Here is a 230,686-nt window from a genome sequence, read left to right on the forward strand (position 1 = left end):
TACCCAAGTTTAGCTATTATCTGCTTCTATATTTGATGTTTCTCACATTAAATTTTGCCCTTATTCCTGCGCTCATCAACAGAAAACGGGAGCTGTTGAATTATTCATTACTAGCTGCTCTGATCTTGATATCTGGACTGATTTTAGGTGTATGCCGGACTTATAGCCATACCTATGAGCTTATGGATTTTGATAGTATTCAAAGAGGCTATAAAAGCATGTTTTTTAAGTCCTTAACACAAGCAGTTCTATGGACAATCGTAATTTCTCTATACACCTGCATGCAATTTTTGATCAGCTATCTGCTTAAAAACAGGGTTGAAAACCCGGCTATACAAAAGCAGCTAAAAATGGATTTGGCCTTTGGAATTGGCTTTTGGTTTATCGGATTGTTTTTTTTGATCATATCTCACTCGCATTACCAACTTTCGGTGTTATGGACTTTGGTCGTGTTGTCTGCGGTTGGTATCGTAATCTATTCCTTATACTATTTGTTGCCAAAATTACATGAAAAACAAAAGAAATTCCGCGACTTCTTTTGGATTATCGCTGCGGTGAGTTTGGTTTTAGTTATACCATTAAGCATATTGGCCCTATTCTTCTTTAACCAGAACGGTGAAGTGATCTTTATCGTTGCCATGTTTCATTTACCCACGCAATTATTGGTTAGCGTTCCGCTTTCCTGGTTTCTCTTTAAAAAACGTCTAATGCGTCACAACGAAATTGCCTCCTTACGTACGGAGCTCGGTCAGTCGGACGCAAATCTGACTTTTCTGAAATCCCAAATAAACCCACACTTTTTATTTAATGCCTTAAACACATTGTATGGCACGGCATTACAGGAAAAAGCCGAACGGACAGGGGAGGGAATTCAGCGATTGGGCGATATGATGCGGTTTATGCTCCATGAAAATACGCAAGATAAAATCTCGTTGACGCGTGAAATAGAATACCTGAATAATTACATCGCTTTACAGACCCTGCGGACTTCGATGTCAGACAAAATTACCATTATAACGGAAATAGAAGAGCAGTTTGAAAATTATCAAATTACCCCTATGTTGCTGATCCCTTTCGTTGAGAACGCATTTAAGCATGGTATAAGCCTTCAGAAATCGTCTTATATTAAAATATCTTTGCAAGTGCGAGACCAGGTTTTGTTTTTCGATGTGAGTAATAGCATTAATCCGAAAAGTGATCGTGATCCCGAAAAACTAAAAAGTGGTGTCGGTTTGGAGAATGTACGCCAACGTCTTTCATTGCTATATCGAGATCGACATGAACTGATGATACGTGAAAATGCCAATGAATTTTTTATCCATTTAACTTTACATATTTAAAGATGGCTAGTGTTATTTAAATCTAACTAGTTCCATTATCTTTTAATCAATTATTCACCTGATTTATTGGTTCCTTAATTAACAGCAATGAAAAAAATACTTGTTTTTTTGCTTATGACCTTGTATTGTCTAAGCAGTCATGCTCAATTTAAATTGAGCGGTAAGATTTGGAATTATGATCCAAACAAGGCCTTGGAAATTAATATTCCTCTTGTTTTTGGTTTTTATAAAGAAAATTCGCAACGGATAACCGTTGCCAGCGATGGCACATTTGAGGTCGCACTGCCAATAACAGCTCGAAAATCCGCGACTCTAAATTACAGCAGTGTATTTCAAACCTTGTTATTAAGCCCCGGTAAAGATCTTATCCTGAATTTAACCGACACTACGATCGTATTTACAGACGGTAGTGCTTTGACAGAAAACAAAATTATACAGCAAATAAAACACGATGAAGTGCCTTTTTTTATGAAGGCCCCGAACGTAAATAATCTTGCTCAATGCTCTTTGGCTCAGTTGAGACAGCAAGTGTTAATTCCCTGTTTAGCGGATTGCAATCAAATCAATAAAGTGATCCAAACTAGTCCATTGTCTTCCTCACTAAAAAACTATATACGTACTGAGTTTTACGCGCAACGAATGAACCATCTGAACGATTTTGCCCGTGTCGCTGAATTGCCAAAGTCTACCGCAGATAGTTTGGTTCTAGAGCTGTTTGGAAAAGCACTTATTAATTTACAGGACGACTTTGGAGGCCCTTCTTTTTATTCTTTCCTTGACAATTACCTGCGTTATTTGGAAACGAAAGCATTTGTTAAGATTCGGGCCGAGAAAATTCCGTCTAGTGAACCAATCCCTTATTTCGGGATAAGCTTAGACAGTGCAAATAGATTAATGACTATCTATAGTAAAGATTATTGGCGGTTTATCGGTGCTTTAAATAATTTCTCCAAGCCTATCGTAGAAAAATACAATTTTCAACAATTGGTCAATCTATATCATGACAAGGACTTAACGCATTTAAAAGCATTGGCAGGAGCACATTGGAAGATATTTCCAAAAGATAAGCATACGCCGCTTGTTGAAAGCTATATTGCCGATCTTGACGCTCTTTTGGTGGCGAATAAACACAACAAACAGATTCGGTTGATTGAAGATGATCAACCTATCTCATCGATCGACGACCTGATTGCTGAATTGAAAGGAAAAGTGGTCTATTTGGATGTTTGGGGAACCTGGTGTGGTCCCTGCAAGTTTGAATTGAAGTATACACCTGAACTGAAGAAAAGATACATGGATAAAGATATTGCCTTCGTTTATTTGGATATGGATGAAGACCATCGCGATCAGGACTGGAAAGACTTTATACGCGTCAACAATTTAACCGGAATCCATTTACGTAAAAATAGGAAACAGATTGAGCCCTTTTGGAAGGAATTACTGCTAAATGCAAAAGACAAAGCCGAATATTATCCGCAATATTTTATATTTGATAAAACAGGAAAATTAGTTGTGGAAAAGGCTCTTCGACCAAGTAATGGAAAACAACTGTATGACCAAATAGATCAGATTTTAAATCAATAATTGTTATGATAGCCATCGCGATAGATGATGAACCTGTGGCACTGCAGGTTATTGAACACCATATAGCTAAAGTCCCTTTTATTGAATTAAAAAGTACATTTACGGATGCGTTTATGGCGATTGATTATCTCCAGAAGGAGCAGGTGGACCTTATCTTTTTAGATATAAAAATGCCAGATATTTCAGGAATAGAGTTTCTGCGCAGTTTGAATACTTCGCCAATGGTGATTTTTACGACGGCTTATTCCGAGCATGCGCTATTGAGTTTCGAGCTCGACGCCATCGATTACTTGCTTAAACCATTTTCTATGAGCAGGTTTTTGAAAGCCTGCAACAAGGCGAGCGAATTGTATAGCCTTCGGGCAAAAAAGCTACAGCATAACAAAGACTATCTGTTCGTCAAAGATGGTTATGAACATGTTAAAGTTGAATTCGACCGTATCCTGTATATTGAAGCATCAGGCAATTACACCCAAATACATTTGAACGATAATAAATGCGTTAGTTCTAGAATTACCATTAGCGAGCTGCTGGAACTGCTCCCGAAGGGCGAATTTGTTCGTTGTCACAGAGCATTTATCGTCGCACGAAGTAAAATGATGAAGTTCGACAAAACCCAAATTTGGGTAGCAGACAGGGTTATTCCCATTGGAACGACATACACTGAATTGAAATTATATTAATTGACGCGTTTTTTGACTAATCAAGGCTGATTAGAAAGTAGGGAAGGCGGTGTGTTGTCCAAAAATCAAAGGGAGCGTATTTATGTTTTTAAAATAAATTGTATACTTTTGTAGCAACAGATCATTTGTGTTGTCAATTTTTAAAATTTAAAGTCATGTAATGCATTGTCGATATTTAGGAAGAAAGTAAACAACGGGATTTACCCGATTTGTTTACCCAATGCCTATGTCTTCAATTTTTTAGTATGGATTTAAATTTTAAAAATGGAATCAACAAAATATGGTCGTACCTATCATTTCCCATTTTCGCCAGGGACAAGCAGCGACGATCGTTTTAATCAATATTATTGGAAGGATATGCAATCTTTCCATCAACTGTTATTTACAGAAAAATTAGATGGCGAGAATAATTGCCTTTCACGGCGTGGAGTATTTGCACGATCTCATGCAGCTCCAACCACGTCGCCATGGACGGCCCAGCTTCGGGAGCATTGGTCCAGATTAAAAAACGATCTGGGTGATTTGGAGTTTTTTGGTGAAAATCTTTACGCTGTGCATTCGATCGAGTATATGCAACTTGAGCACTATTATTATGTTTTTGCTGCTCGAATTAAAGATCAGTGGCTTTCATGGGAAGAAGTTACTTTTTATGCCAGTTTATTTGATTTGCCTACTGTACCTGTTTTAAAACTCGACATGGTAAAGGATTTGACTGAGTTAGAACTTCGGCGTTTAGTCGAAAATTTGGCCATGCAGTCTTCTATATTTGGATCGGTTGATCCTAAAACTGAAGAAGCATGTACGATGGAGGGGTTAGTCTGCAGGAATGCTGATGCATATGCCGTCAGCGAATTTCAGCACAATGTTTTTAAATACGTTAGAAAAGGACATGTGCAGACCGACGAACATTGGACAAAATCATGGCGAAGAGCAAAAATGATTTGGGAAAGGAGGGATTATTCATGGAATGGACAATAGCAACAAATAAGGATTGGTCGGCTTTAGCGAAACAATTTTCTTGTGTCAGGGATATGGAACAGGTACAACAGGATCCTTTACATCATGCCGAAGGGAATGTCGCGATTCATACCCAAATGGTATTACAGCAGCTGGAAGCATTGCCTGAATATCGGAATCTGGATGAACAAAAGCAGGAGCTCCTCTGGGCTTCCGCTTTATTGCATGATGTCGAGAAGAGATCGACGACAGTTGTCGCTGCCGATGGTCGTATCAGTTCACCAAATCATGCCAAAAAAGGAGCACAGACCACACGGGAGATTTTATTTCGTGATGTGGAGACCCCTTTTGCATTACGGGAGGAAATTGTCGCATTGGTACGCTATCATGGGTTGCCATTATGGTTGATGGAAAAAGCCGATCCGATGAAGAGCGCCTTGGAAGCGTCACTATGTGTCAATATGAGTCAACTTAAGTTGTTGGCCGAAGCTGATGCTAAAGGAAGGTATTGTGGCGATTTGGATAATTTGCTCTATGCATTGGATATGTTCGAACTGTATAGTAAAGAGATTGGCTGCTGGGATGCCACGCGTTCTTTTTTGTCTGAAAATGCACGATTTACATATTTTAATGGAAACGATAGTTATGTTGGTTATGTGCCTTTTGATATATTCAAATCCACGGTGACTGTACTTTCAGGTTTGCCGGGAATGGGCAAAGATTATCAGATTTTAGCAATGAATACCGACCTCCCCGTTATTAGTCTGGACGACATCAGACGCAAGTATCGCATTGATCCGACCGATAAAAAGAGAAACGGATGGGTTGTACAGGAAGCAAAAGAGCAGGCAAAAAAATACTTACGCTGCGGACAGGATTTTATCTGGAATGCCACTAATATAACTTCCCAGATGCGAAAACAATTGATCGATCTTTTTGTCAGCTATCAAGCCTACGTGAAATTGTTGTACGTTGAAAAACCCTACAAGATTTGGCGCACGCAGAATAACGATCGGGAATATCCACTGCCAGATGTTGTATTGGATAAAATGCTTCATAATTTGGAAGTTCCGCAGTTGACAGAGGCGCATGAGGTTCACTACATTACGGAATAGATGGCGCTTTTTAGCAGGAGATTGCGGCTTTGTAGATTGGTTTTACGGATTAAGTAAATAAAGTACGAAAAGTTCGAATTTTACGTTAGTATAGTAAGGTTGTTTTCTGATAAACCGTATTGGATACCATAAATGCGAATCAGCCCGCCTATTTTAATGGCGGGCTGATTTTCTGTTAGAATCCTTTTTAGGAACACTAGTCACAATGTGCTGTCATTCCTTCAATTTTGGTGTTAACATGGACATGAGGTCCTTTTCTTTGATATCGATGACATCCATTACTTGAATTTATTTTCCCAGCCTTGCTCTTCGAGCTTATTTGAAATGGTGCCGCATGTATTTTTTATGATAAAATGAATGAGTAGCTTTGTCTGTACAAAAAATTGACAGACTGTTGGAAAAACTGAAAGAACATATAAAGAAATTTGTCGCTATCGATCCGGTCGAATTAGAAGAAATATTGCATTACTTTAAGACCAAAACGGTCGCGAAAAAAGAAAATATACTGGAGGAGGGCCAAGTGTGTAGATATCATTTTTTTGTATTGAAAGGTATTCTCCGTAAATTCTTTGTTAATGAAAAGGGAGTCGAACAAACGACTGAATTTGCCATAGAAAATTGGTGGATTACGGACAATATGGCTTTCGAACATAAGCTTGTTACGTCATTTTACATTCAGGCCGTAGAGACCTCAGATTTAGTTTATATCAGTCAAGAAAATCAAGAAAAATTGGTAGCTGCATTTCCGATCATGGAGCGTTATTTTCGATTTGTCTACCAAAGGGCTTATGCTGCTGCGCAAATGCGGGTTAAATATCTATTCTCTAAATCTAAAGAAGAATTCTACCATGATATGCTCCGTAAATATCCGCAGTTTGTACAACGTGTTCCGCAATACCTGATTGCTTCGTATCTGGGATTTACGCCAGAATATTTAAGTGAAATCCGTAAAAAAATACTTCCCTGAATCTCTTGCTATAATTTCATTGCAATTGAAGGCTAATAGCATTGGTCCGAATCTGCAATGCGAAAAGGGCTAATTTGAAATTGAAGCTTGTGTTCTTTTGCATAGTCTTGTGCTAATTTTTCGAATTTTTCCATTGCCTTTTCCTCAGAAGCAGCAAAACAGTGCAAGTTTAATTCCAAGGGTTTCTCTGAGGTGGCCGGATCGATACGCAATTGTTCAACTTCGGAGAGGACAACAGCAAAAGAAGTTTTACAGATCTCAACTTCTAAATGCGGCCCTATTAATTGAGATGATATGCTATAATAAGAATCATTATTTTGGATTTCTTCCTGAAAGGGGTCTAAATAGGTCGTAACAATAGATCGATAACCATATTTAGCATTACCAAAGAAGTGATCAATATATTCCTGTGCTTTTTCATATGTTGAGAAGACACCTTCCAGATTGGTGAATAAATCTGGATCTTCTTTTACTTCTTTTGAAACTACTGTATATACCTTAATGGGGTTGGTTGTCATATTTTGTATGCTACTGTTTGTACATTAAGTAAAAGTAAGTTTTTCTGCAAAAAAACTAATTTAGACTTTTATCTATGAGCGATTCTAAGATAAAATCCTCGTTTTAAAATAAAAAATTTCCTTTGTTAACTTGTAGCCTGTTTAGAGCAGGTTTTTGTGCTTTAAAGTTGTATATAATTTTCGTATTCTCCAAATTTTTTACTGATTGTTTTTATTTACTTTTCTAAAATAATACGAATTGCGTACACGACCCTGTCGTTGAGCCCTTTTTATGACCATCGTATCATCAAGTTCCTCCTACAAATAACGTGAGTCTATGTTGAGGCTAACTTTTTTAGTTGTTTTCACTGTGAAGTTACCTAGATTATACGGCCTAGGTGGGGCAATGTTAAAAGTAAGCTAATGAGAAGGGCAGGCATGTAGAATTGGAGATTAATCTAATTACTTCTAATGCCCAATGATGGAGACCTGTTTTGGCTAACTCATCAACGATATGGTTTTGTCCCAAACTTCGATCCTTTCATTTGACCTGACGTAAATAATGTATGTGACTTTTGTTTCCCTAACCATAAAAAAAATTCTAGGTCATGTCGGTTTTGTATTTAGTAAAGTTTGTATTATTTATTTCGTTAAATTTAAATTATTTTAAATTTGTTTTAATTTAAAATATAGTGAAATTATAGTTTAAAAAGATGTCATTTTTTATCAAAACTATGCTCTTTTGTCTCAATTTATTTTTAAATTTTATTTGTTTTAAAGCCTATGAAGGGCTTTTTGTTTGCTATATATTGTTTTTTAGCCAGAGGGCTGAACTATCCTCTTTATTTTGTTGGGATGCCGTGATTTGATTTTTATAGGCATTCAAACGTTTTCGTAAATAAATGAATTAAAAAGGTTTGATTGTATTTTCTTAATTAATACTATTGTTTTGTGTTGATTAAATAATAACCAATTGATATGAACGACTAAAAGGTCTTGTTGTTAGCCTTTTTATAGTTTTGTTTATTAATAACCAATAAATCTTAATCTATGAGAAAATTTAATCATTTAATTTTCGTTAGTTTTTCTTTTTTGTGTATGCTATTGCTGTCGACAGGAACCGTTCATTCACAAGGAACTGGAAAAGAATTAACGGGCGTCGTCAAAACTAATGATGGGCGTTTTTTGGAAAAAGTCACCGTTTTGGTGAAGGGAACTTCAACAGGTACTGTAACAGATAGCTACGGTCGCTTTAGTGTAAAATTGCAGCATAATTCTGCTAAGGTTACTTTAAGTTTTACCCATACAGGGTACTTGTCCAAAGAACTTGAGGTAGAAGTGGGTAAGGAAATAGAGATTACTCTTTCTGAATCTACAGAGAATCTAGATGAAGTTGTCGTTATTGGCTACGGAACCGCCAAGCGGAAAGATGTGACCGGCGCAATCGTTTCTGTTCAGACCGAAAAGCTTGAGAAGGAGGCGCCCAGGTCAGTTCAGGATCTCCTGCGGGGAAATGCAGCTGGATTGGTGATTGGACAGGGTAATTCAGCTAAAGGTGATGCTGATTTGCTCGTAAGGGGAAAGGGAACATTGAAAGCTGGCAGCAGTCCGCTAAATGTCGTGGACGGCGTTATTTTTGACGGAACATTTGCTGATATTAATCCCAATGACATTCAGTCAATCGATATTTTAAAAGATGCTAGTGCGACTGCTGTGTACGGTGCAAAAGCAGCCAATGGCGTTATCTTAATTACGACAAAAAGAGGTAAAAAAGGAAAACCGTCTATTACTTTCAATGGTAATTTTGGAATGGTGGAAAATGCAGGTATGCCTGCAGTGATGAATGCTGATGAGTTTTTGAAATATCGTTATGACTTTGAAGTAGGTCGTCGGACAGAGGACTATCTTAAAGCACACCCCGAAATGTTTGTGGACCCAAGACTGCTCAATGGAACCAATCAATTGGACTGGTATAATTACGATCAAAAGACGCCCGTTACAAATGTAACAGAGGATCAGCTGATCAGGTCTTGGCTTTCTCGATTAGAGCTTAAGACGCCGGAAATTGAAAATTACATGAACAATAAGATTACGGATTGGCAGGATTTGGTTTTTCAAAAGGGGATCCAGCAGGATTATGCAGTTGCTGTATCGAATAGTAATGAGGTGTCAAATTATTATTTGTCCTTGAATCATGTTGATAGAGAGGGGATTATATCTGGTAATAGATTTAGAAATTTTCGTACTAGATTAAATTTGGAAACAAAGATTACACCCTATTTAAAAGTTGGTGCTAATACTAATTTTGCGGTTCGAAATGAAGGTTTTTTACAGGCGGATTGGAAACAGTCCGCTGTGATATCTCCCTATGGATCAAATAATATCGATGATCCTACAAGTATTTATCAAAGACTTCCTACTGGAGATGTTACACCAGTAAATCCTTTTTTTGATAATCAATTTAGAGACCGAAAAGATCATTACAATACATTGAATTCCAGTTTGTACGGTGTCATTACTTTGCCCTTTGGGATAGAATTACAATCCAATTTTACGCCTTCGTTTATCTGGCACGAATATTATAACCACGATTCTTCTAAAAATCCAGAGTGGAAGGCAAAAGGGGGCAGTAGCGAACGATCATTTGAAAAAACCTATAATTGGCAGTTAGATAATGTGTTGCGTTGGAAGCGGCGATTTGATGAACATAATTTTGAAGTAACATTGCTTCAAAATGCAGAGAAAGGGCAGTATTGGCAGACCAAGGCCACAGCTTCTCAGTTTGTACCTTCTGATGTCCTGGGTTGGCATCGTCTGCAGGCGGGCACTATTCCATTGAATGAAAGTAATGATACCTACCGGACAGGGGACGCCTTGATGGCCCGCTTATTTTATTCCTTTAAAGATCGTTATATGTTGACTGCTTCTGTTCGACGTGATGGGTATTCAGCATTTGGCGCTCAAAATCCGAGAGCAACTTTTCCCGCCCTGGCTTTTGCCTGGGATTTTACGGCGGAAGAATTTATGAAAAAGACCAAATCCTGGTTAGACTATGGTAAACTGCGGCTTTCCTGGGGAAGAAACGGAAACCGCGATATTGGAATGTATGAAGCTCTTTCCGACATGACCTCTGGATTACATCCCTATATTGATGCGAGTGGAAAAGTTTATCTTTCTTCTCAGCTATACGTGAATAGAATGGCCAATTTGGGCTTAAAATGGGAGAATAAAAGTTCGTATAATGCCGGTTTGGATTTTTCAATTTTCCAAGGCCGTCTGAGTGGCGCACTAGATTTTTATACGGCGACGACGCAGGATTTATTGGTGGATCGAGCATTGCCAGAAATTATAGGGTTTAACAGTGTTGCCGCCAATCTTGGTGAGCTCTCAAATAAAGGTTTTGATATTACCTTGAATAGTAACATCATGAATAGGGGCGATTTTAGTTGGAATGCGACGGCGATCTTTATGTTGAATCGGAGAAAAATCGTGAAGTTATATGGTGATATGGTGGATGTGAAAGATAGTGAGGGAAATATCGTTGGCCAGAAGGAAGCGGACGATGTTAAAAATAGATGGTTTATTGGCCAGGATCCCGACCGGATATGGGCCTACCAACGAAATGGAATCTGGCAATTAGGGGAAGATGAAATGGCTGCAAAATATGGTAACCAACCTGGCGATTTTAAATATATAGATCAAAATGGAGATGGGGTCTTAACGGATGCCGATCGCGTATTTCAGGGGTATACAACACCGCGTTTTCGCTGGTCGTTTCGAAATGAATTGCGCTATAAAGATTTGAGCTTCTCTTTCTTTATGTACTCCAATTGGGGGCATTTCGCAGAATTCAATAGGGCCGCAAACAATAGTAATTTTGCAGATCGCAGTACGGATTATGCGCTACCTCGTTGGACCCCCGAAAATCCGATCAATGATTATGCCCGAATTGGTTCAAAAAATAACGGGACTAACTACATCAACAAGTCTTATATTAGATTGGAAAATATCGTATTATCATATTCCATTCCTAAAATACTCTTGAATTCGTTGAAAATACAGCAGTTACGTGTTGCTGCATCTGTGAGAAATGTAGCCTATTGGACAAAAGATTGGAGATTCGGTGATCCTGAAGCTTCAGGTGACCCAACCCCCCGTACGTATAACCTTAGTTTAAACCTTACCCTTTAATTTTTAGATCATGAAATTGAAAAAAAATATACTATTTAGTTTATGTATTGGTTCAATGGCTGTTTTTACATTTTCGTGTAGTAAGGATTGGCTTAAACCGAAACCCTTGTCTTTCTATGAGCCTGATGTTGCACTTGCCGATGCGCAAGGTATGTACTCCGCTTTAACGGCCTGTGAAAGAAATATGCGGCATGAATTTTTTGGCGATGCTGCACCCATTTTGACCGAAATTATTCAATCTGAAGTAGCCGTAGAGGGGACAACAGATAAAGCTGGTCCACAAATGGATATGGATATTGCACTACTCCCTGATGCAGATCTCAATAACAATGATAGAACTAAAGTGGGATGGTATTGGTACGAGGGATTTAAGGGGATAAAATATGCCAATCTGATTATTTCAAGAATAGATGTAGGAACTTTTAAAGACGAAAATGAAAAAAACGCGATTTTAGGAGCTGCTTATTTTCAACGTGCCTATCGTTATTTTAAATTGGTGCACCAGTTTGGCGATGTTCCTTTTATTGATAAAGAAATAAATGAACCGAAGTACGATTTCTATAGCTACGATCGTTGGAGTATTCTCGAGAAATTACGAAAAGACCTGGAATTTGCCTATCAATGGGTGCCCGAAAGAGTAGACCGTGGACGTACCTCCAAATCTGCCTGCGGTGTATTGTTGATGAAGGTCTGTATGGCTTTGGCAGATTTTGATCGGGCAATCGCCATCGGCAAAGAAATTGTTGCTATTCATCCACTTATGAAAAGTAGATTTACGGTGAATAAAAGTAGACCAAATACCAATCTGATGTTTGACCTTCATAGTGTTGAAGCAAAATTAGATGGTGCCAATACCGAAGGTTTAATGTATGTAGTTTCTTATCCTGGAGTTGATGGCTCTGATCGTATCAGAACAATGCGTAATGGCGTTCCTTTTTGGAACAACGGCGGTATAAAAACACCAGACGGAAAAACGGGGGCAGGATTATCATTGGCAGCGGATGAAACTGATCTTTCATTGGACTTAAATAAGAACTATGGTCGTGGTATAGGACGATTGCGTCCAACCTGGTATTTTACAAATCAGATTTGGAGGCCTGGCAAAGAGGATAATGACTTGCGGGGGATCTTTAACCGGGATAGTTGGCGAAAGATGGAAGATTTGAAGTACAATGAGCCCAACTTAAAAAAGACGGGCAATCCCTGGTATGGAAAAAATCTGGTTAAACCGGTGGGAATGAGTGTGGAGGATTCCATTCGGCTATGGTTCTCTTGGCCGCATTACAAATTATTTGTGCCGGATCCATTGCAGACACAATGGGAAGGCGGGGAGACCCCGTGGTATATTTACCGTTCTGCAGAAGTCTATTTATTGTTGGCCGAAAGTTACTATTGGAAAAATGATCTTGGTCAGGCTGCCATTGCCATTAACGAAGTCCGTCAACGCGCCGGTGCATCACAGCTAACAGCAGATGAAATCAATATCGGTGAGCTATTAGATGAGCGCGCACGTGAGTTGTATTACGAAGAAAACAGACATATTGAGCTCGTAAGGATTGCCTATACCTATGCAAAGACCCGAAAACCATGCGAAATTTTTGGTGGTCGTGTCTATGATTTAAAACAGATTAGCGGCCCAGGCGGAACGAATGCGAACATTAAACAAACTGGAGTTAATTTCTGGTACGATAGAGTGGTTGCTAAAAGTAATTTCTATAATAAAGGGGTAAAACATAAGTGGGCCGAATATAAAATTAGTGTGCACCATATCTTATGGCCTGTGCCCGCTAATGCGATTAATACCAATATTAAAGGTGTTATCAATCAAAATATAGGTTACCCAGGTGCAGAGAAAAATAAAACGCCGCTATTGGTTGAAGGTAAGTAACAAGTGTTTTCAAACGTTTTCGTAAATAAATCAGATCATTTGATTCATTTCACTTATATTAATTGATATTATTGTTTCGCTGAGTCAAATGATTAATGACTGCTTAGTAAATGATATGTATCAGGCTTGAATGTGGAGAAGCTGTGGATTGATAATTTTCAATAAATTGGCCAGACACACGTTGTAAGTTACAAACCAATGATGAATAAATAAACCGGGTCAATAGACTCAAGATTAAATTTTACAATGAAAAGAAATACACTATTTAAATCTGTTTTAATGGCTGCTATGGTCGGCAATGCTGTTATGTCGTATGCCCAGACAGATAAGAGTAATGAGAAAGGTTGGACGAACCTTTTTGATGGAAAAACGCTAAATGGCTGGAAATCTGTCGGCGGAAAAGCACCTTATTCTATAGAGGGCGATGCTATCGTAGGTCGAATGACAAAAGGTACACCCAATTCTTTTTTGATCACTGAAAAAGAATATGGTGATTTCATATTGGAGCTGGATGTTAAACTTGAAGGCAATGAAACAAACTCAGGTATTCAGACACGGAGCCATCTTGATCCAAAGGCTAATGATGGACGCGGACGTGTATATGGAAGGCAAGTAGAAATAGACCCCTCTGCCCGTGCTTGGACAGGTGGAATCTATGATGAGGCGCGTCGTGGATGGATTTATCCACTCGATTTAAATGAAAATGCTAAAAAAGCCTATAAAGTAGAGGAATTCAATCATATTCGAATTGAAGCCATTGGTGATGAGCTGCGCACTTGGATCAATGATATTCCTGTTGCTTATGTCGTTGATACGATCGATAGATCTGGCTTTATCGGGTTGCAGGTGCATGGTATTCCACCTAAACTGGATGGAAAGAAAGTGTACTTTAAGAATATTAAAATAAAAACAACCGACCTTAAATCAAAAGGTTTTCCAAAAGATCTTTATATCGTGAACTTGAAGCCAAACGACTTGGCTGACGCCGAAAAGAAGAAAGGTGTTAAGCTTTTGTTTGACGGTAAAACCAATAAGGGCTGGCGGAGTATACATGGCGATAAATTTCCGGAACGCGGTTGGGAAGTTAAGGATGGCCAAATGACTGTGCTAAAATCTGACGGTGGTGAATCGACCAATGGTGGCGATATCGTCACAAAAGATAAATACGCGGTGTTCGATCTTTCATTTGAATTTAAGCTTAGTCCGGGAGCCAATAGTGGTGTTAAGTATTTTGTGACTTTAAAAGAAAAATCAAAAGGATCGGCTATTGGTTTGGAATATCAAGTGCTGGATGATGCTTTACACCCTGACGCGAAGTTGGGACGTGACGGAAATCGTACCTTGGCATCGCTTTACGATCTCATTACATCCAATCGTGATGATCGCGCGCGTAGACCGATCGGCGAGTGGAATAGAGGTCGAGTTGTTGTTACAGCTGATAACAAGGTCGAACATTATTTAAATGGCATTAAGATGTTGTCTTATGAGCGGGGATCCAAAGCGTTTAAAGATTTAGTTCAGATCAGTAAATACAAAGATTGGGAAAACTTTGGCGAAGCGAAGGAAGGTTTTATTCTTCTCCAGGACCATGGTGATCGTGTTTCATTTCGCAGCATAAAAATTAATACACCGAATTAAGCCTATCTCTTATGAATCATTATTTATCGCGCAGAAGCTTTGTTAAACAGTCCGTCATCGCTGCAGGAGCGGTTATGCTGTCCAATAGTGTATTGGGGAATGTTAACTTGGCCAAACCAAATGAACGTGTCAACTTAGCCTGTGTAGGCTTGGGAAACAGGGCTGCCGACATCATTAAAGAACTCTATAAAACCGGACTCTGTAATATTGTTGCGCTATGTGATGTCGATCTTGGTGCGAAACATACGCAGGAAATTTTGGGTTTGTTTCCCGATGCACCGAAGTTTAAGGATTTTAGGGTAATGTTTGACAAAATGGGAAATCAGATTGATGCGGTAAGTATCGGAACTCCTGATTTTTCGCATTTTGCCATAACGATGCTTGCACTGGATTTAGGTAAACATGTCTACGTGGAAAAACCAATGGCGAGAACATTCCTTGAAGTCGAACTAATGGCAAATAAAGCTCGGAAAAACCCTAAGCTTGCTACCCAAATGGGAAATCAAGGGCACTCCGAAGCAAATTACTTTCAGTTTAAAGCCTGGAAGGATGCCGGCATTATTAAGGATGTGACACGCATCGATGCGCACATGAATATGCCGCGTAGATGGCATGGCTGGGATGTAAATATAAAGGGTTTTCCTGCGGCAGAAATGATCCCCGAAACGTTAGATTGGGATCTTTGGCAAATGCAGACTATTGGCCATAATTATAACAAAGATTTTGTGAATGGTCAGTGGCGCTGTTGGTATGATTTTGGAATGGGGGCTCTAGGCGATTGGGGGGCACATATATTGGATACAGCACATGAATTTTTAGATTTGGGGCTGCCTACAGAAGTGTCTGCTGTGAAGCTTGATGGGCATAATTCCTATTTTTTCCCCATGTCTTCAACCTTGAAATTTCATTTCCCAAAAAGGAAAAAGATGCCAGCAGTCGATATCAATTGGTATGATGGACTGGATAATTTGCCACCTATACCCGAAGGCTATGGTGTATCCGGACTGGATCCCAATATTCCTGCACCTAGTACAGGGAAATTGGAACCCGCCAAACTAAATCCTGGGAAAATTATTTATAGCAAGGATTTGATATTTAAAGGTGGCTCACATGCCAGTACCTTGCAGATTATTCCAGCAGCGAAAGCTAAGGAAATGGAATCTAGGCTGCCGGAAGTGCCAAAATCACCGTCAAACCACTTTGCTAATTTCTTGAAAGGTTGTAAAGGCGAAGAAAAAACCCGCTCGGCTTTTGAAATTGCAGGTCCTCTGAGCCAAGTATTTTGCTTGGGTGTAATTGCACAACGCTTAAACAGTAAGTTGATATTGAATACGCAGACAAAAGAAGTGACCAATGATAAGTTTGCCAACGCACTCTTAGCCGGACCTCCACCAGCAAGAGGTTGGGAGCAATATTATAAGATGTAAAGGCCATTAAATGGGTATCTAAAAGAAAGGGCAATGTGAACATTGCCCTTTTTATGTTTGAAATGAAAAGCCTTTATAACCTATCCCTACTATTATTGGGAAGATGGACGTACTTTTTCTCGATTCGGTGATATGATAAAGGATGATGGAAGATTATATTTTTGCAGTCATTTATAAAAAAAAGGTTTTCAAACGGGGAGAATGAAAACCTTAAATAACCAATTATAAACCTAAATTATGATGATACAAATGTAAGTGTATTTACTACACTATGCAAATTTATTTTAAAAAATAATTGAATCGACTTTAAACAAGCTATAGGAAGTAGCTATTTTTATAGGAGTAAACTGTATTTTTGACGAAACGGACTGCTATCTGCATTCTTTTTAAACGCTGTAGCTTTATGGATTTTAAAAAGCATCCGCGTAGACTTTTAGCTATTTTAAAAGCATGGAAAATTTAGAAGTATGGATGCGTGGACCTATTGAAGGGGTTCCCGCTCTTCTCCAACCTGTTGCGCATGCACTTTTGCAAGTTGAAGAAGATGTTTTGAAGTATACCGCACAAATATCCTCAGCGCAGCTTTGGACAAAACCGGGTGGCAACGCCAGTATAGGTTTTCACCTGCAACATATTCGTGGAGTAATCGATCGCATGTTTACTTATGCCGAAAATAAATCCTTAACGGATAAACAATTTGACGACCTCCGTCAGGAAGGTCTAGAAAATAGTGCTTTAAGCGTGATATCGCTTGTAGAAAACTTACATCGGCAGATTCAGCAATCTTTGCAAAAACTGGCGTTAATTGATCCGGACACCTTGACGGAACTACGTTTCTTGGGTAGAAAACGGATCCCTACTCCGTTGATTGGTTTGTTGTTCCACGCTGCAGAGCATGCACAGCGTCATGTCGGCCAATTACTGGTAACAGCACGATGTATGAACTAAAAACAACCTTTCGTTCTGTCAGCTAAAGTCTAAGATTTTTGAACCTGTTGTAACTTCTCTCCCCATTTCCCTAGTTCTCGAATAATTGGTTTGAGTTCATATCCCAGTGCAGTCAGCTCATAAAGTACACGTACCGGGACTTCTGCATATACAGTACGTTTAATAATGTTATCATCTTCTAGCTTGCGCAATTGGAGGGTGAGCATACGTTCAGTGATACCCGGTAAACATTTTTTGATTTCAGAATAACGTAGCGCGCCATTGATGAGATAACAGCATATGGCTAGAGCCCATTGACCACCAATCACATTAGCGGCAAAAACTTCGGGGCAATTATGCTCAAGTTGCTTTTTATTTGAAAAGTTAGTGGAGCTCGTCTTGATTTTAGTCATACGCACATTTTTTATAGTACCTAACATTGGGTTACAGATAAGCCAAAATAGGAATTATGTCGCTATTTTTAAATCATAGTCCTGTCGTTTATTAAAACTGCCGCTACGAATCGGCTAAATGTGGTGACTTGTGCATATATAGATACATAAATAAAATGAAAACATTAATAGTCGTTATTCACCCCAATTTTGCTGCTTCCGTCGTAAATAAAAGTTGGGTTAAGGCCTTGGAAAATCAACCTGAGTTGTATGACATCCATCAATTGCACCAAGTCTATGCTGATGGTAAAATTGATGTCTTGGCCGAGCAGCAGATGATAGAGAAATATGATAAAATTGTCTTTCAATTTCCCTTTTATTGGTTTAATTGTCCGCCGTTTTTCAAGCAATGGCTGGATGAAGTGCTTACCTATGGATGGGCTTATGGTAAGAACAGTGGCTACAAATTGGAAGGAAAGAAAATTGCATTAGCAATTTCTGCTGGGATAGACGAGCAGGAGTATAGGGAGACAGGAAAGTATAAATATAGCATGGAGCAATTAACAAGTCCTTTTGAAATTACTTTTGATTATGTTAAAGCGGATTATCAAAAACCTTTCGTCTTTTATGGAATTGAAAAAGAGTCATCTACCGCATGGGTAGAAGAGGGCGTGACGCGCTATCTCCGTTTTTTGGAGCAACTCTAGTTAATAAATATCAGGGCTTGTTTATTGTTGCTTAGCTTTTGTGATATACGAATCAATCCAAAGAAATAGGCTTATCAAGAAAGCATCTTTCTCAAGATGCTTTCTCTTTGTTGTTTTACCGTGTTGTATAACCACCATTGGCAAAAATGGTCTGCCCCGTTATCCACCAACCATCGGTGACCAAGAATTCCACCAAAGGCGCAATGTCTTTTATATCGGTTAGCCCACCTAATGCTGAAGCAGATTTATGGTAAGCAACAGCGTCTTCGCTTTCCTGTCCATAGAAAAATGGCGTATCCATTGGCCCCGGGGCTACAGCAGTAACCGAAATTCCCCGTTCTCCAAATTCTTTTGAAGCAGCTCGCGTAAAATGCTCTACTGGAGCTTTCAGTCCTTCATAAGTAGAGTATAATCCCGTATAGGCCGCCAATAATGAGGTAACAATCGTACAGATTTTGCCATTTGCATTCAGTTTTTTACCCGCCTCCCGAATAAAGAAATAAGCAACTTTTGAATTGATGTCACTCATGCTGTCATATTCTTCGACCGTGGTATCCACAATTGGCTTTTTCAATACTTTACCGACCGTATTAATGGCGATATCTACGCCACCAAACTGCTCAATTGCAACATCAAAAAGTTTCGTGATATGCTCAATTTTTGTCAGGTCCGCCTGCACTAATATTGCTTCTGCCCCCGCGGATTTGACAGCTTCCAGAGTTTGTTCAGCGTCTGCTTTGGTATTTTCACTATTGTAATGGATCACCAGCTTTGCCCCTTGAGCCGCAAAATCCCGACTTAATAATCCGCCAAGGTTTTTTGCACCACCAGCGATAAGGACAACTTTTCCTTTTACATCATTTCTTGCCATAATAATTTAAATTTTGATTATAGCAAATCTCACAAATGTTAAGGAACCTCTTATGGTGAACTTTTCGCTTTTTTCAATTGACGAAATTGTGATGGCGACATGCCTTCATATTTTTTAAAAAATTTGGTGAAGTTGGACGGGTCGTATGTCAGCATCTGTGCAATTTTCGCAATGGTCAGATCGCTATTAATGAGTAGGTCTTTGATACAAGCTAATATTTTTTGTACATAAAAATAGCAGGGGTGATTTCCGGAAGTTTCCTGTATAATCTTGATAAGATGCTTTTGTGAAACACAGAGTATGTTGGCGATATCCTGAAGCTCCATCATATCTATGCTGTCTCCACGAACCAATTCCGCTAAATGACGATCTAAAAAGTTAAAATATTGAATCGTAATCTCTTCACTTCTTTTTCTATTGGAGAGCAATGCTGTGTTCATTTTAATTCCTTTCCGAATTGTTAGGTTAAATATAAACAAATAATACTGGACGTAATATTTTTTACCTGAATAATCGAGAATTCCGCATAATGGACTCGTCAACGTTATAGACAAAGATTTTTATCCTCGACACTGCTCTTGATCACCCGAACGATTAATTTGTAAATTCGTATACTTGTAGAATTCTAAGAGAAATTCGTAATTTTTATAATCCCGCATAAAAATAAACTGAGTATATGCAGATACTTTTAGTAGAAGACGATCGCCGTATTAGCAGCTTTGTTGTTAAAGGTCTAGAAGAGATGGGCCACAAGGTCATTTTGGTTGAATCTGCGGAAGCGGCACGTGAATGGATCAATGCGGATTCATTGGACATTGTCGTACTTGATATTATGTTGCCCGGAATAGATGGTATACAATTTACGAAGATGATCCGATATCGAAAAAATCATATTCCAATATTGATTTTAAGTGCCTTAGGAGAAGTTGAAGATAAAGTCGAGGCCTTGGAAAGTGGTGCTGATGATTTTCTTGTCAAACCCTTTTCCTTTAAGGAATTGGTTAGCCGTATCAAAGCCTTGGTACGCCGCGACAATTATAAAAACGTACCAAAGGATAGCTGCGTAGAAATTCATGATTTAAAAGTGGATCTTGAACGGTATGAAGTCCATAAGAATGGTAAAAATATCGATCTATCACCTAAAGAATTTAAACTGTTGAAGTATCTGATCGAAAATCGCAATAAAACCCTTTCAAGAACAGCGATCTTACAGGCCGTCTGGGGAATTGATTTTGATAATAATACCAATGTTGTCGATGTATACGTTTCTTATTTAAGAGGTAAGATTGATGCGGGGAGTGATACCTCCATTATCAAAACGGTGAAAGGGGTAGGTTATATGCTCACAACGGACTGACCATGAATTTAAAGATTCGACTCACACTCTTTTCTACCTTGGTATTCACCATCATTTTTGGGCTTGCAACGCTAGTCATCTACTGGATATTTTATAATTCTTCTGAACGACATCTGATAAGCTCGCTGGAAAAAAATGCGAAGATAGCCGGTATTTATTACCTTGAAGCGGACGAACAGAGCCCGCTAAAGCACATGGAATCCAAAAATCAATATGAAAGTCTGGTCAAGCGCGCGATGGTAGCCGTTTATAACGCAGCGGGGAAGGTGAGTTATGGTGGTATGCGGTTTGATAATCAAATTAATACAGATTTGCTGAACCAGCTGAAAACAGACAAAACGGTTTATTTTAAAACAGCCGATAGCTTTTATTTTGGTTTGTATTATCCCGATAATCAGGGCGATTTCTTTGTGTTTGTCAAAGAGTCCAGCGCAGATTTTGATCATCAGTTGAACCGTTTACTCATTACGCTTGTCTTTGTTTTTCTCATTGCATTGATTAGTATTGCCTTGTTGTCGGTCTGGCTGAGTAAGTATGCTTATCTGCCCATTCGTAAAGTGATCCAAGAAATTCAGCATAAAGATTTAAGTACCATTCAGGAGCCCTTGACCGCCATAAAAACCAAGGATGAACTCCAGGATCTGATTGAAAGTTATAATGCACTCCTACGTCGGATCAGTGAAAATATGATTATCAGAAAGAACTTTGTAAGTTATGTTTCCCACGAGTTCCGAACGCCTTTAGCGGGTATCCTGGGCTCAATGGAGGTCTTCGGCGCAAAAGTTAGAACGGAGGAAGAATACCGTGAACTCGCCGAAACCATTACCGAGCATGTGAATTTTCTGAATCAGCTTATTGGTAATTTTCTCTTGCTGACCGAAGATCAGGCGCTGAAACGTTCCCTGGAAACCTTTCGCATAGATGAGATTGTTTGGGATCTTGTTCCTAAATTTTCGCGATCATTTGCCGTACCCTTAAAAGTCGATATAGAGGTCGACGAGCCGCAATATTTTAATTTCCAGGGTAATAAGATGCTCGTTTCCCTTTCGGTCTCTAATTTAATCGAAAATGCACTTAAATATGCAAATGGGCAAGAAGTGCTTATCCGAATGACAAATGTACATGGTAGGCTGTCTTTGCAAATTATAGATCATGGTATCGGTATCCCACAGGCCGAACTGGAGTCTGTGAAACAGACTTTTTATCGTGGATCAAATGTCGGTCAGGTGAAGGGCAGCGGCATAGGCCTCTCATTTGCACAGATCGTTTTTAAGGATCAGGGCGTAGACTTTGATATTCGTTCGAACGAGCTGGGAACAACCGTATCTCTGCTATTCCCTAAATTCTAATCCTTTTCTAATCTCTTCTAATTAAACTTTAATTTAACCTAAAGTTGCCTGTAATCCCTTTCAGTTAGTTTTGTGAAAATTCAAAATTAAGTGAGAAAACTACAGATTACATTATTGCTGCTACTTGGCCTGAATAGCAAACTATTTTCACAGGAAGCGATTGAAAGCCGTTTACGAAAATCAGAGATTGAACAGGTATTTCTTGCGCATAACCTGAGCTTAATGGCGCAACGTTTTCATATACAACAGGCACAGGCTGCCGTGCTTCAGGCAAAATTGTGGCCCAACCCTACGATCTCAATATCAGAGGTCAATCTTTGGAAAAATTCCAGCAGTGAATCCTTTCCTGCGCTGATCGGTCAGTATGGTAAATACCAGCAGGTGGCTGTTGAACTGGAACAGACCATCGAAATGGCCGGTAAACGAAAAAAAAGGGTGCAATTGCAGCTTTTGGAGAAAGAGAACGCGCAGCTTCAATTTGAAGAATTACTGCGGAATTTGAAATATGATCTCCGGAACCAATGCCTCGAGCTACAGATCCTACAGGAAAAAGAACAGTTATACAGTAGTCAGGTCGATATCTTTCAGACCCTAGCGAAGTCCTTTCAAAATCAATGGAAAGAAGGCAATGTGAGTGAAATGGACTATCTCAGGGTTGAAAGTGAGTCTATTGCATTTGGGAATAAGCTCAACGAAATCCAGCAGGAAAAAATCGCAAAAATGAATGCAGTTGCAAGCTATCTAGGAGATAAGGGGGCTGCGCTTTACATTTCGGATACGATAGGCATGCCGCTTTTTCTCCTGGGTACGAAACAGGAATGGAAAATGATGGCCCTTGAAAACCGTAGCGACTATAAAATCATCCACAATACCTGGAAGAAAAGTAATGCGCAATTGGAAATAGAAAAAGCCGAACGCACACCAGATTTGAAGGTATCGATGAATTATGACCGGGGCGGAAATATCATGCGCGATTTTATAGGCCTGGGTGTTGCCATGGATCTTCCTTTATTTAATCGAAACCAGGGGAATATCAAAATTGCCAAACTAGAGCTTGAGAAAAATAAAGTTGAAATCGCACAATTTCGTATCGATATAGAACGAGAGATCGATTTCCTTTCGACGCGTTTGAGTAATCTCGAAACGAGCTTGAAGACGATGGATACAGGCTTTGATCATAAACTGGATGTCGCGCTTGAGCGCTATGTCCGCAATTTTCAAGAACGACGGTTGACCATCGTTGAATTTATAGACTTTATCAATAATTATATGGAAAACAAAGAATCAATATTAGAGCGCAGGGCAAAATACCTTCAGTATAAGGAAGAATTGACGTATTTAATCGGAAAGGATATTGTCTAATGAAAGGGAACTTTTTAATACCATTGACACTCATGTCCATCTGTTTATTGTGGAGCTGTCAATCAACGAAAAATGAAGAGCAAGCGCTGCCGGCAACCAAAGGTTTTTGCCTTAGCGCGGATTTCAAAAATCAAATTAAAATTGATTCGATACAGAAGCGGGCGGTATTTGAACAGATTGCTTTAAATGGTGTTATCCAATATGATCAGGATGAACTTGCGGCGCTGAAGAGTCCGATACCCGGTATCGTGCAGTCTGTCTCGGTCAAGATGGGTGATTATGTGGAGAAGGGACAGATTCTCGTATCGCTTAAAGGGACATCGGTTAATGATTTAGGGAAGGAGCTGCGTGAGCTGGAGAATAGCAAGCGTTTGGTGGAGAGTAAATTGGCAAGCCTTCAGAGTCTACTGAAAGATGGTATGGCTTCTCAACGGGAACTGGAAGAGATGGAAAGTGAATTGAAAGCCACACAGATCGGAATTCGCCATGTAAAGGCCAATATGAGTTTGCTTAATGGATCATCAGAAAATGGTGTTTTTTACATTCGTGCACCCAAAGCGGGTTATATAGTCGATAAAAAGGTGAGCCCCGGTATGACAGTTGGTGATGATGCCGAGTTACTCTCGGTAAGTAAACTGAATGAAGTATGGGTTTCGGTCAATATTTATGCAAATAACTTACCCTTTGTGAAAAATGGCGCGCCTGTCAAAATCACAACGTTAGCCTATAAAGGGGAATCTTTTGATGGCTATATTGATCAGGTAGCCAATTTCTTTGATCCTGAAGAACGTGTCGTCAAAGCGCGTGTAAAGTTGTTAAACAAAGACCTTAGATTAAAACCGGGCATGAGTGTGGATGTATTGGTCGAAAAAGCTGTTTCTGGACAAGAACAGCAGATGTTGGCTATTCCCAAAGATGCCATCATCCTGCATAATAACCAGAATTTCGTGGTGCTGTACAAAAATGACTGTGATCTAGCGGTAAAGCCTGTAGATATTGTTGCTGAGAATGAGACCTATGCTTTTGTCAAAACAGGAATAGCCGAGGGAGATCAGGTGCTGACAGAAAATGAGCTGATTGTATTTGATGAATTGATAAATAGATAGGATGAAGAAAGTTGTACAAAATATTGTTTCATTTTCATTGAAACACTCCTTGGTCGTCCTGTTTTTTACGTTGGCATTATTATTCGGCGGGATATACGCTTACCTGCATACACCTATTGAAGCTTTCCCCGACGTCACCAATACACGGGTCAGGATTATCACGCAATGGCCGGGACGTAGCGCCGAAGAAATCGAGAAGTTCGTTACATTACCGGTAACCAAAGAGATGAATACCATTCCAAAGAAAACGGATGTTCGTTCGATCTCGTTGTTTGGCTTATCCGTTGTAACGATTCAATTTGAGGATGGAGTAGAGGACTTTTATGCCCAGCAGTATGCGGGTAATAAGATGCGTTCCATCGATTTGCCGGACGGCGCGGAAAGCTCCATCGAACCACCTTCGGGTGCTACCGGAGAAATTTTTCGCTATGTGGTGAAGAGCAATCTTCCGATTAAAGAAGTCTCTGCCATTCAAGATTGGGTGATTGAAAGGGAACTTGTGGGGGTGCCAGGTGTGGCGGACGTCGTGAGTTTTGGGGGGGAGGAAAAGATCTATGAAATAAAGATCAACCCAACAGAGCTGGCGAATTATAACTTGTCGCCACTGGACGTGTATGAAGCTGTATCGCGTTCGAATATCAACGTCGGCGGGGATGTGATCCAGAAAGGAAATCAAGCCTATGTCGTTCGTGGGGTAGGTTTATTGGATAAGATCGATGATATTGGCAATATTTTGATCAAGGTGGTCGGCAATACACCGATTTTAGTTAAACATGTGGCCGAAATAGAATTGGGAGCAAAGCCACGTCTTGGCCAAGTGGGACACAATCAGGAAGATGATCTTGTACAGGGAATAGTCATTATGCTGCGGGGAGAAAATCCTTCGGCTGTCGTCACAAGGCTAAAGGCAAAAATCGAAGAGCTAAACCAACGTATTTTACCCGAAAATGTCAAGATCGAACCCGTTATAGATCGTACTAAACTGGTGAATAATACCGTACATACGGTTTCCAAAAACCTGATAGAAGGGGTTATTCTGGTTTCGATTATTGTCTTTATCTTTTTGAATAACTGGAAGACAACCTTTATCGTGGCATCAGTGATTCCATTGGCCTTCCTGTTTGCCATCATATTATTGAAAATACAAGGTTTGCCGGCCAATCTGATTTCAATGGGGGCGTTGGACTTTGGACTCTTGCTCGAAGGAACATTGGTAATCGTCGAGACTGTTTTTGTCTCTTTGGAAAAAGAGGCCCATCGGCTTGGGACGGAACGCTTTAATAAAATCTCCAAGCTAGGGATCATAAAAAAAAGTGCAGGTTCTGTTGCAGGGTATATCTTTTTTGCACTATTGATTTTAATTGTCGCACTGACTCCTATTTTCTCTTTTCAAAAGGTGGAAGGAAAAATGTTCTCACCATTAGCCTTTACGCTCGGTTACGCCTTGTTGGGGTCCTTGATCCTGAGTTTGACCTATGTGCCTGCGATGTGTAAATACTTATTAAAAAAGAACATCAAAGAAGATGAAAATAAGATCACTAAAGTCAGCCGTAATGCCATTTTTAAAGGTTTTAAAAAGGCTTTTGACCATCCAAAATGGACATTGTCTATTTTTATGGTTGTCTTGTTCGTCTGTATGTTCCGGTTTAGCCATTATGGTTCCGAGTTTCTTCCAAAATTGAATGAGGGTGCAATCTATGTTCGCGCAACCTTACCCAATAGTGTCAACCTGGAAGAATCGGTGAAGCTGACCAAAACAATGAAAACAAAACTGATGAAGCAGTTTGACGAGATCGACTTTATAATGACACAGACAGGCCGTCCCAATGATGGCACGGATCCAACAGGCTTTTTTAATATTGAATTTAATATTGAATTGAAGCCCGAGGGGGAGTGGAAACGTAAACTTTCCAAAGAGAAATTGATCAGTCAGATGCGGGATAGCCTGCAGACTTTTCCTGGAATCAACTTTGGCTTTAGCCAGCCGATTCAGGATAATGTGGAGGAGTATGTGGCCGGGGTAAAAAGTCCACTAGTTATCAAAATCTTTGGTGAAAACTTACAAGATTTAGAGAATAAGGCCAATAAGTTTGCAGAGTCACTAAAAAAGGTCAATGGCATTACGGATGTCAATGTTTTTAAAAATATAGGTTTGCCAGAACTCCGCATTCAACTGCATGATTCAAAAATGGCTAAATATGGCGTTTCAACCAAAGATGTGCAGTCCGTGATCGAAATGACTATCGGGGGGCAATCTGTGACACATTTCTACGAAAATGAGCGGATCTTTGATGTTCGCCTGCGCTTCCAAAAATCATACCGCGACAACCCCGAGAAGATCGGAAATATCATTATTCCGACGATGAATGATCAGAAAGTACCCCTACGGGAGATCGCAACAATAGATTATCATACCGGGCCGGCATTTATTTACAGAGAAGGGAATTCCCGCTATATTGGTGTTGGCTTCAATATTGAAGGTCGAGATTTGGGAAGCACAATTGCCGATGCGAAAAAACAGATAGAAAGAGATGTGAAACTGTCCAAATCCTATAAGGTCGTCTGGGCTGGTGAATTCGAAAGCAAGGAACGGGCAACAAAACAACTGATGAATGTTGTGCCAATTTCGTTGATTTTGATCTTACTCTTGCTGTATGCCAATTTTGGTAATGTCAAAGATACGCTGATTTCTTCACTGACCCTCGCCTTTGCTTTTATTGGTGGATTCATTTCCTTGTGGATTACTGGAACGACATTTGGAATTTCGGCCGGTATCGGATTTATTATTCTCTTTGGCGTAGCCACGATTGATGGTATTGTCTTAATCGGGATTATGAAAGAAAATCTGTTGAATAAAATGCGCTTGAAACCTGCTATTTATGAAGCTGTCAAAAGCCGGATCAGACCCATCTTAATGATTGCATTAATGGGGGCGATGGGCTTATTGCCAGCTGCACTTTCAAACGGTATGGGGTCTGAAATTCAAAAACCCCTGGCGATTATGATTGTTGGTGGATTGATTATTTGTATGATTCTCTCGTTTTCAGTACTACCTATTGTTTTTTACTTCGCTTATAAGAAGGAGAACCGCGATTAGTTACCCATTTTTAATTATTATATACGATACAAAGGTTGCCTATCCGACAGTGCAACCTTTGTTATTTTTAACATGCAGCTGTACGTTTCGTAATAGCGATCCAAAGTTGAAGCGAATAGCGATATATCGTTTACATGCTATTTTGTGTAAATCTTGTTATAAATGTTGAATTTACATTTAAGTTCCTTAAATTAAGCCTCAACATAAAAAGCACTTCGTTGAAGTTTTGCCGAGATAATTTATAAAGCTGTATTTAAAATTAGAAAAAACATTCTTTTGAATCCTCGTGAGTTGTATTTACGAGAAAAGGTCAATATTAGGTCAGTGTTGATTAATTCATAAGAAGACTGAACGTACTATTCCAGATAGATTTGTGATAAAGAAATATTAAAATAATACGCTATGGCACAATTTAAATGGGAAGGAATATATCCTGCAATGTTATCACCATTTGATGAAAATGGAAATTTGGATTTTGATATGTTTGGTAAAAATATTGAAGCACAATTGGATGGAGGTGTTCACGGTTTGATTATCGCTGGATCATTGGGGGAAGCAAGTGTTTTGACTACAGAAGAAAAGTATGATTTATTGACCTATGCGTTGAAACTTGTTGGTGGTCGTGTACCCGTATTGCTAAATATTGCAGAAAATACAACTGCTGCTGCGATCAAAGTGGCGCAGACCAGTGAGGAATTGGGAGCCGATGGTTTGATGTTATTGCCACCAATGCGCTATAGAGCCGATGATAGAGAAGCTGTCGCTTATTTTCGTGCTGTTGCACAAAGTACCAAACTGCCAATTTTAATCTATAATAACCCAGTTGACTATAGTACTTATGTATCGTTGGATATGTTTGAAGAACTATTGTTGGAACCAAATATCCAGGCAGTGAAAGAATCTACACGAGATTTAACCAATATCACGCGTTTGAAAAATCGTTTTGGTGATCGATTAAAGATTATGGCCGGTGTAGATACCTTGGGGCTCGAGTCTTTAATGTTAGGGGCTGATGGGTTAGTCGCTGGATTGGTGGACGCATTCCCAAGAGAAACAGTGGTTATGTATGATCTTGTGAAAGCTGGTGAATATAAAAAAGCGGTAGAAATATACCGTTGGTTTATGCCTTTGTTGGAATTGGATATTCATCCTAAATTGGTCCAATACATTAAATTGGCCGCTACAGCTGAAGGAATTTCAACACCTTATACACGCGCGCCGAGATTACCGTTGATCGGTGAGGAAGAACAACGTGTGAAAAAAATTATTGCAGATTCAATCGCAACGAGACCACAATTATAGGAATGCTTCTGAACTCTCTGGATGAGAGTTCAGGAAATTTTCTTTTTAGAACCAAGTAAAAATACGCGAAAAGGACCTTCTTATTATATTGAGTAACCGCAAGGAATGAAAATATAGGGAAGGTTTTTATTGATTTTTGAAGATACTAGTTACCATAAAAACAAAAGGAATGGATAGAAACGAAAATGAGATTGATTACGTCGTAAAACAGGCGGAGGCTGGATTTCAGTTTCTTCAACAAACGGATGTCATCGAACGAGCGGAATTGATGTATGCCATTGCCGCTGAAATTGAGGAATTGGGCGAAATATTGATTGAAACGGCTCATCTGGAAACGGCACTACCTTTGGGAAGACTGCAGGGTGAAAAGGCGAGAACAGTCAATCAATGGCGTCGATATGCCGATGCCGTTCGTACTGGTTTATACAGTGAAGCTCGGATAGATCGGGATCCAAATGGCCAATTTGATTTAAGGAAATATAATAAAGGACTTGGTCCAGTGGTCGTCTTTGGCGCGAGTAATTTTCCTTTCGCCTTTTCAACTGCTGGCGGAGATACTGCAAGTGCCATTGGTGCCGGCTGTTCAGTCATCGTAAAGGCTCATCCTGCGCATCTTAAAACCTCCCAATTAATGGCTGACGCCATTGATCGTGCGGTTTCAAAACAGGGCGTTCCGACTGGTGTTTTTAATCATGTGCTGTCAGATTCATTTGCTGTTGGGCAACAGTTGGTTAGCCATAAACAGGTAAAGGCTGTGGCATTCACAGGTTCATTTCGTGGCGGAAAAGCCTTGTTTGATTTAGGGCAGTCGAGACCTGAACCTATTCCGGTATTTGCTGAAATGGGAAGCGTAAATCCGGTTTTTATTTTGCAAGACTACCTCGCTAATCATCTGGAAGCATTTGCAAAGCAGTATATTGGATCATTACTCCTCGGTGTAGGGCAGTTTTGTACTAATCCGGGTGTATTGGTAGGCTTGGCGGGCGAACCGTTCGATCGGCTCAAACTGGCCCTAAAGAGCGAACTAAAATCTGCTGCTACAGGGAAAATGTTACATGCGGGTATTCTGGATAGCTACAATCGCCTAAAAGGCGAAATGGTTCAATCGGAAGGGATCAGCGTATTGGGGGAAGGCGAAGGTAATACACCACATGATTTTGCCCGGGCTGTACTTGTCGAAACTGAAGCCAGTCAGGTATTAAACAATCCCAACTTGCTGGAAGAGGTTTTTGGACCTTTTGGGCTGATTGTATCCTGTAACGACCAAAATGAGATGAATCTTGTCATGCAACAGCTTGATGGGCAGATTACCCTGACTTTCGCTGCCACGGCGCAGGACATACATGAATGCCCGGCTCTTTTTGCAATGGCTCAGGACAAATGCGGAAGACTGCTGTTCCAAGGTATGCCAACAGGCGTAGAGGTTCAGTATGCCATGCAGCATGGCGGACCTTATCCAGCAACCACAGATGCTCGTTTTACTTCAGTAGGGCCAGATGCGGTAAAACGGTTCGTCCGACCTTTTAGCTTCCAGAATTGGCCGAATGAGTTTTTACCTAAAGAGCTACAAGACGGAAACCCATTACAAATTGATCGTCTGGTCAATCAACAATGGACGAAAGCATAATATAGATAAATGACCATATAAACAACAAGGACTCAGAAATGAAGAAGACTTTTTTTTGTATTGATTCGCATACCTGTGGTTGTCCCGTACGATTGGTTGCAGGGGGAACCCCATTGCTAGCGGGTAATTCCATGATGGAGCGCAGATTGCATTTTATACGTGAGTACGACTGGATTCGCAAAGGATTGATGTTTGAACCAAGGGGACATGACATGATGAGTGGAAGTATGCTTTATCCACCATTTGATCCGCAAAACGATATCGGCGTTCTTTATATTGAGACCAGTGGTTGTCTGCCTATGTGCGGACACGGAACGATCGGTACCGTAACGATTGCCATCGAGGAGGGGCTCGTTCAACCTAAAATTCCCGGAAAATTAAGGTTGGAAACTCCGGCAGGGCTTGTTCATATCGATTATGTTCAAGAGGGTCCTAAGGTGAAAAGCGTAAAGCTTACTAACGTCAAGTCTTTTTTATATGCTGAAGGGCTAACGGTAGACTGTCCAGATTTAGGAATTATCAGCGTAGATGTTGCCTACGGTGGCAATTTCTATGGTATTATTGATCCCCAGGCTAATTTTGACGATATCAGTTCTTATTCTGCGAGCCAATTGATCCATTATGGGAAAATAATTCGTCAACTGCTCAACGAAAAATATGCTTTTGTTCATCCCGAAGATGCGAATATTCATGGGTTGACACATATCCAATGGACAGGTAATCCAACGCTTCCCAACTCGTCCGGACGCAACGCCGTACTGGTTGGCGATAATGCCTTGGATCGTTCTCCTTGTGGTACAGGTACTTCGGCGCGTATGGCACAGTGGTACGCGAAAGGGAAGCTTAAAAAAGGAACGGAATTTATACATGAAAGTTATATTGGTTCACAATTTACCGGCAAAATTGAAGCGGAAACAACCGTGGATGGTAAGCCTGCTATTGTGCCGTCCATCGAAGGCTGGGCACGGATAACAGGATATAATACCATTTTTTTGGATGATGAAGATCCTTATTTTGGCGGTTTTCAGGTGATTTAATACATTAATAAGAAAAGAGCAACGTGAAAGAAAATAATAGAGGTACAGTTGTTGTAATAGGTGCTGGAATTGCTGGTCTTGCTTCGGCCTATTACCTGGTGAGAGATGGTTGGGATGTGAAAATCCTGGAAAAAAATACTTTGGACAATAATTGTTCTTATGGCAATGCAGGCATGATCGTCCCCAGTCATTTTACGCCCTTGGCAGCCCCCGGGATAGTCGCGCAAGGAATAAAGTGGATGTTCAATAGTAAAAGCCCCTTTTATGTACGGCCTTCGCTCAATCCGCGGTTGATCAATTGGGGTCTGAAATTCCTAAAACATGCCAACCGCACGCATGTGGAGCAACATGCTTCCGCCATACGTGACCTGAATCTCTATAGCAGCCGCTTGTATGACGAACTGGCCCAAGAAGATAATTTTGATTTTGAACTGAAGCAGAATGGTATCCTGATGATGTATAAATCGAAAGAAATGCAACATGAGGAGATTGAGCTGGCGCATCGTGCACAGGACCTCGGACTCGATGTCGATATCCTCGAAGGAAATACCGTTCAAGAACTGGAACCTAATCTGAAGCTAGATGTATTGGGTGCTATACTTTATCGCTGCGATGGAAAACTATATCCACCCAAGTTAATGCAGCAATTGATTCAATACCTGAAAGCCGCAGGTGTTGCTTTTTTCGAAGAAACTGAAGTCCATAAATTTATGACGGCCGGAAATAAGATTAAAGAGGCAATCAGCAATAAAGGAAGTTTTCAGGCAGACGCTTTTGTCTTGACTGGCGGTGCTTATTTGCCGCAGCTGACTTCAAAGTTGCATTTAAATACACCGCTTATGCCTGGAAAAGGATATTCTTTTATGTATCAGCCCCAGGGCGAGCAGACCTTGAATCATGCGGCATTATTACTGGAAGCTCGTGTTGCTGTAACCCCCATGAATGGCCAGATCAGATTCAGTGGTACGATGGAATTGGGACCTGCAAATGACCGGATTTATGAAAACCGCGTCCGTGGAATTGTAGAATCTATTCCTAAATATTATCCAGAATTGAAGGTCGATTACCCAAGCGAAAAAATATGGTACGGTTACAGACCCTGCTCACCTGATGGATTGCCTTATCTGGGACGCTTGAAAAAATTTGATAATGCTATTGTTGCCGGTGGCGGTGGGATGATGGGCTTGAGCCTGGGCCCAGCTTATGGGAAAGTTGTTGCAGATTTATTGGCAGGACAGAAAATAGAGTCTGAAATCGCTGGTTTTAGGCCGGATCGTTTCGACTGATAAAATTATGATATAAACCAACACCTAAATTATGAATCGTTCTTTTTCTTTTAAAGCCCCCAAAACATTGTTTTATGGACTACTCTTTCTATTCCCGGTATCCACACATGCACAAAAGATGAAATTATACGACCATACAACTCCTTTAGAACCTTATATCGTGCAATACGGGCACGATGTTGAGGCAATCAACTATTTCTATGGTCCGATGCCCAAAGGCTGGGGCAATCAACAGGCTGCAGCATCGCCCGAGCAGCTGGCTCGTCTTCAACGTTTGGATAACGAATATTTGAACAAATTGGACAAATTTCCCTATGAAGAACTTGAAACATCTGGGCAGGTGGATTTTATCTTACTGAAGCGCAAACTAAAAAGTGATCTCCTTGCACTGAAAGAACATGAGTCGAATTACAACAGGTTATCCCTGTATTTACCTTTTGCACAACGAATATTTAAACTCGAAAAGGAACGTCGTCGAGGAAAACGTTTGGCGGGAGAAGATGTCGCGAAAGAGCTGACGCGGGTTGTCGATGAAATCGATCGATCGATAACCGCTTTGCAAGAAAAGACCAATATTCCTGATGCAGATGTGAACTTTTTGGTTGGCCTATTAAATTCTTTGGATTTAAGGATAACAAGCACCTTCGATTTCTATAATGGATACGACCCTGAATTTACCTGGTGGGTACCCGCCATATTTCAACAGGTGAAAAGTAAATTGTCGGATTATAAGGAGAAATTAGCCGCAAAAAGCGACCGGAAAGTTTTTGATGATGGTAGCCAGATTGCGGGTGTGCCGATTGGCGAAAAAGAAATAAACCGAAGACTCAAAGCTGAAATGATCAGTTATACAGCTGCCGATCTGCTAAAATTGGCTGATCAAGAGTTTAAATGGTGTGAAGCAGAGTTATTGAAAGCGAGTCGTGAAATGGGGTTTGGAGACGACTGGCGGGCAGCACAGGAGCAGGTTAAAAACTCCTACGTTCCCATTGGGAAACAGCCGGAACTCATCCTGAAATTGTATAACGATGCACAGCAGTTTATTCAAAAAAATAAACTCATGGATATTCCTGAACTGGCAGATGAAACTTGGGGAATGATCATGATGACCCCAGAACGTCAGCGTGTCAACCCTTTTTTTACGGGTGGTCGGGAAATTAGTATATCATATCCAACCAACACGATGGATCAACAGGCAAAATTGATGAGTATGCGTGGTAATAATCCTTATTTCTCCCGCGGTACTGTGCAGCATGAATTGGTCCCCGGTCATCATTTGCAATATTTTATGAATAGGCGCTACAAGCCTTATCGCGAGGAAGCGTTTAATACACCCTTTTGGACAGAAGGATGGACACTTTATTGGGAATTATTATTGTATAGTAAAGGATTTGCCAAAACTCCCGAAGAGCGTATAGGAATGTTATTTTGGCGTATGCACCGCTGTGCGCGAATAACCTTTAGTATTAAATTTCATTTGGGTGAATGGACGCCGCAGCAATGCATAGATTACTTGGTAAACAGGGTGGGATTTGAGTCTGCTAATGCCCATGGTGAAGTAAAGAGGTCTTTTGAAGGTTCATATGATCCCTTATACCAGTTGGCTTATCTGGTCGGCGGATTACAACTGATGCGGATCAAAGAGGAGGTGGTTGATCAGGGTAAAATGTCATTTGCTGATTTTCATGATCGTGTGATTAAAGAAAATTACCTGCCCATGGAAATGCTAAGAGCGATTATCAAAGGCGAGCAATTAAAACCAGACCATGAGACAAATTGGAAATTCTATCATTTTAACAACTAGGTGTTTATGAGTGAGTCAAAACAAACTTTTCAAAAGTCGCTGGGATTGCTCGATGCAACGATGCTTGTTGTTGGAAGTATGATTGGTTCTGGAATTTTCATCGTTTCTGCAGATATCGCACGCAATACCGGTTCTGCGGGTTGGATGATGGTTGTCTGGCTAATCTGTGGATTTATGACTTTAACAGCAGCATTGAGTTATGGTGAACTCAGCGCGATGTTTCCCAAGGCCGGTGGCCAATATATTTATCTTCGGGAGGCTTATGGTCCCGTATTGAGTTTTGTATTTGGCTGGACATTTTTTGCTGTGATACAAACCGCGACAATCGCCGCCGTCGGCGTTGCGTTTGCTAAATTCACTGCCTACCTTTTCCCCTTTATGGACGAAGATGTCTATCTGCTTGAATGGTCAGATTACCGCGTCTCGGCAGCACAGGTGCTGGCCATTGCGGTCATTATGGTATTAACCTACATTAATTCAAGGGGTGTAAATAGCGGAAAGCGTGTGCAGACATCCATTACATTGATCAAAATTGGGAGCCTGTTGCTTTTGTTGCTCTTTGGCTTCCTGGCTTTGAAACATGAAGTTTGGGCTTTGAACTGGGACAATATTTCGCTTTGGTCCATGCGCCGCTTAAATGTGGATGGAACCTACACATCTTATGATGGGTTTTCAGCAATGGGTGCTTTTTCTGCGGCTATGGTCGGAGCCCTCTTCAGTAGCGATTCTTGGCACTCATCCTCAGCTGTAGCGGGCGAAATTAAGAATCCGCAACGCAATATCGGATTGAGTCTGGCATTGGGGACTTTGCTGGTCACCGTCATTTATCTCTTAACCAATTTAATGTATACCGGTATATTGCCTCTGGAGGCTATGGTCAATGCGCCAAAAGATCGGGTAGCGATGAGTGTCGCTCAAGAGGTTTTTGGCCCCTTTGGAATCACTATTATAGCGATTATGATCATGATTAGTACCTTCGGTTGCAATAATGGAATTATCCTAGCAGGAGCGAGGGTATATTACTCCATGGCCAAAGATGGTTTGTTTTTTAAAAGGGCGGGAAAGCTAAATGCACATGCGGTACCAGCTTGGGCACTCTGGATACAATGTGTCGCTGCGTCAATATGGTGTTTAAGCGGAAAATATGGTGACTTATTGGATATGATTACCTGTGTGGTGGTTATATTTTATGTCCTCGCAATTGCCGGTATTATTCGCCTCCGTATCACGCGTCCGGATTTGAACAGACCCTATAAAGCATTTGGATATCCTTTTCTCCCCATTCTTTATATTCTCATGGGGCTTGCCTTTATCGGCTTGATGGTTATTTTTAAGCCAAATTATACCTGGCCAGGAATTATCATTGCACTCTTGGGTATCCCTATCTATTATTTAATTAATCCTAAGCGAAGAAAGTATGAAGCTTCTTAGTACAGTGGTTTTGTTGTTGTCTGCGCAGTTTCTGTTTGGTCAAGGAACTTTGGTAGATTATACACGTGCACAAAACTTAAAAAAACAATTGACCAACAAAATCGAAAATCTGCCGGGTCAGTTTTATTGGAATGATCGGGGGGATCTGTTTTGGTATGATCGAAATACGGCGCAGGGAAAAGAGTACATTTTGGTCAATCCCCAGGCAAAAACAAAAGAACAGCTGTTTGATCTGACGAAGGTATTTTCCTTGGTGGATGAAAAGCTGGGACGAAAAGTCGAAAATCGTGTTATTTCCAATGATCAGATAAAATTGATGGACCAGGATCAGGTTTCGCTCGATATCGCGGGATACTTTTGGATTTGGAACCGCCGTTCCGCGCAATTGAGCCAGGGCGCTGCAAGTGGAAATAGAGATCGTAATCCGCGATATTGGGGACAACGTGAACAAGGAAATACGTATAGGGAAGTTGAATCTCCAGATAAAATACATGTTGCTTTTATCCGAAACAACAATGTCTTCCTAGCAAAGAAGGGTAATTTAAATCAGGCGCGACAAATTACGTTTGATGGCAATACAGCAAACTATTATAGTAATGATATTCAATGGGCACCGGATAGCCGGAAATTGGCTACAGTAAAAACACAAAAAATAGAGATCAGACAACTGACGCTGATCGAATCTTCCCCTAAAGATCAATTGCAGCCAAAGATTCAGACACGCGATTATGTCAAACCTGGTGATGAATTAGCGCAAAAACTACCCGTTTTATATGATCTCGAAAAAGATAAACTGTGGGTATTTGATGCAGAGCTTATACCGAATCAATTTTATGTTTCGGATTTATCCTGGCGAGATGACAGTAGGGCATTTACTTTTGAGTATAACAAACGCGGGCATCAAGTCTATGGCGTCATGCAAATGGATGCCAATAGCGGTATGTCCAGTTATTTGATCCGAGAACAAAATAAGACCTTTATCGATTATAGCGGTAAGAAATATCGGGAGGATCTAGCCGATGGAAAGGAAATTTTGTGGGCTTCTGAACGCGATGGATGGAACCACCTGTATCTTTATGATGGATCTACCGGAAAAGTGAAAAATCAAATAACGAAAGGAAATTGGGTTGTCCGGAAAGTTGTACATGTCGACGCTGATAAACGAACCGTCATTTTTGAGGGTAGTGGCATGAATGCTGTGGAAGATCCCTATTTGATCCATTATTATTCAATCGGTTTAGATGGAAAGGGCTTAAAACTGCTGACAGAAGAAAATGCAAATCATCAAGCTTTTTTCAATAAAGACTATTCCTTGTTTGTGGATACCTATTCCCGAGTTGATCAGCCGCCAATTTCAGTATTGCGCGACAACCATGGTCGTCTTATCATGGAACTGGAGAAAACAAACAGCAGCTTGCTCGAAGCGGTAGGCTGGCGTGCTCCAGAAGTCTTTAAAGCCAAGGGACGGGATGGTGCAACGGATATCTGGGGTATTATTATTCGACCGACCAATTTTGATCCTGCAAAAAGTTATCCTGTCATCGAATATATTTACGCGGGACCGCATAGCTCTTTCGTGCCCAAATCATTCTACAGCAACCCGAGTGGGATGTATGAATTGGCGGAATTGGGCTTTATCGTGGTGCAGATCGATGGAATGGGGACGTCAAATCGTTCAAAGGCTTTTCATGATATCTGTTGGAAAAATCTGAAAGATGCGGGCTTTCCCGATCGGATCGCCTGGATGCGGGCCGCTTCGAAACAATACAAATACATGGATATCGGTAGAGTAGGGATCTATGGAACGTCGGCTGGCGGTCAAAGCTCGACGGGCGCGCTGTTATTCCATCCGGAGTTTTACAAAGTTGGTGTTTCCTCCTGTGGTTGCCACGATAACCGAATGGATAAAATATGGTGGAACGAGCAATGGATGGGCTGGCCTGTAGGGCCTGAATATGCGGCCAGCTCCAATATTGAAAATGCCGCTAAGCTGGAAGGAAATCTTTTGTTGATTGTTGGAGAACTGGATGATAATGTGGATCCTTCATCCACTTTCCAATTGGTTGATGCCTTGATCAAAGCGCGTAAGAACCATGATTTTATTATGGTTCCTGGGATGGGACATTCTTCTGGGGGAGATTATGGTGAACGAAAAAGGAGGGACTATTTTGTTAAACATCTACTTGGCGTAGACCCGCCTGCCTGGAATCAGTATTGATCGTTAGTAGGCTAATGATCCTATAATGAATGATCCAGTAATGTAGGTTTATTGCCTATTTTTTCTGAAAGTACCTGATCTTATTGGACAGAAGGAACCTTCGGTTTGCTTTCATTGCTTTTGGTGTTTGCGAAGTCATGAAGGGTCCAATTGGGAATACTTATGAAGCGATAAGAGTGGTTCAATAAATACAATGCCCCAGAAAGTGACTTACTTTCCGGGGCGTTGCATTTATTTTATGTCTGTAACCTTGAATCCGTTTTATTCGACCAATACGCCAACATAATAGTTGAACGTATCGATATCAATATTATCTTTCGTTAAACCGGCTATTTTAATCGGTCTGAAACGTTGATCCAATTGGATAAGTTCTCTTTTTTGACCTTTTACGCCAATATGTATAGGCATATGGAAGCCTTTGACTTCACTGATCCATCGGCCCAAGACTCTCCCCGAAGGATCTTGTTTGATTTCCAGTGTAGGAATGGCGGTATGCTGTACATACTGTTCAAATACTTTTAACAGGTCTAAACCGGATTGCTGATTTACGTAGTTGACGATATCATTATAATCGACTTGCTGATGATAAAACCTGCTGTTTAGTCCCCGGAGAATATTTCGCCATTTTTCATCGTTGTCAATCATTGTACGGATCATGTTGAGCATGACACCGCCTTTGGGATACATATCGCCAGATCCTTCTTTATTGACGTGGTAGGGGCCCTGAATGGGGCTGTCATTTTGGATTCCACTTCGGATACCATGAGCGTACGCTTGGCTAGCTTCTTTGCCATAGAAATAGTCGATAAATAAACCTTCAGAATAGTTCGTGAAGCTTTCATGGATCCACATATCGGCCAGATCAGCGGAGGTTATATTGTTGCCAAACCATTCGTGGCCAGATTCGTGGACCACAATAAAATCCCATTTATGTCCCCAGCCAGTTCCCGACGCATCCCCGCCACGATAGCCATTTTGATAATGGTTTCCATAGGCGATGGCACTTTGGTGTTCCATGCCTGTATGGTAGGTTTCAACAAGCTTATAGCCATCTTCATAGAACGGATATGGACCAAACCAATGTTCAAAAGCCTCTAAGGTCTGGTTGGCATTTTTTTGAAGATGGGCTTTCTTTTCTACCGTATCATTTTCGCGCAAGATATAGTAATCTATATCCAATGGTCCTTTTTCACCTTTATATTTTTCCTTAAAATGAACATAATCGCCGATATTGATGGCGACATTGTAGTTGTTGATCGGATTGGCGACTTTCCAATGGTATTTGGTATAACCATCCTTCATTTTTTCTACATTGACCAGGCGACCATTGGATACATTCATCACCTCTTTTGGGACGGCAATGGAAATCATCATACTATCCACTTCATCGGATTGATGGTCTTTGTTTGGCCACCAGACACTCGCGCCCATACCCTGGCATGCGGTTGCTACCCACGGTTTGCCCTTGCTGTCTTTTTTCCAGTCAAAGCCACCATCCCATGGAGCTTTAACCGCCTCTGTAGGATGACCTTCATAAAACACGGTAAATTCATCCTGTGTCCCTTTCTTGATCGCAGTAGGAAATTCGACAAAGACCGCATTGTGCTCTCTGGTAAAGGAAAGTTCTTTCCCTTTATAAATGACTTTATTTACTTTTAAATTTGCAAAAAGATCAAATTGCAGGCGGTTAAAATCAGTCGTGGCCTTGAAACGGAAAAGGTTTGAACCTGAAATATATTTATTGTCTATATCCACCTTAACATCCAGATGATAGTATTGGATGTCGTAGCAGGTGCGTAGTGGTGTTAGGTATCCGCGCAGTGAATCCGCTCTGGTGAATTCATTTTTTTCTTTCATCAGCTGCGCTGCCGATTGCTGTATACCTGCGGTCAATAGACCGCAGGTACCCAATGCATATAATAGTATTCTTTTCATTTTTTGATAAAAATTATTCAGTCTATCTTCCTCCCGGAGGGCAATGTAATTTGAGATAGTTTGTAAATAATGTCCTTAAATGCTCATGTGTGCCCTGTCCCTCGCTAATGGAATGGCTGCGGTTCGGATAAGACATTAACTGGAACTGCACGTTATTTTTGATCAGCTCATTGATCAGGACTTCTGCATTTTGATAGTGCACATTGTCGTCTCCAGTTCCATGGATGTAGAGTAGGTTGCCTTTGATATTTTTTGCATATTTCAGTGGCGAGCCGTTTTCAAAGTCCGCCAGATTTTCTTGCGGAAGGCCCATATAGCGTTCTTGGTATACATTGTCGTATAGTAACTGATTGGCTACCGCTGCAATGGCAATACCGGTTTTATAGATCTGCGGATATTGCCCCAATAGGTTAAGCGTACTCGATCCGCCACCGCTCCAGCCCCAAACGGCCACGCGTGAATTGTCGACAAACGGCCATTTCAGTATTTCTTGCGTTGCTAAAGCCTGATCGCGAATATTGAGCTGTCCGATATTGCGGTAGATGCTTTTTCGCCAAGAGCTGCCTTTAGGAGCAGGCGTTCCGCGATTATCCAACGAAATATAAATATAACCGTCCTGTGCCATATTTCCTTTATATAGACTGTTATAACCTGCACCAAAATTGTCTATCACAGTTTGCGATGCGGGTTCGCCATAAACCATAAAGACAACAGGATACTTTTTATTGGGATCGAAATCCAGGGGCTTTACCATCCAGCCATCTAATTCAATGCCGTCGGTGGTTTTAACTTTAAAAAATTCCGCAATGCCGTCGCTGACTTTCTTTTCACGTTTCAGTTCAAAGTCGACGCGTATTTTGTGGGTCGGTAATTCAATAACAGCATTGTGCTGTAATGTTGTCCGGTTGCTAAAGTTGAAGATGGCGATTTTACCGTCTTTTGAAATATCATAATCGCAGGTTCCTTCGTATGAGGCTGGTGTAAGTCGTTTTGGAACGCCACCTTTTGTAGACACGCTGTAAAGATATTTTTGTGTCGCATTGCTTGGCGAGGCCGTAAAATAAATGGTTTCATTTTTCGGATCAAAAAAATCAAGATTGATCATATCATAATCGGCTTTCATAACCAGCTTCTCATTTCCTGCTAGATCGATCTGGTAAATTTTGCGCCAACCGTCTTTTTCGGATACCCAGATGAAGGCCTTTCCACCTTGAACCCAGTCCCATCCGGAAGGATCATTGTTGTTCCACCGTGCTTTGATATCAATCCACGAATCGCTTTGCTCCTGATGTATGTTCTGCGCTTTATTATCGGAGAGTGCAATAGTGTAGATCTTGCTCTCATTCTGTTTTCTATTGAGCTGCTCCAGAATAAGTTGTTTGCTATCAAGGCACCACTCCATACGTGGGATGTAATGCTGGTTGGGATCTCCCGGGATATTGATCTGTGTGTTCTTGCTATTTGCAAGTTCATAAGTCCATATGGAGCAGGAACTCGGTGATTGTCCAACTTTAGGATACTCTACGGGAATGGTGTAGGAGTAGAGGCTATCGGTATTGTTGATCATTAGAAAATTGCGGATGTTGCGGGCGTCAAGTTTCCAATAAGCAAGGGAAGTGCCATCTGGAGACCAACGGAAACCATCTTTACAGCCAAATTCTTCCTCATACACCCAGTCGAATGTGCCATTGATTAAACGGTCTGTTCCATCGTTGGTAACGGCAACGATGCTACCATTGTTGAGATCCTCTAGGTAGATATTATGGTCAGCTTTGTTCACGTATGCTACTTTATCCGCTTGCGGATTGAACTTCGCAAACATCAGTTGTGAGGCCGGGAATTTCTTGCCCAGCTGTTGCAATTGATTGGTCTTCTTGTTGTAAACCCAATAGTCACCGCGCGTATTCTCTCGCCATACTCTTTTGCTATTGGTATAGATCAAAATAAGCTCCTTATTTTTGGAGATGGAAAAATTTTCGACTTTTAAGGCTGCCGTTGCGCCTTTCGGAATAAGTAATTGTTGCGAAAGGAAGACTGTTCGCATTCCATTTATCGGATTTACCGTTTCTATTCCCTTGTCGGAAAATTCATAATACTGGTCACCCTGATCTGTCCACAATCGCTGTGCAACAAGTAAATTTGGGGCATAAAAAACCAGTAGAAGAATAAGGAGGACTAACTGTTTAATTCTGTTCATTTGTTTATCTGTTTACGTGTATCTGTCCCTTAAATGGGATTAACGACACTTTTAGGGTTTTATCATGAGTTTATTTAGTCAATAGGGTTGTCTTTGAGCTGATAGATTTCCTGGATTTCACGTTCAAGGTATTGTCCGAGACGTCGGTAACCATTCTGCTCGATCAGGTAATTGTCTTCAATACGAACCCCACCAAAATCAAGGTGTTTATTTAAGAAATCATAGTTGATAAATTCTTTGTGTAAATTTTGTTGCTCCCAAAGCTGCGTTAGTTCTGGAATAATATAGATGCCAGGTTCAACGGTTAGCACATTACCAGCTTCCAGTTTCTTACCGAGCCGCAGCGATTTAATGCCAAAAGTTTGGGTATCCTTTGGTTCTGCTTCGGTATATCCAACATATTGCTCGCCGAGATCTTCCATATCATGTACATCGAGGCCGAGCATATGGCCGAGTCCACATTGAAAGAAAAGTGCATGGGCATGGTTCGCGACAGCATCTTGCGTATTCCCTTTCATAAATCCTGTTTGTATAAGTCCGTCTACAAGCGCTTCACAAGCTTTTAAATGAATTTCTTTAAAGTGGATTCCGGCAGTCAGGAGCTGCTCTGCCGTTTTAAACGCATGTAAAACAATCTGGTATATTTCCTCTTGTAACGCAGTGAAACGTTTTCCTACAGGAAAGGTTCTGGTCAAGTCTGACGCATAGCCCATAGCGGTTTCGACGCCCGAATCATTGAGAAGCAGATCACCTGCATAAAGTTGGTGAAATTGCATATGATTGTGTAGGATTTCACCCCGTTTTGTAACTATCGGTGGATAGGAGAAGGAGGTACCCTGATCTTGCGCAAAATGCTGCATGGCATTACTGATCTGATATTCGTAACAATCAGGTTTTGTCATACGCATAGCGATACGATGCATCTCAACGGCAATATCTACCGCTTTCTCCAGTTCGAGGATTTCTTCTGCCGATTTAATGCTTCTTTGTGCGACGACTGCTTTAATCAAAGCCACAGAGGGGGTGAGCTGATTTGCAGTACGGCCGGTTAGCTGCTCAAGTAATAATTTATTATGCGACTGATAAGGAGGAAGATAGTGAATATCCTCCTGTTTTCCTTTGCTAAGGTAGTCGAAAAGTTGATTGAAAGGCAGGATTTTGTCGATACCCGACAGGTCTGCCTTTTCAGCTAAAGTTTGCTGTTGACCCATCCACACAATATCATCGATTGTCATTTCGTCGCCAAATAATATGGTCTCGTTTTTTTCAGCATCCAATACGGCAGCCAAACGTGGACTTTTGATACCTATATAATATAAAAAGCTGCTGTCTTGACGAAATGGATAGGTATTGTGCTCAAAATTGATCGGATTTTCAATGTTACCTAGCAAAAGAATTTTGCCAGTTGTGAACTTTGATAACAGATTATTTCGGCGATTAAGATATATTTCTTTTTTGAACATAAGTTTTGGGAATTATTTGAAGTTGGATTGTCTAATTAGGTGCCTATTGTGTAATACGAATATCGTAAAATTTATGCGCTTCAAAATGATTTATTTAAAAGGTCTTTCTTTAATGTGTAGTGTTTGTTCTTGTTACAAATGATATGTTCTCCGTTTTTTATACTAAAAAGTGCTAAAAACGAAATTTAATAAAGTTCAATCTTTCTATTGAATAATAATTATCACAATTTATCAAAGTCTAATTGTATTTTAACCCATTTTTCCAATATAAATGGGTTTTTATTGTCAATTCGTTGTTTTGTGCGTGGTATTATTAGAGGATTATTAAATATTGTCGAATACTAAACATATTTTAGTATAGTATTTTTATGTTTTATTTCCAAGTCGTGTTGTTGCTTTGGAGTTGTTATATTTATGTTACTAAACAGTAAACATAAAACTAAACAAACCTATATGAAAACGCTCCAATTTAATGTGCCGACCATGCGAGGACAGAGTCTAACAATTCAAGAAGATATATTGGAAACTTTTTATCCTCATTTCCATCGACATCAAGAAGCTCAATTAATGTGGATAAAAAAAGGTAAGGGAGTTTTGATTGTGGAAGACACCTTACATCCTTTTAAGGAAAATGATATTTTCTTTTTGGGAGCGAATCAACCACATGTATTTAAGTCTGCCTCCCAGGACGGATTCTCGAATGAATCTCGCTCCGTTTCCATTTTTTTCGATCCAAATGGAAGGCTTAAATCGCTTTTTTCCCTGGAGGAATTTGAATCGTTGAATCAGTTTATTTATAACAACTCAAGAGGGTTTAAGGTTCCCGATTCATATTTTCCCCAAATAGCAGAACGGGTCTGTTTATTAAAATCTGCGGACCAAATGGATAAGTTAATGCACTTTTTCTATTTATTAAGAGCATTGGCAAATATTTCACGCGAGGCGGAAGCACTTTGTAACGAACGGGTGGAAGTTGCCTTTGATACGATGCACGGATCAAATCGCATTAATATCATCTGCAATTATATTAAGGAGCACTATAAAGACGAAATTACGCTGGAAGATGTTGCTGACCATGCAAATCTTACTCCACAGGCATTTTGTCGATATTTTAAAAAGCATTGTGGTGTAACTTTTGTTACCTACCTCAATAGAATAAGAGTCAAGGAAGTGTGTAATCAATTAAATGAAGATCACTTAGACAGTGTTTCATTTATTGCCTATAACTGCGGATTTAATAGCATTACCAATTTTAATCGGGTTTTTAAACAAATCGTAGGCTGCAATCCAAAAGAGTATGTGCAGCAATATAAACAAACGCTTTACTCTGTGATTTAGAATACAGTACCGAAATCAAGATTTAGGCTTGCCGCTAAAGTACAACAAGGCAACTATCGATTTAAAACTCGTAAAATGAAAGAACAGGTTTGCAGTGAGGCAACTTCCGTTGCCTCGCTGTTTTTTATAGCCTTTAAATAGCATCCTTTAATTGCTATTTTACCACATTTTAAATTCCAATGTACGTGTAAGACAGTTAGAATGTCCTCTCTTATCTTTTTTCGTCTTAATTTTTTTCGAATCAACTGTGGATCAAGTAGGAATTATATTATAGTTTTAGACAGTGCTTGTTCAGTGCTCGTTCAGTGTTTGTTCAGTGCTCGTTCAGTGATGACTCAGTGGAAACTGAATAACGAGTGACGAATCACTGTCTAAAAATTGATTGAAAATTGTGATTAGCTATAAGTTGATATGCAGATGTGATGCTAATTCTATACCCATTCGACTCCTGGAAATAAACCTAAAGACCTTCAAACAGGAATAACGATTCAAAAAAGCAGATCTATACGTGCAATTGATGAAAAAAATAGGCAAAAAAAAAGGTTTTCAAACGGGGAGAATGAAAACCTTAAATAACCAATTATAAACCTAAATTATGATACTACAAAGATAGTGTGTTTTTTACACTTTGTCAAGAATTATTTCAAAAAAATTAAATCTTTTTGAAGACGATACTCGAATTGTGTCCTCCAAAGCCAAATGCATTGCTCATTGCGGTCTGAACTGTTTTTTCATGCGGTTGATTGATGACAATCTGAACTCCTTCGGGAATATCTGGATCGATATTTTCGATATTAATAGTTGCAGGAATTACATTATTGTTGATGGATTTTATGGCAATGATTGCTTCGATAGCGCCAGCCGCCCCAAGTAAATGTCCTGTCATCGATTTGGTGGAACTGACCCATAGATTATTTGGGCTTCCAAAAGCCCGTTGCACGGCCTTAAGTTCGGCGATATCACCCACTGGTGTGGAAGTCGCATGGAGATTCAAATAGTCGAGCTGGCTGATATCGATTTTTGCTTCTTCCAGCGCCAATGACATGGCTTTGGCTGCCGCTATCCCTTCGGGATGGGGCGAGGTCATATGGTAAGCATCTGCGGTCATTGAAGCCCCAACAAGCTCTGCGTAAATTTTTGCGCCTCTTTGCTTTGCATGTTCATATTCTTCCAAGATGAGTGCTCCGGCTCCTTCACCCATGACAAAACCGTCACGATCGCGGTCAAATGGTCTACTTGCAGTCTGTGGACTATCATGCCGGCTCGACATGGCTTTCATTGCAGAAAAGCCGCCAACTGATGCCGGTGTGATGGGGGCTTCTGAACCGCCACTGATGAAGACTTTGGCTTTGCCGAGCCTAATGTAATTAAAGGCGTCCATAAAGGCCGTATTGGATGTGGCACAAGCTGATACGGTGGTGTAATTGATTCCTTTTAAGCCATACTTCATTGAAATCATGCCTGAAGCCATATTCACAATAAGTCTAGGTACAAAGAAAGGACTGAATCTCGGTTTATAATCTCCCGTTACGTAAGCCTCAACTTCATTTTCGAAAGTTTCCATTCCACCCTGACCAACACCCCAGATCACACCGATATCAAATGGATCCATAGCATCGAGATCTAGTCCCGAATCTTCCATCGCCTGCGCTGCGCTATATAAAGCATATTGCGTAAAAAGATCACTTCGTTTAATCTCATTTCTATCTAAGTATTTTTCGGGTTGAAAGTGCTTAATTTCACTTGCAATCTGTGTTCGAAACAGCGAGGCATCAAAACGGCTAATCATCGTTGTGTGGTTTTCGCCCCGTAAAATGTTATCCCAAAATATGTCTATGTTTTCTCCCAGCGGGTTAATTGTCCCCATGCCAGTTATGACAACTCTTTTCATCTCTTTTTATTTTAATATAAACTTATTAATATACCAATTGGTATTTGTTTTTGTAAAAAAAATTAAGCCTTGATCTCCTGATCCACCATTTCCTTCATTTTATCCAATACAATGGCAAGATCTTTTCCCCGACCGGAAATCTTGGAAAGGAGGATTCCGCCTTCGATCATTGCCATAAACATAATGGCATAATTTTCAGCAGAAATATGCTGTTTAAATTCGCCGCTGGCGACTCCCTCTTCAAGTATTAGAATGAACCGTTGTCTCCATAAGTCAAAGGAACGTTTGACTTTGGGCGTTAGAAAAGATAGTGAATCATCCGCCTCTACGGCCGCATTCATCATGGGGCAGCCTCCTGAAGCTGCGATATTTTTGAAATTTTCCTTGTAGAAATCTAGAAAAGCCAATAGCTTCTTTAGCGCTGTTTTTTGCTGGATAATTTGCTGATTAACGGCTTCGGCGATTTTTTTGCTCTGGTAGGTATAGACATGAGTAGCCAGGTCATCTTTGTCCTTGAAATTACCATAGATACTTCCTTTTGTTAATCCTGTCGCTGTCGTGATGTCCGAGAGCGAAGTCGCAAAATAGCCTTTCTTATTAAAAATGGGCGCAGTTTTTTCAATGATATATTGCCGTGTCTGTTCTGCTTTTGACATGTTATTCCTGTTCTTTTAATGCAAATATAAAAAATACTTTTTGGTATATTAGTAATTTGTGCAGGAATGTCTTAGAAATTGGTTTTATTTCGCCTTTGAAATGCGATAGGTACAGCGCGGCGCATTCTCGATGATGTATTCTATTCTACTGATACGATATGCCGGACCGATGAGTTGCTGGAAATTATTCAGTTCTGAACGGCAAAATCCCTGACATTCGGTTGCTGCTGCACATATGGGGCAATGATTTTCAATGAGAAGATAATCGTCAGCCTCTTTTCTCCATTCAGCCATATAGCCTTCCTCTGTTCTTTTGGCAGCTATAACTTCAAGTTTTTTTTCGATGGATTCAATATCCGATATTGCGTCAGTATATTTCTGATATACTTTAGATTCCCGATCACTAATCAGTAGATCCAACGCATTCTCGCCAAGCACTTGTTTAATCGACTGCAATAATTGTACGGTAATGTCGGCGTGACTATCTGGAAATCTTGCCATACCCTGTGGCGACAGACTGTAATAAGTCGAGGGCCGGCCTATACCTTCGCTCCGGGCATTGGATACAATCAGGTTTTGATTCGCGAGGTTCAATAAATGTTTACGGGCTCCTTCTTTTGTTATCGCCAATTCCGATGCAATCAAAGCTGCAGTGGCTTCTCGGCGCATTTTTAATAACATCAATATTCGATCAGCTGGACTTTTCTGCATTTGACAATAAAAAAGTTGTTTTATGTACTACCAACAAAGATAGCATTTTTATTTTTTGTTCTAAAAAGTGTTTCAGATACAGGTTTAGTCTTTTCGAATTTAGTTTTATGACTTTAATAAAACAACTATTAAGTTGTTTTATTAAAATTGATTCTCTAGTTTTGACTTATCATAAAAACAATAATACTATGCATAAATTTCAATTACCCCAGTTACCATATGCCTATGCGGCACTTGAACCCTATTTTGATCGCGAGACCATGACGATTCATCATCAAAAGCATCATCAAGCTTATGTTGACAACCTAAATAAGGCATTGGAAGGCACGGAAAGCGAAGCTAGCACGCTATTGGATATCCTCACAAGCGTCAGTACATATAGCCCGGCAATCCGCAATAATGGCGGTGGTCACTTTAACCATACGTTATTTTGGGAAATCTTATCGCCCAATCCAAAAACGGTACCCACAGGGAAGTTAGCAGATGAGATAAATGCAGCCTTTGGTTCTTTGGAGGAACTCAAAGCCAAGATTAAAAATGCGGGGCTTGGGCAGTTCGGTTCGGGCTGGTCCTGGCTTTATGTCAAGCATTCCGGTGCCTTAGATGTCGTCGCAACCGCCAATCAGGATAATCCGCTAATGGATACACAATCCATCAGCAGGGGTTTCCCTATTTTGGGTGTCGATGTTTGGGAGCATGCCTATTATTTAAAATATCAGAATAAAAGGGCCGATTATTTAGATGCATTTTGGTCGCTTTTGGATTGGTCTGTTGTTGAACAAAAATACGATGCCGTGATTGCAGGCTTGGTTTGATATGTTTATAAATAAAGTTGAAAACACGGGTATATTGGCTTTAGATCTGATTGATTTTAAGTCCAATCTCGCCATCCAAAGTTTTGACATCAAAACTTTGTTGTATCGGGAAGCAATCGTGAAAGAAAAGGAATTCCGAGAAGCGTTGACCGCGGTGGACTGGTCTGCTTTCCGAAATCAGGCGGTTGCTATCAACTGTTCTGTCGACGCAATTATCCCGCCTTGGGTCTATATGACCCTGGCGGAAAAACTTCATCCTGTTGCAGCGTATTACGATTTTAAGACGGTAGAGGCTTTGGAAATAGATTTGTGGATACAGGCTTTGCAAGCAATGGATCTATCGCATTTTCAGCAGCAAAAGGTTGTCATACGGGCCCGTCCGAATATCCCGGCGTCACTTTATATGTTGGCGACGGAACGTTTGATTCCTATTGTGCAGACCTTGATGTATGGTGAGGTTGGTATGCCAAAAGTTATTTTTAAAAAAGGGAAAGTATAATGAAAGCATTAATATTCAATGGTGCCTTGGAAAGAAGGCAAGAATCGACATCGGGAAAACTGTCACACTATGTTTCCGACCAACTAAACCAACGAGGTATTGAAAATACGATTTTTAACCTGGCTGATAGCGGAATACCCTTATTTGATTTGAGTCTCAATCGGGTGCCCAATGCCGTCAAGATTATGAATACTCAGTTTCTAGAAGCAGATGTACATTTTTGGTTGTCTCCGCTTTATCATGGAAGTATTCCCGGTGTGATGAAAAATTGTTTGGATTGGCTTGAAGTCAGTGCTAAAAATAAACCGGCTTATCTGACGGATAAACATATCGGACTGGTGTGTTGGGCCGATGGTGTACACGCACTACAGGGCATTAATGCAATGGATGCTATCGCGAAGTCGCTCCGCGCCTGGACATTGCCTTTTAGTGTGCCTATGATGAAATCTATGCTTTTTGAGCCGGATAATCCACATGTGGTATCTTCGGCTTACCAATGTAAGCTTGACTTGCTGATCGATATTGCTACGAAAAAGAGCAGGGAATATCGTTGATAAAAAAGCCTCTCGNNCGAGAGGCTTTTTTATCAACGGAAGATGTTTTAGCCTATATTTAAATAGACTGGCCAAATCCTGTATGGAAAATTAATTTCAAAAAAGTAGAAGAATATCTTTAGCAATTCATCGCGGAGATATATCTTTGTTTTTTGGATCCGCTAATTGACTATGCGGTTTTCCGACCTACGTTTTCTACTGTCGACTTTGACAAAGCCGGATCGACCGCAAATTTAGACGTAGGGAGAAGTCTTGAACCACCATCAGACTTTCTTGTTGCATATTATGAAACCATTGGCTGAAAAGGCCCCATTTAGTTTAATTGTTGAAATGATTAAGAAATTGGATTAATAATGTTTCAGTTGAAAGAGTTAACGAAGATAATTGCCTTTTTTATAGTATACTTTACTGTGCATCTTGTAAGTGCACAGAGTTTTCTGCCATTGGATGAAAATAGATATCGATCTGATGCGGAAAGGTTATTGCTGTCGAGTTCGGATGACAGTGTGAAGGCAATGCAGTATTTTTATTTGGCAGATTACTATCGATTTAGGGATACGACCAAATTTTGGGATCATATGCGGGAGGGGGAGCGTTTCGCCAAACCATTCCGGAGTTTACAGGCGATGGGGGCACTCTACAAAAGCTTTTATTATGGACAATTTCTGGATAGTAAAAATGCCGGAGTTGAAGCCCAACGATGTGTAGACCTCCTTGGAAATGCGCAAAAACCTTTTCAGCAGGGCCTTTTGGCCAAAGCTTGGTATAATCTGGGCTTGATTCGATTTCCTAAAAAAGGATTTGCTGATTTTCTGGATATCCTAAACGGGAAGTGCCTGCCTTATGCCAAAGCACATGACCCCATCATGGAAGGTAGTATAAATACGATGATCGGCATGACCTTTATGTCGTCCAATCAGCTTGCAAAAGCTGATGAATATCATCAATTGGCCATCAAGCAACTCGAGCAGCAACCGCCGAGTACAGCACTTGTGGTGGCTTATCTCAATACAGTCAGCAATTATTGCTATCAAGTGAAATCTAAAGAAGCAAGAGTGCTACTGGATAAAGTCAAACAGCTCTTGAAAGATTATCCAAATTCTTCGCAATTACCCAATTACTATTACAATGAGGCGCTTTATTTTACCACAAAGCAACAGACTGATGAAGCCCTTCGTCTGCTGGATATCGGGTTGGATTGGTCGGTGAAAATGAACAATTGGAAATTATTCCAGATGATGCGGTTCAGAAAGTTTAATGTGTATCTCCTGCAGAAAAAGTATGCTGATGCTAAACTACAGTTGGAGGAAATCGTAAAAAATGGATTATTAACGCGAGATCTTTACAACAGTAAAATTGTGTACAGTCAACTGGCGGCTGTAAATGAGCTGATGGGTAATTATCAGGATGCGCTGAAAATGTCCAATAAGGCAAATCAGCTATCCGACAGTATTCAGAAGGTCCAATTGTTGGAGAAAATGAATGAGATGGAAGCAAAATATAAAACCGTAGAAAAAGAAAAAGAGATTCTGAATCTGCGCGCAGAAAAGGAACGCAACCAATTTCGGATTTTCCTCGTTTTGGGTATTGCCGTTTTGCTTTTCTTTATTGTGCTATTTGTTACTTTTTCCTATCGAAAACAACGGAAGCTTAATACACAGATACAGCTCAATCACGAAATCGCATTGGACAAAATGGAAAAGGAAAAGCAGTTGCAAATTTCGGAATCGATGCTAAAAGGAGAGGAGCAGGAGCGTCAGCGTATTGCCCAAGATCTGCACGATAGCATAGGTGGCATGTTGACAGGTTTAAAATTTAAGATTGCCGGCGATGTGGCAAAGAGTACGCTCTTGACAGATGAAGTGCCGCAGAAGTTGAACGATATTTTAGGTGAAGTAAGACGGATATCCCATAACCTGATGCCCGAATCGCTGCGTCAGTTTGGATTGATAGCAGCATTGGAGCAATTGTGTATGGCGATGAAAAATAGTAACGTTTCGATCCAGTTTGAGAACTACGAGCCTGAATTGAATGTGGACTTTCAAAAGGGGTTGGCCCTGTATCGAATTGTTCAAGAAGCTATTTCAAATGCACTAAAGTATGCAAATGCAGATTCAATTATCGTTCAGGTAAGTAAATCGGAGGAAGTACTCCATATCCTCGTTGAGGATAATGGCAAAGGCTTTGATTCTGCTGTGTTAAATTATGGATTGGGTTTAAATAATATGGTCAACAGGGTGAAATGGATCAATGGATCAATTGATATTCAGAGTAAGCTTGGATCTGGAACGCAGATCGAAATTGGTGTAACGGTTTAAATAAGCGGAGTCATGAAGATAATTGCAGTGTTAGACGATCATCCCTTATTGTTGGAAGGTGTCGCTTCTTTTCTCAATAATCAGGATGGGTATCTCGTATACCCCTTTTTGGAAGAGATTGCGTTAATTGAATTTTTAAAGATCACGGGGGCCGATCTCATCCTGATGGATATGCAGCTGTTAAAGACAAATGGGGTGGATGTCTGTACACAGGTGAGGAAACTGTTTCCGATGATTCCCATTGTTGCATTGAGCAATTTAGCCGATGGAAACCTTATTTTTCAGTTTATGCAGGCTGGTGGAAATGGCTATATCTTAAAGGATGTTACCAACGAAGAATTCCTGCGCTGCGTAGAGCTCGGGCTCGATGGGAAAGAGGCCGTTTGTGATCGGGCAAAAGAACTTTATCGTGGTGCAATTTCGACGATCAGCGGTCTACCTCGGCTTACACAGCGTGAAAAAGAGATTTTGACGTTGATCTCCAAGGGACTTACGACGAACCAAATTGCTGAACAGTTGTTTTTAAGTCCAGTTACGGTTGAAACGCATCGGCGCAATCTCCTGACTAAATTCAAAGTTAAAAATATGATTGAGCTCGTACAGCTGGCAATGAAACATAAGTTGTTGGGACTCGAATAGAGACCGCTCTTAATGTTCGCCGTAACCCACGTCATCCAGCTTACCTTTGAAGACCCTAAATTGGATGATAAAATAGGCAATCACCAGAATTGCGGCAAACATAAACCAGCCTAAACCTACGGAAAGACCATATTCATGCGCCGCCGCATTTTGAATCGTCAAGGAGGGGTTTACGTCATTCGTTGAAGGCAATACTATCGGGAACATGGAAGCAACGGTCGTCGCAAAGCTCCCTAGGATGAACAGCGATGAAAATAGGAAGCCAATACCATCTTTTTTAAAGGTTTTGATCCAAAATTGTCCAAGTAATCCAACGGCAGCTATCACAGGGAATATCCATAGCCAATAATGATTTTGAAGATTGTTAAGGGAGATGGGCTTCACATAATGCCATACATAGGCCGATAGTATGACGAGAATAAGCAAGACAAAGTTGAGCTTAAAAACAATGTTCTTTAGTCTCGTGTTCAATGTACTGGATGTTTTCAGAATGACCCAGCCTGCGCCGTGGATGGTTAATGTAACGGCGGCAACTAAACCTAATATGATAGTGAACCAGTCTATGATGCCTTGATGTTGGGCTAATGGGTCAAATGTCGGGTTCCAAAGTGCCAAGAAGAAATAGTGCGGCTCTTGGGTAGATACACCATTCTCTACCATACCCAGGTTTACTCCGCGAACGACATTGCCCAGCGCGGCGCCAAAGAAAAGTGCCAGCAACAGGCTTGCTAGGCCGAAAGCCTTATCCCATAAAGCTTCCCAAAGACGATGGTGAACCTGACCTCTGAGTTCAAGACTTATTGCTCTAAAAATAAGTAACCAAAGTACAAGCATTAGGGGAAGGTAGAAACCACTGAAGGAGGAGGCGTAGAGTGTGGGGAAAGCAAAAAATAGGACACCACCAGAAGCGATGAGCCAGACTTCATTGGCATCCCAAAACGGCCCAATTGAGTTGGTAACAGCTTTTTTCTCCTGTTCGGTTTTAGCAAAGAATAGATGGACAATTCCCGCTCCAAAATCGTACCCATCGAGTACGATATAAATTCCCAGCATAAAAGTTAATACGATAAACCAGAATATTTCCATAGCTAATTAGGTTAATGCAACTGTCGTTTCAGGACCTTTTCTAATGATCTTCAAGACTAACATCAGAAATAACAAGCCCAAAAGAATGTATAAACCGACGAAGCCGAGAAAGGTAAATAATGTATTTCCGGAAGATACGGTAGGGGATACACCGTCTACCATTCGCATGAGATTATAAACAAGCCAAGGTTGCCGCCCCAATTCAGCTGTATACCAACCTGCAGTATTCGCGATGTATGGAAATGGAATCATAAACATGATGATCCACAATAACCATTTGGTTTGATACAATTTGTTCCGCCAAAGCAGTAGCGCTCCAAGAACCATAATGCCGATGAATATGGTACCCAGCCCTACCATGATGTGATAGCTGTAATACAGTCCGGGTACGTTGGTTGGATGTAAGGACTGGTCAAATTCATTTAATCCTTTGATTTCTGCATCCCAGCGCTGGTAGGTGAGGAAGCTCAAGACATTCGGCACCGCTATTTTATTGTCCAGCTTTTTGTTTTCCATGTCGGGTTGGCCGACCAGGATAATCTCGGATCCGCCTTGCTCCGTTTTGAAAATGCCCTCCATGCCGGCAAAGGCTGCGGGCTGATATTTGACTACGTTTTTGGCGGCAAGGTCTCCCGTAGGAAATGCCAACATAACCGATGAAATGGCGCCGAAGATGACGCCACTTTTAACGAATATCTTTCCAAACTTACTATGCCGGTCGCTTAGGAGATAGAAAGCTCCAATAGAGGCCACAAAAAAGGAACTGGTCACCAACGAAGCGGCTTGATTATGTAAATAAGATGGCCATAACCATGGATTATTGAATAATGCACTAAAATTGTTCAGTACAAATTTGCCATTTTCAAGAATCTCATACCCAACAGGGTGCTGCATCCAGGAATGTGTGGCGATAATCAGGAAACCACTGGCCCAAGATCCGATAAAGACCATGAGTCCGGATAAAAAATGGAGCTTATGCCCCAGCAACTTCTCTCCAAAAAGAAACATCCCCAGAAATGATGACTCCAGGAAAAAGGAAAACATACCTTCCATGGCTAAGGTCTGTCCGATAATACCACCCGTAAGTTCAGAAAATTTAGCCCAGTTGGTACCAAATTGAAACTCCATGGGGATACCTGTTACAACGCCCATGGTGAAGTTAAGCGCAAAGATTTTCATCCAAAATTTGGATGCATGGTTGTAATCTTCGTTTTGTGTCCGCAGAAATTTCCATTTGAAATAGACGATCATGAGGGATAAACCCATGGTCAATTGAGGGAATAAATAATGGAATGTAATCGTAAATGCGAACTGAAGTCGATTATAGAGAATCATATCTTCCATGTAGCCGAAGTTTTGGTTAAAAGACAGCTAAATATAACCTTTTATTTGCGTATATATCCATGAAACCGTTTTATTTTTTGATAAAATAACGGGATTTTTATTGTTTCTGTACGCATTGTAAAATCTGAACCTCAATAGCAGATATCAATCAGCGTAATCTCTTTTTTATCTTATCTTCGCCCGAATTTAAAACGGACTTGAACGGTAGAAAAGAGCATTAGGGAAATAAAGAAAGTGCTGATTTTGATGGGTATTTTATTGATACCTATATTTTTTATTGTATTGAATAATACGGGGCGGGGTACAATCGCTAAAGATAATATTGTGTTTCGAGATAAATTATCTGATTACAATTTATTCAAAGGCAAAATTGCTGATCTTGTTCCAAACGACCAGGGAATTTCCTATGAATTAGCCTCGACCTTATTTACAGACTATACCGATAAAAAGCGCGTCATCTTTCTTCCCAGGGGAAAAAAAATGATCGCCTCGGATGATGGTTTGCCCAGCTTCCCCGATGGTACCCTAATTGCCAAAACATTTTTTTATCCGCAAAAAGATGCGGCCGGAGATGTGCGACAGCAATTGCTTGAAACACGGCTGTTGATTTATAAAGACGGACAGTGGAATGCAGCAACCTATCAATGGAATGTAGCCCAAGATGAAGCTTTGTTGTTGATGGACAGTGCTTCCGTGCATGTTTCGTTTTTGGACAGCAAAGGTGACGAGCGACAAACAAATTATATTATTCCTTCACGAAACGATTGTATGGCATGCCATCGACAAGGAAATCAGCTGTTTCCGATAGGTCCAAAGATCAGAAATCTGAACCGGATAATCGGTCAGGATGGTGACAGCATCCAGCAACTGGTGCAGTTGACCAAACAGGGGGCTCTCGAACTGAAGTCCATGAAAAGCTTCACGAATTTACCGAGTTATGATGACCTTGCCCAATCGACTGCAAGTCGTGCGCGAGCTTATTTGGAAATCAACTGTGCCCATTGTCACAATCCGAAAGGGACAGCCTATATGACCATGCTGGATCTTCGTTATGAAAGCCCCATGCATGAAACTGGAATTTGGTTGAAACAAGCGAAGATTATTGGACGGATGTCTACATTGGGAGAGATGCATATGCCTCAAAAGGGAACCACCGTATTGCATGATGAAGGCATCCTGCTGATTAAAACCTATCTAAAAACTTTAAAATAAGCGTTCATTGCTTATCCTTAATCGGTAACCTTTTACGGCTACCAGTCTGCTTATATAGTCCCTTTGCAGGTCTCGTATATTTATTTTAATAAAATCTATAGAATTAGTAGATTATATTGAATTTACTCCTATATTTGTGAAAAGATAACAGATCGCTGTTGAAAATATGCATTACTTTTCAGCGTGGCGTATTAACACATTATTATGGAACATATCAATATTAGTAAAAGCACATTTTTCGTAAGTATTACTGCAAAGTCTCTGAAGGCTAAATCCCATGATGTAAGAAAGATGCGAATGTGTCATATAGGATAATTTCCCTTATCTTTTCTCAAACTGACAGCAGGGGAGGCGCTCGCTTCCCCTCATGTCTTCAAAATAAAAACAAGTTTTCGATTGGCGTTGGCACTTGTTCGTATTCACCATTAATACTTTATCTATGAAAAATCTTAGGGTACTCCGGTATTCTACCTTGTCGCTATGTTTATTGTTATCTGGCGTTGGGCATCAGGTATATGCGCAAACAGATGTTAAACCGATTGTCAATGCTTCCTTATCAGGCTATGTATATGATAGTCAACGTAAGCAGCCTATTGAAGGCGTAACCATTCAACTCGAAGCTGTAACGCATGTTGTTACAACAGATCAAAAAGGTTTTTTTCAAATTGTAACGGGACAGAAATTACCATTTTCCATTACACTCTCGCGCATTGGCTATAAGAAAAAGACCTTGTTATTTTCCGAATCTCCCACAAAAATTGAATTAGAGCCAGTTACACAGGACCTGGATGAGGTGGTGGTTGTTGGCTATGGAACTCAGAAAAAAATCTCGTTGACCAATTCAATCGCCAGTATTGATGGTGATAAATTGACGAAAAGACCAGTTTCTAATACGCAGCAGGCTTTGCAGGGCTTATTACCGGGGGTGACTGTTCAAGACCTTGGTGGAAAACCAGGGCAATCGGCTGCCAATATTCGAATTAGAGGATTGACGACATTTAATACCAATTCGAGCAGCACCAGTGGATATGATCTCAGCAAGAATAATGCTTTGGTCATTGTGGACGGAATTGAACAACCCTGGTCAAAGTTAAACCCCAATGATATCGCTTCAATTTCAGTCCTGAAGGATGCGGCTTCCACGGCGATATATGGATCACGTGCGACCAACGGTGTAATTATTGTAACTACCAAAAGTGCAAAATCTGGACATGTTGTGATTGATTATAATGGCTACTACGCCTTACAAAAATCAATCAACACCCCAAAGCAGATGGACGCCGTATCCTACCTCCAATTGCAACAGGACGCCTACCGTAACGCGGGGCTGGCGGTGCCGGCGCGATTTACTGACGAATCAATAACGGCTTATCGGACTGCGACCGATCGCGAAAAATATCCTTTACCGAATACATGGTTTGATACACTGTTGAAAACAGCTCCTCAACAAGACCATGCCTTGTCATTCGCTGGTGGAAATGACATTCTACGTTCTAGATTGGCGGTTCGTTATAATAAACAGGATGGTATTATTGATCATTATGGCGCTGAACTGGCGGATATTAGGCTAAACAACGATTATAAAGCAAGCTCTTGGCTTAATTTTACGGGAAGTATAAACTACCGATATAGCAAAGCCGCCGAGCCCGGACGTGATCCAATCAATAACTTTCTCCATGGCTCGATGTGGGTGGTCCCCAAATATGATGATGGTACCTACGGATTAAGTACGCAAGGCAATAATCCTTTAATGTTGATTGAAAAAAGTGGTTTTAAAAAGGTAAATGAAAACTACCTAAGCTCCATTGTTAAAACCGACATTCAATTGTGGAGAAATTTGTTATTTACGTCCCAATTTGGTGTAAGAGTGAACCTAAATAATACCAAAACCTTTTTGAACGCTTTTGACAATAAGGACCGAAATACAGGTATTGTAAAAAGTTTTCCGATCAATTCATTAAACGAAATTCGTGATAATAGCAGCGAGTATACATGGAACAATCTGTTGACCTATCAATTGGCGGCTGGGCCAAATCATATTAAGGCACTTGTTGGCTATTCACAGATTCACAATTATCAAAATTACTTAACGGCTTATCGCGAAAGATTCTACAATAATGATATCACCTCTATCGGACAAGGAGCTGATGATGCGACCAAAAACAATAATGGATATGATGTGCAGTATGGCTTGCGTTCGTTTTTTGGTCGGGTAAATTACGATTGGGATGGCAAGTATCTGCTCGAAGTGAATGGGCGTTACGATGGTTCATCCCGTTTTACGGGCGACAAGCAATATGGTTTTTTCCCTTCGGCATCAGCAGGATGGCTCTTATCCAAGGAAAACTTTTGGGAACCTATTCGAAATTCGTTGAACGAATTCAAATTGCGTGCTTCCTGGGGCAAGACAGGAAACCAATCGGTAGATTTGTATAGTTATTATTCTGCCCTCATTGCGGCAGGATATGATTTTGGGGGTAAATCTGTACAGGGGTATCGACTGGACAGTTATGCCAATCAGCAATTGGGCTGGGAATCTACGATGCAGTATGATTTGGGCTTGGATGCCGCTTTCCTAAACAATCGCTTGACTTTTACCCTGGATTACTATAAAAAGGTAACTGACGATATTCTACTAAATCTGGATATTCCTGCCGTTTTGGGATTAAAGCCTTCACCCCAAAATGCGGGAACAGTACTGAATCGCGGTTGGGAATTCAGCGCAAATTATCAGAAAAGACCAAGTGCGCCTGGGGCTTTTGCTTACCAGCTGAATGGAAATTTAAGTATCAACCATAATGAAGTAACCGATCTAAAAGGTACTGGACCCTACATTGCCGGATCGGATATTGACCCAAGGTATATTATTGCTAAAGGACTTCCGATCAACACACTTTGGGGATATAAGACCGATGGTCTCTTTCAGTCTGCGGAGGAAATTCAAGCTTATGGCGCTACGTATGCTACAAATACGAAGCCCGGAGATGTGAAATATGTGGATTTGAACGGCGACGGGGTGATCAATGCAAATGACATGGCCGCTATTGGCAACTCTTTCCCCAAATATACCTTCGGAATAAATGGGAGTTTCACCTTTAAGAATTTTGATCTTGATCTGCTCTTTCAAGGTGCAGCAAAAGTCGATACCCGATTGTCAGGAGCATTGGCTGAGATGGGAAATCAGGAAGGCTTTACACACGAAATATTTACAAACAATTATTGGACACCAACACATACGGATGCACGCTTTCCGCGCGTGGTCAAATATGATTTGCGTAATGTCGCAACCTCGGACCGTTTAGTGGTTAACGGTTCTTACCTGCGGTTGAAAAACATACAGGTTGGATATACAGTGCCACTACATGCTATCGGAAAGACAGCAATCAACAAACTTCGGGTATACCTATCCGCGACGAATTTATGGACAATTTCAAAATTGAATGAATGGAACCTGGATCCTGAAGCGGAATCTGGACGAGCGGTATATTATCCGCAAACCGGCCTTTATACACTGGGCGTCAATTTGACGCTGTAGTGTGATTGTTAATAATATATAATTGAAAACGAATGAAATTTTACAACTATCTATATCAAAAAAGAAACCTGATTTTCAGTTTCGGACTGTTTTCGCTTATGCTGATTAGCTGTGATAAGAATCTGTTAGATGCTGTACCTACCGACCGCCTGTCGGAAAATATATTTTGGAAGAGCCAAGCCGATGCGGAGCTAGCTGTAAATGCGCTCTACAACGACCTGGATGGAGCAGAAATCTTCTATTCCGATGCATTGACGGATATAGCCCATGTCAATCAGCCTTTCGCTGTGGATGCCTATATTGAATTGGGTACCTATGATGCTTCAAGTTCTCGGTTGTACAACACCTGGAGCAGTGCCTATAAAGGAATCGGTGCAGCCAATTACTTTTTGGCGAATGTTGGTAAAATCGAGGGCAGCAAAGATGAAACATTGATTGCTCGATATATCGGCGAAGCGCGCGTGTTAAGAGCCTATCAATATATCAAATTGGCCTATTTATTCGGTGCAGTTCCTCTGGTAAAGGCACCATTGACACTACAGGAAGGAAGAGAAGTACAACAAGCGACGCTATCTGAAATCTATGATTTTATCGACAGCGAATTGGAACTGGCTGCGGCAAGTTTGCCTGAAAGCTACTCCAGTAACGATATCGGACGCATAACCCGTTGGGCCGCATTGGGCCTGAAAGCCCGGTCGGATTTATATGCAGGACGTTTTGCAGCAGCAGCAAAGGCAGCAAAAACGATTATCGATGGCAAACGATTCGAGCTTTACCCTTCGTACGCAAATCTGTTTACGTATGCAGCTGAAAATAACAAAGAGGTATTGTTGGATAAGCAATTTCTGGAGAATATATACACGCAAAGTGTCTTTAACCTCTTAGCCTCCTATAGCCAACAAAATGGGCAGAGTACCTATGTGCCTACCAAAGCCTTGGTCGATAGCTATACCACATCCAAAGGCGATTTAATTACGGATGCCAATAGTGGTTATGATCCCAAAAATCCCTATAAAAATCGTGACCCGAGGCTTGCTTTTTCAATTTTTTTGGATGGCGATCCACTTCCAAATGGAGCAATTTTTCATCCAGCACCAAATAGTGGGACTGCCGATGCTGTGGGGAGCACCTATATTGCTTCTACAACAGGTTTCAATATAAAGAAGTATATCGATAAAAAGGATTTGGCAAACCCTTCTAAAAGTGGCTTGAATATTATACTATTACGTTATGCTGAGATATTATTGACCTATGCGGAAGCAAAAATTGAGCTCGGCGAAATTGATGGCAGTGTTTACGATGCCATCAACCAAATTAGAAATTCACGAACGGATGTAAAACTTCCAATAACAAGTAATCAAGCAAATCAGGAGCAACTTCGCCAGTTGGTTCGTCGCGAGCGTACGGTGGAACTGGCATTTGAGGGGTTGCATCTCGCGGATATAAGACGATGGAAAACTGCTGAAAAGGTTGTTCCTGGTAAAGTGTATGGCATCACCTATCAAAATAATAACGGAGAGGCAGTTGTCGTTGAAGCAGCCTCTGAAAGCCGTGTTTTTGATGCGAAAAAGCATTATCTCTGGCCCATTCCACAACGGGAAATTAACCTCAATCCGAATTTAAAACAGAATCCAAATTGGTAAAAATTGTTATCTTGTGGCACGAATCCAATTAACTCATACAACTATGATGCGATACACTAAATTTATGACCGCTATGGCTTTATTTTTACTGGTGGCTTTTGCCAATGCCCAGCAAAAAAAGCCTAATATTATCTTAATTTTGACCGATGATCTCGGATATAGCGACATTGGCTGTTATGGAAGTCCGAATATTTCAACCCCCTTTTTGGATTCGATCGCCAGTAAAGGCGTGAGAGCAACAAACTTTATGGTTTCTACGCCCTCGTGTACACCTTCAAGAGCTTCTTTATTAACTGGGAGATATGCTTCACGTTATAATCTTCCAGCACCAATCGGTCCAGGCTCAGATTTAGGCTTGCCTGATGAAGAGGAAACGATTGCCGAATTATTAAAAAAGGTAGGCTATCGGACAGCATTGGTCGGAAAATGGCATTTAGGAGATAAACAAACTTACCATCATCCTAATCAGCAAGGCTTCGATTCTTTTTATGGCATGCTGTATAGCCACGATTACCGCGATCCTTATGTAAAGACCGACTCTGTCATTAAGATCTTCCGGAATCGGAAACCTGAAGTCGTGGCACCCGACGATTCGGATCTGAGCGCACTTTATCACAAAGAAACAGTGAAGTTTATTGAAAATCAAGATAAAGATCATCCATTCTTTTTATACTATGCGCATAATTTTCCACATCTTCCTTTGGCATTTGCCAACAAAAAGAACCGATTTGCAGATCAGCAAAATGCAGGCCCTCTGGGTGCGGTGATGCAGGAGCTGGATCATAATTTTTCGGAGCTCTGGAAAACGGTTGAGCGAAAAGGCCTCGCCGATAACACCATTTTAATTTTTTCAAGTGATAATGGTCCCTGGATAGCTTATCCATCGCGAATGTCTGACGATCACGCTACAAAGAACTGGCATGTGGGTACTGCAGGTGTCTTCAAAGGGTCGAAAGCCGAAACAACAGAAGGTGGTGTCCGTGTACCGTTCATTGTTTATGGAAAGGGCTATGCCCAAGAAGGGAAAGTTCTTCGACAGGCAATTAGCAACTTGGATGTGTTGCCGACCATCGCCAAATGGACCGGTGCATCATTGCCGAAGAAATCTATCGATGGTCAAGCGATCGATTCTTTATTGAACGGCAAATCGGAAGATTTAAAAACAGCACATAGACCAATATTTTTGGTGAATTATGGACATGTTGAGGCGGTTCGGTCAGGTGACTGGAAGTATCGTCGGATAGCAGGCGGAGTGAATCAGATTTCGGGTAAACCCTATGATGCTATTGAAGAACTACATAACATTGCCTGGGATCCGAGTGAAAGAACGAATGTTTTAACGGAATATCCAGAAAAAGCGGCGGAATTGCGTTTATTGTTTGAAAGCTTTGATGGGAATATGGAGTAGCTAGAAATAGCAATGACTAAACATAGACATCGTTAAACATAGACAAGGCGGCACTTATTTTCGAAGTGTCGCCTTGTTTTTTTATAGAGATGCAATAGATTTAAAGCAATTCAAACTCTTTTTCTTTGACATCACGGCTGTTGGGACCAATGTAGACTTTGAAAGTTCCTGGTTCGGCAACGTAATTCAGATTGTTGTCAAAAAATTTGAGATCATTTACTTTGATGTTAAAGTTTACCGTTTTTTGCTCTCCTTTTTTGAGGAATATTTTTTGAAAGCCTTTTAATTCTTTTACAGGACGCGTGACAGAACCAACCACATCCTGGATATAGAGCTGCACGGTTTCTTCCGCATCATAGTTTCCTGTATTGCGGATGTCGATACTTGCTTGCAGCGTACCTTTATCGTCAATTGTGTTGCGGTCAAGACGAATTTCACCATAGGTAAACGTCGTATAACTTAATCCATAACCAAAAGGGTAGAGTGGGGAATTGCTTACATCGAGATAATTTGATTTGAATTTTTCAAAATCGCCCGAGTTTCCGTAGGGTCTACCGGTGTTTTTGTGCGCATAATAGATCGGAATCTGACCAACATTGCGTGGGAAGGTGGCGGTAATCTTACCTGAAGGAACGACGTCCCCAAATAAGACATCGGCTACTGCTTTTCCTGTTTCCGTTCCGCCAAACCACACATTTAATATGGCTGGTACGTGAGCATCTTCCCAAGTAAGCGTAAGTGGTCTACCCGTAAATAACACCAATACAACTGGTTTTCCTGTTGCCAGTAATGCTTTTAACAGGTCCTGTTGATTTTTCGGAATATCCAATTCGGAGCGACTGGAGCTTTCACCCGACATTTCTGATGATTCACCAAGGGCAGCCACGACCACATCGGATTGTTGAGCAACTTTTACAGCGTCTGCGATGATCTCCTCTTCTTTTCGGGAATCGCGTGTTATGGTACGGCCAAACATGGTTGCATGCTTTTGGTAAATTGGATCTTCCAACAGATTGCTGCCCAGGTGTGTGAGGATATTGACTTGATTACCCAACACGGCTTTCATTCCCTCCACTAAAGAGGCTGTTTTGTCCAATTCAGCACTGACACTCCACGTTCCGGGCATATTTGGACCTGAATTGGCTAATGGACCAATTACAGCAATTGTACCTGTTTTTTTTAATGGAAGTGCTTGGTTTTCATTTTTCAGCAAGACAAAAGATTTTGCTGCAATTTCCCGGGCTTTTGCATGATTGGCAGCCGATCCGATTACAGTTTTTGCCCGTTTTTCGTCACAATAGCGGTAGGGATCGTCAAATAAGCCTAATTTATACTTGGCTTCCAAAACAAACCGGCAAGCCCTATCGATGTCTGCTATTTTGACCTTGCCCGCATCTAAAGATTTTTTTAGTGTCGTCAGAAACCCTTCACCAACCATATCCATATCAACGCCAGCATTCAGGCTTAAGGCCGAGACCTGTTGGAGGTCACCGAGGCCATGTGCTGTTAATTCGTTTACAGCAGTGTAATCAGTTACGACCAATCCTTTAAAGCCCCATTGCTTACGTAAGACATCCGTCATTAACCATTTATTTGCCGAGGCAGGGACACCATTGATATCGTTAAAAGAAGTCATGATACTTCCTGCTCCCGCATCTATCGCTGCTTTATAAGGAGGTAGATATTCGTTGTACATGCGGTGAAGGCTCATATCCGTGCTATTGTAATCACGACCACCTTCGGCTGCACCATATAAGGCGAAATGTTTGACACAGGCCATCATGGTGTTATGTGCTGCCAGGTTATCCCCTTGGAAGCCATGGACGATGGCTTCTGCAACCCGCGAGCTTAGATAGGTATCTTCACCCGCACCTTCGGAAATACGGCCCCAGCGTGGATCGCGCGAGATATCGACCATGGGCGAAAATGCCCAATTAATTCCATCAGCGGTAGCTTCTTCGGCGGCAATACGTGCCGATTGTTGAATCAAGTTCATATCCCAGGTAGCAGCAAGACCTAAGGGAATTGGGAATACCGTACGATAACCGTGAATGACATCCATTCCAAAAATGATGGGTATTTTTAAGCGGGATTGCTTGACGGCTATTTCTTGCGTTTTGCGAATTTTCGCTGGTGTGCTCATGCTGAAAATACCACCGATTTGGCCGTTTCTAATTTTGGTATCCACATCGGTGGATACAGTGGTTCCAGTTGTCGCTTCGCCACCGGTTACCAAATTAAGTTGTCCAATCTTTTCTTCGACAGTCATCTTAGCCATAAGCTGATCAATGAATGTGTCCATTTTCGGATTGGATTGCGCTGGACTTGTATGCCAGGCGAGCAATGCAAGAAGGAAAGTACCTACTACTTTTTTCATCGTATTATTTTTTTGTGCGCGTGGATTTTGCTTTCCGCGCAATAGGGTAAGTTTATGTCAAGTGCTCAAGATGATCCCTGAGTTTTCTTGATCAGATGTCCTGTTATTTTCGTGGAAGGAACCATTTTCAACGTGTGACGGATTGAAAATGATTCCATAGGCCACTACTTTAAATAAGGACTGGTAAAACCGAGTTTCTTTAGTCCTTGTTGAATTTCTGGAGCCTGCATAAATAGGTCCCAGATTTTTCCGGTTCTGTAGTTTTCGATCATGACAATAATAGGCCCCTGATCGATGGCTAAATAACGTTGTGGATACCAATTTGCCGTTTCACTGTAGGCATCATAGTAGCCATATTTACCCCAGATTTTATTGCCGAGCTGATTGTTTAAATACTGTGCAAATTGCATGCTTTCATGTGGGGTGTAGGGCATAGACGATAAAGCCGCTGTAGGGGAGATCACACCTGGATCGTTGTCTGGATGATGTGCATCGTATCCGTTGATGGAATAGCTGGCCGTCCAGCCCCAACCTTTCGTTGAACCATAACCTTTGTACCCTTTTGGGTTCAGATCTGCGTATGCCAAATTGATCTTAACATGATTGCTTGTCGCTTCCCAATAATCTGCGTATTGGTCTTTTAATCCTTTGGGGCTCAATCCTAGATAGGAGTAATGTTCCCAGAAGAGCGGGCCCACTTCACCTTCTTTGGCATTGTGCTTTAGCACGAGTGGAATGTCATATTTTTTAGCGGAGCTTTTAATTGCACCAGATCTTGCCCATCCCTCGTGATACACCTGGGGTGCAATCGGATAAGTAGGGGAAGAGGCTGCCAAAATATAGGTAATAAGACACTCGTCATATCCTCTGACGGGATGATTTTGCTGGAAGTTAAATTTAGGGCTCCAATGCCAATAAATAACATTTTGTCCGTTTGTATAGTGATTCCAATTGATTTCTTTCCATAGCTTATCTGCTTTTTGAGCGATCAGTTGGGCGGAATCACCTTTATCTTTTAGATACTCCCGAATTGCGATTAATCCCTGCGCTAAGAAAGCCGTTTCAACAATGTCGCCACCGTTATCTTTTTCACTGAACGGTTTCGCTGTACCCAGTTCTCCATCGTACCAGTGTGCCCAAGCTCCTTTAAACCGTTCGATTTTGCCTAGATAATCCATGATGTGATTCAACTTTTGAATGCCTTGTTCCTGGCTGATAAAACCACGTTCCATCGCGACGATCATACCCATGAGTCCGAAGCCACTACCACCTATGGTCACGACATTACGATCATTTTGGGTGTATACACCATCCATATGGATGCGTTCTCTAGCGAGACCAGAAGTTGGTTCGGCGCCCTCCCAAAAATATTGAAATGTATGTTGCTGAATAGTGGTCAATAGCGAATCTTCATTGATCTTGCTTCCGCTGGTTGAATCAATTTTTGAGGGACTGTCTGGACTGCTATTAGCAGTGTTTTGGCACGAACTGCTGAGAATAAGCGCCAAAGCTATACCGCTAAGTGCTGGATATGCTATTCGTTTTCTCATGGATATGTTGTTTAATTCTTGAAAAAATGTTCAAACGACCTATGGTCGTTTGAACTGCGTTATTTTGTGTAAATGATTACCAACCGGTATTTTGAGGCATTTCTGGTGTTTGGATACGTTGATTCTCTGGAATTGGAAAAAGCAACATTTTATCCTGGAAAGTTTTTCCATTGGCAGCCATGGCTGTTTTTGCCTGTTTTGTACGCACCAAATCAAACCAACGGTCGTGTTCAAATGCCAATTCAAGACGTCTTTCTTTCCAGATCAATTGACGGAGCTGCGCTTGGTCGGTTGTTGTTACGTTGGCTAATTTTACACGTGTGCGCACGGTATTCAATGCATTCAGCGCTTCACTGCTATTGCCAACCTCATTTGCGGCTTCGGCCAGGATAAGATAAATTTCACCCAGACGGAGGTAACGTACGTTTTTATCACCGTCAGCGGCACCTCCATTTGCTGAGGAATACGCTTTTTCATTATACATTGGGTTTTCTACACCATTGTCAATCAGACGGCCATCGTAAAGGGTTTCACCCCTGAAAATAATTGTGGCATCCCGGCGGATATTGTCTTTTTCGGCATTGAAGGCATCCAATAAGTTTTGGCTTGGGATATTAAAACCCCAGCCTAAGTTGACCGCTCCTCCACGAGGTGCCTGTACTTGACTATATTGTTGGATACCATGTGCGATAGAGGTGCCCCTTGCTTGAAATTCAAATAATGATTCGGGACCATTTTCACCAGCCAAACGCCAAATTGTTGCGTAATCCGGTTCGAGACTATATCCTCCAGATGTGATGACAGTTTTCGCCATGTCGGCAGCTTGTTGCCATTTGCTTTGATACAAATAGACTTTCGACAATAACCCTTGTGCGGCACCTTTGGTCGCTCTACCTAAATCTTTTGCAGCATAAGCAGATTTGAGTGGAAGATTGTTGATAGCAAATTGTAAATCCGCTTCAATATAGGCGTAAACTTCAGCTGCGGGTTCTCTTTTTATTAAATCACGTTCTTGGATAGGAACATCGCCCCATCCGCGGACAAGATAGAAATAGTTCAATGCACGCAGAAAACGAGCTTCGGCAATCAATCTGTTTTTATAAGCTTCGTCTGTCAGTCCAAATTTTTCTGTGTATGCAATAGCTTGTGTAGCCCGCCCTATGGATTTATACCAACGTGTCCACATGGAAAGAAAGGAACCCGTTGTTGAAGTGTAAGTCAACTCGTCTAAACTTAACTTGTCACCACCGGCATCTGTCGCTGAACTACCTTTATCCGCATTATCGGAAAGCATGTCCGTGATACCGATGTAAGAGAAAGAATAATCCCAATCAGTAAACATTCCATATACACCATTGACAAATTGCTCGGGTGTGTAGATTTCTTCACTGTCTTCGGCTTCAACATATTCTTTAGAAGGTACATCTAAGAAGTTGTTGTCTTTACAGCCTTGCAATGCAATGCCCCCACTAAGAAGAATTGCTATTTAAAGTTTGTTAATTTTCATTGTCTTCAAAACTAAGGTGATTAAAATTGCATGTTAAGTCCAAATAAGAAATTACGTGTCGTTGGATAAGCTGAAAGCTCAATACCAGAAGTTAAATTTGGACTACCGTCGCCGGCAAGTTCAGGAGAGAAACCACTATAATTCGTAAATATAAATGGATTCTGAGCAGTAACATATAATCTTAATTTAGATCTCGAGCTATATAAGTTATTGAAAGTGTATCCTACAGTGATATTATTGATACGGAAATAAGCGCCCGATTCGAGGAAATAACTCGAAGCCCAATATGCTCTTTCTGCACCGGGATGTTCATTGGTTGAACCTGCGCCAGTCCAGCGATTTTCAAAAGTTGATAACGCGATGTTCTCACCTGCATTGGAACGAACGCTATTTAAACCATTGTAAACCTTATTGCCTGCGACACCATATCCGGAAACATTAAAATCAATAGCTTTATAATTAACACCAACATTGATACCATATGTTGAAGTCGGTAAAAATGATCCAAAGAAAACCTTGTCGCGGGAATCGATGACACCATCTTCATTTTGATCCTTGTACTTCAGATAGCCAGGTTTTGCAGCGCCAAACGATGGGTAATTTTTTACATCTTCCGCATCTTGAAAGACACCATTTGCCTCAAACATCCACCAGCCATAGATCGGTTGTCCAACGCGAAGCTGTTTGGTAATCTCCCCATTATTTAAACTGCCTCCAGTAGCACGGTCATAAGCCGGGACCACTTCCGTTACTTTATTTTTATTGTATGAATAATTAACACCGAATGTATAACTGAACTCCGGACTTATACTTTTGTTCCAATTTAAGGCCACTTCCACACCTTGGTTTAATACTTTAGCACCATGCGCATAGAAGTTTTTTTCGGATGGAGAGGTGTAAGTCGGTGTGACATCAAGAATAGTATTGGTATTCAGCTTATGATAGTAGTCAATGGATCCTGAAAGCTGATTGTTTAGAAACGCAAAGTCTACGCCAGCGCCCGTTTCTCTGGTTACTTCCCAGGTTAGATTTACGGCTGGAGTGCCATATGCGCTTCCATAAACCATATTCTGTTCAGGACCAAAAACGTAGTTGTAATTTGAACTTTCTGGACTTGTTAAAATTGTGGAAACATTTAGCGGGATATCTTGGTTACCTAATTTACCCCAGTTTCCGCGCACTTTCAATAAATTAATCCAGCTGGCATCTTTCATAAAGCTTTCGTTGGTTACCGTCCATCCTAAACCAACCGAAGGAAATGTACCCCAGTATTTTCCTGTATTACGGAAAACACTTGATCCATCTCTACGCAATGTTGCCGTTAAATAATATTTGCTATCGTAATTGTACTGCAAACGTCCAAAATACGAAGCTAATGCTCTTGGGGTATAAGAGGTTTGCAGCGCAACAATACCATAATTGGTTGTTCCTTTTGCAAGATTGATATTCCAGTATTGCTCTTGTTCAGGTACATTATAACCCGTTTGGCTACTCATGCTGTTTATGTCGTATTTCTCACGCGACATCCCCACAACCGCCTCAATATGATGCTTGTCAAAATTCTTGTTAAATGTTAAGAAATTCTCGATAGACCAGCGGAATTGTTCTAGATTTTCATATTTCAAGCTGTTGTCTACATAATCAAGCGCTTTTGGATTGTTTTCCTTTAATTTGATGAAATCAGATTCATTCAATAAAGTATTAGCATTTAACCATTGATCTTTTACATTATTAAAAATCCGTTGTTTCGAATAAAATTTATTCCCGCCAATATGCGAATTGATTTTCAGATAATCTGTAATCTTAAATTCTCCCTCAAAACTTCCTTGTAAGCGTAGCGTATTTGTTCTTTCATTTTGGCGTAAAACCTCATACACTGGATTTCCAATAGAATTTAGATTTCCGATGGCTTGGCCTGGTGCGGCCTCAATGCCAGCGACACCTGTTGTTGTATTTACACGACCTAAACCGTAACGGCCATTATCAAACATAACGGGCGCAAGTGGCGACTGACGGTAAGCCGTGGTGAAAGCACTATAAGGCTTAGGTGTTGCATTTGTTAATGTAAGATTTAAATTTTGGCTGAACTTTAGGCGGTTGTTTAAAAATTTATATACGTTGTTATTGCGTATGGTATTTCTTACAAATTTTGAGCCTTCAAGAATACCATTTTCGGTATAATTGTTTGCTGATACGAAGTAATCAACTTTCTCAGTTCCACCAGAAATATTAACAGCATTATTAAATACAGAACCTGTACGTAATAATTCGTCATACCAATCTGTATTATATTTTTGATTCTCAGCTAAACGGTAAGACCCATTGGTCGAGGTGAGGTATTCATTTGCAAATATTCTAAACTGATCAGCGTTGGCCATTTTCACGCGGTTCAATACGTTTTTTATACCCGCAAAGCTTTCATAATTGATGTTTGTTGTTCCGGTTTTACCTTTCTTCGTCGTCACGATAATAACGCCATTAGCCGCCCGAAGACCGTAAATAGATGCGGAGGATGCATCTTTTAAAACATCCATAGATTCAATATCGGATGGGTTGATATTATTAATATCTGTTTGTGCAATTCCGTCGACAATATAGAGTGGATTCCGTCCTGATAATGCAGTTCCTAAGCCCCTGATAATGACATTGGGTGATGACCCCGGAGCTTCATTTGCAATAATATTGATACCTGCAGCTTTACCTTGGATGGATTGCATTGCCGACATGGCAGGTTGCTTCGTGATATCGGATGATTTCAAGGAGCTGATCGATCCGGTCAGATCTGCTTTCTTTTGTGTACCATAACCGATAACAACAACCTCTTCCAATGCTTGATTTTGATTTTCTAAGAATACATTGAGTTGCGTTTGATTACCAATGTATACCGTTTGTGTGCGATAACCCAGAAAGTTAAAGACCAGTGAGTCGGTAGGAGAGGCATTGATTTGAAATTTCCCCGTTGCGTCGGTTTTTGTAGATACTGCTTTCCCTTTGATACTAATGGTGACGCCAGGCATGGATATCATGCTTGTGCCATCTTTGACCACTCCTTGTACCGAAGTTTGTCCATAGGCAACCGATACGACCATGGATGTCAAAAATAATGCGGATAGATTCCTCATATCGTTAATTTTTGGTGTTTGTTTAAAATACGTTGGTTATTTCCCTGAAGCAAATATGTTGATGTAGTACAACTTTGCCAAAATTTAACATATTCACATCACTACTACATGAAATTTCGGCTTGCTCAGGCTACCTTTTGTTGTATTTTATATTTTTGATAATCAGTATTTTGTGTTGTTGTTTTTACTGAAATAACACGAGCTTTAGTGTGTTTTATACACTAAAGCTCGTGTGTGGTAATGATGTAGTGTCTGTGATGAAAATTTAACGTTCCATCAGGAATTCAGAAAGGTTTTTGTCTGTTGGAATGCCTAACTTTTTGCGTAGTCGATAGCGTCTAATCTCGACACCGCGTGTACTAATGTTGAGTAATGAGGCAATTTCCTTACTCGACATATTGAGCCTTAAATAGGCACATAGTTTCAGATCATTGGGGACGAGATCAGGAAACTCTTGTTTCAATTTCTTGAAAAAATTCTCATGTGATTCGTTAAAGCTTCTTTCAAAAATATGCCAGTCACGATCGTCGTTATGGGCATCATCGATAAGCTTGTTTATCTTTTTCAATTCATCCGAACTCAGCTTGTTGCCATCAGCATCTTTAAGCTGTTTGAGCTCGGCGTGTAAATTGTTCAACATCTCATTTTTGTAAACGATATTGAGTGCCGCATTGGCAAGTTCTTTATTTTTTAATTGAAGCTGATCTTCTAATTGCTGGTTTTTAAGTTTAATCCAGTCCTTTTCTTTTTGCTCTGTTTCGCGTTCCAAGGCAATCTTTTTCTCTTCTAGCCATTTTCGCCGTATTTGAAACTGACGCTTGCGCTCCCGTTGAAGATTAAACCTGTAAGCTAAATAGATGAGCGTTATCAGGACGAGTGTATAAAATAACTTCGCCCACCAAGAAAGAAACCATGGATGCCGAATGGTAAATGAAAATGTCTGGACTTCCGAAACTGACCCCATATTGTCCTTCGCCCTGATTTTAATTTGAAACTCTCCATAAGGTAGATTTGTGAAATCTTGATAGGCAGTTTCACTCCATTCGGACCAATTGTCTGAGTAACCTTCGAGATAATATTGGTATTGAAGTGGCGAAGTCGAATAATATGGACTTGAAAAGCTAATTCTAAGATTATTGTCCGATGATGATAGTTTAAACGCTGAATCTGGGATAATAGCCTGGCCTGTTGTCAAGTTGACAAGTTGCGCTATTTGCGGAAGTGGCAACCTGTATTTTTGTGATTTATCGGCATGACGGTAGATCGCAAATCCATCATCTAAACCAATGAGATAGTATTGGTTTTCAATCGGGAGAATGTTTTCATAGTTATTCATCATTCGATCCTGTAAGGGACTGAGCAGATTGGAGTCAATATGCAATTTGCCCTTACTGTCAAAATCTACTTTAGCAATTTTAGTCTTCTGAATAAACCAGTAGCTGTTTGTATTGATCGGTATGACCTTATTTGAATTTTTATAGCTGCCTAACGCTGTGTTTAATTCATTGGCATAGCTGAATTTTTTCACAATATTGTCGAATTGGAGAAATCCGCTGTCTGTAGCAAATACAAGATTATTTTCTAAGGTATAAATCCCCGTAAATTGCCTCTTTGAAGCGATACTATCCTGTTTGGAGGAAAATAAAATCTTTGCCTGCTGGAAATTCGCATCAAGTCCGAGTAGTTGTATCTGTCCCCAATCGCCAATCCAAAAGGCATGGTTATCTTTTTGCGCCAAGAATCGAACCGGTTCTTTAACGCCTGTGAACTGCTGAACGAACGCTAGGTGTATACCATCGAACGTGAATTTCGATAAGCCTGTATAGTTCCCCTGAAGAATATTTTTTGTTCCAAAAATAGGTTTGAAAACCCATCCTCCGGTAATCTGAGAGATCTTTTCAAGCTTCCCGTTATCTAATTTGAAGGTTCCGTCATTATGTCCACAGATCAACTCATCACCAAATTGTGCTAATGTCCAAACCTGACCATTTGAATTTGGAATCTGAGAGAAATTTAATGAATTGTAATTGGTCAATCCCTTCCATTCACTTGAAAATAAGCCCTTATTAGTTCCAAGATAGATTTTTCCCTGATAGATGATCGATGTATAAACGGTACCTATTTTTCCGACAAAATCAGTGTAAAATGATAATGGGGAATTGATTTCAATGCGGTCAATGCCATTATCAAGTCCCACCCAGATATTCTTCTGATTGTCCTTGACAATGCTGAGTACAGTATTGTTTTGGAGACCATTGTTTTTATTGATATGTTGAATGACCTGCCCATTTTTATTGATGATAATAACACCGTTTTGGATGGTGCCAAAAGCATATTGTCCATCGTAGAGGTATAAGCCATTGTTTATTTGTGACTGGCTTAAGAGCTGATTTGCCGGAGCAGCCCAGGGTAGGATTGTTCCATCGGCTTTCATCAGGTAGAGGCCGTTTCGCGAGGTCGCAATAAGCGAAGTCGTTGCGTCGTAAGGTAAGATGGCAAGTACATTTTTGTCTTTCAAGACATCTTTTCCTTTTACAGGAATTAATTTATCCTGTTTAAATTCATGCAGGCCACTTGGCAGCTGTTCAAAAAATAATTTATTGTTGAGCTGATGTGGAAATAAAAAAGGCTCACCTTTAGCCGTTAATTGTCGTATACGATTGTTTTCCCAGATATAGGATTTCGAAAATGTATGAAAAAATACCCGTTGGTCTTCTACAATGATTTTCCAGATTTCTTCGTTTGGAAAGTAGGTTTTGTCCTGTACCAGCTTAGAGAGACTTTGATAAGTCAAGTTTCCAAAGGGTTTGGAAGTCCAATAGCCAAATTCACCTCTTCCACCGGTGTAAATCTTGCCATCTTTACCGATTGCGACACTTCTTACCGTGGAATGATTAGGAAGCGGAAAGATGCGCCAATATTGTCCGTCGAACTGCAATAGACCTTCGGTATTGGCACTATAAATACGACCATCTTTGTCGACTGCCAAAGACCAGTTTTGATTTCCAGCCTTGTATTGGTCTTTTTTGTATTGTTTGACAAAAGGCGTACCTGTGGGTATGATTGTTTGACAGTAACCCTCGGGCAGTAAAAAAAATAACATGCTGCAAAACCAAAAGATATAGACGTTCCTATATTTTTTTGTTGTCATCGACTCCCTCACTTTAAATTGATTTGTGGGCAATATATCGATTTTATTGCAAAATTGATAATCTCTAGCGTTGTAGGATGCTCTGGCAGATCGCTAGCTTATTTTGAAGATCAACCGATCGATTGTTGGAAGAAAAATTAGCAGCTGCCAAGGGGTTTATTTTTCTTTTTTTTAAAAAACCATTTAATTGTGTTGAAAATCAGGAATGAAGCCATTTATTCCACTAATTTGAACAAAAAATACTCCTTTTGCTGTAAACGATTTTTGATATTTGAGTTCATTTACTTCGTTAAATAACCAAATAAACCAAAACAACTATGATAACACCGATAACCAAAACGGTAGGGAAGGGGTTACTTTTATTTTCGTTGATGAGCATGTCTGCACCCGCGGTGCTTGCGCAGTCGCAAATAAAGATATCCGGAAAAGTAAGCTCCTCAACAGGCGAGCCTCTTGCGGGGGTCACAGTACAGATAAAGGGGGTGAAAAACGGCACTGTAACCGATGGGGCCGGCAATTATCAGATTCTTGCACGAGACATTGATGTCCTGATATTTTCATTGGTAGGCAAAGAGAAGGCCGAAGTCCAGGTCGATAAGAAAGATCACATTAATCTTGTACTCCAGGAGTCCAGTAGCCTGATTGACGAAGTGGTTGTTGTAGGCTATGGTACCCAGAAGAAAAGTAATCTAACCGGTGCTGTTGCTGCTGTCGATGGAAAGGTGCTTAACAAACGTATCGCTACAAATCCAACGCAGTTACTTCAAGGTCGCATGCCCGGACTTCGTGTTACCCAAGGATCGGGAGAAGCGGGGAATGAAAATGTGAATCTCCAGGTACGGGGATTGGGTTCCTACGGCGCCTCTTCTGCTCCACTGGTTATCGTAGATGGTATCCCCGGTAGTTTGGAAAATTTGAATCCCCAAGCAATCGAGAATATCACCGTATTGAAAGATGCCGCTTCAGCTGCTATCTATGGGGCAAGAGCAGCAAATGGAGTCATTCTTGTGACGACAAAACAGGGTAAAGCTGGAAAAACACAACTGAGCTACGATTATAATGTCGGAATTACCAAGGCCTCAGCTCTTCCAGACCTCGTATATAATTCCGTTGATTACATGACCTTGTATAATCAGGCAAATAAAAACTCGGGTGTCACAAATCCAAATGCTTCCTTTAGCCAGGAGATGATTGATGCCTACAAAAATGCAACAGATAAAAGATTATATCCCGATTTTAACTGGTTAGATGCTGTCTTTAGAACTGTCCCGGTGCAAACGCACAATTTAAGCTTAAGCGGTGGTGCCGGAGGAACAAATTACAACGTTATATTGGGCTACGTCAATCAGCCTGATATTATGATCGGGACTTCTTTTAAAAAGTATAATCTACAGCTTAACCTAGGCTCTAAAATAAATGATCGGATAAGTTTTGGTTCAAGTATCACCTTGAATTATGGGGATCGGAAATATCCTAGAAACGGTAGTGAAGATCAGTTTTTGTCTACCATTAGTCAATCACCACTTTATGGACCTGTATTACCAGATGGTAGTGGTCGTTATACGTCTAGGGCATATCCTTTTCAATCCCCAAATAAAAACCCTGTTGCAGTTGCCGAAAATGCATTTACAAGGCTGAACAATTATTTTATGCAAGGCAATATTTTTTTAAATGTGAAAATATTGGATGGACTGGATTGGAAGACGAGCGGCGGGTTGACGTATGGTTTTACAAAAAACTATACCAACAAACCTGTGATTAATCAATACATGTGGTTCGCCAAACCGGATGACCTACCCGCCAGACAACTTGATGTAGGTGGTCAGGGCTTAGAAGTAACGGACGACAACAATGTATATCCAGTCGGGTATACGCAATTGACTTACGATAAGTCTTTTGGAAATCATAACATGAAAGTACTGGCAGGAACCCAGGCAGAATATAATAAAACACAAAAATTGTTCGGAAGTAGGTTGCAATTTCCCAACAATGACCTGCTTGAGCTCGATGGTGGCGGAGCTGGACAACAATCAAATAATGGTGTCACCAATGAGTGGTCATTGAGGTCTTATTATGGTCGGTTAAACTATGACTACAAAGGCAAGTATCTACTCGAAGGGAATGCACGTTATGACGCCTCTTCACGTTTCCCTGAAAATAGAAAATGGGCGTTTTTCCCTTCATTATCTGGTGGTTGGAAAGTCTCGGATGAGAACTTTTTTGGTCCGAAATTGAAAGAAGTTGTTAATGAACTAAAGTTAAGAGCCTCCATTGGAACATTGGGTAATCAAAATATTGGTAACTACCCATATCAGATTGTTTACAATTCCTCTTTTGCTTATCCTTTTGATGAAACGCTCCAACAGGGAGCTCGTCAGGTAGCCATGGCCAATGACCGGATCAAATGGGAAAGTACCAAAGTCTTGGATTTCGGTGTAGATATCGGTTTATGGAACAACAAATTGACCGCTTCTTTCGATTGGTATAACAAAGTAACATCCGATATTTTATCTGCATCTACAGCTTTCCCTTCTTATATTGGATTGACTGCACCGACCGTAAATTATGGTGAATTGCGTAACAGAGGTATAGAGCTCGGCCTTCAATACCGTGATAAAATTGGAGCGGTATCCTTGACCCTCAATGGAAATATTCAGGCCAATCGCAACAAGGTGATGAAATATGGGGCCGAACGTATCTCGGGCAATACCATTATCCGGGAAGGTTTACCTTATGGTAGTTTTTACCTTTTGGAGAACACGGGCATATTCCGTTCGAAGGAAGAGGTGGCAGCTTCTCCAGTGCAACAGATTCCGGCACAACCGGGCTATCTGAAATTTGCTGACGTTAATGGAGATAAAGTTGTGGACAATAATGATCGAATTGTCGTGCCCGGAGCGTATCCAGATTTCGATTACTCCTTTAATGCAACGGCTGTTTGGAAGAACTTTGATTTTACAGCCTTTTTCTTTGGTTCCCAGGGACAAAAAATATTTGTGAGTGAGTGGGGAATCGTGCCCTTTAGGCAAGGCGGAACGTTCACTCGCGACTGGATGAACGCTTGGACTCCAGAGAATCCGAATGCATCGCTTCCAATAGTGGGTGCTGAAAATACCCCTGCGGCAAATAATGTACGGACTGCATCGACTTTCTTTTTAAAAGATGGATCCTTCTTGCGCCTTAAAAATATTCAGGTAGGCTATGCTATTCCACAGAGCACCTTGTCCAAAGCTGGTATTTCTGGCCTTCGCATTTATTTTGCGGCGGATAACCTGCTCACATTCTCCAAGTTCCCTGGTTTAGATCCCGAACGTGGTGTTTCATCAAGCGGTGGTGCAACATCAGGACGTTATGTGACTCATCCGCAGAATAAAGTATTCGCATTTGGGGCGAGCATCACATTCTAATCGAGTGGTAACTAAAAAAAAATTACAGATGAAAAAGAGCGTAAAAAAAACATATCTATATTTAAGCTTAGCAGCCTTAGCTGCATTGGGTAGCTGTACAAAAGATTTTTTAAATAAAAATCCAACGGATAAAATTTCGGAGTCAACCTTCTGGAAAACGCAGACTGATGCTGATTTGGCACTCTCGGGCTGTTATGAATTTCTTTGCCGAGGATACAATTCGACGTCTTCATCCAATGCACGTGGTGGTTGGGGTGGAGCAAGTATGTTTTGGGATGGGCTTTCAGACGATGCTTTTGTGTCCAGTACCTCCAATAACTTCAATATTATTTCGCGATCCGGAATCACCTCGACAACGGGTGGCATGCAATCTGAGGGCTATGAGATTTCGTATCAGGCCATTGCAGCATGCAATAAATTGATTGCCAATATTGAGCGTATTACAAGCATGAGCCAGCAGGACCGTGACCGATATAAAGCAGAGGCTCGTTTTATCCGCGCCCATTACTACTTTTTGTTGACCAATCTGTACGGTGATGTGCCATTGACTTTAGAACCTCTGGGCATGGACGATGCGAGTATTCGGCTCGGTAGAACACCTAAAACCAACATTATCGAAGCGATTTTGGCAGATTTAGATTATGCGAGTGAAAAACTGCCTAATACAGGGTATAAAGGACATGCTGTGCGGGGATCTGCACTGGGGTACAAAACAAAGGTGTTGTTGACGGTGAAGAAATGGGCGGAGGCAGCTGCAACAGCGAAGATTGTTATGGATGAAAACAAGTTTTCGATCTATCAGGGTGGATACCGCGATCTGTTCCGAAAGCCGGGACAAAATAATAATCCCGAAATCATGTTTTCCGCTCGATTTTTACCACCCAATATGTATAGTCCGGCAGATATGATGTATTCTTATCTGAAGACCATACAACCGCTGGGTTATCTGGTTGATTCTTATTATGCCATCGATGGAAAGGATATTAAAGAATCGACAGTTTACGATGCTAAAAATCCTTACGAAAATAGAGATCCACGGTTGAAGTCAACAATTATGTACCGCGGTGTATGGCGCGGAACTACAGCATCTTCCGCTTTTGATCCCGTTGCCGAGGGCGTGTTGGGTGGTTTTTTACCGAGAAAGTATATCAACGAATCGAAATGGCCAACAAGTTACGCGACACAAAGCGATCAGGATTGGGTATTCTTGCGCTATGCCGATATTTTATTGATGTATGCAGAAGCGAAGAATGAAAGTGCAGGGCCTGATCAAACAGCTGTGGATGCATTAAATAAGGTAAGATCCAGGGCTGATGTGAAAATGCCGCTCGTACAGTTTAGCGGTTCGCTGACAAAAAATGAATTCCGCGATATTATCCGTCATGAACGGCGGATTGAATTGGCTTTGGAAGGTCAACGTTATTTTGACTTGAAACGTTGGGGGATGATCAAAGAGGTGATGGATAAAACCAAAGATCCGGATGGAGCTTCACGGTTATTTATGGCAAGAGATACCTTATGGCCAGTACCGCAATCTGAGGTAGACATGGCCAAGAGTTTAGGTAATGACAATTTTAAGCAAACACCGGGTTTCTAAATTAAGAAAAAGAAAGATTTAGGTATGAGAGCTATATATAAGATGTTTTTGTCAATTGTCCTCATCACGGTGATAGGGAGGGGATCATTGAATGCGCAGGTAAACCGCTTGCCCGATAGTGTACGCATGAAATGGTGGGAGGAAGCCCGGTTTGGTATGTTTATCCATTGGGGAGTATATGCACAGTTCGGCGGTGTTTATAAGGGACACGAACAGGCACGTGGTGGAGCAGAATGGATTATGAACCGATCAAAAATTCCAGTTGATGAATATCAGGCCATGGCGAAACAATTTAATCCCATCGCCTATAATCCAGACGAATGGGTACGCATGGCGAAAGATGCGGGCATGAAATATTTGATTATCACAGCCAAACACCACGATGGTTTTGCACTCTTTGAAACAAAAGCGAGTAAGTGGAATATGGTGGACGCTACGCCCTATGGCAAAGACGTCTTGAAACCTTTGGCCGAAGCCTGCCGAAAATATGGACTGAAGCTTGGCTTTTATTACTCACAGGCGCAGGATTGGAATAACCCTGGTGGGTCGGCTGCTCGTAAGTTAATGCGAGAAGGCTGGCCTAATCCAGATTCAACCCGTATCGATGACTACACGCTAGCACATCATGGCCATTGGGACCCCAAACAAGAAACAGCGAGTTTTAGTGACTATATCAAAAACGTATCCTTACCTCAGGTCAAAGAATTGTTGAGTAACTATGGCGATATTGCTGTACTATGGTGGGATACGCCAACCAATATGACCGACGAAGCTGCAAATATGCTTCAGGACCAATTGGCATTACAACCCAATATTATCACGAATGATCGATTGAAACGGCCTAATTTCCCCGGCGATACCAAAACGCCGGAGCAAAAAATTCCAGATTGGAGTGAACTCGAAGGCAAACATTGGGAAACCTGTATGACCATGAACGGTACTTGGGGCTACCGCACATCGGATCATAAATGGAAGTCTGCCGAAACCTTGATCCGCAATCTCGTTGATATTGCTTCCAAAGGTGGAAATTATCTGTTGAACGTTGGCCCAAAACCCGACGGATCCTTCCCCCAGGAGAGTATAGAACGTCTGGCTGTAATTGGCAAATGGATGAAAGTCAATAGTGAAGCGATCTACGCAACCAAGAGTAGTCCTTTACAGCCATTTGAATGGGGGCGGTGTACCCTAAAGGAAGATGGAAAGCGGACTTATTTGTATATCTCGGTATTTGACTGGCCAAAAAATGGCCTAGTTGAACTTCCGATTGAAAATAAAGTTGTAAAAGCGAGCCTTTTAGCCAATAATCAAGTGTTAAAGGTAAAATCGAATGCCAATGGTATTCAGATTGCCGTGCCTGAGCAGGCCATTGATTCTGTTGCTACAGTGATTAAAATCGAAGTAGCAGGCAAATTTAAGCGCGAAAATGGGCCCGGAGCAAAGAACATGAAAACTGGAGCTTTGGACGAGTAAGGCCGATAAGATGGAAAGCAGATACTAGAATAGCATAATGAAGAAAAGTAGATTGAATAAAATAGTTGCGTTGTTGTTGACTTTTGGAGTTGCTCAGCTCCATGCTCAGGAAGTTAAGCGGATTGATCATGGCTGGGATTTCTTAAAGAGCGATCTGGGTGGAATCTGGGAAGCTGTAAGACCGGTGGGAGCCGGTAATCCCGAATCTGTTCCATTGTGGCAGCAGGTAGATCTACCGCATTGTTATAATGCGCTGGACGCTGTTGATCCAGCTATCAATTATTATCAGGGACCCAGTTGGTATAGAAAATCGCTGGAGATTGACAACCCCTATTTAAATGGTCACACCCTCCTTCATTTTGAAGGAGCCGGACAAAAGACAGCTGTTTATATCCATACCGTTAAAGTTGGGGAGCACGTTGGTGGATACGACGAATGGACTGTGGACATTACGGATGCGGTTGAAAAGTTTAAAAAAACAGCTGCTTTTAAAAAACAGTTAAAGGGTAAAATACCGCTTTCAATTCGTGTGGATAATTCGCGTGATTTAGAAATGATCCCCTCCAATCTGTCTGATTTTAACGTCTATGGCGGTATTTACAGACATCTAAACCTGAAATATGTTCCGCAGACAGCCTTGGAACGTGTATTTGTTGAGGCGTCAGTAGGGGCTGATGGCAGGCAGGGGGTAGCCAACGTCCGTGGACGACTGATGCCATTTTCGGCTCAGACTAATTTTGAAGTCGAAATGCAGCTCTACGACCCCGCTGGAAAAATCGTGCAAACCCAGCAACCACAGGTTAATAAGGGCGCATTAAATCTTGAATTTGGGAAGTTCATGGTCAAGAAGCCACAGCTTTGGAGCCCTGATCAACCGGCCTTGTACCGTTTGGTTACCACGGTTAAAAGCAATGGACAAGTATTTAAGGAAGAGAGTGTCTTTGGCTTTAGACATGTAGCGTTTAAAGAAAAAGGTCCTTTTCTGCTGAACGGGAAAAGACTTTTGCTTCGCGGTACCCATCGTCATGAAGACCATGCCGGAGTTGCTGCAGCAATGACTGACGATCAGATCTTACAGGAGATGACCCTGATGAAAGAGATGGGTGTAAACTTTATACGCTTGGGACATTATCAGCAGAGTCGTAAAGTGCTTGAGGCCTGCGATAGTCTGGGTATTTTGGTTTGGGAAGAGATTCCATGGTGCAGAGGTGGATTGGGTGGAGAGGTCTATCAGCTTCAGGGAAAACGGATGTTAACCAATATGATTGAACAGCATTATAATCATCCATCGGTCATTATTTGGGGCCTCGGCAACGAAAATGATTGGCCCGGTGATTTTACGGAGTTTGATCAGGCGAAGATAAGAGCTTATATGAGTGAACTCAATGGCTTAGCTCATCAATTGGACCCAAGCCGGAAAACAGCGATACGACGTTGTGATTTCTGTAAAGATATTGTTGATGTTTATTCTCCGTCCATTTGGGCGGGTTGGTATAGAGGCGTTTATACCGACTATAAAGCAGCCTCCGAGGAAGAAATGAAAAAGGTAAAGCATTTCCTTCATGTGGAGTGGGGCGGGGATAGTCATGCAAGACGACATGCAGAGGACCCTGACCGTGCTCTAGCTAAAATCAAAGGTGATGGTACAACAGATGAACGGGCAGGCGATGCGTCGCTCATTGGTGGAGCAGCACGCGTTTCTAAAGATGGCGATTGGAGTGAAAGCTACATCTGTAATCTCATCGATTGGCACTTAAAGGAACAGGAAACCATGCCTTGGCTCACGGGAACAGCCTACTGGCCATTTAAAGATTTTTCAACTCCGGTCCGGCCAGACAATCCTGTGCCTTATGTCAATCAGAAGGGTGTTGTTGAACGGGATTTTACCAAAAAAGAATCGTACTACGTATTCCAGTCGTATTGGACCGAGAAGCCAATGTTGCATATTTATGGCCATAGCTGGCCGGTCCGTTGGGGTGAAAAAGACGAGTCGAAAATGATCAAGGTGTATTCCAATGCCAAGGAGGTTGAGCTTTTTGTCAATGGCAAAAGTCAAGGACTAAAGAAAAGAAATAGCCAAGATTTTCCAGCGGCAGGTTTGCGCTGGATGGTGAAACTGAACGAAGGAAGCAATCAGATTAAAGCTGTCGCGAAAAACGGCCGGGAAATTCTCGTGGATGAAATTGAACAGCAGTATCAGACAAAAAAGTGGGGTAAACCGGCAAAACTTCTTGTGGAAAAAATTGCCACGGAAGGCGATATGATCACTGTGCAAGCTCAAATTGTGGATAATACCAATACCCCCTGTCTCGATGCAAAGGATTGGATCTATTTTGGTTCGACCGGCGATGGTCAGTTGATCGTCGACCAAGGCACTTCTACGGGGTCGAAAAAAGTGCAGGCCTACAATGGTCGTGCATTGATTAAGCTTCGACTGCCTTCGGGAAGCGCTGTGGTATCAGGCCGGATGGAAGGATCAAAAAGTACCTTGTTAACGATAGAAAAATAACACAAGATGTTAAAAGCAACGAATCATTTGAACTTCTTTTTACTGCTCGGCCTTATGGGGTCGCTTGCGCCATGCCGTGCACAAGGCAATTCGCCGCAGCTCAAGCTTTGGTATGATCAACCGGCCGCGCTCTGGGAGGAGGCACTACCGCTAGGCAATGGCACTACAGGAGCGATGGTCTTTGGTGGGCTAAGTAAAGATAGGTTTCAAATTAATGATAATACCCTATGGTCGGGTGAACCCGATGCGGGCAATAATGCAAACGGCCCGCAGGTTTTACCCCAGGTGCGCCAAGCCATCTTTGCTGGAAAATATGAAGAGGCAGCAGTTCTTTGGAAGAAAATGCAAGGACCTTATTCTGCCCGGTATTTACCTATGGGCGATTTATGGTTGGATTTTCACCAGGACGAAAAAAAGATAAAAGATTACAAACGGGAGCTGGATCTGGAGCGAGCGATCAATCAGGTCAGTTATTCCTATCAAGGTGTTCAATACCTAAGAGAAAGTTTTGTCAGCTTTCCGGATAAAGCATTGGTTGTTCGACTGAAGGCCGACAAGAAAAAATCAATTACATTCGACCTTTCCTTAACCAGTAAGCTAAAATACAGTGTTTCAGCGCAAGGGAATAATCAGCTGACCTTGCAGGGTAAAGCACCAAGTTTTGTCGCCAATAGGGATTATGAACCCCAACAAGTCGTGTACGACAGTATTGGCGGAAAAGGGATGGCTTTTGCGATGCAGGTAAGCGTAAAGAATATCGGTGGTGTGGTAAAAAAAGAGGGGGATAAGCTTAAGATCATAGGCGCCGATGAGGTGATTTTATTTTTGACGGAAGCGACAAGCTTTAACGGTTTTGATAAGTCGCCGAGTCAGGAAGGTAAAGATGCCACGCTGCTCGCAAAAAACCGCATGCATACTGTCTCCAAAAAGAATTTTCAGACCATACTCTCCGATCATCAAAAAGATTATCAAGCACTATTCAATCGAGTAGCCTTTGAGCTGGCTGGTACCTCTGCGCATGATAAATTGCCTACAGATCAACGTATCATACAGTTTTCCAAAGGACCGGCCGATTTGGGGCTGCTGACACTGTATTATCATTTTGGACGGTACTTGTTGATTGCCAGTTCCAGACAAGGAGGGAGACCAGCTAATTTACAGGGGATCTGGAATGATCATGTGCAGCCGCCCTGGGGAAGTAATTACACGACCAATATCAATACAGAAATGAATTATTGGCTCGCGGAAAATACCAATCTTGCAGAATGTCATCAACCCTTGTTTGATTTTATGGATGAGCTGGCTATCAATGGGGCCAAAACAGCATCGATAAATTACAATATCGATAAGGGCTGGGTTGTTCATCATAATTCCGATCTATGGGCCAAAACTTCCCCTCCGGGCGGATACGATTGGGATCCCAAAGGAATGCCGCGCTGGTCGGCATGGCCTATGGCAGGAGCCTGGTTGAGCACACATCTATGGGAACACTACCGTTTTACGGGTGACAAAACGTTCTTGAAGGAGAAGGCCTACCCCTTGATGAAAGGGGCAGCCCAATTTATGTTGCAATGGCTGATTGCGGATCTCGGAAATAAATATCTCGTCACCAATCCGTCCACTTCACCTGAAAATACAATTAAAATAGCAGGTAAGGAATATCAATTGACCATGGCCTCTACCATGGACATGGCGATCATTCGGGAGCTTTTCACAGCTGTTATTCACTCCTGTGCTATACTGAACGTTGATCCTGAATTTAAATCAGCACTAGAACAAGCGAAGGAAAAGCTTTATCCCTATCAGGTGGGGCAATATGGACAATTGCAGGAATGGTTTAAAGATTGGGATGATCCAAAGGACCAGCATCGGCATATTTCCCACCTATTTGGATTATACCCGGGCAATCAGATCAGCCTTGCAGAAAACAAGGCTTTGGCTGCGGCCTCCAAGCGTTCATTGCTTTTAAGGGGCGATGTGAGTACCGGCTGGTCGATGGCCTGGAAGACAAATTGGTGGGCGAGGCTTCAGGATGGAAATCATGCCTATAAAATCCTCAAGGATGCCTTAAATTTTATTGATCCCAAATTGGACCGTGCGCAGATGAGCGGTGGCGGAGCCTATCCGAATCTATTTGATGCACATCCACCTTTTCAAATAGATGGGAATTTTGGTGCTACGGCGGGAATGACTGAAATGTTGCTGCAGAGTCATGATGGAGCCGTCCACTTGTTACCGGCCCTACCTGATGAATGGTCTGCTGGGACGATAAAAGGAATTAAGGCCAGGGGAAACTTTACCGTAGATATTGCCTGGAAAAATAACGTATTGACCGAAGCAATGATCGTGTCCAATATTGGTGGTGTTTGTCGTTTGCGTACACCTTTACCCGTTAAAGTTGTCGGTGTCGAATCAAATCAGGCAGCTGTCACAGACAATGCGCTATTATATAAACCGGAACAACTTCCGTATACGGTAGCGGATTCTTCCAAACTGCCCCTTTTAGCTGGTCCAAAAACGTTTGAAGTTCAATTTGAGACCATAAAAGGTAAACGGTACCGTATTGTTCCAATGTAATTCAAAATCCAGGAAAAATGAAATTTACATCAATTGTTCGCGTCATGGGCTGTCTCCTTGGGATCGCAATTTTCCCTTTATTCTTGAGGGCAAAAATGAAGGAAGGTATTTTTGAGCAGGAGATCATCCAGACGCTGCGCCCTGTTATCCTAAAGCAGTCCAAGTGGGCGATGAAGCAGAAACCATTGACTGTGACAGCTTATAAGGCAGTTCGGAGTACCGGGGGTATTCATGATTTTTATTCTGAAGGCGATTATTGGTGGCCCGATCCCAAAGATCCCGCTGCGCCCTATATTCAACGGGATGGGATGACTAATCCAGCCAATTTCGTTGAACATCGTAAAGCGATGATCCGCTTCAGCCGAATCGTGGGGGCACTGGCCTCAGCCTATCGTTTGAATCCGGATAAAAAATACGTACAGCAGGCCCTTCGCCATTTAAAGGCTTGGTTCGTGGATGCAGAAACGATGATGAATCCGAATCTTCTTTATGCTCAGGCTATACAAGGGCGTTTTACAGGGCGAGGAATAGGCATTATTGATACCATTCATCTGATGGAAGTTGCACAGGGCGTAAAGATATTTGAAAACGACCCCAATTTTCCACAGGCTGCTAAGGATGCCATACATCGCTGGTTTGCAATCTATCTACGCTGGCTTACAACGCATCAATATGGAATCGATGAAATGAATGCTGCCAATAACCATGGTACCTGTTGGGTGATGCAGGTCGCTGCATTTTCGAGTTTGGTGCAAGACACGGTATTACTCAACAGATGTGCAGATCGCTATGCGCACGTGTTATTGCCGAATCAAATGGAGTCTAATGGCAGTTTTCCGAGAGAATTGCAGCGGACAAAACCTTATGGATACGCGTTGTTTAATCTGGATGCGATGACCATGATCTGCCAGATTTTGTCCAAGACCAACACCTCCCTTTGGCAGTATACATTGTCAGATGGGCGGACAATAAAAACGGGTGTTGATTTTATGGTCCCTTATATTGCAGATAAAGAAAAATGGCCGTATCCGAAAGATGTCATGTATTGGGATCAGTGGCCAATTGCGCATCCGGCACTCGTATTTTCGGCAGAAGCTTACCAGAATAAAGACTATCTGCAGCTTTGGAAAAAGCTTGATCATGCACCTGAACAAGAAGAGGTTGTTCGAAATTTACCCATTCGCAACCCGATTATTTGGCTTTGATTTTCCTGGCTCTTTATAAAATAACTTAACCATTTCACCTTAAAAACCTACAGATAACATGAATGTTAATGCGACGTCTTTGCGAAGATATACCCTCTTTTTGCGCTTTCGAAATTTAAAAAGGCCATCCATTGCCAAAGCACTATTTTTGACGGGAATTCTGTGCGCTTTTCAACACGTTGAGGCACAGAGTACCAGGCAGCTGCAAAAAGCGTGGGGCCTTGCAGATCAACAAGCTCAACTACTTTATAAAGAATTGCAGCTCTTGAAAAAAAGGGATTCATCCTTGGTTTCGCCACGTACGCTTTCCACAGATAACGAACTGGTTGCTGTGAAAAGGGGGGACTGGACCAGTGGTTTTTTTCCTGGCGTCCTATGGTTTCTCTACGAAAAGTCGGGAAAACAACAATGGAAGGATCTCGCTTCGGAAACAACAAGGTCGATCGAGGCGGAGCAATTTAATGGTAAGACCCATGATATGGGCTTTAAGATCTATTGTAGCGTTGGAAATGGTTATCGCTTAACCGCAAATCCACAGTACCGGGAGGTGCTTGTACAGGCAGCCAAAACGCTGGCAACCCGTTTCAATCCAACAGTCGGCTGTATACGTTCGTGGGACCACAATAGCCACCGCTGGGACTTTCCGGTTATCATTGATAACATGCTCAATCTAGAATTGCTGTTTGAAGCAACCAAACTCACTGGAGACTCTACTTATTATCAGATCGCGGTGAGCCACGCCAACACAACGCTAAAAAATCATTTTAGACCGGATTACAGTACCTATCATGTGATAGACTACAACCCGAAAACAGGAGCAGTGCAGCATAAAAACACCCATCAGGGCTTAAGTGACGAATCGACCTGGTCGCGGGGTGAAGCCTGGGCACTGTATGGCTATACGATGTGTTACAGAGAAACCGGCGATCCGAAATATTTGCAGCAAGCCGAAAAAGTTGCACATTGGCTGTTTACACATCCTAATATGCCGAAAGACTTGATCCCTTATTGGGATTTCGATGCACCTCATATACCAAATGAACCACGGGATGTGTCGGCAGCGACAGTCATCGCATCGGGGCTGTTGGAATTAAGCACGTATAGCAACCAAGGAAAAGATTATCGTGCAAAAGCACAGACCATATTGGCTAACCTGATAGACCATTACATGTCGCCACCAAATAAAAATCGCGGTTTTATATTATTACACAGTACGGGATCGAAACCTTCCAATACCGAAGTGGATAAACCTTTGAGTTATGCCGATTATTATTTCTTGGAAGCACTGCATCGACAAGAAGAGCTGCAGTCCGGAAAAGTGCAATCGGATCTGGTCCGGAAAAATCCAGCGGGACAATTGATCTATTTTCCGGATGCACAGGGAAACGTCATCCCCGACTTTAGCCATGTGGGCTATCATCAAGGTGATCAAAAGCTGCCCAATGTTCCTGTCGTGGTTACGGTAAAACCCAGCATAAATGGCGATGATCAGCAAATTATACAGCAGGCTATCGATGCCGTAGCAGCAAAACCACCTGATAAAAACGGTTATAGAGGTGCTGTTTTGTTAAAAAAAGGCCTGTACACTATACCTGGGAGTTTGGAAATTCATGCCAGCGGTGTGGTGTTGAGAGGTGAGGGGGATGCCGAAGGACAAACCCTGCTTAAAGCAGCAGGCCAGCACCAACGGAGCTTATTGAAAGTTTCCGGTACGGGTAATTATACAGTGGATCAGGCTAGACAACAGTTTGTTAAGCCTGGCTATGGACCTGTAGGGGCTAACTATGTTCTGGTCGATCGTCCGAAGGAATGGAGAGTGGGCGAGCAGGTCCTCCTCTCGTATGAAATGAACGATGCCTGGATTGAAGCGCTTCGAATGAACCAGATTGAAAAAAGAGAAGGGACGAAACAGTGGACAGCGCGGGAATACAAGCTAAATTTTGAACGTACTATTTTAGCCATTCGAGGTGACTCTGTATTTTTTGATAATCCCCTGGTGATGGCGATTGATCCGAGGTACGCAAAAGTGGCCGTCATTCCCTACACCTTCGACGGGCGTATAAGTGAAGTTGGGATCGAAAATATACGGTTCGAGTCTGATTTTGTAAGTGATACGGACGAAAATCACGGCTGGATTGCAATTGATATGGATAAAATAACGAATGGTTGGGTGCGCAATATCACAGCGCGTTATTTTGGCTATGCGGCGGTGAGTCTTGGTGCTTTTGCCAAACAGATTACAGTAATGAAGTCGCGGTGTCTGGATGGAAAATCTCAAATTACAGGCGGGCGGAGGTATTCGTTCAATAATGACGGTCAGCTTAATTTATTTAAAGAACTTTATACGACGGAAGGTCGTCATGATTACGTAACAGGGGCCAGGACCCTCGGTCCGAACGTTTTAGCCTTTCTAGCGCGGAACGAACACATGCGGATATTGGTCCACATCATCGATGGGCTGTTGGAACCTTATACGATCAAATCGTAACGGATGGTGAAATTAATGTGCAGGATCGGGGTAATTGGGGGAGTGGACACGGTTGGGCTGGGGTGACACAAGTCTTATGGAATTGTACGGTCAAAAGTGCTGCAGTACAACAGCCCTGGACTTCTGGGCAAAATTTTGCCATAGGCGTAAAGGGAGAGAAAGTAGCTGGAAGATTGAAAAATAGAAACGCTGGTTATTGGGAAAATCAAAACCGGATAATGTCGATCGGCTCGCTTTATGAGCAACAATTAAAAGATCGATTAAAGTGATTCTTGTTCGTGTTTATTCAATGGAATGATTATTTTTATCATCCATTTCAATTATATACCTTATGATGCCACTACGTGTTTTTGTGCGCTGTTTTTGCTGTGCTTTAGCGTTAATTTCTGTTTTGCATGCGCAGGAAAAAAACTATCGTTTTTTACACTTGGATGTCAATGAAGGTTTGTCTCAGGGCAGCGTTTTCGCTATTGCTCAAGATTATTTGGGTTTTATGTGGATCGGTACCCGTGATGGCTTAAATAAGTACGACGCCAGAAAGTTTACGATTTACCGCAGCAATCCACAAGATAGCCTTTCCTTAGAGCACAACTTTATTCAAGCGATTACGGAAGATAACAAAAGGCGGCTTTGGATAGGGACAATGACAGGACTGAATTTATACAATCGTGCGTCAGACAATTTCATCCGTATACCCTTACCTACTGTGGAGAGTAGCAGTGGAAAAATGGATGTCAACGTTCATCAGATTTTTCAGGATTCCAAGGGCAAGATTTGGATTGCGACAAATATAGGCTTGTATAAGATTAAAGAGGGCCGGCATCTCGAAGCGGAATTGGTCTTCAATGAGATTACCGTTGAAAGAAGCCAGGGAAAAGAATACTATCGTAATTTTCGAACCGTGTATGAGGATCGCAGAAAGCGATTGTGGTTTTGTACTGATGATGCCATTGTACTCATGCAGGCCGCATCGAAAGATGGAAATAGTTTAAAGGTTCTACGGACTTACTTCAAAGAGAAATCAGTAGATAATAAAGTTAATCAACGGTTTCAGGCCGTATTGGAGGTTAGTCCAGGTATATTCTGGGTAGGCACGAAATATAATGGGATTCGGATTATCAATGAGCATACAGGAGAAATATCCTCGTTAACTGAAGCGGGCAATCATACAGGTTTGGCCAGTCAAGATGTACGGTCCTTAAAAAAAACAGTTGATGGAAAGATTTGGATCGGAACATTCAATGGCCTATATGTTTATCAAAATGGAAAACTGCTTTTTATTCAGGCAGACGATGGAAATCCCAATAGCTTAAGCAATAATTCCATTCGTCCTATATTTCAAGATAAGAGGGGATCTATTTGGATCGGAACCTATTTTGGAGGGGTCAATATCTATGACAAGGATATTCCCAATTTTCAGAATTTTACCCATCAAGCTAAACGCAATAGCTTAAGTTACAATGTGGTGAGCGCTTTTGTTGAAAATGGAATGGGAGAACTTGTAATCGGAACTGAGGGTGGAGGATTGAATTATTTTAATCGGCGTACGAATTCGTTTTTTAGTGAACGTCACGATAAAAATAACCTGAATGGCCTAAGTCATAACAATGTGAAGTCCATCTGTCTAGATAAGGGAGGGAACTTATGGGTAGGTACCTATGACGGTGGATTGAATTTAAGACGAAAGGGGCAACAAGGCTATGAACATTTTCGTTTCGATCCCAATGTAAGTAATGGCCTGGCAAACAATAATGTCTATGCAATCTTAGAGGATCGCAATGGCGATATTTGGATTGGCACGTTCGGTGGCGGACTACAGGTGCTTCGTAAAAACCAGAAAGTGGGATCTTTCCAGACATTTGATGTTGCAGGAAAGCAATTGAGCTCCAATATGGTGCGCGCTTTGCTAGAGGATTCAAAAGGTAATCTATGGATCGGTACTTCCAATGGGTTAAATCTAAAACTAGCCGGTACCGATAAATTTGTTTCCTTTCTAAATGACAAGAAAGATTCTCTTTCAATTAGCGGAAATGATATTGTGAGTATCCATGAAGATCGAAAAGGACAGATTTGGATCGGTACCTATATGGGTGGGCTCAATCGCTATCTTCCGGAGAAGAAAGCGTTCAAAAGGTTCAATGAACGAAATGGATTGCCGATCAACAATGTTTTTGCGATGCTGAGTGATCTGAAAAACAAATTGTGGTTGAGCACAAATACAGGAATTTCTTGTTTCGATCCTCTATCTGGTCACGTACGCACCTATACGAAGACCGATGGTCTTCCTGGCAACGAATATATTCAAAACGCAGCAGCAATGTTGCGGGACGGAAAACTTGCCTTTGGAAGTTTCTCAGGCTTCACCCTATTTAATCCGGATAGTTTAAGTGTCAATAATTATATTCCCCCCATTCAGTTTACGGAGCTGAAATTATTCAATAAAACAGTTCTCCCAGGTATTGATGCTGTTATTCCCAAAGATATATCCATGATGGATGAATTGATACTTGATCATAATCAGAATGTTTTTAGTCTGGAATTCAGTGTATTGAATTATGTTCATCCGGAGAAAAATCAATACGCGTATTATCTAAAAGGCTTTGATCAAGACTGGAATTATGTGAGCAATCCCGTGGCTACGTATACCAATTTAGACCCTGGTACCTACGAGCTTTGGGTAAAGGGGGCTAACAACGATGGGGTATGGAACGAAAAGGCAACGGTTTTGAAGATTAAAGTGCTGCCAGCACCCTGGAAGACATGGTGGGCCTATAGCGGCTATTTTCTTCTTTTTGCTGCGGCCAGTTTTTTGGTTATCCGATTTTTTCACGGTCGGAATAAATTGAAACAGGACCTTTTGATTCGGCAAATAGATTCGGAAAAACAGGAGGAGCTCCATGAAGCAAAACTGAATTTCTTTACCAATATCTCCCATGAGTTCCGTACGCCATTGTCATTGATTATCGGACCATTAAATCAATTAAAAGGCGATCGATCGCTTTCAGCGTATGCACAGGAGCACCTTGGTTATGCGACGAGAAATGCCGATCGGTTGATGAACCTGGTCAATCAGCTGCTTGATTTCAGAAAACATGAAGGTGGAAAGATGAAATTGTTTTGCCAAAAGGTTCATCTTGCTACGTATTTGGAAAACATTCGCCAGAATTTTCACTTTATTGCCGAGAAAAATAATATTCAGTTTTTCCTGGATAATAAGGTAAGTCCTGATTATGTTGCCGCTTTAGATCCGGAACAATTTGAAAAAGTCCTTGTCAATTTGATTTATAATGCGTTTAAATTTACGGACAATGGGGGTAAAATAAAGATACAGGTTGAGCTAGAAGGAGAAGGCGATTTGGAGAAATTGCTTGTTTCCGTTTGGGATTCCGGGCGTGGAATCCCACCAAAAGATATCCCTTTTGTATTTGAACAATTTTATCAGGCCAATACAAAAGGCTTGTCGGCTACCAATGGTGGAATAGGTTTGGCGCTTTGCCGTTCCATTATACAGTTGCACGGTGGAAAACTCACTGTTGAAAGCAATATGGCACAGGAAACGGTAGACTTCAATACGGTATTTCGGATCAACCTGCCCCAGGGGGCTGTCGTCATCGAAGAGCTACTGGTCTTAGCGGATACTGCAGGGACGATGGGCTCGGACCCAACGGATGCCGGTGTGCCAGCGATGGATGTTACAAAAACAGCAATTGATCGTCCCACAGCAGATGAAGATAAACCCATCATACTTGTTGCCGAGGACAATGTGGAGCTGCGCTGTTTTCTATGTGAAAATTTACGGAAAAAATATATTGTTTTAGAAGCTAATGATGGAATTGAGGCCTTGGAATTGGTACAAACAAGACAGCCCGATATTATCATTTCAGATGTAACGATGCCCAACTGCGACGGAATCACACTTTTGCAGCAGATTAAAAATGATAGCAGTTCAAATCATATTCCTGTGATTCTTTTGACAGCCCGTACAGCTGATCCTTATATCACAGAGGCGTTTGAAATCGGTACAGATGATTACATTACCAAACCCTTCAGTATGCCGCACCTCATTCAGAAAATCTCTAATATCATACAGACGCGGAAACGTCTGGAAGAAAAATTTGTACAGCATTATCTTCTTGGAGCGGAGGGGACAGATCTGCCCGAAAGAACTCGTTTCTTGGATCAGGTATTGAAGATTGTTGAAGAAAATCTGGGCTGCGAAGATTTTGGGGTACAGGATCTTACCAAAGCCATCGGTGTGAGCCGCTCTGTTTTGTACCGCAAGATTAAGCAACAAACGGGACTGAATTTGGTTGAATTTATTAATATGGTCCGTCTCAAGAAAGCAGCCTATATTTTGGTGAATGATACGGGTTTGAGTATCAGTGAGGTGGCTTATCAGGTCGGGTTCAGTGATCCAAAATATTTTAGCAAAACATTTAAGAAATTCTATAAGGAGAGTCCACGTACCTATGTTGAAAAATTCGGTGTCAAGGAAAACAGCAATTAATACGAATAAGCCGGAGTCTTCCTGAGTCGGTCAGCATCAGCAGCCCGGAAAGCAGACTGAAGGTTTTTTTGTTCAAAAAAAAAGGTTTTCAAACGGGGAGAATGAAAACCTTAAATAACCAATTATAAACCTAAATTATGATGCTACAAATATAGTTGTTTTTAATACTATTTAAAAATAATTCAACTTTTAAGTATTGTTTTGTAGTTGTCCAGCTACAGGTTAATATTGCCTTGTCGCTGGAAGAACCTGGGCATAGCTTACAGGCTTTTGACCAACTTATGAATAAGGGATAGCGTGACCAATCCCAAGAGCGCAAATATGCCATAACCTAATCCAATCTGAAACTGCGAAGAGGGGTTTACCAAGCTTACGGTGATGTAACTGAGTGAAGAGGTTAGCAGGTAGGTAATTCCGCCAACCAGTCCGCCGGCGATACCTGCCGACAAAGGAAACCTACCCAAACAGTAGCTGAAATAATTGTTAAAAATAAATCCTGCAGTACAATGTACAGCAAATGCGAAAAATGTTAATGTATAGAGGTTTGACAGATAAGGTGAAACCATCAGCATACATAAAATCAGGCTAATCTGAATGAAGTTGGCAATTCTCAACTTTGGAACCAAGGCTCTTTTAATAAGGGCTTTACCAATAAAACCACCACACATCCAAGCTAAGCCCATAATTAGCGAGGTATAGCCGGTTGTAATCGCACTATAGCCCAGTTGATGTTCAATAAAAAAGGGACCACTGAGATTGTAGAACATGACAAGACCGTAGGATATACCGCACATGACTATACCGAACGTAAAATCATTGCTTTTAAGCATCATTTTAAATTCGCCAATCAGGTAGTTGATATGGAGTGGTTTCTTCTGTTTGATTGTTTCGCCAGAAAAGATCAGTTCAAGGATGAAAAGTACAGCACTGTAAACGGCCAGAACCATAAAGTTAGAACGCCAACCAAATTGTGTCTGAAGGTAGCCGCCAATAAAAGGAGCGACAATCGGCCCGATTGACCAGACGATGGTCATAATGCTGAGGTAGTGCTTGCGCTGTTCACCTTCGTAGACATCCACAAAATAGGCTCTTTTTGAGATGACCACAAATGCCGATAAGATGCCCTGTAGGATACGCATCAGGTAAACAACCCAAATATCTTGCGTGCTTGCTGTAATCCAGAAACTGACAATGAAAAGGAAAAGTGATATCAGGTTGATGCGATATCTTCCCCAAGCGTCAACCAACGCTCCTGTAAAGAACTGAGCAACACCATAGCTGATTAGAAAAAGCGAAAGGGTTAGCTGGATTTTGCTTTCATTCAAGCCAAGCTCCTGAGCCATTTGTGGCATCGACGGAAGATAAATATCGGTCGCAAGTCCCGTAATCGGAACAAGTGCAAATGCTAGTATCGTCGGGATAAAAGATTGCTGTGGTTTAGTGTTTTTTTCCATCCTGTAATTATTTAAATTTCGCGTCTCTATGGACGTTCATGCAGCCAGCCACTTTTTTCTATTTGACCTGCTAAATATGATGTGGACAAAAGTAGCTTCATTGCCTGTTTCGAAAGATATAGAATTCAAACAAATTATTGTGAAAATCAAACAGGCTTATTGCGGTAGGCTAAAGGTGGTATACCAGCATGTTTTTTGAAATAATTACTGAAGTTTGCCGGTTCTTCGAAACCTAAGGCATAAGCGATTTCATTGATATTCCAGCTGCTATGTTGGAGGAGGGCTTTTGCTTCCTGTGTGATGCGTAGTGCGATGAGTTCTTGTGTGGTTTTTCCTGTATTTTGTTTCAAAGCCCTGTTTAGCGAATTGACATGGATATTGAGCTGCTGTGCATAATCCGTTGCATTTTTAAAACGAAGCAAATTTTCGGTGTCAATCGGAAATTGGCGTTCCAGTAGCTCTAAGAAAAGATGGGAAATACGCTGATTGGCGTTTTGGTAAGGTGATATTCCCTCATTTGGCGCTAGTTTTAATGTTTCTAAAACGAGTAACTGCAACTGATTCCGGATAATTTCATATTTGAACGAAAAATCAGATAGCAGTTCCGCATTGATGCGCTGAAAAATGTGATTGAAAAGATCGACCTGTTCGTCCGTTAAGAAATAGACGGGGCTACCACTCGGATTGAAAAAATGGCTTTCGAGGATGTTGTGGTTGTAATGTTTGTCCTCCTGAATGAATTTTTGTGTAAAAAGACAGAACCATCCTTTTTGATCGGGATTGTCTGTTTCCCAAGAGTAGGGAACAAGCGGACTTGAAAATACAAGCGCTGGACGGTCAATAGGGATCCATTGATCGCCATAATGCAGTTGACCCTCGCCGATCATAAGGGATATTTTGAAATAATCTTTTCTATTGTACGGTGATTTTAAGGGACAATGCTCACGAGAAAATACGTTAAAATGAGAAATTTGTTCGGGCGAGGAGCCTATTGGGTAATTGGATTCTCGAAATACCCGTTGATAGAAATCAATTATATTTTCAGAAGTTGTCATGACGCAAAGTTATAAAAATCAAACCTTTTGTTGTGCGCGAGATTCCTCCCGGTCAGTCATTGATTGGTAAAATATGAACTGGAGCAAAAAGGAAGGTCCCATCACCTCGTTAGCTATGACTAGCCCGGGTGATGAGACCTTTGAGAGGGAACCGATTGTTATAAAAGGAAGCGACTATTGGGATCTAGATTTAAGAAACTCCTTGACAAATTCATCGTCGTTTAAGTCAGGGTAGTCTTTATATACACGATCAATTTCTTCTTGCTGTCCGATGGAAAGGTTTTCGTCGGGGTTCAGACACCAGATACCTTTCATCAAACCTTGTCTACGGAGCACCTCATGTAAGCCTGGTATACAGCCATGGAATGCATTTGCTGGGTCAAAAAATGCGGCATTACTGTCTGTGACAGCAATCGCTTTGCTTAGGAGATGGCTCGCATGGAGGTTATTGGGGTTCTGTTTGTATGATTTTATTTCCCGAAGGAGCTCAACGGCCTTTGCCGTCCAAACGGCCCAATGACCTAGTAAGCCACCTTTAAATTCTATGGAGACGTTTTCTCCAGCTACGGGGAAATTATACACGCTCATCAGATCGTTGACAATATTGTCATCATTGCCCGTGTACATGGCAATTTGATCTCGCCGGCTGGAGTTGGCTATAGCACGCATAACGTCTAATGTCTGGTAGCGGTTGAAGGAGGCGCACTTGATGGCGACGACGTTGTCGATTTCGGCAAACTGCTGCCAAAAGGAATAAGAGAAAATACGGCCACCAACGGCAGGTTGAAGATAGAATCCAAAAACAGGAATAATAGCTGCTATTGCTCTGACTCGATCTAATATTGCATTTTCAGTCCAGCTTTGGAGTCCGCCCATACTCAAAAGTCCGATATCATAACCGTATTGAAGTGCCGTGTTTGCCTCCTGTACCGCTTGTTCTGTGGCGCCGCAGATGCCCGCAATTCTGATAAATGGTCGTTGGAGCTCAGCTTTATCGACTTCTTCGCTGGCCCATCGCAACACGGTTTCAAAAAGATTGATCTCAGGGTCCCGGATTTCAAACTGGGTTGAATGTACAGCGACAGCGATTCCGCCCGCTCCACTGGCTATGTAATACTGGGTCAGGAGTCGTTGATTCGCTTCGTCAATGCTGCGGTCCTCATGGAGGGCGAGGGGGTGCGCCGGAATGACCGTCCCTTCCCAAAGCAACTGTTGTAATTTGTTGTCTAAAGTTTTCATTAGAATTTTCCTTTTCGTTCTTGAAAGTGCGTGTCTTTGTTCCATAGTTCGCCACCTTGGATCAACCATTTGGCTGTAATGTCTATCGCTTCCCGTATGGTTGTCTTCGGGTAGCCAAATAAACGATGGCATTCGGAAGCGTTGTTTAGTAAAGCAGTTCCGGCGGGCTCATTCACAAAGATGGGCCTAGTGTTGAAATGCTCAGCAAAGCGCTCTGCGATCCATCGTGTAGAAAGAATTTCAGGCCCCGTGACATTCAGTATTTTGGCCGGAGACTGACAGTGCAATAATGATCTTAAGGCAATTTCGTTGGCATCTCCCTGCCAGATGACATTGACGTTTTCGGTTGTCAAATCTATTGGGAGCTGCCCTTTGACCGATTTGGCAATTTCGACGAGCACACCGTAGCGAAAATCCACCGCATAATTCAATCGGTAGATCAGGGTAGGTGTACCATTTTTCTTCGAAAAATACTCGAATATGCGCTCGCGTCCCAAGCAGGATTGTGCGTATTCACCGACAGGCTCAGGAGTTCTTTCCTCGGAAACGCCGCCATTGCTTATCGGCACAAAGGGCAGTACGTTACCCGAAGAAAAAGCAACAATGTTGGAGTCTCGAAAATGAGAAGCTACCATTCCGGGAAGATAGGTGTTCATTGCCCAGGTGAAATCTTCATTTCCTGTGGTGCCGAACTTATGTCCTGCGAGGTAAATGACATTCGGAACCTGTGGAATCTTTTTGAGTTCTTCCTCATTCAGCAGCTCGCAGGCGATGGTCTCTATGCCTAGATCTTCCAGTTCCTGTTGGAGTTCCTTGGTTGAAAAACGCGAAACACCAATGACCTTTTTGTCTATTCCTGCAGCTTGAATAGCCCGCATGGCTAGTTTTGCCATGCTTGGCCCCATTTTTCCGCCAATACCTAGGAAAAGGATATCACCTTGTATCTTTTTTATATCTTCAATTAGATCTAATGATGGTGCAAGTATTTGCTGTTCCAATTCCGCTAAATTGTTATGGTCCATGTCTGAATTATTTGATTAAATTATAGAAATTACTAAAAGCAAGAAAAACGAGTAAGAGAAGTCCGAGGATTGCCCATAACCTTGTTAGTGGGCTGTTTCTGAGCGCACCCATAATTTCTTTGTCGTTTGCGATCAGAAAGAGGATAATGCCAATAAAGGGAACAAGAAAAATGGTGATGCTTTGGGCAAAAACAATAAGCTCCAAGGGGAGATTTCCGAAGATCAGTGCGATGGCAGACCCAAAAATCATGACCAAAGAAATAAAGAGTTTCACTTTGGGGTGATTGAGATTGTTGCCGAAGCCAAAGGTATCGCCCAGTAATGAACCGCCTAATACAGCATTGCCGATCAAGGAAGAAAAGGAGGCGCCGAAAAGACCGATAAAAAAGAGGTGTGAGGCGTAGCTTCCCAAAAGCGGTTCCAATGCACGGCCCATCTCAGCGGCAGAACTCAATTTGATGCCTTGCGGATGAAGGGTATTTGCAGCGCAGACCATCACGGCAGCACTCATGATCCCGAGTATAATGATGCCGATTCTGCTCCCGACTATTTGCCGTTCCGAAGTCTGCTTGTTGGACGACAGTTTTCTTCTTGACTGCACAAGATAACTTTGATAAAACGCACCCACAATCGAAAAGCAAGACGCTGTGAAAGCAATAATTAAACCCATTGATAAAGGCGGGAGGCTTGGAATAAAACCTAAGAAAAAGTCCTGTGCAGACGTCTTTGTCATTATGGCTGTGGATAAAAAAGCAAATAGCATAAGGATAATAAGTGCTAGCATCAGTTTTTCCAGTAGCGCATAGAAAGACTTGAAGAACAACAGTAAAATGCCGATGACATTAAAAACGATGATCCATATTTTGGGGTTTGTCCCCGTTGCTTCCGAAACAGAAATGGAGACCCCTGTGGCATTTCCGGATTGAAAACAGGTTGCGACAAGGAAGATTCCGAGGCCAATGATGATGGCGGTTGTTTTACCAAATTTCTGGCGAATCAAGGTAAGTAAAGATTCGTCTCTCGCAATGCCGATACGTGCCGCCATATTGGTGAAAACCATCATAAAAAAGATCGCGACGACGACAACCCATAATAGGGCGAAGCCATAATCTGCACCCATTTTTGATGTGATGGTCATTTTGCTGGGCCCGAAAACCAGGGCGGCGGTAATGATGCCGGGACCTAAGATGGATAGCCAATTTTTAAACAAAGAGGGTTTTGGCTCGAGGTTATTTTCCATGAGATTTATCGTAATGAGGTTAAATGCTGTTGGTTGATTTTAGGTGCAGAATTTCCAAAGTGTGTACGGATATAATTGGTAATTTCAATGACCTCTTCATTTTTCAGGAATGAAAAAGATGGCATTGCGCTCTCGTATTTGACCTTGGCTATTGTTTTGTCTTTCAGTCCGTGGAGGATAACCCGCAATAAAGGTGCTGGGTCGCCTTTGACAAGAGATGAATTGGCTAATGGGGGGAAGGTGTTTGTAAGTCCCTTTCCATCTGCTTTATGACAAGATGCACAATACGCTTCGTATAAGGCTTGACCACTTTTGGTCGGGGAGCTGACGGCGTTGGCTGCAACGGGCTTAATCATTGGCGCAACGGCTTTATCGGTAATGCGGAGTCGGTAGATCACGTCGTCATCGGGTTTTGGAAACCCCTTTTGTGGATTCCAGTCCCGGTTGCTTGAACAGAAATAAATGTCCCCATTGGGTAAGGTCAATACGGATCTTAGCCGGCCAAGTTGATCTTTGAATAGGATCTTCTCATCGACGATCTGCTGCCCATCGGCAGATAATTTTAGGATACGTAGAGACTGATTTTTTAACGTCGCAAGCAATAAGCTATGTTGCCATTCAGGGATAACGTTGGAACCGTAATAGGCCATACCAGATGGTGCAACGACTGGAGTCCACGATTTAATAGGTTCCTGTCTTGGGGACTTTTTGGCGATAGCTTTTTCCTTTTCCGTGTCAATCATGCCTTCGATCTGTGGCCAGCCATAATTTTTTAGCGGTTGGATCAGGTTGATTTCATCTTCGATGGCATCGCCATGTTCGGAGGTGTAAATTAAGCCTTTTGCATCATGGGTAAGTCCTTGCATGTTTCGAAATCCCCAGGCATATACATAGCTGTTTTTAATTGGATTGTCTTTGGGAATGCTCCCGTCGAGATTGAGGCGTAAGATTTTACCGTTTAATGAGCTGCTGTCTTGTGCGAAGGTATCACTTGCGGCATCTCCTGTAGCCCAATATACTTTTTTGTCTGTCGAAACAATAACTCGGGAGCCGTTATGTCCCGTGTTTCCGGGGATCTGTAAAAGCAATTTTGGGTTTGACAACTTGCCTGCCGTATTATAATCGTAGCGATATAGGTTGGAAAAAATAAGGCTATCTTTTTTGCTGGTGTAAGAAAGGTAAAGATAAGCTTGCTGCTGTTCCGGCTGATAGAGCGCCATTCCCAAGAGTCCCAGGGTGCGCTGATGGTATACGTCGGTCAGGCTGTCCACCAAAGTAACAACTTTTGTTTTTGTATCCAGTCTTCGTATACTTCCTCCGATTTCAGAAAACAGAATGGCGTTATTGACCCGGTCATATTGTAAATCCCAGGGCACATGGAGTTTTGTAGCTTCTTTGGTTAGCGCTAGTATGCTGTGCTCCAGTTGGATGTTATTTATGGGTTTACGTTCTCCTTCTGTCTCGGAAGAACAGGAAGAAAGCAGCGGGATCAGCGATACAAGCCAAATAGAGGTTTGTTTTTTCATATAGGATCTACGGTTATTCCTTTGATTTATGTGGTTAGTCAAATGTAGTTGAATAAAAATAAATATACAAAAAATAAGTTAAATTGTATACAAAAATATTTTATCGGCCTAAGGTAAATACGATTTAGTTTATAATCTGGTGGGCAAAAATGTGGTATTATAGATTTGTCACGAACTTGTTAGCAGGGCTATTTTTGTAAAAAAGTGAAAAAAATATTGAATTGTATACAAAAAATATATATTATTGTATTCACTATGATAAAGTAAAGAAGAGGAATTGCGATCGCATAGGGGTCGAAAATTATTTTTCTTAAAAAATACCAATAAACTAAAGAGCTTATAAATCATTTATTTAACCACTTTAACCTGAGTATTCATGATACTAAAGCAGATTAAAATCCGGGATGTAATAAACAGGAGTTGCCTGTTGGTAGGGCTACCTTTTATTTCGATGGCTGCATTGGCAAATGTACCTTCTTCCCCTAATAATGGAAAGATTCCGATCTCGGATGTTCTAAATCCTTCGCCGGGTTTAGCTAAATTTCAGCAGCAGCTTGTCGGGCAGGTGCTGGACGCCAAAGGGCAGCCACTGTCCGGTGTGGAAGTGCGTAACCTTAAAAATGCAACTGTTACCGTTACGGATCAAGAAGGCCGTTTTAAATTAACGGGTTCGGTTTCAGATCAGATTCAATTTCGGTTAATCGGTTTTAATACAAAAGTGGTGTCGGGGAAAGACGTGCAGGCTTTGGTGCTTGATGCGAGCGAAAATGCGCTGGATGAAGTGGTTGTGGTGGGGTATGGTAAGCAGAAAAAAGGCAACTTGACTGGTGCAGTGGCCAGTGTCAATTTTGACCAATCTACTTCAAGCCGGGGGCTTTCCAATGCCTCGCAGGCCTTACAGGGTGTTATTCCCGGTTTGGCCGTAAGTCAAAACTCAGGGATGGCCGGAAATAATGCAGCGGATCTTTTGATCCGGGGCTTGGGGACGGTCAATAGTGCTGGACCGCTGATCGTGGTCGACGGGATGCCCGATGTCAATATGAACCGTGTGAATGTGAATGATATTGAAAGTGTGACCGTGCTAAAAGATGCTTCTTCCGCTGCTGTATACGGTTCCAGAGCGGCCAACGGGGTTGTATTGATTACGACAAAGTCTGGTAAAAGAAACAGTAGGACGGCTATTTCCTTTAGTGCCAACAAATCGCTGGTGAAACCTACCCGCTCTTTTGATTTTGTTAATAATTATGCAAAAGCAATGACGGCTACGCAAAGGGCCCAGGCTTATAATACCGCTGCATCTGCATTCAATTTTAAAAATGGAACGATCGACGAATGGTTGGCTTTAAGTATGATCGACCCGAGATTGTATCCAAGTACCGATTGGTGGGATGTTATTCTTCGCAATGGTCAAAGCGGGAATTATAATGTTTCCATTAATGGGGGGACTGAAAATAACAATTACTATTTGTCTGTGGGTATGCTGGATGAGAAGGGGATACAGATCAATAATGATTTTAAACGTTATAATGCTGCATTTAACTTCGAAACAAAAGTAACCAATACCATCGGTGCTGGGGTCCGGTTCTCCGGAAATTGGTCCGATTACCGGTATAACTACGAGGATGGTATGACTGCCAACTCAACAAGTGGAATGGATTTGTTTACCTCGCCAGCAGGTATATTGCCTTATGATCCTATGACCGGTTTTTATGGTGGAGCAATGTCTTACAATGAAAGCCCGCAGGCCAATAATATTTATGCGGATTACATGACGCGCAACCAGAACCACATGAATCAAAAGCAGGCTCTGGTGAATGGTTATTTAAACTGGAAGCCGTTCAAAGGGTTTGAGGCTAAAGTGGATTATGCCCTAAATTATGACACGCGTTTTCAATGGAAGGCAGATATGCCGACAAAATTGTATAACATCCGGACAGGATTGTCTATCCGGGATCTTGTGCCAACAAATGATGGGATCTATAATACAGACCGGAACAATTACAAAACACAGCTGAACTTCAAGTTGAGTTATGATCATAAGTTCGGCGCTAATCATGATTTCTCTGCTTTGGCCGTGTATTCCGAAGAATATTGGAACAATCGTGTTTTGGCGGGTAGTCGCTTAGATCGTTTGCATCCTAGTTTACATGAAATCGATGGTGCATCTGAAGATGTACAAAATGTGTCGGGATCATCATCGGCGGAAGGTTTACGTTCTTATATCGGACGATTAAATTATACAGCCTTTGGAAAGTATATGTTTGAAGGGAACTTCCGGGTAGATGGTTCTTCGCGTTTCTTGCCGGGCGATCAATATGGTTTTTTTCCTTCCGCGGCAGTGGGGTGGCGGATCTCAGATGAGGCGTTTATGTCGGCATTTAAGGAGAAGATTAGCCTGAGTTCGGCTAAATTTAGAGCTTCTTATGGTTCATTGGGTAATAATAGTGGTGTAGGCTTGTATGAGCAGAAACAATCTTTGGTGTCCAGTCCCTACTATCTGATTGACAATAGTACAGGAACAGGGTCTGTTGTCAAGGGGTTGATCAATAAAAAACTGATCAACTATGACCTTACCTGGGAAAAGACACGTGTGTTTAATTTGGGCTTGGACCTTGGGTTCTTTAAAAATAAACTGACGGCCGAGTTGGATTACTACGAAAGAAAGACGATCGGTATGAACAGACCTTCGGATGTATCGATGCATCTGACGGGTTTATTTGCTGCTCCGCGACGCAATATCGGCGATATGATGAATAAAGGGCTGGAAGCAAATGTGACCTGGAATGATAGAAAAGGTGATGTGGGTTACATGCTGAACTTTAATGTGGGCTACAACAAGAACAAGCTATTGTCTTGGAATGAGCAGTTGCAAAGAGGTTCGGTATTTATTGATATGCCTTATAATTTTATCTATGCTTTCGAATCGTTGGGCATTGCGCAGTCTTGGCAGGATGTCTATAATGCAGTTCCTCAGGGGGCTTCTCCGGGAGATATTTTGTTGAAAGATGTCAATGGTGACGGCAAATTGGATGCGAATGACCGCGTGGCATATCCCGCTTACCAATTGGGTAGGCCAAAGGTAAATTACGGATTTAGAGGTTCTGTTGACTACAAAGGTTTTGATTTCTCTTTCCTGTTGCAGGCTGCTACCGGACGAAAAGAATTTTGGATGAACAAAGCGAATTCAAATTTTTTAGGGACGGCAAATCAGGCGATTACGGAAGATCAGTGGAATAATATGTGGAGCCTGGACAATCGCGATGCCGATTATCCTAAATTGCTTCCAAGTACATTGGGATCAACGAGTCCAAATGCATACTTGAGTACATTTTGGTTGCAAAACATGTCTTATTTAAGGGTTAAAAATCTGCAGCTTGGCTATACTTTTAAGAAAGAATTACTGATGAAGCTGGGGATCCAGAAGTTACGTGTATTCGGTTCGGTAGATAACTTGGCGGTTTTGACGAGTTTTAAAGGCTTAGATCCGGAGAAAAGTACCTATACCAATGATGCCTATCCGATGACGAAGAGTTTTGTGGTTGGACTGAATGTAGACTTATAATATTTGAACTTATGAAATCGATATATAACATCGTGTTTATTTCTTCTTTGTTGCTTCTTGGTTTATCCGCGTGCCGCAAAGATTTGTTAAATCAAAATCCAACAACAACGCCAAGCTCTGAAACGTTCTGGGTGGACGAAAATGACGCGCTTGCTGCCTTAATGGCGAACTATTCGATATTTAGACCTTGTTTTGATCGTGACTATCATTTTGATGGTCATGGTGATTACCTGAAGGTGTACAATACCGGTGCGGCGCCTATTTCATTAACGGTGAATAGTCCGATGAATTATGGTTCCGGTGCGTCGGCAATGTATAGAGCATTGTATGGATCTATATTCAGTTCCAACTTTGTGATCGAAAATACCAATGCGCGCTTGCTGCCCGTAGCAAAAACTGATGCTGTAAAACAGACCTTGGAAACAATCGTGGCGGAAGCCAAATTGCTGCGTGCCATTGCCTACTTTAGACTGATTTCCTTATGGGGCGATGTACCTTATTTTTATAAATCGGCACCGGCGCCTGCAGAGGCTGATACGGTGCGTAGAATGCCTATTGCGCAGCTGAAAGATTCCATTATGGCTGATTTAAATTACGCTGTGGACAAATTGCCGAATAAGGGGGCTGCAATTGGTCGTGCCGGTAAGCCTGCCGCGTTGGCCTTCCGTGGTAAGTTTCAATTGTACTGGGGTTCGTGGAAGAAAAATGGATGGCCCGAATTGGATGGATTTGTGCAATCTGCTGCCGACGCTAAGTCGGCCTATACGGCGGCAGCTGCGGATTTTAAGCGTGTGATCAATGATTTTGGTATCAAAATGTTTAGAAATGGTGACCCAGGTTCATGGGGTGAATTGGGGAAGGCAGATGTGCTCCCAAATTATTACTACATGTTTATACCTTCTACGGGCAACTTGAGTCAAGATGAGGAAATGGTCATGGTGCTTACCCATGGCGGTGTGGGTACAAAACAGAGTGAGGAATATCAACGTGTGTGGACTGGGCCATTGGTGTCTTTAGGGCAGAACCAAGCTATTCCGCGTTATGAATTGGCCGACCGTTATCAATCTACCATTACGGGAGATTTCTTGCCCAAGATGGTTCAGCTAGATCCAGTGAAAAATCCGGCAGCACGTACAACAGCAAATTCAGCGGTGAACCCTGAGTCGTACCGTAATCGCGATTATCGCATGAAAGCGACTTTGTTGTGGGATTATGAACTGATTATGGGTATGAGCCCTACGGAGACGACAGGTTATATTCCTTTTGTCTACAAAACTTGGGGTGCTGCGGTGACGGTTAACGGTGTCTCTTACAAAACTTCCTTCACCGATAATACCACAAATCTCTCGGGATTACAATCGCGTAAATTTGTGCGCAATTATGGTGGTGTGGCACGTAGTGACGGAAATTACAATTGGCCTTTGATGCGCATTGCAGACGTGTATCTGATGTATGCTGAAGCGACCAATGAGATTGGTGGTCCACAGGCGGATGCGATTGATTTGGTTAATAAGGTCAGGCGCCGTGGTAACTTGCCCGCGCTTGCTGGTGCTAAAACCGCTTCTCGTGATGCTTTTTTTGATGCTATAGAACAGGAAAGGATTGTAGAGTTGTTTGGTGAAGGACAGCGTGCCTTTGACCTGCGGAGATGGCGTAAACTGGAAACCGTATTTGGTAAGCCTTATGGTGATGGGAAATGGTTCCAGGATAGTTTTGGGAATAATTGGGAGCGCTTTTTCTTCAATGAGTCTGAGTTGACTTATCAAAAGTGTTATATCTATCAAATCCCGGAAACAGAACGTTCGCGGAATCCGAATTTAACACAAAATATACCTTGGAAATAAGATGGTAACACTTGACTGTAATAAGATGAAATATACATTATTTTTAATCGGCATGCTGTTCGTTAGCTTGTCCGGTTGTAAGGATGATTATCCAATGGATGAGGATGGTTTGTTGATCACGACCAGGTCGGAATGTTATGTCAGTAGTTTTGAACTGTTGGGCGCCGATTTTCAGACGGTACGGACCAAAGCTGCCTTGGTAGATACCGTTGAGCAAACCATAAAAGTGGAGGTGCTCTTTGGTACGGATTTGAAAAATCTATACCCACAGTTTTCATTGGTCACCGATGCGGTATTAGATCCTAAAATTTTAGGAAAACAAGATTTTTCCAATTTGGATACGCCACGTGAATGGACTGTTGTGTCTGGAAATAGAAAGGTTCGTAAGACGTATAAAGTTTATTTGACAGTACAAAAATAAGTAAGCTGATGAAAACAAATTATTTAAAAATAGGGCTACTGTCCATTGGATTTGGGCTCTTGCTGTTAGGTTCTTGTAAAGAAGAAGCTTATGAAATTCCAAAAGCAAAAGATGGTTTGCAAAACGATATCATTAAGCGCTCTTTAGGGCCAAATGTGGTTGGTGCTACCATAGACTTTGCTTATGCGGCGGCGATATTACCAGATCAGGGGAAGCTCACATCGATCGCTGTGGAGGCTAGCATTGCGGGTGATGAGGGTACTGTGCTTGAAAACAAATCGTACTACACCAGTAGTACGGGGGCAGATGTAGGTGTGGTCGTTGGCGACCCCGCGACAGTAAATGGGAATAGCACGGAGGTGAAATTTACAAAAGACACCTCGGCTTCAACGCTGCGTTATAGCTACAAAATACCGGCAGCAGCAAAAGGCAAATCGGTTACGTTTACATTCAGGGCGAGGTCCAGTAATGGGCAGGAAATTGCGTTGAAGACCGAAGCGTATGCGATTCGTAATATGGATATGGCCTTAGATTTGATCGGGAAAGATGGGGCAGCCTGCTTTTTTTCTGTAGCAGATCTAAAATGGTATACAGCAACGGAAGCTGCAGCAAACCCGGATAAAATTGATTTGATCTATTTGTACCGGCCATTGCCAACGGTGACTTATGCACATTCATTGGTTGCTCCCACGACGGATGCCAGTTATTTGCCGAGCTTCACCTTACCTGTCGGGCTGACAAATAAAACGAAGATCGTGAAGGCTTGGACCGTGCGCGATCAACAATTGGCACGATTGCAATACAGTGTATTTGTGGACGATGTGGATTTGAAAGACAAATCGTTTATCGATGCGCCGGATTTTGCCATTAATTTAAAAGCTGAATCAGGACTATGGCTGCAAACGGCAGATGGTAAATACAATGCTTATGTATTTGTCAATAGCGTAAATAATACCACGAAAGAAATGAAGATCAGTGTAAAAAGGTTGCAAGTAAAATAAGGATATGGGTGCAAGGATATGGCTTAAAGTTAAATGTACTATGCTAGGGGTCGCTTTTATGGCGATCCTTGGAGTGTCCTATGGGCAGCAGGCAAAGATTACTTCGATAAAGGGAAATGGGCAGAGGTTGCAGGTGCAGGTAGACGTTCCGACCGCTGGTGTCTATACCTTGGTTTCAGAAGGTGAGGTTACCGATTTGGATAAAATTAAGGCTGCGGATAAAACAGGTATGATGACGCTGTACGCGATGATTGATGTTCGCGCCGCCCGATCGACCAAACGGATCGTATTCGACAGCTTTAAAGGTGCGAAGCAAGATCTTGGTAAATTTTATTTTGGGAAAGGGAAGCAGACGGTCGGCATGCAATTGCCAGCTAATTTTAAAATTAAAGCTGTTTCGATGAATGCCTTTGTGCCTCCAGTTGCACCAGCTGCAGCGGAAAATTATAAACCAAAGATTGTTCCACCTGCAGGTCATCCCAGATTATGGGTTAATAAAGAATCTTTGCCGCTTGTTAAAGGGCGGCTGGAAGAGGCGGAGCATCTGGAAGCTTGGGGAAAAGTGAAAACACTTGCGCAGCAACCTGTTCAATTTATTTTTGATCCGAATAAGGAAATGTTTTACGATGAAAAGCTCGAGCGTGCTATTGAATCAAAAGCGTTTTATTACCTCATGTCCGGTGACGAAAAAATAGGTCAAGAGGCGGTCAGACTGGCGGATCAGTACTTGACGATGTTGGAGTTCGGGAATGTATCCTATGGTGATATTACACGCGAGCTGGGACGTGCAATTTATACGGGTGCACTGGTGTACGACTGGTGCTACTCCTTATTGGATGTACGCGTTAAGGCCAACCTGCATAAAAATATGATGCGTCTGGCGCAAGATATGGAAATCGGCTGGCCTCCCTTTTTTGGTATCGAAAGTATTATCAATGGGCATGGGAATGAGGCGCAGGTGTCGCGCGATCTGCTGGCAATGAGTATTGCTTTATATGATGAGGATCCTGTACCTTACAAATATACTTCATATTCGATATTGGAAGAGTTGGTGCCTATGCGCAAGTTTGAGTATCAGTCTCCGCGCCATAATCAAGGTGTTGATTACGGTGGCTATCGTTTTGGGTGGGAAATGCACGGAGCCTGGTTGTATTATCGCATGCTTGGCTATCCGGTTTTTGACGATAACATCAAGGATATGCCGTATTACTGGCTGTATATGCGAACGCCTGACGGAAAAATGTTACGCGACGGGGATATGTTTAATGTAAAGTACAACAGCAGTGCCGATTTTTATTGGAAAAATCCGCAGACCATGTTGCTTTGTTATGCCTATTCAGGTAATCCGGTAATCAAGGCCGAGTTTGTCAAGCAGGGCGGTTTGCCCGACAATCCAATCCTGTTTCTCCTCTTGGATGATCCAAAATTGAAGCCGGATTTTGACCGTGAGAAAATGCCGTTGACAAAGGATTTTGGACCCATCTTAGGGTCTATGGTTGCCCGGACAGGCTGGAGCGAAGAGAACGGAAGTTCCGATGTGGTTGCAGAAATTAAGGGTGGTGGTTATCATTTCGGCAATCATCAGCATGCCGATGCAGGTGCGCTGCAGATCTATCATCATGGTATTCAGGTCGGTGATCTTGGCCTGTATCTTTCCTATGGCTCCCCTTATGATTTTAACTTTAATAAGCGGTCGGTTGCGCATAGTATGCTTTTGGTGCGTGATCCTGCTGAGCCGCTGTTGTTCAGGACCAAAACAAACGATGGTGGTACTCGGTTTAGCCAGCGTTTTCCACGTACGGTTGAGGAGGTATTAAGTGACTCCTGGTACCATACCGGAGAGATCAGGGCATCGGCATTTGGTAAGGATCCCATTCAGCCGAGCTATAGCTATTTCAATGCGGATCTAACGGCTGCATATACCGCTAAAGTGAAATCCTATACTAAAAGTTTCCTGTTTTTGAATTTGAAGCGGAAGGATGTGCCTGCGGTCATTGTCCTATTGGACGAGCTTAAGACCAATGATCAGAAATTTGAGCCCTACTGGCAGATCAATACGCTTGAAAAGCCGTTACAAAGTGAAACAGGTTTTGTATTGCATAGTCAATTTAAAAATGTCGCTGGTGCTACCTATGTTGATTTGCTGAAGCCGCAATTAAGAGACTGTGCAGTGAAATTGTATTCAGGCGATTCGACTGCTTTTGTTTTTGGTGATCTTTATCAGGTCAAGTCTCCTTGGCCAGAGGCTAGAGGAACACGGATTATGGTCTCGCCCAAACAGGAAAGTGATCAGGCGAGTTATGCTTCGGTTTTTCAGATGACGGAGAGTGGTTCTTCAAAATTACCGGTGTATGCTGAGGAAAAAGCAAACTATTACCTCATAAGGGTGGCTGATCGTTTACTGGTGGTGGCCAAACCAAATCAATATCTTAATGAAGCCATTGAATTTGCGGTACCGGGAGATCAGCAGTATGAGGTTGTTGTGGTTGGTTTGAAAGATGGTTTCTGGAATATGAAAAGTTCATTAAAAAATAGTAGCTTTAATATAAATGTCCTGAAAGGGAATCATACAACCAGTTGGAAATCTAAAGCCGAAACTATTTATTTATCGCCGGGGAGACAGTATGGTGCCCAAGAGGGGAAGATTAATTAAAGAATACGTTGTTTAAATTTTTTTAATGATTTTGTATTCTTATTTTTGCATAAAATTGTATACAATATGAAAGAGGATTCGCTTGCCTATAAAGTTTATTTAGAAGTACGTAAGAAAATTTTGTCCAGTCAGCTGGCTGGAGGGGCGAGATTGGTGGAGAGTGCTTGGGCGGATAAGTTGACGGTGAGTCGAGTGGCTGTTCGTGAGGCTTTTATGCGGTTAGCAGGCGAGAGTCTGGTAGAGTTTGGTGAAAAAGGCGGCTGCTTTGTGAAAAAAATGACAGTCGAAGATGTGAAGGATATTCGTGAGCTGCGTGAGTTGTTGGAAATAGGTGCATTAAAGATTCTGTTTTCAAAGAAAAGTAAAGAGCTTATCGAAGATTTGGAACTGATATGCAACGATTTTTCTGAGATGGTCAGCAAGGGGTATTATGGTGGTGCTTGCGAGGCGGATGTTCGTTTTCATGAGCGGATTATTGAGGGAACTTGCAATTCAAGGTTGATTTCTATTTACAAGAACAGTAACATTCCCTTATTTCATATGAAGCTCGGGGCTATTATGGGGCAGATGGAAGATTACCTGGATACGGAGAAGGAGCATCGCGCTATTGTTGATGCGCTGAAAGCGGATGACTGGAATAAAGCTTATACCACTTTGGTCCATCATTTGGATCGGGGCGAGCAAGAAGCCTTGGAATTGGTTTAATATTTTTTGGATTTTTATAGGGGGTCTATTGTTTACAATAGACCCTTTTTTGTGCTGTCCCACTGCAACAATTGCCCTTTTTCAGCTTCTGTAATCATAAGTCCCTGAATGCCTTTTGGGTCTAAAGCACAATTTGTCGGATTCTTTCCCGGCGTAGGTATTTTCTCGGTCGTCTTGTTTTTGGTATCAATGGATAGGATATGTTGCGATCCATAGATAGCGGCATAAAGCTGGTTATCCTGATCGAAGGCAATTCCATCTGGGCCAATAAGACCACCTGTTTCGATGAATTTTTCGATGTTCTCCACCTGTTGTGTCAAGCTGTTCCAGTGCATTTTCCAGATCCATTTTGTACCCGTTTCAGCGACAAAAAGTGTGCAGTTGTCTGCTGCAAAGGCTAATCCGTTTGGGTAAAAAAGGCCTGTGTGGATCTTCGTAAGCGCACCATGTTTATGTAGACAGCAGATGTAGCCTGTACCATCTTCCAGGTCATTTCCCGGGCAGGAGAATAATAGGTTTCCTTCGGTATCAAAACATAAGTCGTTGGGCATTTTTAATGGCTTTCCTGCGATTTCCGTGACTATTGTCGTACAGGTTTTGTCGAAGGGATGATAGCAACGGATGCTGTTTTGTTGTGAGTCGCAAAACCATATTATTCCTTTCTTGTCGATCGCGATGCCGTTGGGATGTCCGCCCACGGCTATCCTGCAATGCTGACTGTTTTTGTAATAAACTAAATTTCCTGCTTCTTTCTCCACAAGCCATATACCACCCTCCCGGTCGAAAGCGGGGCCTTCTGGAAAAAGAAGTCCTTCAATGAGAATATTCATTTTTAAAAATTTTAAAATTTATTTTAAATGTATACAAAAATATTGTAATTTGGTATACATAAAATAAGATGTATTTAAATACAACTTATTGATGACTGCAACCTGTGTGGCGGTGATCGTCCAATTATAACAATAACAAATAGCAAAACTTTTAATAGGCATGCAAGAAAATGAAAAATCAGCCGCAATACTGCGGGAGAATGCAAGATGGATACCTGGTGGAGTGGTATCGTTAAATCGGAAGTCAGATCCTAATATCTGCTTCGTCAAAGGAAGTGGTAGTCAGGTTGAAGATATTGATGGGAACAGCTACATTGATTATCAAGCTGGATTTGCCGCCTCCTTCTTGGGGCATAACGACCCGGATGTCAATACTGCCGTGTTACAGACATTGCAGGAACAGCAGGTATTGATGGGGGCTGGGCCAACCTTACTCGAAGGAGAGTTTGCGGAGCTTTTTTGTCAGTCCGTTCCTTCGGTAGAGAGCGTTCAGATCACAACGACAGGATCGGAAGCGACTTACCATGCGATCCGTATTGCCCGTGCAGTAACAGGCCGTGATCATGTGATTGTTATGCAGGGGGGCTACAATGGTTGGCATAACGATGTGGCCTGTAATGTGATCAGTCAACGGGCAGATGTGGGTTCATATCAAAGTCCGGGGGAATATCCATTCGATTCATTGAGTGCTGGCGTTCCCAAAAATCACAGCGATTTAGTACACATTGTCAACTACAACGATTTGGAAAGTGTGCTGTATGTGGTTCAAAAATATGATGTTGCCTGTATTCTGTTGGAACCGATTCTTCAGAATATCGGGATTGTGAAGCCAAAGGAAGGTTATTTGGAAGGCTTACGCAACATGGCCGACGCGCATGGATTTCTGTTGATCTTTGATGAAGTGAAAACCGGATTCAGACATGCGCTGGGTGGCTATCAGTCCATCTGTGGTATTCAGCCCGATCTTTCAACCTTCGGAAAGGCGGTTGCAAACGGCTACCCATTGGGGGTTATTGCAGGGAAGAAAAAATATATGGATTACTTTGTGGATCCTGATAAGTCGAAGCGCGTTATGATTGCCGGTACCTTTAATGCTTTTCCGCTAACGACGGCGGCGGCGATTGCGACTTTGAAAAAATTAGGAAGCGCTGAGCACCGCGTTTATGAGCACGTAGAGGCGCTTGGTGCGCGTTTGGAGCAAGGATATAAGGAAATATTTCCTAAATTAGGCGTACCGTTTTATGTCGCACGCCAAGGATCTGCCTTCTGTACATATTTTATGGACCATGCGCCAGTCAATTTTCATGATATTTTGGATAACCACAATTTTGAGCTGGATACCCAATATCGAAAAAAGCTCATAAAAGAGGGGATTTTCAATTTCCCGGCACCAATTAAACAAGGAAGTATCTCCTTTGCGCATACGGAGGATGATATCGACAGAACGTTGGAGGCAACTGAACGCGTAATAAAAAGTTTGTAAACCCTAACTATGAAAATAACCGCTATTGAAACCTTTGTATGCCATGCGCGCATGCGAAATTGGATTTTTGTCAAAATTATGACCGACCAGCCCGGGCTTTGGGGATGGGGCGAAGCCACATTGGAATGGCATACGCAAAGTGTGGTCGGAGCTATCAAGGATATTTCTCAATTGTTGATCGGCGAAGATCCGCGTCGTATTGAATACCTGTGGCAGATGATGTATAGACAACATTTCTGGCATGGAAACGGTATCGTTCGCGGTACGGCCATCAGTGGTATCGATATCGCCTTATGGGATATCTTAGGTAAAATTCACAATGTCCCTTGTCATGAGCTGTGGGGAGGTCGAGTACGTGACTATATTCGTTTGTACTGTCATTTAGGTGGTGGTCGTATGGAAGATTTTTACGAAACCGCTCCGGATGATGCCAAGCGATTTGGGGATCTGGCGCTAAAAGCTGTTGATGAGGGTTTTACTGCTTTTAAATCGATGGCTGTTCCAGAGACGATGTCGTTGGAAGGCCTTCGTCCCATTAAATATGCTGAAGCTTGTGTGAAGGCCATGCGTGATGCTGTCGGCGACGATATTGATATTATGGTGGATTGCCACGCGCGGCCAAGCCCACGTATGGGGATGCAATTTGCGAAAGCCTTGGAGCCCTATGGCCTGTATTTCTTTGAAGAGCCATGCTGGCCAGAGACCATGGAAGATATTGCTTTGATTCAACGGGCGGTGACGACACCTATTGCTTCAGGCGAACGTTTGATCGGAGTGCATGCCTTTCGGGATATGCTCGAAAAGCGCGCCGTAAGTGTTATACAGCCTGATATTACACATTGTGGCGGTCTGACTGAAGCGCGTAAAATTGGAGCTTTGGCCGATGCTTACCGTGTATCTATGGCACCACATAATCCACAGGGCCCCGTGAGTACGGCTGCTTCCATTGAGCTGGGATTTGCAACACCATCTTATATTATTTGTGAAAGTGTGCATAAGGACGTCGAATGGCGTCAGGACGTCGTTACCGAAGGGTTTACGGTTCAAGAGAAAGGGCGGATTGTCCTTCCGAATAAGCGCGCCGGTTTGGGTATTGAAATCAATGAAGAAGAGGTAAAGAAACACCCTTTTCAACAGGAAATATTGCAGCGAACCTTCTATAAAGACGGTAGTGTAGGGGATTGGTAGTCTAAAAATAGCGATAATGGAGGAATATAAGAATAAGGTCGTCTTGATCAGTGGGGGACTTGGCGATATCGGAAGGGCTATGGCTGAAGCATTTTTGACCCAGCAGGCCATTGTATGCATCTCGGATCGGTTTGAACCACAGGTGGCTAGCGAGCGATGGCCCTTGTTGGATGCCCCTGGAGCGCGTCTATTTTATGATCAGGTCGATGTAGCGGATGCCGGGCAGGTGGACGCCTGGGTGACACGGATAAGACAGGAGCTGGGGGCAATTTCCATCTGTATCGCGAATGCAGCATGCGTTACGATTAAAGATTTCAGCACGTTAAGCAATGCGGAATGGAAGAATGAAATGGCCGTTAATCTCGACGGTTCATTCTTCTTGGCGAATGCCTGTGCAAAGTCATTTGTGGAGAATGAGATCGCAGGTTCGATCGTTTTTATGGGCAGCTGGGCGGCACATGCCGTACATCAAAATTTACCGGCATACAGTGTCTCTAAGGCTGGCCTGCGTATGCTTTGCCAGGCCATGGCTCTTGAATATGCAGCATACGGAATTCGTGTCAACGAGATTGCACCAGGCTATGTCAATGCGGGCTTGAGCAAAGTGGTCTGGTCATCAAATGCCGAACTTCAAATGAAAGCAAAGGCTGTGGTGCCACTTGGTCAGATTATAGAAGCTGAAGAGGTTGCAAAACAGGTACTTTGGATCTGTTCGGACAATTGTAAACATATGACTGGTACCGCAATTGTGATGGATGGTGGACTGTCCTTGATTAGACCCTAATGTATGAAACAGAAAGACCTCTTGAAAGAAACGACCGGCAGCTTGTACGCACGATTTGGACTTAGCCAGTGTGATATTACTCCACCGGTCGGCATCTATTCCCGTAATTGGGGTGCAGCTGCATTTGACCAGGCAACCGCTGTTCACCAACCTCTGTTGATGCATTGTTTAGCTATGCAATCCTGCGATGGCTTGCCCGCAATTCTGCTAACCGCCGATTTGGGCTGGTGGAAAAATGCAGCTGATGAACAAAATTTGCGATTAGCACTGCTCAGTCATTTTAATCTGGCTGAATCGCAGCTGATTTTTGCGCTGTCGCATACCCATGCCGGGCCAAGCATCTGTTCGACAGATGCAGCACAACCTGGAGGTGAACTGATTTCGCCCTACCTTGAATTCCTCAAACAACAGGCGATATATTGCATCGAAACGGCACTAAGTGGGCTGTTTAACGGCAGCCTAACCTGGAATTATGGTGTATGCGATTTGGCCAGCAACCGCGATCTGAAAGTCGATGATCATTATCTGATTGGCTACAATCCATTGAAAGAAGCGGATACAACCTTGTTGGTCGGGCGGTTGTATGATGAAACTGAAAGCTTAAAAGCAGTTATTTGTAATTATGCCTGCCACCCAACCAGCTTTGCCCACGAGAATGATTTGCTCTCGCCCGATTTTGTTGGTGAGATGCGGAATACAGTAGAGCGCTCTTTATCCGTGCCCTGTCTTTTTTTACAGGGTGCATCCGGTGATTTGGCTCCGCGGAGACAGTATGTAAAAGATCCGGCACTGGTTGAAGCCAACGGGAAGCAGTTGGGCTATGCGGTGCTCGCGACGCTGGCCCAGGAACAGCGTGGTCATAAAAACTGGGTTTTTAAGGAATCTTTGATCTCGGGGGCGCCACTGGCCTGTTGGGGATTTCGGGAACAGCGCGCTTCAACCGATTTTAAGCAAAGGGTATTATCGATCAAAGTACCTTACAAAAAGCTACCGAGTCCCGAAGCAATTTTGAGTGAATACGAAGGCTGTACGGACCGTGTTATGAAAGATCGCCTTTGGCGAAAATATAATACCCGCAAATCCATCGGCGATCAAGAGGATGCTGTTATTCCGGTGTGGATCTGGAAAATGGGAGATGCTGTGTTGGTGGCGCAGGCCAACGAAGCTTATTCCTGTTATCAAATCGAAGTAAGAGCCGAATTTCCAGATCATACGATCGTTTTTATCAATATCGCGAATGGGTATGTGGGGTACCTTGCACCGAAAGAGCTTTATGATAAGGATATTTATGCCGTGTGGCAAAGCCCCTATGCCAGCGGCGGTCTTGAAATACTTATTGAACAAACTAAATTAGGAATTCAAACATTATTGACCGATGAAACTCGATTGGATTGACGTCATTATTTTTGCCGTGTATATTATTGGTATAGTGGTATTGGGCTTATACGCTTCGAAAAAAAACTCCGCCTCGAAGCGGGACTATTTTCTTGCGGGCGATAAGCTGCCCTGGTGGATGATCGGGGGTAGTATCATCGCAGCAAATATCAGCAGTCATCATCTCGTTGGCGCTATGGGCGCCGCTTATAGTCGTGGTTTTGTAGCCATTACCCTGGAGTGGGGCGCGATCCTAATCGGTTTTAATGCATTATTGTGGATATTTCTTCCCTTTTATATCCGCAACGGTTTCTATACGATACCTGAATACCTCGAAAAGAGATACGGCAACGCTACCCGTGTACTTTATGCAATTTTGATCTTGTTTACTTATGTGTTTGTGGAGATTGGGGCAGTTCTTTATTTGGGCGGTCTGTCGCTGCACGCTTTATTCGGCATTCCTATTTTATACAGCATTTTTGGAATGGCAATTCTGACCGGTTTATATACCGTATTAGGTGGGCTAAAAGCGGTGATATGGACAGAGATGGTGCAGCTTGTCATTTTGGTGTTGGGGGGAATTGTACTAACTTTTGCCACCATTGATGCAGCAGGGGGATTTCAGTCGGTCATAGACTCATCGAAAGATTGGAAAATGTTTTATCCTGCTTCTGATCCTGATTTTCCCTGGACCATGTACTTAGGCGGATTGTTGTGTATCAGTGTGTTTTATTGTGCGACAAACCAGTTTATTGTGCAGCGCGTATTAGCGGCAAAAAATGAATGGCATGGGCGTATGGGAGTTATCTTTGGTGACTATCTTAAATTTTTGGTTCCATTGATTATTACTATTCCGGCATTGGTGGCTCCAAAATTCCTGCCGCACCTCGATCAGCCCGATTTGCTGTTTGCAACACTCGTGGAAACCTTACTGCCCAAAGGTCTGGTAGGGTTGGTGATGGCCGGATTAATTTCGGCGATCATGTCCCACATTTCAGGAGCGATCAATTCCTGTACAACAATTCTGACTGTGGATATCTATAGCCAGTATATTAATAAAAATGCAAGCGACTACGAAGCGGTCCGTTTTGGTAAGCGCGCCGGCGTTGCTATTATCGTACTCGGGATCATGAGTGCGGTTGTACTGATCAGTTATTCGGATAAGCCGGTTTTCCTTTATTTGATGAATCTGTATGGTCTTTTCACGCCAGGCATCGCAACAATGTTTTTAATGGGAGTATTTTGGAAAAGAACCACATCGCAGGGTGCTTTAACAGCAGGTTTACTGACAATTCCCCTTTCTTTACTTTTGGAATACACCTTACCTGAAATGCCGTTTTTTAATAGAACAGGCATTGTATTCTGGACTTGTATGCTTGCTTGTGCTGTGGTCAGTTTGTTGACACCAGCGGTCGCCGAAGCAAGATTAAAAAATCTGGTGTTGACGGGCGATTCTTTTCAGGTACCGGATCAGGATAAAGCCGCTTACCGTGGTTTTCGAAATCCGACCTTATGGTGGATTATTATAACGGTGTTGGTGCTCTATTTTTATGTACGTTATTTTTAGCTTAACTTGTTGACCTGTTATACTCTTAAAACTTATCCAGATGATCGACCCAATATTGAAAGAATTAAATGCCAAGATAGCGACTGTTTTTCCAAAAATCGTTGCAATGCGCCGACATATCCATCAGCATCCTGAATTGTCTTTTCAAGAATACGAGACAAGTGCCTATATTCAGCAACAACTTCGCGAACTGGGTATACCATTCGAGCTTGTCGCTCAGACAGGTGTTGTGGCTGTACTGACCGGACAAAAATCGGCGAGCGATGATATTGTGGTATTACGGGCTGATATTGATGCTTTGCCGATACATGAGCAAAATGATGTGGACTATAAATCGAGGAATAGCGGTGTCATGCATGCTTGTGGCCATGATTTTCATACGGCTAATCTCTTGGGGGCGGCATCCTTATTAAATGATTATAAAACGGAGTTTTCCGGTAAAATTGTGCTGCTGTTTCAACCCGCTGAGGAAAAGATTCCTGGTGGAGCGATTCAGGTTTTGGAATCCGGGATTCTGGAATCTTTTGGTGGAACAATTAAAGCCGTGCTTGGTTTACATGTGAGCCCTCGTGTTTCTGTTGGAAAAGTCGGTTTACGTTCCGGCCGCTTTATGGCCTCGAGCGACGAATTCTATTTCACCATTAAGGGACGTGGTGGCCATGCCGCGGAGCCACATCGGGCTGTTGACCCCATTATGATCGGCGCGCAGTTACTTACCACATTACAGCAAGTTGTCAGCCGGAAAGCCAACCCTGATGTACCGTCTGTATTGACCTTTGGTCGTTTTATTGGAGATGGCGCGGCCAATGTTATTCCTGAGGAAGTCAAATTAGCGGGAACATTTCGTACCATGGATGAGGTATGGCGCAAGGAGGCGCTGGAAATGGTTGCTGAAATAGCGGCAACGCTTCCCGTATCGCTGGGTGCAAAGGTGGAAGTTGAAGTACGGCATGGTTACCCCGCACTTTATAACGATCCCGCATTAACGCAAAAAGTCAAAACAATTATTGCGGAAACGATGGGGAATAGTGTGCCACAAGATCTCGAAATCTGGATGGCGGCCGAGGATTTTGCTTATTATTCTTATCGTTATCCGGCGTTGTTCATGTTGATTGGGACAAATAACGACGATTCCACCACGCAATATGGCCTTCATAATCCACAGTTCAATCTGGATGAAAAGGCTTTCGAAACATCCATGGCTGTTTTGGTCAATGCAGCTATTTCTCTTTTGAATGAATCAAATGAATAGAAAGAAATTCTTGATGTCCTCTTTTGCATTTGGACTATCCTATGCCGTTAATGCGAATAACAAGCTGTCCTCGAGGCAAGAGAAGGTAAAAAAAATAGGGATCATTGGACTGGATATTACGCACGCTGCTGCTTTTACAAGAGCGATTAATACGGCTGCTAGCAATCATCCCTATGGAAAATTCAGGGTGGTTGCGGCTTACCCCTATGGAAGCAAAACGATCCCTTTAAGTATCGAGCGTATTCCGAAAATTACAGCGGAAGTGCAACAGCTCGGGGTTTCGATCGTATCAAGTATTGCCGAACTATTGAAGAAAGTAGATTATGTACTTTTGGAGACAAATGATGGAAATCTCCATTTAGAACAGGCACTTCAAGTGATTAAAGCAAAGAAACCTTTATTTATTGACAAACCAATAGCGAATTCCTATGCGGACGCTTTCAAAATTTTTGAAGCTGCAAGAAAGTATGGTTGCCCTATTTTTTCGTCAAGCTCCTTGCGTTATATTACCGGTCTTCAGGAATTGGATAGGACTAAGGTTATCGGAGCAGATGTCTATTGTCCGGCAGTAACGGAACCTTCACATAAGGATTTATATTGGTACGGCATTCATGGCGTTGAAATGTTATTTGCGTTGATGGGATCGGGGTGTCTTTCGGTAAAGACTGTTCAGGAACAGGGTACCTCGTTTTATGTTGGGAACTGGGCGGATGGAAGAATTGCCTCACTTCGGGGCATTCGTGAGGGGAAGGATGATTTTGGTGGAACGGTTTTTTTGAAAGATCAGATTGTCCATTTGGGGCAATTTATGGGATACGGTCCCTTGTTGGATAAGATCCTTCCATTTTTGGAAACGGGTGTAAGTCCGGTTGATGAAAAGGAAACCCTAGCAATATGCGCATTTATAGACGCCGCCGAAGAAAGTAAATTAAACGGCGGCAAGACGGTTCTGCTTCAAAAATAAAAAACTATGTAGGTATGCTTAATACGTATTCGCAATCGTGATCAATAACGCACTATTAAAAATCGAAGCTGGTGATATGACCGTTTCATTTAGCGGGACGCTGTTGCCGTAACGCTCTTTCAATTTGGTTTTTACTTCGGGGCTGCTTAGGTCAAAATCTTTCAGCTTTTCCAGCTTCCCAACTTCGATGCCTGCTCCACGTTGGTATATTTTCCAGATCAATTCCGAACAATATATTTTATCGTCCGACCATTCGAATGTAGCATCGTAATTTTTTCCGAGAAAATTTTTGCCGATTGATTTCATTTTGGCCAGCGTCGAATTGGTCAGTACCTGATCTGCATTTTTGAGGCGCTTGACCGCGTAATGCTGCTTTTCCCCTCGCGCAATCCAGTGTTTTAACTTAGTTACAGTTACGGGCTGTACGGCTTCCAGTACATAAGGATTACCGTTCTCATAAAAAATAATCCCACAATGGGAATACGGAGAACGCGTCGCTAATTGGATCGCTTTACATTGCGGTGAAATGGAAGACTGAAAGATCATATCACCATCTTTGAGTGGGGGCAATTTCGCATTATCTTTTGCGTGTTTGGGGGCCACTTTTTTTGGTTGAGCATGTATTGGCTCAGCAAAGATCAGTGTGACTAACATCAAGCTAATCAGCGATAGCAGGTATATAAATGTCTTTTTCATTGTTTTATTGATGACTTATTGAAATAGTTTCATGATTTTCTTTGACTTGGTCCTTTCGGCAAGTTGAAAAGCAGATAATACGTCGGATTCATATTGGTATACTTTCTCCGCGTTTGCACCGTTCTGCAAAAGATAATCTACGATTATTTTGTTTTTTATTAAGATAGCTTTTCCAAGTAATGTGCATTGTGTAAAGCTATAATCAGCTTTAATTTCATCAATACCCAGTCGGTTCAGGCTATTTAAACAAGTTTTACGGATAAAATCCATGTCGTTTTTTTCTATTGCTATCTTCAGGATTTCGAAATCATTGAATTGTCTGTTTTTAGCTAGAAATAAATGGTGAAACTGTTTGGCGATAGCGTACTGTCCCTTTTCTAAAATCCGATGAATGGCATTGCTGCTAAATTCCTCTACTGTGGAAAATCCATGCAGCTGACTAAAAAATAAAAGTATATTTTCAAAAGGGAGCTTGGCTACCTCCAGTTGCATGAGGCCGCTCAGATCGTTCGTGTCGAATAAATTCTCCATGTGTCTGAGGCTGTCCAAAGCGATAAATTGAAATTCGGGTTGATAGTCCGCGAGCCAATTGGAGGATTTGGCTATTACAAAGGTGTTGTTAGCAATCCTATAGTTGATAGAGATAGCTGGTTCAGCATAGTTGATTATTGTTATTGTACTGTCTGATAATTCATAATGTTTTGAACGAAGATGCGCTGTCGTTGCGGTGGGAAAGAGCCTGTTGAGATTGATCTGTATGGCGTATACGCCCAACTTGTCTGCATGCAAATTATAACAAAGTGTTCCTTGCTCTGTGATGTAAAAGGGTATTCTGCTCCCCGGCTGCTGCTGTGACTGAAAAACGATCTTGTTTTGGTAGGCAAATAACGATGTTGCCAGACCGGCTAGTAAGCAAAGCATGCAAAGACCTATTTTTAACCCTAAGCGATTTATGGTATAAAATGATCGCATGACTAATCGTGGTATAGCTCTAAAAACTGATTGATCTGATTGGTTAACCCAAACGATTCGGATTCCAATAAATTGATTTCAGCTTGTATCTCCATTGTAGTCGGCGACAAGGTAAGCTTTCGATAGACCTGAATATCTAGTTCCAAAACGGCTAATTGTAGTGCGAGCAGCTGTTTGCCTTCTGTCGTATGGAGTTGTAGTTCATTAAAGGCATGTTTTAATCGTTCCAATTCAGCGATTGATTTTTGGACGTCATTTTCATCGGCCTTGCCAAAGTTCGGATAGGCCTCTCCCAACGTGCGAAAAGCATCGAGGTATTCTTCCTCGGACATTTCATAAATATTCGAATAGAGCATATTGTACGCATCAATGGCGTCATAGGTTTCCGAATCCATTAAGTCTTCGCGATAGTCCTCGACCAACTGTTTGATGTCTTGAGATTCAATCTGTAAGATTGACTCAATATCCTGTTTGATAAGATTGGCTATTTCCATGCTTTATGCTTAAAGTAATCTAAAGTCCCCCGCCGGCTCACAAATTTGCTGACAAAGAATTTTTTGACTTTGGTATAGACAAAGATCTTGTTTTATCGCAAAATTTCAATCCCTATAATCAGCTAATTTTTATGGAGACTGTCGCTCAGCAGTTTTTTATCACCTGAGCATCTCCTATAGGACCTGTGCAGTCCATATTTCCATCGCATTTTTCTGTCTTGTCGCACGTATTTTTCTTTCTGCCCGTCAATCAAACGGAGAGCGGGATGCCGTGTAGCCAAACGGGGATGAGCGAGCTATCAAATTCTACCTTTTAACATTGTTTGTTCAGTGCTTGTTCAGTGATTGTTCAGTGCTCGTTCAGTGATGACTCAGTGTGGACTGTATAATTAATGAATGATCACTGTCTAAATAGTGACTAAAAATTGTTATGAGATACGACTTGGTATAGGTATGCTTGGTTTAATATAGGTGAATCAGGAGATCAGCTTTAGGACCAATAGTTAGAAATGGGGGATGAATTTTAAGTAAACTAACTTTCTCTAAATTATTTGATTGATTGATAGTGTTTTATGGTGTTTTTGTGATTTTATGAGTAAAAAGTACTCAATATATTTTGCGCGCTTAAATTTAATCCTCATATTTGTTGAGTAAAAAATACTCAATAGTACAAAGTAAAATTAAAAGCTATGATCGTATTAAATAAGCAACAGGTAGTCACAGAACAATTTCCAAATGGGGAAACAAAAGTGAAAGATTTTGATCAGTTGATCTTAAAAGACAACCTTGTCGAATTTACATATCAAGAAGATGGAGACTTAATCCGCTTGCTTTTTGTCAAGAAGCGGTTGGATGAAACCGAAGCTGAAACTTGTCGGTTATTGATCCGTTATATGCCCTATAGCCGTATGGATCGCAAAATAGAAGGTGATTTATTCACATTGAACTATGTGGCGGAGTTTATCAACAGTTTGCAATTTGATCAGGTGTTTGTGGTCGAACCGCATTCCCACGTTACCCTAGAACTTTTAGTGAACAGTGTTGGGGTTTATCCGGCATTGGACTGGTTGCCACAGTTGATGGAAAAGCTTGATTTTTCGGACAATGATCGGATTGTTTTCCCGGATAAAGGAGCGGCGGCACGTTACATCAACAGCGGCTATGAAAATAGCTGTGTTTTTGAGAAAAAGCGAAATCCACAAACAGGCCGGATCGAAGGGATGGAACTTAAGGCTGGAGATATTCCGCTCGGCGCAAAATGTATTATTGTCGATGACCTCTGTTCTGCAGGTGGCACATTTCTTTGGGCCGGGAAAATATTGAAAGAAATGGGAGCCAGTGCAGTTTATCTTTTGGTCACACATTGTGAAGCCCGAATTTTTAAAGGGACCCTGTTGGATGATGATTCACCAATAACCAGTGTCTTTACCACCAATTCCATGATGGATACCGAGCACCCAAAAATAAATTATATCAACTTAACGACTGAAAGTTATGTTTAAATCAATGAGCAAGAATCCAATACTTTGGACAGATGGTTATAAATTGTGTCATAAGGATCAATATCCAACACATACGGAATGGGTTTATGAGACTTGGACGCCACGCATGTCTCGCATAGAAGGTATTAGTCATGTTGTATTTTTTGGATTACAGGGAGCCTTGGCCGAAATCACCAATTCATTTGATGCAAACTTTTTTGCTCAACCGGAAGAAGAGGTCGTGGCGGCTTACGAAGAGGCAATTGCAACTGTTTTTGAAAATACAAACGCGAAGTTTGCGGCGACGCATGATTCGAAACATATTCGCGACTTACATCGGCTGGGGTATCTTCCAATCAAGGTAAATGCGTTGCAGGAAGGAAGCTTGGTTCCTGTCGGCGTACCAATGTTTACGATTGAAAATACACATCCCGATTTTTTCTGGCTTCCGGGTTACCTGGAAACACAATTATCGGCTTTTATCTGGTCACCGATGACTGCAGCGACAATCGCAGATCGCTATAAAAGGTTATTGACGGGGTTTGCCGAGAGAACGGGCGACGTCAATAAAGTCTTTACGCAGGCCGGAGATTTTTCCATGCGTGGTATGGGTTCTCCTGAAACGGCTTATCGTACGGCTGGGGGACATCTGTTGAGCTTCGGTGTCTCTGCTACATTGTCTGTTCGGGAGTATCTGAAATCCTACTATCATGCAAAAAGTGATGTAATGATGTACACCCCATCGACGGAGCACAGTGTAATGTGTTCGTACGGAGAGGAAGAGGTAGAAGCATTTCGACATTTAATCACAACGGTGTATCCAAGTGGAAATATCTCCATCGTATCGGATACCTACGACCTCTGGAATGTAGTTGACAATGTATTGCCGCAATTGAAAGATCTTATTATGGCTAGGGAGGGGAAGGTTGTTATTCGTCCCGATAGTGGCGATCCTGTGAAGATTATCTGTGGCGATGCTGCATCTGATCGTAGTACTGTGCAGAAAGGTATCGTCGAACGTTTGTTTGAACTTTTTGGTGGTACGACCAACAGCAAAGGCTTTAAGGAGCTGGATCCCCATATTGGCGTAGTGTACGGTGATTCCATTACAGTCGATCGAGCGGATAAGATCTGTCAAGGTTTGCTGGATAAGGGTTTTGCCTCGACGAATACCATATTGGGCATAGGTTCGTATACCTATCAGTATGTGACACGGGATACCTTTGGCTTTGCGTTAAAAGGGACGGCTGAGATTGTCAATGGTGAGTTTAAAGCGATACAGAAACGTCCCGCTACAGATACTGGCAACTTTAAAAAGTCGCAAAAGGGGATGGTCGCTGTGGTCTTTGAAAATGACGATTTTCGTTTGATAGACGATCTTACACCGCAAACGGTCGCCGATCTGGGTGAACGAAATCTGCTGGAAACATGTTATCTGAATGGCGAATTTATACGCACAACGCGTTTTGAAGAAATAAGGAATAGATTAAGAACTGAAACAATTCGAGTATATGGAAAATAGCGTAAACAAACCGTTTTTCATCCAGGATGAAAACGTTGCACAGTATGCACAATTGATGGCATCCTGGATTGCCCAACAGGTGAAATCGGCCGACCGCAAAGGACTTGTATTGGGTATGAGTGGTGGAATAGACTGCAGTGTTGTCGCTTGCCTATGCCGGCTGGCACAGGTGGATGTCCACTTGGTGTTGATGCCGTATGGCAGTGATATGAACAAAAGTAAAAGCCATCAACATGCCATGGAGCTTATTCAGAAATTTGATTTTCCATTTCATGTATTTGACATTCAACCCGCGGTGGATGCGTTGGCCATTCATCAAGAAAAGTTTGTCGCAGAAGCTACCGCCACTAACCGCGCTTTGAGCCTTGCTAATATTCGTCCACGTGTTCGTATGACGTATTTGTATCAATTAGCACAATTGGGTAGTAGATTTGTTATTGGTACGGGGAATATGGCCGAAGCTACTGTAGGTTATTTTACGAAGTGGGGCGATGGTGCCTATGATCTGAACCCGCTGGCAATGGTTACCAAACAGGAAGTATATACCTTAGCCAAATATTTGGGGGTGCCCGAATCTATTCAGTATAAAAGTCCATCTGCTGGTCTTTGGGAGGGGCAGACCGATGAAGAGGAATTGGGTATGACCTATGCGCAAATCGATGGGTTTATTTTAAAAGGTACATCGGGCGATCCGGTTATAGACGAAATTATTCGTAAACGTATACAACAATCTGCCCACAAGTTTGCAGCGGTGCCTACATTCAAAGGTTAATTTTAAATGGTTCGAGAAGTCGACGCAAGCACTTCATAACAGGCAACAAGGGACAAAAAAGTACTATAGTGAAGATGATTTTTCACTGGAAGAAGGCTTTAATGGCTTCATCGTTCTGCGAAATGAAGGCTGCGTTGAAATAAATATAGATGTTATGAAACTGAATAACATAAAAACACAATTTGATCAGATTGTAGATGTCCAACAGATTGCCAGCGGCAAAAGGGATAATATTCCAAACATGTTGATGTTGGCACAGGAAGAAAATATACAGCCAGCAGCCTTGGATAAAAAACGAACCTTGCTATTGGCGATCGATGTCCAAAATGATTTTATGGAATCCATCGGTAGTCTTGCCGTCAACGGTTCAAAGGCCGATGTACAACGTCTGACGCAGTGGATGTACCGTAATATTGAGGCCTTAACGCAAGTCATGTGTAGTCTCGATTGCCACTCGATAAGGCAGATTTTCCATGCCGATTGGTGGCTTGACAGTGCGGGAAATCATCCGGAGCCATTCACCATTATTCGCCATGCCGATGTCTGCGATGGTATCTGGCGTGCTGCGAATGACCATACGGCCTTAGCGCTGGATTATCTCCAGCATTTGGAAGCTGAGGGAAAAAAACAATTGTGTATCTGGCCATACCATTGTCTGGAAGGGACTTCGGGGGCGCAGCTGGAGAGTCAATTTACCAATATGCTTTATTTTCACAGTGCAGCACGTCAGGTCAAACCGATATTGGTTTATAAGGGGCAAGATCCAAATACGGAAATGTACGGTATTATCAAAGCGGAATTTGACGATAATAAATTCGTAAATCATGCTGTGCTCGATGCAATTCGCGATTACGATGCGATATACATCGCCGGTGAAGCTTCCAGTCATTGTGTTTTAGCATCAACCGTGCAGATTTTGGAATATTTTGAACAAGATCGAGCGATTACGTCACGAATCACCTTATTGATCGACTGTATGTCGCCCATCGCTGGATTTGAAGCGCAGACTTTACAGCAGTTTGAGGCTTTAAAGGAGAAGTATGGAATCCAGATCAAATTGTCAACCGAAGTAACTTTGTAGCAGATGACAGCCTCCGAAAAAAAATACACATATGATTACCCAAGACCTGCTGTTACGGTTGACTGTGTAATCTTCGGCTTTGATAAAAACCAGCTTAAGGTATTATTGACCAAACGGGCAATAGAGCCTTTCTTGGGAAAATGGGCATTTCCTGGCGGTTTTATTCAGGAAGATGAGAACGCCGACGACTGTGCGCTTCGTAAACTGCAGGAGGAGGCCGGTCTCAAAGATATTTTCCTCGAACAGCTTTATACATTTTCAAACTTAGCTCGTGATCCGCGCGGAAGAGTCATTAGTATTGCCTATTATGCACTTGTCAGGCCCGATGCTTATACGTTGGAAGCAGGGGTTGATATCGATGCGGTGCAATGGTTTGGTATTGACGAAAAGTTGGATCTCGCTTTTGACCATAAACAGATCTTGAACACCGCCATACAACGGCTCAGGGGTAAAATTCGTTATCAACCAATCGGTTTTGAGCTCTTGCCCAAACAGTTTACGTTGCCCGATTTACACAATTTGTATGAAACCGTTCTGCAGCGGTCAATTGACCGTGGGAATTTTCGAAAAAAAATTCTCAGCATGGGTTTATTGATTGACCACAGCGATAAGCAAAAAGACCGGCGTGCCAGGGCTGCAAAGATCTATAGTTTTGACAGGGTAAAATATAAAGAACTTACTGAATCGGGCTTTTATTTTGAAGTATAGGTCTAACGAACGGAGCAGGCAACCATGAAATTGGCTTCTGTCTGCTTTCATTGCTGTCTGGTCTTTTTAAGATCTTACGTTAATGTCCGGTGCAGCGCTGTCTTAATGCACTAATTCAAGCTGAGTCGCGTTTGGGCTAACCCTGAAAATCACCACAATCATGGACTTCGAACTGATCGACTAAAGCTTTCTGCGTGTAGTATTTTGCGACACGTTTATTTTTTAACAAAAGAGAATCCCCCTTAATTTTTAATTCGAAAATGGGCTCTTTCTCTATTTTCTTGAAGTAAAACTCATTATTTTTAGTCTTAATCGTGAGGCCGCTGTCACGAAAATTATAGGTGAAATCTTTGATTTGATAGATTTCATTGGAATCACAGACATTGACCAAAAGCAGTTGTTTTTTATTCATTTTGATTTCTGCAAGATCGCATGCATAACATATTCCTGAGAATTCGATGCCATACTTCTTAAAACTATCGTTGCTTTCCGGTCGAAGAATAGCAATAGGATACAGCTGTTTAAAGAGCGAAAGGTTATCATCGGATATGGATGTTAGCTCTTTTTGTTTCTTTATGGAGTCTATGCTGGCGGTGCTGCTGAATGCGGCAGCTGATTTTTTGGCTCCATTCTTTTGCTGGCAGCTGAAAAACAATACCATGCAGGACAGAAACATAGTCTTTAAGATTACCTTCATCGTTATTTTTCGCAATTATTGTTGTTACTCATAAACATATAGATTGAGAAACGGTTTTTGTTATTCAATCTCAACCCATTTTCTTTCGAAGTAGACGGTGCCTACCGGTGTATCGGTGGCGTCTATGATTTTCGCTGCTACAAAGTCGCCCTTTAGGCCAGCATATTTTAGTTTAAAACCTTTACTTTCTAAGTCGGAGGTATCATAGTATGCACCCAATTTGAGTTGAAATGGATTGTGTTCCACATCATTTGTAAAGATGGAAAACAAAAGCAACTTCGTAGCCTGTTTATCTGCCTCTTCGTATCCAAAGAAGCGATGATCGATACGTATATTGGCATGTAAGCGGATCATACTGTCTCGAGCACTTAAGTTTACATAAGCTTTGGTGATTTCGTCAGATTCCAGTACGCTTTGTGCATTTGCTTGGTCGTTGCTATCCAGTTTGGAAGTTTTTAACGAGATACTTTTTTTTGGGGCAGTATCCTCGGCAGCTTTTTCCATGGCTTTGCTTGAACTTACAGGTGCTTCAGCTTGTTTTGGTTTTTCCTGACAAGCGATTTGTAACGCGAGGAGTGCTAATGCACTGCTATAATAACTGTATTTGAAATGATTCATTGTTCTTTCTGTTACAAAATCCAATCCAAAGTTGCCGAAAATAGGGGGAGAAAAAAATCCCTGTTTTCCGCTAATCGAAAAAATCGATAAATACGGTATTTTTACGGCATTCGCATGATTCTTGTCGTATGGAACGGATCAATGTGATACAACAAAAAACAGAAGAAATAAAGTATGGCACATCGTATTTATATTTATAATGTAAATCTCAGGACCAAAGAAACATATCCCACTTACCTGGCTGAATGGAATTATGAAATTCCCATCCTCATGCGGCCATTATTTTCCGCCAATATCCGTTCCAAAGGTTCTCAGCTTTATGCCAACAAGGAAGATGGGATCGCAAGACTTCGCTATTTTTATGCGTTATTGGCTGATAGGTATCAATTGCATTATAAAAAAAGCTATTATGAGCCTGTCAACAACATGTTTGAATTTTTGGAAGCGCTACCTTTTGATACCTTGCAGATCGATGGACGCGATGTTTTTACCATGAATGCGGAAAAAGATGTGGAGCAAGCCAAAGATTGGGTGGAAGAAATTAAAATGCAAGCCTTATTGTTTGAACAAGCTGTCGAAGAACAGTCCTTAGATCCGCTGGACCCGCTTGTGAAAGCGTCTGGTTATACTTCTTTTTTAGATGCCCTTCAAACCGATTGGATTGATTATGGATTGGGTTTATGGGAAGAAGACGTTCTGAAAGAGCCAGACCCTGAAGTTTTTGAGGCAGTAGGAAAGCAGGGATTAAAGAATGCCAAGGGGGATATTTTGGTTGAGGCGATTTACGATGAAATATTCGAATTCAATGCACAGGGGATCGCTGTTGTTGAACGCGATGGCCTTTTTGGTTATATTGATACGAGTGGCACTATACTAATTCCATGTCAATATGTGGAGGCCTTTGATGCCCGACATATCAATGGGAACAATTACGCTGAAGTGGAAGTGGCAGGGAAACGTGGGGTACTGCATATTGATACCAAACAGCTGAGCATACCTGCATTATATGATGAACTCGACTGGATCGCCTATGGCTTTTTAAATGCAAGACAGGGGGATAGCCACATGCTCCTTTCGGCTGAAGGACGATTGATTATTTCAGATCCCGCAGCCGAGTCGTTTATGTTTGACTATAACAAGTTGTTCTATAGCCGGCAAAAAGGAACGATAAAAAGGAAGTATTACCTAATGGATGGTCAGTTTTTAGGGACCTTTTTGGAAGGTAGCCTGGAGCCGCTAGCCAATCGCTATTTTTGGATTAAACCCAATAAGCTACAGTCAAAAATTGCCGTCATTCAACCCGATGGTAATATTTTGGATGAGGGAATTGACCGGATTATAGTGTTGGACGACTATCGAAGTATTGCGTATCTCAAAAATAAAAGATGGCAGATCTATTCGCTTGAACAGGGCTTATTCCGATTGGCTGATTTAACGATTGATCAGGTTCTAGTCGATCATATACAGCAGTACCGTAAAGATATCTTTGTCGTTGGTTGTGCCCAAGGACAGGGGATTTATGATGCTCATCGAGGGGAATGGTTACTTGAACCTGCTATTGCCTATCAAAAAATCGAACATTGCTTTTTGGATTTTATGCGCATACACTGTGCACAGGGTATGTACTGCTTCGATACGAAGCTTAACGTCCGTAGTGCGCTGTATGATTATATTTGTTCGCCTTTTCATTACCCAAGACCAGAAGCGGCCGAAGGTGAACTGTTGCTTTTATTCAAAGGGGATAAGTTGTTTAATTTGGATTTAAATCGAAATGTTGTCGAGATTCCCGAAACAGCATATGGCTATTTGTATTCCGAGCGATACCAGCTCCGGGGGCGCGATCAAAGCTATTTTGTACAGTTCTATCAGGCGTGGATCAGGCGTAAGGGCGATGGCTACGAACAGTATTTTGACAATGAAACGCTGTTGGAAAATGGTAAGAAGCTGGAAGCGGAGGGAAAGATTTCAGATGCCATTCGACTGTTCAGCATCGGAGCAGATCGGGGTAGTGCGGACTGTCAATATCTGCTTGGAAACATCTTTACGGATGATGACTACGAGGGGAAGGACATCGAAAAAGGAAAGTCTTTTTATGAAAAGGCCATGGCTCAGGATCATGCGCAGGCATGGAACAATTGGGGATTTTTATATGCCACAGGCCATGGTGTAGCTTTTGATGTATCCAAAGCCTTAAAGGCCTATCAAAAGTCTGCTGCGCTGGGTGAAGCGCAGGCCATGAGCAACCTGGGTAACTGGTATTACGAGGGTGAATATGTGGAACAAGATTATGCCTTGGCCCTAGATTATTTTAAACAAGCAGAGAAAGCGGGGATTTATAATGATGCTCAAATCGCAGAAATCTACTATCAAGGGCAAGATTATGCGAACTTATTGCGTTATTTGAAAAAGGATACAACCAATCAATTTTCTGCTATTTATTATGGGATTCTTTATGAGGAAGGCTTTGGTGTAAAGCAAAACTTACAAAAAGCGATCCGCTACTATGAAAAAGCCAATGAAAATAGCGTGTACGCCTATGCCGTTAATCGTTTGCTACAACTCTATGGAGCGCATGGAGCGGCTTCAGACGCGGATAAATACGGATTTTGGTTCAATTTTGCTAAAGAAAATGCTGTTGAAATTGATCAATACTAAGGAAATTGCATAGAAAATGGCTCATCGCATATATATTTACAATACAGATAAGAAGGATCAAGATTACTTCCCTCATTATTTAGGAGAATGGAACTATGTGATTCCACCCCTTTTTTTACCCCTATTTGCTGCTAATCCGAAAGCAAAAGGTACCTTAGTTTACTCCGAAAAGGAACCGGGAGTCAGAAAGCTTCGTGCGTTGTATGATTTGCTCATTCATGAATATGGGTTAAATTCCGATTTGCTGGCCATGGCAGCTATCGGGAAACTGTTCGATTTTTTGGACGGTTTACCCTTCGATTATTTCCAGCTGAACGCAAGTGATGTATTTAACATGAGCGATGTTAAACATAGCCAACAGGCCAAAGATTTTGCAATTGAAATCCTTGAGAAGAATTTGCTCTATGAAAAAGCAATCGAAAAACAATCCTTAGCTGAGCTTGAGTTTATTTTGGTGTCTGCTGGTTATACTTCTTTTTTAGCGATGCTCGAACTGGAATGGAGCAACTATGGCTTAGGCTGGTGGAATAGAGACGCGATTGATCGTCTGGATAATCAATTTTTTGAAGATCAGGGGCTTTGGGGGATACGCAATGCAAAAGGGGAGGTGAAGGTCGAAGCTAGCTATCAGGAAATTGGTAATTTTGAGTGTGAAGGGATCGCAGTCATACAGAAAAATGAGCTGTTCGGTTATTTGAATAGGGGTGGAGAAGAAACTATTTCCTGTGTTTATTCATCGGCGGCGCCAGCCCAATATGGAACCGGATCAACGGTTGGTAAGGTGAGCTTAGCTAAAAAATATGGATTAGTCAACGTCGGGAACGGAGAAATAATCATACCACTTGAATATGATGAACTCGAAGATTTTGCTTACGGTTATTATCAGGGGAAGAAAGATCAGCAATATTATATCATCGATGCTCAAGGCCAGCTGTTCAATGCTGCCGGTGCGGACAAACCGTTTGAAATTGATTATGATGGATTTATCTATCAAGAGATTGGGGGAAATAAACTGCGTCATTATTATTCCAATAGCGGTATTTTGCTTGGCGCTTTTGCCAGTAGTGCACTGAGCGAATTACTGTTTGATTTTTATGCAGTCAATTTGAATAATAAAAAGAAAAAATCAGTTTTGTCTCCCGATGGAACTATCTTGGTCAAAGATGTTGCTGTACTCAATGCTGGAAATGGCCGAAGCGCAGTATTTTTTGCTGATTCCGGCGGCATCCGTTTGTATGACCTGGAAGCCCGCGCCTTTGTACTGCAAGATTTGGCAATTCGGTCCATTCAAGGGGGGACTGATTTTGGTAATGGCGCCTGGGATTGCTATATTATCGAAACAGCAATCGGGAGAGGAATTTATCAGGCTGCAGAAAAGGTGTGGCTGGTCCCGCTCTCAACGCACTATGTGAAAATTGTATATGCTGCTGTGATGGATTATTTTATTCTGAAAGACCATGCGGGAAGATATTACTATTTTGACGCAGTGGAAAGGATACTCAGTTCCGCCTACGATTATGTTTGTGCAAGCGTTAATCACTATCAGGATCTGATGTTATTGCAAGGTGACCTGTTGTATAAAAAGGGCTACGATGGTGTGGAAGTAATTCAGGAAGATCAATATGGTCAGTTTCTGAAGAAGCTGGATCAATTGTCTGGGGAAGATTTTGAAATATGTAATCGTTTTTTTGAAGGGTGGAAGGCTGCGAAGGGCGATAATTTTGAATCCAGTTATGATGGTTATACGCTATATCATATGGCCTTGGACTGTTGCCGACAAGGCGATGTCGAAATGGCGATACGCTATTTTACCTTTTCTGCTGACCAGAATAATGAAAGCAGCATGCATGAATTGGGGAATATCTATACGGATACTGATAGCGAAGACAATCCTTTTTTAGATTTGGACAAAGGAATTCAATATTATGAACAAGCGGCCCAAAAAGATTATTCCGCTGCATGGAATGCAATTGGCTACCTCTTTCAGTATGGCATCGGCTATAAAAAGGACCTGGAAAAGTCATTTAATGCCTACATGAAAGGAGCAGAGTTGGGTAATGGCTATGCTTTGTCCAATTTAGGCTACTTTTATTCAAGTGGAACCTATGTCGAAGAAGATCTGGAAAAAGCCCTCAGCTATTATCAGAAAGCTGAATTAAAATTAGTTGAGAACAATAGCAATATAGCTTCTATCTATTACAGTTTGGAGGATTACGATCGTCTATTGGTTTATTTGAAAAGGGATAAAGAAAATAGTTATTCCAATATTTATTATGGATTACTCTATGATCAGGGACTTAAATTTAAAAAGGACAGTAAAAAGGCGATCCACTATTTTGAACGAGCCAACGACTATGGTGTTTACGAAAGTGCCACTGCTCGCTTATTGGATTATTACAAGAATGATCCTACATTTAGAAATCAGGAAAAATATGTCCATTGGCTTGATTTTGCAAAAAACAATGAACTGGATATCGAACTGGATTTATTGCAATGGGATAATCAGTCTGAAGACTCAGGTGCTAGCTCGTCCTTTTTTGGCAAACTGTTTAAAAAGAAAAAGTAAATTATGTTATCATCAGCAAATATAGATTTTAGTGGCATTCTGATCGACTTGATCCTGATTGTTTTTTTTGGATTTGGAACACTTTATACGTTGTCTGCAGGCATTGTTCATCGTTTAAAGAAGCAAACACGGACGGTAGGATATTATTTCCTATCCTTTGTGGTATCGGGTGTTATTGGACTGGTTGCCGCCGGATTGCTGGCCTTTATATGGGCGATGTCATTATCGTAAGGTGACGGCAATAAAATAAATTTATCGCAATGATCTATTGACTGTAAGTGAAATGATCATTGCGATATGTGATGCCCATCAATGGTTTTTAGCGTTGACTATGTGCATCAGGTGGTGATTGCAATGCCAGGCATAGAGGCCAATATTGATCTTTAAAGAAATCAACCTTTTGGTCGCAGGATGAATAAAACCTCTTTCAAGCTGTTCGCCAGTCAGGCTTTTCAACAAAATAACCCAGCGTTCATGTAGACCTTCGAGCAATTTGATCGAGCTTTCTATTGGAATATTTTTTGCGTCGGGAAGCTCGGCCCACAATTTCTCCTCATATAATTTGATGGTTGGGTCTTCTTCTGTGAGGGCTAATTTAAAACGGACAAAGCTGTTCATGTGGCTGTCGGCGCAGTGATGAACGACCTGACGAATCGTCCAGCCTTCGGGACGGTAGCGTTTTTCCAGTACGTCGTCTGTTAGATCGCCGACTTCGGATTTTAACCGGGCCGGAAAGTCGGCAATTGTTTTGATCCAGTCATTCAACAGGGATTTGTCGATGACATCGGGTATCGCAAAGCGACCTATAGGGTATCTGAGTTTTTCTAATTCATGTTGCATAACCTAAAATTAGTTAAAATAGACACAAGGTTCCTAATCTTTAGGTGTATGTTTTCGAAGAATATTTTCTTCGATTTGCTCTTGGGTCTGCTGTAATTTGGATGCGATAAAGAATTATGGTAATTTCGGCACAATGAATAGCTGGATGCCGTTCGAATTCGAACGGTAGACTAGCTGGTCGCTGCATAAAACACATAGGAAATGAAAAGTCTAAAAGAACTGATTGATACAAGTAATTCAGGATGGAAGTTGGTAGAAAGTTGGATGAAAGAAGCGACGAATGCTTATGAAGTGCTTCCTCGAAACCCTAAGCGGGCTGATGAGGAACTTTTAAGGGCCCAAATTACCACAAAATCGCCTATGGGAGCCATTATTCATCAAACTGGTGGTATTTTAATCGATGGGGGCTGGTTACGTATTTTAGGCTCTGGCTCGTCGCAGTTGGACCGAGGGATTATGGAGTGGAATAAAGGGAAAAGTTTTGACAAGGAAGGCGAAAAAGGTGGTTTTTTGCTGATTGCAGACGATGTTCTAGGTGGTTATTTCGCTATTAATGCCGGTGCGCTGGGAGATGCTATTGGACAGGTCTATTATTTCGCACAAGATACCTTACAATGGGAAAGTTTGGAATGTGGTTATTCAGATTTTGTTTTTTGGGCATTGAAAGGGGATATTAGACAGTTTTACGAAACATTTAAATGGAAAGACTGGAGCGAAGAGGTCAAACTCCTGAGCGGCAATCAAGTTTTTTCATTTTACCCTTTCCTGTGGACTGAAGAAGCACGCGATTTTCGTAAAGTGGATCGTAAGCCAATGGCCATCGATGAGAACTACCATTTTACGATGGAATTTGCTGGTGGACGCTAGTTGTTATTTCAATACGACAAACCTCCTGCATAAGGCTTTAATACGATAATAGGACAATGTATTGTTGTCCTATTATCGTATGATACAGAAGATAATTCCGCTGAATGATATTAAACTGATTTATTTTGAAGGCTAAAGCTAACTTCGTTCAGTCTGACTATTTGTATTTGTATCCCCTCGGAAAGGCCAAGTTTGGTCGCCGCATCTTTTCCTAATTTAAGCACATGAAACCCTCTGCCGCGATAGGTAAAATTACATTCATATTCTCCAGCGTTGATCATAATCCTTAATTTTTGGGATTTGGTTGGGAATAGGGGTTTAAATTCTTTCGTGATCCGTATTTGCGATTTTTTTACGTCATCTGTAGTGATCTTGTTACCTTCAGAAGGAAACAACATGTTCGTGGGCGGAGTGTCAGCTGTAGGGGGGGGCGTTTCTGTTTTTTGTTCCTGAATTTCCTGAACTTTTGGAGCCTCGTTTTGTATCGGCTCAGAGTTTGTTTTATCCTGACGTTTCTTATCTTGCCGCCCTTTCTTTCTGGTGTTTTGATTTGCAGTTTTTTCCGTAGTTTCTGTAGAGGGTACGGAAGGAGTAGGAGTAGCAGGAGTTTTGTGCTCGGTGTCCACTGCTGTAGCTGGGCTGGCCATTGCTAAAGGCCGTTTAATAATATTACGGATGTAATAGTGTTTTATGCGCGATTTGTCGGTGTTTCGTTCCTCAATTTCAAAATCTTCTTTGTAAGCTTTGAAAAGATGAGACATCTTGTCGTATCCATAGTTGCGCGCATCAAAATCAGGCTTTCTTTTGTTGAAAAGACTTCCGATCTCACCCAGGAATGCCCAGCCATTTTCATCTGCAGTATCATCCACCGTGTCCTTTAAAAGTTCCAAAGTCTCCTCGTCCAATACGGCAATACTTGTTGGATTGTCAACGGGAGCAGGTTTGGGCTGATTTTGTTGCTTTTTCTTTGCGACCGTTTCTTTCTTTTGATTTTTCTCAAAAATTTCGACGTAGATGAACTTGTCGCAGGAGGCAATAAAGGGTTTGGGGGTCTTTTTCTCGCCGATACCGATGACCAGTTTACCGGATTCTCGAAGACGTGTAGCCAGTCGGGTGAAATCGCTGTCGCTGGATACAATACAAAACCCATCAACTCGGTCTGAATGCAGAATATCCATGGCATCAATAATTAATGCCGAGTCAGTAGAATTTTTGCCTTGTGTATAACTGTATTGTTGTATGGGGGTAATTGCATGGGTAAGGAGTTTATCCTTCCATTTTTCAACATATGGGTTGGTCCAGTCTCCGTAGATGCGTTTGATGGTCGGAATTCCATATCTTTTGACTTCATTCAAAATCTCTTCGATCTTTCGATAAGATACATTGTCCGCATCGATTAGTATTGCGATTTGCAAATCCCCATGTTCTGCCATATATGTTTAGATTATTTTTTCAATATAATATTTGAACTCTTTTCTATTCGCGTGACCTTTCTCATCCGAATATATTCGTTAAAAATACAGTATTGTTAAAGAATATCTTGAATTTTTTGAGAATTAATTTGAACGCTATTTTTTGAGAACATGCGATCAGCTGCTTTTGTTTGGGTCTAAAAGGGAAATTATTACGTTTGCGGAGTAGCGAAATGATTTGAGGGACGGTGAAAATAAATAAAAAAAGGTTTTCAAACGGGGAGAATGAAAACCTTAAATAACCAATTATAAACCTAAATTATGATGATACAAAGATAGTGTAAATATTACACCTGTGCAAATATTCGTTACTATTTTTTTTAAACGTCCTAAATTTTGTAGCTGTTCAGCTACAAACCGCCAGTAACTACGCCAAAACTAGTCCATCATGAAGTGCGAAGGTCTATATTTCATCACCGCATAAAAGCTATTGGTAAATGCTTGGACGCTTTTATAACCGACTTTATACGCAATTTGAGAGATGGTGAATTGTTTTGTGCTCAGAAGCTCCAAACTCTTGATAATGCGAAGGAGCTGCTGATATTTTGCAAGCGTCATTCCGGTTTCTTTTTTAAAAAGGCGTTCAATAGTTCGGAGCGAAAGATTGGACAGCATGGCAATCTCGTCTAACGTGATGGCTTCTGTGTAATGGTCATGTAGGTGATTTAAGACCGTTTGAAGCCTGCTTTCATGCGGAAGGGTAATTTCTAAGCGGAGTAATTGTGAGCAGAAATAGGGGAGTTCATGGAGTAAAGCACCGAGGAAAACTCTTTCCTGTTCATTTTCTTCTCTCAATTTTGACCATTTTTCGGTATATAAAATCATTTCCCGTAATACTTTAGGCGCCGAAAATAGCTGTACCTGATTGAAAAACAAATGCTCTTGTGAGCTATCAAATTGTGGGGGATCAAAAAAAAGGACCATAAGCTTAATGCGTTCCGAGTGGGAGTTGGTCTTATGTAATGCACCTGAAGGAATCCAAGCAACGTGATTTTGGGGGAGTAGGTACATTTTTCCTGCAACGGTAAGGTATTGAAAACCCTGCTCAACATAAATCAATTGACCTTTCCGATGACTGTGTAACTCGTCGTCGTGTATCCAGTTTTCTTCAAACCAGACATAGGTTGATTTCTGGATGCCTTCAATTATCAACGTATGATTTGTCTGATCCATGTCGTTTTAAATTAAATTAATGGCAAATTTAATTAAAATTCCATACATACCTTTGCAAGCATTCATTACGTGTATAGCTTGGTTTACATATATAGTGTGGTTTTATGATGAAAGAAAATATAAAAATATCCGCAGCTGTGTCTTGGACCTGGTTACCCATATTGGTTGTTGTTTTAGTCTCAACCAATCTGCGGTCGCCAATCACAGCCGTTGGCCCTGTACTGGGGAAAATCAGTGAAGATTTGCAATTAAATAGTTTTCAAAGCAGTCTATTGACGGCAATACCTCTTTTTATGTTTGCGAGCTGTTCTGTAGCAGTGAGCCGATATTCACATAAACTGGGCATGCACCGTTTTTTATTACTCGGTTTAATGGCGTTGAGTGTAGGAATTGTGCTTCGGGTTTGGGGCAATATGCCAACGCTGTTTGTGGGGTCTTTTTTAATCGGACTTGGGATCTGTGTGGGCAATGTCGTTACGCCCGGTTATATAAAAACAAATTTTCCAAAGCAGATTGGACTGATGACAGGCATTTTTGCCGTAGCAATGAATCTGACCGCAGCTTTTGCTTCGGGGTTTAGTTTACGATTGGGCGAATGGACTGGTCTCGGGTGGCAGGGTTCCTTGGGGGTTTGGGTGATTTTAGCCTTGTTATCCCTTATCGTTGTTTCCTTTGATGCTTTAAGCCGAAAGAAATCACAGGGTATCACTGAAAATAGACCGGCGACAAGTGGAATCGGACATATCTTTAGGTCAAGATTAGCTTGGTATATCAGCTTATTTATGGGTATTCAGTCCTTAATTTACTACAGTTTGATTTCTTGGTTACCTAAAGTATTGGTCGATTATGGTATGCCAGCGGAGGATACGGGCTGGTTGCTTTTTTTGATCCAAATTGCCATGATTCCCATAATGTTTATTGGGCCTATTTTGGCACATCGGATGAAGGATCAGCGTCTAATGGCAGCGGCTGTTGCGATAGGCATGTTTGGAAGTATCTTTATATTTTGGCATTACAAACTTCAGGGAATTTATGTTGCCGCCATATTGTTGGGACTCTCCAATGGACTTTCTTTCAGTTTGTCTATTCTTTTCTTTACCCTGCGGGCGAGGTCAACGGCGAATGCGATTAAAATATCGGGCATGGCCCAGTCTGTTGGTTATCTGATTGCAGCTTTTGGCCCGCCGGTATTCGGTAAGCTGCACGAAATAGATGCTACCTGGAATTACTCCTTCTATTTTTTAGCGGGCAGTATCGTACTTTTATTGTTTGCAGGATGGAAGGCCGGGGAAGATAAGTATGTAGCGGAAGATTAAAGATAAGGCTACATCAGGCACAGCTGTTTAGCTGATGTAGCCTTATTCAATTCGCTCTTAAACGCTATTATTCAAATTTAACTGTTAATCTTTGAGGACAGAAAATTCGATGTAAGTGGCATTGTTCACATCGTGAAAAATACGTTGTGTGGCTTTACGGAAATCGGCTTTGGTAGCTGTATAAGGTGCTAAAAACACCTGTGGATTTCGTTCTGCCAGCGGAAACCAGGAGTTTTGCACCTGAACCATAATGCGATGTCCTTTTTTGAACGTATGCGCAACATCTGGCATTTCAAAATTCACCTTTTCGACCATTCCTGGAGTCAGGGCCTGCGCTTTTTCAAAACCATTTCGGTATTTCCCGGCCATGATCTCACCACGTACCATCATCTGGTATCCAGCCATTGTTTTTCCTTGATAACTTGCTGCATCGTTCGGGTAAACATCAATCAGTTTGACAACATAATCTGCATCTGTACCTGTTGAAGAAACCTTAAGAAAATTTTTGATGGGGCCAACTATAGTCAGGTCTTCTGTCAACGGTTCCGTTTGATAAACCATGACATCAGGGCGACTAGCGGCGAAACGCTGATCATCTACCATATACTCCCGCGTTCGGTTTTGGATTAGCCCACCCTGGTGCGGAACCGGTTTATTGGGGTCAGTGACATATTCATCCCAAGAATCTGTACGTTGAACTTTGTCAAATCCAAGTTTCCCCTGAGGTTGGAAGTATAGTTTTTTTGTTTCTACATTTTTGGGTGGCCATTGTTCGAAATGTTTCCATTCATTGCTTCCAGAGACAAAAATGTTCGCTTCCGATGGTGCGAAGTTCCCTTCATCTTTTAGATAATATTTGAAAAAAGGCTGTTCAAATTGTTCCTGATAGGTAACGCTGGTTTTTTTCTCAAATTGGATATCACCTAAATAGTTTCCCTCTGCACGAACCCAGCCGCCATGATACCAAGGTCCCGCGACTAAAATCGAGTTGTTTTTTTTGCTTTTATCCTCAATCGATTGATAGGTCTTAAATGTTCCATAAGCATCTTCCGCGTCAAAGAAACCACCGACGACCATCACCGCTGGTTTTACCTCCTGTAAAGAATTGGTGATCACACGCGACTTCCAAAAATCATCATAGTCGGGATGTTTAAACAGGTCATTCCAAAACTGTACGGAGTCACCAAAATACTTTTCCTTCAGTTCCCGTGCTGTTCCGGCTTCTAAAAAGAAGTTGTATTTATCGGCTTCTTTGATCTGAATTTTGCTCTTGAATTGATCTGGGGTGATGGGTTTTGGACGCGGGACACCAAAGGTTGACATGAAGGTGAATGCATCCTGAAGAAACAGTACGCCATTATGGTGGAAGTCATCGCCGATATACCAGTCTGTTACCGGAGCTTGTGGGGAGACCGCTTTCAAGCTCGGGTGCGTTTTGACCAATCCAACGGTAGAATAGAAGCCTGGATAGGAGATCCCATAGAGTCCGGCTTTGCCATTATAGTTTTTGAGATTTTTCTGTAGCCATTCAAGCGCATCATAGGTATCTGTACTTTCATCGATGGCTTTTTTGTCTTTGCTGTAGGTGGTCGGACGTACATCTTCAAATTCACCTTCGCTCATCCACTTGCCCCGCACATCTTGGTAGACGAAAATATAGCCTTCACGCATCATCGTCGGAAAGTTGCCCAGGCTTTTTTTGTATTCGTTTTGTCCATAAGGAGAAACCGTGTAGGGCGTTCTATTGAGCAAAACTGGATATTTCTTCGATTTGTCTTTTGGACTGTAGATCGCAGTAAATAATTTTTTCCCATCTCGCATGGGGATTGCTACTTCGGTCTTTTCATAATGATCTCTAACATAAGCCGAGTCGGCAGCGGTTTGAGCATGTAACTGGCTTGCGCTTAAAAGCGCCAAAGTTAGGCACGAAATTGTATTTTTCATTCAGATAATTATTTGTTCAGTACATTCTTTGGTGTAAAACTCTACTTTACACTTGGTTTCGTTCGTTGCAATGTTATGGATATTCTTATGCACCTTAGGCTATAGGGGATACCGTTAAATTTGTCATCGCGCTACCGATTGGCAGAGCATTTATCCAATAACAATGCGCAGGTCAAATGCTGTTGGTTTATAAATTGAACGATAGACTCATTGCCTGTATTTAGATTTTAGGCTAAAGTTAGTGCTACTAAAACCATTTTCCAATTTTATTGTCATATTTATGGGAAATAGAAAAAGAAAAATTGACCAATTTTTAAGAAAGAAAAACTTTTTTTGGATTGAATTTGGATTAGTTTTCGAATCTTGATATATTGAGTAAAATTAAGGACAATTGTTTTTTGGGTTAACAACTTTAGCTAAAAACGTTAAATTCCAGTTAGATGGACTAGTAGAATACTAAATAATAATTCATTTTCGGATTATTTCTTAAGGTTTCGAATAGGCTTCGTATCGCTATTTGTCACGATTTTATAAATTAAGTGCGGGGTGGTATGAAATATGTTTTTTTAAGCTAATTTTAAGAATTATTTTATCATAATACATCAATTAAATAACAATTTAAGTATATAGAATTAATATGGGACAACAAGTGAAAGATGCCAATGGAAAATTGGGTATTCTTATTCCGGGATTAGGTGCTGTGGCTACAACATTAATCGCTGGTGTGGCATCTATAAACAAAGGTTTTTCAAAACCAATCGGATCTGTTTCTCAATTGAGCAGAATCCGTCTGGGTAAACGCACTGAGAACAGAAATCCATTAATTAAAGATTTCGTCCCTTTAGCAAAACTGGAAGATGTTGTTTTTGGTGGCTGGGACGTATACGAAGATAACGTATATGAGGCTGCATCAAAAGCACAGGTATTGGAGCAAGGTCAATTGGATGCTGTTAAGGCTGAATTGGAGGCTATCCAACCGATGAAAGCTGTGTTTGACCGTAATTTTGTGAAAAATTTGGACGGAACGCACATCAAATCTGAAAAAACTCGCCGTGAATTGGCAGATGCTGTACAACGTGATATTCGTGAATTCAAAGAGAAAAACGGATTAGACCGTATTGTCTTGGTATGGTGTGGATCTACTGAGCGTTATATTGAGACAAACGAAGCTTTTTCAACCTTAGCTAAATTAGAGGAAGCGTTAGATAATGATGATCAACGTATTCCACCGAGTATGATCTATTGTTATGCGGCATTGAAAGAGGGCGCTCCGTATGTCAATGGTGCACCAAATTTAACATGTGACGTTCCAGCGATTGTTGAGTTGGCGCATGAAAATGGTGTAGCAATTGCAGGTAAAGATTTTAAAACAGGTCAAACATTGATGAAAACAATTGTGGCACCTGGTCTTCAAGCGAGAGCTTTGGGTGTTGAAGGTTGGTTTTCGACGAATATCTTAGGTAACCGTGACGGATTAGTATTGGATGATCCTGAAAATTTCAAAACAAAAGAAGTGTCTAAATTATCGGTATTGGAAGAAATTCTAGATGCGAAAAAGAACCCTGAGTTATACGGTGACCTTTACCATAAAGTACGTATCAACTATTATCCTCCACACGGTGATAATAAAGAATCTTGGGACAACATCGATATTTTCGGTTGGTTGGGCTACAAAATGCAGATTAAAATCAATTTCTTATGCCGCGATTCAATTTTAGCAGCACCGGTTGCCTTGGATTTGGCTTTGTTTATTGACTTGGCGCAACGTGCAGGCATGTCGGGTATTCAAGAGTGGTTGTCATTCTACTTGAAGTCGCCTCAAACAGCTCCAGGATTGCCTCCTGAACACGATATCTTCAAACAATTGATGAAATTGCAAAATACATTGCGTCACATTATGGGTGAAGATTTAATCACACATTTAGGACTGGATTATTACCAGGAGCTAGTCGATAGTATTCAATAAGCTAACTTAATAAGAGCGGGGAAACAATTGTCTAAAAACAGTTTTTCCCCTTTTTCTTCAACATCTTTACGGTATTGAAGATTTGTGATATAACCCTCTGTAGACTTTTGCGCTTACGAACGCTGAGATAGTGACGGGGGTTTTGCTTTTTTATAAATGATTTTATTTTGCAATTAGAAGAAATGGAATTTGCAATTATAGCAGCGGGAGAAGGTTCTCGATTGCGAAAAGAGGGGTTCAATTTACCGAAACCCTTGCTACCATTACATGGAGTTCCATTAATTGAACGATTGATTCGCGTGTTTGTTAAAGAAGGAGCGCAACGAGTTCATGTTATTATCAATAAACAATCTCCGGAGCTGAAATTGTTTTTGGAAAAAACGACGTTTGAATTACCTATTGTGCTTATAGAGGAAGATACTGCAAGTTCATTGCATAGTTTTGCCTTGCTTGTCAAAAACAACCCCGATTGGTCGTCCTGTTGTCTGACCACAACAGATACGGTTTTTAGGCCACATGAATTTCATGCCTATTTAGAAGCATTTCAGCAACATCAACAGGCCGATGCTTTTATGGCTGTAACTCCTTTTGTTGACGATGAGAGTCCGCTCTATGTGAACACCAATTCGCAGCTTCGGGTGGAAGCTTTTTTGGATACGGCAACCGCCAAAACGAAGTACGTTTCTGGGGGAATTTACTGCTTTCGTCAGGCGGCGATGGACTGTGCGTTGAGCTCTGTTGAAGCAGGTAATTCCAGAATGCGTAATTTTCAGCGTGCTCTATTGGAAAACGATTTACAAGTAGAAGCATTTGTATTTGAAAAGGTGGTCGATATTGATCATTTAAAAGATCGTGTTGTCGCAGAACAATTTTTGAGTGAGGAGGTTAGTTAGTAAAATGAGCGATATGATTTCTATTTTAGGCGTAACTCGAAAAAATCGCTTTTCACCCAACCATGTGGGGAATGATGCCGCCATATTCAATGAAGTAGTTTTAAAACTGACTGAAAAAGGTGCCTCGGTAGAGCTTTGTAACGAGGATGAATTTTTGTCTTCAGCATCCGTGAAGCAGGATAATATTCTGACTATGGGGAGAACAAAGACTTTAGTGAAAAAGTTGCAATCTCTTCAAAATAATGGGGTCAATGTTTTGAATTCTGGATTTGGAATTGAAAATTGCTTTCGGAAAAATATGACCCTTAAGCTTTTGGAAGGTGGAGTTCCTTATCCGAAAAGTATCGTGATCTCTACGGTTGCCGATATTCAATCTATTTTTGAGAAACTGAAAGGAAAGGGTGTGTGGATCAAACGTGGCGACTTTCACGCCATTCATAAAGAAGATGTTACTTTTGCCGCTAGTCTGAAAGAAGCGCAACATATCTTGAATGAATATGCGCTCCGCGGGATTAAAGAGGCGGTGATTTCTGAACATCTTGCCGGAGACCTACTAAAATTTTATGCGGTGCGGGGAACGGATTTCTTTTTTTATTTTTACCCCTATGAACACAATCATCACAAATATGATTTGTATGAACAAATTAATGATGAGGTCGTACACTTTCCTTTTGATCTCGACAAGCTAAAAGAAGTCGCCAATCGTGCGGCAGAAGTCCTGGATGTACATATCTACGGCGGCGACGTGATTATTGATGCAAATGGAGACTTCCATATTATTGACTTAAATGACTGGCCAAGTTTTGCGCCTTGTCGGGCAGAGGCTGCAGAGGCCATTGCTCAAATGGTTTACCATAAATTTACTGAAAAGAACCACAATGCAGAAAGAACAAGTTAATGTAATCGAAGAAGATAATTTGAGTGCATTCGAACAATCTTTAAAATCTAATGATACCGAGGAACGAATTGATATTTGGTTTTATCGACCTATAGGTTATCGCATTGCGCAAGTCTGTGCAAAAATTGGTATTACACCCAACGCTGTAACCATTATTAGTATTTTCTTTGGCGTTGCGGCGGGTATTTTATTCTATTACCCGGCGTTATGGATTAATGTGATCGGCATGCTTTTATTGGTTTTTGCCAATTCTCTAGATAGTGCCGATGGACAGCTGGCCAGAATGACGGACAATAAAAGTCGCTTTGGTCGTATCTTGGATGGTTTTGCTGGCGATTTTTGGTTTGCTTCTATTCATATTGCGATCTGTTTACGCAGTATTAACGAGGGGTGGCCACAATGGCTATGGGTATTTTGTGTGCTTGCAGGTGTATCGCATATGCTTCAGTCAGCAATGGCTGATTATTATCGTAACGTGCATTTGTATTTTATTAAAGGTAAAGCTGGAAGTGAGCTGGACAATACACGTGATTTGAAAGTTGACTACGATGCCTTGTCCTGGCGCAAGAATTTTTTCAGCAAATTTGTGTTAAATGGCTATATGGGCTATACACGAAACCAGGAAAAGCTTTCGCCAAAACTGCAAAAGCTACTGCGCCTAGTGAAAAGTCGCTATAAAGACGAATTGCCAAAACAATTAATGGTCGACTTTAGAACTCAAAATAAACCATTGATGAAGTATACAAATATTGTACAGTTCAATACAAGGGTGATTTTCCTATTTGTTTGGTTGTTTATCGGCCAACCTTGGATTTACTTTTTCTTTGACATGTTTGTCCTAAATCCGATATTGATCTATATGTGTAACCGACAAGAAAAGGTAAGTGGCTATTTTGTTGATAAATTAACAAATGATCCAACCTATGGGTAGCAAAATCTATAAAGTGCTCTTTATGCTGATCGGTATAGGTACACTGGCCTATATGATTCATGCAATGGGAATTGATGAGATTTGGAACAACCTTGAAAATATTGGCTGGTGGTTTCTGCCTGTACTTGGTAGCTGGGCAGTACTCTACTGGATGAATGCTATGGCATTTAAGGCAATTATTCAGGAACCGGAATTGCCACAGACAAACGTCCCTTTTTGGAAGGTCTTACAATTGACAATATCGGGGTATGCCATCAATTATATAACACCATTTGTTGCGTTAGGAGGGGAGCCTTATCGTATTATGGAGCTTAAAAACTATGTCGGTGGTTCGAAGGCAGGTTCATCTGTGCTGTTATACGGTGTCATGCACATCCTATCGCATATTTTATTTTGGGTCGCTTCTGTTTTTCTAATTCTTTGGTTTGTGCCTGCTAGCACGATGGTCAATGTGGCCTGTGCTGCGATTTTTGTAATGGCTATCATCTGTACTTGGCTATTTACAAAATTTTATAAGAAGGGAATTACCGTTTCACTATTGAAAGCCTTGTCTAAACTGCCTTTGGTAGGCAAGAAAGTGGGTGATGTACTGGATACGAAATATGAAACTTTGAATGACGTCGATCAACAGGTGAAAAACCTCTTTCAAAATCGTCGTGATCGTTTCTATACGGCGCTTTTTTGGGAATTTGTAGCACGCGTTGTAGGCTGTTTTGAGATTTATTTTATTGGTTTGGCTTTAGATATCAATATTGATTTTATTGATGCTATGATCATTAGCTCAGGATCTTCCCTATTTGCCAATCTTGTTTTTTTCTTTCCAATGCAGTTGGGAACCCGGGAAGGTGGATTGGCAATGGCCGTAATGAGTATAGGATTGCCTGCGAAAGTCGGTATTTTTATGGGTGTTGTGACACGAATTAGGGAAATTGTGTGGATTATGATCGGTTTGGGGTGGATGAGTTTAGTAAAAAAGAAATAACATGGATAAGTTTAATATTAAAGGAATTATTTTTGATTATGGTGGAACCTTAGACACCAATGGCGGCCACTGGGGAGCTGTTATCTGGTCGGGTTATGAAAAATATCAGGTTCCCGTAAATTTGAACGCTTTTCAGGAGGCCTATACCTACGCGGAACGTCAGATGGCTTTACAACCTATTATTAAACCGCAGTTTAATTTTTTGGAAGTGCTTGAAGCAAAGCTCACTGTGCAATTTGATTATCTTATTGCTGCAGGGTACGACTTAGACCGATCATTAGCGAATAGAATAGCCTTTGACGGTTATTCATTGGCGAAGAATACGGTTGAAGAGGTAAAACCACTGTTAAATTCACTCCATGAAAAATATCCGATTGTCATGGTTTCCAATTTTTATGGTAATTTAAAATCGGTCCTTGATGATTTTGGGATTCTATCTTATTTTCAGGAAGTTGTGGAGTCGGCTGTCGTCGGTGTGCGCAAACCTGATCCTGCCATTTATGCCTTAGGTGTAACTAAAATAGGACTTCCTGCACAAGAGGTATTGGTGGTGGGTGATTCCTATAGTAAAGATATGGTACCTGCCAAAGCGGTTGGCTGCCAAACCTTATGGTTGAAAGGGCAGACTTGGGGCGAGGATAAATTGCAGGATACTGGAGCTGCAGACCAGCAATTTACAAGCATCTTCGATTTAATCGACTTTGTTTAAGTAGAGATTCTGACGAAATTCTTTAGGCGAGATTCCAACATTTCGCTTAAAGAATTTACCAAAAAAAGATTGATCCGAGAAATGTAATTTCACTGCAATTTCTCCGATAGGAAGCCCCTGGCAAAGTAATGATTTTGCTTCCTCCACTAAAACGTTCTGAATAAGTTCTATTGCTGATTTTCCAGTTAGTTCCTTGGTAATCACCGATAGGTGTTTCGCTGTGATGCCAAGTTCCATCGCATAAAATTGCACCATGTGTTCTTTATGAAACGACTTTTTTAGTAGCAAATGAAAATTGGCCAGAATCTCTCTTTTCCGGGAGGGAATAGCGGGTGTATTTCGCATATTTTGGCTTCCTAGACGAGCTATTTCACAAAATAATATTTCTGTTAATGACTTAATAATCTGATGTTTGAAAAGGTAGCTAGAGTCTTGTCGGTCGTAATGAATAAACTGTTTAAATAAGTTAGATAAGTTGATCGAATCTTGGTTCGATAGCGACCAGATGTAACTGTCACTTAAGGCAAGCGACTTTTTGGTGACCTCGAAGAAATCTTCTTGAAAGTCCAGTTTGAAGCTAAAATCTAGCGTAAAGAAAATCAAATATACCTCACAATCCCAAGATTTGACGACCGAAGAGCCATTCACTCGGGAGGATGGATTGGTTAACAAAAGGTGATTTTGAGCAACCTGTACCCGTTCATTATTAATCATGAAGGATGTCTCACCTTTTTTTATTAAACAGAGCGAATAGAGGTCTCCTTTTGTTAAAATCTGCTGCTGCTCGGAACTAAATACAGGTTTCGATTTGTTGCCCTTAAAATGAAAGACATAAAAACCCTTGTTTTTGATGGGAGTTTCCTTTACAGACATGTTTATTTTACGATAAAATCAAAATAGGTTTTACGATAAGGTTCATCTTGCAAAGTGTAATGCCACCATTCCTTATCATAAGCTTTGAAGCCAAATTTAGCCATCGCTTCTTTTAAAATCTTCCGATTTTCTTTCTGTTGGACGGTCAGATGCGCATAGTGATGATGGGAGACTGCGCCGAAAAAATCAAAAGGTCCACCCATATCAATCTCCTTATGATCTTTTAAGCTAATGAGCGTTAGATCGACTGTACTGCCACGGCTGTGGCCTGATTTGGAGGCAATAAAGCCTAGATTGAACAAGTTCTTCTTATTGATAAGCGGGTAGAATTCCCTTTTTGCGATGGTATCTTTGGTGTTTAAGGACCATGTTTTAAAGTTGTCAACAGCACGTTGCGGACGGTAGGCATCGAATATTTTCAGGCCAAGACCTTTTTTATTTAAATGGTTCTCGACCTGCTGCAGTGCTAGCGCTGCGCGCTTCGTTAAAATAGCGACTGGTTTTTCATAACCTTGAATTGGCCTTCCGGTGAAGTTGTGGCTACCAAAATAACGCATTTCTAAACTTATTGTTGGAATAATGTCCTTGACGTATACAAAATCTGAAGGCATGGTCTTTTCCTGCGCACTGAGAGAAAGCGTGGAAAGGCTTAAGGCAAATATAAGACACAAGTTAAATTTCATGGAATGAAGATACAACTTGTGTCTTAATTAATATAATATAAAACGTTATTCTCGTTCGTAATGATAAGAATGATCTTGAATTCAGCTTATTGACCAATTTGTGCTCGTATTGATCAACAGCCCACTAATGATCCGCTAATTTTTTTCTCAGATAATTGTATATTTCAATCTGCGAACGGCATGGCGCCTTTTTATTCTCAACGTAATGATTGCTCAGTGAATTGTTGAGTATACGGGCCTTGACATTATCATTGAGCTGGATCTGAAGCATTTCTTTTAAATCTTCCTTGATTTTTTTACTTGTTATTTTGACCGCTGCTTCGACGCGATGATCCAAGTTTCTTGTCATCCAATCTGCCGAGGAAATAAATAGCTGCTCTCGGCCAGCGTTGTAGAAATACATCACACGTGCATGTTCCAAATACTCATCGACGATTGAAATGGCATTCATTTGCAATTTAAAGGTTTTTTGATTTGTTGCACAGTAGATTCCCCGGATGATAAGGTCTATTTTGACACCAGCTGTTGCGGCATCATAGAGCTTTTTAATCATTTCTTTATCGCTCAGTGAGTTTACCTTGACAATAATATATGCTTTTCGACCAGCCTTGGCTTCGGTAATCTCCTGATCGATGTAGTGTAGAAGTTCCCTGCGCATATCCGTTGGGCATATCAACAGACTTTTGCAATTTTTGATAATTTCAGCCGGATTTGACTTAGGACGTCTCAGGTAATTGAAAACCTTATTTATATCGGCAATAACATCCCTATTACTCGTTAACAGGCAGTAATCTCCGTATAATTTAGCCGTTTTTTCGTTGATATTTCCTGTGCTGACAAAACCATACTGGATCGTTTTCATTCCAATACGTTTTTTGATGACGCATAGTTTTGCATGGACCTTTTTATTTGGGATACCGGTCAATACCTTGATGCCTTCCAGTTCAAGTTTCTCTTTCCAGTCCAAATTGTTTTCTTCATCAAATCTTGCCCGAAGTTCAAGCATCACGGTGACTTCCTTTCCATTGCGGGCTGCGTTAATCAGGGCATTTGCAATTTTTGAATTCGAGGCTAAGCGGTATGCCGTAATCTGGATGGTTTTCACATCTGGATCCATCGCTGCTTCACGAAGTAGATCAATGATCGGTCTAAATTCATGATAGGGGAAGGAGAGCAGCACATCTTTTTTCAATACGGTATCGGTTACACGTTCGTAGTTCTTGAAATAGGGGTGTGGAAAGGACGTCCGTTCCAAGGGCTGATTATAGGATTTAAACACATTGGGAAAATCCATGAAGTGTTTGAAGTTGTGTATTTTTTGTCCTGGAATGATGCTGTCTTTTTTTGAAAGGTTAAGTTTCTTGATCAGGAATTCTACCAATTTATGGTCCATCTCTTGATCAAAAATAAATCGGGTAGGTTTACCTTTTCTTCTATTTTTTACCCCTTTGCTTATCTTTTCGACCAGCGTCGTGTTGATGTCATTGTCAATGTCAAATTCGGCGTCTTTTGTGACTTTAAATACATGTGCATTGAATACATCAAAACCGAAATAGGAGAATATCAGAGGAAGATTAAACTTGATAACATCCTCCAAAAGTATGATGTGTTTTTCATCTTTTGGCGATGGCAACTGGACGAAGCGTCCATTTTGACTGGTCGGGATTTCGATGAGTGCAAATTTGGTTTCGTACTGCCATTCCTGTTTTCCCATCGCAATGCCCAAATAAAGGCTCTTATCCCGAATATAAGGCATAGGCCGCACATCGTCCAATATCAGCGGAATGACGTTCGATTCTACGTCATCCTGATAATAGTCACTCACAAACTTCTGTTGTTCGGGGTTGAGTTCCTCACTGGTCTTAATATAGACATTTTGTTTGGCCATATCTTTTTGGATACGATTCCAGGTACTGTCAAATTTCTTTTGCTGCTTGATGACCCGGATATTGAGCTCTTCTAGGATAAGCTGAGGATCTTCATAGAAGGATTGATTGGCACTTTTATCTTTGAGGTCTATAGCCCGTTTTAGACCTGCAACACGCACGCGGAAAAATTCATCGAGGTTATTGGAAAATATACCTAAAAATTTGATTCTTAAGGGTAAAGGGACAGTCTCATCCGCAGCTTCCTGAAGTACTCTGCCATTAAAGCTCAACCAACTAACGTCTCTAGGAATAAATTTTTTCGCCATAGCTAAATATACGTAAATTTAAAAAGCAAAACTATAGCTCTGCAGGGGATAATCGAACTTTTTTGTGTTAAAGAATTATTAAGTTATTTTTTGTTCATGTATTTCGAGCATCGTTTTAAGGTGCATTTTTGCCATCATTCTTCTTCCCTAGAAATAACCGCTACAAGGTAGAGCATAGCATGGCAAAAAAAATCCCCCAAAGTCTAGCAGACTTTGAGGGACATGTCATTATGTTTGATTTCGTCTATTTCTTCTTTCCGTACTTTTTGGAAATTTGAATAGCTTTGTATTTCGTCGTGTCAAAATGGGGTGTGTCAATTGATAAGCTTGTTGGATAAGGTGCACTTCGATCGAAGAAATACACCGTTGTTGTGCTTCCGTAATCATTGACAGGCATCAAGTCAAGACAGCCTGTATAATCTGCGTTCAACAGGTCACCTACTGTAACGGCATAGATGCGTATGATACCGCCTTTATTTTGTTCATTTCTGACGAAAGCGACTTCCTTAAAACCTCCCGGTAAATCTTCAATACTTTTCTGATTGAAGCTATCTTTTAAAATAAAACCCAGCAGCACTAAAATCGGTATGACCAAAAGCCATAACCTTTTATTCTTCTTCATTAAAAAACACTTAAATTGTAATAGTAATACCTAATAACTTATAAAACTCTTTTAAAATTGCCTGATGTCCTGGCCAAGCAGGAGAGGTGACCAAATTTCCGTCTACGACCGCTTGATCTGCAGGAATATTTTTCCATGTGCCGCCTGCTAATTCAATGTCTGGACCTACAGCAACATAGGCTGTCAATGTACGACCTGCGAGTACTTTTGCAGCTGTTAACACCTGGATACCATGACATATTGCCGCCACAGGTTTGTTGTGCTCAAAGAAGTGTTTCGTAATCTCCAAAACACGTTTGTTGAGTCGAATATATTCTGCCGATCGTCCGCCAGCAATATATAGACCGTCATAGTCTTCAACATTTACCTGGTCGAAATCTTTATTGATTGCGAAATTATGCCCGCGCAATTCTTTGTAGGTCTGATCACCAGTGAAATCATGTACTGCTGTGGGAACTACATCCCCGCTTTTGCGGTCTGGAGCAATTGCATCTACCGTTATCCCTATAGAACCCATTGCTTGAAATGGAACCATTGCTTCGTAGTCTTCTACAAAGTCTCCTACAAGTAGTAATATTTTTTTTGCCATATCAAAAAACCTCTTTTAATAGGTTTTCAATTTACATATTAAAAGAGGTTTTTACAATGATTATTTGTTAATCTTTTGTTAACCCTGAACGGATAATTTTTCGGCAAGTGCACGTTTTGTTTTACGTACTTTAGCTTCTAATTGACTTCTTAAAGTCGGGTCGATAATACCTTTACCTTCTTCAAAGTTTTTGTGGAATTCGGGAAGAGAAAAGGAATCTAATATATCGGCACCGTCCCAAGTGATTCGATTGACAGCAGTGTTCAAAACTGTGGCACCTCCCATTGGACCAGGGGCAGTAGCCAATAAGAAAACAGGTTTGCCGTTGAATAATTTACGGTTAGGAATCCGTGAAACCCAGTCAACGATATTTTTGTAAGCTGTGGTATAGGATCCATTATGTTCGGCCAAAGAAATCAACAGGAAATCTGCGGCATCCATTTTAGCTGCAAAGTCATGTGCCAATTGAGGAATGCCCAACTCGACTTCTTTGTCGTAAGAATAGATCGGCATTTCAAAATGGTTTAAGTCTAGCAATTCGATGGTATCGTCGGCTTCCTTGTAGTATTTTGAAGTACTTGTGACAAATGTTTTGTTGATTGAGTTTTTGTTGCTTGTGCCTGCAAATGCTAATATTTTCATCTTTATATCATTAATTTATGAGGTGCTGCATAGGGTTAAAAATACCCCATACTGGCCTCGCTGTTACCTTTGGAAAATCATGGTTTTCGCATGTTTTCGATTTGATTTATTTTTAAATCGGGTCAAACTTACAATATAATTGCTGAAGAAATGTCAATCAAATGTCTCTGTGGGGTGTTCTGCTTTATTTATTGATGTAGATCAAGAAAATTAAAACGTTCGTACATGCCAAGTAGGCCTGTAAGTCCGCCGGTATGTATTACGAGTACCTGATCGGCGGGGGTAAAGTAGTCCTTTTTGATCAGGTCATCCACGGCATAGAGCAATTTGCCGGTATAAGTAGGTTCAATCATTATTCCTGTGGATGCTATAAAATGTTGAACGAAGGCGAGCAAGTCGGCGTTGGATTTGGCATAACCACCAAAATGATAATCAAGGTGTAAAATAGGCGGGGGGATGTTGGGGTAAAGTTGATCGACTTCCGTTTGAATAAAGCCACCATTTTTTAAAACAGGAACGCCATGTACATGGGTAAATAGATCTCGTTTTTCGACAGCATTGCCTATTCCCGCTAATGTTGTTCCTGTACCACAGGCTGTAAAAATATGCTGATATTCATGTTGGAGTTCGTCAACGATTTCGGCGCAACCTTTCGCTCCGAGCATACCGTAACCGCCTTCATGTATATAGAATGTCGTCGGATCCTGACCAAAATAACGCTCGTATAAATTTTCTTTATTTCGGTAAGATTCGCGGTCGACGTAAATAAGCTGCATCCCAAAAAGACGACACATCGTTAAAACAGGGTTGTTAACCCCTTCTTCACCTCTAACAAAAGCAGTTGTTTTAAACTTGAAGGTAGCGCCGGCGCAAGCAGTAGCCAAAAGATGGTTGCTCCATGCCCCGCCAAATGTAACCAGATGGCTTTTCCCTAGCTGCACTGCTTCTTCCAGATTATATTTTAATTTTCGCCACTTATTGCCCGAAATAAACGGATGTATGAGGTCATCCCGCTTAAGCGTTACTTTAATATGCTTCTTCTCCCAGGCCGGAAGGCACAATTCAGTTTCGGGACTATGGATTTTGAACGGCAACATAACATTAAATGAAAACAAATTTAACGAAAATTGTTTCATTTGGTTTATTTTTGTAGCATGACAGAACAAATTGGATCGCAAGATCAGGAAGAACAGGAATTATTTGAGCATCTACGTATTGAGGTGGATAAGGGGCAAGCATTACTCCGCATTGATAAATATCTGATGAACAGGGTGGAAAATGCTACGCGGAGCAAAATTCAGCATGCTATTGAAGCTGGTTCTGTCATGGTTAACGGTAAGGAGATCAAGGCGAGCTATAAGGTTAGACCTGATGATGTGATTACATTGGTGCTACCTGATCCGCCACGGGATAACGAAGTTTATCCTGAAAACATTCCATTAGATATCAAATACGAGGATGACGATGTGTTGATCGTGAATAAGGAGGCGGGAATGGTCGTGCATCCAGGATATAATAATTATACAGGAACCTTGGTCAATGCATTAACGTATCATATACAGCAGCTGCCACAGCTACCTGGAAACTCCGATCGCCCGGGTTTAGTGCATCGAATCGATAAAGACACCTCCGGATTATTGGTCATTGCTAAAAATGAAAAATCAATGGCCTTTTTGGCAAAGCAGTTTTTCGATCACAGCATTACCCGTAAATATATTGCATTAGTTTGGGGAGATTTAAAAGAGGACGGAACAATCACAGGTTATATTGGACGTCATCTAAAAGACAGACGTATCATGGCGATGTATGATAGTGAAGACAAGGGGCGTTGGTCAGTGACACATTACCGAGTTTTGGAGCGACTGGGCTATGTTACCCTAATAGAATGTCAATTAGAAACGGGACGTACACATCAAATTCGTACGCATATGCAATCTATTGGTCATCCGCTATTTAATGATGCCATGTATGGCGGCGATAAGATTTTAAAAGGTACCGTGTTTTCAAAGTACAAGCAGTTTGTGGATAACTGTTTTTCATTGCTGCCGCGACAAGCACTTCATGCTCAAGTATTGGGATTTATTCATCCTTCTACAAAAGAAAATATGTATTTTGAGGTACCATATCCGGAAGATTTTCGTTTAGCTTTAGAAAAGTGGCGCGGATATGCGGCAAATTCAATGGCTATAGAACATGATTAAAATTTAGAACAAAATTAAGATGCCAACAAACTATATCAATTTCAATGGCAATGTAGTGCCGGAAGATCAGGAAATATTTAGCATTGAGAATAGAGGTTTTCGTTATGGGGACGGACTGTTCGAAACGATGTTGTATAAGGATGGTGATATCCGCTTTCTAAATTTTCATGTCGAGCGTTTACAAAAAGGAATGGAGTTGATTCATTTGGATGATGCAAACCTTTTCGATGCATTTTTTATTCGTTCGAGATCCGAAGAATTAATCCGTAAAAACAATATGTTGGGACAGCAGGTTCGTATCCGGTTGATCGTATTTAGATCTGGTGGCGGATTGTATAGTCCGACGAGTAATAAACCTGGTTTTGTTTTGCAGGTGCAGCGCATAGAACCTAATCTTCGCGATAAGAAGGTCGGTTTGATTGTAGGGCTGTACAATGAATTCAAAAAACCTTATAGCGATCTTTCAAAGATTAAATCTTTAAATGCGCAGATTTATGTGTTAGCTGGCATCTATAAAAAGAAAATGGCTTTTGATGATGTGTTAATTCTAAATCAGGAAGGTTACCTATGTGAATCCTTAATTTCAAATATCTTTGTCTATTATGAAAAGGTGCTTTATACACCAGCATTATCCGAAGGATGTATTGAAGGGGTGATGCGTCGGGTAGTCATGGACATGGCACAGGATGAAGGTATAGAAGTGGTGGAAGCACAGATAAGCCCCGAAATCATGAAAAGGGCAGATGAGATTTTCTGTACCAATGCTGTACAGGGGGTACAATGGGTAATGGGCTATAAGCAAAAGCGCTATTTCAATAAGATATCGCGGATCTTACAGGAAAAATTACAGCATTGGAACTATGACCTCAGTGATGAACAAGACTAGTTTAATTTGATCATTCATACAAAAGGGCAGAACTTAATTCTGCCTTTTTGTATGAATGATTCGCTCAGCCCATTGCTCAAATGCTGTTTTAAAGCTGCGGAGAAAATCTTTGGTTTTTGCTAATTCCACTGTTCCACTTGGACCGATACAGCTGCCGATATCGCCCAGATAAGCTTCAGGTTGCTGCATCGTTGGGATATTGACGAAGACAAGTGATTGACGCAAATGATGGTTGGCCCCAAAGCCCCCATAAACTCCCGTTGATGAGGAAATTATTGCGCCAGGTTTACCATCCCATTTATTTTTTCCATAGGGTCTCGAACCCACGTCAATCGCATTCTTTAATACCGCCGGAATCGAACGGTTATACTCTGCGGTAACAAAAAGCACAGCATCCAAGGACGCGACCTCTTGACGGAAACGGGTATAGCTAGCCGGTGGGTTACCAGCATCGTCAAAATCCTGATTATATAAGGGGAGATCGCCGATATCAATCATGCGATAGCTAAATTTCGATTCCTCCTGGTCGAGGATAAACTGTGCGATCTTTTTATTGAAAGATTCCTTTCTCAAGCTGCCGACAAATATGCCTACGTTATATATACTCATGGTAATTATTCATTAAAGTCCTATCAATCTGAACAACGGATCCTTCAAAAAGGTTTGGGGTATTTTGTGAATTACACTATTTTCAACCTGTTCAAAATGAGGTTTTTATTGTTGCGTTAACAAAAATTAACATTTGAACATTAATCTTTTGCATACTGTTTGTTGTCGTATTGTAAAGAAGAAATTACAAACTAAGGGAGGAGCTACTTATGAAAAAATTGTTTTATGCGGCGGCGATCATTGCAGGCCTTTTTACGGCGGGAGCCGCACAGGCGCAAGTGAGTATCAGTGTCAATATTGGAAGTCAGCCTAGTTGGGGGCCAGCGGGTTATGATTACGCGCGTTATTATTATATGCCAGAATACAATATGTATTACGATGTACCCGCGAGATGTTACGTTTATTATGATAACGGCGGCTGGATAAGAAGAGCAAGTTTACCGAGACGATATAGACATTACGATTTTTATCGGGTGCATAAAGTAGTAATCAACGATCGCACACCTTGGCATCATCACGATCGCTACAGAAGCCGTTATGGCGGTTATCGGGGAAGGCAGGTCGCCATTCGAGACAGTCATCATGGTGGTGGATATTCATTTGCAAGCGAGCGTCGGGTAAGCCGCGAACATTCATGGGGTGAGCGTCGGGGATACGATAGAGGAAACGACCGCGGTTATGGACGAGGTCGCGAAGGTGGTCACGGGCGTGGCAATGATCAGGGACATGGACACGGGCGAGGTAACGGTCATGGCGGAAGACATCGGGATTAATTGAGTAGCTGAATAACAGAATAAAAAAGGAATCTATATCAACATAGGTTCCTTTTTTTTGGCCGGAAATAACAGCTGGTCTGCTTTCGTAGCGCTGGAGGCATGCGAAATCATGACGCTTTGAGTGCCATGCACAATAAATTAAATAACATAACAGCTTTATTAATGAAAAATATATTAATTTTGCGCAACACGGGACTGAAATCAGCTTATTTTAGATGATTTTGAGTATTTGTGAAATAATTGTGATGGTAAGTTAATTTTTGTAATGAGAAAAGTAGTTAATTCGGGTGTTGTATGGGTAGGGTTAAGTATATCTATTTTGGGATTTTACTCCTGCAATCAAAGTGGGACAAATAAGGTGCAAAATGTGGGGGCTGTTGACTCTATGCCACCAAAAAAGGATAGTTTACTTGCCGTGCAGGATTCAATAAGTAAAGTAGATTCGCTACGGAAAGACACCATTACAAAAATGGAAGAAGATGTGGACTACAAAGGAGCTAAAGATACAACGGTATTGTTGACTGATACTGTTTCTCCACGATACATTTATCTCACTTTTGACGATGGACCCTTAAATGGAAGTCAGCACCTTGATTCCATTGCGACAGCAAAAGGCATTAAAATCAATGCTTTTCTGATTGGTAATCATGACAAGATGAGTAAGAAGTTACACGGCTTTACAGAACGTTATAAAAATAATCCATTAGTAGATTGTTACAACCACAGTTACTGGCATGCACATAATAAGTACAGTACATTCTATTCGAATGCGCAGACGGCCTTTGAAGATTTTGAACTTGCTGAGCAATCGCTGGGCTTAACACATAAGATAGTGCGGCTGCCGGGACGAAATATCTGGTATATCGGAGACCGCAAAAAGGTTGATTTGAAAAGTGGGGCTTCGACGGCCGAGCTACTACACCAAAATGGTTATAAAGTAATTGGTTGGGATTGTGAGTGGAAGATTAATGGTGTTACAGGGAAACCGGACCTATCGGTGAATCAATTGTATACCCAAATGAAGAATTTACTCCGCAAAGGTACGTCTTATACAAAGAACAATGTTGTGCTCTTGACACATGACAATATGTACCAAACGAAAAAAGGGCAGCGGCTATTATCGGACTTGATCGATAGTCTCAAACAACATCCAAACTATCGTTTCGAATTTGTGCGGAATTATCCGCAATAGTGGCAACTAGTATCTATTTAAATAATTAAGGCTTAAACAGGAGTTCCCCAGTTTAAGCCTTAATTATTTAGACGAAAAGTCTATCTTAATTTTGTTTACGGAGATATTTGGTCAGAATCACGATGGTTTGACCTTCAATCTTTCCTTCAATTTGTTCGATATTGTCTGCTACAAGTCGAATATTCTTAACCACGGTACCTAAAGTCGCTTTTAAAGAGGAGCCTTTCACATCAAGCGTTTTTGTCAGAACAACAGTGTCGCCCTCCAATAGTCGTTGCCCGATGCTATCTTCATGAAATGAAACATAGCCGTCATTTTCATGGTCTCCAGTTTTCTTAGCTTCAGCTAGTGTCTCATCGTCTAAATAGAGAATATCCAATGCTTCAGACGCCCAACCTTCATTTTTTAGTCGGTTTAACATACGCCAACATACAATTTGTACCGATGGGTTCTCGGACCACATTGCATTTGGAAGGAATTTCCAATCGTCCGGATTTAATTGCTCCGTTTTGTTGAGCTGATTGACCAATGTTTCTGAAATCAGTAAAGTATTGTCCAAATTTGATGTTATTTCCGGTGGTAATGTATAAGCAATTAAAGTGGAATCTTCGCCTGTCAGCTCACATTTTCCGCCAGCTCTCGCTTGTAATTGTTCTTCTAATTTCATGTCAGTTTTTTTGAAAGCCCAAACTTAGCCAAATTTGTTTTGATGTACAATGACGAATATCACGACTGAGGGAATAACTCCTGTTTTTGTCCCTTTAAAGCATTGTTTTTGCTAATGACTATCTTTTCTTACCGGTAAATTTATGATATGAGCGAGCTATGATGTAAATTGTAGCATGAGTTTTTTATTCAAATAAATCTACTTCATGTAGAACATTGGTACCGAATTTGTGTTTATCCAACATTAGAAAAGATTATTAACTGTAATATAGAAATACTATGAAATGGCAAGGAGGAAAGCAAAGTGGTAATTTTGAAGACCGCAGAGGAATGTCGGGTGGTGGAAAAATTGCTTTAGGAGGAATTGGTGGAATTATTGTTTTGGTCATTGGATTTTTGATGGGTGGAGATCCGATGCAACTCTTACAGCAAGCCCAAAATATGGGGGCGCAGACAGAACAGTCGGGGCAGCCACGTGAGTTAAATCCTGAAGAAAAAAGGCTAACCGAATTCTCCTTGACTGTACTCCAAAGTACAGAGGATGTTTGGGCAAAGCTGTTTAAAGAGCAGATGCAGAAGAGTTATACGCCTACTACCCTTGTTTTTTATGATGGTGGTACACAAACGGATGGTTGTGGCATGGGACAGGCCTCTTACGGACCTTTTTATTGTCCTGGCGATCAAAAGATTTACCTGGATCTGAGCTTTAGTAAAGAACTGTCGGATAAATTCGGGGCGAAGGGAGAGTTCGCCATGGCGTATGTAATTGCCCATGAGGTTGGACACCATATCCAACAGTTGGTGGGTTTATTACCAAAGACCAATCAGGCCCGTGGGCAAATGAGTGAACGCGAAAATAACCGGATCTCTGTGATGACCGAACTGCAAGCTGATTTTTATGCTGGAGTATGGGCGCATTATCTCAATGAATATACCGATATAAAAATCGATTATAATGATATTATGGACGGTATGAAAGCTGCCGAAGCAGTGGGAGATGATAAATTACAGACAGAGGCACAGGGCTATGCTGTTCCTGAATCATTTACGCATGGTACGTCCGCTCAACGTATGGAATGGTTTAAAAAGGGATATGATTCGGGGGATATGCGATCGGGCAACACCTTTGAAGATCCGAGTCTGAAATAAAGATCATACTTCGAATGAAAAAACACCTGTTCACACATCATGAACAGGTGTTTTAATTTAATTGCCCTATGTGTTTCACCACCTACGCTTTCATTTATTTGGGAATATAAAGGATCATCACAAAACCCGTGCTGAATCATGTTGGATCATTATTGAACCAACAAATTACATCCCCTGATATCACTTTGGTCAAAACGTCCTAATATTTCAAAAGATCCATCTGGATATACTTTACCCAAATCCTGCGTGGCTATAAATGAACACGAGTAACGATTCGCAAGGTCGATAACGTTGATACCACCAGTTTTATTCATGGGAATTAGGCTCAATGGATCATTGGTGTCGCGAATCAAGATTTTCATCCATTTGGGAAGATGGAAAATTCCCTGACCTGAAGAATAACCTTGTGAGAGTAATTCTGTCATGCCATATTCCGAATGGATTCCATGGACGGAAAAGGCTTCTTCCAGGAGTTTATGGATTTCCTGTTTGACCATTTCCTTGCGCTTACCTTTCATTCCGCCAGTTTCCATAATAATCAGTTCAGGAAATTCAAAGGCGTATTGTTCAATGAAGTCGAGTAGGGCGTACGTTACGCCGAAAAGGATTGTTTTTGTGCCTTTATTTTTGAGCGCCACAAGTGTATCGTAAAGCTCTTGGTGGTTATAGAGAAAATAATTGCTTTCAGGCTGCTCACTTTGCTTCATGAGATCATCAATCATGTAGATTAAAGATGAACCGCTTCTTTCAAGGTATGAGGGTAGAAGGGCCAGTACGGCAATATGGCTCAGTGGCCCATAGAAGTCTTCAAAAATACGACGGAAAGTGCGTTCGTAAATACGGAGGTCAGCGACTAAATGTTTTGAGGTGACCATACCCGTTGTACCCGAACTCGAGAATACGATTTCAGCCTCCATTCCTTCAGCAATAACCTGTTGCGTCTTAAAAAATTCAATAGGCATAAAAGGAATATCCGTATAGTGCTGAATAAGGTCTTTTTCTCTGCCGAGGAGGCTGATATAGTCACGATAAACCTTACAATGCTGGCTCTGGAATTGGTAGGTATCTAAACAATGCTGATTAAAATCATCCTCGGTTTTAATTTCAAAAAAATCCTTCCAGTTCGCCATAGCATTTAAATTTGATCGACAAAATTAACGAAAATTTGTAAATATTGGAGGCGATCTATAGATTCCTTCTTATCAGAAGCCTATTGAAGATGTTTGGTATTATTAATAATACAGGTATGTGGAGACAGAAAATTCTGTAAACAGAAGGAGCAGTATAGTGTCTTTGTCCAGTATAACCGGATTAGAGGGGTAGATAGATCGGGATCGTCGTAAAACATAACTAGAGAACAGGCTTAGGTCAAGGTAAGAAAACTTGACCTAAGCCTGTTATTTTTTATAACATACCACCATCAACAGGAAGAACCTGTCCGGTTACGTATGCCGATAAGTCAGATGCTAAATAAAGACATGCATTGGCAACATCTTCTGGTTGGCCAGCACGTTTCAATGGAATTCCAGCTTCCCATCCTGCCACAACTTTAGGATCCAGTACATCTGTCATTTCGGTACGTATAAAGCCTGGAGCAACTACGTTTGCACGGATATTACGAGAACCTAATTCTTTAGCGACCGATTTTGTGAACCCAATGATACCAGCTTTTGATGCAGCATAATTTGCCTGACCAGCATTTCCTTGAACGCCAACAACGGATGACATATTGATAAATGAACCTTTACGGTTTTTCATCATAATTTTTGAAGCAGCTTTTGTAACGTTAAAGACAGATTTTAAGTTGACATTTAGTACATCATCCCAATTCTCTTCGGTCATACGCATTAACAGGCCGTCTTTTGTGATACCAGCATTATTTACAACAATATCTAATCCGCCAAAATCAGCGACGATCGCATTGATCAATTGTTCTGCTTCTTCAAATTTTGAAGCGTCAGAGCGATAACCAATCACTTTGGTGCCAAAAGCCTGAAGCTCCTGCTCCAACGCCTGTCCTTTTTCGACAGAAGAAAGATACGTAAAAGCGACGTTAGCACCATGTTGTGCAAACACTTCTGCAATTTTCCTTCCGATTCCTTTTGATGCTCCTGTTACTAAAGCAATTTTTCCTTCAAGTATTTTCATCTGTATAAGTTATTTGTTCTTCAATTAATTACACTATGGCATTTATGACCATTTTCCTCGTGCTTTCTTTCGCTCACAGCCCGTCTGATCTTGGAATTCAACACGATACATGAACTCGCTTCCATTAGGTTTATCTTGGTTATGCCACAGTCTTTGTGTTTTTCTCGATGCTATAGTATGAGCGAATAAATGATCTTATTTTTTAGCCATCGTGTACACTATTGCCTATCGACGTTCTGCAAAAATGTTAAAACTATATTATAACACAAAATCTTTCGATAAATAACGGTTTAAAATAGAAAAACATTGTGTGCTGCCCCTGTGTTTATCTTGGAGTGGGGGAGTGTTTTAAGGTAACATTTTTAGAATTTTACGGTAAGCGATTGCTCACTTAGGATTATTTTAATAAATCAATGGTATTTTTGAATAAGTGGTTCTAAAAAGTACAGTTTTTTGACAAAAGACTTGGACGTTTACCAAAAACTATATTAAATTTGCATCAATCACAAAAACATGAGCAAAAAATCAAATAAAGAAGTTGACGTTGTTCTGATCGGCGCCGGTATTATGAGTGCTACTTTGGGTACTCTAATCAATGAATTAAGCCCAGACGTTAATATTGAAATTCTTGAGCGTTTGGATGTTGTGGCTGCTGAAAGTTCTGACGCATGGAATAATGCTGGCACGGGTCACTCTGCTTTATGCGAGTTAAATTATACCCCCGAACAGAAAGATGGTTCTGTCAAGATTGATAAAGCAGTGAAAATTGCCGAGCAATTTGAAGTCTCTAAGCAATTTTGGTCCTACCTCGTTGATAAAGGCATTATTGCCCAACCTGAAAATTTTATCCGTAGTATTCCACACATGAGTGCGGTTTTTGGTGAAAAAGACGCTAAATTTCTAAAGACAAGATGGGAAACACTAACGACCCAAAACTTGTTCAAAGGGATGGAATATACCGAAGATACAGCATTGTTGAAATCGTGGATTCCATTGATGATGGAAGGACGTGCGGCAGACGAAAAAATCGCTGCGACAAAAATGGATCTGGGTACTGATGTAAATTTTGGGTCGTTGACACGTGATTTGATCGCTAATCTTGAAAATAAAGAAAATATTTCGATTTCCTTAAACCACGAAGTAATTGACATCGAACGTGAAGATGACGGTCGCTGGGAAGTGGAAGTCAAAGATTTAAAGACAGGAACAAAGCGAGAAATCAAGGCAAAATTTGTATTTATTGGAGCCGGTGGGCACTCGTTGTTATTGTTGGAAAAATCTGGAATACCCGAAGCGAAAGGCTATGGCGGATTCCCGGTGGGAGGCCAATGGCTGCGTTGTGTGAATGAAGAGATCATTAATACACACCATGCGAAGGTGTATGGTAAAGCTTCTGTCGGTGCGCCTCCAATGTCTGTACCGCACTTAGATACACGTTATATTGATGGCAAGCAAGCGTTATTGTTTGGACCATATGCAGGTTTCTCAACTAAATTCTTAAAACAGGGGTCTTACTTCGATTTACCGGCTTCTATCAAATTGTCCAATATCCGTCCGATGTTATCAGCCGGACTTGACAACTTACCGTTGACGAAGTATCTTATTACTGAAGTCATGAAGTCACCAAAAGATAAACTGGAGTCTTTAAAACAATTTATGCCTACAGCTAAATTGGAGGATTGGGTTATCGAGAAAGCAGGACAACGTGTTCAGGTCATCAAGAAAGATGAAAAGAAAGGTGGAATTTTAGAATTTGGTACAGAGGTCGTTTCGAGTGCCGATGGTTCTATTGCTGCGCTATTAGGAGCGTCTCCTGGAGCTTCGACGTCAGTGGCTATTATGATCAGCCTGTTGAAGAGATGTTTCCCTGAACGTGCCAAATCAGATGAATACCGTAAAAAACTACGTGAAATGATCCCTTCACACGGGAAATCATTGAACGATGATGCGCAACTTTGTAAAGAAACGCGTACGCGTACGCACAAAACGTTGAAATTGATTGATATAGAATAATCAATTCGACAGAAAATATACTTATGGGGTGCTTGGAATGACCATGGTCATTCTCGGCTGAGATTATACCCAATAAAAGCGATTGTACCTCCTTGTACAATCGCTTTTATATACCTGATCCAGGTAATGCTGGCGTAGGGATTTAATTTCAATAAAAAATAGCCGTTTCTCTCCCATAGGTTTATTATGAATGACACGATATAATAAACAAGGCGATGACTTCTGAAACAATTTTCGAAGCTTTTGTAAAACAGATTCAACAGGCCACCATTGCGGAATGGTTGGGGGTATCTTTTGGTGTTTTACAAGTTTGGTTTTCCCGGCAAAATAAATCGATCAATTACATTTTTGGGATTATTGGTATCTTAATTTCTGTATACGTATTATTCCATGCGAAACTATATGCCGAAATATTGCTACATCTCTATTACTTGATCATGAGCATCTATGGCTGGATCTATTGGAAATATAGTCGTGATGTAGCTACGCCCATAACACACTGTGAGCCGAAAGAATGGTGGATAGTAGGTGGCATATGTGCTGTCGGTTTTCTGTTGTTTTATTTCGGATTGGTACACTTAACAGATTCTGATGTACCGCTTTGGGATTCTGCAGTTTCCTGTACAGCTTGGGCAGGGATGTGGTTATTGGCAAAGCGGAAGATAGAAAACTGGATATTGTTGAATATCAGTAATCTGATGGCAATTCCTTTACTGATCCATAAAGGGCTGTTTCTTTATTCGGGCTTGACGTTATTTTTATTTGTTATGGCATTTAGTGGGTATTTTAATTGGAGGAGAATAATACGTGAAGAAAGATATGCAATTCAATAGCGAAGATATCGCTATACTGAAAGATAATCAGGCAAAAGGAATTCAGCAGAAAACGTTGTCAGATGGACAACTGGATCTGATTTACCGTCGGAAGTGGTTTAAGATTTGGGTTCCCCGTGCATTAGGTGGATTGGGGTTAAGTGTACCTGAAGGACTCAGTTTATTGGCTGATCTGGCTTATTGGGATGGGGGATTAGCCTGGACAGTAACCTTATGTTCAGGAGCAAATCTGTTTGTCGGTTTTATTGATCCCCTTATAGGAAATCAAATTTTCGAAACGGATCGGGTTTGTTTCGGAGGTAGTGGACAGGCATCTGGTACTGCTACGCGTGAAGGGGACCACTATCGACTCCGTGGTTTCTGGAGATATGCTACCGGAGCGCCACATTTAACGCACTTCACATTAAATGCCGCAATTCAGGAGGCGGGAAAACCCGTTTTGGACGAAAAAGGTGAACCGCTGATAAAATCATTTTTTGTCGATCGGGATCATGTACTGATTCACTATGACTGGGATACATTTGGATTGGAAGCTACAGCTTCGCATTCTTTTTCGCTGGAAGACGTTCTCGTTGATAGCAGGCAGTCTTTTGAGATTGATGCGGCAAAAAGTACACGTCGCGAGCTGTTGTATCAATATCCCTTTATGCCTTTTGCGGAATTGACTTTACTGGCCAACTTTACGGGAATGTATAAGCGCTTTTTGGATTTAATCGAAAAACTATTTGTGTTAAAAAGCAATCAATCCAAATGGGAGAAGACTGAAAGTAAAGAAGCGTTTAGGGTACTCGATGAATTTCAGCAAGATTATGTTAATCGGAGGGAAGCAATCATGAATTTGGCCGCTCTTTCTTGGGAAAATCTTCACGATGGAAATGATAATGCAGCGATTTATGAACAGATAGGGATACAAAGTAGAGATTTTGTGGAATCTATCTTAACAAATACGATAAGACTCTATCCACACACCGGAATTTCGGGGGCCGCCATTGACCATGAAATCAATATCATCTTCCGGAATATTTTTACGGCTTCGCAACACAAGTTATTGCAAAAGAGCTTCTAAACAACAAAGACTATCCTAGGATAGTCTTTGTTGTTAAATAGGATGTGTTCCCGGCGGGGGTCGAACCCACATCGTCAGAACCGGAATCTGAAATTCTATCCATTGAACTACGGGAACGTCTGGCAAAGATATACTATTTTCTAGATCTTACAAACAATCTTTGTGATAAAATTATATCTTTTAGCAATCAATTTTTAAGGCATCTTATCGTCAGTATTTTAGCGTTTAGCTTTTGTCAATTCTCTATTTTTTTACGTCAATGCTATAATAGTTTCCATATATGCTTAGCATCGGGCGGGCCATGTGGAATGAGAGGTGGCTAGCACGATTGCCCCTGAATAAAGCAGTACAGTTCATTTGGATGGCCGAGCTGGCAAAAGGTGATCGGACATTCATCACGACCGTGGATGATATTGCGTAATAACGGAATGAAGGTAGTCCCTATCGATGTGTGTGTATATTTCGGTCGTGGTAATGCTTTCATGACCGAGCATATCTTGTACAGCTCTTAGATCTGCCCCGCCTTCCACTAAATGTGATGCAAAACTATGCCTAAAGGTATGTGGGCTGATGGTTTTTTGTAAACCGATTTTTAAGGCAAGTTCTTTGATGATCAAGAATATCATTACCCGAGATAATGCGGCGCCTCTTCTGTTGAGGAATACAATATCTTCATTTCCGGCCTTAATCTTGATATGAGGTCTGATCGTTTCTAAGTAGATACGGAGGTGTTTAATGGCGTGTTGACCAATTGGAATGAGGCGTTCTTTGCTTCCCTTGCCCTCAACTTTGATAAATTCAACATCTAAAAAAAGGTTCGATATCTTGAGTGTGACAAGTTCGGAAACACGGAGACCGCATCCGTATAAGATTTCGATGATCGTTTTATTGCGCTCACCCTCGGGTGAAGAAAGATCGATTGCCGCGATCAATTGATCGATCTCATGTATGCTCAAAACGCTGGGCAGCTTGCGTGCCAAGCGTGGCGCCTGAAGAAGATCTGTCGGATTGTGGACGAATTCATGCTCGATCATCAAAAAGCTAAAGAAAGTCTTCAGGCCAGAGATCAGCCTGGATTGTGTGAAGGGTGAAATATTAAACTCCTGCAACCAAGCCAAAAACTCCTGTATATTTTTTCTCGTTACAGTATTTAAAACCAAATGATTGTCTTCGCAGTAGATCTGAAATTTGGATACGTCATTTAAGTAAGCATCAATTGAATTAACGCTTAAGCCTCTTTCGAACTTTAAGAATTGTTCGAATTCTTTTTTTATATCAGTCCAGTTTTCAAAATCCATTTGCAACAAAATTACAATTAACTGTTGTTCTTTTCGAAAGTTATTCTGTATTTTTAAGTGGAATTTTTACAGATTATAAGTGATACAAAGAGACGTTCCCTTATAGCGGGTCCCGATTCCTCCTTGGATAATGAAAAAAGTATTAATCTGTATTTTACGATTTATCGGGACAATTGATCTCCTGTTCCGTTTACCCTAATATAAAACAATTAGCAAAAATAACTGAAAAAAGACATTTTTTTGTATGAAATTCATTAAACCACTCGCATTAGCTTTTCTATTACCGGCTACGTTCTATATAGCAGAAGCAAAAATGCCAACCACATTAACTGCGGAAGCGCGCGCGATTCTATCCCAAGATAGTTTGGCGCTGAATCAAAAATTACCCTTCGACAATGAAGTCATCACAGGGAAACTGAAAAATGGATTTACATACTTTATTCGTAAAAATAGCGAGCCTAAAGGCCGTGTTACCATGTATTTGGGTATGAAGGCCGGCTCTATTCTAGAAAATGAAAAACAGCTTGGTTTGGCCCATTTTTTAGAACATATGAACTTCAATGGCCTGAAGCACTTTCCAAAGAATGAATTGGTTAACTACCTGCAGAAAGCGGGGGTTCGATTTGGATCGGACCTCAATGCCTATACCAGCTTTGACCAGACCGTTTATCAGCTGCCCATTCCTTCTGACGATCCTGAACTTTTAAAAAATGGTTTGCAGGTAATGCGCGATTGGGCTCAGGACGCTTTGTTGGATGGCGAAGAAATTGATAAAGAACGGGGTGTTATTCTCGAAGAAAAACGAGGTGGAAGAGGAGTACAGCAGCGTTTACAGGATCAATACTTTCCGATGTTGCTCAATGGTTCCCTTTACTCCAAGCGTTTGCCGATCGGAACTGAACAGATACTGAAAACATTTCCCTACACAGAAATACGCAAATTCCATGAAGACTGGTATCGCCCGGATTTACAGGCCCTGATCATCGTTGGAGATATTGATCCCAAGGAGATGGAAGAAAGGGTGAAAGTATTGTTTTCCGATATGAAAATGCCCAAAAAAGCGTTGGAGCGTAAAAAATATCGGGTCGATCTGTTAAACAAGAACCAGTTCTTGGCTATTTCAGATCCGGAACTGCCCTACACTGTTGCACAGATTTTGATCAAAAGCGAAAAAGAAAAGGTTTCCACGGTAGGAGATTACAGAAACGAGCTGTTGAAGAATGTGTTCAATCAGATGATCGCGGGGCGGTTTTCTGAATTGATGCAACAACCGAACCCTCCTTTTATGCAGGCAGGTGGAAGTATCAGCGATTTTGTTGCTAACCTTAATACTTTTTCATTGTTGGTAGTGCCTAAACCAGGCGAGTTGGAATCCGGATTTAAAGCGATGTTAACCGAATTTGAGCGCATTCAAAAATACGGTTTTACACAGACGGAGTTGGATCGTGCCATCGCCGATATGAAAAAGGGTAACGAGATGTCATTTATCGAGCGTGATAAAAAGAAGTCGGATAGCTATGTAAACCGTTATCTCAATTTTTTTATTGATGATGAACCGGCTTTAAGTAATGAAAACGCTTATCGTTTGACAAAACAGCTGTTACCAACCTTGAAACTGTCGGAAGTGAATGGTTTGGTGAAAAAATATTATACCGATCTGAACCGCGATGTTTTAGTTATGGGGCCAGAAAAGGATAAGGCCAACTTACCCGCTGAGTCTACCGTGATGGGCTGGGTAAAGGCAGTGGAAGAGAGTCCCGTGACAGCATATGAAGATAAAGTTTCCAATCTTCCCTTGCTTTCAAAAGAGCCCGTAAAAGGCACTGTTGTATCGTCAAAAAGTATTGACGCCGTTCAAGCGAAAGAATTGATCTTAAGCAATGGTGTGAAAGTAATCTTAAAGCCTACGGACTTTAAAAATGATGAGATACAGATTATGGCGTATAGTCCGGGTGGAACATCAGGCTATAGTGATGCAGACTACTTCTCAGCCTCCAATGCGTCTTCTTTAATTGATGCAAGCGGCGTTGGACAAATGAACAACGTTGAGCTTACGAAGTATCTTTCAGGAAAAGATGTCTCCATCTCTCCGTATATCTCCGAACGTTACGAAGGTATTTCAGGTAGTACAGATAAAGAAGGCTTGAAGAATGCTTTTGAATTGATTTATGGTTATTTTACCGAGCCTCGATTGGATCAGGATATTTTCCAGAGTACCATGACCCGGGCAAAAGGATCTTTGGAAAATAGGTTGAGCAATCCAAATAATGTATTCTCGGATAAAGTGAAAGAAGTGCTTTATGGCAACAATGTCCGCCGGCAAAACCCAACGGTAGAAACGATCAATAAAATTGATCGGGAGCGTGCTTTGGCAATTTACAAAGAACGATTTGCTGATGCTTCGGATTTTGTGTTTACAATTGTGGGGTCATTTGACGAGAATCAGATCAAGCCTTATTTAGAAACCTACCTGGCTTCATTGCCGGCCCTTAAAAGAGGAGAAAGCTACAAGGATTTAAATATTCTGGAGCCAAGCAAGGGCGAGCGCGTAGTTGTTCATAAAGGCAAAGAGGAGAAGGCAAGTACGCAATTGGCCTACTATGGGGACTATACCTATAATGAAATTGAAAATGTGAATATGGAAGCCTTGGAGAGTGTGTTGACGATCAAATTGTTGGAAAGACTCCGTGAAAAAGAAGGTGGAGTTTACGGCGTGGGCGCTCGGGCGAGTTTCAGTAAGCTGCCAAAAGCACGTTATGCTTTCTCCATTGGTTTTGGTTCGGCAGTAGATAAGGCTGATGCTTTAATCACTTCGGCCTTGGATGAAGTAAAAAAGATTCAGGAAAAAGGCCCTGAAAATGGAGATATCGAAAAGTTCCTAGCAGAACAGCAGCGACAAAATGAGTTAAATCTTCGTGAAAATGGTTATTGGCTGAATTATATATCAAGTTCTTATCAGAATGATCTTGATCTTGCACGATATACACGTAGAATAGACAATTTGAAGAAGGTAACTTCGAAGTCGGTGCAGGATGTTGCCGGAAAATATTTGAAAAGAGATCGACTTTTTGAATTTATTTTGATGCCGGATTCTAAATAACAGGAGTCCTGGAAAACAGAAGGGTTGCCTGCGTAGTAGGCAACCCTTTTTTATTGGCCAAAAAATTAGGAACAAAAAATCCCAACCATTTCTGATTGGGATTGCCAAAATGTCTAATAAGTATCTCTTGTTAACCCAAATAGGATTTTAAGATTTTGCTTCTTGAAGTGTGTCTCAAACGTTGAAGAGCTTTATCTTTAATCTGACGAACGCGCTCACGTGTTAAATTGAATTTTTCTCCGATTTCCTCTAACGACAATTGGTGATTGGAACCTAAGCCAAAGAAAAGCACGATAATTTCACGTTCTCTTTCTGTTAATGTTGCCAATGATCGTTTGATTTCTTCTGACAGAGATTCATCAATCAAAGAACTGTCTGTGTCTGGATCATGGTTCTCCAAAACGTCCAAAAGTGTGTTTTCTTCACCTTGAACAAAGGGAGCATCCATAGATACGTGACGGCCAGAGTTGCTTAGCGTATCCGAAACCTTGTCTACTGTGGTTTCAAGGATATCCGCCAATTCTTCTGGAGATGGTTCCCGTTCGTATTCTTGTTCTAGTTTTGAGAAAGCCTTACTGATTTTGCTCAATGAACCAACTTGATTCAATGGCAGACGTACGATACGCGATTGTTCAGCAATTGCTTGAAGAATAGATTGGCGAATCCACCAAACGGCATAAGAAATGAATTTAAACCCCTTTGTTTCGTCAAAACGTTTAGCCGCTTTAATTAAGCCCAGGTTACCTTCATTGATTAAATCACCTAAGGTTAAACCTTGATTTTGATATTGTTTTGCTACTGATACTACGAAACGAAGGTTGGTTTTAGTCAATTTTTCCAAGGCAACTTGATCGCCTTCGCGGATACGCTGTGCTAATTCTACTTCTTCTTCTGCTGTAATTAAGTCTACTTTACCAATTTCGTGTAAGTATTTGTCCAAAGACTGTGACTCACGATTGGTGATAGATTGTGTAATTTTGAGCTGTCTCATTAATTTTTATTAATTCTCCTCTCTAAGAAATGTTTGCGAAAATACGAAAAATTTTTGAATTATTAATGGAAAATTGATTATCTAGCCACTCATATTTAATGAGTTAGGCTTTTTTGAGTTTCAATTTTTAATCATCAAAAACTATTCCATTTTAATATTTTTTTTTCCTCTTATCTGTTGCTGTAATATTCAACTGTTTGATATTTAAAGAGCTAAAAGGTTTAATTTTTTTTATTGTTCTAAACAATTTAACTCGTCGGCAGCTGATTTATTATGCACCATGCATTCCTCAAATTTATTTTAAAATGATAATTTTATGATAAAACAAAAAGATGGATCTTTTGTTTTATTAGTGACATTAAATAAATTTAAAAGAATAAAAATTATATTATGCCAATCTTAATTCACTTGGATAAAATAATGAAAGAGAAAAAGATGTCGCTTAACCAATTGAGTGACAACGTCGGAATTACCCTTTCCAATCTTTCAATCATCAAGAATCAAAAGGCGAAGGCATTGCGATTAGATACTCTTGAAGCGATCTGCAAAGCGCTAGACTGCCAGCCTGGTGATCTGCTGCAATATTATGATGGTGGTGATGAAAAAGGTTAAAATCGATAGCCTTTTAAAAAATCGACTACATTCATTCTTTTTTTGCCTTCGAGTTGAAGGTCAGAAATGACAATATAGCCGTCTTGTGTCGCAATTTTTAAGAAACTTTTCTTGTCAGTTTCTACGGTGCCCGGTATTGTAGCTGTATGGGCAAGCTCTTTTTCTGTGCGATAGATTTTTAGTACCTTATCATTTAAGAGGGTAAATGCCGCTGGATAAGGGCTTAAACCGCGAATGAAGTTATAAACCTCCGCAGTGGGCTGATCCCAGTTTATTTTACAGTCTTCTTTGAAGATTTTTGGTGCGTGTTTGAGTGGCTCCGTGGTGAGAAGGACGTCTTGAGGTTTAGGCTGCAAAGTGCCGGCCTTCAATTGCTGGATGGTTTGAAGGAGCGTTTCTGCCCCAGCCACCATAAGGTTGTCGTGGAGATCGCCGGCATTGTCGGTTTCTTTGATGGTAACTTTTTTCGACAATAAGATGTTTCCCGTATCGATTTCGTGCTGTAGTAAAAATGTCGTTACGCCCGATTCTTTCTCGCCATTGATGATGGCATGATTTATCGGTGCTGCACCCCGATATTGTGGAAGGAGTGAGGCGTGAACGTTGATTGTTCCAAATTTAGGCATATTCCAGACGATCTCAGGTAGCATACGAAATGCGACCACAACCTGTAGGTCCGCCTGAAAACTTTTGAGGTCATTCAGAAATGCTTCATCGCGAAGTTTCACAGGTTGAAGAACTGGGATGTTATGTTGTCTAGCAAATATTTTCACCGCAGATTCATGTATTTTTTGTCCGCGTCCTGCAGGTTTATCCGGTACAGTAACCACAGCGACAACTTGTTCGCCAGACTGAATCAGTGCTTCAAGTGAAGCTACAGCAAAATCGGGAGTACCCATGAAAATAATACGCATAATACTTGAAAATTTTTATAAAACTCTTTAAACCAGTGCAGGAGCCTCCTCGTTGAATAGCCTACTGAAAAACACCTAATAATTTGTCATTTCAGTTTTGTAAATAACAAATTTTTATAACTTTGCGAAGTTACATAAATATATTGAAAGCTTGAATTTTCCTTATTTTTTAGCAAATCGGATCGCATTTTCTGGAAAAAGAACGTTCTCAAAATTGATCGTTCGGGTGACTATTGGTGCCATTGCTCTTGCTATTGCAGCGATTATTATATCTATTGCGGTATTGCGCGGATTTAAGGGAGAGATTATCAGTAAGCAACGGAGTTTTTTTGCCGATGTATTGGTTTTACGTTACGACCTGAATAAGTCTTACGAAAATTCGCCCATAACACTTGCACCGGAGGTCCGCAAGTCCATATTGGCAATTCCTCAAGTCAATTCCATCAGTTCCTTTGCAACCAAGGCCGGAATCATCAATGTCAACAATGAAGTGGAAGGCGTGGTTCTCAAGGGTATCGATTCATTGTATAATCAGCAGCCGTTTCAAGGTATGCTGGTGGAAGGGAATATGATAGACTTTAAATCGGATAATGCCGATAATCAGATTTTAGTCTCTAAGTATCTCGCAGATCGATTGCTCTTAAAAGTCGGTGACGATTTTATTATGTATTTCGTGCAGGATCCTATACGCAAACGTAAATTTGTCATTAAGGGCATTTTTAATACAGGCTCTGAAGAATTAGATAAGGTCTATGTGATCGGGTCTCTCAATGTCATCCGCAAACTGAGCAACCTCGATGATCATGAGGTAGGGGGCTATGAGATTCGGATCAAAGATTTTAGTCAGCTCGAACGGACAACAAACAAGGTTGAAGATCTGTTGCCTATCGATATGCAGGCAATTAATATCAAGGATCAGGTTCCCGATATTTTTCAGTGGCTGGAACTGCTGGATATGAACACCAAAATCATTTTTATATTGATGACGGTCGTGGCTATTATCAATATGATTTCCGCCTTGCTGATCACCATTCTTGAGCGTACTTCAATGATCGGTATTTTAAAGGCATTGGGGTATCACAATGCCGGAATTCGCCGCGTCTTCATGTACAGTGCCTTGTACCTGATCGGCCTCGGATTGTTAATCGGTAATCTTATTGGCCTCGGTTTTTACTTTTTTCAGGATTTTACCCATTTCTTTAAATTGGATGAGAAGACCTACTATATCTCCTATGTGGCCGTTCAACTTCAATGGTCTGATGTGATTCTTGTCAATTTGGCTGTTGTGTTTATCGGAATGATCTCTTTATTTATTCCGTCAATGCTAATTACCAAAATTAGTCCGATTAAAGCCATTTCTTTTAAGTAACGCTCTTTTTAGGCTTCGCTTTCTTTAAAAAATCGTATTTTTAGTGCTGTTAACTATTTTTCGAGCTGTATAGAAAAATAAGTATTTATATTTTACGGCTAGTATACAAGCACATATGAATAAAACTTTTGAGCATATTTCCCACGCCTTCGAAGCACCTTTACAAAATCCTGTACTTATATTTTCACTGGTACTTTTTATTATCCTGTTATCACCGATTGTACTGCGACCGATTAAGGTTCCGGGGATTATAGGATTAATTATATCCGGCGTTATTATTGGACCGCATGGACTAAATTGGCTGGAAAAAAACTCGGCCATAACGCTTTTTTCAACAATAGGCCTGCTCTATATCATGTTTATTGCCGGGCTCGAGTTGGACATGAATGAATTTAAAAAGACAAAAAATAAGAGCTTGCTCTTTGGCTTCTTGACATTCATCGTGCCGATCAGTATTGGCTATCCCGTTTGTCACTTTTTATTGGGTTACGGTGTTTTGCCGAGTTTGTTGATATCAAGCATGTTTGCTACCCATACGCTGGTTTCTTATCCCATCGTCAATAGCTATGGTATTTCAAAAATGGAGGCTGTTGCGATTACGATCGGTGGAACAATCCTGACCGATACGGCCGTGCTGATTATTCTTGCTGTAATTACTGGCGTTTCTCAGGGAAATATAGGTAATGAATTTTGGATTACCCTGACGATTTCCTTTGCTATCTTTCTGTTTATCATGTTTGGTGTTATTCCGAGGATCGCGAAATGGTTTTTTGAGCGCTTGGGGAGTGAGAAGACGTCCAATTATATCTTCGTTCTCTCGGTTGTGTTTTTTGCGGCCTTTCTAGCGGAAATTGCCGGCCTTGAGCCGATTATTGGGGCTTTCGTGGCCGGTCTGGCCCTCAATAAACTGATTCCACATTCTTCGGCTTTGATGAACCGGATCGAGTTTATCGGTAATGCGATTTTTATTCCTTTCTTCTTGATATCTGTGGGCATGATTGTCGATGTCAGCGTGATCTTGAAAGGGCCGCAGGCCCTTATTATTGCCGGAACACTGACCGTTGTGGCTATCGTCGGAAAATATGTGGCCGCCTGGCTGACACAGATTGTTTTTAAATACAGCCGTGGTCAACGTAACCTAATATTTGGTTTAAGTAGTGCACATGCTGCGGCAACACTGGCCGTTATTATGGTTGGACATAAGAACGGCATTATCGATGAGAATGTGCTTAATGGTACGATTCTGCTGATTTTGGTGACCTGCATTGTCGCCACGGTGGTGACGGGAAATGCCTCACGTAAAGTGGTTATGGATGGCGAACAGGACGAAGAACATACTGATGTGGTAAAGGAAAAAGATGAAAACATCTTGATTTCTATCGCTAATATGGATAATATGGAGCCGATTTTGGATTTTTCAACCTATATTAAAAGCAAGAAATGTTCCTATCCTGTCAATATTGTGTCCGTTGTGAAAGATAATGAACAGGCACAATTAAACATGTCTAAAGCACGGAAGAACCTGGACAATATGGTCAGGTATGCTTCGGGTAGTGAAACAAATGTGAATATAAGTGCTACAATAGATTTAAACATTGCCAGCGGGGTTGCGCGGTCGGCAAAAGAGGTTTCTGCCAATTGTATTGTTTTGGGCTGGCCAAGTGCGGCCAATTTTATGGATAAGTTTGTCGGGGAGAAAACGGAAAGTATTTTAAATAGAACCTCGGCTAATGTGATGTTATGTCATTTTAAAAAACCTTTTATTTCGAATAAGTCGATTGTCGTTTTTGCACCACCGATGTGCGAGGCGGAATTTGGTTTCGAATACTGGCTGGAGAAGGTGGTCAAGTTTGCCCAGGAATTATCCCTGTCCATCACTTTTGTGGTTGATACACGTTCTGCCGCTGCCATTGAAGAACATCTCGTCGAATTGAAAAATTCTGTTCCTGTCACATTCAAACATTACGACAACTGGGACAATTTACAGGGCCTTAAAGCGTTTAAGGAGGAGGATGCGATGTTTATTTTTGTGTCGGCTAGAAATGGAGAAGTTTCCTATCGGGATTCGCTGGATGGAGTAGCAAAGAAATTAGATCGTATTTATGCAAACGAAAATCTTGTTTTAGTGTTTCCTAGTAGAGTGGAAAATGCGCACATCGACGAATATGAAGATGTTGAAGCTGCACCAATCTTTAGAAAAATTAGCAAAGAAATCGGAAATATGTTTAATAAGGGATAGTTATTGTCCGTTAAAATTGAAGGTTATGTCAAATAAGATTACAATGTCAAGTGAAGGAACTTTACAGGTTCCAGATTTTCCAACAATTCCTTTTATTATCGGCGACGGCATTGGTCCTGACCTCTGGCATGCGGCAGTGCGTGTTTTTGATCAGGCGGTGGAGAAAGCGTACGGCGGACAACGGAAAATAACATGGAAGGAGGTGTTGGCAGGTGAGAAAGCTTTCAACGAAACAGGCGAATGGCTACCAAAAGATACGTTGAATGTATTAAAAGAGTACCTGGTTGGAATCAAAGGGCCGCTCACCACGCCAGTAGGCGGGGGAATCCGTTCGTTGAATGTTGCGTTGCGTAAGGATTTGGATCTCTATGTATGTCAACGCCCGACAAAATGGTTTGAGGGTGTACCTTCGCCAGTCAAACATCCCGAGTATGTGGATATGGTGATTTTTCGCGAAAATACCGAAGATATTTATGCTGGAATAGAGTTTCAGGCAGGAACAGCTGAAGCCAACAGATTCCAGGATTTCTTGCATGATGAGCTTGATATTGATTACAATTTCTCGGCCACGACAGGCGTCGGTGTCAAGCTGGTTTCTGAAGAGGGCTCCAAAAGATTAGTCCGTGCAGCGATAGAACATGCTATTGATCACAATTTGCCTTCCGTGACGATTGTCCACAAAGGAAATATCATGAAATTTACGGAGGGGGCTTTTAAGATGTGGGCTTATGAGGTTGCTGAAACGGAATTTGCCGACAAAACCTATACGTGGGGACAGTGGGAGCGAACGAAAGAGGAAAAGGGTGCTGAGGTTGCTAACCAAGAGCAAAAAGCGGCCTTGGATTCCGGTAAAATCTTGATTAAAGATATGATTGCCGACAATTTTTTACAGCAGATCCTGCTGAATCCACGGGATTTTTCTGTTGTAGCAACGTTGAATCTGAACGGTGATTATATTTCTGATGCGCTGGCAGCAATGGTTGGCGGTATAGGGATCGCACCGGGTGCTAATATCAATTTTAAAACCGGGCACGCTGTCTTTGAAGCCACCCATGGTACTGCACCTCGCTTTGCAAATACCAATACCATGAATCCTTCATCGGTTATTTTAAGCGGTGTTATGCTATTCGAATACCTCGGCTGGACCGAAGCGGCGGCGGCAATTGTTAAGGCCTTAGGAGAAACGATATTGGCTAAGACTGTGACGGTGGATTTTTACAATTTGATGGATGATGCGACCTTGGTCAAAACATGCGAATTTGCAGATCGAATTATTGAAAAAATATAAGAATTTTATTTTCTGAGATATTAAGCAGAAATTTGAATAAAATTTCTGCTTTTTTATGGATTACAATCAGCTGCCACTTTTTATAAAGGAATCGACCGTTTTTACGGAGAACGAAAAAATGAAGTTGGCTCAGGTCGACCGTTTACCCACGCCACAGGAGGTAGATGATATAACGAGTCTCCCTGAAATTTACGAATTGCTAAATGCCTTTATTGGCGATCAATCTTCTCGTAATACCCATCTTCAGCTCAAGGCTAAGGAGTATTTGCAAGATAATCAGGTAGATATGGCATGGAAAGTGTTGCTTATTTGATGTTTTTTGCATTGAATTAGCTGTTTGTTGTGCGATCTTTTTATTGAAATCATTTAGAATTTTATAAATTTTCAATAAAAAAACAGATTAGTTGAAAAATATATAATTTTATTTTACCTTTGGTTTTTAAACAACGGATTGCTTAGCTAGGGTTAAAAAATAGCAATCAAACAAACTATAACATCAATGAAACATAATTTTGGAGCAGGTCCATGTATTCTGCCAAAGGAAGTATTTCAACAAGCCTCAGAAGCTGTAATTGATTTTAACAACACCGGTTTATCAATTTTAGAGATCTCTCACCGTTCCAAAGAGTTTGAAGCAGTGATAGATGAAGCCACACAATTAGTACGCGAGTTATTGGCAGTACCTCAGGGATATTCGATTCTTTTCCTTCAAGGAGGGGCAAGTTTGCAATTTGCAATGGCGCCGTTGAATCTTTTACCTGAAGGCGGTAAGGCTGCTTATTTGGATACGGGTGTATGGGCTACAAAAGCATTAAAAGAAGCTAAAAAATTCGGTACAGTAGATGTTGTAGCTTCGTCGATTGATAAAAATTATTCCTATATCCCTAAGGGATATGCCATCCCAACAGATGCGGCATATTTTCATTATACAGCCAACAATACCATTTACGGTACGGAGGTTTTTGATAAACCCGAAACCGCATTGCCAGTGGTTGTTGACATGTCTTCTGATATTTTTTCACGTGAGATCAACGTTGCTGACTATGATTTGATTTATGCTGGTGCTCAAAAAAATATGGGACCTGCAGGTGTTACACTCGTGATTGTTAAAGATGATATCTTAGGTAAATCAGGACGTATTCTTCCATCGATGTTGGATTATCAATTGCATATCAACGGTGGTTCAATGTACAATACACCACCGGTATATTCGATTTTTGTTTCGATGTTAAACCTTCGTTGGTTAAAAGCAAAAGGCGGTGTTTCGGTATTGGAACAAGAGAATATCATCAAAGCACGTGCTTTATACGATGAAATCGATCGCAACCCATTATTCAAAGGTACTGCTGCTGTAGAAGACCGTTCACGCATGAATGTTACTTTTGTGATGGATACACCAGAGTTGGAAGCTGAATTTTTGGCTTTGGCGAAAGAACGTAATTTGATTGGCATCAAAGGTCACCGTTCTGTCGGTGGATTTAGAGCTTCAATCTACAATGCTTTACCATTGAGCAGCGTAAATGCGTTGATTGATGCCATGAAAGAATTTGAGGACACGCATACAGCCTAAGGCTGCATGCATGTTGCTGAAATTTAACAGTTGACGAATAAATAATTAGTTAGATTACGAATTATAAAGGTCGTATCGTATTCACGGGATTGGATCTTCCAATGAGTTGAATGGTACTGCTACCTTTAAAAACGAATTATAAAGATGAAAATATTAGCGAATGACGGTATCGATCCACTAGGAAAAAAAATGCTGGAAGATGCCGGTCATAGTGTAGATACAACGCATATTCCACAAGAAGAGCTTCCAGAAAAGCTTCTTGCTTATGACGCAATCACGGTACGTAGCGCAACTAAAGTGCGTCAGGCCCTGATTGATGGCTGCCCTAATTTGAAAGTTATCGGCCGTGGTGGAGTAGGCATGGATAATATTGACGTAGAATATGCCCGTTCAAAAGGCATCGCTGTTGTCAATACCCCGGCGGCATCTTCGCTATCCGTTGCTGAGCTGGTGTTTGCTCACCTATTGAATGGTGTCCGCTTCTTATACGATGCCAACAGAAAAATGCCTGTTGAGGGCAACACAAAATTTGGCGCCCTTAAAAAAGCTTATGGTGCCGGTACGGAGCTTCGTGGTAAGACGATCGGTATCGTTGGATTTGGCCGTATCGGTCGCGAAGTTGCCAAAATCGCCATTGGTCTAGGGATGGATGTGGTTTATACGGATTTGTTCGAAGGACCAAAAGCGTTGACCATAACACTTTCAGGTGGTATCCAGGTTGACGTGCCTATTCAACAAGTGGAGATGGACGAGCTATTGAAAGTTTCAGATTTTATCTCTTTACACGTTCCATTTTTGGATAAACCAGCGATTGGAGCTGCAGAGTTCCCATTATTGAAAGATGGTGTAGGCTTAGTCAATGCTTCTAGAGGTGGCGTTATTGATGAGTTGGAATTGGTGAAAGCATTGGATTCGGGCAAGGTAGCATTTGCTGGTTTAGATGTATTCGACAACGAACCTACTCCACGTGAGGAGATTTTGAAACATCCGAAAATTTCATTGACGCCACATATTGGAGCGGCAACTAATGAAGCTCAAGAAAGAATCGGCGAAGAATTGGCCGGTCTACTGATCGAAAACTTGAAGAAGTAATTCTTCCGCATAACATATCAGATATGCGGCACAAAACTTTCATGATTTTGTGCCGCATTTTTTTTAATATAAATTCATGAATTGCCTATATTGGCACACAGAAATTTAATAATTGTAACTTCAGTATGAAAGTTTTAAAATTTGGTGGTACTTCCGTGGGGAGTGCAGCACGTATCAAAGGGTTGTTGGATATTGTAAACCCTGCTGAACGTCAGATCGTCGTGTTGTCCGCAGTTGCTGGAACGACAAATGCTTTGGTTGAAATCGGTCAAGCTTACACAGCAGGTAAGAAGGACGAAGCTAAAGAGTTGGTCAAGAAGCATAAGGATAAGTACGAAGACCTTATTAAAGAACTTTTCAGTACTGAACAGGGATATAAAAATGGTAAAGAATTGATCGATTACCATTTTAACCTGATTTCTACCTTGGCCAACGAATTGTTTACACCCATCGAGGAGAAAGTTATTTTAGCACAGGGCGAATTGATGTCTACCGCTTTATGGCATTTTTACCTGAATGAAATTGGCGTAAAATCCGTGCTGTTGCCAGCCCTGGACTTTATGAAAATTGATGAAGACAATGAGCCTATGGTTGATTACATTGGCGAAAAGCTAAGCCATATTTTGGCCCAGAGTCCAGAAAATACCCTATTTATCACGCAAGGTTTTATTTGCCGTAATTCTTTTGGTGAAATTGATAATTTGCGCCGTGGAGGTTCAGATTATACGGCTTCCTTGATCGGGGCAGCAATCCGTGCCGAGGAAGTTCAGATCTGGACTGACATCGACGGGATGCACAACAATGATCCCCGTGTTGTCAAAGGAACCACACCGATTGCACATCTAAGCTTTGATGAAGCTGCGGAGCTGGCTTATTTTGGTGCTAAAATCTTACATCCACAATCGGTGTTCCCAGCGCAAAAATATAACGTTCCAGTTCGGTTGTTGAATACGATGGAACCCAATGCAAAAGGGACATTGATCAGTAAAGACGGTGCGCAGAAAGGTTGTATTCGTGCTATAGCAGCGAAAGACGGTATCACAGCAATTCATATCCATTCGTCGAGAATGCTACTTGCCTACGGTTTCCTGCGCCGTGTCTTTGAAATATTCGAGCGTTATAAAACACCAATCGATATGATCACAACTTCGGAAGTGGCGGTGTCTTTGACGATTGATGATACCACAAATTTGGCGGATATTATCAAAGAAGTGGAAGATTTTGGTTCAGTAACAGTGGATGGTGATCAGACCATTGTATGCGTTGTAGGGGATTTTGGTTTGAATAGCCATGGCTATGCCGCTCGCGTACTTGATGCTGTAAAACACCTTCCAGTTCGTATGATTTCGTACGGTGGTTCAGACTTTAACGTCTCTATTCTATTGAATTCAGATCATAAAACTGAAGCATTACGTTCATTGCACAATCGTTTATTTTAAGAATTAGGTTTTTATATGATAAATACAGGTATCGCGGCGAAGTTTGCAGAGAAAGAAACGCCGTTTTATTATTATGATCTGCATGTGTTAAACAAGACCCTGGAGGCTGCGCATGCTGCTTCGCACAAACGGGGATTTCATGTTCATTATGCATTAAAGGCCAATTTTAATGACGAGTTATTGAAGGCGATTCAAGCGGTCGGCTTTGGTGCGGATTGTGTGAGCGGCAATGAGGTGAAGAAAGCCATTGAATGTGGCTTTGATTCCAAAAAAGTTACTTTTGCAGGAGTTGGTAAATCCGATAAGGAAATCAATTACGCGCTCGATCAAAATATCTTCGCGTTTAATGTTGAATCCATTCAGGAGCTTGAGGTCATCAATGAGCTTGCCTCAAAGAAAGGTGTAAAAGCGAATGTAGCTTTACGGATCAATCCAAACGTGGATGCACATACCCATCATTATATTACAACAGGGCTTGATGAAAACAAATTTGGTGTGCCCAATGCCGATTTGGAAAAATGTGCAGCCGTGCTTAAAAAATGTGAGTCTATTGAATTGGTAGGTCTTCATTTTCACGTCGGTTCACAGATTACGGATATGACCGTATTCAAAAGCCTGTGTGTGAAAGTCAATGAATGGAAAAACTGGTTTGAAGAACGCGGTACACAAATCCGTGTATTGAATGTCGGTGGCGGATTGGGGATAGATTATAAAAATCCGGATGGGAATACAATTCCCGATTTTGAAGCCTATTTTGATATTTTCGACCGCTTCCTGGAGCGTACAGCACAGCAAGAAGTGCACTTTGAATTGGGACGGGCTTTGGTTGCGCAATGCGGAAGCTTGGTAAGCCGTGTCTTGTATGTCAAAAATGGTGTCAAGAAGAATTTCTTGGTATTGGATGCCGGAATGACTGAATTAATGCGCCCGGCCTTGTATCAGGCCTATCATAAAATTGAGAATATCAGTGCGGTGGACACTGTAGAATCCATTAACTATGATGTGGTTGGACCGATCTGTGAATCTTCAGATTGTTTTGGTAAGGAAGTGCCACTTCCGGTCTCAAAACGTGGCGACTTAATTGCCATTCGTTCTGCAGGCGCCTATGGCGAAGTGATGGCTTCGCGTTATAACCTCCGTGAGGAAATACGGTTTGTGTATAGCAATCAGCTTTAATAGCTGTCGTAAAATAATTATTCTTAAGCCAGTCCATTTCTCGGACTGGCTTTTTTGGTTTTTAAATGCTGGCGTCCTGTCTGCTTGGTGAGCAATTTTGTTTATCATTTTGTTGATCGTCTTTCGTATACTTGTTTATGCTTGTGCTAATTGAATTTCCGGTTACGATAGATTTGTTTGGAAAAACATTTCTCTTACATCCTTTTATGGAAGGGTTGGGGATGTTTATAGGGATGCGTTATTACCAACTGCTCAAGTGGAAGGATGAGGAAAGTTTAGGGCATACCAATTCACTTCTTATTGTTATTGCTGCCGGCTTAGGCGCTTTAATCGGCTCGCATATTATCGGGTCCCTCGAGCGTCCGGCTGAGTTGCTCAATGCGACACATAAATTGACCTACATCTGGGTGAATAATACGATAATCGGTGGTTTGGCAGGAGGTTTGGTTGCTGTAGAAGGGATGAAAAAGATCATGGGTAAAAAAGAAAGTACCGGGGATCGGATGGTCTTTCCTTTAATTACCGCAATTGTCATTGGCAGGATAGGATGTTTTTACACGGGTGTATTCGAGCAGACCTACGGTTTACCCACTACCTCTCCATTGGGGATGTACTTGGGCGATGCCTACAAACGGCATCCAGTTGCGCTGTATGAAATCGCATTTTTGCTGCTTTTATTTGTAACGCTCCAACTTTTTAAACGACGATACAATTATCGAAATGGTGTGTTGTTTCAGCTTTTTATGCTTAGTTATTTTAGTTTTCGTTTCCTTTTGGACTTTATTAAGCCACGGGCAATTATACTTTTGGGGCTAAGTACCATACAAATTACCTGCATCGTGGTGATAATTTATTATATTTATTTATTAAAAAATGAACGTTTAATCAAAAAATAGGAATCATGTATTTGCTTGAAGGATCATTTGGATCGGAAAGTACCGCGATGTTGGGACTTTTTCTTCTTACTATAGGTGCTATTGTGATTGGCATTGCACTTTTGGTTATTATTATCGGCTCGATTATTAAAGCAGGTAATAAGGAGTCGAAGTTTAATGTCAATCCCTGGCTTAAAGTATTGTTGGGCGGAATTGGAGCAATGCTGGCAGGAGGGCTTGCCTGCGGACTTACCTTTATGAACTAGAAATCAGAACGATGCCAGTAAGAAACTATACGTACTACGATTATACCATTAGCCTATGTCCAACATGCCTTTCGCGTGTGGGTGCCAAGATTATTATCGAGGATGAACAGGTATTTATGACCAAAAACTGTCCCGATCATGGTTTTTTCAAAACGCTGATTGCGACGGATGTTGACTATTATAAGAACATTCGGAATTATAATAAAGCCTCCGAAACACCGTTGAAATTTGACAACGAAGTACATTATGGCTGCCCATACGATTGCGGTTTATGTGTAGATCACGAGCAGCATAGCTGCTTGTCCATTGTTGAGGTGACCGACCGTTGTAATTTGACCTGCCCAACTTGTTACGCCATGTCGTCGCCCCACTACGGACGACATCGCTCGCTGGAAGAGATTGAACAGATGTTTGACAAAATCGTCGAAAGTGAGGGTGAACCAGATGTGGTTCAGATCAGCGGTGGAGAGCCAACCATACACCCTGATTTTTTTAAGATTTTAGACATTGCGAAGACAAAACCTATTAAGCATCTCATGCTCAATACGAATGGTATCCGAATTGCCAATGATCCTGGTTTTGCTGAGCAACTCGCCACCTATGCGCCTGAATTTGAAATCTATCTCCAGTTTGATTCTTTTCGCCCATCCGTGCTCGAAAAGTTTCGGGGCAAAGATCTCACGGATGTCCGAAAAAAGGCCATTGACAAATTAAATGCGCTCAATCTGAGTACAACATTGGTTGTGGTCTTAGAAAAGGGAACCAATGATGATGAAATTGGTGAAATCTTGGAGTACGCTTTACAACAGCGATGTGTACGCGGGGTAACTTTTCAACCGGTGGAAATTGCCGGGCGAAATGCGACCGATGCACAGCAGCATAAAATGACACTGACCGAGGTGCGTCAGGAAATTCTGAATCAATATTCCCTATTGGATCCACATGATATTATTCCTGTTCCTTGTAATCCTGATGCGTTGGCGATGGGTTATATCCTGAAGATAGGCGATGAGCGGATACCCTTGACCCGGCATATTGATCCGGCTATTTTATTAAATAACCAATCGCGCAATACCATTGTCTATGAACAGGACAAAGGTGTTCAGATGCAGTTGTTGGATATATTTAGCACAGGAATTTCGGTGGATAAGGTAAAGCCAAAAGTAAACCAGTTACTTTGCTGTTTGCCAGAAGTGTGCGCACCTGATCTTGATTACGACAATCTTTTCCGCATTATCATTATGAATTTTATGGACGCCTACGATTTTGATGTTCGTGCTGTTAAGAAATCTTGTGTCCACATCGTCAATAAAGATTTGAAGTTGATTCCTTTTGAAACGATGAATTTATTTTATCGTGATGATAAAATAAAACGGCTGGAAGAACTAAAACTCTCCGATGCTATTCGATTTTAACAGGAGATAAGTTATTTTTGTCGGAGAAAAACCTTTGGTCCTTTCTTTGCAATTTGTAGTTTCCATGGCATTTGACTACCTGTTGCCAGGAAAGAAAGTCAACAAAATTAGAAGTATGAAATTGGGCATTGTCAAGCATTTTATTTTTGTCTTAAGTCTCTTGGCTTTTCAGCTGCACGGATTTGCACAGGACTCCGTTCAGGTTCGGAAGAATCAGATAGGCGATCGCACGGCGAGCCATAGCAGCCTAAGTAGACGGTCGAATGTGGATTCGACACGGGTTGGAAATGACTCACTGCGGAATGAGCTAAGAAATGATCTGCGCAAAGTAAATCTAAACTTTTTATCCAATATTCGTACGGCTTCCATGGCCGAGCTTATCGCGCAGCTGAATGAAAAATCCAATGGCTACTTGACAACGAATGCTGGATCGGCTAAAGATAGTATTGCTTTAATAAAAAATAGTATCCATGAAGAAATCAGCCAGCTGAAGTCTATTAAAGGCAGTATCAGCAATTATTCCAATAGCCTCAATGTGACAGCAGATCAGATCAAAACGCTGATCAACCGCTATGATATCAGTGCCAATAATCACAGTAGAGCGTATCAATATCTCGACAATGCGCAGCTTAAACTAGCTGCAAAACAAGATTCGCTGGAGGCGATCAATCGGACGATTGATGAACTTATAGCTAAAAATCAACGTCATCTGATTCGGATTGAAACCGTTCACGAAATAAAAAGCGGAAACAAAAAAGCCGATTCCGTGACCGCTAAAAGTTCGATATGGAAAGCCAATACGGCAGCCATCTCTAAAGATGTGATCTTAAATAATATCCGGAGTAATTACAGTAACAATAAGTCGATAGACAAATATGTGAATCGGACAGATTGGGCGAGCCGTATCCTGTTGATTGTACTGGGATTGGGGTATTGCTACTGGATTGTACGGGTGTCTTATATCCTTCGGCAAAATGATCCTGAACATAAACTTGCGATTGATGCGATCGTTGGGAAAACCATTATTTTTCTCCTGACACTGTTGCCTTTTGTAAACTTCTTTACACCAAGTTTCATTTTGCAGGCTTCCCAATTGGTCATCATGTTAATCTTCATGTTTTTGCTCAGGCATCGCATGAGTGGATTGCAGCGTAAAATTGCCATTATCCTTATTGTATTCTATATCCTGGATGTATTTGTCAATATGATCGTAAGCGATGACCTGTTTTTACGTATCGTTTGTATTGCCTTCAATTTGATTGCTTTAGGATTGGTCAGTTATACGAAACGGCGTATAAAGAATGCGGATAGTCCGGGTTATATCAGTAATTTTATTTATGTAATTTTTGCTATACTCAACGTGACCGCAATTACACTGAATATTATCGGGCATGTGGAGCATTCACGTAGTTTTAGTATTGCCTGTGCTGTGGGGCTGGTGCAGTCTTTTACACTGCAGTATTTTTCGGATATGATTAAGGCGGATGTCCGCAATCAGTTTAAAAAAGATCGGCTGACTTCCGGTTTTTGGATGCGTTTCAACGAGCAGCGCACCTTGGCTATCATCACCGAAATTCTGCGTATTGTCTGTGTGCTTTTGGCGATCATTGTCCTGGCAAATAACTTACAGTTTATTGAAAGTTTATTGGCATTGAGCGAAACATTCTTCGGAAAAGTACGCAGTATCGGCAGCATCTCTTTTACCTTAGGAAATCTTGGTGTAGCGGTTTTACTGCTGTTGGTGGCCAATTGGTTTCAGAAAAATATTAGTTTGATCGTTCTTGGTGGTGAAGACGGTCAGCTCAGCCAGGTCTATAATCAGAAGATGACCTTATTTCCGCTCTTTCGCTTGGCCATTATTCTGATCGGTTTCTTTATGGCCATCTCGGCCCTGGGTATGAGTTTGGACAAACTTACGGTCGTGATTGGCGCATTGAGTGTTGGTATCGGACTCGGCATGCAGAATATCATCAATAATTTTGTCTCGGGCATAATTTTGGTTTTTGATAAGCCGTTTCGCGTTGGTGATCAAATTGAGCTTGCCGACAAAAAAGGGCGCGTCAAGGAAATCGGTATACGCGCCAGTGTTTTAAAAACAGGTGATGGTGCAGATGTCATTATTCCAAATGGCGATTTGCTGTCGGGAAGGGTTGTCAATTGGACCTTATCCCAAGAATACAGCAAGACAAGTTTTGTTCTCCATATCGATCGGAAAGCAGATTTGGACCAAGCCAAACAATGGATCAAAGACGCGATGGAAAGTAGTGACCATTTTATCAAGGATAGAGATAGCGGAATCAGTATACAGGACATCAGCGCTGAGATGATTTACCTGAGTGTTTCCGGCTGGGTAAATTTTGCTGCCAATGCTTCTGCCTTTAAAAATGATGTCTTACTTGTATTGTATAAGAAGTTTGAAGCTGAGGGCTTGAAGTTTTATAGCGTCATTCCACCCAAGATTTAGCCCATTCAATTGCAATTTTTCCGCGTATACAGGGTGTATTATCTGGAAAGCCTACTATTTAGTCCGCTGAGTTCGATAATGTAAAGGACTAAATCCCCTGGCGCGTTTGTAGAAATGGGAAAGATGGCTCTCGTCGGTAAATCCGAGTTCTGCAGCAATTTGTTTCAAGGTATAATCTTTGGATTTAAGTCTGTTCTCGATGAGTTCGATCCGGTAGGTATTGATATACGCTCTTAAACTGCTGCCGAAGTTCTTCTTAAAGTAGGTCCCAAAATAGGATGGGGCAATATTGAATTTCTGAGCCAGTAGGCTGACCTGAAGTTGTTCGGGCGAAAAAATATGCTGATGAATGTAAGCCGAAATCGATCGGTCAACATATAGTTCATGCTGCTGGGGTAAACGTTGCGTCTCTGCTATTTCTTTGAAGAGCCCAAAGATCGCGACGAGTTGGTCAAATAGCCAGTCCGAACGCTCGCTGACTGTGGTATGACTATACAGTCGGACCGCTTCCAGGATATGAGTGTAAATCAGGCGATGATGCTCGCCCATATCCAATTTGCGTTCCTTTAATCCCCTGTCGTTCATCAGCTCCATAATCCAGGCATAGCGCTTTTGATTGCGTTTATTCTGCAGGAAGTAGGTATCTGTAAATAAAATAAACAGAAAATGTGTCTTTTCTTCAATGTTAAAATAATGCTTGTCTGCCGGACTAATTAAGAATACATCGCCACGTTCATAGTTCAGTTCAAATCTGTTGATCACATGGGTTCCTTTGCCTGAACGAATATAAACAAGCTCATAATAATTCTGTTCATGTGGAGGTAAATGAAAGCTATCCTCAATAAATTCACTGATCCGCAAAGGCTCAAACTGTTTTTTGCGCATTATTCTCCTGATTATATATCCGTAAATGTACATAAAAATAATGTATTTGTACATGTTATTGCCTGCCGTACTATTGCACCTTTGTGTCGTATAAAATGGTAATAAAACATGGTCAATTTTATAATGATTGCATTTTGCATCGCGGCAGGGATGCTGTTAAAGCGAACAAATTTAATTCATGCCGAAGCACATAAAGGGATCAATACCTGGATTCTTTATTTTGCCCTTCCAGCGGTGTCTTTCAAATATATTCCGAAGATTGTATGGTCATCGCAATTACTGTTTCCGGTGTTTTCGGCAATCCTCGTTTGGGCAGGTAGTTGGTTATTTATGGAAATGTACTGTAGGCGTAAAAGCTATAAACAGCGTTCGCGCAGTAGTTTGGAATTGGCCGCTGGTTATAGCAATACGTCCTTTATTGGCTTTCCATTGATCATCGCCTATTTTGGCGAAGCCCAGTTGCCGATTGCGATTATTTGCGACCAAACCACATTTATTCTACTTTCTACAGCTGGACTTATCAATGCACTGCGAGCGAATGCCCAAGATGGCGAGGCGATAGATGTCAAATTTATGCTTCGAAAGTTAGTCAGCTTTCCACCCCTGATCGGTTGTATAACAGCCTTAATGCTGTCGCAATTGGTTGATCTTTCGGTTGCCGAGCCTTTTTTTGATAAGCTGGTGGCGACCGTTGGACCCTTGGCCTTATTTTCTATTGGTTTACAGTTGAAGTTTGACGGTTGGCGACAACAGATTTCGCAGATCAGTACAGCGATGAGTTATAAATTGATTCTTGCCCCAGCATTGGTATTACTATTTGCTTTACTACTTGGTGTAAAGGGCGCTGTTGCGCGGGTCAGTATATTCGAAGCGGCTATGCCAACCTTGGTAACCTCAGGGATCATTGCCGAGCAATACCATCTGAATACCAAATTGGTCAATCTGGTGATCGGTTTTAGTATCGTTGTGGGGCTGCTGACAACCGCGTTTTGGGATTTTGTCATTCGATTTTTTTTCTCCTAATTTATGGTTGCATTGATTGATTGATTGAATGATTGATTGATTGATTGATTNNTGATTGATTGATTGATTGATTTTGGAAACAGCGTGGGGCCTCATTTGCCAACGATTGGTTTTAGCAGAAGTGTTGCGTAGTAAAGGCTATGTATTCTGTTCGTAACATTTTGATAGTGAATCATCTCATACAAACAACTTTTTTACTGTTCAATTGTTATTAGGCTATAACCATCTATAAAAAGGAGGTATGTTATGAACCTGATACACAAAATTGAGCATTGGGGCGATGCACATCACCCACAATGGATCGATTACCTAAGAATAGCCTTAGGGATCGTTATTTTTGCCAAAGGTGTAAGTTTCGTAAATGATAGGGATGTTGTTCAACACATGATTGAGCAAAGTAGTTTCCACTTATCATCATGGGGTGCGGTTCACTATGTGGTTTTTACCCATTTGGTAGGCGGGCTGTTCCTTATCTTAGGTTTTCAAACCCGTTTAGCCTCATTACTATTATTTCCGGTATTGGTAGGGGCTGTATTTTTTGTTAATATCACCCACGGGTTTAGTTATTTGAATTCCGAATTGTGGCTTTCTATAGTCGTATTCTTTTTGCTGATCTTTTTTATGGTCATGGGCTCTGGAAAATACTCCCTAGATCAAATGATGAACAAACCAGGATACAAAAGGGATATCTAAAAAAAAACTCCTTCATACATGAAGGAGTTTTTCTTTTTTTATTTGCCTTGCTCGTCAATCCATTGACGTGCATTAACGAATGCTTCAATCCAAGGAGAAACTTCGTCCTGACGACCTTTTGGATAATTTGCCCAATGCCATTGGAACACCGAACGCTCAATATGTGGCATCGTAGCCAAGTGGCGTCCAGTCTTATCGCAGACCATTGCTGTATTATAGTCCGAACCATTTGGGTTATGCGGATATTGCTCATAAGCATATTTTGCCACGATATTGTATTGCTCTTCCCCATACGGAAGGTTGAATTTTCCTTCCCCGTGTGAAATCCAAACCCCTAAGGTACTTCCCGCTAGTGTCGATAACATGACCGAATTGTTTTCCTGAACTTTTACAGACACAAAGTTTGACTCGTGTTTCCCTGAAGTATTGTGTAGCATTTTTCCATGGATTTCATGCTCAGGATTGATCATTTCAAGTTCCATAAATAACTGACATCCATTACAGATACCAACCGAAAGTGTATCCGGACGAGCAAAGAAGTCGGTTAAGGCTTTTTTCGCTTTTTCATTGTAAAGGAAAGCACCGGCCCAACCTTTTGCCGAACCCAATACATCTGAGTTCGAGAAGCCTCCGACGGCACCGATAAATTGGATGTCTTCCAATGTCTCACGACCAGTGATCAAATCGGTCATGTGAACATCTTTCACATCAAAGCCTGCCAGGAACATGGCATTTGCCATTTCGCGTTCGGAGTTGGAACCTTTCTCACGAAGGATTGCCGCTTTCGGACGTGCTTTAGTTCCGTCGATTTTTGGTTTCTTACCATCAAATTGACTTGGGAAAGTAAAGGCTAGGGGTTGGTGTTTATAATTATCAAAACGTTGTTGTGCAGTTCCATTTTTAGATTGCTTGGAATCCAAAAGGAAGGATGTCGTAAACCATACATCACGTGTTGCTGCTACATCAAAGCTGAATACCGCTTCTTGATTTTTAATTGTTACAGTATTACCTTCGATCACCTGACCAATTTTAACCGCGTCTACACCGGCATCTTTCACGATTGCTTCGAAAGCAGCGTCGTCTTTTGCTTGAAGGACAAGTGCGATATTCTCATTAAAGAAGGCTTTTACGCTATCCGATTCATGTAATGCCGAAAGGTCATAATTGGCACCAAGATTAACATCGGCAAAGGTCATTTCCAATAAGGTTGTAATCAAGCCACCCGATCCGACGTCGTGCCCAGCTTCGATCTGTCCTTCGTGAATTAATTGCTGTACGGTATTGAATGCTGTTTTAAAGTAAGCAGCATCTTGAATGGTCGGTACTTCAGTACCTAATTTATTGATGATTTGTGCAAATGACGAACCGCCTAATTTGAACTGATCTTTTGATAAGTTGATGTAATAGATCGATCCGGCTGTTTTGTTTAGCACAGGTTCAACCACTTTGGTGATATCAGTACAGTTTCCTGCGGCAGAAATGATCAATGTGCCAGGGGCAATGACGTTTTCGCCGTTTGGATATTTTTGCTTCATCGACAAAGAATCTTTTCCCGTCGGGATATTGATTCCCAATGCAATGGCAAAATCCGAGCATGCTTTAACAGCTTGGTATAAGCGGGCATCTTCACCCTCATTATTGGCTGCCCACATCCAGTTGGCCGATAGGGAGATTCCTGCAAGACCGTTTTTGATTGGGGCAAATACGATGTTGGAAAGCGATTCCGCAATAGCCGTTCTGCTTGCCGCAGCCGGATCCACTAAGGCAGCCACAGGGGAGTGACCTATTGTTGTCGCAATACCTTCTTTACCTTTATAATCCAATGCCATGACACCGACGTTATTCAACGGCAATTGCAATGGACCCGCACATTGTTGTTTGGCAACACGGCCACCAACACAACGGTCTACTTTATTGGTTAACCAATCTTTGGAAGCAACCGCTTCCAGTTGTAATACTTGGTTTAAGTAGCTTGGAATATTAGCTGCATCATAAGCAAGATCAGCGTAGTTGCGAACTACGGTTTTATCGCGCATGAAAGTTTTTGGCGATGAGCCAAAGAAATCTTCAAGGGCATAATCCATTGGTTTTTCACCCGTACTTTTTGATTCGAAAGTAAAGCGGTGGTCGCCAGTGACATCACCTACGGTGTACATTGGTGCACGTTCGCGATCGGCAACACGTTTTAAGGTGTCAATATCATCTTCGGCGATCACAAGTCCCATACGTTCTTGCGATTCATTACCGATAATTTCTTTTGCGGATAGTGTAGGATCGCCTACAGGAAGTGCATCCAGGTCAATCAAGCCGCCGGTCTCTTCAACAAGTTCAGATAAACAGTTTAAGTGGCCACCTGCACCATGATCGTGGATAGAGACAATAGGGTTATGATCAGACTCTACTAAGCCACGAACAGCATTCGCTGCACGTTTTTGCATTTCGGGATTGGAACGTTGAATGGCATTAAGCTCAATTCCAGAACCAAATGCCCCTGTATCTGCAGAAGATACAGCAGCGCCACCCATTCCGATGCGGTAATTTTCTCCACCTAGGATAACAACTTTATCGCCAGTTTTCGGCGTATGTTTTTTCGCTTGATCCAGTTTTCCATAACCAACACCACCCGCTTGCATAATGACTTTGTCGTAACCAAGTTTACGGCCATCCTCTTCATGTTCGAAGGTCAATACAGAACCTGTAATTAAGGGCTGACCAAACTTATTACCGAAGTCAGAAGCACCATTGGAAGCTTTAATCAGGATGTCAACCGGGGTCTGGTACAACCATTGACGCTCTTGCATCGCATTTTCCCATGGCCGCGTTTTGTTGAGTTCCTTTGCCGGTTCAGTAACTGTTCCTGCCTGAAGGTCCAATTTATTTTGTTCCAATCGCGAATAAGCAGTCATGTATACGGCAGTACCCGCCAATGGAATCGCTCCTTGGCCACCGGCCATACGGTCGCGGATTTCACCACCTGACCCAGTTGCAGCACCCGAAAATGGTTCTACAGTAGTCGGGAAATTGTGTGTTTCAGCTTTTACGGATAAAACCGAATCAAATGCTTTCTCTTCGTAAAAGTCAGGTTTGTCGGCCGATTTAGGTGCAAATTGTGTGACACGTGGACCTTTGACAAAGGCAACGTTATCTTTATAAGCAGAAACAATCTCGTTCGGATTGGTTTCAGAAGTCTTTTTAATTAATTTAAAGAGGGAAGTGGGTTGCTCTTCGCCATCAATGATAAAGGTACCATTGAAAATCTTGTGTCTACAGTGTTCAGAGTTTGCTTGTGAAAAAGCGAATACTTCCGAGTCTGTAAGCAGACGACCCAATTTGGTCGAAAGGTTATTGAGGTAATCTACTTCTTCTGGATTTAGCGCTAGGCCCTCAGATTTGTTGTAGGCCTCGATGTCTTCAATTTCCAATATCGGCTCAGGTGTAATGTTGACGGTATACATGTCCTGTGTCAACATACTGAACTTTTGTGAAATCATTGGATCGAAGTCATTGAAATCCGCTGGTACCGGTTGAAATTCTTCTATACGAACAATTCCTGCAATTCCCATATTTTGCGTGATTTCTACTGCATTGGTACTCCAGGGAGTAACCATCGCGGCGCGGGGTCCTACAAAGTAATGGTTAAGGTTTTGGTCGTCTAGTTTTTTGGCGTTGCCGAATAGCCAGTTGAGTTTAGTAATGTCTTCTTGTGATAAAGAGTTTACGCTTTGAACACCATATACAGTGTTCGATGGGTTCTCAAAGAAATGAATCATTATAAATGTTTGTTTTGAACGTTCTTCAAATTAAAGCACAAAGTTACATATTATTTTTATGGAAATGACGGGATTTTTGATTAAAAAATAGGTCTTTAAGATTGGACATAAAAAGGATAAAAATCGGTACAATCTGATAAGGCTTTTTTTATGAAATTGTGTTGGGGCTTGCTTATTCAAGAGCGGAGTGTATATGCCTAAAGTCCGTTTAATTCCCTTTAAATCCGCTCAAGTCCGTTCAAATCCGTACGCTATTCGGCAACGGATCAGGATTGCTTCGGGAACGGCTCGGGACAGCTTCGAGACAGCTTCGAGACAGCTTCGGCTGGGCTTCGACTGGGCTTCGGGAAAGATTCGGGTCCGCTTCGAGACAGCTTCGGCTGGGCTTCGGGAAAGATTCGGGTCCGCTTCGGCAAGGAGCCGAACAACGGCCGAACAGCAGGCGAAGCAATCCCGACCATGTTCAGGCCATGTCCCGAAGCTGCCCCGAACCAAGGCCAACGATGTGCCGACCAAAGCCCAAAGCACCTTGTCCATGCGGAAAACCTGAAAAAGCATAAGCAATAGCGCAAGAAAAACGCCCTGTGGCAAGTCGGTTTGTTCGCCGAAGCCCAACAACCCCTTAGATCATATGGTAATTTGTCATACAGCCGGTGAGGATAGGGGCTGCCAGCTATCTTCAAATTCAGGACTTCCGGCGATGATCGGCAAATTGACGTTGGATATAAACTCAAATTTATCTAAGTTTGTGCATCAAATCAGATTCGAGATGAATATTTCATATAATTGGTTAAAACAACACGTTAATATAGATTCGACACCGGAGGAACTATCGCTGATCTTAACAAATACAGGATTGGAAGTAGAAGCTTTGGACGTCGTGCAGAGTATCCCAGGTGGATTGGATGGTTTGGTTGTTGGTGAAGTGAAAACTTGTGAACAGCATCCTAATGCCGATAAATTAAGAGTAACCACTGTTGATGTCGGTGGACCGGAGTTATTGCACATTGTATGTGGTGCACCAAACTGTCGTACAGGATTGAAAGTTATTGTTGCTACAGTAGGTACTACTTGCCATCCGCTTACCGGAGAGCCTTTTAAAATTACCAAATCTAAAATTCGTGGTGAAGTTTCCGAAGGTATGTTATGTGGAGAAGATGAAATCGGTTTGGGTACATCTCATGCCGGTATCGTTGAATTACCAGCTGACGTTGCTGTGGGGACCTTAGTGAAAGATCATTTCAATATCCAGGATGATTACCGTTATGAAATTGGCTTAACACCAAACCGTGCAGATGCTGCTTCGCATTTAGGCGTTGCAAGAGATATTGCGGCACATTTTCGTACACACGTGTTAAAGGCAGATGTTTCTGCATTTAAGGTTGCTGAGGCGGAGGGAACGACAGTGGTCGTTGCAGACGCACAGGCAAGCCCACGTTATAGTGGTATCAATATTACCGGTGTTCGCGTTGGCGAATCTCCCGATTGGTTAAAAGAGAAATTAAATGTTATCGGTGTTCGTCCGATCAATAATATTGTCGATGTTACCAATTATATACTACACGATTTAGGTCAGCCACTGCATGCTTTTGATGCTGATAAAATTGCGGGAAATAAAGTCATTGTTCGTTTGGCGACTGAGGGTGAAAAATTTGTTACGCTGGATGGTGTGGAGCGTACCTTGTCTGCAGAGGACTTGGTGATTGCAGATGCTGAAAAACCAATGTGTATTGCAGGTGTTTTTGGTGGAGCACATTCGGGTGTATCAGCCGAAACGACCAATGTATTTTTGGAGTCGGCCTATTTCAATGCTGTTTCTGTACGGAAGACCTCCAAAAGACATGGCTTAAAAACAGATGCCTCTTTCCGTTTCGAACGTGGTACCGATCCGAATATTACGGTTGAAGCCTTGAAGCGCGCAGCTTTATTGATTCAGGAAATTGCAGGTGGAACGATTTCATCGACGCTAAAAGATGAGTATCCCGTGGTGATTAACCCGTTTTCATTTCACGTGAGCTATGCGAATGTGGTTCGTTTGATCGGTCAGGCGATCCCAAATGAAGAAATTAAATCCATTATTGTCGCTCTTGGCATTGAAGTCGCTTCAGAAACTGAAACAGGACTTGATGTGTTGGTGCCTGCATACCGCGTTGATGTCACACGCGAGGTAGACGTTGTGGAGGAAGTGTTGCGGATTTATGGTTATAACAATATCGAGTTGAAGTCACAAATTAAGGCCTCTTTAAATACGGTTGAGAAGCCGGATAAGGAAGTTGTCTTAAATCAATTGGCTGATCTGCTCATCGCCAATGGGTTTCGTGAAATTCTGTCCAACTCCCTAACGAAGCTGGATTATGCGGATGATAGCGAAACGGCGGTCAAATTGTATAATCCATTGAGCTCGGATTTGGATACAATGCGTCAAAATATGGTTTTTTCTGTTTTGAGTGCGATTGAATATAACCAAAAACGAAGAAACTTTGACCTGAAGTTCTTCGAATTCGGTAAAACTTATGCGCTGGATGGTGAAGGCTATAAAGAAACGCAGCATCTGGCTTTTGCCATGGCAGGTAAAAATGAAGCTGAGCAATGGAACAGCAAAAAAGACGCGGTTAATTTCTATAACCTTAAAGCGGCTGTAGATACGCTTATCAAACGCTTGAAAATTGAAGGAATTCAGATACAAGATGCTACAAGTACACATTTCGCCTATGGTTTGAACTATATGAAAGGGCAGAAATGTTTAGTTTCTTTTGGTGCAATCGCGAACGCAGATTTGAAAAAAGCAGATGTTGAAGGTCAGGTTTTCTTTGCTGATTTTGACTGGGATGTTTTGATGAAAATTATTCGTAAGAATAGCATTCAATACAAAGAAGTTTCCAAATTCCCGGCTGTGCGCAGAGATTTGTCGCTCTTGATCGATGAAAATGTGAGCTTCGATAAGCTACAATTTGTTGCTCAAAAGACCGAACGCAAGCTTTTGAAGGAGGTAAATGTGTTTGATGTGTATAAAGGTGATAAAATTCCGGAAGGGAAAAAGTCTTATGCTCTGAGCTTTATCTTGCAGGATGAAGAAAAAACACTTACGGATAAGCAAATTGATGCGATAGTTCAAAAATTAATTGTTAATTTTGAGAAGGAACTAGGCGCGGAAGTGCGTGGTTAACGAGAGATACAACATTAATTGGTAATATTCAATTTATACTATGGCAACATTGTCTTCACAAATGAATCTGATCGTTGAGAAAACGAAAAATTTAATTCAATTGTGCGAAGTCTTGCAAGAAGAAAATGATTTGCTTAAATTAGAGGTACAATCCTTAAAAGTGGCTTTCGATGCGAGCAACGATAAGAGCAAGCAGTTGGAAGAGAAGGTCAAAGCGTTGGCAGTTGCCCGCACGTTAGATTCTGAAACGGATAAGGAAGCAATTAATGAAAAAATACTTGACACAAAACAAAAAATTAACGATTTTGTGCGGGAAATAGACAAATGTATTAGTTTGTTGAAATAGTTGGGAGAAGTGTTATCGGATTCAAACTAATACAACGTTAAAAAGCTCAAAGAAATGGGAGAGATTTCCATAAAAATAAATATCGCAGATCGTGTTTATCCCCTTCGGGTGGAGAGCGCGGAAGAAGAAGTAATTCGACATGCTGCGAAATTGATAAATGAAAAAGTAAAGGAATTGCAGGAAAACTATACTGTGAGAGATAAGCAGGATTTGTTGTCCATGTGTGTATTGCAATTTGCGACGCGTATGCTTAATGCAGAGCGGCAGTCCCAAAACCACGAAGTGGGCTTGGAAAATTCAGTACAGGAACTTGATCAGTTGTTGACGGATTTCTTTAAAAAATAAATTTACGTTCTTTATATTTAGAGCTTAAACGACGAATTTGCCGCAATTAAATTCGGGTTGTCACTATTTTAAACTTAACGCTTCAATATTACAGGCGCAAAAAGATATAGGCCATTTTGCGAAAGCCATCTGGGTCATAATCTAAGCCTAATTATGTAATCACGAAGTTTAATAATACATGAGACCTGTTTAAATTTAATTGCGGTTTTTTTTTGTCATGAAGTCTTATGAGCTTATCAGGCTCGCCACATTGGTGCATACCAAAGATGGGGAATCGGACGATTCATGATTTTACTGGAATTTGAATATAATTAATAAAAACAAACATAATAATACAATTATACATACATGGACATCGCAATTTATAGCATAATTTCTCTGATTGTTGGTGTTGTTATAGGTCGTTATCTATTGGTTTTGTTGTTTAAAAAGCAAGAACAGGAAGCCAAGGATAAGGTAAATAGCATACTGAAAGATGCAGAGCAGGAAGGGGAACACATTAAAAAGAAACGCCTGTTAGAGGCCAAAGAAAAGTTCCTTCAATTAAAATCTGAACATGAAAAGGAAGTCAATCAACGTAACAATGCCATCAACCAGAAGGAAAATACGTTAAGACAAAAAGAGCAGTCAATTAACCAAAAATTGGAAAACATCAACCGCGACAAGCAGGAGGTGGATACCAAGAAAAAGCAATTGGATAAATTGGTTGAACTGAATGAAAAGAAATCCGAGGAAGTAGAAGCATTAAAACTGCAACAGATTAAGCAATTGGAAAGCATCGCTGGTGTAACTGCCGACGAAGCAAAAAATCAATTGGTGGATTCGTTGCGTGAAGAAGCCCGCTCACAAGCCATGATTCAAATCAAAGATATTGTGGATGAGGCAAAATTGACAGCGACTAAAGAGGCGAAAAAGGTTGTTATACAGACAATCCAACGTACTGCTACGGAATCTGCGATCGAAAATACCGTTTCAATTTTCAATATTGAAAATGATGAAATTAAAGGTCGTATTATTGGTCGTGAAGGTCGTAATATTCGTGCATTGGAAGCTGCAACAGGCGTAGAGATCATCGTAGATGATACACCTGAAGCAATTATCCTATCCGGTTTCGATCCTGTACGTCGGGAAATCGCACGTTTAGCTTTACACCGTTTGGTAACCGATGGACGTATCCACCCGGCACGTATTGAGGAAGTTGTTGCAAAAACACGGACGCAAATTGAGGATGAAATTGTTGAAATCGGTGAACGTACAGCGATCGATTTGGGGATCCATGGTTTGCACCCCGAATTGATTCGTATGGTAGGGCGTATGCGTTACCGTTCATCTTACGGACAGAATCTTTTACAGCACTCGCGTGAGGTTGCTAATTTTGCAGCGACAATGGCTGCAGAACTGGGCCTGAATGTTAAACATGCGAAACGTGCTGGATTACTACACGATATTGGTAAAGTGCCTGATGACAATCCAGAGTTGCCACACGCTATTTTAGGTATGCAACTTGCAGAGAAATACAAGGAACACCCTGATGTATGTAACGCAATTGGTGCTCACCATGATGAGATCGAAATGACGGCTTTAATATCTCCGGTTGTTCAAGCCTGTGATGCGATTTCTGGTGCACGCCCGGGCGCACGCCGTGAGGTTGTAGAAAGTTATATCAAGCGCTTAAAAGAGCTGGAAGACTTGGCTTTATCGTATCCTGGGGTTGAGAAGACCTTCGCGATACAAGCTGGTCGTGAACTACGTGTCATCGTGGAGAGTGAGAAGGTCTCTGATGCGCAGTCGGAAATACTCGCTGCTGATATCTCTAACCGTATCCAAACGGAAATGACGTATCCAGGGCAAATTAAAGTAACTGTTATCCGTGAGACAAGATCGGTGTCTTACGCAAAATAGATCCAAGGATCCATCTTAAAAAAAGCTCCAATTAAAATGATTGGAGCTTTTTTTATGGAATTCTACAGCTTTCCCTCAACAGGATGATTTCAGTTATTCAAGGTGTTTGGGTATTGACTTGAACTGTTCTCAATAAACTTGGCCTGAGTAGAATTAGCCTGAATTGACTTGTGTCTTGCCTGGCGAATGGACTTGAATTGGTGTCAATAGACTGTATTGGAATTGATCTGAATAGACCAGACTTGAATAGACTGAACTTGAATAGACTAGACTTGAATCAAGTTGACCTAAATGGACTCAACCTAAATTGTCTTTAATTTAGGATCCCTATTTTTTAATTGAAAAATTCGATCAGGTCAGGCACTGTCTGGATGAGATAGGTCGGTGACTCCTGCTCGAGTTCGGCTTGGCTACCATAGCCATACAGTACGCCAACAGCATCCATGGCAGTTTCCCTTGCGCCAATCAGATCATGTTTACGATCGCCGATCATGAGGCATTCCTGTGGATTTGTTAGTTTGGCCTTTTCCATGACATATTGGATGACGCTGGTTTTGGTCGGTCTGGAATCGTCCAAAGCGCTTCCACCCGCAAAATCAAAATAGGTATTTATTTCAAAGTGTTGTAATATTTTGTGGGCGAATATTTCGGGTTTGGAGGTCGCCAGATAGATGCTGTACCCTTTTGTTTTCAGGAGCGTTAAAAGCTCGGGTATGCGATCAAACAGGATGTTCTCGTACAGTCCTATGGCTGAAAAGCGCTCCCGATATTTTTCTACACAGGCAATTGCTTCGCTTTCCCCAAATCCAAAGGTATGTATGAAAGAATCTTTAAGGGGCGGACCGATCAAGGGTTTGAGGCTATTCAGATCGGCTGTATGGATGCCTTTGGACTCCAAGGCATAGGCAATACATTTTGTAATCCCTTCTGCAGGGTCGGTCAGGGTTCCGTCCAGATCGAATAAGATATGTTTGTAAGACTTCATGCTGCAATATTACGGAATAGAATAGGAGTAAGCGAGTTTGTTTGCCCTGAAAGCAGATAATGACCTACGGCAGACCAAAAAATAGGGAATATTATCATTTTTAAGACCTAAGGCATGCTCAATATTTGTTAAATTTGCCGAATGAAACAAAAGAAGAAAGTTCAAGAAGTCGAACCTTTACGTCCCGTAGATAAGTATTTTGCGGAGCTGGATGCTAATTTTCAGGATCCGACCAACCGCCTGATTCAGGCCATCTTTTTACCATTATTATTTTTTGGTATCATGGGCTGCATCTGGATGATTCCATTTCCACAGTTCGAATTCTTGGTCAAACTCAATTGGCATACCTTTTTGAATTGGGGCTCTTTCTTCATCGCTATTGTCATTTATTATTATTTAAAGCTGTCTGCAACCTTGTCCTATGCGATATTATTCTCGATCGGGGGTATGAGTTTCTTTATCGTGCAACTGGAATACGTACAGAAGAACGGTGGCCCGGCTGTCATCTGGGTGTGTTTGGGAATCGCATTGCTATCTATTGTCGCGCTGTTTATCGGTAAGGGAAAGGAAAAGAAGAAAATCACAGGACAACAGTTTCTGCAGTTTTTACTTGTCGGACCGATATGGCTGTGGCATTTTGTCTTTAAAAAATTGAAATTAAGATATTAATTGAGCTGTCCTTAGGAGCTGATCGCATTGCATCTGATCGCATCCTAATCGGGGGCTTAAAAGAACGGGGCCAAATTGCTTGCAATTTGGCCCCGTTCTTTTAGTTGAGCGCTGACATAGATCGGGGATATCCGACAGCCATGCGTAATTAGTTCAGTACATAACTAACTTTTGTAATTGAACCATTTGATGATTTCTTTGAGATTTGCCTTTTTTCCATAGATCAAAATGCCGACGCGGTAGATACGTGCAGCGACCCAGGTTACCAATAAGAAGGTCAGTATGAGCAAGGTCAACGAGGTCAGGATCTGCCATAGGGGTACACCAAAAGGTATGCGAACGAGCATGGCGATCGGTGAGGTGAATGGAATAAAGCTCAACCATGTTGCAATCGGTCCATTGGGATCATTGATAATGACGCCGAAAGAAAGAATATAGGTCAATAGCAAGGGCATGGTAATGGGCATGGAAAACTGATTGGCCTCTGTTTCGTTGTCGACAGCTGAGCCTGCAGCAGCGAAAATAGCACTATACAATAGGTATCCGGCAATAAAAAACAGAAAGAAGAAAATGATGACCTCCGTGAAATTAAAGCTTTGGATCGACGTAAGGATCGAAGCGGAATCATTCTGGGCCATAGCTTTTGATACGGTACTCATATTACCCGCTCCAGGTTGGCTTGCGGCGACTTCCTGCATGTCCTGCGGATTGACAAAGAGTAGCGTTGCTGTGATAAATAGGCCTCCTGTAAGTACAAGCCACATGACAAACTGTGTCAGTCCAACCATACCGATTCCAACAATTTTACCCATCATGAGCTGAAAGGGCTTGACCGAGGAAATAATAACTTCGATTATACGATTGCTCTTTTCTTCGATAATACCACGCATTACCTGGGCACCATAAAGAAACAGGGATAGATAGACTAAGATAGCCAAAGCGACACCAAGGCCCATTGCAATGGCCGTGTTGCTGTTCTTTTCTTCGCCGTCGGCAGTTATTTCTTTTGCATCGATGCTGACTTTCGGCTTAATGGACTGGATAATCTGCAGGTCAATTCCCTTGGCTTTATATTCCTTTTCACGGATGATCTCTTCCAGCTGTCCACTAATGATCTCCTGTATGACAAAGCTGGTCTTGCCTCCGGTAATCAGTTCGGCTCTTTGGCTTGTTAAAATATCTTTTGGGATATAAAGGATCGACTGTTTTCCTTCACTTTGGGTCAGCTGCGCTTTTTGTGCCTGGAGATCCAGTTTACTGATTGTATAACTTACATTTTTATTGCTTTGCAGTTTTCCCGCAAAGTCGCCTTGCTCATCTAAAATAAAGACTTCGGTGTGTGAATCTTTAAAGCTCTTTTTTGTCAGATAAAACATGCCTGCATACAATGCAAAAAAGAACAAGGGCACGGCAAAAGTCATGACAATAAAAGATTTTTTCTTGACACGGGATAGGTATTCCCGTTGAATGATAAGTAGTATTTTATGCATGATCTTGAGATAGGGGTGAGACTTGAGTAACTTTTTGAATGAAAATATCCGCCATAGAGGGAACGATTTCGATCAACTGGTTGAGCTGTATTTGGGGTAAGAAACGCATTAAGACATTATTGATATGAATATTGTTATTTAGCTGAATTGTAGTGTTGTATGTTTTGTCGTGCTTTGTGGACGTGATGACCTTAAATAGGCTGTCTTCGGATAGAAGAAAATTATCTTCATTGGCTGTATATTCTAATCGATAGGTTTGATTTCGGTATTCTTTTTTAATCGCCTGTACGGAACCATCGAGTATTTTCTTGGATCGGTTGATGAGGGCGATATTATCGCAAAGCTCTTCCACAGTCTCCATACGGTGTGTGGAGAATATAATGGTCGCCCCCTCTTGATTCAATCGGAGAATCTGTTCTTTTATGATATTGGCATTGACGGGATCAAATCCCGAAAAGGGTTCATCCAAGATAATCAATTGTGGTTGGTGGATGACCGTGGCGACAAATTGTACTTTTTGCTGCATACCTTTACTGAGATCTTCAATTTTTTTGTCCAACCAGGATGTGATGTCCAGGCGCTGGCACCAATCTTGGATGCGTGCTAGGGCTTCTCGCTTGGAAAGTCCTTTAAGTTGCGCCAAATACAACATTTGATCGCCGATTTTCATTTTTTTGTACAGCCCCCGCTCTTCGGGTAAATAGCCGATTTGTGCAATATGCTGTGGACCCAGCGCTTCGCCATTAAACAAAATCTCACCGGAATCGGGCGCGGTAATTTGGTTAATAATACGGATCAGGGACGTTTTTCCAGCCCCGTTTGGCCCCAATAGTCCGAAAATTTTACCCTTTGGGATTTGAATGGATACGTCGTCCAATGCACGGTGATTGGCGTAATCTTTGGTGACATGATTGATTTCGAGTAACATCTATTTTAAGGTTTAATTAATTCGTTCTTTGAGTTTGTTAGAAATATTCCTTTTTTCCCAAAGACTGACGTTTATTTATGTGATTAGTATCTTGAGCAGCTGAATTGTTACAGCAGCTCCGAAAAATTTCTTGTTTGGTGATGTTTCCATTTTACCTACTGGACTTCTTATTACAAGATTTATTTTTTTTATGGCATGCAGGACTTCTTTTATTTGGCTAATAAGACGTATACCCAACCGCATAGTGCATCTTCGGGATGCGCTCAGTTGTTTGATGAATCGTTTGAAGTGAAAGTTAAAAATAATTGGGGACATTTTAGTCCCTGGCCAATTAAATAGGAGACGGAGCTTTTTTATGGAATAGAAGCGGTACACATCTTGTCAAAGGGATTCATTTAACGTACCTTTGTTCCATGGAAGTGAAAAAAGCCGAATTCGTGTGCAGTAACACGAGAGTTGACAAATTACCTGCACCCAATTTGCCGGAGTATGCGTTTATCGGACGTTCAAATGTCGGTAAATCATCGTTGATCAATGCAATGACCAACAAGAAAGGACTTGCCAAGACCTCCCAAAAGCCTGGTAAGACTCAGTTGATCAATCATTTTATCATCGACGATACCTGGTATCTGGTGGATTTGCCCGGTTATGGTTTTGCCAAAGCCTCTAAAACAAGTCGCACGGAATGGGAGAAGTTCATCCGCAGGTATCTTACCCATCGGGACAATTTGCAATGTGTTTTTGTATTGGTAGATAGCCGTCATGAACCACAGAAGATAGACTTGGATTTTTGCTATTGGTTGGGCGAATGTGGTTTACCCTTTATGTTGGTTTTTACCAAGGCAGACAAGCAATCGACTGTCAAATCCGATGTGAATATTGCGAAATTTAAAAAATCATTGCTTCAATGGTTTGAAGAGGTGCCGCCGATTTTCCTAACTTCAGCAGAAAAGAAAATGGGGCATGAGCCTATTTTAGAAGCTATTGATGAAGTTAATGGCCGATTTGTTCGCCCTGAACCCGAAGGAAACGAACAGTTTTAGCTAGATCAAGTTCAGATGAAAAAATACTTGTCCTTAGTTTTATTTGCCCATAGTGTATTTGCATTACCATTTGCCTTCATCGGTTTCTTTTTGGCATTGCATACAACGGACTACACCTTTTCGTGGAAATTATTGGTTTTGATGCTCGTGTGTATGGTAACGGCCCGTAATGCCGCTATGGCATTCAATCGTTATTTGGATCGCGATATTGATGCCATTAATCCGCGAACGGCAATGCGTGATATTCCTGCCGGAAAAATTTCTGCTAAAAATGCATTGATTTTTACGTTAGTAAATTGCCTTATTTTTATCGCAGCGACATATTTTATCAATTCTCTTTGCTTTATGTTGTCGCCCATTGCACTTTTTGTTGTGCTTTTTTACTCCTATACGAAGCGCATAACGCCCTTATGCCATCTTGTATTGGGAGCAGGGCTAGGATTGGCTCCAATAGGTGCATATATGGTTATTACAGGACAGTTTGCGACGGTTCCGGTACTTTATGGCTTCGCAGTGTTGACCTGGGTGAGCGGCTTCGATATTATTTACGCGTTGCAGGATGAAGCGTTTGATCGGGCCAATCAGCTGAATTCTATACCCGTTTGGTTGGGAACGAAGGGAGCCATGCGCGTCTCGGAAGGTCTGCATGTGTTTTCTTTTATATTTATTTTAATACCAGCATTTTTGATGCCTGTCGGTTGGATTTATTATTTAGGGGTGGCCTTTTACGGTGCATTGCTGATTTACCAGCATACCCTGTTTTCATCGACTAATTTAAGTCGGGTCAATCGTGACTTTATGACAACCAATGGTTATGCCTCGGTGATTTTTGCGGTATTCTACCTCTTGGATATCTGGTTGATCAAATAAACGTTTTAGCATAAAATAAGAAAGGCTTTAGGAATTCCTAAAGCCTTTCTTATTTTTGCATCTAAACCAATACACATGCTATGAAGAAAAGTATTCTTTTTACCTCTATTTTATGTTTGTCATTGTCGACGCAGGCGCAAAAGCTGTCGAGTTATGTCATTCAATATAACCAAAGTTTCAATGGGAATACAGCTGCCAATCAAAATGCCATCCTCGTCTATGCCAATGAAAAGGAGACTTTTGTCAGTTCAGCGAAGGAAATGCAGGGACAGTTGGCGCCGCCATACGAACGGGTTGTGGTGGAGCGTTCCGGAGGCAATGCATTACTTAAAATTGCTAAACTCAAAGATGGATCAATCATTCTAACCAAAGATTCGCTCGCACTTTCGAAGCAAAAATTTAACACGACAAACGAGATTAAAACAATCTTGGGCTATCCCTGCAAAAAAGTGGAGACCAGCATCAATTCCAATAAAATAGAAGTTTGGTATACCGATAAATTAGGGGTAAAAGGTGCACCCACGGAACTTGGTCAGGACCTTGGTTTGGTACTCGAGGTAATCCGCAATGGGAATACACGGACTTTTGCCACCAAAGTAGAAAAGGTCAAGACGATACCGGATCAACTGCGGCTAAAAGGAAATGAAAAATTGTACGATGAACTCTCGTATAAAGATCTGATCTGGAAAAATCGTTTTATCCAAATACCTGTTTTTCGGAAGGAGCGCATACGTTTTGCGGATGATGTAAAGTCGGATTCTGTTTTGCGTTTTGCCAATGGGACTGTTTTGGTAAAAAAGGTGAGAATCCCAAAAATAAAGACCAGCGACAATGTATTTGTGCAGTTGGTCGAACAATCGAAAGGTGATGCCTACGATCGCACCGGGTCAGTTTTTATCATCCCGACCAACAAAGCGCAGAGCTTTTTGGATGGCATGAAAAATGGTATGGGTACCCTGCCTAAGTATGAAAATGGAAATGGTAAAGCTTATCAAGGAGTTGTAAAAACAGCTTCTTTTGAGCCTATTGTTGAATTGATGCGTTTCTTTACACCCTTTGGTGTTAAGCAGTTTAACTATCTTCAGTTAAAGGATAAGGTTTGGCAAGATTCGGTACTGTACCGTCAGGACGTAACGGAATTGGCTGGTCTGTTGAGCGAACAGGAAGTCTATGTGGGGGCCTTCATTGGCAATTATGATAAAAACGGACATGAGGTTAGTGTGGAGTTGACGGTGCATCCGGGTTTCGATGCCGAGTCAAAAGGTAGCCTGAAAAAGACGATGTCTTTATTTACCACAACCAACGTTATGGAAATGGGCGGACAGGAGTATGGATCTATGTTTGATAAGGAGAAAGGTCTTACTGTTTCGTTTCATTTGGACCAGGACGCTAAAAACGTGCAATTACGCTACATTACCACAGGGCATGGAGGCTGGGGCAATGGTGATGAGTTTGTGCCGAAGGAAAATCGCATTTTCCTAGACAATTCATTACGCTTTAAATACACGCCGTGGCGTAATGATTGTGGCTCGTACCGTTTGTCAAACCCAGCTTCAGGCAATTTTGCCACAGGTCTGTCTTCATCCGATCTAAGCCGCTCCAATTGGTGCCCGGGTACAGTAACACCACCAATCTACATTGATCTGGGGGATTTAAAAGCCGGCGACCATACAATGCAGGTGCAGATTCCACAGGGAGCTCCTGAAGGAACAAGTTTTAGTAGCTGGAATGTGACAGGAACCTTGTTGTTCGATTAATTAGTTTTTCATTGCTGTCATATGCAATAATGCTATTGCATATGACAGCAATATTCCTTGGGTTTTTAAGACAAAGATTAAAGGGGGTAGGCCGTCTCGCTTTTTGTCTCCGATAATACAAAGTAGGTCTGTACGGTATTTACTTGCGGTAGTACGGCCAGTCGATGCCGCAGAAAAATATGATAAGCATCCATATCTTTGGTTGCGATACGTAACATAAAGTCGTAAGAACCCGCCATTTGGTAGCATTCCATCACCTCGGGAAATTTAGCTACCTCTTTTTCGAATTCATTCAACACTTCAAAAGTATGCGCCTTGAGAAAGACCTGAGAAAAGGAAATTAACCCAATGCCTATCTTGTGGCGGTCCAAAATTGCCACCGTTTTTTTGATGTAGCCCAACCGCTTTAGCTTTCTAACGCGTTCGTGAACAGCAGCGATAGATTTGTTAAGTTCAAAGGATAGCGCTTTATTGCTCATGGAGGCATCTTGTTGTAGGAGGCGTAATAATTTTACATCTATTTCATCCAATTCCATAATCTGAATATTTTCGGTACGGTTGTAAAAATACGCTATTGTTCTGAATTATTTATTGGTTTTTATGTCTTTTAATTTAATTTTTATTGAAATTATAGTGATGTGTTGAATATTATCTTGTCAATGGTCAATTTTGCAACAGAATAATCATTTATAAGAAATGGCTGAACAAGAATTATTAAGTGCGTGTTTGTCACCTGCATTGGACAAGAGATTCAAACATCTGTGGAGACTGGTCGGAAATACACCGATGTTGGAACTACAGTATACTTACAAAGGTAAACCCGGACGAATTTTCGTGAAATGTGAGAACTACAATCTGACTGGTAGCATTAAGGATCGGATGGCGCTTTATATTTTATACAAAGCGTATATGAATTGTCAGATCCGGCCGAGTGATGTTGTCATTGAAGCCACAAGTGGCAACACAGGGATTGCCTTTTCAGCAATCGGTAAAGCACTTGGTCATCAGGTAAAGATTATTATGCCCAATTGGCTGAGTAAGGAACGTACCGATATTATTCGCAGTATGGGTGCCGATATACAGCTGATAAGCAAAGAAGAAGGTGGTTTTTTAGGAAGTATTCGTTTAAGTGAAGAGCTTGCTGCAAAAGGTGGCGTTTTTCTTCCACGACAATTTGAGAATCAATATAATGCCGAAGCGCATGAAAAAACCACCGGTTATGAGATTGTCAAGCAACTGGAAGAACAGGGCTTAGTTGCTGATGCTTTTGTTGCTGGTGTGGGAACTGGTGGTACGGTCATGGGTGTGGGTAGAAGCTTAAGAAAGGTAAACCCAAATGTCCGCGTCCATCCGCTAGAACCGGCAGAAAGTCCAACTTTAACTACAGGGCATAAGGTAGGTTCACACCGTATTCAGGGAATATCTGATGAGTTTATTCCTGCCATTGTGGATTTGGATGAACTCGATACGGTCGTATGTGCCAACGATGGCGACTCCATTATCATGGCGCAGAAGCTATCGCGCCAATTGGGATTGGCTGTTGGAATCTCTTCGGGAGCAAATGTAATCGGAGCGATTAAATTACAGCAGGAGCTGGGCGATGAAGCTGTCGTGGTGACCTTACTTTGTGATGATAACAAAAAATACCTAAGTACCGATTTGGTGAAAGAGGAGCCGGTAAAAGAAGGGTATCTTTGTACGGACGTTGATTTCTCGGGTTTTCAACCGATCTGCAGATTGGCAAATCCGGTATTTGGTGCTTAAAAAGATTTAGTTTCATATGTTTATAGTTAACTCGGGGAGTCTCTAGCTCCTCGGGTTTCATTTATTCAAAAACCAATTTATACCTAAGAATAACACAACATGAAAGTCAATTTTAAATTATTAATCCTTTTGTTGTTGTTGGTTGCGCCTGTGGCAATGTTTGCCCAAGCGGATACAACAAACACGTTGGAGGGGCTTGAGTTTACGGATGGTACGATAAGTCCCGATTCACTGTCCTTTGAGGAGTCTCCAGATACCGCTACCGTAAAAGCCGATTCCGCCCAGATGAAATCGGTAGCTGGGACAATCGTAGACAAAGCTGGGGCAGAAGGCAAAAAATCGCTGTGGAGTATCTTTATTGCGGGCCTTTTAGGCGGTTTTGCCGCTTTATTGATGCCTTGTATTTTTCCGATGTTACCGCTGACGGTGAGTTATTTTACCAAACAGGCGGGGAGTCGTGCCAGTGGTATTAGTAAAGCCCTGTTATATGGATTATTTATTATTGTGATTTATGTGGCTCTGGGGATGATTATCACGATCGCATTCGGATCTGATGCACTCAATGCACTTTCCACCAACGGTATCTTCAACTTCATTTTCTTTTTGTTGTTGGTGGGCTTTGCGGCATCTTTTTTTGGTGCTTTTGAAATTACCTTGCCAAGCTCCTTTGTCAATAAAATGGATGCTAAATCGGATAAAGGTGGATTAGTGGGGTTGTTCTTTATGGCCTTCAGTTTGTCCTTGGTTTCATTTTCTTGTACGGGACCGATTATAGGGACACTGTTGGTTGAGGCAGCTTCGAAAGGCGAGCGATTGGGTCCAGCAGTTGGGATGCTGGGATTCTCCATTGCCCTGGCCATTCCTTTTGGTTTGTTCGCGATGTTTCCTTCGATGCTTAAATCCTTGCCGAAATCTGGCGGTTGGCTGAATAGTGTAAAAGTCGTTTTAGGCTTTTTGGAACTCGCTTTAGCGTTGAAATTTTTATCCAATGTCGACCTAGCTTACCACTGGAACTTGTTGGATAGAGAGGTGTTCCTGTCGCTATGGATTGCTATTTTTGCGTTGATGGGGCTATACCTGATTGGCAAGATCAAGTTCTCCCATGATAGTGAGCTGAAATTCCTGTCTGTTCCTCGAACTATTTTGGCCATTGTTGTTTTTTCTTTTGTGGTCTATATGGTGCCGGGTTTATGGGGAGCGCCTTTAAAATCAATTTCCGCTTTTTTACCACCATCGGCAACACAAGATTTTGATCTTTCTTCGGGCGTAAGTGCCGGAGCTGCTGCGCATTCAGATGGAAAGGTGAAAAAATATGCTGAAATTTTTCATGACAGAGGCACGCCTAAGGGATTTGATCCTTATTATGATTACGACCAGGCCTTAGCTACGGCTAAAGAATTAAACAAGCCTGTTTTAATTGATTTTACGGGCTGGAATTGTGTCAATTGTCGTAAAATGGAAGCGAATGTCTGGACGGACAAAGCTGTAGCAAAATTATTAAAAGAAGAATTTGTGATGGCCGAACTTTTTGTGGATGATAAAACCGAGCTGGCTGCAAACGAACAATTTGTTTCAAAGTATAGTGGCAAAAAGATCAATACCATCGGCAAGAAAAACAGCGATTTTCAAGCGGCTACATTCGATAGCAATTCGCAGCCGCTGTACGTTATTGTCGATCCGACGGGCAAAAAACTGGTGCCCCAGAGTGGTGCCAACTACAATGTAGAAGAGTACAAGGCATTCCTACAAAGTGGTGTGGATGCATTTAAACATAAAAACTAACCATCGTCATATGCTAATTTTATCCTCCTTGTACTATGCAAGGGGGATTTTTTTGTTCATAAGCCATCGGTTTTTGTGTCTGCAGGCCTGATGCAGTGGGGCTTTCCTCGTATCGTGTTCGTACCTGCTTCGTACCAGCTTCGGAAGGCGACAATCTTGCAATAAATATTGACCAGCCCCTGACCAGGTAATTCCTGGTCAGGGGCTGGTCGGAATCTGATCAACATCTGTACAACATCTGTTGTATCTCCGAATAAGGTACGAAGCAGGTACGAAGCTTTCCCCGCTATTTCGTCCAGAAATTGTTGGCGGGGGAGCCGATGTTGCGGAAGCCTAGGGCAAAAAAAGAAGCCCCGTCATTTATATGAACAGGGCTTCAAATTATACTATAAATTTATGGAAACTATTAGAAGTCAAATCTGACCCGCGCACGAATACCCCAAGCTGGTGCATCGACGTGATCAAGATAATTTAGACGTTTTACGTAGTCCACGCGTAATATTTTAAAAATGTTGGATAGACCGATACTGGCTTCCATATAAGGTTCTGAACCGAAGGTATAAGAACTCTGTACACCTTCTGCATTGTGCTGCCAAGTGAATACCTTTGAGCCATAGTTAGGATCGTCAGGATTGTTTTCCTTGCGCAGTCCGCCATATACACCTTTGAAGCTAAATACTTCACGTAATTTAAGCTTTTTGATCAAAGGAATTTTATTCAACAGAAAACCGTTCATGTAATACTGCACGTTCAATGAGGCATTGTGGTCACTAACAAACTCCAGGAAGTTCATTAAGTTATACGAGTTCAATTGATAAGCATAGGTCTGATTGGCACGATGGATTGTCAAGAAAGGGAATGGGATCTCTTTACCTGCAATATAGTTGCCTTCAGCTGTTACGTCAGCAAATCCAAATTGACTAAAATAAAAGCGTTTGAATGCACCAACATTAAAGTTGTGATAATTGTATTCACCTTTAGCCAATCCTTTGATTCCAGCAGTATAATTGAACGTGAAGATCGGATATTGATTGAATATAGGTGTCCGGTAAATCTTGCCTTGATAGAACTCTTCATGTGGAGCATATCTGAAATTTACGGATACTTCTGTCGAGTTCAATTCATTAAACAGTCTACTTTCATTGTTGGCATCTACCATCTGGTAGGTAAGGCTTCCAGCAGGTGTTTGTCTGTTGATATTGAATGCCGCGCCAATAGCCAAGTGGTTTAAAAATTCTTTTTTATACTCTAAGCCGTAATTTGTCTCATAGATGTAACGGTCATTATCACCGCGTTTGAAAGACAGCAAGAAGTTGTCTTCCTGAATAAATTCCAGTTTTTGTCCTGGAATCTTCGTATCCTTTTTATAAGAGGCCCTGATGTAGTGCATTGGGAAGGAGTAGACCGATTTGTTGTTAAATGCGTAGGTACCGCTGAAAAAGTATTTCCATTTCTGATCTTTAAAACCATAGGCCGCATACGATTCAGCATAGAAACGCTTGCTTAGCGCTTCTGTTGTACGTCCGCCGACACGTAAACGGAAACCTTCTACGGGATTAAAGCTATAGAATGTATTGACTGGACCGATCTCAACTGGGCCGGCCTGTTTGTATCCTGACAGCAATAAGGCAGCGATATCCATGAACGAACGGAATGAAGGAATCTTTTGTAAGGTATCAATATTATGATAAATATTCAGTTCGTTTTGCGCAAGGACAAGCGGACGTTGTGTTTCAAACAATGTTTTAATCGCTTTCTTATTTTCTACATTATAGGCAATGACCGTAGATGGACCATCATAGGTACTATCAGGACGCTGAATGCCGACTTTGTAATTGTTGTAATCAACTGTACGACTTCCGCGGATCCCCATGCCTTTTTCCGTTAAAGAAAAATCGATACCCAGGGTACTTGTTTTTAGGTAGAAGCGACTTTTGCTGTCTTTCTCAAATTTAAGCTGTATCTGAAGGTCACGTACAAAGTTTAGATTGATATCATCGGCCACAGTCATATTGGCGCCCTGCACCGCATAATTGCCGTCTAACGTCACATACAGTTGACCTTTAAATAACATGTCGGCCTTGTTGCGTGGAAAGAAGCTTAATTCGACCAACCAGGGTTGAACAGTCTTAATGGTATCCGTTATAAAAAACTTATAAAAAGTAGGAGCGGAATTAGCAATTGGACTTAAAAACTGATTGGTAACCAATGAAATGTTGTTGTCGTAAATATCAACTTGTTCGTACAGTTTATTGAAGTAGGCTGTCAGACCATCATTATCAATAAATCTAGGGTCAAATTGTGCCCGTTGGTCACCAAGGATATACTGTTTGGTTTTGCTTGGATCTTTACGGTAATATACCTTGGACATTTTTTCTTCAATAAAGGCAGGTAAAACATATTTGTTGGCTGTTTTAGCGGAGTCGTCCGTTTCAAAAAGAAATTGATAGTTTTTGAATATTTTTTTATTGACGAATTTCTCCGAAAGATTGCTCAGTCCTAAAGACATCTTCTCATACTGGTCAAATTCAGCATATTGTTGTCCTGAAAGTCTATTTTTCTCCTTATTCTCGATGACTTTTCGGATCAGTGCGACAGCAGGATTATCTTTGTTGCTGTATTTTTTCTTTGTGGCCTTGACAACAACTTCTTCCAGCATGTTGTCCTGTTGATCCATCAGAATTTCTTTTGTTTGCGTTGCATCATTCGTAACAAAAGCGTCTTTGCTGTCATACCCAATGTAACTTGCTCTGATTTTTACATACGATGTTGGAAAGACAAGTTTAAATTCACCATTTGCATTGGTCGACGTCGTGGTTCCAGCAGAAGCCGGAGCGCCAACGACGGCTACGGTAGCATAGGGTATAGGATTCTTGGTCTTTGCATCTTTAACTGTACCGGTTACGGTCTTGTTTTGGGCAAAAGCCATGGACACCGTTAGTACGAGCGTTATCGAAAGAAAGAGTTTAGTTATGAAGGTTGTTGCGTCTATTTTAGCTCTCATTATATTGCTATAATCTTGAAAATTCAAAATTGTTTTCCTGTTTCTACTTTATTTTTGACTTTATAGGTATTAAAATCAAAAAATCAGTGAACAAAGGAAACAAAAAATTAAGAATAATTAAAATTTTATTGTAATGTAATAAAGGAAAGTAGTTGAATTACATTTGTTTGTAAGTCTTTGTTTGTGAGTTGTTTATGTTAAATTATTGATTTGGGTCAATAATTTTCACATTACATTTTGACTTGGCGATGATTTTCCGCTACTTTATTTACTGACTTTTGTAACGATATAGTCAGCGCTATTAAAAATCTGGCTCGATTTCGAAGGTCATTTCTTTTTTGAAACGAGGGTGTATAAAGGTAATTGAAGCGGCATGAAGGTGTAATCTATTAGCTTTTTTGCCATAGAGATCGTCACCAACAATAGGTGTATTTAGCCCATTGGGGTGCACGGCATGCATGCGGAGCTGGTGGGTTCGGCCAGTCAAGGGATAAAACCTGATCCTCGTTTGATTATTCTCTATCGCAATTTTTTCCCATTTTGTCTGCGCTGGCTTGCCATAGGTGTAGCAGACCATTTGTCGGGGTCTATCATCCAGATCGACGCGAAGAGGGAGGTCGATCAAGCCGGATGGAGCTTCGATAATACCATCAAGTAAGGCAATGTATGTTTTTTTGATGGTATGCTGAATAAATTGATCCTGAATAAATTTATGCGCTTCTTTGTTTTTGGCAACAACCAATAGGCCGGATGTCGACATGTCCAGGCGGTGGATAATAATCGGGCCTGCTTTTGGATAACGTTGAAGAATACGGTTGTAGACCGAATCCTTGACATATATTCCTGGTACAGAAAGAAATTCTGCTGGTTTGTTGATGATGATAATATCTTCATCCTCATAAATTTGAGGAAGTGCGATATCCAAGGTCGTTTCCTGCTGCATGGGATTCGGATCTACGACCAAGCCTTGGAGCATATACCCTAAAATCGGTTCACATTTTTTGCGGCATGCCGGATAGTAGTTTTTGTGCCTGCGTATTTCAGATGCAGGGGAGCAGCCCCACCAAAATTCGGCCAAAGCTAGGGGTGTTAACTGGTTTTCATATGCATATTGCAGCAGTTTTGGCGCAGCGCATTCCCCCGATCCCGCAGGCGGAGTTATCGTGTCAAATTCATGGAATATGTCGACGACATTCTTGCGTTGCCCTTTTGCATTGCGAAAATTATATTGTTCGAAAAGCTGTTTTTGCAGATTGCCTGAGCGTGTTTTGCGTTCCTCTTTTAGCGCGGTAATCGTAGATAGCAATTGTTGTAAATGGTTACTCTCTGTTTCCAGAGCCAAATGCATGTCATATTGAAAGCGCTGAAGCTGTTGTTTGTCTTTTAAACTCTGGCTCCGCATGTCTTCCATCAATAATTCATATTCCGCATCGGATAAACTGACCTTCAGTTTTGTACGGGTTTCTTTTCGTTCCTTCTTTTGGATTCTTAATTTCGATTTTAGCTCATCGAGCGACTTATCCCATTCATTTTTTAACCGGTCAAGATTACGCTGCGTGTCTGCTAGCTCTTCACTATTTTCAAGCCTTTCTATTTTGCGGTTCAGTGCATTGAGATGCACCTCTTCGTTTAGAAAAAAACTGTTTTCTTCCAACATATCGAATATTGGCGGTACAAAATAGTGGTGTTTGTTGCTTCCGGCCAGTTTTCCCGAAACAGCGGCAAGGTAGCCAAGCTCATTGTGTTGGTTTCTGACAACCAGCACACCGAACATTTTTCCAATAGCGAGGCCCTCCATGGCGCTGTCCAGGCCAAAATTGTGGGTCCAGTCCTCTTGTGTTTCGATGTAATATTGAAGTTCTTTTGCGGCGGTTACGGCAAGGGGGTGCGGTTCATAGCAAAATGGGAAGGTAAATCGTGTTGGAAGTTCAATCGCTGAAATATCCTGTTTGAATTTGTGAAAATAGGTATTGTTGTCCATGTTGTCCGCAGCTTTCCCTCAAAATAAAGATGTCTGCAAAAATACAACATTATGTGCTTTAAATAATAGCTTGATCGATTTTTGTTTAAAATGTTTCGTTCCTAAGGTACAATCTAGGTCTTATCTGTTTCTACAAAGAACACTGTCGGTGCAGCCTTCGCTTTTCATTTTTCAGTCTAGCAAACGCTTTGCAGTAATACGAAATGTAAGTCTGGTTTGGTATAGTGGGGTGAGGTAATTGTTGTGAATTTGACTGGCTTTTATTTGGTTTTTACCGCATTTTTGGGTAAATTTAACTAAGCATTTAAAACATATAGTTAACAAAAGATTATAATATGAAAACTTCAATTGGAATTAAAGATGCGGACTTGAAAAAAGTTGCAAAGTTGTTAAATGTGCTGTTGGCAGATGAACACATTGTCTACATGAAGACGCGTAACGCGCATTGGAATGTGGAAGGTGCGGATTTTCATGCTGCTCACTTATTTTTGGAATCACAATACGATGAACTAGCTGAAGTGATCGATGAAGTAGCAGAACGTGTACGTACTTTAGGGCATTATGCGGTAGGTACCTTTGATAAATATTTGAAATTGACTCGTTTAACGGAGTCTACTTCAGAAAAAACCGACAGTCAGTCCTATTACAAAGAATTGTTGGCTGACCATGAAGCTATAGCGATGTCAATTCGTGCCGACATTTCTGTGGTTGAAGGCACTTCAGATAATGGTACGGAGGACTTTTTGGTTGGACTATTGGAAAAGCATGAAAAGATGGCCTGGATGCTTCGTGCGCATTTTGTTAAGTAAGCTGTAGAAGTTTATCCACAGGTATTGAAAAAAATCCCGTCTATCCCAATAGGCGGGATTTTTTTTTGTGTTTTGTTGTCAGCGCAGGATTAATTTTCTATCTTAAAGAGGAATTAAGCCTTCAGAAACTTTTTAACATATTACAATTATGCTTGAAGACGACAACCTAAATCAAACCACACTACATGAGGAGGAAAATGATGGTACTTTGGAGAGTATGCATCATGTGAATAATCCGGTATTGGATTTACCGAAAATTGAAAAGAAATACCTTGAAACGATAGTAGCCCACAATCAAAACGATAAGTCTTATTATTTTTCTGACGGCAAAGCCAAGGTAGAAATTAAGATCGTCACGGATGAGATCGTGCGAGTACGGCTGGCTCCACAAGGGACTTTTTTGGAGGATTTTTCGTATGCCTTGGCCAAGAAAGATCACCGCGTCAGTATACATCAATGCAAGGAAGAGGCAGATCATTATCTGGTGCATACGAATACTATTTCCTGTAAGATCAATAAGAATGACTTTTTGATTTCTTTTGCTGATCGTTCAGGTAAACTGTTCAATGCAGATTTGGCGCCGATGCACTGGGAGGAAAACCCTGATTTTGGAGGCTATTATGTATATAGCACAAAAGTGGCCTTTGAAAATGAAGCTTTTTATGGACTGGGGGACAAGGCCACTAAATTGAACCTGAGAGGTAAAAGACTTAAAAACTGGAATTCAGATACTTATGCTTTTGCTTACGATCAGGATCCACTTTATAAAACTATTCCGTTTTATATTGGTTTAAAAGATGGTGAAGCCTACGGTATATTCTTTGACAATACCTTTAAAACGTATTTTGATTTCGCCGCGGAAGATCCGGGAAAAACAAGCTTTTGGTCCGAAGGAGGGGAACTGCAGTACTACTACATCCATGGTCCACATATTATCGACGTCATCCGTCGCTATCATACGCTGACAGGTACGCATTACCTGCCACCGCTGTGGGCAATTGGTTACCATCAGTGTCGCTGGAGTTATTATCCCGAAGCGAATGTCCGGAAGGTTGCGGAGGAGTTTCGGAAGCGACAGATCCCCTGTGATGCGATTTATCTTGATATCGATTACATGGAAGGATACCGCTGTTTTACCTGGAACAAGCAGTATTTTCCCAATCCTAAGAATATGATCAGCGATTTGGCCAATGATGGCTTTAAAACGGTGGTGATGATCGACCCGGGCATCAAGGTTGATGAGAACTACTGGGTGTTCAGGGAAGGAAAGGAAAATAGGTATTTCTGTCGCCGCGGGGATGATTATTTTATGGAAGGATTTGTGTGGCCGGGACGTTGTCAATTTCCTGATTTTACCAATCCGGAGGTTCGTCAATGGTGGGGCACCTTATATCAGGGCCTTGTGGAAGATGGCGTGGCTGGCTTCTGGAACGATATGAATGAACCGGCCGTATTTGGCCGCGGAACATTCCCCGACGATGTGCGTCACCAATATGACGGGCACCGGGGTTCGCATCGTAAGGCACATAATATCTACGGCATGCAGATGGTCCGGGCAACCTATGATGGTTTAAAGAAATTGTATAAAAATAAACGGCCATTTACCATCACCCGAGCGGCTTATGCGGGAACACAACGCTATTCTTCGGTCTGGACCGGCGATAATTTGGCGAGTTGGGAACATCTCAAGTTGGGAACCTTGCAGTTACAGCGTTTGTCGACTTCGGGCATGTCCTTTTGTGGAACGGATATTGGTGGGTTTACGGGTGAACCCGACGGTGAGTTATTTACGCGATGGATGCAATTTGGCGTTTTCTCGCCTTTTATGCGTGTGCATTCCGCTGGCGATACCCGCGACCGGGAGCCCTGGAGTTTTGGGGAGGATTGGGAAAAGATCAATCGGAAATTTATCGAACTCCGTTATAAGTTGTTGCCGTATATCTATACCTGTTTTTGGGAGCAAACGAAGTATGGTTTTCCCATATTACGTCCGATTTCCATGGTCGAACAGCATATACCGACCAATTGGCAACGTGAGGAGGAATTCTGTTTTGGGGATAAAATATTGGTATCCCCAGTTTTGCAGCCGGGACAAAAAAGCAAGATTGTCTATCTGCCTGAAGGTACTTGGTTTTATTATTTCAATAATGAAACCTACGTGGGCGGTAAAGAACATACTGTTCCTACGCCGATTGATGAGATGCCGATTTTCATTCGTGGGGGATCTGTTATCCCCGAATATCCAGTGATGCAATATACTGGTGAAAAGAAAATTGAGGAGCTGCAGCTCAATGTTTACTTCGCTGAAGGTGTAACCCGTTCGTATGTGTATTCGGATCATGGCGACACCTTTGCCTATGAGCAGGATATTTATCTTGAAAAATGCTTTACCGTATCGGGGCTCAAAGAATCCCTGTCGATTAAACAGACGCAAGATGGGCTTTTTACGGAGCGGTATGAGGAATATAAATTACAGTTAATCGGCTTGCCTTTTCAGGTTAAGAAGGTGAAGACTGATGGTATTGAGACAAAAGTACAAGTAGATGATAAGGGGCGGTATTGGATTAATGTCGCACGAGAATTTGATAACATATTGATAGAAGGTTAAAACATGACCAATGAAGTAATTCCGCATAGTCTATTTTCTGAATTTGATGTCGCCTTATTCCAGTCGGGTAAGCACTTCAAATTATACGAAAAGTTCGGTTCACACGAGCTGGAAGTCAATGGTGAAAAAGGCGTTTATTTTGCGGTTTGGGCTCCAAATGCAAAATCGGTCTTTGTAACCGGCAACTTCAATTTTTGGGATAAAGCGCGTCACGCGCTCTATGTGCGCTGGGATGGTAGCGGAATCTGGGAGGGATTTATTCCGGGGCTTGGCAATGGGGAGGCGTATAAGTATGTTATTGAGACTTATACTGGCGAACAACTTGAAAAAGGAGACCCCTTTGCTTTTCAGTGGGAGATCGCGCCAAAGACTGCTTCCATTGTTCATTCGACCTGGTTCGAGTGGCAGGATAAGCAATGGATGCAGGAAAGGGCTGTTAAAAACAGGCTGGATCAACCATGGTCTGTCTATGAAGTGCATTTAGGATCTTGGTCGCGGGATCCCGAAAGTCCGGATACTTTGCTCAACTACCGCGAAATCGCTGTGGCGCTCGTATCCTATGTGAAGGAAATGAATTTTACCCATGTAGAATTTATGCCCCTGATGGAACATCCCTATTACCCTTCTTGGGGATACCAGATAACGGGCTATTTTGCTGCGAGTTCACGCTACGGATCGGCACAAGATCTCATGTATCTGATTGAGGAGCTGCATGCCGCCGGGATAGGGGTGTTGCTGGATTGGGTTCCGTCACATTTTCCAGGTGACGCACATGGTCTTTATCGTTTTGATGGGACGAGCTTATACGAGCATGAAGATCCCCGGAAAGGGTTTCATCCCGATTGGCAATCCTATATTTTCAACTACGGACGTAATGAAGTGCGTTCTTTTTTGATCAGTAATGCATTTTATTGGTTGGATCGTTTTCATATCGATGGACTTCGGGTCGATGCGGTTGCTTCTATGCTCTATTTGGATTATAGTCGAAACGCAGGCGAGTGGATTGCCAATGAGTTTGGTGGAAATGAGAATCTTGAAGCGGTACAATTTTTAAAAGAACTGAATGAGGCCGTCTACGGACATTTCCCACATGTGCAGACCATCGCGGAAGAATCGACTTCCTGGCCAGGTGTCAGTCGCCCAACCTATGCTGGTGGATTGGGGTTTGGAATGAAATGGATGATGGGCTGGATGCATGACACATTGGATTATTTTAAAGAGGATCCGATTAATCGCAGCTATCATCATGATCGACTGACCTTTGCGACAGTATATGCTTTCCATGAAAATTTTATGCTACCGCTGTCACATGATGAGGTTGTCTACGGAAAGCATTCATTAATTTATAAGATGCCGGGCGATGAATGGCAAAAGTTTGCCAACCTGCGGGCATTGTATCTCTTTATGTATACTTTTTCGGGAACAAAATTGCTGTTTATGGGCGGAGAATTTGGGCAGACTTCGGAGTGGAATGTAAACCAATCGCTTGATTGGCATCTTTTGGAATTTGCGCCACACCAGGGTATGAAGCAATTTGTAGCCGACCTGAATACGATTTATAGGAGCCAACCAAGTCTTTACCAGAAGGCTTTTGACGCTTCGGGCTTTGAATGGATAGATGCTGGTGATCGTGAAAATTCGGTTGTGGTCTATTGGCGAAAGGGATTTGACGCCTGGGATGATACGGTTGTTGTACTTAACTTAACGCCTGTTGTTCGGGAACATTTCCGTATTGGTTTACCTTACGCTGGTGAATGGGAAGTGCTGTTGAATTCGGATGATTTGACCTATTTCGGTTCTGGAATACATCAGCTGCTCATTCATAGTGAACACCTGCATTGGATGAACCAGGTACAGTCTGCTCAAGTTCATTTACCTCCGCTTGGCGGATATATTTTGAAAAGGAAGAGAGCGGTAAAGGAAGTCAATCCCATTAAACAAGGCGAGCGTATCCCTGTATAAAATCTTGTTATTAAATCTCATGCTGTAAAAGAAGAATGAACGTATTTCACTTGAGTGTAGAATGTTATCCCGTGGCCAAAGTAGGTGGTCTCGCGGATGTCGTGGGCGCGCTGCCCAAATACCAAACCAAACTGGGATGGGAGGCGGCGGTTGTCATGCCTTGGTATGATCGTCCTTTTGTTAGGGATCATGCTTTTAGCCTAGTTCATGAAGGTACTTTTTATCAAGGATCTGAATTGCTGCGCTACAGTGTTTATAAGGAAGATCATCAGGTACTTGGATTTGAGCTCTACCTGATTAAGATTCCAGGTAAACTCGATCGGCAGGAGGTATATTGTTATCCGGATGAAGGCGAGCAGTTTATCGCCTTTCAACATGCTGTTTTGGCGTGGTTTAAGGATAAAAATATAGTACCTGATATTGTGCATTGCCATGATCATCATGTCGGCTTAATGCCTTTTTTGATGAGGTATAGCAATGACTATAACTTTCTTGCCGACGTTAAAACGGTGGCCACCGTCCACAATGGGCAGTATCAGGGCTGGACGCATTGGAGTAAAGCTATTCTGTTGCCCGCTTTCGATAGTTGGAAATGGGGATTATTGGACTGGGATGGTTTAATTAATCCGCTTGCAGCCCTCATTAAATGTTGCGATGCGTACACAACGGTCTCCGAAGGTTATCTGGAAGAGCTTTATGTGGAAGCAAATGGTTTGCAGCAGCTGTTTTATGATGAGCGAAATAAATCTGTCGGTATTGTCAATGGAATTGACTGGGAAATCTGGGATCCTAAAATTGATTATACCTTGCTAGAAAATTACGATGCTGTACAAGCTTTTTCCGGAAAGTTGAAAAATAAGGAGGCTTTGGCGAAGCAGTATAAAATCAATCCAGATCGACCGTTACTTGTTTTTATCGGCCGATTTGCAACAGAAAAAGGAGCGGATTTACTTCCGGAGATAATTTTGGATTTGACGGAGAAATATCACGATAGATTAAGTATATTTATACTGGGTGCCGGAGACCCAGCGATCCAGTCACGTGTGAAATCACTCGTCGATGATGGAATTGATAATTTTGATGTGTTCTTTGGTTATGATGAAAATCTGGCCCATTGGCTTTATGCCAGTGCGGATTTTCTTTTAATGCCTTCCCGTGTTGAGCCCTGTGGACTTAATCAGCTCTATGCTATGAAGTACGGTACATTGCCGATCGTGCATCAGGTGGGGGGATTAAAAGATACGGTAATCGATCTGAAAAATGATGGCTACGGTATAGGTTTTGATAGTCTGACAATCACTGAAATTAGTGCAGCGATTGTTCGGGCTATAAATTTTTACGATAGTAAAAAGCAGTTTGAGGAGAATCAACGTAAAATGATGCAGTTGGATTTTTCTTGGGATAAATCTGCAGCGAAGTATATAAGTCTATATAACCAATTAATGTAATTTGATATGTCACGTCATAATGTAGTAGCTATCGTCTTGGGCGGAGGAAGGGGCTCACGTCTGTATCCATTGACCGATCAACGGTCTAAGCCAGCAGTTCCCATTGCCGGGAAATATCGCTTGGTGGACATTCCCATCTCGAATTGTCTTAATTCGGGTTTTAACAAGATTTTTGTGTTGACACAATTCAATTCTTCGTCGCTCAACTCCCACATTAAGAATACCTACAACTTTAGTATTTTTAGCAAGGGCTTTGTCGATATTCTGGCTGCTGAACAGACCAACGATGGCGACAAATGGTTCGAGGGTACGGCCGATGCCGTGCGACGATCGTTTCGGAAGCTGGCGAGTATTGATTATGACTATGTACTGATTTTATCAGGGGATCAGCTATATCAAATGGATTTTGATGCACTGGTTGACTTCCACGTCGAAAACGAAGGCGACCTGACCATTGCGACTATACCAGTAAACGCCAAAGATGCCACCGGTTTTGGTATACTGAAATCGGATGAAAAGAATCATATCACCTCTTTTATCGAGAAACCGAATAGCGAGCAGCTGGTAGACTGGAGTTCAGAAGTGAGCGATCATTTAAAGGGTGAGGGCAGAGAATTCCTGGCCTCTATGGGTATTTATGTTTTTTCAAAAGGCGTCCTGAAACGTATGCTTGAAGAGAATCGCGGAATGGATTTTGGTAAAGAAATTATTCCCGATGCCATTGATACAAGTCGGGTGCTTAGCTATCAATTTGAGGGCTATTGGACAGACATCGGTACCATAGGGTCTTTCTATGAAGCCAACATTGGTTTGACCGATAATATTCCGGCCTTCAATCTGTTTGATAAAAATACGGTGTTCACCCGTCCAAGGATGTTGCCGCCTTCTAAGATTTCGGGTACAACATTAATCAATTCGGTCATTTCGGATGGCTGTATTATCCAAGCTGATAAAATAGACCGTTCCGTCGTGGGCGTTCGTTCACGGATTGGTACAGGATCTGTTGTGCGCGGTACTTATATGATGGGATCAGATTATTATGAGGATCTCGTCGATATGGAGGAAGCAAAGCGTAAAAATATACCTGTGGTCGGTGTTGGAGAACGGTGTTATATTGAGAATGCTATTTTGGATAAAAATTGTCGTATCGGCAACGATGTCCGGATCAATGGTGGACCTCATTTGCTGAACGCCAATCACCCCACCTATACCATTTGTGACGGCATTGTTGTTATCAAAAAAAATGCTGTAATTCCAAATGGAACAACAATAGGATTGACAAGCTTATAAAATTTATAGAACAAGGGAGATAATATATTGTTATCATTTCATGTTATTCATATAAAAGTATCTTGAAAAGTAATTACCTGAAGTCAAAATTTGCCTAATACCGGCAAATTAACGTCAGATGGTATTGTCTTTGCTAGCAAAGAATAGATATTATAATGAATAGTATGCGATTGAGACAGATTATCTCCCTTTGTTTTGTGTTGTTTGTTCTTTTGGGCTGCCAAACGTCATTGATGGTTCAAGGTACAGGTGTCTTGCGTGATGCCTCACGAAAATTCGAGCTTCGCCATGGCGATCGATCAGTCGTTTATATTCCAATGCGGCATCTGGGTACGCGGGTGTACTATGATCAAATTCAGCGCGCTGTAGATTCCCTCCAACGTTCGGGCTATGTTGTTTTTTATGAAAGTATCGCCTATCAGGTGGATAGTGCGGCACAACGTGATCTGTATGACCGCAAATTTAGAAAACTTACAGGCAATCGGCTCGGGCTGCAGCAATGTATTGAAATACCGGGCGATACCTCCCGGGTTCTTCGGGCGCCCATGTACCGTAAACTGGGGCAACGAATCATCAGTCAGCCCGATTATTCCTTTTTCCTGGTGAATTATGAAACGGCGGTGAATGCGGATATTCCCAAAAATAAATTGCTTGACGAGTTTGAATACCTGTATGGTACGATCAAACTGGATGATTGTGATTACAAAACACCGCTCCAAGAACCTTATTCCTGTAAACCGATCAAAGCAGCCTTAAAGAACAAATTTGATAAAGAATTTGTCATGAAAAAAAGGGAAGAAAACCTGGCATCATTAGTTGCTGACGCCCCACAGCAAAAGATTTTAATCTTATTCGGAACCTCACATTTTAAAGGCTTTTTGCGTAATTTGCAGGCTCGGGATCCCAAATGGATACAGATCAACTAATATGTTAGGAAAACTATTTATTATACTGCTTATACCAGTAACCATTTATGTTGTTTATTACCTGTTAAATCGTACGGCCAAAAACAGCAAAGCCATTAAACGTGTATTAAGCGATGAAGGAAAGGAAATTCTGGAAAAAGAAGTTGCCTATTACCGCAATCTGTCCGATGAGGATAAATTGGAATTTGAAACCCGCTGTTTAAAATTTTTGGATACAGTCAAAATTGAAGGTGTGGGCGTAGCGGTTGAGCTGAAAGATTATATGATGATTGCCGCCAGTGCAATTATCCCAATATTTGCCTTTAAGAAATGGACTTATCCCAATTTGACCAATATTATGGTTTATCCTTCCCAGTTCAATACAGCGTATGAATTTGAAGGCCATGCTGACCGAAATATAATGGGAATGGTAGGTGAGGGAGCCATGAACGGACAAATGATATTGTCCAAATCGGCATTGGAGTATGGTTTTAGGAACCCAAAAGATGGACAGAATACAGCGATACATGAATTTGTACACTTGATCGATAAAACCGATGGTACTGTGGATGGCATTCCAACACATCTGATGGATAAAGCTTCAGTCATTCCTTTTATGAATCTGATACGGGAAGAGATTGCCAAAATAAAGGCGAATAAATCTGATATTGATGTCTATGGCATGACCAATCCAGCCGAGTTTTTTGCAGTTGCGTCTGAATATTTCTTTGAGGACCCAGCGAAATTCAAGACCCATCATCCTGAACTGTATAAAGCACTTTCTGAAATTTTTGAACAAAGTTAGTTATAGATAAATAAAATTTTACTATTTTTAAGGCAAACAGAAGTTGTTTGCCTTTTTTCTGCGAGCACCCTGCTCCTGGGCTGGAAAGAAGATCATCGCTTCGCTAAAGTTTTGTTAATTATAACTGTTATGCCTAAAACTACAATTTATTCTTCTATTGCCCTGGCTTGTATGCTATTTTGCGGCAGTAATCCGGGATTTTCCCAGCAGCGTTTTGCTACAGGGACAACATTTACTGAAATGGCCGATCCGACAAAGGATACGTTATCCAACTGGTCGAATGTTAAAGCCGGCCTACATGCTTCGTTTGTATCGATAGACAAACGTTACCCCAAATCTGTCAATCCAAATCTGACAACACAACGTACGGCGACTGTAGATGCCTGGAAAGGTGAACAAGTATCGGCGCAAGTATTGTTATGGACCAGTGCTGCCACAGCGCATGTCGCTGTATCAGCAAGTGAATTAAAATCTACAACAGGCAAGGTGATTGGCAGCGATGCGGTACAAGCGCGTTTTGTTCGTTATGTCATGACTGATGAATTTGCAAGTGGCTGTGGCCATCGTAAGCCAGAAGATTTTAAAGCTTCTCTTTCGGCAGATATGTTGGATGATCTCAAAAGCTATGACCTTGAAGCGAAGAAAGTCCGTCCTGTATGGATTACCGTAAAGGTTCCCAAGGAAGCTGCCGCAGGACAATATAAAACGACAATTTCGGTTCAGCAAAATGGCAAGGTGAAAGAGCAATTACAGCTTATCGTCAATGTTCAAAATCATGTGCTGCCGCCATCGTCGCAGTGGACTTATCATTTGGACCAATGGCAGCATCCTTCTGCTGTGGCTCGGGTCAATAATGTGAAGATGTGGAGCGATGAACATTTTGAAGCGTTGAAGCCGACCATGAAACAGCTTGCAGCT

At 41.5% G+C, this 230,686-nt stretch carries 170 protein-coding genes and 1 tRNA gene (2 of these 171 cut by a window edge); 115 read left to right on the forward strand and 56 right to left on the reverse strand.

The annotated features are described in order from the left end of the window. From B3600_RS21415 to B3600_RS21440, 6 genes are all read left to right on the forward strand, one after another. On the forward strand, positions 1-1,340 hold the 3' portion of the coding sequence (locus B3600_RS21415; protein ID WP_286754334.1) for a sensor histidine kinase. The gene continues 166 nt to the left of window position 1, outside the view; the window shows 1,340 of its 1,506 coding nt (coding positions 167-1,506); its start codon lies off the left edge, out of view; it ends in the stop codon at positions 1,338-1,340. An 87-nt stretch (positions 1,341-1,427) separates the two neighbouring features. Next, positions 1,428-2,924, forward strand: coding sequence for a TlpA family protein disulfide reductase (locus B3600_RS21420; protein ID WP_286754335.1), 1,497 nt, complete (start codon positions 1,428-1,430; stop codon positions 2,922-2,924). 5 nt (positions 2,925-2,929) lie between these two features. Next, complete coding sequence (locus B3600_RS21425; protein ID WP_070569424.1) at positions 2,930-3,607, forward strand: LytR/AlgR family response regulator transcription factor; 678 nt, start codon at positions 2,930-2,932, stop codon at positions 3,605-3,607. A 264-nt stretch (positions 3,608-3,871) separates the two neighbouring features. Beyond that, on the forward strand, positions 3,872-4,585 hold the full coding sequence (locus B3600_RS21430; RefSeq protein ID WP_115047927.1) for an RNA ligase family protein: 714 nt from the start codon (positions 3,872-3,874) through the stop codon (positions 4,583-4,585). Beyond that, positions 4,528-5,679, forward strand: a complete 1,152-nt coding sequence (locus B3600_RS21435; RefSeq protein ID WP_286754336.1) for an AAA family ATPase — start codon at positions 4,528-4,530, stop codon at positions 5,677-5,679. The genes B3600_RS21430 and B3600_RS21435 overlap by 58 nt, the downstream gene beginning before the upstream one ends. A 394-nt stretch (positions 5,680-6,073) precedes the next feature. After that, a complete protein-coding gene (locus B3600_RS21440) occupies positions 6,074-6,646 on the forward strand; it encodes a Crp/Fnr family transcriptional regulator (protein WP_236560159.1) in 573 nt (190 codons plus the stop codon). Between the two features lie 32 nt (positions 6,647-6,678). Here the strand turns inward: B3600_RS21440 and B3600_RS21445 are convergent, their stop codons facing one another. After that, positions 6,679-7,164, reverse strand: a complete 486-nt coding sequence (locus B3600_RS21445; protein ID WP_070569433.1) for a hypothetical protein — start codon at positions 7,162-7,164, stop codon at positions 6,679-6,681. Between the two features lie 1,029 nt (positions 7,165-8,193). Between B3600_RS21445 and B3600_RS21450 the strand changes: the two genes are divergently transcribed. The 5 genes from B3600_RS21450 to B3600_RS21470 all read left to right on the forward strand — a co-directional run bounded on the left by B3600_RS21450 (position 8,194) and on the right by B3600_RS21470 (position 17,235). Further along, the gene (locus B3600_RS21450) at positions 8,194-11,334 is read left to right on the forward strand and encodes a SusC/RagA family TonB-linked outer membrane protein (RefSeq protein ID WP_286754337.1); all 3,141 of its coding nucleotides are present in this window, start codon (positions 8,194-8,196) and stop codon (positions 11,332-11,334) included. Between the two features lie 10 nt (positions 11,335-11,344). Continuing rightward, positions 11,345-13,222, forward strand: coding sequence for a RagB/SusD family nutrient uptake outer membrane protein (locus B3600_RS21455; protein WP_286754338.1), 1,878 nt, complete (start codon positions 11,345-11,347; stop codon positions 13,220-13,222). 246 nt (positions 13,223-13,468) lie between these two features. Further along, positions 13,469-14,860: a 3-keto-disaccharide hydrolase gene (locus B3600_RS21460; protein WP_084823277.1), complete on the forward strand. Its 1,392-nt coding sequence runs from the start codon at positions 13,469-13,471 to the stop codon at positions 14,858-14,860. A gap of 11 nt (positions 14,861-14,871) precedes the next feature. Then, the gene (locus B3600_RS21465; protein WP_286754339.1) at positions 14,872-16,287 is read left to right on the forward strand and encodes a Gfo/Idh/MocA family protein; all 1,416 of its coding nucleotides are present in this window, start codon (positions 14,872-14,874) and stop codon (positions 16,285-16,287) included. A gap of 450 nt (positions 16,288-16,737) precedes the next feature. Next, positions 16,738-17,235 carry a DinB family protein gene (locus tag B3600_RS21470; protein ID WP_286754340.1) on the forward strand — a complete coding sequence of 166 codons (498 nt, stop codon included), beginning with the start codon at positions 16,738-16,740 and terminating at the stop codon, positions 17,233-17,235. Positions 17,236-17,264: 29 nt separating this feature from the next. Here the strand turns inward: B3600_RS21470 and B3600_RS21475 are convergent, their stop codons facing one another. After that, positions 17,265-17,627, reverse strand: a complete 363-nt coding sequence (locus tag B3600_RS21475) for a winged helix-turn-helix transcriptional regulator (RefSeq protein ID WP_286754341.1) — start codon at positions 17,625-17,627, stop codon at positions 17,265-17,267. Positions 17,628-17,782: 155 nt separating this feature from the next. Between B3600_RS21475 and B3600_RS21480 the strand changes: the two genes are divergently transcribed. Beyond that, positions 17,783-18,313: an NAD(P)H-dependent oxidoreductase gene (locus B3600_RS21480; RefSeq protein ID WP_286754342.1), complete on the forward strand. Its 531-nt coding sequence runs from the start codon at positions 17,783-17,785 to the stop codon at positions 18,311-18,313. Between the two features lie 115 nt (positions 18,314-18,428). Here the strand turns inward: B3600_RS21480 and B3600_RS21485 are convergent, their stop codons facing one another. Together B3600_RS21485 and B3600_RS21490 are read right to left on the reverse strand one after the other, a co-directional pair. Further along, positions 18,429-19,184: an SDR family oxidoreductase gene (locus B3600_RS21485; protein ID WP_070569450.1), complete on the reverse strand. Its 756-nt coding sequence runs from the start codon at positions 19,182-19,184 to the stop codon at positions 18,429-18,431. Between the two features lie 50 nt (positions 19,185-19,234). Further along, on the reverse strand, positions 19,235-19,624 hold the full coding sequence (locus B3600_RS21490; RefSeq protein WP_046675721.1) for a helix-turn-helix domain-containing protein: 390 nt from the start codon (positions 19,622-19,624) through the stop codon (positions 19,235-19,237). Between the two features lie 236 nt (positions 19,625-19,860). Here B3600_RS21490 and B3600_RS21495 point away from each other — a divergent pair, with 236 nt between their 5' ends. The 12 genes from B3600_RS21495 to B3600_RS21550 all read left to right on the forward strand — a co-directional run bounded on the left by B3600_RS21495 (position 19,861) and on the right by B3600_RS21550 (position 38,160). Continuing rightward, positions 19,861-20,541, forward strand: a complete 681-nt coding sequence (locus tag B3600_RS21495; protein ID WP_046675722.1) for a response regulator transcription factor — start codon at positions 19,861-19,863, stop codon at positions 20,539-20,541. 2 nt (positions 20,542-20,543) lie between these two features. Beyond that, the gene (locus B3600_RS21500; RefSeq protein WP_286754343.1) at positions 20,544-21,890 is read left to right on the forward strand and encodes a sensor histidine kinase; all 1,347 of its coding nucleotides are present in this window, start codon (positions 20,544-20,546) and stop codon (positions 21,888-21,890) included. A gap of 90 nt (positions 21,891-21,980) precedes the next feature. After that, positions 21,981-23,252 carry a TolC family protein gene (locus tag B3600_RS21505; RefSeq protein ID WP_286754344.1) on the forward strand — a complete coding sequence of 424 codons (1,272 nt, stop codon included), beginning with the start codon at positions 21,981-21,983 and terminating at the stop codon, positions 23,250-23,252. Further along, the gene (locus tag B3600_RS21510; protein WP_286754345.1) at positions 23,252-24,358 is read left to right on the forward strand and encodes an efflux RND transporter periplasmic adaptor subunit; all 1,107 of its coding nucleotides are present in this window, start codon (positions 23,252-23,254) and stop codon (positions 24,356-24,358) included. Before B3600_RS21505 ends, B3600_RS21510 begins: the two co-directional genes overlap by 1 nt. Before the next feature lies 1 nt (position 24,359). Then, positions 24,360-27,455, forward strand: coding sequence for an efflux RND transporter permease subunit (locus B3600_RS21515; protein ID WP_286754346.1), 3,096 nt, complete (start codon positions 24,360-24,362; stop codon positions 27,453-27,455). 402 nt (positions 27,456-27,857) lie between these two features. Continuing rightward, positions 27,858-28,757 carry a dihydrodipicolinate synthase family protein gene (locus B3600_RS21520; protein ID WP_070569465.1) on the forward strand — a complete coding sequence of 300 codons (900 nt, stop codon included), beginning with the start codon at positions 27,858-27,860 and terminating at the stop codon, positions 28,755-28,757. A 169-nt stretch (positions 28,758-28,926) separates the two neighbouring features. Beyond that, a complete protein-coding gene (locus B3600_RS21525) occupies positions 28,927-30,384 on the forward strand; it encodes an aldehyde dehydrogenase (NADP(+)) (RefSeq protein WP_112374152.1) in 1,458 nt (485 codons plus the stop codon). 38 nt (positions 30,385-30,422) lie between these two features. Continuing rightward, positions 30,423-31,421, forward strand: coding sequence for a 4-hydroxyproline epimerase (locus tag B3600_RS21530; protein WP_046675727.1), 999 nt, complete (start codon positions 30,423-30,425; stop codon positions 31,419-31,421). A gap of 23 nt (positions 31,422-31,444) precedes the next feature. Next, positions 31,445-32,707 (forward strand): NAD(P)/FAD-dependent oxidoreductase, encoded by a 1,263-nt coding sequence (locus B3600_RS21535; protein WP_115047948.1) that lies wholly within the window; start codon positions 31,445-31,447, stop codon positions 32,705-32,707. Between the two features lie 31 nt (positions 32,708-32,738). Then, the gene (locus B3600_RS21540; protein ID WP_197084133.1) at positions 32,739-34,511 is read left to right on the forward strand and encodes a DUF885 family protein; all 1,773 of its coding nucleotides are present in this window, start codon (positions 32,739-32,741) and stop codon (positions 34,509-34,511) included. A 6-nt stretch (positions 34,512-34,517) separates the two neighbouring features. Continuing rightward, positions 34,518-35,942 (forward strand): APC family permease, encoded by a 1,425-nt coding sequence (locus B3600_RS21545; protein WP_115047950.1) that lies wholly within the window; start codon positions 34,518-34,520, stop codon positions 35,940-35,942. Beyond that, entirely contained in the window at positions 35,929-38,160 is a 2,232-nt protein-coding gene (locus B3600_RS21550; protein WP_286754347.1) for a S9 family peptidase, read from the forward strand. Before B3600_RS21545 ends, B3600_RS21550 begins: the two co-directional genes overlap by 14 nt. Positions 38,161-38,421: 261 nt before the next feature. Here the strand turns inward: B3600_RS21550 and B3600_RS21555 are convergent, their stop codons facing one another. The 3 genes from B3600_RS21555 to B3600_RS21565 all read right to left on the reverse strand — a co-directional run bounded on the left by B3600_RS21555 (position 38,422) and on the right by B3600_RS21565 (position 43,755). Further along, a complete protein-coding gene (locus B3600_RS21555; protein ID WP_286754348.1) occupies positions 38,422-40,095 on the reverse strand; it encodes a M1 family metallopeptidase in 1,674 nt (557 codons plus the stop codon). Positions 40,096-40,117: 22 nt separating this feature from the next. Continuing rightward, entirely contained in the window at positions 40,118-42,292 is a 2,175-nt protein-coding gene (locus B3600_RS21560) for a S9 family peptidase (protein WP_286754349.1), read from the reverse strand. A gap of 74 nt (positions 42,293-42,366) precedes the next feature. Then, positions 42,367-43,755 carry an aminopeptidase P family protein gene (locus B3600_RS21565; protein WP_286754350.1) on the reverse strand — a complete coding sequence of 463 codons (1,389 nt, stop codon included), beginning with the start codon at positions 43,753-43,755 and terminating at the stop codon, positions 42,367-42,369. Positions 43,756-44,208: 453 nt separating this feature from the next. Here B3600_RS21565 and B3600_RS21570 point away from each other — a divergent pair, with 453 nt between their 5' ends. Then, positions 44,209-45,093: an AraC family transcriptional regulator gene (locus B3600_RS21570; protein ID WP_286754351.1), complete on the forward strand. Its 885-nt coding sequence runs from the start codon at positions 44,209-44,211 to the stop codon at positions 45,091-45,093. A 652-nt stretch (positions 45,094-45,745) separates the two neighbouring features. Here B3600_RS21570 and fabF read toward each other — a convergent pair. The 3 genes from fabF to B3600_RS21585 form a co-directional block, all read right to left on the reverse strand. Continuing rightward, positions 45,746-46,984: a beta-ketoacyl-ACP synthase II gene (gene fabF, locus B3600_RS21575; protein WP_115047959.1), complete on the reverse strand. Its 1,239-nt coding sequence runs from the start codon at positions 46,982-46,984 to the stop codon at positions 45,746-45,748. 62 nt (positions 46,985-47,046) lie between these two features. Next, a complete protein-coding gene (locus tag B3600_RS21580; RefSeq protein ID WP_286754352.1) occupies positions 47,047-47,640 on the reverse strand; it encodes a TetR/AcrR family transcriptional regulator in 594 nt (197 codons plus the stop codon). A gap of 84 nt (positions 47,641-47,724) precedes the next feature. Next, entirely contained in the window at positions 47,725-48,351 is a 627-nt protein-coding gene (locus tag B3600_RS21585; RefSeq protein ID WP_115047963.1) for a helix-turn-helix transcriptional regulator, read from the reverse strand. A gap of 188 nt (positions 48,352-48,539) precedes the next feature. Between B3600_RS21585 and B3600_RS21590 the strand changes: the two genes are divergently transcribed. From B3600_RS21590 to B3600_RS21610, 5 genes are all read left to right on the forward strand, one after another. Then, positions 48,540-49,166 (forward strand): superoxide dismutase, encoded by a 627-nt coding sequence (locus B3600_RS21590; RefSeq protein WP_286754353.1) that lies wholly within the window; start codon positions 48,540-48,542, stop codon positions 49,164-49,166. A gap of 1 nt (position 49,167) precedes the next feature. Next, a complete protein-coding gene (locus tag B3600_RS21595; protein ID WP_112374155.1) occupies positions 49,168-49,665 on the forward strand; it encodes a DUF2480 family protein in 498 nt (165 codons plus the stop codon). Then, positions 49,665-50,219: an NADPH-dependent FMN reductase gene (locus B3600_RS21600; RefSeq protein ID WP_286754354.1), complete on the forward strand. Its 555-nt coding sequence runs from the start codon at positions 49,665-49,667 to the stop codon at positions 50,217-50,219. Before B3600_RS21595 ends, B3600_RS21600 begins: the two co-directional genes overlap by 1 nt. Positions 50,220-50,581: 362 nt before the next feature. Next, positions 50,582-52,537, forward strand: a complete 1,956-nt coding sequence (locus B3600_RS21605; RefSeq protein ID WP_159332885.1) for a sensor histidine kinase — start codon at positions 50,582-50,584, stop codon at positions 52,535-52,537. Between the two features lie 12 nt (positions 52,538-52,549). Beyond that, positions 52,550-53,176 carry a LuxR C-terminal-related transcriptional regulator gene (locus B3600_RS21610; protein ID WP_070569509.1) on the forward strand — a complete coding sequence of 209 codons (627 nt, stop codon included), beginning with the start codon at positions 52,550-52,552 and terminating at the stop codon, positions 53,174-53,176. Positions 53,177-53,185: 9 nt separating this feature from the next. On the opposite strand, the gene cydB is transcribed toward B3600_RS21610, so the two are convergent. Beyond that, positions 53,186-54,262, reverse strand: a complete 1,077-nt coding sequence (cydB, locus tag B3600_RS21615; protein WP_286754355.1) for a cytochrome d ubiquinol oxidase subunit II — start codon at positions 54,260-54,262, stop codon at positions 53,186-53,188. A 6-nt stretch (positions 54,263-54,268) separates the two neighbouring features. After that, entirely contained in the window at positions 54,269-55,606 is a 1,338-nt protein-coding gene (locus B3600_RS21620) for a cytochrome ubiquinol oxidase subunit I (RefSeq protein ID WP_112374156.1), read from the reverse strand. A gap of 243 nt (positions 55,607-55,849) precedes the next feature. Between B3600_RS21620 and B3600_RS21625 the strand changes: the two genes are divergently transcribed. From B3600_RS21625 to B3600_RS21640, 4 genes are all read left to right on the forward strand, one after another. Then, positions 55,850-56,818 (forward strand): hypothetical protein, encoded by a 969-nt coding sequence (locus B3600_RS21625; protein WP_286754356.1) that lies wholly within the window; start codon positions 55,850-55,852, stop codon positions 56,816-56,818. A 439-nt stretch (positions 56,819-57,257) separates the two neighbouring features. Continuing rightward, on the forward strand, positions 57,258-60,353 hold the full coding sequence (locus B3600_RS21630; protein ID WP_286754357.1) for a SusC/RagA family TonB-linked outer membrane protein: 3,096 nt from the start codon (positions 57,258-57,260) through the stop codon (positions 60,351-60,353). Positions 60,354-60,385: 32 nt separating this feature from the next. Next, on the forward strand, positions 60,386-61,996 hold the full coding sequence (locus tag B3600_RS21635; protein WP_115047983.1) for a RagB/SusD family nutrient uptake outer membrane protein: 1,611 nt from the start codon (positions 60,386-60,388) through the stop codon (positions 61,994-61,996). A gap of 73 nt (positions 61,997-62,069) precedes the next feature. Then, complete coding sequence (locus B3600_RS21640; RefSeq protein WP_236560160.1) at positions 62,070-63,404, forward strand: sulfatase-like hydrolase/transferase; 1,335 nt, start codon at positions 62,070-62,072, stop codon at positions 63,402-63,404. Between the two features lie 100 nt (positions 63,405-63,504). Here B3600_RS21640 and bglX read toward each other — a convergent pair whose 3' ends face one another. From bglX to B3600_RS21665, 5 genes are all read right to left on the reverse strand, one after another. After that, positions 63,505-65,781: a beta-glucosidase BglX gene (gene bglX, locus B3600_RS21645; protein WP_286754358.1), complete on the reverse strand. Its 2,277-nt coding sequence runs from the start codon at positions 65,779-65,781 to the stop codon at positions 63,505-63,507. 164 nt (positions 65,782-65,945) lie between these two features. After that, positions 65,946-67,331 carry a glucoamylase family protein gene (locus tag B3600_RS21650; RefSeq protein WP_115047987.1) on the reverse strand — a complete coding sequence of 462 codons (1,386 nt, stop codon included), beginning with the start codon at positions 67,329-67,331 and terminating at the stop codon, positions 65,946-65,948. 76 nt (positions 67,332-67,407) lie between these two features. Beyond that, a complete protein-coding gene (locus B3600_RS21655) occupies positions 67,408-68,787 on the reverse strand; it encodes a RagB/SusD family nutrient uptake outer membrane protein (RefSeq protein WP_286754359.1) in 1,380 nt (459 codons plus the stop codon). A 71-nt stretch (positions 68,788-68,858) separates the two neighbouring features. Beyond that, positions 68,859-71,960, reverse strand: a complete 3,102-nt coding sequence (locus tag B3600_RS21660; protein ID WP_286754360.1) for a SusC/RagA family TonB-linked outer membrane protein — start codon at positions 71,958-71,960, stop codon at positions 68,859-68,861. Positions 71,961-72,225: 265 nt separating this feature from the next. Further along, positions 72,226-75,063, reverse strand: coding sequence for a helix-turn-helix and ligand-binding sensor domain-containing protein (locus tag B3600_RS21665; protein WP_286754361.1), 2,838 nt, complete (start codon positions 75,061-75,063; stop codon positions 72,226-72,228). 365 nt (positions 75,064-75,428) lie between these two features. Between B3600_RS21665 and B3600_RS21670 the strand changes: the two genes are divergently transcribed. From B3600_RS21670 to B3600_RS21710, 9 genes are all read left to right on the forward strand, one after another. After that, entirely contained in the window at positions 75,429-78,518 is a 3,090-nt protein-coding gene (locus B3600_RS21670) for a SusC/RagA family TonB-linked outer membrane protein (RefSeq protein WP_286754362.1), read from the forward strand. A 28-nt stretch (positions 78,519-78,546) separates the two neighbouring features. Then, on the forward strand, positions 78,547-80,115 hold the full coding sequence (locus B3600_RS21675; RefSeq protein ID WP_286754363.1) for a RagB/SusD family nutrient uptake outer membrane protein: 1,569 nt from the start codon (positions 78,547-78,549) through the stop codon (positions 80,113-80,115). Between the two features lie 24 nt (positions 80,116-80,139). After that, the gene (locus B3600_RS21680; RefSeq protein WP_286754364.1) at positions 80,140-81,585 is read left to right on the forward strand and encodes an alpha-L-fucosidase; all 1,446 of its coding nucleotides are present in this window, start codon (positions 80,140-80,142) and stop codon (positions 81,583-81,585) included. A gap of 37 nt (positions 81,586-81,622) precedes the next feature. Further along, on the forward strand, positions 81,623-84,094 hold the full coding sequence (locus B3600_RS21685) for a glycoside hydrolase family 2 TIM barrel-domain containing protein (protein WP_286754365.1): 2,472 nt from the start codon (positions 81,623-81,625) through the stop codon (positions 84,092-84,094). Positions 84,095-84,100: 6 nt separating this feature from the next. Beyond that, a complete protein-coding gene (locus tag B3600_RS21690) occupies positions 84,101-86,671 on the forward strand; it encodes a glycoside hydrolase family 95 protein (RefSeq protein ID WP_286754366.1) in 2,571 nt (856 codons plus the stop codon). 17 nt (positions 86,672-86,688) lie between these two features. Continuing rightward, positions 86,689-87,876, forward strand: a complete 1,188-nt coding sequence (locus B3600_RS21695; protein ID WP_286754367.1) for an alginate lyase family protein — start codon at positions 86,689-86,691, stop codon at positions 87,874-87,876. A gap of 58 nt (positions 87,877-87,934) precedes the next feature. Continuing rightward, positions 87,935-90,364: a glycoside hydrolase family 88 protein gene (locus B3600_RS25535; protein ID WP_312524487.1), complete on the forward strand. Its 2,430-nt coding sequence runs from the start codon at positions 87,935-87,937 to the stop codon at positions 90,362-90,364. A gap of 17 nt (positions 90,365-90,381) precedes the next feature. Next, positions 90,382-90,633: a hypothetical protein gene (locus tag B3600_RS21705; protein ID WP_286754368.1), complete on the forward strand. Its 252-nt coding sequence runs from the start codon at positions 90,382-90,384 to the stop codon at positions 90,631-90,633. A gap of 62 nt (positions 90,634-90,695) precedes the next feature. Beyond that, positions 90,696-94,871 carry a hybrid sensor histidine kinase/response regulator transcription factor gene (locus B3600_RS21710; RefSeq protein ID WP_286754369.1) on the forward strand — a complete coding sequence of 1,392 codons (4,176 nt, stop codon included), beginning with the start codon at positions 90,696-90,698 and terminating at the stop codon, positions 94,869-94,871. A 260-nt stretch (positions 94,872-95,131) separates the two neighbouring features. Here the strand turns inward: B3600_RS21710 and B3600_RS21715 are convergent, their stop codons facing one another. The 6 genes from B3600_RS21715 to B3600_RS21740 form a co-directional block, all read right to left on the reverse strand. Beyond that, entirely contained in the window at positions 95,132-96,325 is a 1,194-nt protein-coding gene (locus tag B3600_RS21715) for an MFS transporter (protein ID WP_286754370.1), read from the reverse strand. Positions 96,326-96,471: 146 nt separating this feature from the next. Then, a complete protein-coding gene (locus B3600_RS21720) occupies positions 96,472-97,380 on the reverse strand; it encodes a helix-turn-helix domain-containing protein (RefSeq protein WP_286754371.1) in 909 nt (302 codons plus the stop codon). Positions 97,381-97,554: 174 nt separating this feature from the next. Next, positions 97,555-98,619 (reverse strand): dihydrodipicolinate synthase family protein, encoded by a 1,065-nt coding sequence (locus B3600_RS21725; RefSeq protein ID WP_286754372.1) that lies wholly within the window; start codon positions 98,617-98,619, stop codon positions 97,555-97,557. Further along, positions 98,619-99,641 (reverse strand): NAD-dependent epimerase/dehydratase family protein, encoded by a 1,023-nt coding sequence (locus B3600_RS21730; protein WP_286754373.1) that lies wholly within the window; start codon positions 99,639-99,641, stop codon positions 98,619-98,621. Before B3600_RS21730 ends, B3600_RS21725 begins: the two co-directional genes overlap by 1 nt. 7 nt (positions 99,642-99,648) lie before the next feature. Then, positions 99,649-100,881 carry an Nramp family divalent metal transporter gene (locus B3600_RS21735; RefSeq protein WP_115048013.1) on the reverse strand — a complete coding sequence of 411 codons (1,233 nt, stop codon included), beginning with the start codon at positions 100,879-100,881 and terminating at the stop codon, positions 99,649-99,651. Positions 100,882-100,886: 5 nt separating this feature from the next. Beyond that, a complete protein-coding gene (locus B3600_RS21740; RefSeq protein WP_115048015.1) occupies positions 100,887-102,407 on the reverse strand; it encodes a PQQ-dependent sugar dehydrogenase in 1,521 nt (506 codons plus the stop codon). A 376-nt stretch (positions 102,408-102,783) separates the two neighbouring features. Between B3600_RS21740 and B3600_RS21745 the strand changes: the two genes are divergently transcribed. The 6 genes from B3600_RS21745 (at position 102,784) to B3600_RS21770 (ending at position 112,593) form a co-directional block, all read left to right on the forward strand. After that, positions 102,784-105,969 (forward strand): SusC/RagA family TonB-linked outer membrane protein, encoded by a 3,186-nt coding sequence (locus tag B3600_RS21745; protein WP_115048017.1) that lies wholly within the window; start codon positions 102,784-102,786, stop codon positions 105,967-105,969. Between the two features lie 11 nt (positions 105,970-105,980). Continuing rightward, positions 105,981-107,813: a RagB/SusD family nutrient uptake outer membrane protein gene (locus B3600_RS21750; protein ID WP_046675762.1), complete on the forward strand. Its 1,833-nt coding sequence runs from the start codon at positions 105,981-105,983 to the stop codon at positions 107,811-107,813. Positions 107,814-107,838: 25 nt separating this feature from the next. Continuing rightward, on the forward strand, positions 107,839-108,234 hold the full coding sequence (locus B3600_RS21755) for a hypothetical protein (RefSeq protein ID WP_046676362.1): 396 nt from the start codon (positions 107,839-107,841) through the stop codon (positions 108,232-108,234). An 8-nt stretch (positions 108,235-108,242) separates the two neighbouring features. Then, positions 108,243-109,235, forward strand: coding sequence for a DUF4466 family protein (locus B3600_RS21760; protein ID WP_286754374.1), 993 nt, complete (start codon positions 108,243-108,245; stop codon positions 109,233-109,235). A gap of 58 nt (positions 109,236-109,293) precedes the next feature. Next, on the forward strand, positions 109,294-111,888 hold the full coding sequence (locus B3600_RS21765; RefSeq protein ID WP_286754375.1) for a hypothetical protein: 2,595 nt from the start codon (positions 109,294-109,296) through the stop codon (positions 111,886-111,888). A gap of 66 nt (positions 111,889-111,954) precedes the next feature. Continuing rightward, positions 111,955-112,593, forward strand: a complete 639-nt coding sequence (locus B3600_RS21770; protein ID WP_046675764.1) for a GntR family transcriptional regulator — start codon at positions 111,955-111,957, stop codon at positions 112,591-112,593. 32 nt (positions 112,594-112,625) lie between these two features. Here the strand turns inward: B3600_RS21770 and B3600_RS21775 are convergent, their stop codons facing one another. Continuing rightward, positions 112,626-113,423: an SMP-30/gluconolactonase/LRE family protein gene (locus B3600_RS21775; protein ID WP_286754376.1), complete on the reverse strand. Its 798-nt coding sequence runs from the start codon at positions 113,421-113,423 to the stop codon at positions 112,626-112,628. A gap of 160 nt (positions 113,424-113,583) precedes the next feature. On the opposite strand from B3600_RS21775, the gene B3600_RS21780 reads away from it, so the two are divergent. The 7 genes from B3600_RS21780 to B3600_RS21810 are packed head-to-tail and all read left to right on the forward strand — an operon-like array spanning position 113,584 to position 122,035. Then, entirely contained in the window at positions 113,584-114,906 is a 1,323-nt protein-coding gene (locus tag B3600_RS21780; protein WP_286754377.1) for an aspartate aminotransferase family protein, read from the forward strand. A 9-nt stretch (positions 114,907-114,915) separates the two neighbouring features. Further along, complete coding sequence (gene dgoD, locus B3600_RS21785) at positions 114,916-116,094, forward strand: galactonate dehydratase (RefSeq protein ID WP_046675767.1); 1,179 nt, start codon at positions 114,916-114,918, stop codon at positions 116,092-116,094. A gap of 16 nt (positions 116,095-116,110) precedes the next feature. After that, positions 116,111-116,878 carry an SDR family NAD(P)-dependent oxidoreductase gene (locus B3600_RS21790; RefSeq protein ID WP_286754378.1) on the forward strand — a complete coding sequence of 256 codons (768 nt, stop codon included), beginning with the start codon at positions 116,111-116,113 and terminating at the stop codon, positions 116,876-116,878. Between the two features lie 3 nt (positions 116,879-116,881). After that, positions 116,882-118,273 carry a hypothetical protein gene (locus tag B3600_RS21795; RefSeq protein ID WP_286754379.1) on the forward strand — a complete coding sequence of 464 codons (1,392 nt, stop codon included), beginning with the start codon at positions 116,882-116,884 and terminating at the stop codon, positions 118,271-118,273. Beyond that, on the forward strand, positions 118,254-119,819 hold the full coding sequence (locus B3600_RS21800; RefSeq protein WP_286754380.1) for an SLC5 family protein: 1,566 nt from the start codon (positions 118,254-118,256) through the stop codon (positions 119,817-119,819). The genes B3600_RS21795 and B3600_RS21800 overlap by 20 nt, the downstream gene beginning before the upstream one ends. 40 nt (positions 119,820-119,859) lie before the next feature. Beyond that, complete coding sequence (locus tag B3600_RS21805) at positions 119,860-121,071, forward strand: M20 metallopeptidase family protein (protein WP_286754381.1); 1,212 nt, start codon at positions 119,860-119,862, stop codon at positions 121,069-121,071. Further along, entirely contained in the window at positions 121,064-122,035 is a 972-nt protein-coding gene (locus B3600_RS21810) for a Gfo/Idh/MocA family protein (protein ID WP_286754382.1), read from the forward strand. The genes B3600_RS21805 and B3600_RS21810 overlap by 8 nt, the downstream gene beginning before the upstream one ends. 18 nt (positions 122,036-122,053) lie before the next feature. On the opposite strand, the gene B3600_RS21815 is transcribed toward B3600_RS21810, so the two are convergent. Genes B3600_RS21815 through B3600_RS21825 form a run of 3 tightly spaced genes read right to left on the reverse strand, consistent with a single transcriptional unit; the run spans position 122,054 to position 124,197 of the window. After that, positions 122,054-122,731 (reverse strand): YiiX family permuted papain-like enzyme, encoded by a 678-nt coding sequence (locus B3600_RS21815; RefSeq protein WP_286754383.1) that lies wholly within the window; start codon positions 122,729-122,731, stop codon positions 122,054-122,056. Positions 122,732-122,746: 15 nt separating this feature from the next. After that, positions 122,747-123,652 carry a hypothetical protein gene (locus tag B3600_RS21820; protein ID WP_286754384.1) on the reverse strand — a complete coding sequence of 302 codons (906 nt, stop codon included), beginning with the start codon at positions 123,650-123,652 and terminating at the stop codon, positions 122,747-122,749. Between the two features lie 53 nt (positions 123,653-123,705). Then, on the reverse strand, positions 123,706-124,197 hold the full coding sequence (locus B3600_RS21825) for a hypothetical protein (RefSeq protein WP_112374175.1): 492 nt from the start codon (positions 124,195-124,197) through the stop codon (positions 123,706-123,708). A gap of 689 nt (positions 124,198-124,886) precedes the next feature. On the opposite strand from B3600_RS21825, the gene B3600_RS21830 reads away from it, so the two are divergent. The 5 genes from B3600_RS21830 (at position 124,887) to B3600_RS21850 (ending at position 129,761) form a co-directional block, all read left to right on the forward strand. Then, entirely contained in the window at positions 124,887-125,699 is an 813-nt protein-coding gene (locus B3600_RS21830) for a hypothetical protein (protein WP_286754385.1), read from the forward strand. A gap of 4 nt (positions 125,700-125,703) precedes the next feature. Further along, positions 125,704-127,200 (forward strand): nicotinate phosphoribosyltransferase, encoded by a 1,497-nt coding sequence (locus B3600_RS21835; protein ID WP_286754386.1) that lies wholly within the window; start codon positions 125,704-125,706, stop codon positions 127,198-127,200. Further along, positions 127,190-127,972, forward strand: coding sequence for an NAD(+) synthase (gene nadE / locus B3600_RS21840; RefSeq protein WP_112374424.1), 783 nt, complete (start codon positions 127,190-127,192; stop codon positions 127,970-127,972). Before B3600_RS21835 ends, nadE begins: the two co-directional genes overlap by 11 nt. A 154-nt stretch (positions 127,973-128,126) precedes the next feature. Continuing rightward, complete coding sequence (locus B3600_RS21845) at positions 128,127-129,053, forward strand: hypothetical protein (protein ID WP_286754387.1); 927 nt, start codon at positions 128,127-128,129, stop codon at positions 129,051-129,053. A gap of 3 nt (positions 129,054-129,056) precedes the next feature. Beyond that, positions 129,057-129,761, forward strand: a complete 705-nt coding sequence (locus tag B3600_RS21850; RefSeq protein WP_201639418.1) for an NUDIX hydrolase — start codon at positions 129,057-129,059, stop codon at positions 129,759-129,761. Positions 129,762-129,897: 136 nt separating this feature from the next. Here B3600_RS21850 and B3600_RS21855 read toward each other — a convergent pair whose 3' ends face one another. Together B3600_RS21855 and B3600_RS21860 are read right to left on the reverse strand one after the other, a co-directional pair. After that, complete coding sequence (locus B3600_RS21855) at positions 129,898-130,458, reverse strand: hypothetical protein (protein ID WP_201639417.1); 561 nt, start codon at positions 130,456-130,458, stop codon at positions 129,898-129,900. 60 nt (positions 130,459-130,518) lie between these two features. Beyond that, positions 130,519-131,076, reverse strand: coding sequence for a hypothetical protein (locus B3600_RS21860; RefSeq protein ID WP_286754388.1), 558 nt, complete (start codon positions 131,074-131,076; stop codon positions 130,519-130,521). Positions 131,077-131,250: 174 nt separating this feature from the next. Between B3600_RS21860 and B3600_RS21865 the strand changes: the two genes are divergently transcribed. From B3600_RS21865 to B3600_RS21875, 3 genes are read left to right on the forward strand one after another with little or no spacing between them, the layout of a single operon-like run. After that, positions 131,251-133,731: an SEL1-like repeat protein gene (locus tag B3600_RS21865; protein ID WP_286754389.1), complete on the forward strand. Its 2,481-nt coding sequence runs from the start codon at positions 131,251-131,253 to the stop codon at positions 133,729-133,731. Positions 133,732-133,747: 16 nt separating this feature from the next. Further along, positions 133,748-136,297: an SEL1-like repeat protein gene (locus B3600_RS21870; protein ID WP_286754390.1), complete on the forward strand. Its 2,550-nt coding sequence runs from the start codon at positions 133,748-133,750 to the stop codon at positions 136,295-136,297. Positions 136,298-136,300: 3 nt separating this feature from the next. Then, a complete protein-coding gene (locus B3600_RS21875) occupies positions 136,301-136,528 on the forward strand; it encodes a hypothetical protein (RefSeq protein ID WP_286754391.1) in 228 nt (75 codons plus the stop codon). 78 nt (positions 136,529-136,606) lie between these two features. Here the strand turns inward: B3600_RS21875 and B3600_RS21880 are convergent, their stop codons facing one another. Continuing rightward, entirely contained in the window at positions 136,607-137,137 is a 531-nt protein-coding gene (locus B3600_RS21880; RefSeq protein ID WP_112374430.1) for a YfiT family bacillithiol transferase, read from the reverse strand. A gap of 201 nt (positions 137,138-137,338) precedes the next feature. Here B3600_RS21880 and B3600_RS21885 point away from each other — a divergent pair, with 201 nt between their 5' ends. After that, complete coding sequence (locus tag B3600_RS21885; protein ID WP_070569625.1) at positions 137,339-138,004, forward strand: DUF2625 domain-containing protein; 666 nt, start codon at positions 137,339-137,341, stop codon at positions 138,002-138,004. A 110-nt stretch (positions 138,005-138,114) separates the two neighbouring features. Here the strand turns inward: B3600_RS21885 and B3600_RS21890 are convergent, their stop codons facing one another. Together B3600_RS21890 and B3600_RS21895 are read right to left on the reverse strand one after the other, a co-directional pair. Next, positions 138,115-139,437: an NYN domain-containing protein gene (locus B3600_RS21890; RefSeq protein ID WP_070569629.1), complete on the reverse strand. Its 1,323-nt coding sequence runs from the start codon at positions 139,435-139,437 to the stop codon at positions 138,115-138,117. Between the two features lie 417 nt (positions 139,438-139,854). Beyond that, positions 139,855-140,649 carry an AraC family transcriptional regulator gene (locus tag B3600_RS21895; RefSeq protein ID WP_286754392.1) on the reverse strand — a complete coding sequence of 265 codons (795 nt, stop codon included), beginning with the start codon at positions 140,647-140,649 and terminating at the stop codon, positions 139,855-139,857. A 104-nt stretch (positions 140,650-140,753) separates the two neighbouring features. Here B3600_RS21895 and B3600_RS21900 point away from each other — a divergent pair, with 104 nt between their 5' ends. After that, positions 140,754-141,965 (forward strand): CynX/NimT family MFS transporter, encoded by a 1,212-nt coding sequence (locus B3600_RS21900; RefSeq protein WP_286754393.1) that lies wholly within the window; start codon positions 140,754-140,756, stop codon positions 141,963-141,965. Between the two features lie 84 nt (positions 141,966-142,049). On the opposite strand, the gene B3600_RS21905 is transcribed toward B3600_RS21900, so the two are convergent. Then, positions 142,050-143,909, reverse strand: coding sequence for a CocE/NonD family hydrolase (locus tag B3600_RS21905; protein ID WP_070569635.1), 1,860 nt, complete (start codon positions 143,907-143,909; stop codon positions 142,050-142,052). Positions 143,910-144,546: 637 nt separating this feature from the next. Here B3600_RS21905 and B3600_RS21910 point away from each other — a divergent pair. The 6 genes from B3600_RS21910 (at position 144,547) to B3600_RS21935 (ending at position 150,288) form a co-directional block, all read left to right on the forward strand. Continuing rightward, a complete protein-coding gene (locus tag B3600_RS21910; protein ID WP_070569637.1) occupies positions 144,547-145,875 on the forward strand; it encodes an inositol-3-phosphate synthase in 1,329 nt (442 codons plus the stop codon). 167 nt (positions 145,876-146,042) lie between these two features. Then, on the forward strand, positions 146,043-146,768 hold the full coding sequence (locus tag B3600_RS21915) for a nucleotidyltransferase family protein (protein WP_239468707.1): 726 nt from the start codon (positions 146,043-146,045) through the stop codon (positions 146,766-146,768). A 13-nt stretch (positions 146,769-146,781) separates the two neighbouring features. Next, complete coding sequence (locus B3600_RS21920) at positions 146,782-147,666, forward strand: hypothetical protein (RefSeq protein WP_231585333.1); 885 nt, start codon at positions 146,782-146,784, stop codon at positions 147,664-147,666. Further along, the gene (locus tag B3600_RS21925) at positions 147,647-148,597 is read left to right on the forward strand and encodes a CDP-alcohol phosphatidyltransferase family protein (protein ID WP_070569641.1); all 951 of its coding nucleotides are present in this window, start codon (positions 147,647-147,649) and stop codon (positions 148,595-148,597) included. The genes B3600_RS21920 and B3600_RS21925 overlap by 20 nt, the downstream gene beginning before the upstream one ends. After that, positions 148,590-149,579, forward strand: coding sequence for a lysylphosphatidylglycerol synthase transmembrane domain-containing protein (locus B3600_RS21930; protein ID WP_204990742.1), 990 nt, complete (start codon positions 148,590-148,592; stop codon positions 149,577-149,579). The genes B3600_RS21925 and B3600_RS21930 overlap by 8 nt, the downstream gene beginning before the upstream one ends. A gap of 1 nt (position 149,580) precedes the next feature. Further along, on the forward strand, positions 149,581-150,288 hold the full coding sequence (locus B3600_RS21935) for an HAD family hydrolase (RefSeq protein ID WP_286754394.1): 708 nt from the start codon (positions 149,581-149,583) through the stop codon (positions 150,286-150,288). Here B3600_RS21935 and B3600_RS21940 read toward each other — a convergent pair. The 7 genes from B3600_RS21940 to B3600_RS21970 form a co-directional block, all read right to left on the reverse strand. Further along, positions 150,271-151,161 (reverse strand): helix-turn-helix domain-containing protein, encoded by an 891-nt coding sequence (locus B3600_RS21940; RefSeq protein WP_070569648.1) that lies wholly within the window; start codon positions 151,159-151,161, stop codon positions 150,271-150,273. The two genes, B3600_RS21935 and B3600_RS21940, sit on opposite strands and share 18 nt — an antisense overlap. 2 nt (positions 151,162-151,163) lie before the next feature. Further along, the gene (locus B3600_RS21945; protein WP_286754395.1) at positions 151,164-151,844 is read right to left on the reverse strand and encodes a M15 family metallopeptidase; all 681 of its coding nucleotides are present in this window, start codon (positions 151,842-151,844) and stop codon (positions 151,164-151,166) included. A 124-nt stretch (positions 151,845-151,968) separates the two neighbouring features. Then, on the reverse strand, positions 151,969-154,038 hold the full coding sequence (gene ppk1 / locus B3600_RS21950; protein ID WP_286754396.1) for a polyphosphate kinase 1: 2,070 nt from the start codon (positions 154,036-154,038) through the stop codon (positions 151,969-151,971). A 244-nt stretch (positions 154,039-154,282) separates the two neighbouring features. Continuing rightward, positions 154,283-154,660: a hypothetical protein gene (locus B3600_RS21955; RefSeq protein ID WP_046675797.1), complete on the reverse strand. Its 378-nt coding sequence runs from the start codon at positions 154,658-154,660 to the stop codon at positions 154,283-154,285. A gap of 10 nt (positions 154,661-154,670) precedes the next feature. Further along, on the reverse strand, positions 154,671-155,249 hold the full coding sequence (locus B3600_RS21960) for a DJ-1/PfpI family protein (protein ID WP_070569652.1): 579 nt from the start codon (positions 155,247-155,249) through the stop codon (positions 154,671-154,673). A 78-nt stretch (positions 155,250-155,327) separates the two neighbouring features. Next, entirely contained in the window at positions 155,328-155,891 is a 564-nt protein-coding gene (locus B3600_RS21965; RefSeq protein WP_046675799.1) for an NADPH-dependent FMN reductase, read from the reverse strand. Positions 155,892-156,079: 188 nt separating this feature from the next. After that, on the reverse strand, positions 156,080-157,027 hold the full coding sequence (locus tag B3600_RS21970) for a 1-aminocyclopropane-1-carboxylate deaminase/D-cysteine desulfhydrase (protein WP_053003927.1): 948 nt from the start codon (positions 157,025-157,027) through the stop codon (positions 156,080-156,082). Between the two features lie 18 nt (positions 157,028-157,045). Between B3600_RS21970 and B3600_RS21975 the strand changes: the two genes are divergently transcribed. Both B3600_RS21975 and B3600_RS21980 read left to right on the forward strand, forming a co-directional pair. After that, on the forward strand, positions 157,046-158,092 hold the full coding sequence (locus tag B3600_RS21975; protein ID WP_046675800.1) for an RluA family pseudouridine synthase: 1,047 nt from the start codon (positions 157,046-157,048) through the stop codon (positions 158,090-158,092). A gap of 19 nt (positions 158,093-158,111) precedes the next feature. Continuing rightward, positions 158,112-158,978 (forward strand): aminotransferase class IV, encoded by an 867-nt coding sequence (locus B3600_RS21980; RefSeq protein WP_046675801.1) that lies wholly within the window; start codon positions 158,112-158,114, stop codon positions 158,976-158,978. Between the two features lie 33 nt (positions 158,979-159,011). Here B3600_RS21980 and B3600_RS21985 read toward each other — a convergent pair whose 3' ends face one another. Further along, positions 159,012-159,587, reverse strand: a complete 576-nt coding sequence (locus B3600_RS21985) for an NADPH-dependent FMN reductase (protein WP_070569655.1) — start codon at positions 159,585-159,587, stop codon at positions 159,012-159,014. Between the two features lie 209 nt (positions 159,588-159,796). Here B3600_RS21985 and B3600_RS21990 point away from each other — a divergent pair, with 209 nt between their 5' ends. Next, on the forward strand, positions 159,797-160,360 hold the full coding sequence (locus B3600_RS21990; RefSeq protein ID WP_115048048.1) for a hypothetical protein: 564 nt from the start codon (positions 159,797-159,799) through the stop codon (positions 160,358-160,360). Between the two features lie 268 nt (positions 160,361-160,628). Then, the gene (locus tag B3600_RS21995; protein WP_070569659.1) at positions 160,629-161,555 is read left to right on the forward strand and encodes a polysaccharide deacetylase family protein; all 927 of its coding nucleotides are present in this window, start codon (positions 160,629-160,631) and stop codon (positions 161,553-161,555) included. Between the two features lie 85 nt (positions 161,556-161,640). Here the strand turns inward: B3600_RS21995 and B3600_RS22000 are convergent, their stop codons facing one another. Further along, complete coding sequence (locus tag B3600_RS22000; protein WP_286754397.1) at positions 161,641-162,222, reverse strand: PhnA domain-containing protein; 582 nt, start codon at positions 162,220-162,222, stop codon at positions 161,641-161,643. Positions 162,223-162,500: 278 nt separating this feature from the next. Here B3600_RS22000 and B3600_RS22005 point away from each other — a divergent pair, with 278 nt between their 5' ends. Next, positions 162,501-163,370 carry a KPN_02809 family neutral zinc metallopeptidase gene (locus B3600_RS22005; RefSeq protein WP_286754398.1) on the forward strand — a complete coding sequence of 290 codons (870 nt, stop codon included), beginning with the start codon at positions 162,501-162,503 and terminating at the stop codon, positions 163,368-163,370. A 149-nt stretch (positions 163,371-163,519) separates the two neighbouring features. On the opposite strand, the gene B3600_RS22010 is transcribed toward B3600_RS22005, so the two are convergent. After that, positions 163,520-164,500 carry an acyl transferase gene (locus B3600_RS22010; RefSeq protein WP_201639401.1) on the reverse strand — a complete coding sequence of 327 codons (981 nt, stop codon included), beginning with the start codon at positions 164,498-164,500 and terminating at the stop codon, positions 163,520-163,522. Positions 164,501-164,774: 274 nt separating this feature from the next. Next, positions 164,775-165,518, reverse strand: a complete 744-nt coding sequence (gene fabG / locus B3600_RS22015) for a 3-oxoacyl-[acyl-carrier-protein] reductase (RefSeq protein ID WP_046675808.1) — start codon at positions 165,516-165,518, stop codon at positions 164,775-164,777. 513 nt (positions 165,519-166,031) lie between these two features. On the opposite strand from fabG, the gene B3600_RS22020 reads away from it, so the two are divergent. From B3600_RS22020 to B3600_RS22030, 3 genes are all read left to right on the forward strand, one after another. Next, positions 166,032-167,531, forward strand: a complete 1,500-nt coding sequence (locus B3600_RS22020; RefSeq protein WP_286754399.1) for a malate:quinone oxidoreductase — start codon at positions 166,032-166,034, stop codon at positions 167,529-167,531. A 215-nt stretch (positions 167,532-167,746) separates the two neighbouring features. After that, positions 167,747-168,364, forward strand: a complete 618-nt coding sequence (gene pnuC / locus B3600_RS22025) for a nicotinamide riboside transporter PnuC (protein WP_070569668.1) — start codon at positions 167,747-167,749, stop codon at positions 168,362-168,364. Next, positions 168,351-169,430, forward strand: a complete 1,080-nt coding sequence (locus B3600_RS22030) for a hypothetical protein (RefSeq protein WP_070569670.1) — start codon at positions 168,351-168,353, stop codon at positions 169,428-169,430. Before pnuC ends, B3600_RS22030 begins: the two co-directional genes overlap by 14 nt. A gap of 45 nt (positions 169,431-169,475) precedes the next feature. Here B3600_RS22030 and B3600_RS22035 read toward each other — a convergent pair. After that, positions 169,476-169,547 (reverse strand) — tRNA-Arg (locus B3600_RS22035). A gap of 163 nt (positions 169,548-169,710) precedes the next feature. On the opposite strand from B3600_RS22035, the gene B3600_RS22040 reads away from it, so the two are divergent. Then, the gene (locus B3600_RS22040; protein ID WP_286754400.1) at positions 169,711-169,851 is read left to right on the forward strand and encodes a hypothetical protein; all 141 of its coding nucleotides are present in this window, start codon (positions 169,711-169,713) and stop codon (positions 169,849-169,851) included. Here the strand turns inward: B3600_RS22040 and xerD are convergent. After that, positions 169,826-170,728, reverse strand: a complete 903-nt coding sequence (gene xerD / locus B3600_RS22045; protein ID WP_070569672.1) for a site-specific tyrosine recombinase XerD — start codon at positions 170,726-170,728, stop codon at positions 169,826-169,828. The two genes, B3600_RS22040 and xerD, sit on opposite strands and share 26 nt — an antisense overlap. 244 nt (positions 170,729-170,972) lie before the next feature. Between xerD and B3600_RS22050 the strand changes: the two genes are divergently transcribed. Further along, a complete protein-coding gene (locus tag B3600_RS22050) occupies positions 170,973-173,828 on the forward strand; it encodes a M16 family metallopeptidase (protein WP_286754401.1) in 2,856 nt (951 codons plus the stop codon). A 130-nt stretch (positions 173,829-173,958) separates the two neighbouring features. On the opposite strand, the gene B3600_RS22055 is transcribed toward B3600_RS22050, so the two are convergent. Beyond that, positions 173,959-174,819, reverse strand: coding sequence for a sigma-70 family RNA polymerase sigma factor (locus B3600_RS22055; protein ID WP_028068906.1), 861 nt, complete (start codon positions 174,817-174,819; stop codon positions 173,959-173,961). Positions 174,820-175,209: 390 nt separating this feature from the next. Here B3600_RS22055 and B3600_RS22060 point away from each other — a divergent pair, with 390 nt between their 5' ends. After that, the gene (locus B3600_RS22060; RefSeq protein WP_046675813.1) at positions 175,210-175,431 is read left to right on the forward strand and encodes a helix-turn-helix domain-containing protein; all 222 of its coding nucleotides are present in this window, start codon (positions 175,210-175,212) and stop codon (positions 175,429-175,431) included. Here the strand turns inward: B3600_RS22060 and fmt are convergent. Beyond that, the gene (gene fmt, locus B3600_RS22065) at positions 175,428-176,345 is read right to left on the reverse strand and encodes a methionyl-tRNA formyltransferase (RefSeq protein ID WP_286754402.1); all 918 of its coding nucleotides are present in this window, start codon (positions 176,343-176,345) and stop codon (positions 175,428-175,430) included. The genes B3600_RS22060 and fmt overlap by 4 nt on opposite strands. Before the next feature lie 151 nt (positions 176,346-176,496). On the opposite strand from fmt, the gene B3600_RS22070 reads away from it, so the two are divergent. The 12 genes from B3600_RS22070 to B3600_RS22125 all read left to right on the forward strand — a co-directional run bounded on the left by B3600_RS22070 (position 176,497) and on the right by B3600_RS22125 (position 191,538). Then, complete coding sequence (locus B3600_RS22070; protein ID WP_070569678.1) at positions 176,497-177,714, forward strand: ABC transporter permease; 1,218 nt, start codon at positions 176,497-176,499, stop codon at positions 177,712-177,714. Positions 177,715-177,829: 115 nt separating this feature from the next. Next, entirely contained in the window at positions 177,830-179,953 is a 2,124-nt protein-coding gene (locus tag B3600_RS22075) for a cation:proton antiporter (protein ID WP_070569680.1), read from the forward strand. 25 nt (positions 179,954-179,978) lie between these two features. Continuing rightward, the gene (icd, locus tag B3600_RS22080) at positions 179,979-181,241 is read left to right on the forward strand and encodes an NADP-dependent isocitrate dehydrogenase (RefSeq protein ID WP_286754403.1); all 1,263 of its coding nucleotides are present in this window, start codon (positions 179,979-179,981) and stop codon (positions 181,239-181,241) included. A gap of 55 nt (positions 181,242-181,296) precedes the next feature. Next, on the forward strand, positions 181,297-181,554 hold the full coding sequence (locus B3600_RS22085) for a hypothetical protein (RefSeq protein WP_070569685.1): 258 nt from the start codon (positions 181,297-181,299) through the stop codon (positions 181,552-181,554). Between the two features lie 186 nt (positions 181,555-181,740). Beyond that, complete coding sequence (gene serC, locus B3600_RS22090) at positions 181,741-182,811, forward strand: 3-phosphoserine/phosphohydroxythreonine transaminase (RefSeq protein WP_070569687.1); 1,071 nt, start codon at positions 181,741-181,743, stop codon at positions 182,809-182,811. A gap of 144 nt (positions 182,812-182,955) precedes the next feature. Then, entirely contained in the window at positions 182,956-183,903 is a 948-nt protein-coding gene (locus B3600_RS22095; protein ID WP_115048054.1) for a D-2-hydroxyacid dehydrogenase, read from the forward strand. A 125-nt stretch (positions 183,904-184,028) separates the two neighbouring features. After that, complete coding sequence (locus tag B3600_RS22100) at positions 184,029-185,342, forward strand: aspartate kinase (protein ID WP_046675821.1); 1,314 nt, start codon at positions 184,029-184,031, stop codon at positions 185,340-185,342. Positions 185,343-185,357: 15 nt separating this feature from the next. After that, entirely contained in the window at positions 185,358-186,518 is a 1,161-nt protein-coding gene (gene lysA, locus B3600_RS22105; RefSeq protein WP_070569692.1) for a diaminopimelate decarboxylase, read from the forward strand. A 137-nt stretch (positions 186,519-186,655) separates the two neighbouring features. After that, the gene (locus B3600_RS22110) at positions 186,656-187,414 is read left to right on the forward strand and encodes a prolipoprotein diacylglyceryl transferase (protein ID WP_286754404.1); all 759 of its coding nucleotides are present in this window, start codon (positions 186,656-186,658) and stop codon (positions 187,412-187,414) included. Between the two features lie 5 nt (positions 187,415-187,419). After that, entirely contained in the window at positions 187,420-187,659 is a 240-nt protein-coding gene (locus B3600_RS22115; RefSeq protein ID WP_046675824.1) for a hypothetical protein, read from the forward strand. An 11-nt stretch (positions 187,660-187,670) separates the two neighbouring features. Then, a complete protein-coding gene (locus B3600_RS22120; protein WP_286754405.1) occupies positions 187,671-189,074 on the forward strand; it encodes a radical SAM protein in 1,404 nt (467 codons plus the stop codon). Between the two features lie 64 nt (positions 189,075-189,138). Further along, a complete protein-coding gene (locus tag B3600_RS22125) occupies positions 189,139-191,538 on the forward strand; it encodes a mechanosensitive ion channel family protein (protein WP_286754406.1) in 2,400 nt (799 codons plus the stop codon). Between the two features lie 54 nt (positions 191,539-191,592). Here the strand turns inward: B3600_RS22125 and B3600_RS22130 are convergent, their stop codons facing one another. After that, positions 191,593-192,423, reverse strand: a complete 831-nt coding sequence (locus B3600_RS22130; protein WP_286754407.1) for a helix-turn-helix domain-containing protein — start codon at positions 192,421-192,423, stop codon at positions 191,593-191,595. Positions 192,424-192,531: 108 nt separating this feature from the next. On the opposite strand from B3600_RS22130, the gene B3600_RS22135 reads away from it, so the two are divergent. Together B3600_RS22135 and B3600_RS22140 are read left to right on the forward strand one after the other, a co-directional pair. Beyond that, a complete protein-coding gene (locus B3600_RS22135; protein ID WP_286754408.1) occupies positions 192,532-193,446 on the forward strand; it encodes an AEC family transporter in 915 nt (304 codons plus the stop codon). A 246-nt stretch (positions 193,447-193,692) separates the two neighbouring features. Further along, entirely contained in the window at positions 193,693-194,139 is a 447-nt protein-coding gene (locus B3600_RS22140) for a DoxX family protein (protein ID WP_046675828.1), read from the forward strand. Positions 194,140-194,177: 38 nt separating this feature from the next. On the opposite strand, the gene purL is transcribed toward B3600_RS22140, so the two are convergent. Beyond that, positions 194,178-197,909, reverse strand: coding sequence for a phosphoribosylformylglycinamidine synthase (gene purL / locus B3600_RS22145; RefSeq protein WP_286754409.1), 3,732 nt, complete (start codon positions 197,907-197,909; stop codon positions 194,178-194,180). A 769-nt stretch (positions 197,910-198,678) separates the two neighbouring features. Between purL and pheT the strand changes: the two genes are divergently transcribed. The 4 genes from pheT to rny all read left to right on the forward strand — a co-directional run bounded on the left by pheT (position 198,679) and on the right by rny (position 203,668). Further along, positions 198,679-201,075 carry a phenylalanine--tRNA ligase subunit beta gene (pheT, locus tag B3600_RS22150; protein ID WP_286754410.1) on the forward strand — a complete coding sequence of 799 codons (2,397 nt, stop codon included), beginning with the start codon at positions 198,679-198,681 and terminating at the stop codon, positions 201,073-201,075. A gap of 40 nt (positions 201,076-201,115) precedes the next feature. Further along, positions 201,116-201,421, forward strand: a complete 306-nt coding sequence (locus B3600_RS22155) for a hypothetical protein (RefSeq protein ID WP_046675830.1) — start codon at positions 201,116-201,118, stop codon at positions 201,419-201,421. A 54-nt stretch (positions 201,422-201,475) separates the two neighbouring features. Beyond that, complete coding sequence (locus tag B3600_RS22160) at positions 201,476-201,766, forward strand: cell division protein ZapA (RefSeq protein ID WP_046675831.1); 291 nt, start codon at positions 201,476-201,478, stop codon at positions 201,764-201,766. Positions 201,767-202,114: 348 nt separating this feature from the next. After that, a complete protein-coding gene (gene rny, locus B3600_RS22165) occupies positions 202,115-203,668 on the forward strand; it encodes a ribonuclease Y (protein WP_286754411.1) in 1,554 nt (517 codons plus the stop codon). Positions 203,669-204,002: 334 nt separating this feature from the next. On the opposite strand, the gene B3600_RS22170 is transcribed toward rny, so the two are convergent. Then, complete coding sequence (locus B3600_RS22170) at positions 204,003-204,653, reverse strand: HAD-IA family hydrolase (protein ID WP_070569715.1); 651 nt, start codon at positions 204,651-204,653, stop codon at positions 204,003-204,005. Positions 204,654-204,794: 141 nt separating this feature from the next. Between B3600_RS22170 and B3600_RS22175 the strand changes: the two genes are divergently transcribed. Then, positions 204,795-205,322 (forward strand): Mpo1-like protein, encoded by a 528-nt coding sequence (locus B3600_RS22175; protein ID WP_286754412.1) that lies wholly within the window; start codon positions 204,795-204,797, stop codon positions 205,320-205,322. Between the two features lie 164 nt (positions 205,323-205,486). Here B3600_RS22175 and B3600_RS22180 read toward each other — a convergent pair whose 3' ends face one another. Continuing rightward, entirely contained in the window at positions 205,487-206,812 is a 1,326-nt protein-coding gene (locus B3600_RS22180) for an ABC transporter permease (RefSeq protein ID WP_286754413.1), read from the reverse strand. Then, complete coding sequence (locus tag B3600_RS22185) at positions 206,805-207,740, reverse strand: ABC transporter ATP-binding protein (protein ID WP_115048061.1); 936 nt, start codon at positions 207,738-207,740, stop codon at positions 206,805-206,807. The genes B3600_RS22180 and B3600_RS22185 overlap by 8 nt, the downstream gene beginning before the upstream one ends. A 413-nt stretch (positions 207,741-208,153) precedes the next feature. On the opposite strand from B3600_RS22185, the gene yihA reads away from it, so the two are divergent. The 3 genes from yihA (at position 208,154) to B3600_RS22200 (ending at position 211,410) form a co-directional block, all read left to right on the forward strand. Continuing rightward, positions 208,154-208,783 carry a ribosome biogenesis GTP-binding protein YihA/YsxC gene (gene yihA / locus B3600_RS22190; protein ID WP_046676372.1) on the forward strand — a complete coding sequence of 210 codons (630 nt, stop codon included), beginning with the start codon at positions 208,154-208,156 and terminating at the stop codon, positions 208,781-208,783. A 15-nt stretch (positions 208,784-208,798) separates the two neighbouring features. Continuing rightward, positions 208,799-209,653: a UbiA-like polyprenyltransferase gene (locus B3600_RS22195; protein WP_286754414.1), complete on the forward strand. Its 855-nt coding sequence runs from the start codon at positions 208,799-208,801 to the stop codon at positions 209,651-209,653. Between the two features lie 80 nt (positions 209,654-209,733). After that, entirely contained in the window at positions 209,734-211,410 is a 1,677-nt protein-coding gene (locus B3600_RS22200; protein WP_286754415.1) for a PNGase F N-terminal domain-containing protein, read from the forward strand. Between the two features lie 77 nt (positions 211,411-211,487). Here the strand turns inward: B3600_RS22200 and B3600_RS22205 are convergent, their stop codons facing one another. Continuing rightward, entirely contained in the window at positions 211,488-211,946 is a 459-nt protein-coding gene (locus B3600_RS22205) for an Lrp/AsnC family transcriptional regulator (protein WP_046675839.1), read from the reverse strand. A 160-nt stretch (positions 211,947-212,106) separates the two neighbouring features. Between B3600_RS22205 and B3600_RS22210 the strand changes: the two genes are divergently transcribed. Next, complete coding sequence (locus B3600_RS22210; protein WP_286754416.1) at positions 212,107-213,174, forward strand: PLP-dependent cysteine synthase family protein; 1,068 nt, start codon at positions 212,107-212,109, stop codon at positions 213,172-213,174. Between the two features lie 99 nt (positions 213,175-213,273). Continuing rightward, positions 213,274-214,956 carry a protein-disulfide reductase DsbD family protein gene (locus tag B3600_RS22215; protein WP_286754417.1) on the forward strand — a complete coding sequence of 561 codons (1,683 nt, stop codon included), beginning with the start codon at positions 213,274-213,276 and terminating at the stop codon, positions 214,954-214,956. Positions 214,957-215,362: 406 nt separating this feature from the next. Here the strand turns inward: B3600_RS22215 and B3600_RS22220 are convergent, their stop codons facing one another. After that, positions 215,363-217,960, reverse strand: coding sequence for a DUF5686 and carboxypeptidase-like regulatory domain-containing protein (locus B3600_RS22220; RefSeq protein ID WP_286754418.1), 2,598 nt, complete (start codon positions 217,958-217,960; stop codon positions 215,363-215,365). A gap of 301 nt (positions 217,961-218,261) precedes the next feature. Then, complete coding sequence (locus tag B3600_RS22225) at positions 218,262-219,941, reverse strand: RluA family pseudouridine synthase (RefSeq protein ID WP_286754419.1); 1,680 nt, start codon at positions 219,939-219,941, stop codon at positions 218,262-218,264. Positions 219,942-220,276: 335 nt separating this feature from the next. Between B3600_RS22225 and B3600_RS22230 the strand changes: the two genes are divergently transcribed. The 8 genes from B3600_RS22230 to B3600_RS22265 form a co-directional block, all read left to right on the forward strand. Further along, positions 220,277-220,750, forward strand: coding sequence for a Dps family protein (locus B3600_RS22230; protein ID WP_070569738.1), 474 nt, complete (start codon positions 220,277-220,279; stop codon positions 220,748-220,750). Between the two features lie 148 nt (positions 220,751-220,898). After that, the gene (locus tag B3600_RS22235) at positions 220,899-223,358 is read left to right on the forward strand and encodes a glycoside hydrolase family 31 protein (RefSeq protein WP_286754420.1); all 2,460 of its coding nucleotides are present in this window, start codon (positions 220,899-220,901) and stop codon (positions 223,356-223,358) included. Positions 223,359-223,361: 3 nt separating this feature from the next. Continuing rightward, on the forward strand, positions 223,362-225,320 hold the full coding sequence (gene glgB / locus B3600_RS22240) for a 1,4-alpha-glucan branching protein GlgB (RefSeq protein WP_286754421.1): 1,959 nt from the start codon (positions 223,362-223,364) through the stop codon (positions 225,318-225,320). A gap of 35 nt (positions 225,321-225,355) precedes the next feature. Further along, positions 225,356-226,768 (forward strand): glycogen synthase, encoded by a 1,413-nt coding sequence (locus tag B3600_RS22245; RefSeq protein WP_286754422.1) that lies wholly within the window; start codon positions 225,356-225,358, stop codon positions 226,766-226,768. 6 nt (positions 226,769-226,774) lie between these two features. Next, on the forward strand, positions 226,775-228,058 hold the full coding sequence (locus B3600_RS22250; RefSeq protein ID WP_070569746.1) for a glucose-1-phosphate adenylyltransferase: 1,284 nt from the start codon (positions 226,775-226,777) through the stop codon (positions 228,056-228,058). A 155-nt stretch (positions 228,059-228,213) separates the two neighbouring features. After that, positions 228,214-228,984: a hypothetical protein gene (locus B3600_RS22255; protein ID WP_172462363.1), complete on the forward strand. Its 771-nt coding sequence runs from the start codon at positions 228,214-228,216 to the stop codon at positions 228,982-228,984. Between the two features lies 1 nt (position 228,985). After that, positions 228,986-229,768, forward strand: a complete 783-nt coding sequence (locus tag B3600_RS22260; protein ID WP_286754423.1) for a zinc-dependent peptidase — start codon at positions 228,986-228,988, stop codon at positions 229,766-229,768. A 129-nt stretch (positions 229,769-229,897) separates the two neighbouring features. After that, a protein-coding gene (locus tag B3600_RS22265) for a DUF4091 domain-containing protein (protein WP_286754424.1) crosses the window boundary here: on the forward strand, positions 229,898-230,686 show its 5' portion. It continues 993 nt past the right edge of the window; only the first 789 of its 1,782 coding nucleotides appear in the window; it begins with the start codon at positions 229,898-229,900; its stop codon lies off the right edge, out of view.

The sequence above is a fragment of the Sphingobacterium sp. UBA2480 genome (genome assembly GCF_002341965.1).
GTDB lineage: Bacteria > Bacteroidota > Bacteroidia > Sphingobacteriales > Sphingobacteriaceae > Sphingobacterium > Sphingobacterium multivorum.

Excerpts from the sequence above, each read along its gene's own strand:
- B3600_RS21760 (WP_286754374.1), top strand. The coding sequence starts at position 108,243 with ATGAAAACAAATTATTTAAAAATAGGGCTACTGTCCATTGGATTTGGG.
- B3600_RS21540 (WP_197084133.1), top strand. The coding sequence starts at position 32,739 with ATGAATCGTTCTTTTTCTTTTAAAGCCCCCAAAACATTGTTTTATGGA.
- B3600_RS21715 (WP_286754370.1), bottom strand. The coding sequence starts at position 96,325 with ATGGAAAAAAACACTAAACCACAGCAATCTTTTATCCCGACGATACTA.
- B3600_RS21925 (WP_070569641.1), top strand. The coding sequence starts at position 147,647 with ATGCAGAAAGAACAAGTTAATGTAATCGAAGAAGATAATTTGAGTGCA.
- nadE (WP_112374424.1), top strand. The coding sequence starts at position 127,190 with ATGGAAAATAGCGTAAACAAACCGTTTTTCATCCAGGATGAAAACGTT.
- B3600_RS21515 (WP_286754346.1), top strand. The coding sequence starts at position 24,360 with ATGAAGAAAGTTGTACAAAATATTGTTTCATTTTCATTGAAACACTCC.
- B3600_RS21810 (WP_286754382.1), top strand. The coding sequence starts at position 121,064 with ATGAATAGAAAGAAATTCTTGATGTCCTCTTTTGCATTTGGACTATCC.
- B3600_RS21920 (WP_231585333.1), top strand. The coding sequence starts at position 146,782 with ATGATTTCTATTTTAGGCGTAACTCGAAAAAATCGCTTTTCACCCAAC.
- fmt (WP_286754402.1), bottom strand. The coding sequence starts at position 176,345 with ATGCGTATTATTTTCATGGGTACTCCCGATTTTGCTGTAGCTTCACTT.
- B3600_RS21830 (WP_286754385.1), top strand. The coding sequence starts at position 124,887 with ATGATCGTATTAAATAAGCAACAGGTAGTCACAGAACAATTTCCAAAT.
- B3600_RS21610 (WP_070569509.1), top strand. The coding sequence starts at position 52,550 with ATGAAGATAATTGCAGTGTTAGACGATCATCCCTTATTGTTGGAAGGT.
- B3600_RS22140 (WP_046675828.1), top strand. The coding sequence starts at position 193,693 with ATGAACCTGATACACAAAATTGAGCATTGGGGCGATGCACATCACCCA.
- B3600_RS22040 (WP_286754400.1), top strand. The coding sequence starts at position 169,711 with ATGCTTAGCATCGGGCGGGCCATGTGGAATGAGAGGTGGCTAGCACGA.
- B3600_RS21800 (WP_286754380.1), top strand. The coding sequence starts at position 118,254 with ATGAAACTCGATTGGATTGACGTCATTATTTTTGCCGTGTATATTATT.
- B3600_RS22000 (WP_286754397.1), bottom strand. The coding sequence starts at position 162,222 with ATGAAATTAGAAGAACAATTACAAGCGAGAGCTGGCGGAAAATGTGAG.
- B3600_RS21500 (WP_286754343.1), top strand. The coding sequence starts at position 20,544 with ATGAATTTAAAGATTCGACTCACACTCTTTTCTACCTTGGTATTCACC.
- B3600_RS21965 (WP_046675799.1), bottom strand. The coding sequence starts at position 155,891 with ATGAAAATATTAGCATTTGCAGGCACAAGCAACAAAAACTCAATCAAC.
- B3600_RS22235 (WP_286754420.1), top strand. The coding sequence starts at position 220,899 with ATGCTTGAAGACGACAACCTAAATCAAACCACACTACATGAGGAGGAA.
- B3600_RS21525 (WP_112374152.1), top strand. The coding sequence starts at position 28,927 with ATGGATAGAAACGAAAATGAGATTGATTACGTCGTAAAACAGGCGGAG.
- B3600_RS21585 (WP_115047963.1), bottom strand. The coding sequence starts at position 48,351 with ATGCAGAAAAGTCCAGCTGATCGAATATTGATGTTATTAAAAATGCGC.
- B3600_RS21970 (WP_053003927.1), bottom strand. The coding sequence starts at position 157,027 with ATGAAACAATTTTCGTTAAATTTGTTTTCATTTAATGTTATGTTGCCG.
- B3600_RS21545 (WP_115047950.1), top strand. The coding sequence starts at position 34,518 with ATGAGTGAGTCAAAACAAACTTTTCAAAAGTCGCTGGGATTGCTCGAT.
- B3600_RS22120 (WP_286754405.1), top strand. The coding sequence starts at position 187,671 with ATGCCAGTAAGAAACTATACGTACTACGATTATACCATTAGCCTATGT.
- B3600_RS22060 (WP_046675813.1), top strand. The coding sequence starts at position 175,210 with ATGCCAATCTTAATTCACTTGGATAAAATAATGAAAGAGAAAAAGATG.
- B3600_RS22175 (WP_286754412.1), top strand. The coding sequence starts at position 204,795 with ATGAAACAAAAGAAGAAAGTTCAAGAAGTCGAACCTTTACGTCCCGTA.
- B3600_RS21580 (WP_286754352.1), bottom strand. The coding sequence starts at position 47,640 with ATGTCAAAAGCAGAACAGACACGGCAATATATCATTGAAAAAACTGCG.
- B3600_RS22075 (WP_070569680.1), top strand. The coding sequence starts at position 177,830 with ATGAATAAAACTTTTGAGCATATTTCCCACGCCTTCGAAGCACCTTTA.
- B3600_RS22055 (WP_028068906.1), bottom strand. The coding sequence starts at position 174,819 with ATGAGACAGCTCAAAATTACACAATCTATCACCAATCGTGAGTCACAG.
- B3600_RS21570 (WP_286754351.1), top strand. The coding sequence starts at position 44,209 with ATGAAAACGCTCCAATTTAATGTGCCGACCATGCGAGGACAGAGTCTA.
- B3600_RS21885 (WP_070569625.1), top strand. The coding sequence starts at position 137,339 with ATGAAAAGTCTAAAAGAACTGATTGATACAAGTAATTCAGGATGGAAG.
- B3600_RS22220 (WP_286754418.1), bottom strand. The coding sequence starts at position 217,960 with ATGAGAGCTAAAATAGACGCAACAACCTTCATAACTAAACTCTTTCTT.
- B3600_RS21660 (WP_286754360.1), bottom strand. The coding sequence starts at position 71,960 with ATGAGGAATCTATCCGCATTATTTTTGACATCCATGGTCGTATCGGTT.
- B3600_RS21910 (WP_070569637.1), top strand. The coding sequence starts at position 144,547 with ATGGGACAACAAGTGAAAGATGCCAATGGAAAATTGGGTATTCTTATT.
- B3600_RS21745 (WP_115048017.1), top strand. The coding sequence starts at position 102,784 with ATGATACTAAAGCAGATTAAAATCCGGGATGTAATAAACAGGAGTTGC.
- B3600_RS22010 (WP_201639401.1), bottom strand. The coding sequence starts at position 164,500 with ATGGCGAACTGGAAGGATTTTTTTGAAATTAAAACCGAGGATGATTTT.
- B3600_RS22245 (WP_286754422.1), top strand. The coding sequence starts at position 225,356 with ATGAACGTATTTCACTTGAGTGTAGAATGTTATCCCGTGGCCAAAGTA.
- B3600_RS21985 (WP_070569655.1), bottom strand. The coding sequence starts at position 159,587 with ATGAGTATATATAACGTAGGCATATTTGTCGGCAGCTTGAGAAAGGAA.
- B3600_RS21565 (WP_286754350.1), bottom strand. The coding sequence starts at position 43,755 with ATGTTCAAAAAAGAAATATATCTTAATCGCCGAAATAATCTGTTATCA.
- B3600_RS21680 (WP_286754364.1), top strand. The coding sequence starts at position 80,140 with ATGAGAGCTATATATAAGATGTTTTTGTCAATTGTCCTCATCACGGTG.
- B3600_RS21870 (WP_286754390.1), top strand. The coding sequence starts at position 133,748 with ATGGCTCATCGCATATATATTTACAATACAGATAAGAAGGATCAAGAT.
- B3600_RS21930 (WP_204990742.1), top strand. The coding sequence starts at position 148,590 with ATGGGTAGCAAAATCTATAAAGTGCTCTTTATGCTGATCGGTATAGGT.
- B3600_RS21620 (WP_112374156.1), bottom strand. The coding sequence starts at position 55,606 with ATGGAAGATATGATTCTCTATAATCGACTTCAGTTCGCATTTACGATT.
- B3600_RS21860 (WP_286754388.1), bottom strand. The coding sequence starts at position 131,076 with ATGAATCATTTCAAATACAGTTATTATAGCAGTGCATTAGCACTCCTC.
- glgB (WP_286754421.1), top strand. The coding sequence starts at position 223,362 with ATGACCAATGAAGTAATTCCGCATAGTCTATTTTCTGAATTTGATGTC.
- B3600_RS21555 (WP_286754348.1), bottom strand. The coding sequence starts at position 40,095 with ATGAAAAGAATACTATTATATGCATTGGGTACCTGCGGTCTATTGACC.
- B3600_RS22170 (WP_070569715.1), bottom strand. The coding sequence starts at position 204,653 with ATGAAGTCTTACAAACATATCTTATTCGATCTGGACGGAACCCTGACC.
- B3600_RS21855 (WP_201639417.1), bottom strand. The coding sequence starts at position 130,458 with ATGAAGGTAATCTTAAAGACTATGTTTCTGTCCTGCATGGTATTGTTT.
- B3600_RS21435 (WP_286754336.1), top strand. The coding sequence starts at position 4,528 with ATGGCGAAGAGCAAAAATGATTTGGGAAAGGAGGGATTATTCATGGAA.
- B3600_RS21990 (WP_115048048.1), top strand. The coding sequence starts at position 159,797 with ATGAAAAAATTGTTTTATGCGGCGGCGATCATTGCAGGCCTTTTTACG.
- B3600_RS21480 (WP_286754342.1), top strand. The coding sequence starts at position 17,783 with ATGAAAACATTAATAGTCGTTATTCACCCCAATTTTGCTGCTTCCGTC.
- B3600_RS22050 (WP_286754401.1), top strand. The coding sequence starts at position 170,973 with ATGAAATTCATTAAACCACTCGCATTAGCTTTTCTATTACCGGCTACG.
- B3600_RS21670 (WP_286754362.1), top strand. The coding sequence starts at position 75,429 with ATGATAACACCGATAACCAAAACGGTAGGGAAGGGGTTACTTTTATTT.
- B3600_RS21590 (WP_286754353.1), top strand. The coding sequence starts at position 48,540 with ATGCATAAATTTCAATTACCCCAGTTACCATATGCCTATGCGGCACTT.
- B3600_RS21710 (WP_286754369.1), top strand. The coding sequence starts at position 90,696 with ATGATGCCACTACGTGTTTTTGTGCGCTGTTTTTGCTGTGCTTTAGCG.
- lysA (WP_070569692.1), top strand. The coding sequence starts at position 185,358 with ATGATAAATACAGGTATCGCGGCGAAGTTTGCAGAGAAAGAAACGCCG.
- B3600_RS21900 (WP_286754393.1), top strand. The coding sequence starts at position 140,754 with ATGATGAAAGAAAATATAAAAATATCCGCAGCTGTGTCTTGGACCTGG.
- B3600_RS21935 (WP_286754394.1), top strand. The coding sequence starts at position 149,581 with ATGGATAAGTTTAATATTAAAGGAATTATTTTTGATTATGGTGGAACC.
- B3600_RS21765 (WP_286754375.1), top strand. The coding sequence starts at position 109,294 with ATGGCGATCCTTGGAGTGTCCTATGGGCAGCAGGCAAAGATTACTTCG.
- B3600_RS21425 (WP_070569424.1), top strand. The coding sequence starts at position 2,930 with ATGATAGCCATCGCGATAGATGATGAACCTGTGGCACTGCAGGTTATT.
- B3600_RS21975 (WP_046675800.1), top strand. The coding sequence starts at position 157,046 with ATGACAGAACAAATTGGATCGCAAGATCAGGAAGAACAGGAATTATTT.
- xerD (WP_070569672.1), bottom strand. The coding sequence starts at position 170,728 with ATGGATTTTGAAAACTGGACTGATATAAAAAAAGAATTCGAACAATTC.
- B3600_RS21995 (WP_070569659.1), top strand. The coding sequence starts at position 160,629 with ATGAGAAAAGTAGTTAATTCGGGTGTTGTATGGGTAGGGTTAAGTATA.
- B3600_RS22195 (WP_286754414.1), top strand. The coding sequence starts at position 208,799 with ATGAAAAAATACTTGTCCTTAGTTTTATTTGCCCATAGTGTATTTGCA.
- B3600_RS21825 (WP_112374175.1), bottom strand. The coding sequence starts at position 124,197 with ATGGAAATAGCCAATCTTATCAAACAGGATATTGAGTCAATCTTACAG.
- B3600_RS21820 (WP_286754384.1), bottom strand. The coding sequence starts at position 123,652 with ATGCTTTGCTTACTAGCCGGTCTGGCAACATCGTTATTTGCCTACCAA.
- B3600_RS21685 (WP_286754365.1), top strand. The coding sequence starts at position 81,623 with ATGAAGAAAAGTAGATTGAATAAAATAGTTGCGTTGTTGTTGACTTTT.
- B3600_RS22095 (WP_115048054.1), top strand. The coding sequence starts at position 182,956 with ATGAAAATATTAGCGAATGACGGTATCGATCCACTAGGAAAAAAAATG.
- B3600_RS21755 (WP_046676362.1), top strand. The coding sequence starts at position 107,839 with ATGAAATATACATTATTTTTAATCGGCATGCTGTTCGTTAGCTTGTCC.
- B3600_RS21445 (WP_070569433.1), bottom strand. The coding sequence starts at position 7,164 with ATGACAACCAACCCCATTAAGGTATATACAGTAGTTTCAAAAGAAGTA.
- B3600_RS21450 (WP_286754337.1), top strand. The coding sequence starts at position 8,194 with ATGAGAAAATTTAATCATTTAATTTTCGTTAGTTTTTCTTTTTTGTGT.
- B3600_RS21735 (WP_115048013.1), bottom strand. The coding sequence starts at position 100,881 with ATGGAAAATAACCTCGAGCCAAAACCCTCTTTGTTTAAAAATTGGCTA.
- B3600_RS21420 (WP_286754335.1), top strand. The coding sequence starts at position 1,428 with ATGAAAAAAATACTTGTTTTTTTGCTTATGACCTTGTATTGTCTAAGC.
- B3600_RS21955 (WP_046675797.1), bottom strand. The coding sequence starts at position 154,660 with ATGAAGAAGAATAAAAGGTTATGGCTTTTGGTCATACCGATTTTAGTG.
- B3600_RS21460 (WP_084823277.1), top strand. The coding sequence starts at position 13,469 with ATGAAAAGAAATACACTATTTAAATCTGTTTTAATGGCTGCTATGGTC.
- B3600_RS21740 (WP_115048015.1), bottom strand. The coding sequence starts at position 102,407 with ATGAAAAAACAAACCTCTATTTGGCTTGTATCGCTGATCCCGCTGCTT.
- B3600_RS22130 (WP_286754407.1), bottom strand. The coding sequence starts at position 192,423 with ATGCGCAAAAAACAGTTTGAGCCTTTGCGGATCAGTGAATTTATTGAG.
- B3600_RS21865 (WP_286754389.1), top strand. The coding sequence starts at position 131,251 with ATGGCACATCGTATTTATATTTATAATGTAAATCTCAGGACCAAAGAA.
- B3600_RS21960 (WP_070569652.1), bottom strand. The coding sequence starts at position 155,249 with ATGGCAAAAAAAATATTACTACTTGTAGGAGACTTTGTAGAAGACTAC.
- B3600_RS21630 (WP_286754357.1), top strand. The coding sequence starts at position 57,258 with ATGAAAAATCTTAGGGTACTCCGGTATTCTACCTTGTCGCTATGTTTA.
- B3600_RS21600 (WP_286754354.1), top strand. The coding sequence starts at position 49,665 with ATGAAAGCATTAATATTCAATGGTGCCTTGGAAAGAAGGCAAGAATCG.
- B3600_RS21675 (WP_286754363.1), top strand. The coding sequence starts at position 78,547 with ATGAAAAAGAGCGTAAAAAAAACATATCTATATTTAAGCTTAGCAGCC.
- B3600_RS21475 (WP_286754341.1), bottom strand. The coding sequence starts at position 17,627 with ATGACTAAAATCAAGACGAGCTCCACTAACTTTTCAAATAAAAAGCAA.
- B3600_RS21430 (WP_115047927.1), top strand. The coding sequence starts at position 3,872 with ATGGAATCAACAAAATATGGTCGTACCTATCATTTCCCATTTTCGCCA.
- B3600_RS21730 (WP_286754373.1), bottom strand. The coding sequence starts at position 99,641 with ATGGACCATAACAATTTAGCGGAATTGGAACAGCAAATACTTGCACCA.
- B3600_RS21815 (WP_286754383.1), bottom strand. The coding sequence starts at position 122,731 with ATGAAAAAGACATTTATATACCTGCTATCGCTGATTAGCTTGATGTTA.
- fabG (WP_046675808.1), bottom strand. The coding sequence starts at position 165,518 with ATGAAAATACTTGAAGGAAAAATTGCTTTAGTAACAGGAGCATCAAAA.
- B3600_RS21890 (WP_070569629.1), bottom strand. The coding sequence starts at position 139,437 with ATGGCAGAACATGGGGATTTGCAAATCGCAATACTAATCGATGCGGAC.
- B3600_RS21720 (WP_286754371.1), bottom strand. The coding sequence starts at position 97,380 with ATGACAACTTCTGAAAATATAATTGATTTCTATCAACGGGTATTTCGA.
- purL (WP_286754409.1), bottom strand. The coding sequence starts at position 197,909 with ATGATTCATTTCTTTGAGAACCCATCGAACACTGTATATGGTGTTCAA.
- B3600_RS21640 (WP_236560160.1), top strand. The coding sequence starts at position 62,070 with ATGGCTTTATTTTTACTGGTGGCTTTTGCCAATGCCCAGCAAAAAAAG.
- serC (WP_070569687.1), top strand. The coding sequence starts at position 181,741 with ATGAAACATAATTTTGGAGCAGGTCCATGTATTCTGCCAAAGGAAGTA.
- ppk1 (WP_286754396.1), bottom strand. The coding sequence starts at position 154,038 with ATGGCGAAAAAATTTATTCCTAGAGACGTTAGTTGGTTGAGCTTTAAT.
- B3600_RS22030 (WP_070569670.1), top strand. The coding sequence starts at position 168,351 with ATGCAATTCAATAGCGAAGATATCGCTATACTGAAAGATAATCAGGCA.
- B3600_RS22200 (WP_286754415.1), top strand. The coding sequence starts at position 209,734 with ATGAAGAAAAGTATTCTTTTTACCTCTATTTTATGTTTGTCATTGTCG.
- B3600_RS21690 (WP_286754366.1), top strand. The coding sequence starts at position 84,101 with ATGTTAAAAGCAACGAATCATTTGAACTTCTTTTTACTGCTCGGCCTT.
- B3600_RS21455 (WP_286754338.1), top strand. The coding sequence starts at position 11,345 with ATGAAATTGAAAAAAAATATACTATTTAGTTTATGTATTGGTTCAATG.
- B3600_RS22020 (WP_286754399.1), top strand. The coding sequence starts at position 166,032 with ATGAGCAAAAAATCAAATAAAGAAGTTGACGTTGTTCTGATCGGCGCC.
- B3600_RS21770 (WP_046675764.1), top strand. The coding sequence starts at position 111,955 with ATGAAAGAGGATTCGCTTGCCTATAAAGTTTATTTAGAAGTACGTAAG.
- B3600_RS22160 (WP_046675831.1), top strand. The coding sequence starts at position 201,476 with ATGGGAGAGATTTCCATAAAAATAAATATCGCAGATCGTGTTTATCCC.
- pnuC (WP_070569668.1), top strand. The coding sequence starts at position 167,747 with ATGACTTCTGAAACAATTTTCGAAGCTTTTGTAAAACAGATTCAACAG.
- B3600_RS21940 (WP_070569648.1), bottom strand. The coding sequence starts at position 151,161 with ATGTCTGTAAAGGAAACTCCCATCAAAAACAAGGGTTTTTATGTCTTT.
- B3600_RS21470 (WP_286754340.1), top strand. The coding sequence starts at position 16,738 with ATGGAAAATTTAGAAGTATGGATGCGTGGACCTATTGAAGGGGTTCCC.
- B3600_RS22005 (WP_286754398.1), top strand. The coding sequence starts at position 162,501 with ATGAAATGGCAAGGAGGAAAGCAAAGTGGTAATTTTGAAGACCGCAGA.
- B3600_RS21695 (WP_286754367.1), top strand. The coding sequence starts at position 86,689 with ATGAAATTTACATCAATTGTTCGCGTCATGGGCTGTCTCCTTGGGATC.
- B3600_RS21635 (WP_115047983.1), top strand. The coding sequence starts at position 60,386 with ATGAAATTTTACAACTATCTATATCAAAAAAGAAACCTGATTTTCAGT.
- fabF (WP_115047959.1), bottom strand. The coding sequence starts at position 46,984 with ATGAAAAGAGTTGTCATAACTGGCATGGGGACAATTAACCCGCTGGGA.
- B3600_RS21550 (WP_286754347.1), top strand. The coding sequence starts at position 35,929 with ATGAAGCTTCTTAGTACAGTGGTTTTGTTGTTGTCTGCGCAGTTTCTG.
- B3600_RS22185 (WP_115048061.1), bottom strand. The coding sequence starts at position 207,740 with ATGTTACTCGAAATCAATCATGTCACCAAAGATTACGCCAATCACCGT.
- B3600_RS21845 (WP_286754387.1), top strand. The coding sequence starts at position 128,127 with ATGAAACTGAATAACATAAAAACACAATTTGATCAGATTGTAGATGTC.
- B3600_RS21595 (WP_112374155.1), top strand. The coding sequence starts at position 49,168 with ATGTTTATAAATAAAGTTGAAAACACGGGTATATTGGCTTTAGATCTG.
- B3600_RS21850 (WP_201639418.1), top strand. The coding sequence starts at position 129,057 with ATGACAGCCTCCGAAAAAAAATACACATATGATTACCCAAGACCTGCT.
- B3600_RS22205 (WP_046675839.1), bottom strand. The coding sequence starts at position 211,946 with ATGGAATTGGATGAAATAGATGTAAAATTATTACGCCTCCTACAACAA.
- B3600_RS21875 (WP_286754391.1), top strand. The coding sequence starts at position 136,301 with ATGTTATCATCAGCAAATATAGATTTTAGTGGCATTCTGATCGACTTG.
- B3600_RS21795 (WP_286754379.1), top strand. The coding sequence starts at position 116,882 with ATGAAACAGAAAGACCTCTTGAAAGAAACGACCGGCAGCTTGTACGCA.
- B3600_RS22110 (WP_286754404.1), top strand. The coding sequence starts at position 186,656 with ATGCTTGTGCTAATTGAATTTCCGGTTACGATAGATTTGTTTGGAAAA.
- B3600_RS22225 (WP_286754419.1), bottom strand. The coding sequence starts at position 219,941 with ATGGACAACAATACCTATTTTCACAAATTCAAACAGGATATTTCAGCG.
- B3600_RS21895 (WP_286754392.1), bottom strand. The coding sequence starts at position 140,649 with ATGGATCAGACAAATCATACGTTGATAATTGAAGGCATCCAGAAATCA.
- B3600_RS22215 (WP_286754417.1), top strand. The coding sequence starts at position 213,274 with ATGAAAGTCAATTTTAAATTATTAATCCTTTTGTTGTTGTTGGTTGCG.
- B3600_RS22115 (WP_046675824.1), top strand. The coding sequence starts at position 187,420 with ATGTATTTGCTTGAAGGATCATTTGGATCGGAAAGTACCGCGATGTTG.
- B3600_RS21560 (WP_286754349.1), bottom strand. The coding sequence starts at position 42,292 with ATGAACAGAATTAAACAGTTAGTCCTCCTTATTCTTCTACTGGTTTTT.
- B3600_RS22125 (WP_286754406.1), top strand. The coding sequence starts at position 189,139 with ATGGCATTTGACTACCTGTTGCCAGGAAAGAAAGTCAACAAAATTAGA.
- B3600_RS21835 (WP_286754386.1), top strand. The coding sequence starts at position 125,704 with ATGAGCAAGAATCCAATACTTTGGACAGATGGTTATAAATTGTGTCAT.
- yihA (WP_046676372.1), top strand. The coding sequence starts at position 208,154 with ATGGAAGTGAAAAAAGCCGAATTCGTGTGCAGTAACACGAGAGTTGAC.
- icd (WP_286754403.1), top strand. The coding sequence starts at position 179,979 with ATGTCAAATAAGATTACAATGTCAAGTGAAGGAACTTTACAGGTTCCA.
- B3600_RS21790 (WP_286754378.1), top strand. The coding sequence starts at position 116,111 with ATGGAGGAATATAAGAATAAGGTCGTCTTGATCAGTGGGGGACTTGGC.
- B3600_RS22210 (WP_286754416.1), top strand. The coding sequence starts at position 212,107 with ATGGCTGAACAAGAATTATTAAGTGCGTGTTTGTCACCTGCATTGGAC.
- rny (WP_286754411.1), top strand. The coding sequence starts at position 202,115 with ATGGACATCGCAATTTATAGCATAATTTCTCTGATTGTTGGTGTTGTT.
- cydB (WP_286754355.1), bottom strand. The coding sequence starts at position 54,262 with ATGGAAATATTCTGGTTTATCGTATTAACTTTTATGCTGGGAATTTAT.
- B3600_RS21880 (WP_112374430.1), bottom strand. The coding sequence starts at position 137,137 with ATGCAACATGAATTAGAAAAACTCAGATACCCTATAGGTCGCTTTGCG.
- B3600_RS25535 (WP_312524487.1), top strand. The coding sequence starts at position 87,935 with ATGAATGTTAATGCGACGTCTTTGCGAAGATATACCCTCTTTTTGCGC.
- B3600_RS21980 (WP_046675801.1), top strand. The coding sequence starts at position 158,112 with ATGCCAACAAACTATATCAATTTCAATGGCAATGTAGTGCCGGAAGAT.
- B3600_RS22230 (WP_070569738.1), top strand. The coding sequence starts at position 220,277 with ATGAAAACTTCAATTGGAATTAAAGATGCGGACTTGAAAAAAGTTGCA.
- B3600_RS21650 (WP_115047987.1), bottom strand. The coding sequence starts at position 67,331 with ATGAGAAAACGAATAGCATATCCAGCACTTAGCGGTATAGCTTTGGCG.
- B3600_RS22155 (WP_046675830.1), top strand. The coding sequence starts at position 201,116 with ATGGCAACATTGTCTTCACAAATGAATCTGATCGTTGAGAAAACGAAA.
- B3600_RS21775 (WP_286754376.1), bottom strand. The coding sequence starts at position 113,423 with ATGAATATTCTCATTGAAGGACTTCTTTTTCCAGAAGGCCCCGCTTTC.
- B3600_RS21495 (WP_046675722.1), top strand. The coding sequence starts at position 19,861 with ATGCAGATACTTTTAGTAGAAGACGATCGCCGTATTAGCAGCTTTGTT.
- B3600_RS22255 (WP_172462363.1), top strand. The coding sequence starts at position 228,214 with ATGAATAGTATGCGATTGAGACAGATTATCTCCCTTTGTTTTGTGTTG.
- B3600_RS21520 (WP_070569465.1), top strand. The coding sequence starts at position 27,858 with ATGGCACAATTTAAATGGGAAGGAATATATCCTGCAATGTTATCACCA.
- pheT (WP_286754410.1), top strand. The coding sequence starts at position 198,679 with ATGAATATTTCATATAATTGGTTAAAACAACACGTTAATATAGATTCG.
- B3600_RS21490 (WP_046675721.1), bottom strand. The coding sequence starts at position 19,624 with ATGAACACAGCATTGCTCTCCAATAGAAAAAGAAGTGAAGAGATTACG.
- B3600_RS21530 (WP_046675727.1), top strand. The coding sequence starts at position 30,423 with ATGAAGAAGACTTTTTTTTGTATTGATTCGCATACCTGTGGTTGTCCC.
- B3600_RS21750 (WP_046675762.1), top strand. The coding sequence starts at position 105,981 with ATGAAATCGATATATAACATCGTGTTTATTTCTTCTTTGTTGCTTCTT.
- B3600_RS21725 (WP_286754372.1), bottom strand. The coding sequence starts at position 98,619 with ATGAAAACTTTAGACAACAAATTACAACAGTTGCTTTGGGAAGGGACG.
- B3600_RS21780 (WP_286754377.1), top strand. The coding sequence starts at position 113,584 with ATGCAAGAAAATGAAAAATCAGCCGCAATACTGCGGGAGAATGCAAGA.
- B3600_RS22260 (WP_286754423.1), top strand. The coding sequence starts at position 228,986 with ATGTTAGGAAAACTATTTATTATACTGCTTATACCAGTAACCATTTAT.
- bglX (WP_286754358.1), bottom strand. The coding sequence starts at position 65,781 with ATGAAAAAAGTAGTAGGTACTTTCCTTCTTGCATTGCTCGCCTGGCAT.
- B3600_RS22250 (WP_070569746.1), top strand. The coding sequence starts at position 226,775 with ATGTCACGTCATAATGTAGTAGCTATCGTCTTGGGCGGAGGAAGGGGC.
- B3600_RS22100 (WP_046675821.1), top strand. The coding sequence starts at position 184,029 with ATGAAAGTTTTAAAATTTGGTGGTACTTCCGTGGGGAGTGCAGCACGT.
- B3600_RS21905 (WP_070569635.1), bottom strand. The coding sequence starts at position 143,909 with ATGAAAAATACAATTTCGTGCCTAACTTTGGCGCTTTTAAGCGCAAGC.
- B3600_RS22135 (WP_286754408.1), top strand. The coding sequence starts at position 192,532 with ATGGTCAATTTTATAATGATTGCATTTTGCATCGCGGCAGGGATGCTG.
- B3600_RS21805 (WP_286754381.1), top strand. The coding sequence starts at position 119,860 with ATGATCGACCCAATATTGAAAGAATTAAATGCCAAGATAGCGACTGTT.
- B3600_RS21485 (WP_070569450.1), bottom strand. The coding sequence starts at position 19,184 with ATGGCAAGAAATGATGTAAAAGGAAAAGTTGTCCTTATCGCTGGTGGT.
- B3600_RS22180 (WP_286754413.1), bottom strand. The coding sequence starts at position 206,812 with ATGCATAAAATACTACTTATCATTCAACGGGAATACCTATCCCGTGTC.
- B3600_RS21665 (WP_286754361.1), bottom strand. The coding sequence starts at position 75,063 with ATGTTATTTTTTTTACTGCCCGAGGGTTACTGTCAAACAATCATACCC.
- dgoD (WP_046675767.1), top strand. The coding sequence starts at position 114,916 with ATGAAAATAACCGCTATTGAAACCTTTGTATGCCATGCGCGCATGCGA.
- B3600_RS21945 (WP_286754395.1), bottom strand. The coding sequence starts at position 151,844 with ATGAAATTTAACTTGTGTCTTATATTTGCCTTAAGCCTTTCCACGCTT.
- B3600_RS22085 (WP_070569685.1), top strand. The coding sequence starts at position 181,297 with ATGGATTACAATCAGCTGCCACTTTTTATAAAGGAATCGACCGTTTTT.
- B3600_RS21510 (WP_286754345.1), top strand. The coding sequence starts at position 23,252 with ATGAAAGGGAACTTTTTAATACCATTGACACTCATGTCCATCTGTTTA.
- B3600_RS21465 (WP_286754339.1), top strand. The coding sequence starts at position 14,872 with ATGAATCATTATTTATCGCGCAGAAGCTTTGTTAAACAGTCCGTCATC.